Annotated in this window: 191 protein-coding genes and 1 riboswitch (2 of these 192 cut by a window edge); of the genes, 89 read left to right on the plus strand and 102 right to left on the minus strand. The window is 62.8% G+C overall.

The window, feature by feature from the left end; all coding sequences use genetic code 11:
• A protein-coding gene (locus PLANPX_RS24925; RefSeq protein WP_232536238.1) for a DNA topoisomerase VI subunit B crosses the window boundary here: on the minus strand, window positions 1-1989 show its 5' portion. It extends 189 nt beyond the left edge of the window; only the first 1989 of its 2178 coding nucleotides appear in the window; its start codon is at window positions 1987-1989; its stop codon lies off the left edge, out of view.
• 567 nt (window positions 1990-2556) lie between these two features.
• On the opposite strand from PLANPX_RS24925, the gene PLANPX_RS24930 reads away from it, so the two are divergent.
• From PLANPX_RS24930 to miaB, 6 genes are all read left to right on the plus strand, one after another.
• Complete coding sequence (locus PLANPX_RS24930) at window positions 2557-2949, plus strand: hypothetical protein (RefSeq protein WP_152101343.1); 393 nt, start codon at window positions 2557-2559, stop codon at window positions 2947-2949.
• 154 nt (window positions 2950-3103) lie between these two features.
• A complete protein-coding gene (locus PLANPX_RS24935; protein ID WP_152101344.1) occupies window positions 3104-3478 on the plus strand; it encodes a hypothetical protein in 375 nt (124 codons plus the stop codon).
• Window positions 3479-3784: 306 nt separating this feature from the next.
• Window positions 3785-4372: a peptide deformylase gene (gene def, locus PLANPX_RS24940; protein WP_152101345.1), complete on the plus strand. Its 588-nt coding sequence runs from the start codon at window positions 3785-3787 to the stop codon at window positions 4370-4372.
• Window positions 4373-4505: 133 nt separating this feature from the next.
• Window positions 4506-5492: a methionyl-tRNA formyltransferase gene (fmt, locus tag PLANPX_RS24945; RefSeq protein WP_152101346.1), complete on the plus strand. Its 987-nt coding sequence runs from the start codon at window positions 4506-4508 to the stop codon at window positions 5490-5492.
• A gap of 309 nt (window positions 5493-5801) precedes the next feature.
• Window positions 5802-5984, plus strand: coding sequence for a hypothetical protein (locus tag PLANPX_RS24950; RefSeq protein WP_172992319.1), 183 nt, complete (start codon window positions 5802-5804; stop codon window positions 5982-5984).
• Between the two features lie 118 nt (window positions 5985-6102).
• A complete protein-coding gene (gene miaB / locus PLANPX_RS24955; RefSeq protein ID WP_152101347.1) occupies window positions 6103-7521 on the plus strand; it encodes a tRNA (N6-isopentenyl adenosine(37)-C2)-methylthiotransferase MiaB in 1419 nt (472 codons plus the stop codon).
• A gap of 238 nt (window positions 7522-7759) precedes the next feature.
• Here miaB and PLANPX_RS24960 read toward each other — a convergent pair whose 3' ends face one another.
• Window positions 7760-8113, minus strand: coding sequence for a hypothetical protein (locus PLANPX_RS24960; RefSeq protein WP_152101348.1), 354 nt, complete (start codon window positions 8111-8113; stop codon window positions 7760-7762).
• A gap of 178 nt (window positions 8114-8291) precedes the next feature.
• On the opposite strand from PLANPX_RS24960, the gene PLANPX_RS24965 reads away from it, so the two are divergent.
• The 4 genes from PLANPX_RS24965 to PLANPX_RS24975 are packed head-to-tail and all read left to right on the plus strand — an operon-like array spanning window position 8292 to window position 10614.
• Window positions 8292-9041 (plus strand): hypothetical protein, encoded by a 750-nt coding sequence (locus PLANPX_RS24965; RefSeq protein ID WP_152101349.1) that lies wholly within the window; start codon window positions 8292-8294, stop codon window positions 9039-9041.
• Window positions 9042-9058: 17 nt separating this feature from the next.
• Window positions 9059-9232 (plus strand): hypothetical protein, encoded by a 174-nt coding sequence (locus PLANPX_RS27580; protein WP_172992320.1) that lies wholly within the window; start codon window positions 9059-9061, stop codon window positions 9230-9232.
• A complete protein-coding gene (locus PLANPX_RS24970; protein ID WP_152101350.1) occupies window positions 9232-9765 on the plus strand; it encodes a hypothetical protein in 534 nt (177 codons plus the stop codon). Before PLANPX_RS27580 ends, PLANPX_RS24970 begins: the two co-directional genes overlap by 1 nt.
• A 54-nt stretch (window positions 9766-9819) precedes the next feature.
• On the plus strand, window positions 9820-10614 hold the full coding sequence (locus PLANPX_RS24975) for a hypothetical protein (protein WP_152101351.1): 795 nt from the start codon (window positions 9820-9822) through the stop codon (window positions 10612-10614).
• A gap of 95 nt (window positions 10615-10709) precedes the next feature.
• On the opposite strand, the gene ftsH is transcribed toward PLANPX_RS24975, so the two are convergent.
• The gene (ftsH, locus tag PLANPX_RS24980; protein ID WP_152101352.1) at window positions 10710-12824 is read right to left on the minus strand and encodes an ATP-dependent zinc metalloprotease FtsH; all 2115 of its coding nucleotides are present in this window, start codon (window positions 12822-12824) and stop codon (window positions 10710-10712) included.
• A gap of 718 nt (window positions 12825-13542) precedes the next feature.
• On the opposite strand from ftsH, the gene dxr reads away from it, so the two are divergent.
• Window positions 13543-14706 (plus strand): 1-deoxy-D-xylulose-5-phosphate reductoisomerase, encoded by a 1164-nt coding sequence (dxr, locus tag PLANPX_RS24985; protein ID WP_152101353.1) that lies wholly within the window; start codon window positions 13543-13545, stop codon window positions 14704-14706.
• The gene (locus PLANPX_RS24990; RefSeq protein WP_232536440.1) at window positions 14697-16889 is read left to right on the plus strand and encodes a site-2 protease family protein; all 2193 of its coding nucleotides are present in this window, start codon (window positions 14697-14699) and stop codon (window positions 16887-16889) included. The genes dxr and PLANPX_RS24990 overlap by 10 nt, the downstream gene beginning before the upstream one ends.
• A 179-nt stretch (window positions 16890-17068) precedes the next feature.
• On the opposite strand, the gene PLANPX_RS24995 is transcribed toward PLANPX_RS24990, so the two are convergent.
• The 4 genes from PLANPX_RS24995 to PLANPX_RS25010 all read right to left on the minus strand — a co-directional run bounded on the left by PLANPX_RS24995 (window position 17069) and on the right by PLANPX_RS25010 (window position 21540).
• The gene (locus PLANPX_RS24995) at window positions 17069-17836 is read right to left on the minus strand and encodes a hypothetical protein (protein WP_152101355.1); all 768 of its coding nucleotides are present in this window, start codon (window positions 17834-17836) and stop codon (window positions 17069-17071) included.
• A gap of 141 nt (window positions 17837-17977) precedes the next feature.
• Complete coding sequence (locus tag PLANPX_RS27845) at window positions 17978-18484, minus strand: Imm7 family immunity protein (RefSeq protein ID WP_198421812.1); 507 nt, start codon at window positions 18482-18484, stop codon at window positions 17978-17980.
• Window positions 18485-18616: 132 nt separating this feature from the next.
• A complete protein-coding gene (locus PLANPX_RS25005) occupies window positions 18617-19312 on the minus strand; it encodes a hypothetical protein (RefSeq protein WP_152101356.1) in 696 nt (231 codons plus the stop codon).
• A 668-nt stretch (window positions 19313-19980) separates the two neighbouring features.
• A complete protein-coding gene (locus tag PLANPX_RS25010; protein WP_152101357.1) occupies window positions 19981-21540 on the minus strand; it encodes an alpha-N-arabinofuranosidase in 1560 nt (519 codons plus the stop codon).
• Between the two features lie 443 nt (window positions 21541-21983).
• On the opposite strand from PLANPX_RS25010, the gene PLANPX_RS25015 reads away from it, so the two are divergent.
• The 3 genes from PLANPX_RS25015 to PLANPX_RS25025 all read left to right on the plus strand — a co-directional run bounded on the left by PLANPX_RS25015 (window position 21984) and on the right by PLANPX_RS25025 (window position 23678).
• The gene (locus PLANPX_RS25015; RefSeq protein WP_152101358.1) at window positions 21984-22379 is read left to right on the plus strand and encodes a 4Fe-4S dicluster domain-containing protein; all 396 of its coding nucleotides are present in this window, start codon (window positions 21984-21986) and stop codon (window positions 22377-22379) included.
• A 273-nt stretch (window positions 22380-22652) separates the two neighbouring features.
• Window positions 22653-23111: an SRPBCC family protein gene (locus PLANPX_RS25020; RefSeq protein WP_152101359.1), complete on the plus strand. Its 459-nt coding sequence runs from the start codon at window positions 22653-22655 to the stop codon at window positions 23109-23111.
• Between the two features lie 180 nt (window positions 23112-23291).
• Window positions 23292-23678 (plus strand): DoxX family protein, encoded by a 387-nt coding sequence (locus tag PLANPX_RS25025; RefSeq protein ID WP_152101360.1) that lies wholly within the window; start codon window positions 23292-23294, stop codon window positions 23676-23678.
• Between the two features lie 134 nt (window positions 23679-23812).
• Here PLANPX_RS25025 and PLANPX_RS25030 read toward each other — a convergent pair whose 3' ends face one another.
• The gene (locus PLANPX_RS25030) at window positions 23813-24658 is read right to left on the minus strand and encodes a sugar phosphate isomerase/epimerase family protein (RefSeq protein ID WP_152101361.1); all 846 of its coding nucleotides are present in this window, start codon (window positions 24656-24658) and stop codon (window positions 23813-23815) included.
• A gap of 254 nt (window positions 24659-24912) precedes the next feature.
• Here PLANPX_RS25030 and PLANPX_RS25035 point away from each other — a divergent pair, with 254 nt between their 5' ends.
• Window positions 24913-25824: a DNA-methyltransferase gene (locus tag PLANPX_RS25035; RefSeq protein ID WP_152101362.1), complete on the plus strand. Its 912-nt coding sequence runs from the start codon at window positions 24913-24915 to the stop codon at window positions 25822-25824.
• 93 nt (window positions 25825-25917) lie between these two features.
• On the opposite strand, the gene rlmN (PLANPX_RS25040) is transcribed toward PLANPX_RS25035, so the two are convergent.
• Window positions 25918-27009 (minus strand): 23S rRNA (adenine(2503)-C(2))-methyltransferase RlmN, encoded by a 1092-nt coding sequence (gene rlmN, locus PLANPX_RS25040; RefSeq protein ID WP_152101363.1) that lies wholly within the window; start codon window positions 27007-27009, stop codon window positions 25918-25920.
• A 109-nt stretch (window positions 27010-27118) separates the two neighbouring features.
• A complete protein-coding gene (gene epmB / locus PLANPX_RS25045) occupies window positions 27119-28150 on the minus strand; it encodes an EF-P beta-lysylation protein EpmB (RefSeq protein ID WP_232536239.1) in 1032 nt (343 codons plus the stop codon).
• Window positions 28151-28344: 194 nt separating this feature from the next.
• Between epmB and efp the strand changes: the two genes are divergently transcribed.
• The 4 genes from efp (at window position 28345) to epmA (ending at window position 32929) form a co-directional block, all read left to right on the plus strand.
• The gene (gene efp, locus PLANPX_RS25050; RefSeq protein ID WP_152101365.1) at window positions 28345-28923 is read left to right on the plus strand and encodes an elongation factor P; all 579 of its coding nucleotides are present in this window, start codon (window positions 28345-28347) and stop codon (window positions 28921-28923) included.
• Between the two features lie 143 nt (window positions 28924-29066).
• The gene (locus PLANPX_RS25055) at window positions 29067-29702 is read left to right on the plus strand and encodes a LemA family protein (protein WP_152101366.1); all 636 of its coding nucleotides are present in this window, start codon (window positions 29067-29069) and stop codon (window positions 29700-29702) included.
• 177 nt (window positions 29703-29879) lie between these two features.
• The gene (locus PLANPX_RS25060; RefSeq protein ID WP_152101367.1) at window positions 29880-31967 is read left to right on the plus strand and encodes a M48 family metallopeptidase; all 2088 of its coding nucleotides are present in this window, start codon (window positions 29880-29882) and stop codon (window positions 31965-31967) included.
• The gene (epmA, locus tag PLANPX_RS25065; RefSeq protein ID WP_152101368.1) at window positions 31964-32929 is read left to right on the plus strand and encodes an EF-P lysine aminoacylase EpmA; all 966 of its coding nucleotides are present in this window, start codon (window positions 31964-31966) and stop codon (window positions 32927-32929) included. Before PLANPX_RS25060 ends, epmA begins: the two co-directional genes overlap by 4 nt.
• A gap of 228 nt (window positions 32930-33157) precedes the next feature.
• Here the strand turns inward: epmA and PLANPX_RS25070 are convergent, their stop codons facing one another.
• The 4 genes from PLANPX_RS25070 to PLANPX_RS25085 all read right to left on the minus strand — a co-directional run bounded on the left by PLANPX_RS25070 (window position 33158) and on the right by PLANPX_RS25085 (window position 35435).
• Window positions 33158-33763 carry a DNA-3-methyladenine glycosylase I gene (locus PLANPX_RS25070; RefSeq protein WP_152101369.1) on the minus strand — a complete coding sequence of 202 codons (606 nt, stop codon included), beginning with the start codon at window positions 33761-33763 and terminating at the stop codon, window positions 33158-33160.
• Complete coding sequence (locus PLANPX_RS25075; RefSeq protein WP_152101370.1) at window positions 33763-34257, minus strand: dihydrofolate reductase; 495 nt, start codon at window positions 34255-34257, stop codon at window positions 33763-33765. Before PLANPX_RS25075 ends, PLANPX_RS25070 begins: the two co-directional genes overlap by 1 nt.
• Window positions 34254-35048, minus strand: coding sequence for a thymidylate synthase (locus PLANPX_RS25080; protein WP_152101371.1), 795 nt, complete (start codon window positions 35046-35048; stop codon window positions 34254-34256). Before PLANPX_RS25080 ends, PLANPX_RS25075 begins: the two co-directional genes overlap by 4 nt.
• Before the next feature lie 126 nt (window positions 35049-35174).
• Complete coding sequence (locus PLANPX_RS25085; protein WP_152101372.1) at window positions 35175-35435, minus strand: hypothetical protein; 261 nt, start codon at window positions 35433-35435, stop codon at window positions 35175-35177.
• A gap of 253 nt (window positions 35436-35688) precedes the next feature.
• Here PLANPX_RS25085 and PLANPX_RS25090 point away from each other — a divergent pair, with 253 nt between their 5' ends.
• Both PLANPX_RS25090 and PLANPX_RS25095 read left to right on the plus strand, forming a co-directional pair.
• Window positions 35689-36078: a 2Fe-2S iron-sulfur cluster-binding protein gene (locus tag PLANPX_RS25090; RefSeq protein WP_152101373.1), complete on the plus strand. Its 390-nt coding sequence runs from the start codon at window positions 35689-35691 to the stop codon at window positions 36076-36078.
• A gap of 88 nt (window positions 36079-36166) precedes the next feature.
• Complete coding sequence (locus tag PLANPX_RS25095; protein WP_152101374.1) at window positions 36167-36490, plus strand: P-II family nitrogen regulator; 324 nt, start codon at window positions 36167-36169, stop codon at window positions 36488-36490.
• A gap of 13 nt (window positions 36491-36503) precedes the next feature.
• Here PLANPX_RS25095 and PLANPX_RS25100 read toward each other — a convergent pair whose 3' ends face one another.
• Complete coding sequence (locus PLANPX_RS25100) at window positions 36504-39668, minus strand: bifunctional [glutamate--ammonia ligase]-adenylyl-L-tyrosine phosphorylase/[glutamate--ammonia-ligase] adenylyltransferase (RefSeq protein ID WP_172992321.1); 3165 nt, start codon at window positions 39666-39668, stop codon at window positions 36504-36506.
• Window positions 39669-39948: 280 nt separating this feature from the next.
• Window positions 39949-42315 (minus strand): DUF4159 domain-containing protein, encoded by a 2367-nt coding sequence (locus PLANPX_RS25105; protein WP_152101376.1) that lies wholly within the window; start codon window positions 42313-42315, stop codon window positions 39949-39951.
• A gap of 344 nt (window positions 42316-42659) precedes the next feature.
• On the opposite strand from PLANPX_RS25105, the gene PLANPX_RS25110 reads away from it, so the two are divergent.
• The 4 genes from PLANPX_RS25110 to PLANPX_RS25125 all read left to right on the plus strand — a co-directional run bounded on the left by PLANPX_RS25110 (window position 42660) and on the right by PLANPX_RS25125 (window position 49234).
• Window positions 42660-43649, plus strand: a complete 990-nt coding sequence (locus PLANPX_RS25110; RefSeq protein WP_232536441.1) for an AAA family ATPase — start codon at window positions 42660-42662, stop codon at window positions 43647-43649.
• A gap of 6 nt (window positions 43650-43655) precedes the next feature.
• Window positions 43656-44552 (plus strand): DUF58 domain-containing protein, encoded by an 897-nt coding sequence (locus tag PLANPX_RS25115; protein WP_232536240.1) that lies wholly within the window; start codon window positions 43656-43658, stop codon window positions 44550-44552.
• Window positions 44553-44655: 103 nt separating this feature from the next.
• Window positions 44656-46797: a vWA domain-containing protein gene (locus tag PLANPX_RS25120; protein WP_152101377.1), complete on the plus strand. Its 2142-nt coding sequence runs from the start codon at window positions 44656-44658 to the stop codon at window positions 46795-46797.
• A 151-nt stretch (window positions 46798-46948) separates the two neighbouring features.
• Window positions 46949-49234, plus strand: a complete 2286-nt coding sequence (locus tag PLANPX_RS25125) for a glutamine amidotransferase (RefSeq protein ID WP_152101378.1) — start codon at window positions 46949-46951, stop codon at window positions 49232-49234.
• Between the two features lie 95 nt (window positions 49235-49329).
• On the opposite strand, the gene PLANPX_RS25130 is transcribed toward PLANPX_RS25125, so the two are convergent.
• Window positions 49330-50313: a quinone oxidoreductase family protein gene (locus tag PLANPX_RS25130; protein ID WP_152101379.1), complete on the minus strand. Its 984-nt coding sequence runs from the start codon at window positions 50311-50313 to the stop codon at window positions 49330-49332.
• A gap of 138 nt (window positions 50314-50451) precedes the next feature.
• Between PLANPX_RS25130 and PLANPX_RS25135 the strand changes: the two genes are divergently transcribed.
• The 5 genes from PLANPX_RS25135 to PLANPX_RS25155 all read left to right on the plus strand — a co-directional run bounded on the left by PLANPX_RS25135 (window position 50452) and on the right by PLANPX_RS25155 (window position 58968).
• Window positions 50452-52026, plus strand: coding sequence for a YcjF family protein (locus PLANPX_RS25135; RefSeq protein ID WP_172992322.1), 1575 nt, complete (start codon window positions 50452-50454; stop codon window positions 52024-52026).
• A 37-nt stretch (window positions 52027-52063) separates the two neighbouring features.
• The gene (locus PLANPX_RS25140; protein WP_152101381.1) at window positions 52064-53443 is read left to right on the plus strand and encodes a GTP-binding protein; all 1380 of its coding nucleotides are present in this window, start codon (window positions 52064-52066) and stop codon (window positions 53441-53443) included.
• Between the two features lie 261 nt (window positions 53444-53704).
• Window positions 53705-54487, plus strand: a complete 783-nt coding sequence (locus tag PLANPX_RS25145; RefSeq protein WP_152101382.1) for a class I SAM-dependent methyltransferase — start codon at window positions 53705-53707, stop codon at window positions 54485-54487.
• Between the two features lie 264 nt (window positions 54488-54751).
• Window positions 54752-56074, plus strand: a complete 1323-nt coding sequence (locus tag PLANPX_RS25150) for a hypothetical protein (protein WP_152101383.1) — start codon at window positions 54752-54754, stop codon at window positions 56072-56074.
• A gap of 1334 nt (window positions 56075-57408) precedes the next feature.
• Window positions 57409-58968, plus strand: coding sequence for a sigma-70 family RNA polymerase sigma factor (locus PLANPX_RS25155; protein ID WP_152101384.1), 1560 nt, complete (start codon window positions 57409-57411; stop codon window positions 58966-58968).
• Between the two features lie 379 nt (window positions 58969-59347).
• Here PLANPX_RS25155 and PLANPX_RS27585 read toward each other — a convergent pair whose 3' ends face one another.
• Window positions 59348-59518, minus strand: a complete 171-nt coding sequence (locus PLANPX_RS27585; RefSeq protein WP_172992323.1) for a hypothetical protein — start codon at window positions 59516-59518, stop codon at window positions 59348-59350.
• Between the two features lie 184 nt (window positions 59519-59702).
• Here PLANPX_RS27585 and PLANPX_RS25160 point away from each other — a divergent pair, with 184 nt between their 5' ends.
• The 8 genes from PLANPX_RS25160 to PLANPX_RS25195 all read left to right on the plus strand — a co-directional run bounded on the left by PLANPX_RS25160 (window position 59703) and on the right by PLANPX_RS25195 (window position 68207).
• Window positions 59703-60455: a BNR-4 repeat-containing protein gene (locus PLANPX_RS25160; RefSeq protein ID WP_172992324.1), complete on the plus strand. Its 753-nt coding sequence runs from the start codon at window positions 59703-59705 to the stop codon at window positions 60453-60455.
• A 275-nt stretch (window positions 60456-60730) separates the two neighbouring features.
• Window positions 60731-62191: an OprO/OprP family phosphate-selective porin gene (locus PLANPX_RS25165; RefSeq protein ID WP_152101386.1), complete on the plus strand. Its 1461-nt coding sequence runs from the start codon at window positions 60731-60733 to the stop codon at window positions 62189-62191.
• Between the two features lie 162 nt (window positions 62192-62353).
• Window positions 62354-62758 (plus strand): YidH family protein, encoded by a 405-nt coding sequence (locus PLANPX_RS25170; RefSeq protein WP_152101387.1) that lies wholly within the window; start codon window positions 62354-62356, stop codon window positions 62756-62758.
• Between the two features lie 87 nt (window positions 62759-62845).
• Window positions 62846-63115: riboswitch (cobalamin riboswitch) on the plus strand.
• A 122-nt stretch (window positions 63116-63237) separates the two neighbouring features.
• The gene (locus tag PLANPX_RS25175; RefSeq protein WP_232536242.1) at window positions 63238-64152 is read left to right on the plus strand and encodes a DUF1559 domain-containing protein; all 915 of its coding nucleotides are present in this window, start codon (window positions 63238-63240) and stop codon (window positions 64150-64152) included.
• The gene (locus tag PLANPX_RS25180; protein WP_152101388.1) at window positions 64142-65134 is read left to right on the plus strand and encodes a dockerin type I domain-containing protein; all 993 of its coding nucleotides are present in this window, start codon (window positions 64142-64144) and stop codon (window positions 65132-65134) included. Before PLANPX_RS25175 ends, PLANPX_RS25180 begins: the two co-directional genes overlap by 11 nt.
• Window positions 65131-65373 carry a DUF5522 domain-containing protein gene (locus PLANPX_RS28540; protein WP_420844086.1) on the plus strand — a complete coding sequence of 81 codons (243 nt, stop codon included), beginning with the start codon at window positions 65131-65133 and terminating at the stop codon, window positions 65371-65373. Before PLANPX_RS25180 ends, PLANPX_RS28540 begins: the two co-directional genes overlap by 4 nt.
• Before the next feature lie 36 nt (window positions 65374-65409).
• Window positions 65410-66255, plus strand: a complete 846-nt coding sequence (locus PLANPX_RS25190; RefSeq protein ID WP_152101390.1) for a PEP-CTERM sorting domain-containing protein — start codon at window positions 65410-65412, stop codon at window positions 66253-66255.
• 1085 nt (window positions 66256-67340) lie between these two features.
• Window positions 67341-68207: a class I SAM-dependent methyltransferase gene (locus tag PLANPX_RS25195; protein ID WP_232536243.1), complete on the plus strand. Its 867-nt coding sequence runs from the start codon at window positions 67341-67343 to the stop codon at window positions 68205-68207.
• Here PLANPX_RS25195 and PLANPX_RS25200 read toward each other — a convergent pair.
• A complete protein-coding gene (locus PLANPX_RS25200; protein WP_152101391.1) occupies window positions 68190-68975 on the minus strand; it encodes a hypothetical protein in 786 nt (261 codons plus the stop codon). The genes PLANPX_RS25195 and PLANPX_RS25200 overlap by 18 nt on opposite strands.
• A gap of 330 nt (window positions 68976-69305) precedes the next feature.
• Window positions 69306-70124: a hypothetical protein gene (locus tag PLANPX_RS25205; protein WP_152101392.1), complete on the minus strand. Its 819-nt coding sequence runs from the start codon at window positions 70122-70124 to the stop codon at window positions 69306-69308.
• A gap of 326 nt (window positions 70125-70450) precedes the next feature.
• On the opposite strand from PLANPX_RS25205, the gene PLANPX_RS25210 reads away from it, so the two are divergent.
• Entirely contained in the window at window positions 70451-71314 is an 864-nt protein-coding gene (locus PLANPX_RS25210) for a shikimate dehydrogenase family protein (RefSeq protein WP_152101393.1), read from the plus strand.
• A 93-nt stretch (window positions 71315-71407) separates the two neighbouring features.
• Window positions 71408-72103: a dethiobiotin synthase gene (bioD, locus tag PLANPX_RS25215; protein WP_152101394.1), complete on the plus strand. Its 696-nt coding sequence runs from the start codon at window positions 71408-71410 to the stop codon at window positions 72101-72103.
• Window positions 72104-72350: 247 nt separating this feature from the next.
• Here the strand turns inward: bioD and PLANPX_RS25220 are convergent, their stop codons facing one another.
• From PLANPX_RS25220 to PLANPX_RS25235, 4 genes are all read right to left on the minus strand, one after another.
• The gene (locus tag PLANPX_RS25220) at window positions 72351-74534 is read right to left on the minus strand and encodes an alpha-amylase/4-alpha-glucanotransferase domain-containing protein (protein ID WP_152101395.1); all 2184 of its coding nucleotides are present in this window, start codon (window positions 74532-74534) and stop codon (window positions 72351-72353) included.
• Between the two features lie 403 nt (window positions 74535-74937).
• A complete protein-coding gene (locus tag PLANPX_RS25225; RefSeq protein ID WP_152101396.1) occupies window positions 74938-75927 on the minus strand; it encodes a galactose-1-phosphate uridylyltransferase in 990 nt (329 codons plus the stop codon).
• A 179-nt stretch (window positions 75928-76106) separates the two neighbouring features.
• Window positions 76107-77594, minus strand: coding sequence for a glycogen synthase GlgA (gene glgA, locus PLANPX_RS25230; protein ID WP_152101397.1), 1488 nt, complete (start codon window positions 77592-77594; stop codon window positions 76107-76109).
• A 168-nt stretch (window positions 77595-77762) separates the two neighbouring features.
• Window positions 77763-78971, minus strand: coding sequence for an aromatic amino acid transaminase (locus tag PLANPX_RS25235; protein WP_152101398.1), 1209 nt, complete (start codon window positions 78969-78971; stop codon window positions 77763-77765).
• Window positions 78972-79703: 732 nt separating this feature from the next.
• On the opposite strand from PLANPX_RS25235, the gene PLANPX_RS25240 reads away from it, so the two are divergent.
• The 3 genes from PLANPX_RS25240 to PLANPX_RS25250 all read left to right on the plus strand — a co-directional run bounded on the left by PLANPX_RS25240 (window position 79704) and on the right by PLANPX_RS25250 (window position 83642).
• Window positions 79704-80915: an inositol-3-phosphate synthase gene (locus PLANPX_RS25240; protein WP_152101399.1), complete on the plus strand. Its 1212-nt coding sequence runs from the start codon at window positions 79704-79706 to the stop codon at window positions 80913-80915.
• A gap of 656 nt (window positions 80916-81571) precedes the next feature.
• A complete protein-coding gene (locus PLANPX_RS25245; RefSeq protein ID WP_194175111.1) occupies window positions 81572-81811 on the plus strand; it encodes a hypothetical protein in 240 nt (79 codons plus the stop codon).
• A 505-nt stretch (window positions 81812-82316) separates the two neighbouring features.
• Complete coding sequence (locus PLANPX_RS25250; RefSeq protein WP_232536244.1) at window positions 82317-83642, plus strand: DEAD/DEAH box helicase; 1326 nt, start codon at window positions 82317-82319, stop codon at window positions 83640-83642.
• A 65-nt stretch (window positions 83643-83707) separates the two neighbouring features.
• Here PLANPX_RS25250 and PLANPX_RS25255 read toward each other — a convergent pair whose 3' ends face one another.
• Window positions 83708-84022 (minus strand): hypothetical protein, encoded by a 315-nt coding sequence (locus PLANPX_RS25255; RefSeq protein ID WP_152101400.1) that lies wholly within the window; start codon window positions 84020-84022, stop codon window positions 83708-83710.
• 10 nt (window positions 84023-84032) lie between these two features.
• On the minus strand, window positions 84033-84533 hold the full coding sequence (locus PLANPX_RS27590) for a hypothetical protein (protein WP_172992325.1): 501 nt from the start codon (window positions 84531-84533) through the stop codon (window positions 84033-84035).
• Between PLANPX_RS27590 and PLANPX_RS25260 the strand changes: the two genes are divergently transcribed.
• On the plus strand, window positions 84532-85275 hold the full coding sequence (locus PLANPX_RS25260) for an MBL fold metallo-hydrolase (RefSeq protein WP_172992326.1): 744 nt from the start codon (window positions 84532-84534) through the stop codon (window positions 85273-85275). The two genes, PLANPX_RS27590 and PLANPX_RS25260, sit on opposite strands and share 2 nt — an antisense overlap.
• Window positions 85276-85488: 213 nt before the next feature.
• Window positions 85489-86091 (plus strand): nitroreductase family protein, encoded by a 603-nt coding sequence (locus tag PLANPX_RS25265; RefSeq protein WP_172992327.1) that lies wholly within the window; start codon window positions 85489-85491, stop codon window positions 86089-86091.
• On the opposite strand, the gene PLANPX_RS25270 is transcribed toward PLANPX_RS25265, so the two are convergent.
• From PLANPX_RS25270 to PLANPX_RS25285, 4 genes are all read right to left on the minus strand, one after another.
• Window positions 86088-87221, minus strand: a complete 1134-nt coding sequence (locus PLANPX_RS25270) for a hypothetical protein (RefSeq protein ID WP_152101402.1) — start codon at window positions 87219-87221, stop codon at window positions 86088-86090. The genes PLANPX_RS25265 and PLANPX_RS25270 overlap by 4 nt on opposite strands.
• 172 nt (window positions 87222-87393) lie before the next feature.
• On the minus strand, window positions 87394-88446 hold the full coding sequence (locus tag PLANPX_RS25275) for a DUF1559 domain-containing protein (protein ID WP_152101403.1): 1053 nt from the start codon (window positions 88444-88446) through the stop codon (window positions 87394-87396).
• Window positions 88447-88580: 134 nt separating this feature from the next.
• Window positions 88581-89606 (minus strand): DUF1559 domain-containing protein, encoded by a 1026-nt coding sequence (locus PLANPX_RS25280; RefSeq protein ID WP_152101404.1) that lies wholly within the window; start codon window positions 89604-89606, stop codon window positions 88581-88583.
• Between the two features lie 780 nt (window positions 89607-90386).
• Window positions 90387-91772 carry a flavin-containing monooxygenase gene (locus PLANPX_RS25285; protein WP_152101405.1) on the minus strand — a complete coding sequence of 462 codons (1386 nt, stop codon included), beginning with the start codon at window positions 91770-91772 and terminating at the stop codon, window positions 90387-90389.
• A 404-nt stretch (window positions 91773-92176) separates the two neighbouring features.
• On the opposite strand from PLANPX_RS25285, the gene PLANPX_RS25290 reads away from it, so the two are divergent.
• Complete coding sequence (locus PLANPX_RS25290; protein WP_152101406.1) at window positions 92177-92707, plus strand: helix-turn-helix domain-containing protein; 531 nt, start codon at window positions 92177-92179, stop codon at window positions 92705-92707.
• Between the two features lie 305 nt (window positions 92708-93012).
• Here PLANPX_RS25290 and PLANPX_RS25295 read toward each other — a convergent pair whose 3' ends face one another.
• The 17 genes from PLANPX_RS25295 to PLANPX_RS25370 form a co-directional block, all read right to left on the minus strand.
• Window positions 93013-93222, minus strand: coding sequence for a hypothetical protein (locus PLANPX_RS25295; RefSeq protein ID WP_152101407.1), 210 nt, complete (start codon window positions 93220-93222; stop codon window positions 93013-93015).
• A 382-nt stretch (window positions 93223-93604) separates the two neighbouring features.
• On the minus strand, window positions 93605-94765 hold the full coding sequence (locus PLANPX_RS25300; protein ID WP_152101408.1) for a hypothetical protein: 1161 nt from the start codon (window positions 94763-94765) through the stop codon (window positions 93605-93607).
• A gap of 125 nt (window positions 94766-94890) precedes the next feature.
• Window positions 94891-95364: a hypothetical protein gene (locus PLANPX_RS25305; protein ID WP_152101409.1), complete on the minus strand. Its 474-nt coding sequence runs from the start codon at window positions 95362-95364 to the stop codon at window positions 94891-94893.
• A 154-nt stretch (window positions 95365-95518) separates the two neighbouring features.
• Window positions 95519-96259, minus strand: a complete 741-nt coding sequence (locus PLANPX_RS25310) for a hypothetical protein (protein ID WP_152101410.1) — start codon at window positions 96257-96259, stop codon at window positions 95519-95521.
• 219 nt (window positions 96260-96478) lie between these two features.
• A complete protein-coding gene (locus PLANPX_RS25315) occupies window positions 96479-96661 on the minus strand; it encodes a hypothetical protein (protein ID WP_152101411.1) in 183 nt (60 codons plus the stop codon).
• Window positions 96662-96772: 111 nt separating this feature from the next.
• Window positions 96773-98170 (minus strand): phage portal protein, encoded by a 1398-nt coding sequence (locus PLANPX_RS25320; protein WP_152101412.1) that lies wholly within the window; start codon window positions 98168-98170, stop codon window positions 96773-96775.
• Window positions 98171-98404: 234 nt separating this feature from the next.
• Window positions 98405-100021, minus strand: a complete 1617-nt coding sequence (locus tag PLANPX_RS25325; protein WP_152101413.1) for a hypothetical protein — start codon at window positions 100019-100021, stop codon at window positions 98405-98407.
• On the minus strand, window positions 100018-100509 hold the full coding sequence (locus PLANPX_RS25330; RefSeq protein ID WP_152101414.1) for a hypothetical protein: 492 nt from the start codon (window positions 100507-100509) through the stop codon (window positions 100018-100020). Before PLANPX_RS25330 ends, PLANPX_RS25325 begins: the two co-directional genes overlap by 4 nt.
• An 8-nt stretch (window positions 100510-100517) precedes the next feature.
• The gene (locus tag PLANPX_RS25335) at window positions 100518-101672 is read right to left on the minus strand and encodes a GNAT family N-acetyltransferase (protein WP_152101415.1); all 1155 of its coding nucleotides are present in this window, start codon (window positions 101670-101672) and stop codon (window positions 100518-100520) included.
• 129 nt (window positions 101673-101801) lie between these two features.
• Complete coding sequence (locus PLANPX_RS25340) at window positions 101802-102359, minus strand: ParB N-terminal domain-containing protein (RefSeq protein WP_152101416.1); 558 nt, start codon at window positions 102357-102359, stop codon at window positions 101802-101804.
• 213 nt (window positions 102360-102572) lie between these two features.
• Entirely contained in the window at window positions 102573-104564 is a 1992-nt protein-coding gene (locus tag PLANPX_RS25345; RefSeq protein ID WP_152101417.1) for a glycosyl hydrolase family 28-related protein, read from the minus strand.
• A gap of 114 nt (window positions 104565-104678) precedes the next feature.
• Entirely contained in the window at window positions 104679-105020 is a 342-nt protein-coding gene (locus tag PLANPX_RS25350) for a hypothetical protein (RefSeq protein WP_152101418.1), read from the minus strand.
• A gap of 194 nt (window positions 105021-105214) precedes the next feature.
• Complete coding sequence (locus tag PLANPX_RS25355; RefSeq protein WP_152101419.1) at window positions 105215-105904, minus strand: hypothetical protein; 690 nt, start codon at window positions 105902-105904, stop codon at window positions 105215-105217.
• Window positions 105905-106036: 132 nt separating this feature from the next.
• A complete protein-coding gene (locus PLANPX_RS25360; RefSeq protein ID WP_172992328.1) occupies window positions 106037-107626 on the minus strand; it encodes a S1 family peptidase in 1590 nt (529 codons plus the stop codon).
• Window positions 107626-108204 carry a hypothetical protein gene (locus PLANPX_RS27595; RefSeq protein WP_172992329.1) on the minus strand — a complete coding sequence of 193 codons (579 nt, stop codon included), beginning with the start codon at window positions 108202-108204 and terminating at the stop codon, window positions 107626-107628. The genes PLANPX_RS25360 and PLANPX_RS27595 overlap by 1 nt, the downstream gene beginning before the upstream one ends.
• Window positions 108205-108545: 341 nt before the next feature.
• The gene (locus tag PLANPX_RS25365) at window positions 108546-109616 is read right to left on the minus strand and encodes an endonuclease/exonuclease/phosphatase family protein (protein ID WP_152101421.1); all 1071 of its coding nucleotides are present in this window, start codon (window positions 109614-109616) and stop codon (window positions 108546-108548) included.
• Between the two features lie 300 nt (window positions 109617-109916).
• Window positions 109917-110441 carry a MogA/MoaB family molybdenum cofactor biosynthesis protein gene (locus PLANPX_RS25370; RefSeq protein WP_152101422.1) on the minus strand — a complete coding sequence of 175 codons (525 nt, stop codon included), beginning with the start codon at window positions 110439-110441 and terminating at the stop codon, window positions 109917-109919.
• 142 nt (window positions 110442-110583) lie between these two features.
• Here PLANPX_RS25370 and PLANPX_RS25375 point away from each other — a divergent pair, with 142 nt between their 5' ends.
• Window positions 110584-111789: a HEAT repeat domain-containing protein gene (locus tag PLANPX_RS25375; RefSeq protein WP_152101423.1), complete on the plus strand. Its 1206-nt coding sequence runs from the start codon at window positions 110584-110586 to the stop codon at window positions 111787-111789.
• Window positions 111790-112073: 284 nt separating this feature from the next.
• On the opposite strand, the gene PLANPX_RS25380 is transcribed toward PLANPX_RS25375, so the two are convergent.
• The 5 genes from PLANPX_RS25380 to PLANPX_RS25400 form a co-directional block, all read right to left on the minus strand.
• Window positions 112074-112601 carry a hypothetical protein gene (locus tag PLANPX_RS25380; RefSeq protein WP_152101424.1) on the minus strand — a complete coding sequence of 176 codons (528 nt, stop codon included), beginning with the start codon at window positions 112599-112601 and terminating at the stop codon, window positions 112074-112076.
• A 19-nt stretch (window positions 112602-112620) separates the two neighbouring features.
• The gene (locus PLANPX_RS25385; protein ID WP_152101425.1) at window positions 112621-114003 is read right to left on the minus strand and encodes a hypothetical protein; all 1383 of its coding nucleotides are present in this window, start codon (window positions 114001-114003) and stop codon (window positions 112621-112623) included.
• A 280-nt stretch (window positions 114004-114283) separates the two neighbouring features.
• Entirely contained in the window at window positions 114284-115243 is a 960-nt protein-coding gene (locus tag PLANPX_RS25390) for a helix-turn-helix domain-containing protein (protein ID WP_152101426.1), read from the minus strand.
• A 131-nt stretch (window positions 115244-115374) separates the two neighbouring features.
• A complete protein-coding gene (locus tag PLANPX_RS25395; protein ID WP_172992330.1) occupies window positions 115375-116538 on the minus strand; it encodes a hypothetical protein in 1164 nt (387 codons plus the stop codon).
• Window positions 116539-117002: 464 nt separating this feature from the next.
• Window positions 117003-118154 (minus strand): HEAT repeat domain-containing protein, encoded by a 1152-nt coding sequence (locus PLANPX_RS25400; RefSeq protein ID WP_152101428.1) that lies wholly within the window; start codon window positions 118152-118154, stop codon window positions 117003-117005.
• 172 nt (window positions 118155-118326) lie between these two features.
• Here PLANPX_RS25400 and PLANPX_RS25405 point away from each other — a divergent pair, with 172 nt between their 5' ends.
• The 5 genes from PLANPX_RS25405 (at window position 118327) to PLANPX_RS25425 (ending at window position 123000) form a co-directional block, all read left to right on the plus strand.
• A complete protein-coding gene (locus PLANPX_RS25405; RefSeq protein ID WP_152101429.1) occupies window positions 118327-119052 on the plus strand; it encodes a lipoate--protein ligase family protein in 726 nt (241 codons plus the stop codon).
• Window positions 119053-119158: 106 nt separating this feature from the next.
• Complete coding sequence (locus tag PLANPX_RS25410; RefSeq protein WP_152101430.1) at window positions 119159-119725, plus strand: NUDIX hydrolase; 567 nt, start codon at window positions 119159-119161, stop codon at window positions 119723-119725.
• Between the two features lie 296 nt (window positions 119726-120021).
• Window positions 120022-120480, plus strand: coding sequence for a YkgJ family cysteine cluster protein (locus tag PLANPX_RS25415; RefSeq protein WP_152101431.1), 459 nt, complete (start codon window positions 120022-120024; stop codon window positions 120478-120480).
• A 226-nt stretch (window positions 120481-120706) separates the two neighbouring features.
• On the plus strand, window positions 120707-122038 hold the full coding sequence (gene hisS / locus PLANPX_RS25420; protein ID WP_152102000.1) for a histidine--tRNA ligase: 1332 nt from the start codon (window positions 120707-120709) through the stop codon (window positions 122036-122038).
• A gap of 395 nt (window positions 122039-122433) precedes the next feature.
• Window positions 122434-123000, plus strand: a complete 567-nt coding sequence (locus tag PLANPX_RS25425) for an HYExAFE family protein (RefSeq protein WP_152101432.1) — start codon at window positions 122434-122436, stop codon at window positions 122998-123000.
• Between the two features lie 388 nt (window positions 123001-123388).
• On the opposite strand, the gene PLANPX_RS25430 is transcribed toward PLANPX_RS25425, so the two are convergent.
• The gene (locus PLANPX_RS25430) at window positions 123389-124558 is read right to left on the minus strand and encodes a DegT/DnrJ/EryC1/StrS family aminotransferase (RefSeq protein ID WP_152101433.1); all 1170 of its coding nucleotides are present in this window, start codon (window positions 124556-124558) and stop codon (window positions 123389-123391) included.
• Between the two features lie 471 nt (window positions 124559-125029).
• Here PLANPX_RS25430 and PLANPX_RS25435 point away from each other — a divergent pair, with 471 nt between their 5' ends.
• The gene (locus tag PLANPX_RS25435; RefSeq protein WP_152101434.1) at window positions 125030-125578 is read left to right on the plus strand and encodes a DUF1579 domain-containing protein; all 549 of its coding nucleotides are present in this window, start codon (window positions 125030-125032) and stop codon (window positions 125576-125578) included.
• Between the two features lie 315 nt (window positions 125579-125893).
• On the opposite strand, the gene PLANPX_RS25440 is transcribed toward PLANPX_RS25435, so the two are convergent.
• Window positions 125894-126562: a hypothetical protein gene (locus tag PLANPX_RS25440; RefSeq protein ID WP_152101435.1), complete on the minus strand. Its 669-nt coding sequence runs from the start codon at window positions 126560-126562 to the stop codon at window positions 125894-125896.
• Between the two features lie 359 nt (window positions 126563-126921).
• Here PLANPX_RS25440 and PLANPX_RS25445 point away from each other — a divergent pair, with 359 nt between their 5' ends.
• The gene (locus tag PLANPX_RS25445) at window positions 126922-130569 is read left to right on the plus strand and encodes a mechanosensitive ion channel domain-containing protein (protein ID WP_152101436.1); all 3648 of its coding nucleotides are present in this window, start codon (window positions 126922-126924) and stop codon (window positions 130567-130569) included.
• A gap of 200 nt (window positions 130570-130769) precedes the next feature.
• Complete coding sequence (locus PLANPX_RS25450) at window positions 130770-131561, plus strand: NIPSNAP family protein (protein WP_152101437.1); 792 nt, start codon at window positions 130770-130772, stop codon at window positions 131559-131561.
• Window positions 131562-131673: 112 nt separating this feature from the next.
• Here PLANPX_RS25450 and PLANPX_RS25455 read toward each other — a convergent pair whose 3' ends face one another.
• The 3 genes from PLANPX_RS25455 to PLANPX_RS25465 form a co-directional block, all read right to left on the minus strand.
• Window positions 131674-132417 carry a class I SAM-dependent methyltransferase gene (locus PLANPX_RS25455; RefSeq protein WP_152101438.1) on the minus strand — a complete coding sequence of 248 codons (744 nt, stop codon included), beginning with the start codon at window positions 132415-132417 and terminating at the stop codon, window positions 131674-131676.
• A 60-nt stretch (window positions 132418-132477) separates the two neighbouring features.
• A complete protein-coding gene (locus tag PLANPX_RS25460) occupies window positions 132478-132999 on the minus strand; it encodes a hypothetical protein (RefSeq protein ID WP_152101439.1) in 522 nt (173 codons plus the stop codon).
• Between the two features lie 88 nt (window positions 133000-133087).
• Complete coding sequence (locus PLANPX_RS25465) at window positions 133088-133873, minus strand: hypothetical protein (protein WP_152101440.1); 786 nt, start codon at window positions 133871-133873, stop codon at window positions 133088-133090.
• A gap of 613 nt (window positions 133874-134486) precedes the next feature.
• Here PLANPX_RS25465 and PLANPX_RS25470 point away from each other — a divergent pair.
• The 3 genes from PLANPX_RS25470 (at window position 134487) to PLANPX_RS25480 (ending at window position 139593) form a co-directional block, all read left to right on the plus strand.
• The gene (locus PLANPX_RS25470; protein WP_420844087.1) at window positions 134487-137600 is read left to right on the plus strand and encodes a vitamin B12-dependent ribonucleotide reductase; all 3114 of its coding nucleotides are present in this window, start codon (window positions 134487-134489) and stop codon (window positions 137598-137600) included.
• 201 nt (window positions 137601-137801) lie between these two features.
• The gene (locus tag PLANPX_RS25475; RefSeq protein ID WP_152101442.1) at window positions 137802-138617 is read left to right on the plus strand and encodes a restriction endonuclease; all 816 of its coding nucleotides are present in this window, start codon (window positions 137802-137804) and stop codon (window positions 138615-138617) included.
• 502 nt (window positions 138618-139119) lie between these two features.
• On the plus strand, window positions 139120-139593 hold the full coding sequence (locus PLANPX_RS25480) for a hypothetical protein (RefSeq protein WP_152101443.1): 474 nt from the start codon (window positions 139120-139122) through the stop codon (window positions 139591-139593).
• A gap of 340 nt (window positions 139594-139933) precedes the next feature.
• Here PLANPX_RS25480 and PLANPX_RS25485 read toward each other — a convergent pair whose 3' ends face one another.
• Window positions 139934-140722, minus strand: coding sequence for an alpha/beta hydrolase family esterase (locus tag PLANPX_RS25485; protein WP_172992331.1), 789 nt, complete (start codon window positions 140720-140722; stop codon window positions 139934-139936).
• A gap of 120 nt (window positions 140723-140842) precedes the next feature.
• On the opposite strand from PLANPX_RS25485, the gene PLANPX_RS25490 reads away from it, so the two are divergent.
• Both PLANPX_RS25490 and PLANPX_RS25495 read left to right on the plus strand, forming a co-directional pair.
• Entirely contained in the window at window positions 140843-141106 is a 264-nt protein-coding gene (locus PLANPX_RS25490; RefSeq protein WP_152101445.1) for a hypothetical protein, read from the plus strand.
• A gap of 81 nt (window positions 141107-141187) precedes the next feature.
• A complete protein-coding gene (locus tag PLANPX_RS25495) occupies window positions 141188-141892 on the plus strand; it encodes a PEP-CTERM sorting domain-containing protein (protein WP_152101446.1) in 705 nt (234 codons plus the stop codon).
• A gap of 162 nt (window positions 141893-142054) precedes the next feature.
• Here the strand turns inward: PLANPX_RS25495 and PLANPX_RS25500 are convergent, their stop codons facing one another.
• The 3 genes from PLANPX_RS25500 to PLANPX_RS25510 form a co-directional block, all read right to left on the minus strand.
• Complete coding sequence (locus tag PLANPX_RS25500) at window positions 142055-143272, minus strand: PEP-CTERM sorting domain-containing protein (protein ID WP_152101447.1); 1218 nt, start codon at window positions 143270-143272, stop codon at window positions 142055-142057.
• Between the two features lie 184 nt (window positions 143273-143456).
• Window positions 143457-144512 (minus strand): hypothetical protein, encoded by a 1056-nt coding sequence (locus tag PLANPX_RS25505; protein ID WP_152101448.1) that lies wholly within the window; start codon window positions 144510-144512, stop codon window positions 143457-143459.
• Window positions 144513-144810: 298 nt separating this feature from the next.
• The gene (locus PLANPX_RS25510; protein ID WP_152101449.1) at window positions 144811-146883 is read right to left on the minus strand and encodes a hypothetical protein; all 2073 of its coding nucleotides are present in this window, start codon (window positions 146881-146883) and stop codon (window positions 144811-144813) included.
• 346 nt (window positions 146884-147229) lie between these two features.
• On the opposite strand from PLANPX_RS25510, the gene PLANPX_RS25515 reads away from it, so the two are divergent.
• Window positions 147230-148183: a choice-of-anchor A family protein gene (locus tag PLANPX_RS25515; RefSeq protein ID WP_152101450.1), complete on the plus strand. Its 954-nt coding sequence runs from the start codon at window positions 147230-147232 to the stop codon at window positions 148181-148183.
• 247 nt (window positions 148184-148430) lie between these two features.
• Here the strand turns inward: PLANPX_RS25515 and PLANPX_RS25520 are convergent, their stop codons facing one another.
• The 10 genes from PLANPX_RS25520 to hpf form a co-directional block, all read right to left on the minus strand.
• On the minus strand, window positions 148431-149405 hold the full coding sequence (locus PLANPX_RS25520; RefSeq protein WP_152101451.1) for a DMT family transporter: 975 nt from the start codon (window positions 149403-149405) through the stop codon (window positions 148431-148433).
• A 24-nt stretch (window positions 149406-149429) separates the two neighbouring features.
• Window positions 149430-150218 carry a PEP-CTERM sorting domain-containing protein gene (locus PLANPX_RS25525; protein WP_172992332.1) on the minus strand — a complete coding sequence of 263 codons (789 nt, stop codon included), beginning with the start codon at window positions 150216-150218 and terminating at the stop codon, window positions 149430-149432.
• 185 nt (window positions 150219-150403) lie between these two features.
• Window positions 150404-150718, minus strand: a complete 315-nt coding sequence (gene rplU, locus PLANPX_RS25530) for a 50S ribosomal protein L21 (RefSeq protein WP_152101453.1) — start codon at window positions 150716-150718, stop codon at window positions 150404-150406.
• A 189-nt stretch (window positions 150719-150907) separates the two neighbouring features.
• A complete protein-coding gene (locus PLANPX_RS25535; RefSeq protein ID WP_172992333.1) occupies window positions 150908-151228 on the minus strand; it encodes a hypothetical protein in 321 nt (106 codons plus the stop codon).
• Window positions 151218-152582 (minus strand): YeiH family protein, encoded by a 1365-nt coding sequence (locus PLANPX_RS25540; RefSeq protein WP_152101455.1) that lies wholly within the window; start codon window positions 152580-152582, stop codon window positions 151218-151220. The genes PLANPX_RS25535 and PLANPX_RS25540 overlap by 11 nt, the downstream gene beginning before the upstream one ends.
• Window positions 152583-152687: 105 nt before the next feature.
• Window positions 152688-154397, minus strand: coding sequence for an Rne/Rng family ribonuclease (locus PLANPX_RS25545; protein ID WP_152101456.1), 1710 nt, complete (start codon window positions 154395-154397; stop codon window positions 152688-152690).
• Window positions 154398-154857: 460 nt separating this feature from the next.
• Window positions 154858-156600, minus strand: coding sequence for a phosphoenolpyruvate--protein phosphotransferase (gene ptsP / locus PLANPX_RS25550; RefSeq protein WP_152101457.1), 1743 nt, complete (start codon window positions 156598-156600; stop codon window positions 154858-154860).
• Between the two features lie 358 nt (window positions 156601-156958).
• Window positions 156959-157282, minus strand: a complete 324-nt coding sequence (locus PLANPX_RS25555; RefSeq protein WP_152101458.1) for an HPr family phosphocarrier protein — start codon at window positions 157280-157282, stop codon at window positions 156959-156961.
• A gap of 143 nt (window positions 157283-157425) precedes the next feature.
• On the minus strand, window positions 157426-157902 hold the full coding sequence (locus PLANPX_RS25560) for a PTS sugar transporter subunit IIA (protein WP_152101459.1): 477 nt from the start codon (window positions 157900-157902) through the stop codon (window positions 157426-157428).
• A gap of 152 nt (window positions 157903-158054) precedes the next feature.
• Complete coding sequence (hpf, locus tag PLANPX_RS25565) at window positions 158055-158420, minus strand: ribosome hibernation-promoting factor, HPF/YfiA family (protein ID WP_152101460.1); 366 nt, start codon at window positions 158418-158420, stop codon at window positions 158055-158057.
• Window positions 158421-158711: 291 nt separating this feature from the next.
• Between hpf and PLANPX_RS25570 the strand changes: the two genes are divergently transcribed.
• The 8 genes from PLANPX_RS25570 to PLANPX_RS25600 all read left to right on the plus strand — a co-directional run bounded on the left by PLANPX_RS25570 (window position 158712) and on the right by PLANPX_RS25600 (window position 168466).
• Window positions 158712-159212, plus strand: coding sequence for a DinB family protein (locus tag PLANPX_RS25570; RefSeq protein WP_152101461.1), 501 nt, complete (start codon window positions 158712-158714; stop codon window positions 159210-159212).
• Window positions 159213-159326: 114 nt separating this feature from the next.
• On the plus strand, window positions 159327-160076 hold the full coding sequence (locus PLANPX_RS25575; RefSeq protein WP_198421814.1) for a GntR family transcriptional regulator: 750 nt from the start codon (window positions 159327-159329) through the stop codon (window positions 160074-160076).
• Window positions 160077-160318: 242 nt separating this feature from the next.
• A complete protein-coding gene (locus PLANPX_RS25580; RefSeq protein WP_152101462.1) occupies window positions 160319-163516 on the plus strand; it encodes an efflux RND transporter permease subunit in 3198 nt (1065 codons plus the stop codon).
• 148 nt (window positions 163517-163664) lie between these two features.
• Entirely contained in the window at window positions 163665-164924 is a 1260-nt protein-coding gene (locus tag PLANPX_RS25585) for an efflux RND transporter periplasmic adaptor subunit (protein ID WP_152101463.1), read from the plus strand.
• Between the two features lie 238 nt (window positions 164925-165162).
• A complete protein-coding gene (locus PLANPX_RS25590) occupies window positions 165163-166515 on the plus strand; it encodes an AAA family ATPase (RefSeq protein ID WP_152101464.1) in 1353 nt (450 codons plus the stop codon).
• 82 nt (window positions 166516-166597) lie between these two features.
• Window positions 166598-166891: a hypothetical protein gene (locus PLANPX_RS25595; protein WP_152101465.1), complete on the plus strand. Its 294-nt coding sequence runs from the start codon at window positions 166598-166600 to the stop codon at window positions 166889-166891.
• On the plus strand, window positions 166891-167190 hold the full coding sequence (locus PLANPX_RS27600) for a hypothetical protein (RefSeq protein ID WP_172992334.1): 300 nt from the start codon (window positions 166891-166893) through the stop codon (window positions 167188-167190). The genes PLANPX_RS25595 and PLANPX_RS27600 overlap by 1 nt, the downstream gene beginning before the upstream one ends.
• Before the next feature lie 19 nt (window positions 167191-167209).
• Window positions 167210-168466: a tetratricopeptide repeat protein gene (locus PLANPX_RS25600; protein WP_172992335.1), complete on the plus strand. Its 1257-nt coding sequence runs from the start codon at window positions 167210-167212 to the stop codon at window positions 168464-168466.
• Window positions 168467-168621: 155 nt separating this feature from the next.
• On the opposite strand, the gene PLANPX_RS25605 is transcribed toward PLANPX_RS25600, so the two are convergent.
• From PLANPX_RS25605 to PLANPX_RS25625, 5 genes are all read right to left on the minus strand, one after another.
• Window positions 168622-170409, minus strand: coding sequence for an amidohydrolase (locus tag PLANPX_RS25605; protein WP_152101467.1), 1788 nt, complete (start codon window positions 170407-170409; stop codon window positions 168622-168624).
• Window positions 170410-170560: 151 nt separating this feature from the next.
• On the minus strand, window positions 170561-171232 hold the full coding sequence (locus PLANPX_RS25610) for a hydrolase (RefSeq protein ID WP_152101468.1): 672 nt from the start codon (window positions 171230-171232) through the stop codon (window positions 170561-170563).
• Window positions 171233-171336: 104 nt separating this feature from the next.
• Window positions 171337-171774 carry a DoxX family protein gene (locus tag PLANPX_RS25615; protein ID WP_198421816.1) on the minus strand — a complete coding sequence of 146 codons (438 nt, stop codon included), beginning with the start codon at window positions 171772-171774 and terminating at the stop codon, window positions 171337-171339.
• 132 nt (window positions 171775-171906) lie between these two features.
• A complete protein-coding gene (locus PLANPX_RS25620) occupies window positions 171907-172605 on the minus strand; it encodes a pirin family protein (RefSeq protein WP_152101469.1) in 699 nt (232 codons plus the stop codon).
• Between the two features lie 195 nt (window positions 172606-172800).
• Complete coding sequence (locus PLANPX_RS25625; protein WP_152101470.1) at window positions 172801-173280, minus strand: MarR family winged helix-turn-helix transcriptional regulator; 480 nt, start codon at window positions 173278-173280, stop codon at window positions 172801-172803.
• Between the two features lie 446 nt (window positions 173281-173726).
• On the opposite strand from PLANPX_RS25625, the gene PLANPX_RS25630 reads away from it, so the two are divergent.
• The 6 genes from PLANPX_RS25630 to PLANPX_RS25655 all read left to right on the plus strand — a co-directional run bounded on the left by PLANPX_RS25630 (window position 173727) and on the right by PLANPX_RS25655 (window position 181516).
• Window positions 173727-174179: a ribosome-binding factor A gene (locus tag PLANPX_RS25630; RefSeq protein ID WP_152101471.1), complete on the plus strand. Its 453-nt coding sequence runs from the start codon at window positions 173727-173729 to the stop codon at window positions 174177-174179.
• A complete protein-coding gene (locus PLANPX_RS25635; RefSeq protein ID WP_152101472.1) occupies window positions 174176-175324 on the plus strand; it encodes an RtcB family protein in 1149 nt (382 codons plus the stop codon). Before PLANPX_RS25630 ends, PLANPX_RS25635 begins: the two co-directional genes overlap by 4 nt.
• Window positions 175325-175413: 89 nt before the next feature.
• Window positions 175414-176202, plus strand: a complete 789-nt coding sequence (locus PLANPX_RS25640; RefSeq protein WP_152101473.1) for an SDR family NAD(P)-dependent oxidoreductase — start codon at window positions 175414-175416, stop codon at window positions 176200-176202.
• A 305-nt stretch (window positions 176203-176507) separates the two neighbouring features.
• Window positions 176508-178841, plus strand: a complete 2334-nt coding sequence (locus PLANPX_RS25645; protein ID WP_172992336.1) for a carbohydrate-binding domain-containing protein — start codon at window positions 176508-176510, stop codon at window positions 178839-178841.
• A gap of 410 nt (window positions 178842-179251) precedes the next feature.
• The gene (locus PLANPX_RS25650) at window positions 179252-179902 is read left to right on the plus strand and encodes a lamin tail domain-containing protein (RefSeq protein WP_152101475.1); all 651 of its coding nucleotides are present in this window, start codon (window positions 179252-179254) and stop codon (window positions 179900-179902) included.
• Between the two features lie 234 nt (window positions 179903-180136).
• Window positions 180137-181516: a beta-1,3-glucanase family protein gene (locus tag PLANPX_RS25655; protein ID WP_152101476.1), complete on the plus strand. Its 1380-nt coding sequence runs from the start codon at window positions 180137-180139 to the stop codon at window positions 181514-181516.
• A gap of 403 nt (window positions 181517-181919) precedes the next feature.
• Here PLANPX_RS25655 and aroB read toward each other — a convergent pair whose 3' ends face one another.
• Window positions 181920-183011, minus strand: a complete 1092-nt coding sequence (aroB, locus tag PLANPX_RS25660) for a 3-dehydroquinate synthase (protein ID WP_152101477.1) — start codon at window positions 183009-183011, stop codon at window positions 181920-181922.
• A gap of 66 nt (window positions 183012-183077) precedes the next feature.
• Complete coding sequence (locus tag PLANPX_RS25665; RefSeq protein WP_152101478.1) at window positions 183078-183302, minus strand: hypothetical protein; 225 nt, start codon at window positions 183300-183302, stop codon at window positions 183078-183080.
• 251 nt (window positions 183303-183553) lie between these two features.
• Between PLANPX_RS25665 and PLANPX_RS25670 the strand changes: the two genes are divergently transcribed.
• A complete protein-coding gene (locus PLANPX_RS25670; protein WP_152101479.1) occupies window positions 183554-184132 on the plus strand; it encodes a hypothetical protein in 579 nt (192 codons plus the stop codon).
• Window positions 184133-184523: 391 nt separating this feature from the next.
• Window positions 184524-185351 carry a ParA family protein gene (locus tag PLANPX_RS25675; RefSeq protein WP_152101480.1) on the plus strand — a complete coding sequence of 276 codons (828 nt, stop codon included), beginning with the start codon at window positions 184524-184526 and terminating at the stop codon, window positions 185349-185351.
• Window positions 185352-185652: 301 nt separating this feature from the next.
• On the opposite strand, the gene PLANPX_RS27605 is transcribed toward PLANPX_RS25675, so the two are convergent.
• A complete protein-coding gene (locus PLANPX_RS27605) occupies window positions 185653-185790 on the minus strand; it encodes a hypothetical protein (RefSeq protein WP_172992337.1) in 138 nt (45 codons plus the stop codon).
• A gap of 91 nt (window positions 185791-185881) precedes the next feature.
• On the opposite strand from PLANPX_RS27605, the gene PLANPX_RS25680 reads away from it, so the two are divergent.
• The 4 genes from PLANPX_RS25680 (at window position 185882) to PLANPX_RS25695 (ending at window position 192328) form a co-directional block, all read left to right on the plus strand.
• Window positions 185882-187945, plus strand: a complete 2064-nt coding sequence (locus tag PLANPX_RS25680) for a hypothetical protein (protein WP_152101481.1) — start codon at window positions 185882-185884, stop codon at window positions 187943-187945.
• 359 nt (window positions 187946-188304) lie between these two features.
• On the plus strand, window positions 188305-189435 hold the full coding sequence (gene dprA / locus PLANPX_RS25685; RefSeq protein ID WP_152101482.1) for a DNA-processing protein DprA: 1131 nt from the start codon (window positions 188305-188307) through the stop codon (window positions 189433-189435).
• A 904-nt stretch (window positions 189436-190339) separates the two neighbouring features.
• Window positions 190340-191005, plus strand: coding sequence for an RNA polymerase sigma factor (locus PLANPX_RS25690; RefSeq protein ID WP_232536245.1), 666 nt, complete (start codon window positions 190340-190342; stop codon window positions 191003-191005).
• Window positions 191006-191161: 156 nt separating this feature from the next.
• Entirely contained in the window at window positions 191162-192328 is a 1167-nt protein-coding gene (locus PLANPX_RS25695) for a DUF1559 domain-containing protein (protein ID WP_152101483.1), read from the plus strand.
• A 127-nt stretch (window positions 192329-192455) separates the two neighbouring features.
• Here the strand turns inward: PLANPX_RS25695 and PLANPX_RS25700 are convergent, their stop codons facing one another.
• From PLANPX_RS25700 to PLANPX_RS25715, 4 genes are all read right to left on the minus strand, one after another.
• The gene (locus tag PLANPX_RS25700) at window positions 192456-194315 is read right to left on the minus strand and encodes an ABC transporter ATP-binding protein (RefSeq protein ID WP_152101484.1); all 1860 of its coding nucleotides are present in this window, start codon (window positions 194313-194315) and stop codon (window positions 192456-192458) included.
• A gap of 117 nt (window positions 194316-194432) precedes the next feature.
• Window positions 194433-195542: an ABC transporter permease gene (locus PLANPX_RS25705; RefSeq protein ID WP_152101485.1), complete on the minus strand. Its 1110-nt coding sequence runs from the start codon at window positions 195540-195542 to the stop codon at window positions 194433-194435.
• Between the two features lie 11 nt (window positions 195543-195553).
• Window positions 195554-196537, minus strand: coding sequence for an ABC transporter permease (locus PLANPX_RS25710; protein WP_152101486.1), 984 nt, complete (start codon window positions 196535-196537; stop codon window positions 195554-195556).
• Between the two features lie 99 nt (window positions 196538-196636).
• Window positions 196637-198739, minus strand: coding sequence for an ABC transporter substrate-binding protein (locus PLANPX_RS25715; RefSeq protein WP_232536246.1), 2103 nt, complete (start codon window positions 198737-198739; stop codon window positions 196637-196639).
• Between the two features lie 373 nt (window positions 198740-199112).
• Between PLANPX_RS25715 and PLANPX_RS25720 the strand changes: the two genes are divergently transcribed.
• On the plus strand, window positions 199113-202880 hold the full coding sequence (locus PLANPX_RS25720) for a DUF7133 domain-containing protein (protein WP_172992338.1): 3768 nt from the start codon (window positions 199113-199115) through the stop codon (window positions 202878-202880).
• Window positions 202881-202942: 62 nt separating this feature from the next.
• Here the strand turns inward: PLANPX_RS25720 and PLANPX_RS25725 are convergent, their stop codons facing one another.
• Both PLANPX_RS25725 and PLANPX_RS25730 read right to left on the minus strand, forming a co-directional pair.
• Window positions 202943-203491 (minus strand): flagellar basal body-associated FliL family protein, encoded by a 549-nt coding sequence (locus PLANPX_RS25725; RefSeq protein ID WP_152101488.1) that lies wholly within the window; start codon window positions 203489-203491, stop codon window positions 202943-202945.
• Window positions 203478-204020 (minus strand): hypothetical protein, encoded by a 543-nt coding sequence (locus PLANPX_RS25730; RefSeq protein ID WP_152101489.1) that lies wholly within the window; start codon window positions 204018-204020, stop codon window positions 203478-203480. Before PLANPX_RS25730 ends, PLANPX_RS25725 begins: the two co-directional genes overlap by 14 nt.
• Window positions 204021-204215: 195 nt before the next feature.
• Here PLANPX_RS25730 and PLANPX_RS25735 point away from each other — a divergent pair, with 195 nt between their 5' ends.
• Window positions 204216-204683: a hypothetical protein gene (locus PLANPX_RS25735; RefSeq protein ID WP_152101490.1), complete on the plus strand. Its 468-nt coding sequence runs from the start codon at window positions 204216-204218 to the stop codon at window positions 204681-204683.
• Between the two features lie 179 nt (window positions 204684-204862).
• Here the strand turns inward: PLANPX_RS25735 and PLANPX_RS25740 are convergent, their stop codons facing one another.
• Together PLANPX_RS25740 and PLANPX_RS28190 are read right to left on the minus strand one after the other, a co-directional pair.
• On the minus strand, window positions 204863-206062 hold the full coding sequence (locus PLANPX_RS25740) for a leucine-rich repeat domain-containing protein (protein ID WP_172992339.1): 1200 nt from the start codon (window positions 206060-206062) through the stop codon (window positions 204863-204865).
• An 88-nt stretch (window positions 206063-206150) separates the two neighbouring features.
• Window positions 206151-206465: a hypothetical protein gene (locus tag PLANPX_RS28190; protein WP_232536247.1), complete on the minus strand. Its 315-nt coding sequence runs from the start codon at window positions 206463-206465 to the stop codon at window positions 206151-206153.
• 282 nt (window positions 206466-206747) lie between these two features.
• On the opposite strand from PLANPX_RS28190, the gene PLANPX_RS25745 reads away from it, so the two are divergent.
• Together PLANPX_RS25745 and PLANPX_RS25750 are read left to right on the plus strand one after the other, a co-directional pair.
• Window positions 206748-208112 carry a Gfo/Idh/MocA family protein gene (locus PLANPX_RS25745; protein WP_152101492.1) on the plus strand — a complete coding sequence of 455 codons (1365 nt, stop codon included), beginning with the start codon at window positions 206748-206750 and terminating at the stop codon, window positions 208110-208112.
• A gap of 232 nt (window positions 208113-208344) precedes the next feature.
• Complete coding sequence (locus tag PLANPX_RS25750) at window positions 208345-209496, plus strand: hypothetical protein (protein ID WP_152101493.1); 1152 nt, start codon at window positions 208345-208347, stop codon at window positions 209494-209496.
• A 1-nt stretch (window position 209497) separates the two neighbouring features.
• Here the strand turns inward: PLANPX_RS25750 and PLANPX_RS25755 are convergent, their stop codons facing one another.
• The 4 genes from PLANPX_RS25755 to PLANPX_RS25770 all read right to left on the minus strand — a co-directional run bounded on the left by PLANPX_RS25755 (window position 209498) and on the right by PLANPX_RS25770 (window position 215069).
• Window positions 209498-211156, minus strand: a complete 1659-nt coding sequence (locus PLANPX_RS25755) for an anti-sigma factor family protein (RefSeq protein ID WP_152101494.1) — start codon at window positions 211154-211156, stop codon at window positions 209498-209500.
• Window positions 211157-211284: 128 nt separating this feature from the next.
• Complete coding sequence (locus tag PLANPX_RS25760; RefSeq protein ID WP_152101495.1) at window positions 211285-211920, minus strand: RNA polymerase sigma factor; 636 nt, start codon at window positions 211918-211920, stop codon at window positions 211285-211287.
• Window positions 211921-212050: 130 nt separating this feature from the next.
• Window positions 212051-214000 carry an FAD/NAD(P)-binding protein gene (locus PLANPX_RS25765; protein WP_152101496.1) on the minus strand — a complete coding sequence of 650 codons (1950 nt, stop codon included), beginning with the start codon at window positions 213998-214000 and terminating at the stop codon, window positions 212051-212053.
• A 316-nt stretch (window positions 214001-214316) separates the two neighbouring features.
• On the minus strand, window positions 214317-215069 hold the full coding sequence (locus PLANPX_RS25770; RefSeq protein WP_232536248.1) for a sugar phosphate isomerase/epimerase family protein: 753 nt from the start codon (window positions 215067-215069) through the stop codon (window positions 214317-214319).
• Window positions 215070-215312: 243 nt separating this feature from the next.
• Between PLANPX_RS25770 and sppA the strand changes: the two genes are divergently transcribed.
• Both sppA and rlmN (PLANPX_RS25780) read left to right on the plus strand, forming a co-directional pair.
• On the plus strand, window positions 215313-216392 hold the full coding sequence (gene sppA, locus PLANPX_RS25775; RefSeq protein WP_152101497.1) for a signal peptide peptidase SppA: 1080 nt from the start codon (window positions 215313-215315) through the stop codon (window positions 216390-216392).
• A gap of 223 nt (window positions 216393-216615) precedes the next feature.
• Window positions 216616-217683 (plus strand): 23S rRNA (adenine(2503)-C(2))-methyltransferase RlmN, encoded by a 1068-nt coding sequence (gene rlmN / locus PLANPX_RS25780; RefSeq protein WP_152101498.1) that lies wholly within the window; start codon window positions 216616-216618, stop codon window positions 217681-217683.
• Here the strand turns inward: rlmN (PLANPX_RS25780) and PLANPX_RS25785 are convergent.
• The 8 genes from PLANPX_RS25785 to folK all read right to left on the minus strand — a co-directional run bounded on the left by PLANPX_RS25785 (window position 217662) and on the right by folK (window position 225212).
• A complete protein-coding gene (locus PLANPX_RS25785; protein WP_152101499.1) occupies window positions 217662-217979 on the minus strand; it encodes a hypothetical protein in 318 nt (105 codons plus the stop codon). The two genes, rlmN (PLANPX_RS25780) and PLANPX_RS25785, sit on opposite strands and share 22 nt — an antisense overlap.
• Window positions 217976-218203, minus strand: a complete 228-nt coding sequence (locus PLANPX_RS25790; protein WP_152101500.1) for a DUF433 domain-containing protein — start codon at window positions 218201-218203, stop codon at window positions 217976-217978. Before PLANPX_RS25790 ends, PLANPX_RS25785 begins: the two co-directional genes overlap by 4 nt.
• Before the next feature lie 362 nt (window positions 218204-218565).
• Window positions 218566-219645: a PDZ domain-containing protein gene (locus tag PLANPX_RS25795; RefSeq protein WP_172992340.1), complete on the minus strand. Its 1080-nt coding sequence runs from the start codon at window positions 219643-219645 to the stop codon at window positions 218566-218568.
• 380 nt (window positions 219646-220025) lie between these two features.
• Entirely contained in the window at window positions 220026-220757 is a 732-nt protein-coding gene (locus tag PLANPX_RS25800; protein WP_152101502.1) for a hypothetical protein, read from the minus strand.
• A 183-nt stretch (window positions 220758-220940) separates the two neighbouring features.
• Window positions 220941-221519 carry an RNA polymerase sigma factor gene (locus PLANPX_RS25805; RefSeq protein ID WP_152101503.1) on the minus strand — a complete coding sequence of 193 codons (579 nt, stop codon included), beginning with the start codon at window positions 221517-221519 and terminating at the stop codon, window positions 220941-220943.
• Between the two features lie 306 nt (window positions 221520-221825).
• Complete coding sequence (locus PLANPX_RS25810; RefSeq protein WP_152101504.1) at window positions 221826-223121, minus strand: prolipoprotein diacylglyceryl transferase family protein; 1296 nt, start codon at window positions 223119-223121, stop codon at window positions 221826-221828.
• A gap of 153 nt (window positions 223122-223274) precedes the next feature.
• The gene (gene panC, locus PLANPX_RS25815) at window positions 223275-224129 is read right to left on the minus strand and encodes a pantoate--beta-alanine ligase (protein ID WP_232536249.1); all 855 of its coding nucleotides are present in this window, start codon (window positions 224127-224129) and stop codon (window positions 223275-223277) included.
• Window positions 224130-224147: 18 nt separating this feature from the next.
• On the minus strand, window positions 224148-225212 hold the full coding sequence (gene folK, locus PLANPX_RS25820) for a 2-amino-4-hydroxy-6-hydroxymethyldihydropteridine diphosphokinase (protein WP_152101506.1): 1065 nt from the start codon (window positions 225210-225212) through the stop codon (window positions 224148-224150).
• Between the two features lie 1052 nt (window positions 225213-226264).
• On the opposite strand from folK, the gene hemE reads away from it, so the two are divergent.
• Window positions 226265-228232, plus strand: a complete 1968-nt coding sequence (gene hemE, locus PLANPX_RS25825; protein ID WP_152101507.1) for a uroporphyrinogen decarboxylase — start codon at window positions 226265-226267, stop codon at window positions 228230-228232.
• A 5-nt stretch (window positions 228233-228237) separates the two neighbouring features.
• On the opposite strand, the gene PLANPX_RS25830 is transcribed toward hemE, so the two are convergent.
• The 3 genes from PLANPX_RS25830 to PLANPX_RS25840 form a co-directional block, all read right to left on the minus strand.
• Window positions 228238-229413, minus strand: a complete 1176-nt coding sequence (locus tag PLANPX_RS25830; protein ID WP_152101508.1) for an acyltransferase family protein — start codon at window positions 229411-229413, stop codon at window positions 228238-228240.
• Window positions 229414-229680: 267 nt separating this feature from the next.
• On the minus strand, window positions 229681-230457 hold the full coding sequence (locus tag PLANPX_RS25835; protein ID WP_152101509.1) for a hypothetical protein: 777 nt from the start codon (window positions 230455-230457) through the stop codon (window positions 229681-229683).
• Between the two features lie 67 nt (window positions 230458-230524).
• Window positions 230525-230686, minus strand: partial view of a TIGR00730 family Rossman fold protein gene (locus PLANPX_RS25840; protein WP_152101510.1) — the 3' end only. 876 nt of this gene lie beyond the right edge of the window; only the last 162 of its 1038 coding nucleotides appear in the window; its start codon lies off the right edge, out of view — the gene reads right to left on this strand; the stop codon is at window positions 230525-230527.

Raw genomic sequence — 230686 nt, forward strand, 5'->3', positions numbered from 1 at the left:
GTATAAGTTGTCGCGATCAACGCCGTTCAGCTCGTGCACCGCCGTGGCGACTTCCTTCAAATACCGCATGAAGATGTCACGCCGATCGCCCTGCTGCTTCACCCGCATCCGCTTGCGGACGTACATGCCAAGCTTTCGACCCACTGCCTGCAAGCCGAGGCGAATCTCCTTTTGAATCTCCGGGTAGCTCGCGATTGCTTCCTTCGATTCGCTGGTAAACGGCACCCACACGCTGGCGATGTGGACCATGATGTAAACCGGCCCCTTCGGCATGCCGCCGCGGGATTGGCTCAGGCCGTAGCTCCGCCAGTTGGTGCTGGTGATCGTCTGCGTGATCGCACACGCCGCTTGTTGGAACTGCAACGGCACGCGATTGGCGTAACGCATCACTTCCATCGTTTGGCCTTCGGCGACGTTGACGTTCTGCATCGCCTGCAGCAGCCGCTCTTGCTCCTTCGGCTTCAACTGCTTGGCCGTCTGCCGAGTACCGAGCGCCGCCGCTTTCATGATGCGGTCCGCCGCGTCGCTGCCGAGCCCGTTGAAGGTATTGATCAAAAACTGCCGAATCGTGCGGGCGTCAGTCTCCTCCAACAAGTCGGACAGCAATTCTTTGTCGACGTTCTGCGTCGCCGCCGCGCCGCCGTAAGCGAGCGCGACTTCAATCTGAAATGGATTGCCGCGGTAGACAGACGGCGGTCGCGTCGCCGCGCAATAGAACTCGCCCGGCACGACTTGGTAGAGCCCCTTGAGCAGCAGCTCTTCGCCAATCGGGCAAATGCAATCCGTCGCCGGCGGGGCGATCTTCGTGCTCTGAATCGCTTGGTAGAGGGCCTCCGCTTCCGGCCGCCCCAGCTTGCGCGTCATCGCCCGCGGCGAGACCTTGGCCGTCGTGCAAATCTTCTTCGCCACGGCCGGCGAAACCCGCGAGAATTTCGTCGACAGGAACTGCGTGATTGACATGCCCTCCGCTTCGGCGAGCATCGCCGCCAGCCGGCCGAGCTCGATGCCGTACGGATGCGGCAGAATCTCCTTCGGCTCCGGCGGCAGCTTGTCGGCGGCCCGCTGGTAGTCGCGGGTGCTCCCCTCCGGGTCGGTATAGTGGAGCGTGATGTGGGGATTCGCAATCGCGGTCTGGTGCAGGTACTCGTCGACGCTGCCGCGACCACGGTTGTACTTTGCTTCGAGCTCGATCGTTACTCGCGTGCCGTGCGGTTGATCGACCCACTCGATGCCATGCTTCTCGATGTCCTTCGCGCCTTTGTCGCCAGGGGCGATGTCGACCCCTTCGCCGCCGCCGTTGAGAATTTTGGGCTCGTTGCGCTTCGTGTCGATCTGAATTTCGTAGTAGTGGGCCGGCTTCTTCGCCGAGATCCGCGAGATGATCTTCACCGGCTTGCCGGTCGTCTGCACGCCGTACATGCCGGCCGCGCTAATGCCGATGCCCTGCTGCCCGCGGCTCTGCCGCAGGCGATGGAACTTCGAACCATACAGCAGCTTGCCGAAGATCAGCGGGATCTGTTTTTTGACAATGCCGGGGCCGTTGTCCTGAACGCCGATCTTGTAGCGGTCGGTCGAGGTCTGTTCGATGTGAACCCAAATCTCCGGCAGGATGCCCGCCTCTTCGCAGGCGTCGAGCGAGTTGTCGACCGCTTCCTTAATCGTGGTGAGCAGCGCCTTCCGCGGATTGTCGAACCCAAGCAAGTGGCGGTTCTTCGCGAAGAACTCGCTCACCGAGATGTCGCGCTGCTTCGACGCCATCGACTGCGCCGTCGCACGCCGGCCGGTCGACTTGCCGCCAGCCGGGGCCTCATCGGCGACGTCATCGACTTCCGTGGCCGCGTCTTCAGCGGCAGCCGACTCCTCGGCCTCCGCCTCGGCAGCTTTCGGCGCGGCTTTCCGCTTGGCGGTACTCGCCGCCGCAGGAGCCTTTTTCTTCTTCGTCGCCAAGGCCGGGACGGAACGCTTCTGAATTGGTTTGCGGGTCGCCAAGGCGACTACTCCTGTTCGAGTCGGTCGACCAAGCAGGTCGACGCGCGAGGTCTCTTCGTGATGAAAGTCTTCTGTGGGAGGCGTCTCCGACGCCGATTCCGCTCACCACCCTAGGCCACTGTGGTTTCGCCGCGCTGCTTCGGGGTCGGAGACCCCTCCCACAAATCGAAAGGCTTCCTGGCCCCTATCGGCAATCGCAAGCCCACGATTCGCCGCATGTCAAAAGGTAGCGATCGCAGCGATTGTAGCGGCCAAATCCGGCGATTCCCACCCGCTGCGGCATGCTACCACCGGCATAAGCGGCGCGGGTGTTACGGCTGGCAGACAAAAACTCATCGTCACAGCCCGGACGATCCGACACACAGAACAACGAGGGGGACTTTTCGATCAACCGGCCTGCCAGGCCAGGGGTCAGCTTCCCCTCCCTACCCGCCCACCCGCGAGGGCCATCCCCTCGCACCTCGGACTGGTCGCTTCAGCGACGAGTCCCGCCCTGCCGGGAAGCCCAGGCTTCCACAGACCCGCCCCAACCGAATACTCCCCGAACTCCAAACGAAGGAGCGTTTCATGTCGATTCGCGTCATGGCACTCGCGCTCGTCGCCGCCGGCGTCGTCGCGTCGGTCGCCTCGTCAGCCCAGGCTGAAGAAGGTCTCTACAAGCGCGTCATCAGCTACCAGAACAAGCAAGACTTGTTCTACAACTTCTACGAAGGTCCAGATCCGAGCGGCACGACCACGGCGATGTACATCGCGCCCCGTCCAGTGCCGGCGTACGTTGGCCACACCTACACGACGTATCAGCCCTTCATGCCGCACGAGTACACCTACAAGCACACCCGCTCGAACTACGCCTACGCCCCCGGCGCCGGCTGGTCGCGGTCGAAGGTTCGTTACCGCACGGGCGGCCTGTGGCTCGACCACTGGGCGGCTGGCATCGACCCCGTCTTCTGCTGCCACTAAGCCGCAGCGGCACGGATGCCCAAATACTCTCCCCACCTCGGACTGGTTGCTTAAGCAACCAGTCCAGCCCTGCCCAAACGCGTCCCGCCTAAATCACTGAACGCAGCCAGCCTCCCCCGCTGGCTGCTTCATCCCCACACAAAGGAAGCGTCACGTGAACAAGTCGCTTGCCGCCTGCACGCTGGCCGTGGCCGCCGCCATCGCCGCCTGCCCGGCGATCGCCACGGCCGAGATGCCGTACCTGAAACCGCTCCGCCGCGCGAGCATGTACAACTGGCACGCCCAGTATGCGTACACCAACTACGGCGTGCCGACCTCGCTGGTCGTTCCGCCGACGGCGCAGCTCCAAACCAACTGGAGCTGGGGCGCCCCGAGCATGCGCGTCTCGCGGATCGACCACCAGTACACCCGCAACTACGCCGGCCAAGGCGCTGCAGGTCCGTGGGCGTACACGCCCCACCACCCGCAAGACACCGCCCAGTTCGGCGTCTACTACGTCCGTGCTCCGTGGTATCCCACCCAGCGGTAAGCAAACGTGGCGCTCGCCCAGCGCCACGCTGATTCAATCGGCGCCGCGATCCCCCTCGCGACGCGATTCCCCCAGCAGCCCCGACCTAGCTAGGTCGGGGCTGTTTTCGCATAGAGACGCAGCCGCGCTCGCATTTCGTCACACAAATCCCCATCCCCGGCCCCACGCGTTTCACGCCAACTCCTCGCCCCCCATTCCCACCTACGCCCTCTGCCTCCGGCGCCATATACTAAACGAAGGCGACATTTTTTTGCGTTCAGTCGCTATTTGCTTACGAATCGACCGCTACGCGAGAAGGTGACCTCCTTGAGCCTCGAAATCATCCACTACCCCCACCCGACGCTCCGCTACGTGTCGCGTCCGCTGAAGCGCGTCGACGCCGAGCTCAAGGAAATGGTCGCCGAGATGTTCGCACTGATGTACGAACACGACGGCATCGGGCTCGCCGCAAATCAGGTCGATTTGCCGTACCGTCTCTTCGTCTGCAATCCTTCGGGCGACCCCGAGCAAAAAGAGTCGGAGCATGTCTTCATTAACCCCGTGATCCTCAAAGGCTCGGGGCAACACGAACGCGAGGAAGGTTGCCTCAGCATCCCCGGCGTTTACGCACCGGTGACTCGCAAGGAAAAGATCACCGTCCAAGCCTACAACCTCGCCGGCGAAGAAATCACCGGCGAACTCGACGGCCTGTTCGCGCGCGTGGTCCAGCACGAAACCGACCACCTCGACGGCCGCCTCTTCATCGACCGCCTGACGCCGACGGAACTCGCCGACATCTCGGGCGAACTTGAAGAATTCGAAATCGACTTCGAAAGCCGCCGCAACGTCGGCGAGCTTCCCACCGACGAACAGATCGCCGCGCGGATCGATGAACTCGTCCGTCTGCGGACGTAGTTTTTTTGGCCGCGAGAAGGCACAGAAGGCGCAAGAAGAAAAGCATGGAGCCCGCGAAGCACGCGAGCAATGTTTTTCCTTTTTGCGATTCCTGCGTCTCTTCGCGGCCAACGCATTTTTAAGGACATCGGCGATGCGATTAGTGATGCTCGGCACCGGCCCGTTCGCGGTTCCCACGTTACGGCGCCTCGCCGCCTCACCGCACGAAGTGCTGCGCGTGATCACGCGTCCCCCGCGCGGCCGCCGACCTGAAGCCCCGCCGATGCAAGTCGCCGCCGAGGAACTCAACCTTCCCCTCTGGCAGCCCGACACGGTCAACTCAGAAGACAGCCGCTTGCGGCTTAGCGCCGACGCCCCCGAACTCCTAGTGGTCTGCGACTACGGCGAGATCCTCAAGCCCGAAACGCTCGCCCTCACCCCGCACGGCGGCATCAACCTCCACGGCTCGCTGCTGCCGAAGTACCGCGGCGCCGCCCCCGTGCAGTGGGCCGTCCTCAACGGCGACGCGGAAACGGGCAACACCGTCATCCAAATGACCGCCGGCCTCGACGCGGGCCCCTGCCTCGGCATCGATGTGCTGCCGATCGACCCCGACGAATCGGCCGGCGCGCTCGAAGCCCGCCTCGCGGCCCGCGGCGGCGATTTGGTCCTCACCGTGATCGACGCCCTCGCTGCCGGCACGGCGACGCCGATCAAACAAGACCGCCAACAAGCCAGCAAAGCTCCCCGCCTCGAAAAAGAGCACGGCGCCATCGACTGGTCCCGCGACGCCCAGGCGATCAAAAACCAAGTCCGCGCCCTAGATCCCTGGCCGCGAGCCTACACCAGCTGGCAGCGCATCAGCGAGCCGGGGGGTTCATCCCCCCGGTCTTCATCCCCCGGCTCCTCCCCCCAAGAACCCCTCCGCCTCATCCTCCACCGCACGAGCGTCATCGCCCCCTCCCCCAATCCCGCCGCGGCCCCCGGCACGGTCCTCGAAGCCGGCCCCCGCCTGCTCGTCGCCACCGGCGCCGGCGCCCTCGAAATCCTCGCCCTCCAGCCCGCCGGCAAACGCGTCATGGAAGCCGCCGAATTCCTCCGCGGCTACCAACTCCCCATTGGCGCCCTCCTGGGTACATAGCCACAGGTTCCCACCCGCGTCCCGCCCACCACCCCACCCCGCCCATTTAGCCGCGTGCATGAGCCCGCGCCGCCCCCAGCGATAGAAATCGCTCTTGTGGGAGGCGTCTCCGACGCCGATACCGTTTTCCACTGCAAGCAGCCGTGGTAGTTCAACGCTGCTTCGGGGTCGGAGACCCCTCCCACAATTTTGGGCAGAGTCCGCCCCAGCCGAGCCCCCACGCAAGTCCCCTCGTCCCGCCAGCCGATTTCACGCTATGATGCAAGTTCGCAGGAAGCGTCCGCGCCTCGGCCAAAGGAGGGCCGTGCGATGGTTGATCGGTTCGATATGCTGATGTTCGCCATCGCCGGCTACGTGGCGATCGTCACCCTCGTCCGGCTGATGATCTCCCGCCGCGACGAGGTCGTCGGCTACCTCCGCACCCAACTCGAACGCCAAGCCGCCGAAGCCGCCGCTCAGGCCGCCGAGGAAGAAGACCGCGACGCCGCGTAAGCCGCCAATCGCGGCAATGACCAAATGACGAAGCCCGAATGACGAATGAGCCAAGCGTCTCTCGTCTTCCTATTCGTCATTCGGATTTCGTCATTCGTCATTCACCCCTCCCGTTTGCATGACCAAAAAGCTCTACATCGAAACCGTCGGCTGCCAAATGAACGTGCTCGACAGCGAGCTCGTCGTCGCCAGCCTGCGCAAGCGGGGTTACGAACTCACCCACGACACCGGCGACGCCGACACGATCCTCTTCAACACCTGCAGCGTCCGCGAACACGCCGAAGAGAAGATCTACAGCGCCCTCGGCCGCCTCAAGAACGCCAAGCAGCAGAACCCGAACAAAATCATCGGCGTCATCGGCTGCATGGCGCAGAACCATCAGCGGACAGTCTTCGAACGCGCCCCGTACGTCGACCTCGTCGTCGGCCCCGGCCAACTGCATCAGGTTCCCGACCTGATCGACAAGATCGCCGCCGGCGGCGGACAGCAGCTGGAAGTCAGCCTCGGCCGCAAAGATGGCAGCCGCACCGAAATCGAACGGAGCCACGAAAGCTTCGACCCGCTCCGCGACCCGACGATGCGGCCCACGCCGTTCCAGGCGTACGTCCGCATTCAAATCGGCTGCGACAAGTTCTGCACCTACTGCATCGTCCCCAGCGTCCGCGGCCCCGAGCAAAGCCGCCACCCTGCCGACATCATCGCCGAGGCCCGCCAGCTCGCCGGCGAAGGCTGCAAGGAAATCACGCTCCTCGGCCAAACGGTCAACAGCTACCGCTACCGCGAAGGCGACCGCACCACGCGGATGAGCGACCTGCTCTATTCACTACACGAAATCGACGGCCTCGAACGGATCAAGTTCGTCACGAACTACCCGAAGGACATGACCGACGACCTGCTCGCCGCGGTCCGCGACCTGCCGAAGGCCTGCAAGTATCTTCACGTCCCGGCGCAAAGCGGCTCGAACCGCATGCTCCAGCGGATGAAGCGTGGCTACACGATCGAAGACTACCGCGAGATGCACCAGCGGATTCGCGAATGGCTCCCTGAGGCGGCAGTCACCAGCGACTTCATCGTCGGCTTCTCCGGCGAGACCGACGAAGATTTTGAGCTGTCGTGCGACCTGGTCCGCGAGTGCCGCTTCAAGAACAGCTTCATCTTCAAGTACAGCGTCCGCCCGGGCACGAAAGGCGCCGACCTGTACGCTGACGACATTCCGGAAGAGACGAAGCGCGTCCGCAACAACGAACTGCTCGCGATTCAGAACGAAATCTGCGAAGCGGACAACCAGCGGTTCCTCGGCCAGCAGGTTTCGATCTTGGTCGAAGGCCGCAGCAAGGCCGCCGAACGCCGCGAGGAAACGGGCGAAGCGACCCAACTCGTGGGCCGCACGATGTGCGACCGGATCGTCGTGTTCGACGGCAACCTCCGCCAAGTCGGCCAAACGCTGCCGATCTCGATCTACGACGCCAACGCCCACACCCTCTTCGGCGCCGTGGTCACGCAACACGTCGGGCCCGAGCTCTTCTCGCTCGCGTAGCCCTCGCTCCGCGTGCTCGTTCCCACGCTCCGCGCGCCTCATGAATCTTGAGGTCCCCTCCCCTTGAGGGGGAGGGTTAGGGAGGGGTGACGGCGCCGGGTACCAGGGTTCCACCCCCTCCCCAGCCCTCCCCTCAAGGGGGAGGGAGCCAGAACATTTATGGAAGATGGCCCGGCTCGTGCACGATTAGCTCCTCTGCTCAAGGCTAGAAGAAACGCCGCACGAGTTGCAGCAACGCTCAACCGCGGGCCAAAAGATCACCCGTCCGGCAAGCCAAGTGGTACAGCAGCGTAATCGCCGCCGCCGCGTCGAGCCCAGCCAGCACCGCCCAGGCGAGCGATGCATCCATCGCCAGGTCGACTTCCGACATCACGGCCAGAATCCCCAACGGCGTGTAAATCAGAGCGGCCAGAATCAGCAGTTCCCGCCGCTGCGAGACGTTCAACACGGTCCCCCAGGCCACCAGCGCAATCGCCCCGGCCATCGGCACTGCCGACCAAAACTGAGCCGAGACGACGACCGCCACTCCTGCCATGAGGAGCTTGACGCCAATGCCGGATTCGGCCGCAGAATGAAGAGGGGCGTGAGCCATAACCTCATTCTGATTGCCCTTGCAATCGCGTCTAGAAAATTGCGGAAAAGTTCGGGTGACCGCTAAGGTCGGCCAAATCTCCGGTTGCTTGTGCGTCCGGCTCATCGCTTGGCGCCGCCGCCCCAAGCCGGAAGCATTAGCGCCTGGCGCCACTCCATGCGTTACAATCGGACCCGCAATGTCCATTGAACCGCAGCCAACGCCGCCCAGCCACGCCTACCGCTTTCCCCTGCGGACGCTGCTCGTCCTCACAACGACGCTCGCAATCATCGCGGCAATCGCCGGAACGTACTATCGCAGCGTCGAGAGCGAAGCCGCTCGCAACAAGCTCATCGGTTCGTGGTCACTGTTCTCAGTATTTGTGGCCGGGTCATTATTCGCACGAGGCTGGGAAGCGTGGCGAGCATCAGCGGGCCGAGAGGTGCGATACATCGTCCACGCGCGGGGCCGCCGCCGGCAAGGAAGATGGTCAACGATCTCCACCGCAGCCTGCTGCCTAGCCGTCGGCTTGTGGATCGCCGTGGGTTCGTACGGCGTCGTCTTGGAAACACAGCAAGGGTTTGGGCAACGGTCGCCGCTGATAGAATTCGCCCTGATTCCGCTCCACAACTTCGGCATCATCGGCGCCGCAACCTCCGCTCTGATCTTCTCCCTCATCCGCCGACCGATGTTTCTTTGCGAGGAAGGCGTTCCGCTAAGAAGCGACTACCTAATCCCCTGGAACCACATCGTCCATGCCGAGTGGCAAACCGACCGCCCGGCAACGCTCAAACTCCATCAAGTCACCGACGACGTGTATCTCGACGTGCCTATTGCATTGCGTGCTGAAATTGAGCAATTCGTTCGCGGAAAAATTCGGTTTATTGATAACTTGAGCGACTCCCCTCGAATCGCTCGGCCCCAGCGTCACGAAAAGACGCCCGCTTAGCGCCCCTCGATGCCAGAATGAGCATTGAACATCCTCAAACGCCGCTCGATCCCGTCGTCCGCTTCCGCATCCGTACGGTGCTGACGGTCACGACAATCGCCGCCGTTGCCGCCGCGACGCCGCTCCTTTTTGGCGCCTGCAACCTGCAGCCGTTCGCCCTGCCCTCCTGGCTTACTGGGGCGGCTTCTTGATGCTCGCGCTCCTCGGCGGATGGCACAACTGGCGGCTCGCCTGGCGCCATCTGCCAGAAGCGGGGCCAATCGCGCACATCGTCTGGCTTCGACGGCGTACGCAGCTGAGCGCCATTCACCACCCCGCCGCCCTCGTGTTGATCGCGGTGTGCCTGCTCATCTCCATCGGCGGCCAATCGTACGCCATCGCCGATCGCGGCGCCAATGGCCGGAGCCACTCGCTCGTCTTCACGGTGATCCAAGGCATGAGCCAAGGGTTTTTGTTCGGCGGCATACTGCTGATTTTCCTCCGCCGTCCCGCGTACCTCTGCGAAACTGGCCTCTCCGGCGGAATCTACGCCCCTTGGAAATACATCCGCCACGCCGAATGGCTGCCTAGCGACGAAGGCGTGATGAAACTCCGCCGCTTCGACGGCGACATCTATATCGACGTCCCCGCCCGCGAACGCGACGCCGTCGAAGCGTTCGTCCGCGCCAAAACCAAATTCATCGACGCCGCGCCAACAGTCCCCGAACCGCAACCCACCCCTTAGCCCCCGGTTCTTCAAACCGGGGGTCGCATCGCCCGCCAAACACATCAACCGCCGATGCCAACGTCGCCACAAGAACTTTCGGAACACGCGACCGCGTTTTTGTCCGACGCCGGCATCGCCCCCGGTTTGAAGAACCGGGGGCTAAATAACGTATCGCTGGGGCCCAAGTTCTCGCTGCGAACGTTGCTCCTCGTCACGGCCCTCGGCGCCGCCGTCGCGGCGGCGGCTGGGATAGCGTACCGCGCGGCGCCGGCCGGGTCGCGCGCGACGCTGCTGACCTGCTGGCTAACGATCGCTGCGGTGCACGTTTCCTATCTGGCGTTCCAATGGCGAGCGCACACGCGACGACTGACGCTGGCGGGCCCCATCCGCTTTACGTTGCAGCGTCCCGACCTTCGCAATGATTCGAACGCGGCGATCATCCTCGCCGCGTTTGTATTTGTCTGCTTCGCGTCGCTCCTGGTCTTGTCGCTATCCATGGCAGTTTTGTTCACACTGCATTCGATCGACATGCGGAGCGGCCCTGGAGTCGTCCCCACGACCTGTTTCGGCGTGATCGTCGGCTTCATGATGGTCGCCGCGATCCATTTTTTGTACCGACCATTCGCGCACGCGCGGCCAATCCTCTTGGGCGATCAAGGCGTCATCGTGCGACGCCGCGTTCTGCGCTGGCAGACGTTCAAGCGAGCATCGTGGCATCACCTGCTGCCAAATTGGCTGATGCTCTACGGCAGCGGGCGGAAGTACGCAGCCGCTGTTCCCGACGCGCTGAAGACCGAAGTCGAAGCCCTCGTCGCCGCGCGAACGCGTTTTGAGGTCGACCAAACAAAATTAGCCCCTGGTCGCTGAGCGGGGCCGACTTGGCGGCGTCAAAAACAAAGCCCCCGGTTTGAAGAACCGGGGGCTAAGCGTTGGCAATTTTGCTGGCACGTCGAACGCGGCGTTTACATCCCGCCCGCGTCCTTCTCCGGCGAAGCCGCGGCCGACGGCTCGTCCGCCTTGATCCGCGACGGACGCTTCGGCTCGACGGCCGTCCCCGGCACAATCCGCGCCCCAGAGGTCGTCTCGTCGATGATCTGCCGCAGCACCTCCGAATCGATCGTCTCTTGCTCCATCAGCGCCTTGGTCACCGCTTCGAGCGTGTGACGACGTTCGCCGAGGATGTGACGCACGCGTTCCAAGCCTTCGTCGAGAATCCGCTTCACTTCCTCGTCGATCTCACGCGCCGTTTGCTCGCTGTGCGTGCTGGAACGGCCGAAGTCGCCGCTGCCGGCCAAGAACGGGCTGCGGTTGCTCTCGCGGAAGTTGACGCGGCCGAGGCGGCTCATGCCGAAGTCCATCACCATGCTGCGGCCGATTTCGGTCGCACGCTCCAGATCGTTCTGGGCGCCGCTGCTAATGTCTTCGAAAACCATTTCTTCAGCGACCGTACCGGCGAGCAACACCTGAATGCGGCTTTCCAGTTCGCTCTTGGTCATCAGGAACCGATCTTGCTCGGGCCGCTGCATCGTGTAACCGAGAGCAGCGAGACCGCGCGGGATGATCGAGACCTTGTGCACCGGGTCGGTATTCGGCAGCGAGTAAGCAACGAGCGCGTGACCGCTTTCGTGGTACGCCACCCGCAGCTTTTCCTCGGGCTGCATGATGCGGCTTTTCTTTTCGAGACCGGCGCTCGAGCGCTCCACCGCTTCGTTGAGTTCCTTCATGCCGACCGCCTTCTTGCCGTTGCGAGCGGCGAGCAAGGCGGCCTCATTGACGATGTTCGCGAGGTCGGCGCCGACGAAGCCGCTCGTGATCGCAGCGACCTGCTTCACGTTGACGTCTTCATCGACTTTGATCTTCTGCAAGTGAACTTCAAGAATCTCCTCGCGGCCCGACACGTCGGGACGATCGACCAACACGTGGCGGTCGAACCGGCCTGGACGCAGCAGCGCGGGGTCGAGCGTTTCCGGACGATTCGTCGCGGCCATGATGATAATGCCGCTGTTCGTGCCGAAGCCGTCCATCTCCACGAGCAACGCGTTGAGCGTTTGCTCGCGTTCGTCGTGGCCGCCGATCTGGCCGCTGCCACGGGTCTTGCCGAGGGCGTCGAGTTCGTCGATGAACACAATACAGGGGGCACGCTGCTCCGCTTGCTGGAACATGTCGCGGACGCGGGCGGCGCCGACGCCAACGAACATTTCCACGAAGTCCGAACCGCTGAGGCTGAAGAACGGCACGCCCGCTTCGCCGGCGACGGCCTTGGCGAGCAACGTCTTACCCGTACCAGGAGGGCCCACCAGCAGCACGCCCTTCGGAATGCGGCCGCCGAGGCGATGGTAACGTTCCGGGTTCTTGAGGAAGTCGACCACTTCGCGCAGTTCGTCGACGGCTTCTTCGATGCCGGCGACGTCGTCGAAGGTCACTTCAATGTCTTCTTGAGCGATCAACTTCCCGCGGCTGCGACCGAACGCCATCGGCGAACCGGCCCCGCCCATGCGTCGCAACATCACGATCATCAACATCACGAACATGCCAGTCAGCACCAGCACGGGGATGTAGGCGATCAGTTGGCTTGGTTGCTCGTCGTTGCGGTAGTCGGGAATCTTATTATCCCGCAGCAGGTTGAGAACTTTGGGAGCCAAGTAAGGCTGCGACGCGACGCGGAAGCCAGTCGGCGTGTACTCGCTCCAACCGGTGCTGGGGTCGAGAATGCTCTCCTTACCCCCTTCCGCGCCCTTGCGCTGCTGCGCCATCACCGTGCCGGTCACTTCGGTCGAGCCGACGTAAATGTTCGTCGGCTCTTTCAATCGCCACTGAATCGACGGCTTCACCGACTTGTCTTCGTAGGTGATGTAGCGATCGGCGTCTTTCGGCGCATCGGGATTGCTAGCGACGATCAAGTGGTCGAAATCGCTCCAGCCGATCGTCAGCTTGTTTTGCGTCTGCCAGACGGTGACGAGCAGGAGCAGCAGCACGCCGAGGCCGAGCAGATACCACAACATGTTGTTGTTCTGCGGCGGGGCCTTCTTGTCGGCAGGCTTCTTGGGAGTCTTGGAAGCGTCCTTCGGTTGATCCATGGATCGATGCCTTGGCAGGAATAGCACGGCCGTTTGAGTCAGCCGCGAGGTGGGTCGAGTTTTTCAAAGCCGCCATGCGGAGGCGGCTAAATGGTACGGCAGCCGCCTCGATCGGGGCAATCACCGCCCCGGCGAAGCTCAGCCGCCGCTCTTAACTATTGGTAGGATAGCACTTGCGGCGCGGAAAGGGAGCCTCCCCGGGCCGCCGGCGACTCCCAACGCGGGTTGTCGCGATTCTCGGCCACCCCTAAAATGCTGCGTCCCGATCGACGCCTTGCGGGGCGGCAGACGAGATCGCCCGCCTGCCACCCCAGCCGGCACTGCTGTCTCGCCGACGCTCCTCCTACGTCGATCCCCGCGGCATGGTGCGGCTGCTTTCCCGTTTCCAGGTGCGATTCGAACGATTGTTCCTATCAAACCGAAAACGTCAGCGGCTCGCCGCGCCTGCATGTAATCACAAGTGATCCATCCATCGGTAAGCGAGGACATGCGACGATCTTCCCTCTGGTTCCCTCCCCTTGAGGGGGAGGGTTAGGGAGGGGTGATTGAAGCGTGTACCAGAGTTCCACCCCCTCCCCAGCCCTCCCCTCAAGGGGGAGGGAGCCGGAAGAGACGAGTCTAGGCCGCAGCTTCGGTTCACACCGTTTCTACATAACCGAAATTGAGAGCGCGTCGGCCCGACGCACTGCAATCCGCCACCACCTTGCCCTGCACCCTTATGCCCTCCTCCCCGAAACGCGTCGCGGTCTTCGGCTCCACCGGCAGCATCGGCACCAGCGCCCTCGACGTGATCACGGCGAGCCAGGGACGGCTGCAGGCGGTGGCGATTTCAGCCCACTCGAAGCTCGACGAACTCGTCGAACAAGCGAAAAAACACCGCCCCTGCTGGGTCATCGCCTGCGACGCCCGCGCCGCGAAGCAGTACGACTGGTCCGACCTCCCCAAAGAGTGCGAACTCCTCACCGGCCCCGACGCACTCGTCCGCATTGCCGGCGAGCCGGACGTCGACGTGCTGCTCGCAGCGATCGTCGGCGCCGCCGGCCTCGCGAGCACCTGGGCCGCCGTCGAAGCCAAGAAAACCGTCGCCCTGGCGAATAAAGAGACGCTGGTGATGGCCGGCGAACTGATCGGCGAACTTGCCCGTAAGTCTGGTAGCCCGTTGCTGCCCGTCGACAGCGAGCACAGCGCCTTGTTCCAAGCCCTCCAGGCCGGCCAGCCGAGCGAAGTCTCGCGGCTGATCCTCACCGCCAGCGGCGGGCCGTTCAAACACCTTTCCCCCGTCGAACTCCAACAAGTCACCGTCGCCGAAGCGCTGGCCCATCCCACCTGGCAAATGGGCCCGAAAATCACCATCGACTCGGCGACGATGATGAACAAAGCCCTCGAAATCATCGAAGCCCGTTGGCTCTTCAACATCGAAGGCGAACGGATTTCGGTGGTCATCCACCCGCAGTCGATCGTCCACTCGATGGTCGAATTCATCGACGGCTCGGTGGTTTCGCAAATGAGTCCTCCCGACATGCGGCTGCCAATTCAATACGCCCTCGAATACCCGCACCGCGCCCCCGGCGTCGCGCGGCGGTTCGATTGGCGGCAGCCGTTCAAACTCGAATTCGAACCGCCCGATCGCGAGCGCTTCCCTGCGCTCGCCCTCGGCGAGGAATGCGCCAAATCGGGCGGCACCACCGGCGCCGTGCTGAATGCCGCGAATGAAGCGGCTGTAGGGGCCTTCCTCGACGGTGAGCTACACTTCACGGAAATCGTGCCAGCATGCCGCAGCGTGCTCTCGGCGCATCACTTTGAACCAAACCCGACGCTCGATGCGCTGTTGAAGCTGGATCGCTGGGCGCGGCAGGAGATATCTCGGTGGGTATGTGCTTGATCGCGGCGATGGACTTCGCCGCCCTGGGTAACTTGCTGCTCGTCATCCTCATGGTCGCCGCCGGCCTCGGCGCCGTCATTTTCGTCCATGAGCTCGGACACTTCGCCGTCGCCAAAATGTGCGGCGTCAAATGCCCCAAGTTTTACATCGGCTTCGACGTCCCCCTCGGCAGCATGATTAACAACATGCTCGGCCGCGAAGGCGAGTTCAAAATCTTCGGCATCGGCATCCCGCGCACCATCGGCCCGCCCATCACCATCGGCGAAACCGAGTACGGCATCGGCATCCTCCCCCTCGGCGGCTACGTCCGCATGCTCGGCCAGGACGACGATCCCTCGAACATCAACGAACAACTCCGCGAATCCCAAGTCGCCGGCAACTCGCCCGACTCGAAAACGATCATCGGCCCCGACGGTAAGAGCTACGTCGTCGACCGCCGCAGCTATCTCGCCAAAAGCGTCCCGCAGCGGATGGCGATCATCTCCGCCGGCGTCATCATGAACATCATTTTCGCGTTCATCTTCGCGACGGTCGCGTTCAAGATCGGCGTCCCCTACGAACCGTCGTTTGTCTCGCGCACCGCCCCTGGTTCGCCCGCCTGGCGCGCCGCGATCGTCCCCGGCGACGAAGTCGTGCAAATCGACGACATCGTGAAGCCCTCGTTCGCTGAAGAACTCATGGGCAGCGTCACGCTCGGCGACCTGGAACATGGCTTGCCGTTCGTCATCGAACGCGACGGCAAGCAAGTCAAGTTGCAACTCGTCCCCGAGCAAGGCGAAAAGCTCGCCCGCGTCGGTCTGGCGAGCGGCCGCTCGCTGCAACTCGGCCCGCCGGCCATCCTCAGGGCGCACACCGCCGCCGCCCAAGCCTCCCCCGCGTTCGAACTCGGCGACGAAATTCTCGCCGTCGACGGCGCCCCCGTCGCCAACTACGCCGAATACCTCTCCGCGCTCCTCAAGAAATCCGACAAGCCGGTCACGCTCACCGTCCTCCGCGGCGGCAAGCGTCCCGCCGACAAGCCCGAAGCCGCTCCCGAAGGCGGCGAAAAGATTGAGATCATCGTCCAGCCGGAACTCGAACGCACCACCGGCCTGGTGATGCAAATGAGCAAAATCACCGCGGTGCAAGACAACTCGCCCGCGGCGAAGGCTGGCCTCAAAGCCGGCGATTTCATCGAACGCATTGTCGCCGCCGACGACGACGCGGCCGACGACGCTCCGTCGCTCACTCGCGATCCCTTCACGTTGCCGGCAGCCCTCGCCGAACTCGGCGACGCCGGCAAAGAAATCAAACTCACTGTCCGTCGCGGCGCCAACGAAGAAGGCCGCCAAGGAACCGAAGAGCTGACGATCCCGCTGCGCAGCGTCGACTGGGTCGAAGAACCGATCGCCAACAACGATCCCATCTCGGCCCCGGCCCTCGGCGTCGCCTACCGCGCCCTGACCGTCGTCAGCGAAGCAAAGCCCGGCAGCCCCGCTGCGGAAGCCGGCCTGCAAGAAGCCGACGAACTGCAATCGGTCGAGTTCATCCCGCCTGCAGACATGAAGGACAAACCCAAAAAACTCACATTCGACTTGAGCCAAGGCGATAAGAAGGACGGCTACGGCCTGCCGTCGATTCTTTCCGAACTCCAACTCTTCCCGCCTGGCACGCAGCTCAAGTTCACCTACAAACGCGGCAGCGAATCGCTCGACGCGACGCTCACCCCCGTGGCGAGCGAGGACGTCTACTCGGTCGAACGCGGCATCCTCCTGCAGCCAATCCAACGTATCCGCGTCGCCGAAACCTGGAGCGAAGCCGCCCACCGCGGCCGCACCGAAACTGTCCGCTCGCTGACGATGGTCTACCGCTTCCTCAGCAAGCTCGGCAGCGGCCAAGTGCCGGTAACGATGCTCGGCGGCCCGCTCACCATCGCCCAAGCCGCCGGCTACTCGGCGTTCCAAGGCTGGGGCAAACTGCTGATCTTCCTGACGATGCTCAGCGCGAACCTCGCGGTGATCAACTTCCTGCCGATCCCGATGCTCGACGGCGGCCACATGGTGTTCCTCGCCTGGGAAGGCCTCCGCGGCCGCCCCGCGAACGAACGCGTCGTGATGACAATGCAAACCGTCGGCTTCGTTTTCCTGATCTCGCTGATGCTATTCGTCTTCACGCTCGACATCACGCGACTGTTCTCCGCATAACGCGAAGCGCCCCTAGCCCCGGGCTCTGCCCGGGGGTCGGTTCCCATTCCGATACCGGCTAACCCTGGTGGTGGGTGGCCCTGGTTGGCGTACCCGCCTACCAGGGCGGCGCAGCCGCAAGAGGCGCAATTTCATCGGAGTTCAACCTCGACCCCAGGGTGATCGCGCAGCAATCCGCTTCACGCCAGCTGTCGAAACCACTCAACATTGACGAGCACCGAGTTGCGGATCGCACTGCGAGCCGCATCGCTCGCCTCTACATAGGCCCGCAGCGCATGGCTCAACTCCACGAGCCGGCCCGGAGCCGTCTCGGGATGCGGCGAATGCGTTCGCCCCGCTGCTGCGCGAAAGCTGAAGTGGTACGAGACTCCGTCCAGCACAACGCTTGACGGCAATGCGTGCCGCACCCGCCGCATCATCTTTTCCCAAGCGACCTTCATCCCGTCGGCCAGCGCGTCGTCAATCTTCACGCGAACGTTGTCAACGTCCACCTCCTCAGTTCGCTCAGGCGGCCATATTGGCGATTTCGCCGTGCGCAGCGACAACATGAAGCCCACGCGCTTCACGTCCAACAGCAACAGCGCCCACTCAGGCTCGAAGGAAGGGAGACAAACGACGCTCAACTGCGGCCGATCATGATGACTCTCCGTTACCAGCAACGTCCGAGCGATCTTGCCGTAATAATTCTCTTTGTACGACGTGCCCACGATCTCAAACGGCGAATCCTCCGGCTGCAAACATTCGCCACCAACGAATCGGCTCGCTTCGCGCACTAGTTCCGACCGGACGGCGGACTGCAAAGGTTCAGGCACGTAGGCCAACATTTCCCCCGCATCTTCTACGGTCGCCAATGTCGCAATCTGATTCGCTGCCTCTTCGAGGCCAAAAATGCCTTGCGCATGGTAAGCCAGTAACTTCTCAAGCTGCGTGCGAGATCTCTCGTTCATCGTTGTCGTCACTCAAGAGGAGGCGGCGTGCTGATAATCGCAAAACATGAGCATTAGAGCGAGAGTTTAGCCTTTCGCTCATACCATCTCCTCTACGCCAGAGCGTGTCGATGCTCTGCGCCGACGCGCCAGCCGCGTTGATCACGCAAAGTCGCTGGGGTTGATCAGCGGTACAATTGGCGAAAGAAACGGGTCGTCAAATTCCATTAATTGCCCTGACGCCAACCTCCACACTCGGAACTCGTTTGTTCGATCGACGCCGCCTCGTCCATACCGCTTAGAAACTCCATCGTCCTCATCGTCGTGCAAGTAAAGGAGTCCGTAGGACCCAGTTCCGTTCACAGCAAGCCACTCCATAATCCTCAGAGACGTTGGCGATTTGCCTCGGTGATTACGAGACGAAGCGAAGGTCAGCACGCCTCGAACATTGTTCAGCGCCCGCTGAAAGCTCCACGAAAGCATGCCGTCGTCACACTCGGCCATGAAGGCCTCAAATCTATCGAAGAGTTCCAAGTCAGCTCGATCGCAAGCGTCGTCGATAACATTGAAAGCCTGTGACCACTCTTCCGCTCCCATCGAATCAAAATTCAACGTCGCAAAAGGCTCGCGAGACGATCGCACGACAGCCCACCCAACGGCGAACAGCATCACAATGCTCCAATCTAACTAGAGAACATCAACGGTTCTCTATACTCCAGCGCAGCGCTGATATCGAAAAGCAACTTATCCTGGGCGCCTCCGTCGACTCGACAATCGCGTCCCCAAAGAGGTTGCGGATCACTAAGCCGCGTCCTCAATCGGATCGACCCACCGCTCGATCTCTTCACGTTTCCGCAGATCAACGATGAGGCCGCTGTTCCAATCGACCATCAGCAACGGAAACGCACCGCCCAACTCGACTAGTTTCTCGATCAACTTGGAGTAGCTTCCCCGCCCCTGCCCGAAGAACCGCATAGCCACGACGGTGACCGTTCCAACGTGTTCTTGGCCGTAAAAGAAGGCCTCTTCCGACGCTTCGAACAAGAACGATCCGTCGACCTTCGCAATCGTAGTGACATCTGAGCTTTCTCTTATAAGCGGCAGGTCATGGCGGCGCCACGATTTGAATAGCTTGCTCAGTTCCTCAAAGGGCAACTGAATGCTTGGCAAACCCTCCAGATGGTCGCGGCGAAGATAAATGTCGGCCCAACCTTCCCCCTCCCATCGTTCGACTTTGAACTTCTCGATGGCCGCGATTTCATCCTGAAGATCATCGCGAAGAGACGTCGGCAGGAACTCAATTTGCCGCCAATCGTCCTCCTCAACATGGAATTCCGGCAGATCCTCGGTCGCATCTAGGTCTCGCGGTTCGCATGTTGCGGGCCGCGCATCGCAAAGAGTGGGCGTCGCGAACCTCACGAAGTGCGTGGGCGCCTGTCCCAAATTCTTGAGGGGTATCCGCTCATCGCTCGCTCGCTTCATCTCGCGTTTCAGCATGATGAATATCGGGGTCAAAATCGCCGCCAGAACAACTCCGGCGAACAGCAGTGCGGTCAGAAATTCGAAGAATACTCTCACGCATCAGGCCCAAGGTTTGCCGATCAGTCAATCGCTAATATTCGGCCGCGCAATCATTGCGTCTACGCTAACAAATCCAAAAACTTTTGTGTCGAAACTAGGCCACCCGTTCTGCTAGGCTCGATCTCAATCAGAACTGCGCGCTGTCCACAATCAGCGATGAAGCATCAACCGCTAGCCGGAGGGCCACGCCCTCTGGGCTGCAGCGCGCACGATTCGCCATCCCAAACGAGCCGCCACCGGACCGCGTGGCGATCCGGCTACTACGCCGCCTAGAACAGAACGCCTTGCAGCAGCATGTTCACCGCAGCAACCAGAAAACACACTGTCGCGACATCTGTCGCCGCCAAGCCGGCGCTAAACGCCACCGCAGCAACAACTTAGATTTATGTCGCCAAAAACGCGATACGCGACAAAAAGCGACTGACGACAGAAATCTGGGTAGCCCTGGTTGGCGTACTCGCCTACCAGGGCGGCGCAGCCGCGAGAGGCCCAACACTGAACGGCCTCCTGCGGCTACGCCGCCTCGGTAGCCGCTCCGGCGGCAACCGAGGCCACCCATCTTCCATTGCCAACAATGCCAGCGATCACTCGGCCAACTCAAGCACCACGACCGACTTCGCCGGCAACTCCACCGTCAAACTTCCGTTCCCGACCTTCGCACCAGCAAACTCACGAGGCGTCACCGCATTGAGATCAGTAAACGTGTTATGAGCATCCAGTTTGTCACCCGTGAGCACCCGCCCCGTCGCCCCCTTCGCGGCGACGCCGGCGAGTTCGCACGTCACGGTCACGGCCGCCGTCGGATGAACATTCACCAGCGACACATGCACCTTGCCGGCCTTATCGCGCGACGCCGAGGCGCTCACCGCCGGAATCGCCTGATCGCCGTGGCGATACTCGGGCGACTTCAACTCCAGCGGCAGCCGCGTCGCGTCTTGATGCACCTTGTACATCTCGAACACATGGTAGGTCGGCGTCAGCAGCATCTTGTCCCCCTCGGTGAGGATCATCGCCTGCAGCACGTTCACCACTTGCGCGATGTTCGCCATGCGAACCCGTTCGCAGTGATCGTGAAAGATGTTGAGGCTCAGCCCCGCCACCATCGCGTCCCGCAGCGTGTTCTGTTGGAAGAGCGCGTAGCCTGGCGTCCCCGGCTCGGCTTCGTACCACGTTCCCCACTCATCGACGAACAAGCCGATCCGCTTCTGCGGGTCGAACTTGTCCATAATCGCCTCGGTGTCGTCGAGCGTCTTCTCCATCGCGAGCGAATCGCGGACGATCGCGAACCACGCCGCTTCGTCGAACCCGGTCGCCGGCCGCTTGCTGTTCCACGGCGCCGCGAGGGTGTACTGGTGGAGCGACAGCGCCTGCATCCGCCCGCCGATCCGCTCCATCACGGTGCGGGTCCAATTGCCGTCGTTGCCGTTCGGCCCGCACGCGACGCGCGTGAGCCGATTGCCGGAAAGATCGCGACAGAATTCCGCATAGCGGCGATAAAGATCGGCGTAGTACTCCGGCCGCATGGCGCCGCCGCAGCCCCAGTTCTCGTTGCCGACGCCGAAGAACTCGATCCGCCACGGTTTTTCATGACCGTTCTTGCGGCGGAGGTTCGCCAACTCGCTATCGCCGTCGAAGGTGAGGTACTCGATCCAATCCCGCATCTCCTCGGGCGTGCCGCTGCCGACGTTGCCGGCGAGGTACGGCTCGGCGCCGAGCAACTCGCACAGCGCCAAAAACTCGTGCGTGCCAAACGCGTTCGTCTCGACCTCTTGCCCCCAGTGAATGTTGATCGTCTGCGGCCGCTGATCGACGGGGCCAATGCCGTCGCGCCAGTGGTAGTCGTCGGCAAAGCAGCCGCCGGGCCAGCGGAGGTTGGGGATCTTCAGATTTTTGAGCGCCGCGATGACGTCGTTGCGAACGCCGCCCGTGTTCGGAACCTTCGAATCAGTCCCCACCCACAGCCCATCGTAAATGCAGCGGCCGAGGTGCTCGGCAAAGTGCCCGTACAAGTGCCGGCTGATCGTCCCGCCGTTCTGATCGCCATGAATCACCCCCGTGGCGGTAAGCGGCTCGGCGGCCCTCACGGCAAATGGAGCGACCAGCGCGAGTCCAACGACAAACAACGAACGAGCGAGAAGCGTCATCACTTGGTCCTGACGATGAAAAGGAGCCGCTACCACCCGCCGGCGGGAGAGCTCCCGTCGACAATTGCGAGCCAGAACCTGCGAGTTTCAACCGCCGGCGCCAGCGGGTCAAGCAGCTTTCACCGGCGATTTCCGGCCACGCCGAAAGACTTGAACCGCCAAGGACGCCAAGATCGCCAAGGTAAAACGAGGGGAATGGAACCGCAGATAAACGCCGATGAACGCCGATGAACGCAGATCAGAGCCAGCCGACCTCCGCATTTGTCAGCGTTTATCGGCTTTCATCAGCGGTTCCGCCTGTCCCCGCTCTTCCCCTTGGCGATCTTGGCGTCCTTGGCGGTTAGTCTTCGGATTTCCCCCCACCGGAATTGGCGTTCCGCCGGAAACCACCTATCATTGTGAAGGCTTTCACAAGGTCACTCCTCTTGTCCGGGCGGTTCGACATGGCAAAGCAAGGTCCGCGGAAAAAGGTTCCGAAGGAGTTGGCGGTCATCAACGCCGACAACTGCACCGGCTGCGAGTCGTGTCTCGAGGTCTGCCCCGTCGACTGCATTGTGCTGATGAAGGTCGATCGCGGCATCGTGAAGGGGACGCAGCAGTGGTGCGAGATCGACCTCGAACGCTGCGTCGGCTGCGAAGTCTGCGTCCACATCCCCGGCAAAAAGTCGAACCCCTACGACCTGAAAGTCTGCCCCTGGGACGCCATCGAAATGGTGCCGACCGAACTGGTCGCCACCGTGGTCGCCGAAATCGGCGGCCCGCCGGAGTACATCCAAGAAAATTGGGACCGGCTCGTGGGGACTGCGCAGCAATTGGCCGAACTCCGCGCCGGGGCCTAACGGCTGCTCTGGGCGGTTATTTCCGCATCAATTGTGGGAGGGGTCTCCGACCCCGATGCCGCGTTGCGCCACCGCTATCGGTCCGAAGTAGAGACCGCCATCGGCGTCGGAGACGCCTCCCACAACCGCACGGCGCCCGTACCACTGACCACTGACAACTGACAAAAAATTTCTCCCCCCTGTCGATTCCGGCTCCAGGCAATCGACTACTAGACAAAGGCCCGATTCGCGGGCGAAAAATTCAACGCACAACCGTCCACGGGAGATAGCAGCATGTCCAGCGCCACAGGAACCGTCCGCTTGCACCGCGTCCTCCGCGCCCCTGCCAACCGCGTCTACAAGGCCTTCGTCGATGGCGACGCGATGGCCCGCTGGCTGCCGCCGCATGGGTTCATCGGCCAGGTTCACGAGATCGACGCCCGGGTCGGCGGCGGTTACCGCATGTCGTTCACCAACTTCGGCACCGGCTCGGCCCACAGTTTCAGCGCGAAGTACGTCGAGCTCGTCCCCAACGAACGAATCGTCCACACCGACCGCTTCGACGCCCCCGGCCTGCCGGGCGAGATGAACGTCACGATCACCTTCAAGCCGGTCCTGTGCGGAACCGAACTAAACATCGTCCAAGAAGGAATCCCCGCGGCGATCCCCACCGAAATGTGTTACCTCGGCTGGCAAGAATCGCTCGGCCAACTGGCGAACCTCGTCGAGCCCAGCATCCCCGACGGCGAGTAAGCGGCCGAATCGATATCGGCGATGCGGAAGGTCTCAATAGTTTGTGGGAGGGGTCTCCGACCCCGATTACGCGTTGAGTAACAAACATACAACGAAGCGGTAACCGCCCTCGGCGTCGGAGACGCCTCCCACAATTTCTTTCCTCAACAATCAAACCAATTACCGAATAGCGAGTCTGCAATGAACGTGAAAAAAATCATCGGCTGGGTCCTGAGCGTCCTCATCGCGGCGATGATGATCTTCCTCAGCGCCCCTGGCAAGTTCATGGACTTCGAGGGCAAAGAAGAGATGTTCGCCAAGATGGGCTGGGGCGTCGAGATAATGAAGACGATCGGCGTCATCGAGATCGCCGTGGCGATTCTCTACCTCATCCCCCGCACCGCATTCGTCGGCGCCGTACTGGTGACCGCATACCTCGGCGGCGCCATCTCCACCCATGTCCGCGTCAGTGACCAGTTCATCTTCCCGGTGATCATGGGCGTACTGGTCTGGATCGCCCTCGGCCTCCGCGACGGCCGCGTCTTTACTGCCGCCTTCACCGCCCCGCCGAAGCCGATCTCCGACTAGCAACTCCGAAATATCTTCTGGCCCCCTCCCCCTTGAGGGGAGGGCTGGGGAGGGGGTGGGCGTCTGGTACACGCAGCAATCACCCCTCCCTAACCCTCCCCCTCAAGGGGAGGGAACCAGAGGAAACAAAACAATCAACCGTCATTCGCAATCGCCGCTTCAATCTTCCGCAAGTACTCAATGCTCTGCTCGGCGATTTCGCGCGGGCTCGGCTCGTACTTAAACACCTCCAGCGAAAGCCAACCCGAGTAACCAATTTCATCGAGCGCCGTGAGGATCGGCCCATACTCGACATGCCCCATCCCGGGGCCGAGCAGATTCGGATCGTTCACATGAAAGTGAGCCAGCCACTCGCGGCTCTCGCGAATGATGACGTCGATCGGCTCCGCCTGGCTCGACATCGCCTTCACGTCGAGGTGCAACCGGCAATGGGGCGAGTCGACAAGCTTCGCGAGCTGAATGCCGCTCTTCGCGGTCAACATAAAGTTCCCCTCGGCGGGGCCGAGCGGTTCGAGCGCGATCGTCACGTTGTGGGCGGCGCACGCGGGCATCACTTCCCGCAGAATCTCAGCCGCGTATGATTCCGCGTCGTTGTACCCGACGCCCGGCAACAGGTTGCGCTGTTGCGGCGAGCCGAGTACCATCAGCGTGCCGCCGAGTTCGCCGCAGAGTTCGACGAGCGCTTTGAGATAGTCCGCCGTCGCCCGCCGGGTTGCGCCGTCGGGGCTGGTGAGGTAAAACCCGCTGGTCTTCGCGAGCAGCCAGTGAAGGCCGACGACTTCTAGCCCCGCCGCCTCGGCCTGCTGCCGGATCTCGCGCCGCCGCGCCGCGGGAACCTGCCGCGCGTCGAACGCCTCGGTCGGCGGCAACAATGTGAAGGGAGCAATTTCGACGCCCGTGTAACCAAGCGCCCGCATCGTTGAAGCGACCTGATCAAACGGCTCCTGGCCGAACATCTCGTTGCAGAAGGCGAATTTCATTGGATGGTTTTGCCTACACCCGTGAGATTTTTAAGCGTGGCAAAGGGGACTGCCAGTGGTCAGTAGTCCGTTGCCAGTTGCGATTAGAAGGCGGCCCTGAACCAGCGGCAGCCGCAACTGACCACTGACGACGGACAACTGACAAATCCCCGTCACTCCCCCAGTGTCGCAAACGCCGCAGGCCTTTGGTACCTTGTTCCACAGCATTGCTCTACGATTTTCCACCGCATGACGCCTAGTTCGCAGGTCGCACGATGCCGCTGAAGCCAGGAAAAATTCATCAGGGCGACTGCCTGAAATTGATGGGTCAGATCGAAACCAGCTCGGTCGATCTCGCGTTCGCCGACCCGCCGTTCAACATCGGCTACAAGTACGACAAGTACCATGACAGCCAGGAAGACGCCAAATACCTCGACTGGTGCGGCGAGTGGATCGGCGAGATCTCGCGAATCCTCAAGCCGAGCGGCACGTTTTGGCTCGCGATTGGCGACGAGTACGCCGCGGAGCTGAAGGTCGGCGCGACGCGGCAGATCGCCAGCCCGTTCATCATGCGGGGCTGGGTCATCTGGTACTACACCTTCGGCGTCAACTGCACGCGGAAGTTCAACCGCTCGCACGCCCACCTGTTCCAGTTCATCAAGGACGAGAAGCAGTTCACGTTCAACGCCGAAGACCCCGCGGTGCGCGTCCCCTCGGCGCGGGCCCTCGTCTACGGCGATAGCCGCGCGAACCCCAAGGGCCGGCTCCCCGACGACACGTGGGTCCTCCGCCCGCAAGATGCGCCGGAAAGCTTCCAGTCGATGGACGACCTGTGGTACTACTCCCGCGTCGCCGGGACGTTCAAGGAACGCCAGGGCTTCCACGGCTGCCAAATGCCCGAGCAACTCCTCGGCCGCATCATCCGCGTGAGCAGCAACCCAGGCGACGTGGTGTTCGACCCCTTCACCGGCAGCGGCACGACGCTCGCCGTGGCGAAGAAGCTGGGCCGGGAGTTCCTCGGCACCGAACTCTCCGCCGATTACGCCAAGTACGCCACCCAGCGGCTGAAGGGGATCAAATCGGGCGACCCGCTCGACGGCCCCACTGATCCAGCGTCGAGCTCGCCGAACACGGCGAGCGGCGTGACGCTCGAGGCACGCAATCGGCGTAAAGCTGCGGCGAAGTAGGCATGCGAAAGGCAACGTCATTCTGAGCGGAGCGAAGAATCTGGATGCTCGCAAGATACGCTAAATCCTTCGCTCCGCTCAGGATGACCACTGCTACGCTTCGCTCAAATTTGCCGTCTTGATCGCAATCGCATGCTTGCGATTCTCCTTGCGAACCAGCTGCCCGCACGCTGCGGCGACGTCGGCGCCGAGGCTGTAGCGGATGGTGGTTTTGAGGCCGGCCGATTTGAGGTGGGCGCCGAAGGCTTCGCGCGTGGGACGATCGGCGCCCTGCAGGTGCGGAGCGTCGTCGATCGGATTGAATGGGATGAGGTTCACGTGGACGCGCAGTCCGTCGAGCCAGGCGGCCAGTTCCGCCGCCGACTCCAACGAATCATTCACGCCGCCGAGCATTAAGTACTCGACCATCACTTCGGTCGACTTCGGTTGGATGCGATTCAGTTCGACCAGGGCGCGCCGCAACTCCGCCAGTGGGAAACGCTTGGCGAGCGGAATGATTTGCTGCCGCGTCTCTTGGTTAGCGCTGTGCAGGCTGAGGGCGAGGTTAAGGTTGGGGAACCGCCGAGCGCAGCGGATCATTGCATTAGGCAGGCCGACGGTGGAGACGAGAATCCGGCTCGGCGGCTGGTGGAATAGCTCCGGCGCCTGCAGGGCTTCGAGCGTTGCGTACAGGTTCTCTTCGTTGTGGAACGGCTCGCCCATGCCCATGAAGACGAGGTTGCGGAGCTGCCGGCCCTCGGTGGCGAGGATCTGCCGCGACTGGGTGATCTGATCGAGAATCTCCGCGGGCTGCAGGTTCTGAGCGATGCCCATCTTGCCGGTCGCGCAGAAGTCGCAGGCCGCGGCGCAGCCGACCTGGCTCGATACGCAGAGCGTCGTCCGGCCGGTGGCGATGCGGAGGATCACCGACTCGATAAGCATCCCCGCACGAGTGCGGAAGAGGAGCTTCGACGCCCCGTCCTGCTGCGAGTCGTTGCGGCAATGCAGTTCCAGCGGGTGGAGACCGACGCGGCGAAGGAACTCCTCGCGCACGTCGGCAGGTAACTCCGTCGCCGCATCGGCGTCGGCTCGGCCATGCTTCAGCAGGGCATTTCGGTAACGGCGCAGCGCGTGGGGATCAAACCGCAACTCATGGCGGAGCCGGTCGATCGCTGGCGTGTCGTAGATGCTTAGTTCGCTTGACATTTCAATTCGGGGAGGATTTCACGCAAAGGCGCGAAGGCGCAAAGGAATACGCTTGATAGTTAGTCTTCTTCTTTGCGCCTTCGCGCCTTTGCGTGAGACCTGCATTTTTCTAAGCGAGAGCTACCTTGTGAGCAGCCCCCGGTTGGTCCTGCACGTACCGCGGCACCGCATAGCCTGGCAGACGGCGGCGGAGTTCTTTCATGATCTCGCGGCCCCGTTCCACGCTCACTTCAAAGTGGGCTGATCCGCGGACGCGGTCGAGTTGGTTCAAATAGTACGGCGTCACGCCGAGGTCGATCAGCCGCAGGTTGAGGTCGGCTTGGGCGTCGACCGTGTCGTTCACGCCGCGGAGCAGCACCGCCTGGTTGAGCAGTAGCACGCCCGCCTCGCGGAGGCGGCGGAGCGCGGCGGCCACCTCGGCGTCGAGCTCCTGGGCGTGGTTCGAGTGAATCACCATCACCGGCGTCAGCCTAGTGCCGGTGAGCCAAGCGAGCAGCTCGTCGTTTACCCGCGAGGGGATCATCACCGGCAGGCGGGTGTGGATCCGCAGCCGGCGGAGGTGCGGGATCGCAGCGAACTGCTCCGCAAGCCGCGCCAACCGAGAATCGACCACCGTGAGCGGGTCGCCGCCGCTGAGAATGATCTCCTCGATCGTCGGATCGTTGCGGAGCGTCTCGACCGCCCCTGCCCACACCCGTTCGTTGGGGGGCGACTCGTCATACGGAAAATGGCGGCGGAAGCAGTAGCGGCAATGGATCGCACAGGCGCCGGTCACCACCATCAGGGCCCGGCCGGCGTACTTCTGCAGTAGCCCCGGGCGAAGGGCGAATGCGGCGTCCTCGACCGGGTCGTCGGTGAACCCGACCACTGACTCGGTCTCGGCCGCGGCGGGCCAAACTTGGCGGAACAGCGGGTCGGCCAGGTTCCCCCGTTCGATCCGGCGGAGGTAGCTGGGGGGCACGAACAGCGGGAAATCAGCCCCTGCGGCAGCCGCTTCAGCCGCCAATTCCGCCGGCAAACCGAGGGCCTCGAACAACCGCCGGGGGTCTCGAATCGAGTCGCGCAGCTCCCGCTGCCACGGGGCCGAGGTGGCCGTAGAACGGGCGCGGACAGCCGATTCTGGAGAGGTTAGAATGCTCAATTCGGTTTGCGGCAAGGGCTTCGCGTAAGGGGAGTCGCTGCGCGGCCAAACGACCATTATGCGTGACGGCTAGCCGGACCGCCACGCGGTCCGGGTCCGGAGGGCGTGGCCCTCCGGCTAGGGAGCGAACGCGCTCCGCACCTAGCTCCAACTAATAGAGACACTTTTTCAGTCGGACGACAGGAAGCAAATCAGTGGGAACTTACTCGACCAGCGATTTCCGGAAGGGCCTGAAGGTTCAGATCGACGGTATCCCGTACCTCATGATCGAAATGAACTTCCGCAAGCCGGGCAAGGGCAACGCCCTGTACGAATGCAAGTTGCGGAACCTGCTTCGCGGCACGGTGATGGACAAGACCTACCGCGCGGGCCAGACGCTCGAATCGGCCGACGTGTCGGAATTCAACGCCCAATATCTCTACCGTCAGGGCGAAGAGTTCGTGTTCATGAAGAACGACGACTACGAGCAGTACGAGATGTCGGCCGAGTCGGTCGGCGACGCCTGGAAGTTCCTGAAGGACAACATGGACTGCCAGTTGGTGGTTTACAACAACATGGCGATCGCGGTGACGCCGCCGAATCACGTCGTCCTGAAAGTTGAATATTGCGAGCCGGGCGCCAAGGGGAACACGGCGACGAACGTCACGAAGCCGTGCAAGCTGGAGACGGGCGCCGAGATTTTGGCCCCTGCATTCATCAATATCGGCGATTTCCTGCGAATTGACACCCGGACGGGTGAATATATTGAACGTGCCAAGGATCCAGACGCGTAAGCGAATGAGGTAGTGTTGAATTACTAACCGCGGATTGCACGGATGTCGCGGATGGGGTGTTCTTGGGCTTATGCCATCGCCCATCAGCGAAATGAGCGTGATCCGCGGTTTTCATATCCCGCGCCTAGAAAAGGACCGTCGCCATGTCTGTTGAGTCGCTGACGCTGGCCGCTATCGGCGGCGGTTGGATCGCATTGATCGTCGTCGCCGTCATCGTCATCGTGACGCTGATGTACGGCGTCGGGATCTACAACCATCTGGTGACGCTGCGGAATCGGTTGGAGAACTCGTTCGCGCAGATCGAAGTCCAACTAAAGCGTCGTTACGACCTGATTCCGAATTTGGTCGAAACCGTGAAGGGGTACATGAAGCACGAGCGCGAGACCCTCGAAGCGGTGATCTCGGCTCGTAACGCTGCTGTTGGCGGCCTGCAGGCGGCTTCGGCCAACCCCGGCGACCCCGCGGCGATGAAGCAACTCGCCGCTGCGGAATCGAACCTGGGTGGCACGCTCGGCCGGTTGTTCGCGTTGTCGGAGGCGTATCCCGACCTGAAGGCGAACCAGAACATGGCGCAACTCACCGAAGAGCTAACCTCGACCGAGAACAAGGTCGCGTTCGCTCGCCAGGCGTACAACGATTCGGTGATGCAGTTCAACACCTACCGCCAGTCGTTCCCGCCGGTCTTCTTCGCCGGAATGTTTGGCTTTGGCCAGGACGCCGAGCTGCTGGAATTTGCCGATAGCAAGCAGATTGCGGAAGCGCCGAAGGTGAGCTTCTAACATCGATTGGCGTGGTACGCCACGCGGTTCAGGGAAATGACGAAGCACGAATGACGAATGACGAAACTAGCGAGCAACACGCCTCACTACAGTTCGTCAGCCGGCATTCGTCATTCGGATTTCGTCATTCGTCATTCTGCTAGTCGGCTCTGAGCCGTCGCCGCGAGACATCACTGCATGGCCACCGATTTCTTCGAACGGCAAGATCAGGCTCGCCGCAGCACGAAGTGGCTGGTGATTTTGTTCGTGCTGGGAGTGATCGGCATCGTCGGGGCGACGATGGGCGTCGTGTGGGTGGCAGTGGAAGCGACCCAACACCGGGAGGCGCTCGAGGAGGGCGATCTCAACGGTCTGGTCGACAATCCGCTGTATGAATCGCCAGAAGAGCTCGCTCTTCCCGTCGGCGCCGGCGGCGGAGCCCTCTTGCTAATCCTCGGCGGCAGTTTGTTCAAAGTGGCGCAGCTTTCGGGTGGCGGTCACGTTGTGGCCGAAAGCTTGCAAGGCCGCCGCATTCATAGCGACACCACCGACGCCGTCGAACGTCGGCTGCTCAACGTCGTCGAAGAAATGGCGCTGGCTTCAGGCGTGCCGGTGCCACCGGTGTTTCTGCTGGACAGAGAGCCAGCCATTAACGCCTTCGCTGCCGGTTACTCGCCGAGCGATGCGGTGGTCGCCGTCACCCGCGGGACTGCCGAGAATCTGTCGCGCGACGAACTGCAGGGAGTCGTGGCGCACGAGTTCAGCCACATCCTCAACGGCGACATGCGGCTGAACATCCGCCTGATCGGCGTGCTGCACGGTATCCTGCTGCTCGGATTGATCGGCCGCATCATGTTCCGCATGGCGGCGAACTCGGGGGGCTCGCGCAGCAGCCGGGACAACAAGGGGAATGCCGCGATTTACTTCTTGCTGATTGGCCTCGCTGTGATGGCGCTCGGCTTCCTCGGCACGCTGATGGGCAACATTATCAAGGCCGCCCTCTCACGGCAGCGCGAATACTTGGCCGATGCCTCGGCGGTGCAGTTCACGCGCAATCCGACCGGGCTGGCCGGCGCGCTGAAGCGAATCGGCAGCGCCGTCACTGGTTCCAAATTGCAAGCGGCGAACGCGAGCGAGGCGAGCCACCTGTTCTTCGCCCAAGGCGTGTGGGAAGGACTCACCTCGCTCACCGCGACCCACCCGCCGCTGCCGGCGCGAATCAAACAGCTCGAACCGCAGTGGGATGGCTCGTTCGAGATGCCGCCAGTGACGCCGGCGACATTCAACAACCCAGCGCCGCGCACGGGGGCGATTCCAGTGCCGGGCCTCGCGGCCGGCGGCATTGCGGGGGCTGCGGCGGCACTCGCCACGGCGGCTGCAGTTTCTGAAGGTCCGGTGATCGTCCCAGGCGGATCGCCGGCCGAGGTAGTGCCGCTCGCCGTCGTCGCGAAGGCAGCCGATCAGGTGGGCGATCCGCAGGAAGCCCATCGCAAGTATGCCGCGGCGCTCGTTGGCTCGCTGCCGCCGCTCGTGCGCGATTCTGTTCACGAAACCTACGGCGCGCGGGCCGTTGTGTTCGGTTTGCTCGCGGATAAAGATCGCGAGATTCGGTCGAAGCAACTCAAGCGGCTTCGCGAGCTTGCGACGCCCGACATCGTCGACCTGACGAACAAACTCTTGCCGTACATCGACTTGCTCGACGTGCGGGCGCGGTTGCCGCTGGTCGACATGGCATTGCCGTCGCTGCGAGCGATGTCGCCGACGCAATACAAAGAGTTCCTCGCCTGCTTCAAGGAACTCGTCGCGGCGGACAATCGCCTAGGGTTGTTCGAGTGGACGCTCTACCGCGTGCTGCTGCGTCACTTAACGCCGCAGTTTGAAAAGACTGCCGCGCCGCGGATCGCTTACTACGGTCTGCAAAAGATGGGGCCGCAGTGCTCGGTATTGCTGTCGACGCTGGCGTATGCCGACAATCGCGTCGACGAGGCGCCCAAAGCGCTCGCCCGCGGCGCCGAGAAGCTGCAAGGCATCGCCGTGAAGTTGCTAACGCCCGAAGAGTGCGGCCTCGACCAGCTGAGCAAGGCGCTCGACGACCTCTCGCGCGTCGCCGACAAAAAGCGGCGGCCGTTGGTCGCCGCCTGCGCCGCGGTAATCTGTGCCGACCGCGAAGTGACAGTCGCTGAAGCCGAGCTTCTCCGCGGCGTCTGCGACATGCTCGACTGCCCGATGCCGCCGCTGCTGCCGGGCGGGCCGGCGACGTTTGCTCACGACAGCGTGGCGTCATGAGCGGCGGCAACGAGTTAGCGTTGCGACATGAGCGGCTACGCCAGCGAGCGGCGATGCTCGCGCGGCTGCGCGGGTTCTTTGCGGAACGCGGGTTTCTGGAAGTTGAGACGCCGGTCGTTGATGCGGAGATTATTCCGGAGCTGCATATTGAGCCGTTTGGCGTGGGCGATGCATCGCACAAACAGGCGTTCGGCTTTCTGCAAGCATCCCCCGAGCTCCACATGAAGCGGCTCCTCTGCGAGGGGCTGCCGGCGATCTTTCAGGTGACGCGATCGTTCCGCTACGGCGAGCGCGGAGCGATTCATAATCCTGAGTTCACGATGGTTGAGTGGTACCGCACCGGCGATGGCATGGCGGCGGGGATGCAATTGCTTGACGAGTTGTGCCAGGCGGTTGCGGGTTCGTCGGTAGCGACTCGTACGACGTACGCCGAGGCGTTCCGCACGCACGCGGGCGTTGATGCTCACCATGCGAACTGCGCCGAACTGGCCGCGGCCGCGAAGCGTTTGCACGTCGCCGTCCCCGAGGGAATTCACGCCGACGACCGCGACGAATGGCTCAACCTGCTGCTGGCCGACGTGGTCGAGCCGCGGCTTGGCGCCGATTGGCCCGAAATTCTCTACGACTATCCAGCCACCCAATCGGCGCTCGCGGTGACGGCGACGCGTGCGGACGGAACGCTCGTCGGCGAGCGGTTCGAACTTTACTGGCACGGCATCGAACTGGCGAACGGCTACCACGAATTGACCGACGCCGCGGCGCTGCGCACCCGGTTGGAAGAAGTGAACCGCCAACGCTCTGCCGACAACCGCCCTGCCCTGCCGCTGCCGGAGCGGCTGCTGGCGGCGATGGCCGATCCGGGGCTACCGGCGTGCAGTGGGTGTGCGCTGGGGTTTGATCGACTTGCGATGCTGGCCGGTGGGGCGACTACCATCGACGATGTGATGGCTTTCACTTGGTAGGTCTAAGAATTGAACCGCCAAGGACGCCAAGAGCGCCAAGGGGAAATACTTTTTGCCACGAAACACACGAAGCACACCAAAGTTTGGAAGCGTTAAATCGCACGCTCTGTTTGTTTAGTGTGCTTCGTGTGTTTCGTGGTAAATCTCCCCGTATTCCTTGGCGGTCGCCTCTTCTTATCACCGCTCCGGCGCCCGTGTACTCGCGGCAGCAAACTCGTTGACCCGCGGCTACCATTTTTTCTTGGCCAGCTTTGCGCAGGGATGATAACGGAAGCAGGTGGCGAGGTGGTCGTTCACTAGGCCCGTGGCTTGCATGTGGGCATAGATGATCGTGCTGCCGACGAACTTGAAGCCTCGCTTCTTCAAATCTTTGCTTGCCGCGTCCGACTCGGGCGACGTCGCTGGGACTTGCTTGTGGGCTTCCCAACGATTCTGAATCGGTCGGCCGTCGACGAACTGCCACAGGTAGCGGGCGAAGCCGTCGAACTCTTCCTGCACCTGCAGAAACAGCTGAGCGTTCGTGACCGCGGCCTTCACCTTCAGGCGGTTCCGCACGATGCCGGGATCAGTGAGGATCTTTTCGATTCGCTTCTCGGTGAAACGGGCGACCTGCACTGGATCGAAGTCGGCGAACGCCCGGCGGTAGCCCTCGCGTTTGTTGAGGATCGTCGACCAGCTCAACCCCGCCTGGGCGCTTTCGAGCGTGAGGAACTCGAACTGCTTTCGGTCGTCATAGACGGGAACGCCCCATTCCTCGTCGTGATACTGGTGGTAGAGTTCGTTGCCGCCCATGGCCCAGGTGCAACGGACGACTTCCTTCTTGGCAGCAGGCATCAGGGGACTCGTTCGTAGAGTTCGAAGCTATACGGATGCTCATTCTTCGCGTCGGCTTCGTGGCGAACCGATTCCACGAGCCGCCACGCGCCGCGATCGAACGCCGGGAAGCGTACGTCGCCGTCGACGTTGGCATGAACGCGCGTCCAGTATAGCCGCTCCGCCCGCGGCAGGAAGTGGGCGAAGATTTCCGCCCCGCCGATGATGAACACCTCCGTCTCGCCGGAACTCGCCGCGAGTTCGACGGCGGCCTCCATGCTGCCGACGACTTCTACGCCGTCGGCTTGGTAATCTGCTTGCCGCGTGACGACGATCATCCGCCGTCCCGGCAGCGGCCGGCCGATCGATTCGTACGTCTTCCGCCCCATGACGACGGCGTGGCCCATCGTCAGTTTTTTGAACCGCTGCAGGTCGGCCGAGAGCCGCCACGGCAGATCGTTCTGCCGGCCGATGACGTCGTTCTCCGCCGCGGCGACGATCAGCGAGACGATCATACCGCCACCGGGGCCTTGATGTGCGGGTGCGGATCGTAGTTCAGCAGTTCAAAGTCGTCGAACTTGAACGCGAATAAATCCTTCACCGCCGGGTTGAGCCGCATCGTCGGCAGTGGGCGCGGCTCGCGCGATAGCTGCAGCCGCGCCTGCTCCAGATGATTGTCGTAGAGGTGGGCGTCGCCGAGCGTGTGGACGAAATCGCCCGGCTGCAGGCCGGTCGCCTGGGCGACCATCATCGTCAGCAGCGCGTAGGAGGCGATGTTGAACGGCACGCCGAGGAAGATGTCGGCGCTCCGCTGGTAGAGCTGGCACGAGAGCCGCCCCTCGGCGACGTAGAACTGGAACAGCAAGTGGCACGGCGGCAGCGCCATCTGCGCCACGTCGGCGACGTTCCAGGCACTGACGATCAGGCGCCGCGAGTCAGGGTTCTTTTTGATCTGCTCGACGACGGCTTGCATCTGGTCGATCGAACCGCCGTCGGGGGTCGCCCAACTGCGCCACTGCTTGCCGTAAACGGGGCCAAGCTCGCCGTCGGCGTCGGCCCACTCGTTCCAGATGCTCACGCCGTTTTGCGTGAGATACTCGATGTTCGTCTCGCCGCGGAGGAACCACAAGAGCTCGTGGATGATCGACCGCAGGTGGACCTTCTTCGTCGTGACGAGCGGAAAGCCCTCGGCCAGATTGAATCGCATCTGATAGCCGAAGACGCTGCGCGTGCCGGTGCCGGTGCGGTCGCTCTTGTGAACGCCGTGCTGCAGGACGTGGTCGAGAAGGTCGAGGTATTGCCGCATGTGCTAATGACGAATGACGAAGCACGAATGACGAATGAGAACTAGCGAGGGCTCGACTCTGAACAGAGTTGAAGTCCTCCCATTCGTCATTCGGATTTCGTCATTCGTCATTCACTATTCACTTTCCTATTTGCCTGTGAGTTCCGTCACCTTCTTCGCCAACAGCGTCACGTCGTCCTTCTTCAGCAGATGGTCGATCTCGGTCTTCGGCACGCCGGCGCGTTCTAGGGCGGTAGCGATTTGCTTCCACTTGGTCGCGCGGCCCTTGCCTTCGGCGAGGTACAGGTCGGTCACCAGTTCGCCGAGTCGCTGCAGCGAGATCGACTCGCGGTTGTCGTAGAAGTTCTGAATCGCCTTTTGCTGGAACTTTGAATATTGGCGGTCCATCGAGCGGGTGCTCCTGGCGCGGCCTGACGGCTCGCGGCTAAATGGGGTGTTCGGTGTTGTCGATTCAACGGCAGGGCTCGCCGCTAGCGGCTTAGCGGGCCGTGGAGGCGGGCGTTTTTGCTCCATCGGCGCGCCGCGGGGCTCTACTTTCGTGGCCGCGGGGGGCGCGTTACAGTATGGTATCGCTCGGCGGGGCCTCGCGGCTACCGCCCCTCTCTTCCCTCCTGATGCAGCTTACAGGAATCAGCAGGCCATGCCGATTATCAAGTTCATTAAGGAAAAAAAGGAAATTGAAGTTCCTCGCGGGGCCAACCTGCGGAAGTCCGCCATCGAGGCTGGCATCAACCTTTACCAGGGAATCAACGGCTTCGGCGCCACGATCAATCAGTACGTCAACTGCCACGGCCTCGGCCAATGCGGCATGTGCCGGGTGCTGATTACCAAGGGGATGGAAAATACCAGCCCGATGGGGAGCATGGAAAAGTTCAAGTTCCGGGTACCGGTGCCCGACCCGATGGCCGCCCTCGCCTATGTCGGCAACGAGCAAACGATGCGGCTCGCCTGCTACACTGAAGTGAACGGCGACGTCGAGGTGCAAACCGGCCCCGAGATCGACCTCTTCGGCGAGAACTTTTTCAGCTAGCCAGCGGCCGGCGGCGGTCGGTTAGAATGAAAGGCGTTCGTCGCAGTTGCCCGGGCTGATTGCTGACCGCTGAAAGCTGACCGCTCCCATGAAACAAGTCGTCGCCATCGTCAAACCCTTCCTCGCCGAGCGGATTCTCGAAGGCCTCCGCCGCGCGCCGCTCGAGGCGGTCCATGTCCGCGAGGTGAAGGGCGTCGGCCGGCAGAAGAGCTATCTCGACGAGTATGCCGACAGCGAATATGCCGAGGCGTTTCTGCCGAAGGTCGAGATCACCGCCTGGGTCGACGACATGCGTGCGGAGGAAGTGATCCGCAAAATGGTCGAAGCGGCCCGCACCGGTCGGATGGGCGACGGCAAGATCTTTGTGCTGTCGGCGCAGTCGTACGAAGCGGTGCTGGGCGGAAAGTTTTAGCGCGTAGCGCGAGCTATTCCGCAGCCGCAGCTTCGTTGAAAATGCGATCGAACCGTTCGCGCGTGTCGCGCCAGGTTTGGTCGACTTCTTGCACCAGCCGATCGACGTCGGCGTAGCCGAGTAGGAACGCCAGCTTCTCCAGTTCCCGCGGTTCGTCGGGGAACTCGTGCCGGCCGGCCGAATCCATCAGCCGGATGCGGGCCTCGACGCTCCGCTGGAAACGATAGCTCGCCGCGAGCGAACGGGCGTCGTCCTTGCCGAGCACGCCGGCAGCTTGCAATGCTTCGAGCGCGGCAATCGTTCCCGGCACGCGAATCTGCGGTAAATCAAGGCCGTGCTTCAATTGCAGCATCTGCACGATGAACTCGGCGTCCATCGTACCGCCAGCGGCACGTTTGAGATTCTGCGACGAAGCCGACTCGCGGAGCCGTTGTCGCATCTCTTTGATCTCTTGGGCGTCTTGCGAACGCCACGGCCGGCAGTAGATCGAATCGGTCACCGCGCTCATCGCCCGCTGCGCCGCTTCCGGCGAGCCCACGATCACTCGCGACTTGCAAAGGGCGAGTCGCTCCCAGAGCTGCCCCTCTCCCTCACGGAAGTAACGGACGAACGACGACAGCGGCATCGCCAGGGCGCCGCTTCGCCCCGTCGGCCGCAGTCGCGGGTCGACTTCGTACAGCCGGCCATGCGGGCCGAACTGCGTCGCCGCTTTGATAATCCGCTGGCCGAGTTCGCTGAAGAAGTGACTGTTGCTCGTCGAGGCGCCGCGGCGGCCGGGGATCGTCGATCCTTCGCCGTCGTACAAAAACACGAGGTCGAGATCACTGTGGTAGTTCGGTTCGCGACCGCCGAGTTTGCCGAGCGCGAGGACGACCAGCTCGCTGGGCTGGCCGACTTGCTCCGGCCGCGGCGACCACGCCGGGAACTCGCCCTCAGCGTTTTCGATCCCGCTTAGCTGACCGATCGTCGGTTGACCGAGCTTGTCGATCAGCTTCACCGTCTCGGCGACGGCGATTTCTTGCAAGCAAGCCTCGGCGACGTCGCTGAGCGCGGCGTGCGTGTCTTGCACATCGTCTTTGCCGACGATGTCGCGGACGCCGACGCGCAGATGCTGAGCGTGCTTGAAGCTGAGCAGAATCGGCTCGAGATCTTCCGCCCCGCGGGTCAACTCGGCGAGCGATGCCTTGAGCCGCGCCAGGTCGGGAAGCCTCTCCACGATGAGGCTGTCCATCAGCTCGTCGATCATGCCCGGGTTGCTGGTGAGGATGCTCGCCAGGTAGGGGCACGCCGCACAGAGCGTGACGTACAGATTGAGCGACGGGCGATTGCTGCTGAACAGTTCCCACAACGCTGCCTTACCGCCGAGCGAATCGCTCACGCGGCTGAGCGTGATGAGCGTCGCATCGGGATCGGGCGTTGTTGCAATCGCCGCCAACAGTCGCGGCGCGATCGAGGCGAGAAACAACCGGCAGCGCCGCGTCGAGAGAAACGGAATGCTCTCGCTGGCAAGCGACATCAGGTTGTCGTACTCCGCGTGGACGTCGCGGAAATGATATCGCTCCAGCACGCGCTCGATCGTCTCCGGCGAAGGATCGGGATCGTTGACCAGATCGATCTCCGGCTCGGTCTCCGCGCGTTCAGGGAAGGCGTCGTGCAGCAGGTGATCGAGGATGCGGCGATTGACCGCGGTGCGATCGGCGTAGTCCTTCTTGAACGCCTCAAGCGCCGTCACGCCCCCCGCAGCGCGGTAGCCGAGGCGACGAGCGAGCTTGTGAATTTCAACGTCGGTGACCGGCAGCTCATGCGTTTGCAGGTCGAACATGATCTGCAGACGATGCTCCACCTTGCGGAGGAAGCTGTAGTTGTCCTCCAGGATCGTCTGTTCCTGGTGAGTGAGACAACCAGCCTGCTCGAGCCGTTCGATCGCGGCGAGGGTGTTGCCGGTGCGCAGCGCCGGAATGGCGCCGCCGTTGAGCAGTTGCAAGAACTGGATGACGAATTCGATGTCGCGAATGCCGCCGCGGCCGGTCTTCACATGCCGTTCGGCGACGCCTGCCTCCTCAGCGTGCTTCTCGATCTTTCGCTTCAGGCCCTTGATGCCGGTGATATCGGCGAGGCTGAGATAACGGCGGTAGATCCACGGCCGCAGGTGGTGGAGGTAGGTCTTCCCCAGTTCGATGTCGCCGGCGATCGCGCGGGCCTTCACGTAGGCCTGCCGTTCCCACGTGCGGCCACGGGTATCGTAGTAGGCGAGCGCCTGGTCGATGCGGGTACAAAGCTGCCCCTGGCTGCCGTCGGGTCGCAATCGCATGTCGACGCGGTAAGCGAAACCGAGATCAGTCGATTCGGTAAGGAGTTTGATCACCTCGCGGGCGAGCCGTTGAGCGAACTCGCCGCCGTCGGTGTCGGGCGTGCCGCTCACTCCCTCGGCGTCTTGGTAGAGCATCACCAAGTCGATGTCGCTCGAATAGTTCAGTTCGCGACCGCCAAGCTTGCCGAGCGCCAGCACCACAAAGTGCGGCGGGCGAAGGTTGCGGCCGTTGCGCTTGAATTGTTTTTCCGTCACTTGGCGAGTAGCGAAGTCGACGGCCGCCTCGACGATCGCGTCGGCGACGTAAGAAATCTGCCGCGTCACTTTGGCGACGGAATGCCCTTTCACAATGTCGCCGTAAGCAATGCGAAGCGTTTCACGCCGCTTGAACCGCCGCAGCGCCGCCATCACTTCGTCTTCGCTGCTGAGCGCGCGGACGTCGGCGACCAGTTCCTCGACCAGCATGTCGCGGGCGACGGCCCGGCCGCCCGTCATCCGCAAGAGATCGTAACTCTCCGGATCGGTGCAGAGCATGTCCGAAAGGTTCTGGCTCGCATTGAACAACAGCAGCAGCGGAGCGAGCGCCTGCCGATCGCGTTCAAAAAGCGCCGCCGCGGCTAGCGGGCTGCGCGAGGCGAGCAGGTAGCGCTCAAGGTTATTGAGCGCCATGTCGGGGTCGGCGAGCTTTGGCGCCACCGCAGCGAACTGCTCGCACAGCGTTCCCAGCAAATCGAGAGGCACCCCAGCCATGGCCAGCCGGGTGAGATTGTCGTGCCCCGTGCGGATATCGGCGAAGCCGAGCGGACGCAGCCAACCTTCGGCTTCAGCCGGGGCGTCGAGCATGGTCCGTAGGCGGTCGATCTGCATCGGAGATGTTTGCCCTGGCATAGCGATGAGGAGTGAGCGCTCCCCCCTACCCTGGGCCGCCTACAAACTCAGTGCGAAGGTGGGTCGAAAGTGGGCCGTTGCCTCGGCCGCTCGCCGCTGCGGGGCGAGCCCATTCATTCTCTCAGCAGCGGGCCGCGGAAGCAACTGGAACGCGATTTCAGCGGGAAAATGCCGACCCGCGAATTACGCGAATGAACGCGAATCAAGAACTGGCTGATTTAATTCCATTCGCGAAGATTCGCGTGATTCGCGGGCTCTCCTACGGAACCTTCATCCCCGCTTCAGGACTCAGCGAGTAAAGCAGCACGTTGAGAGCGATCTTGGCGGCGTCTTCGCGAGTGTAGCCGCGGCATTGCAGCGCTTCGTGCTGTTCGAGCGCGCAGCTGATGTCGTAGGGTGAGAAAATGACCGCTAGCCGGCCGTCGAGTTCGATCCCCTCAAGTTCCGGCTGCACCTTTTGCACGCGCGAGCGAATCGGCTGCCCCGCCTGAGCGGCGGCGGGTTCGCGGCGGCTCACTTGCTGAATGTTGAAACCGCCGGCCGCATCGGTGAAGAGCGGATTGTCGACGGGGATGCGCGTCAGCTTGGCGCCTTCGAGCACGATCTCGATCTCACGATGGAACGCGGCCGTGAACTCTTTGCTCGCACAAATCGAGTCGGCGAACAGCAGGCCGCCATTCTCTAGGTAAGTGCGGAGCGACTTCCGCTCTTCCGGCGTGAAGCGGAAGTCGTGCCGCCCGTGCATGAACGCCATGTGGAACCGCGGGAGCGCCGGATCGCTGGCCGAGATTTCAAACGGCTGCTGGCTGATCTGCAGCTTTAGTTCGCCCTGCGACGCCGAGCGGAGCAGATTCGCTAAGGCTCCGGGAGCGTCGTTGCAGCCGCCGCCATGCATTAACTTCGCGATGCGGATGACGCCGCGATCCGCATTGGCGTCGAGATCAGCCAAGTCGCTTGCCAGAAACGATTCTTCCTTCCCTTTCGGCTCGCGGTTGGTGGCGTACGCCATCACGTTGAGGCCAATAGTGTTGGCGTCTTCAATGCGCAGCATGGTCTGCTGCGGGATGTTATCAAGCCGGCCGCGACCGAAGACTTCCCAGTAGCATGAAAGGTCGACCTCGGAGAAGACGACGCACGTGCGGCAGCCATATTCGATCGTCCAAATTCGGCCGATATACGGCGAGTCGGGCCGCACCAATCGGTCGATCCGCCAGATCGGATGCTCGGGGCCTGCTTGCCGCAGCTTGTATTCGCCTTCGGGAAAGATCTTGTCGAGGAACTTCTTCATTCCATCTTTGAACCCGCTGCCATCGATGCAGCAAGCTTCGGCAAAGATGAAGCCGCCGCGATCGATGTAATCGCGGAACTTCGTCTCGAGGCCGCCGAGTTCCGGTGGCTGGCTGCCGCTGACGAATAGCACCGGCGCCTGGAGCAAGTCTTCGACGGTCGCCGCCTGTGGATCGAGGATTTGCCAAGTGAGGTTGAGATCCCACTCGCGTTCGACGTACGCGGTGAGATTCGCGACGTCGCTGGGGTGCCGATTCCAATCTTCGCCCGGCCCATGTTTTACTTTCGCCATCAGCACCGGCCGCCGGCCCTTCGAAAGGAAGAGCAGCGCGAGCGAAGTGGCAACATGCGGATTGTCTTCAGAGTGTCCTTCGCCAAGCCACTGGTGATTGAATTGATCTTGGCGGCTGATGAGGTACTCGGCGCCGGCGCGGTACCAATCGTGATCGCCGATGAACCGCCGAGCGGAAAGTCTACCCACCCGCTCCAAGCCGTACAAATAGTAGAACTGCCACTGACTGGCAGCGCCCGGCTGCCCCGGGTTGCGGCGAACGGAAAAGTTGCGGCCCAGCCAGACGAGCGCCCGCTCCAGCACGTCGTTCTGGTCAGGCGGCAGGCAACACTGGATGCCGTTGGCGTCGGCTTCGGCCGCCGCCGCGGCGACTTTGCCGGAGCAAATGATCCACGCGCCGACGCCGGCGCAGGTCATGCTGCCTGAGCCGGGCATATTTTCGGGCTGGTAGCCCCACGAGCCGTCGGGGTTCTGGCACTCTTTCCAATAGGTGGCGGCCAACTTCCAAACAACGGGATCGACCTTGGCGCCGACGCGCTCGGCCTCGTGGAGCGCGAGTACGGCAAACTGCGAGTTGCTATTATCGCCGCCGACCCCCGGGCCGAGGGGGTACGACCAGCTACCAGTTCTGGGACCTTGGGTAATCTGAACCCGCGACAGCCAGAGTGCGTTCTTCTGAATAAGGGCCAGGTCCTTGGTTGGTTCTCCCTCGCACAGGGCCATCGTCTGTAAAGCGACGGTGTACGTCTTTTCCGGCTGCAACGTGCGAAGATAGGCGAGCGACTTTTGAATCTTCGGGTGGCTCGGCTCGACGCCGGCCGTCAACAGCGCCAGCGTGCAGAGCGCCGTGACGCCGCCCGGATATTCGGTCATATCATCCCAAGTCCCCTGCCCCGATTGTTCATTCAGCAGGTAGTCGACGCCTTGGGTAATTGACTGGCGGACTTGCTCAGCGGTGAGCGAGGGCTGTTGTGCCGATACACGGAGCATGGGCGCCAGCGCGACGACGGCGGCCAATGCCGAGATGAATAGCGATCGACAGCGCATCAGAGACTCCTTCCATGCGGCCCGGCGACGCTGCTTTCGCGGCAAGATCGCCTAGCTCACATCGTAGGTTGCGTCGACTGCGTAAACAATGAGCGGATGCGTAAGATGGAAACTGGAGCGTTGAATTGTCCCTCTTCTGGGGGAGCTATAGACTGGGAATGAGCGAATGACGAAATCCGAATGACGAATGAAGGACGCAAGCGAATCTCGCATTTCATTCGTCATTCGGATTTCGTCATTTTGTCATCGAGCGCGTTCCGCAGACCTCAATCGATAGATACTCACTTACCGCTTAAAGGGCTCGACCGTTGTCGACGACGCAACCATCACGCAACCTGGGGGACATCCTCCAAGAGTTTCGCCAGCATCGCGGCATCATGCAGCAAGAGTTGCAGAAGGTGATCGTCGGCCAGGACGAGGTCATCGAGCAAATCTTCGCGGCGATCTTCACCCGCGGCCACTGCTTGCTCGAAGGCGTGCCGGGGCTGGCGAAGACGCTCATGGTGAGCACGCTCGCGCGGATCCTCGACCTGGGCTTCAAGCGCATCCAGTTCACGCCTGATCTGATGCCGTCGGACATCACCGGTACCAACGTGCTCGAAGAAGACGAGCATGGTCGCCGGAGCTTCCGATTCGTCGAGGGCCCGGTCTTCTCGAACATTCTGCTGGCGGACGAAATCAACCGGACGCCGCCGAAGACACAAGCCGCGCTGCTGCAAGCGATGCAGGAACGCGAAGTGACGGTCGGCCAAACGACCTACACGCTTCCCGAACCATTCTTCGTCATCGCGACGCAGAACCCGATCGAGCAAGAAGGAACCTACCCGCTGCCGGAAGCGCAGCTCGACCGGTTCATGTTCAACATCAAGGTCGGGTATCCCACCGCGAGCGAAGAGGAGCAGATCCTCACGTCGACCACGCGGCAAGAGAAACCCGAGGTGCGGAAGATCCTCTCGTCGCGTGCGATTCTCAACCTGCAAAAGCTCGTCGGCTCGGTCGCTGTGAGCGAGTACATCATCAAGTACGTCGCCGCGCTCGTGCGGGCGACGCGGCCGAAGGATGAAAAGGCGCCAAAATTCGTCCGCGAATGGGTCGACTGGGGCGCCGGCCCGCGTGCCGGGCAGTTCCTCATCTACGGCGGCAAGGCGCTGGCGGCGATGGACGGTCGGTTTGCGGTGGCAGTGGAAGACATTCAGAAAGTGGCCGTGCCAGTGCTGCGGCATCGCGTGAGCACGAATTTTCAAGCGCAAGCTGAAGGGGTCACGAACGAGGATGTGATCGCGAAGCTGCTCAAGGAAATCCCGACGCCGGAAATTCCGAAGTACGGGAGTTAGCGCGAAGTGGCCGCCGTCGAAAAATATCTGAAGCCGGAAGTGATCCGCCAGATCTCGCGGCTCGACTTGCGCGCGCAGTTTATCGTGAAAGGCTTCATGCAGGGCCTGCATGCTAGTCCGTTTCATGGCTTCTCGGTCGAGTTCAGCGAGCATCGCAAATACACGCAGGGCGATAACCCGCAGGATATCGATTGGCTCGTCTACGCCAAGACTGACAAGTATTACGTCAAAAAGTTTGAAGCCGAGACAAACATCACCGGCTACCTGGCGATGGATCTCAGCGGGTCGATGGCGTACCGCTACCAGAAAGAGTTGTCGAAGTTCGAGTACGCCACCTGCATCGCTGCGGCGCTCTGTTACTTGATGGTCCACCAGCAAGACCCTGTCGGGCTGGTGACCTTCGGCGAGAAGATCATCGACGTGCTGCCGCCGAAGTCGAAGCGTCAGCAGATCGGCAACGTGCTGTCGCACCTTGCACGCCTCAAGCCGCGGGCGAAGACTGACATCGCCACCAGCCTCATCCAACTCGCGGCGATGCTGCGGCATAGCAGCCTGGTGATGATCTTCAGCGACCTGCTCGTCGATCCCGAACCGGTCCTCGCAGCGATGCGGCGCCTGAAACATGGCGGGCACGAAGTGATCGTGTTCCATGTGCTCGACCAAGCCGAGGTCGATTTCCCGTTTGATGGACTCGTGGAACTCCGCGATCCCGAAACGCATGAGCGGATTCAAGTCGACGCCGACGGATTTCGGAAAGATTATTTGAAGGCGATCGGCGAATTCCGCGAAACGTACAAACGCGAATGCGCGAAAAGCCGCATCGACTACCTACCGCTCCACACCGGCATGCCGTTCGACAAGGCGCTGATGGAGTATTTGTTGAGCCGACGGAATATGGGGTAACAGGCAAAATGACGAATGACGAAGCCAGAATGACGAATGGGGGACGCATGCGATCACCGCGAATCATTCGTCATTCGTCATTCGTCATTTAGGCATTGCAACCATGGGTTTCCTCACGCCACTGCTGTTAGGAGGCATCGCGCTCGTCGCGATTCCCGTGGCGCTCCATCTCGTCATGCGGCAGAAGCCGCGTGAGATGACCTTTCCGGCGTTGCGGTTCGTCAAGCAGCGGCGCGATTCGAATCGGCGACGCATGAAGCTGCGGCATTGGCTGCTGCTGGCGCTTCGCTGCCTGCTGATCGCCGGGATCGCCGCCGCCCTCGCGCGACCGACGCTGCAGGGCTCTGGCTTGCGAGGCAAGGACAACGCCCCGCTCGCGGTGAACCTTGTCGTCGACAATTCGCTGCGGATGGAATACATCCATCAAAACGAGTCGCGGCTCGACAAGGCGACGCAGTTCGCGCTCGAACTCGTTGAAAAACTTCCCGAAGATGCAATCGTCGCTGTCACCGATCTCGGCCGCGCCGCGCACGGGTACGCCCCCGATCTTACCGCCGCCTCATCGCGACTACAAAACCTGCGGCCGACCGCGGAAGCGAAGCCGCTCGTCGACGCCGTGCTCGAGTCGATTCAACTCGCCGCCGAGCAAGAAGATCGTCGCCAAGAAGTCTTCGTCTTCACCGACTTGTCGCAAGGCGCCTGGAACGACGACGGGGTGAAGGAAATCAACGAGGCGCTCGCCAAGGCGCCCGACGTGCGAATCTACGTCGTCGACTGCGGCGTCGCCGAACCGAAAAACGCCTCGCTTGGGGAACCTCAGCTGCGGCACAGCGTGCTGCGGCCGGGCGAAGCGCTCCACATCGAAACCGACGTGACGAGCAACCTGAAAGGCTCGCCGCCGCTCGTGGAGTTCATGCTCACCGACGCCGACGGCAAGCCACAGAAGAAGGCCGAGCGGTTCGTCGAGTTCGACGACCAAGGCCGCGGCCGGATGGTGTTCGAGATCCCAGAGTTGCCGCTGGGGACGCACCAGGGATCGCTTGTGCTCACGGCGAGCGATCCGCTGATGTTCGACAACGAACGTTATTTCACCGTCGAGGTGCGCCCGCCCGCGAAAACGCTGATCGTCGCCGAACAAAAAGACGACGCGATGTTCGTGGAGTACGCCCTTGGCGCCTCGCTGGGGGGCGCGAGTCGTTTTGACGTGACGGTGACGACGTTCGCCGACTTGGCGAAGACGCCGCTCGAAGGATTTAATTCCGTGGTGCTGCTCGATCCGGGCGCCCAGTCGACCGAGGTATGGAGCCAACTGTGGGACTTCGCATCAAACGGGGGCGGCGTGGGAATCTTCCTGGGGCACAACGCGATTGACCACCTTGATTCGTTCAACGGCGATGCGGCCCAGCGGCTGCTGCCCGGGAAGCTGAAGCGTGTCGCGCACGCCGATACTTACTTGCGGCCGCAACGACTCGACCATCCAGCGCTCGCGGGGCTGAAAAACGAGGCCGAGGGCATTCAGTGGCAATTCAGCCGAGTCTTTAGCTATTGGACTTTTGATAAGCCTAGCAATCCCAGCTCAGACGCATACGTCATCGCCAACTTTGCGAACGACAAACCAGCCTTCATCGAACGCCCGGCCGGCCGTGGCCGCGTGCTCGTTTCGACGACGCCCTTCTCCGACTCGCTCGACCCCGTCGGCCGCGCTGCGTGGAACGTGTTGCCGGCGGAAGCGTGGCCCTTCATTGGCATCGTCGACCAACTTGTTGGCTATCTCTCGCAAGAAGGCGATGAGCGACTCGACTACCTGGCGGGCGAAGCGGCTCGCCTTCACCTGACGCAGCAGCAGCAAGTCGGCAGCTACGTGCTGCGGCTCCCCGATGGCGAGGCCGGCTCGCGCGTCGCCGCGACCGGCGGAGATGAACTAGCCATCAGCGTGACCGACGAACTCGGCAACTATCGCCTCACTGCCGGCGGAAAGTCGCAACGTCTCGACCGCGGCTTCAGCGTGAACGCGAACGCCAAGCTGAGCGACCTCGCTCGCTTCGATCCCGAGAAACTGACGGCCGCATTGCCGAAAGATCGCTTCCGCCTCGCCGAGAACTTGGAGATGGTGGAAGAATACGTCGACGTCGGCCGCTCCGGCCGCGAACTATTCCCTTGGGCGATCTGCCTGGTGGCGGTCATTTGGGGAACGGAGCACTTGCTGGCAAATCGATTTTATGGCGAAGGGAAGGACAAAGATTGAACCGCTAGACGCATTTTGTCAGTTGTCAGTGGTCCGTTGTCAGTTGCTTGCGATGGCGGCTCGCTCCAGGCGACAGCAGCAACTGACCACGGACAACGGACCACTGACTCCCCCTAACCAACGCCTTTAGCAGTTCAGCATTCATTCAAAAATGACCGGTTGGAGTTTCGATCCCGTTGGCAGCTGGTGGCTTGTGATGGCCGCGGCGTTGGCGCTTGCGCCGCTCTTGGCGATCGGGCCGTCGCAGCGGAAGCAATCGCTGCAGCGGCGGATGACGCTCACCGGCCTGCGGCTGTTGACGCTCATCCTGCTGCTGCTCGCCATGCTGCGGCCGGCGCTCGAAACTCGCACCACCCGCAAGCTCCCTGGCACGCTCGTCGTTCTTCCCGACTTGTCGCGGAGCATGTCGGTCGCCGACGCGACCGGCGGCAAGACGCGCTACGAGGCGATGCGCACGGCGCTTGCCGACTCCGCCAGCGAGTTCGCGGAGCTCGCCGAGTCGTGGGCCGTGCACGCCTACGGCTTCGGCCGCGATAGCGAGCCGCTGAAATTCGCCGCGGGCAAGTTCGACCTCCCCGCGGAACCAACCGGCCAGCAAACGGCGATTGGCGCCGCGATCGAAGACATCCTCGCCCGCGAAGCCCAGCAGCGGATCGTCGCGGTGGTGCTGCTGAGCGACGGCGCCCAACGGGCGTTCGCCCCGCGCGACATGCCGCCGCAAACCGCCGCCCGGCAGCTAGCCGGCGACGGCATCCCGCTCTACACGCTCGCCTTCGGCCAACCGTCGCTCGGCGAATCGAACGACCTGCGACTCAGCGATATGCTAGCGAGCGATGCGGTCTTCGCCGAAACGCCGACCACCGTCGAAGGCGTCGTCACCGCCGCCGGCTACAAGAATCAAACCGTGAAGGTGCAACTTCTGTGGGAGAACGCCGACCGCAAGCAGGAGCCGGTCGACGCCCAAACGATTCGCATCGAGCCGGGCAAAACGCGTTACCCTGTGCGGCTTAGCTACACGCCCAAGGCGCCGGGCGAGTACAAGGTAACGCTGCAGGTCGAATCGCCCGAAGGGGAATTGATCACCACGAACAACCAGCAGAGCACATTCATCACGGTCCTCAAAGGCGGCGTGCGGATTCTCTACCTCGCCGGCGCCGGGCGCGTCGGCGGCATGCCAGGCATCGAGCCCCGCTTCGTGCGCTCCGCCCTGGCCGCCAACCCCGACATGCATGTCGACTACGAGGCGATCAAGTACCAGCCGAATGAACTCGACATCCGCGATCAGCTCCGCGAAGAGAAGTACGACGTCATCTTGCTCGGCGACGTCGACGCCAGCGGCCTCAGCGCCCGCAGTTGGAGCGAAATGGCCAAGCAAGTGGAGCAAGGGATGGGCCTCGCCATGCTCGGAGGATTCCACAGCTTCGGCCCCGGCGGCTTCGCGAGCACGCCGCTGCAAGATGTGCTGCCGATTGAGATGAGCCGTACCGAACGACAGAGTTTCGGCGAACCGCCGCGAAAAGACGTCCATGTCCCCGGACCGATCAAGATGCTGCCGGTCCCGCTAAGCGGCGAGATCCATCCGATCCTCCGCATGCGCGACGGCGACCTCCAGCAGAACGAAGCGATTTGGCGCGAGCTGCCGGGGCTCGACGGCGCCAACAAGCTCGACCGCATCAATAAGAAGACCATCGCCAGCGTCATCGCCGAGGGGAACGACGGCAGCCGCTCGCCGCTACTGATCGTCTCACCCTACGGCGACGGTCGCTCGGCCGCGCTGGCCGTCGACTCGACCTGGCACTGGCAGATGGAAGGCTTCGGCGAAGTCCACCGCCGCTTCTGGCGGCAACTGGTGCTGTGGCTCGCCAAGAAAGACGACACCGGCGGCGAGCGGGTGTGGGTACGACTCGACCAACGGCGGTTCCAACAAGGAAGCCGCGTCGAGTTCAAAGTCGGCGCCGAGGATGCCCAAGGGGGCGTGCTCGACGGCGCCGACTTCAACGTCCAAGTCGAGAAGCCGGACGGCACGAGCGAAACGGTGCGGACGACCTCGCGCAACGGCGGCGCCATCGGTAACTTCACCGCCACCGAAAAGCCGGGCGACTACCGCATCGTCGTTGCCGCTCGCGACCAGGGCGAAACCGTCGGCAACGCGGCCGCGAGGTTCACGATCTCGGACCAGGACGTCGAACTCGACCAGCCCGCCGCGGAGCCGCTGCTGCTGGCCTCGCTCGCCCGCATCACCGCCGACGCCGGCGGCGCCGGACTCGCCCCCGAAGAACTGCCCGACCTGCTCGAAAAGCTGAAAGAGCGAGCCGACGAGTTCGAGGAAGAGATTGTCGAAACGCTCACCTTGTGGGACAGCTGGCCGGTGTTGGTCTCGTTCGTCGGGCTGCTGTCGGCGGAGTGGTTTTTGCGGAAGCGGTGGGGGTTGGTGTAACGATTTTAGCTCCCGGCTCTGCCGGGCGGTGGCACTGCTCAGGACGAAGCGTACTGGAATGGCGACCGCCCCCCTGGCGGAGCCAGGGGCTGAAATCACATCTTCACCACCAGCTTGCCGCGAATCGCTCCGCTGTCGCTCGCTTCTTGCAGGCGATGCAACTCCGCCGCGTCATCGAGCAATGCCACACGATCGATCTTCGCGTGCAGTTTGCCCGCTTCGAGCCACTCGCTGATCTGCTCCGCGGCCTGCCGTTGCACTTCGGCCGACGCCAGGAACATCGCGAAGCCGTGAAGGCTCAGGCACTTCGTGTAAAACGCGCCGACGGGGAACTCGACGCGTGACGCACGCCCGGCGATGAGGATGACTCGGCCGCGGAGCTTCATCGCGGCGAAGATCGCGTCGAAGTTCGGCATCCGCGACGTTTCCCACCAGACGTCGACGCCACCGGTGAGCTCGGCGACGCGCTTTGGCACGTCGTCGTGACGGTAGTCGAGCACATGGTTGGCGCCGAGCGTGCGGCAGTATTCCATCTTCTCGGCGCCGCTGGTCGTGGCGATCACTGTGGCGCCAATCGCGCGGGCCATTTGGATGACCGTCGAACCGACGCCGCCGCTGCCGCCGTTCACGAGCACCGTCTCGCCCGGTTGCAGCTGGGCGTGCTCCACCAAGCCGAGGTGCGACGTGATGCCGACGAGCGCGAGCGCCGCGGCTTGTTCGTCGCTCACATGCTCGGGCGTGGCGTAGAGCCGCTGCTCGTCGACTGCCGCCAATTCTGAAAACGTTCCCTGCCGGCCAAGCTTCCCCTCGTTGGCCCCCCACACGCGGTCGCCCACTCTGAACCGCTTCGCGTCGGGCCCGACTGCCGTGACGACGCCCGCCAAATCGCTGCCGATGACAAATGGAAACGGCATGTTCGGCATCGGCGCCAGGCCGCTGCGAATGTAGGTGTCGATCGGGTTGACGCTCGCCGCGCCAACGTGGACGAGCACTTGGCTGCCGGTGGGCGTCGGAGCGGGGAGTTCGCCGACGACGATGTTCTCGGCGGGGCCGGTCTGGTTGATGTAGGCGGCTTTCATGGCGGAGCGATCCAAGGGAGAAGTTTCGTCAGCGAATGACAGAATAGCGGCCCTACCGACCAGCAGGCAACGCGGCCTACAGCAGGCACAATCCGCCCGCCTGCTACAATGCGGCCGTTGACCTATACTTGTGAACCCATGAACTGGCGACCGCGCAATCTCGGCTTCCTGCTGCTGCTCTACGCAGTCGCGCTCGGCTATGCGCTCGTCGCCTGGGTTCCCGATCTCGTCGAAGGGTACGAAAAGATCGCCGAGCGGCATCCGTGGCTCGGTTACGCCTACCTCGCCGCGGTCGCTGCGGGAGTGCTCGTCCTCGGCGGCACGTCGGCCTACTTCTTCTATCGCGTCTGGAAGAACTCGCGCGCCAAACGACAGCGACGTTCGCAGCGGCTCGCGAATCCCAGCGAACTCTCCGCCGGCCAACGACGTTCGGAGTTCGCCGACAACCTCGCCCACAGCCACGAGCTCGTCGACGACGAGATCGCCTCCGAAGAACTGCGAGAAGAACTAAAGCGCCAGCTACTCGCCCTGCAAGAAAAGCAATCGAAAGAGCGGCTCGAGATCGTTGCCTTCGGGACGATCAGCAGCGGCAAGTCGACGCTGATGAACGCGCTCGCCGGGCGCGACATTTTTTCGTCGAACGTCATCGGCGGCACGACGATGGCCCGCTGCGAAGTCCCCTGGCCGGGGGCCGATCGCGTGATCCTCGTCGACACGCCCGGCCTTGCCGAGGTCCGCGGCGAAAGTCGCGCCGCGATCGCCGCCGCTTCGGCCCAGCATGCCGACCTCGTGCTGCTAGTGGTCGACGGGCCGCTCAAGTCGTACGAAGTGGAACTCGTTGAGACGCTCCGCGAGATGGAAAAGCGAGTGCTCGTCTGCCTCAACAAAATCGACTGGTACGACAAACGGCAAGAGCAGGAGCTAGTGGGCCAAATCGCCGAGCAGTTGCCGTCGATCGACGCCGCCGACGTGGTGGCGGTGCAAGCCGGCGTCGGCGAGCGTCCCCGCGTCCGAGTGTTAGCCGATGGCCGCGAGGAGCGCGACTTCGTCGAAACGCCCCCCGACGTGCGGCCCCTCGCGCGGCGAATGCTGGAAGTGGTGAAGCGCGACGGCTCCGACTTGCTGCTTGCCAACCTGCTGCTGCAATCGCGCGGGCTCGTCGACGATGCGAAGGAGCAAGTCCGTAAGCATCTCGACGAACGGGCCGACCAGATCATCAACCGCTACATGTGGGCCGCCGGCGGCGCCGCGGGGATCAACCCGCTGCCGCTGCTAGACATCGCCGGCTCGACGGCGATTACGCTGAAGATGGTGCTCGATCTGGCGCGGGTCTACAAGCAACCGCTCGACGCCGACATGGCGGTAAAGATCCTCGCGCAGCTCTCCAAGAACTTGCTCGCGATGGTCGGCGCCACCGCCGCGGCGCCGGTCGCGGGAACGATGATCGCCTCGCTGCTGAAAACGGTCCCCGGCGTTGGCACCGTCGCCGGTGGGCTGCTGCAGGGCCTAGTGCAGGCGCTCGTCACCCGCTGGGTCGGCAACGTGTTTGTGAAGTACCTGCAGAACGAAATGCAACCGCCGCCCGGCGGCCTGGCCGAAGTCGCCCGCAGCGAATGGAAACTGCTGACGCGCCCCGAGTCGCTGCGGCGGCTGATCTCGCTCGGCCGCGAACAACTCAACCTTGCCGCCTCGACAGAAGACAAAGAAGATTGAACCGCCAAGGAATACGAAACAAGTTGAATCCTAAAACATGAGCAACGTCCCGCAATCGCCGACCGCCGCCCAGCCTGATGCTGACTACCAGGCGTCGATGCGCGCGCTACAGTCGGCGATCGCTCACTTCCAGGGGTGCAACGAGGCCGAACTCCGCGAGCTTGCCGACGACATGAGCCAGCTCGGCCGTATGGCCGAGAAGCTGCAGTCGGGCCGCGTCGACATTGCCGTCTTCGGCGAGATCAGCACCGGCAAAAGCGCCCTCATCAACGCCCTCTGCGGCGAGCAGCGGGCGGCGGTGAACGTTCGCGGCGGCTGGACGAAGGACGTATGGCATGTGCCGTGGGAATCGGCCGGCTACTGCGTCCCGGGTTTCGCCGATTCGCAGGTGGTGCTCGTCGACACGCCGGGTCTCAACGAAGTCGACGGCGCCAAGCGCGGCGAGATGGCCCGCGAGGCGGCGGCCCGCGTCGATCTGGTGCTGTTCGTCGTCGACTCGGATCTCAACGACACCGAGTACCGTGCCCTCGTCGATCTCGCCGCGACTGACAAGCCACTCATTTTGGTACTCAATAAAACCGATCTCTACCGGCCTGATCAGTTGAACGACCTGCTCACGGTACTGAACGGTCCGCGCTACGCGGGGATCATTCGGCCCGAGAATATCGTCCTCGCGCAAGCCGATCCGCGCGAGGTCGAATACGTCATTGAAGCCGCCGACGGATCGACGCGCAGTGAGTACCGCAAGCAGCCGCCGCAAGTGGAAGAAGTGAAGGCGCGGATCATTGAACTTCTCGCTGCCGATGGCAAGGCGCTCATCGCGCTCAACGCCGCGATCTTCGCCGCCGACAAAAGCGACCGGATGGCGGCCCTCCGCGTGCGCTTCCGCGAGGAAGAGGCGGCCCGCACAATTTGGAGCTTCGCCGTCACGAAGTCGCTCGCCGTGGCGCTCAACCCCGTCGGAGTGGTCGACGTCCTCGGCGGCGTCGCCGTCGACGCGGCGATGGTGGTGACGCTCGGCCGCATCTACGGCATCTCGATCACCACCGCCAACGCCCAATCGCTCGCGATGTCGATCGGCAAATCGGCGGGCCTCGTCACACTCCTCGAAGCATCGGTCAGCTGGGCCTCGTCGGCGTTCAAGTCGCTCACCGTCGGCTTCGGCACGGTGCTCACCGCCGTCCCACAAGGCGCCGCGGCGGGCTTCGGCTCGTTCATCGTCGGCCAGGCGGCGCGGTTCTACTTCCAACATGGCGCCAGCTGGGGCGAGCAGTCGCCAAAGGCCGTCGTCGCGCAGATTTTGGAAAACACCGACAAGCGGTCGGTGCTGGAACAACTGAAAACAGAGATCCTCAAAAAGCTCGCCACCAATCGCCATGCGGATGAACCGGGGCAATCCTGGTTTGGGAAGAAGTAGGAAAAGAAGATGAACCGCCAAGGACGCCAAGGTTTGCCAAGGAAATGCGGAGAAGAACTAACCACGACGACACAACGAACACGACGAATGCAATTAACTCTCAATGCATTTCTTCCTTTGCGCCTCTGCGCCTTTGCGTGAGATCTTTTTCAAGAAATAGCAGATCTCACGCAGAGGCGCAAAAAGCAATTAAGAAGAAAACTGTATTTACTTGGCGTCCTTGGCGGTTGCCTTTCCCCGATCTCACAACTTGGCTAACACATGCTCGAAACAATCAACGGCAACCTCTATGACTTCCCCAAGTACTACGACCTCGTCTACGGCTCCGACTGGAAAGCGGAGGTCGACTTCCTCGAAGCCTGCTTTGCCAAGCATGTCCGCGGCAAAGTGAAGCGGCTGTTCGAACCTGCTTGCGGCACCGGGCGGTTGATGTTCCGCATGGCGCAGGCCGGGTACGACGTCGCGGGGCTCGACCTCAATGAGAAAGCGGTCAAGTTCTGCAACCAGCGACTGGAGAAGCACGCCCTGAAGCCGACCGCGTTCGTCGGCGACATGTGCGACTTCACGCTGAAACGCCCTGCCGACGCCGCGTTCAACACGATCAACAGCTTCCGCCATCTCGGCAGCGAAGCGCAGGCGCTCGCCCACCTGCAGTGCGTCGCCCGGTCGCTCCGCAAAGACGGCATTTACGCCCTCGGCCTCCATCTCACGCCCACCAAGGGCGAACCGCTTGAAACCGAAAGTTGGGCGGCCCGTCGCGGCCACCTTTCGGTCCTCTCGCGGCTGTGGGTCATCGAACGCAACCGCCGCCGCCGACAGGAACGGGTCGGCATGAGCTTCGACGTCTACACGCCGACGCGGCAGTTCCGCATCAACGACGAATCGAGCTTCCGCATGTACTCGGCCGCCCAGATGGCGACGCTGCTGGACGAGGTCGGCGAGTTCGAACTCCTCGAAACCTACGATTTCGGCTACGAGATTGACGAACCGATCGAAATTGACGGTTCTACCGAGGATGTCGTTTACATCCTCAGACGGCGGTAATGTCGGCCCAGGCTGAATTCCTTTACCGCCAAGCGGCTACGGAACGAAGAAAGGCGAAGAGCAGAGTCCTAAACCGACTTCTGCACCGATTCACTTTGCGCCTTAGCGCCTTTGCGTGAGACAATTCTTTCTTCAGAAGATCTCACGCAAAGGCGCTAAGGCGCAAAGAGGAACGGGGAACAGTGGATTGCCTTGGCGTCCTTGGCGTCCTTGGCGGTTAAAATTCTTTCGTAGAGCTCCGTTACCAAACCAACTTGCAAAGCCGTGAGTTCGTCTGCTTCGCCAACGTTGACGCCGATTGTGCCGGATTCGGTCCATCGGGAGTCGGCTGCGCACTTCGCGGCTTGGGCGCTGGCTGAACTGCAAATCCCCGCGGAATTGGCCGGCGACGAACTGATCGTCCAACTCCCGCCCAGCGAGCGGAGCGCGTTCGACGGCAAAGCGACGCTCCGCCTCGCGGATCACGACCACGCCACTCCTGAGCACGAACCACTCGCCTGGGACAGCCGTTTTGGTCGCTGGCTGCGGGAACGCTTGGCGTCGCACGGCCCCGTCGTACATGCCCGCCCCGCCCGGCAGCCGATGGCCGTCAATGATGTGACCGCCAAGCTCTTCGGCGCCTATGCAATCGAAGGGGGCCAAATCCGCCTCGCGGGCTGCCAACTCACCGATCATCCGTTCTTGCGGTTGTCATATGTTGCGGAAGGCGACGACGCCGAAGTCCGTCACCTCTTCGTCGCTCCCGATGGTTCCGCGGTGAGCGACGAACTGACGCCGCAGCTCAGCCTCGATGAACTCGAGCCGATCGTGAAGCATCCGCCGCGGATCGACGACGCTGCCATCCGCTCGCTCATCGCCGCCGGCCGTCGGATCGCCGCGAAGCAATCGACGGACCGCGATCCTGCCGTCGCGATCGCCGAGCCACTGGCCGCCGCCGTGCTGTGGGTCCGGCACGCCGAGGGGCGGCTCCAATTCACCATCGGCGCCGTCACCGTCGACCACCCCTTCAGCGGCTGGGCCTCGCTGCTGCGGCCGCAGCCGTACGTCGGCAAGGAATCGGGCGTCGCCTCGTTCTCGCTTGGCGTGACCGACGAAGGGGAAATCGAACCTGTCGAAGAGATCGCCGTCTGCCAGAAGTCGGGCCGCCGCGTCCTCCGCCGCGAGTTGGTCGACTGCAGCGTCACCGGGCTGCGAGTTCTGCCGGAGTTCACGGAACCCTGCCCCGTCTCGGGCCGCCCTGCCCTCCGTGGCGAATTCGTCAACTGCAAGCGTTGCCGGCAGCGGGTGAGCAAGGCCGTGCTCCGCGAGGGGGTCTGCTCGGCGTGCCAATCGCTCGCCAAAGTTTCGAAGGATGACCCGCGCCTGGTCTGGATCTTTGGCGAACACCCCGGCCTCGACCGCTGGAAAAGCTGGCGCCTCGCCGAGACCAGTACGGCATACATCGCCCAGGCGTCGTCGCTGCTGAAACAGTTGCTGGTGGTGATCGACAAGGAATCACTCACCATTAAACGAATCGCCCAGCGGAGCCGGCTGAGCAACACTTGGCTTGATCTCGACGAAGCCTCCCGCGAAGACATGTTGCGTTAGAGACGCCCCTCCCGGCTCAAAATCGTCTGTGGGAGGCGTCTCCGACGCCGATAACGGTCACCACCACAGACGGCACTGGCAACTGATCGCGGCATCGGGGTCGGAGACCCCTCCCACAATTTTTGGAACCACCCCGTCGCGCAACCGTAAGCTAGTCTTAGGGATCGGCCCACGGGCCGCCTGTCGGACGCCCCGACGCGACCCTCTCCCCCACTTTCGGGTCGTCTTTTTCAATTCTTTTCTGCTAGTGCGTTCGACCGAAGCCTACCCAGGTGTCCATGAAGGTTCGCGCGGAAGGAGGGAGCTGGAGTTAGCAGGTCGGGAGACGAACTTCGTCCGCAAGAGCGCAATGGGTAGGCGATTTCCCGCAACCCGGCGCGAATCGCAGACTTGGTGCGTCCGTTAGGGCTCCCGTTTGCGCATAGTGAATAGGGATGCAATGCAGCGGCCGGCTCGGGCCGGTAATTCCGATTTTTTGCTAGACTCCGATTCTGCGGTAGGTAAAATTATAAGGCTGGAATCGGCCAGGTTCCCTCCCCACCTCACACGCAGATCAAGCCAGACGCACGATAGCCAATCCGCGGTTTAGCCCCGGAATGCTCCGTTTCGGTAATTCTGACGTGCCCCCCACGCGTCACCCGACGAAGCAAGTCCGCCGGCGACCACGCCATTAACGGCACGCATTTGATCGCGTTTACCTTGGGTCCGGGGCAGCGAATCTCAGTTCACGGTCGTCGAGCGTCGGCAGGATTTATCCTGACCTCGCGATGGCGACTGGCGGTGCGTCCTTAATAGTTAGCGGATTGCTGCTGAATTGAGCCGTTGCGGATGCCAATGATGGCGCGGCGATATGTTCGTCGCCGTAGCGTTTGATTCAGCGGACGAATGACTTGGTCGTTCGATTCTCGCGCTAGTTGCGTCGACTCTCATGAGTCTTCGCGCCTCGCTCGAGTGGCAGAGACTGACAGTTGCAGCGAACATTTGCGTCGGCAAAAGCTTAATGCATCCCGGCGATGTTGCTGCAGTTGTAATCTCTTACCAAATGTCGAACAGCCAACAACTTACGATCGATCGGTGTTAAAATTAGTTGTCTCTGTCGCAAACTCTTGGGGGAACATTCGGCGCGTTAGCGCGACTTTTGCCGCGTCGCTTGGCGGCAACAAGTGAACCGCGTGTCTTGCGAGCAGCGTCTTGATGATGAGATGAAGTCTTGGAGCATCGCCCGCGCCGGCAGCTCAGGCCATCCTGTCTTCGACCCGCTCGCGGCGGTTTTCAGCGAATATTCTGCGCCAGATGAGACGCCCTAAGAATCACGATTGCTGAGGAGTGTGAAGTTGTACGACACGTTAATGGATCATGACCTGGAAGATGACGTTGTAGCCGTAGACGGCGACGTCGAACTCGATGCCAAGGGCCTCGACGACGACATCGACGAAGACGACGACATGTCTCTCGATTTGGCTGATGACGTGAAGGACGAAGCGGCCGCAGTCGAATTCGACGACGAGATGCCGGAAGGCGAATCGTGGTCCGACGACCCCGTGCGGATGTACCTGACCCAGATGGGCGAGATTCCGCTGCTCACCCGGCAGCAGGAAATCAACCTGGCCCGCCGGATCGAGACGACCCGCACCGCCTTCCGTCGCCGGCTCCTCGCCTGCGATTACGTCATCCGCGCCGCTCACAAGGTGCTCAAGCGCGTCCACCGCGGCGAACTCCCCTTCGACCGCACCGTGCAGGTGTCGGTGACCGATCGGCTCGAAAAAGAGCAGATCCTCGGCCGCCTTCCGCACAACCTGGAAACGCTTGACACGCTGCTGGAGCGCAACGCTGAAGATTACCGGATTGCCACCAGCAAGTCGGAAAAGCCGGCCCGCCGTCAACAAGCCTGGCAGAACCTCGCCAAGCGTCGCCGCCGCGCGGTGATGCTGGTGGAAGAGCTCGGCTTGCGGACCCAGCGGATCGAGCCGCACATTTCGACGCTGGAGCAGTTCAGCGCTCGGGTCGACGAACTTCGCACGATGCTTGAGCAGATGCGTAAGGATCGTCGCCCCGCGTCCGAGCGGAAGCCGTTGATCATCGAGTACCGCAACATCCTGCGGATCACGCAAGAGACTCCCACGAGCCTCCGCAACCGCGTGAACTACCTCAAGGAAGTCTACTCGAAGTACCAACGCGCCAAGCGCGGGCTGTCGGAAGGCAACCTGCGGCTCGTGGTGTCGATCGCCAAGAAGTACCGCAATCGCGGCCTGTCGTTCCTCGACCTGATTCAGGAAGGCAACGCCGGCCTGATGCGGGCGGTCGATAAGTTCGAATATCGCCGCGGTTTCAAGTTCTGCACGTACGCGACGTGGTGGATTCGCCAAGCGATCACCCGCGCCGTAGCCGACCAAAGCCGCACGATTCGCATCCCGGTGCACATGGTGGAAACCATGAGCCGCGTGCGGAACGTGTCGCGGGCGTTGCTGCAGCGTTTGGGTCGCGAACCAACGATCGAAGAGACGGCCAAGGCGGCCGGCTGCTCGGTCGACGAAGCCCGTCGCGTGCTCGCCATGAGCCGGTACCCGATTAGCCTCGACCGTCCGGTCGGCAACAGCGAAGACAGCCACTTCGGCGACTTGCTGCCTGACTCGGGCGCCGAGAGCCCGGCGATTGGCGCCGCGCAAGAGATGCTCCGCTCGCGGATCACGAAGGTCCTCAAGACCCTCAGCTACCGCGAACGCGAAATCATCAAGCTCCGTTACGGTCTGGGCGACGGTTACAGCTACACGCTGGAAGAAGTGGGCCACATTTTCAAAGTGACCCGCGAACGTATCCGTCAGATCGAAGCCAAAGCCGTTCGCAAGCTGCAGCAACCAAGTCGCAGCCAAGAACTCAGCGGCTTCCTCGATTAGTAAAGCCGTGACCGCTGGTCGCGCAACGTCGTCACGACAACCACGAAGCCTCGGAGCGCCCGCAAGCGTTCCGAGGCTTTTTCGTTTCCCGCCCCCCACCGATTGGCCCGCCTCGATGTTGCATCCTCCCTCCAAGCACCGTCCCGCCTTCCAGTCCGCTCTAGCCGCAGCGATCCTGCTCATCGCATCGACCGCCCAAGCGGAGATCATCGATGCCCAGCCAGTCGATGGTTACCGCGGCATCTGGTACGCGAACCAGGCGACGAACGACGAGTACGGTTACAAGTACAGCGGCGGACTAGGAACCTACCCGCAGCAACACGCACCAATTGCCATTTACTCCCCCGAGGCGAATCGCACTTACTTCTGCTACGGCGGCTCAACCGGCAAGCCGAAGGAACTCGCCTGCATGATCTCGTACTTCGATCATGCGACCAACCAAGCGGCCCAACCGCGGATGGCGCTGCTGAAGCACATCGACGACGCTCACGAAAACCCCACGCTGCAAATCGACGCCGACGGTCACGTGTGGCTCTTCTGCAGCGCTCATGGCCCGCGAGAGGATGCGTACATCTTGCGGAGCGTCTCACCCCATTCGATCGAACGATTCGAAGTCATCGCCAAGACGAATTTCTCGTACAGCCAACCATGGTACATCCCCGGCGAGGGCTTCCTCTTCCTCCACACGCGGTACGAAAACGGCAAGCGGATGCTCTTCTGGAAGACGAGCCGCGATGGCCGCGAGTGGTCCGAACAACAGCCGCTGGCTCGCGCCGCGTCGGGCCACTACCAGATCAGCCAGCCGCTGCCGCGCGGAGCGGCGACCGCGTTCAAACGTTCATCCCAACAAAGGAGGCCTAAACGCCCGCACCAATCTCTACTACCTCGCGACGGAAGACATGGGCGCCACCTGGCGGACCGCCGCCGGTCACGAGGTCGAACTGCCGATCACTTCGATCGACAACGACGCGCTCATCTACGACTACCAAGCGGAAGGCAAACTGGTCTACCTGAAGGATCTCAACTTCGACGCCGCGGGCCGACCGGTAATCGTCTACCTCACCACCGACGGCTACGCCCCCGGCCCCGCCAACGGCGAGCGGCAGTGGTGGACCGCCCACTGGACCGGCGAGGAGTGGCGCCGCCGGCCGATCACCGTGAGCGACCACAACTACGACTTCGGTTCGCTCTACGTCGAAGGCGACGAGTGGCGACTGCTGGCGCCGACCGATCCCGGGCCGCAGCCGTTTAACACCGGCGGCGAGATGGTGCTGTGGACCAGCCGCGACGAAGGGGCGACGTGGCAGCGCACCCGGCAAGTCACGCAAGGGAGCCAGGTCAACCAGACCTACGCGCGGCGTCCGGTAAACGCCCACCCCGATTTCTACGCCATTTGGGCCGACGGCAATCCGCTGGAACGATCGACGTCGGCGCTCTACTACACGAATCGCGCGGGGGATGTTGTTCGTCCGTTGGTTGCGCCGTAAACCGTAACCAACGGACGCGGCTTTGCGTAACGGCCGCAGGGCGAAATGCGTCATGCACCCTGGCGATTTGCGATCTGAAGCGTGGACTTCAATCGCACAATCGATGCTAGCACGCGAACGCACAAAACCGCCCCGATGCAATCGATCGCCCTGAAGCGCATGATGCACAAAGCTTCTCACATTGCCTAAGCTCCGTCTTCTAACGCCGTCGATCTTCTTGGTGTTAACACCCCCTATACCCGCCCCGTCGCCCGTTGCTCGAAGGGAATCGAGGAATGAAGCGTCCCGCCTGGGGTCTCTGGCCCCACTGCGCTTCGACGTTGGTCGCGCTTGCACTGCAAGCGCCCGTCGGCGCCCAATCGTTCGAACAAGCGCTCGTTTCGCTGCCGCCTGTCGACAGCGAAACAGAGCTGTCGTTCGTCCCCACGACGCCGCTCGCCGAGACCGTGGACGGTGCGGCCTCCGCCGCACCGGCTGAGCCCGCGGCGGCGAACTCGTCGATTGCCGATGGCCTGCGGCTCGACAACGGCGTCGTGCCAATTGCGAGCTTCATCCAACTCGGCGAGTGCCCGACCTGCCCGCCAGGGTTGGCGCCGCCCGCCGAGAAGCCGAAGTACCCGCTGATCATCGTGTCGGGCGCCGCGCAGATCGACGGCATTTGGTTCGATCAGCCGGCCGACAACCAAGCCGTCGTCGGCGACGCCCGCGACGTCGCCGGCTTCCGCCGCGCTCGTCTCGGCGCCAACGGCTTCCTCGCCGAGAACGTGAAGTACCGCATGGAGTACGATTTCGCGTTCCCCGGCCGCCCGAACTTCACCGACGTGTGGGTCGACGTCGCCGACCTGCCCGGCGTCGGCCACTTCAAAGTCGGCCAATGGAAACAGCCGTTCAGCATGGAACCAGCGACGAGCTTTCGCGAACTGCTGTTCATGGAACGGTCGCTCGCCTTCGCGCTGGTGCCGTTCCGCCAAGTCGGCGTTGGCTTCTTCAACACCGCCTTCGAAGAACAAGCGACTTGGGCCTGGTCGGGCTACCGCTTCCCCACCGACCAGTACGGTAACGTCGCCGGCGACAACGGCTACGGCATGTCGACTCGCGAAACGATGCTGCTCTACAACGACGAGTGCAACAACGTCGTGCACGTCGGCGGCAGCTACACCTACAACGAACCGGCCGGCAACACGCTGCGGCTGCGGTCGACGCCTGAAGTCGGCTTCACGCAACTCGACGCCAACAACGTGACTGACTTCCCGATTCCGTTCTATGTGAACACCGGCTTCCTGCCGACACAAAGCTACCAGGTCGTCGGCGGCGAACTAGCGGCGGGCTTCGGCTCGCTCGTGTTCCAATCGGAATACATGTACGCAATGCTCAACGAACCGACGGGCCCGCAATTGCAGTTCCCCGCCGGTTACGCCCAGGTCGGTTACGTCCTCACCGGCGAACGTCGCAACTACGATCACAAAACAGCGGCCTTCACTCGCGTTGTCCCCGACGTCAACTTCGGCAACGGCAGCTGGGGCGCGTGGGAAATCGCTGGCCGTTACTCGACGCTCGACCTCAACGACAAGTTCGTCCAAGGCGGTCACTTACAGGATCTCACGTTCGGCTTGAACTGGTACCTCAATCGATTCACGCGGTTCGAGTTCAACTACATCCACAACTTCCTCGACCGTCCGGTGGGGAACGACACCGAGTCTGACATCTTCGGTACGCGGGCTCAGTTTGACTTCTAAGGGAAGAAGGCGAACCCAAGAGCACGACGGAGGACACGAAGCAGTCGAAGCAATAAGTAGGTAGAATGCTGCCGTTAGACGCGGGTGGATGCTCACGCTGCATTCATCTGCGTCTTTCGGCGTTGATCGGCGGTTCCAATTCTCTTGAAGGTTCACGTAACCATGGCTGAAGCTGACGATCCGCGGATTTACTTTGCCGCCGAGCGGACGCTGCTCGCGTGGGTTCGCACCGGGCTGACGCTCGTCGGCATGGGGTTCGTCGTCGCGCGGTTCGGGTTGTTTCTGCGGATCGTCCGCAACGCTCCCGACGCGCCGACGCATGCCGGGTCGACATGGATCGGCGTCGGACTCGTGGTGCTTGGCTCGGTCGCCATCGGCGTCGCGGCCTGGCAGCACGCGAAGTTCTGGCACGGCCTCGCCAAGTCGCAGCGGACGCAACCGGGCGTGATGCGATGGTCGGTGATCTTCGCACTCCTCATTTCGCTCATTGGCCTCGCCCTCGGCGGGTATTTGGTCGTCAGCGCAAACAGCGCCGAAACGGGCCGGGCCGCGGCCGTCGCCCGCTGACCGGATCGCCTAAACCACTCCCTTCGCAGCACTTGCGCCCCCTGCTTTACGCCCCCCGAAGGGGCGCGTTAAACTCGATCCCTTGAGTTTGGTTCACCATGCGTTGGTGGTCGGCTGGGCACGTGTCGCTCGGCCGACGCAACAGGGAACTCCGGTGCGATTCCGGGACGGCCCCGCCGCTGTGACCAGGCGCGATTCGACGAACGCATCTTCAGCCATTGCCGCTGGACTGGTCGCTTAAGCAACCAGTCCGAACCCTGAGAGGGCTCAAAGCCTCGACAGGGTTTACATGCGGCGAGAAGGCGAGTTTCGTCGAGCCTGGGAGTCAGAAGACCTACCACTGCATGCAGCAATGCGATTCGCTCCTGCGAGGGACGGGCGGATGGCGAGATAGTTTCATCGTTGCCGCCGATTGTCTGGGCGATCTTCGTTGGCGCCCACGCAGGGTCGGCGATTGATCGAGCCACGGCTCGCCCACGATGAGACGGACGCAAGTGCTCATGCCCTGCCCGCCAGCCACCCGCCGCGAGTCGCACGCGCCGTCGCGCGGCTTCACGCTGGTGGAACTGCTGGTGGTGATCGCGATCATCGGGGTGCTCGTCTCGCTGCTGCTGCCGGCGGTGCAAGCGGCCCGTGAAGCGTCGCGGCGAAGTCGCTGTGCGAACAATCTCAAACAGCAGGGCCTCGCGGCGATCAACTACGAGGGGCAGCGTCGCACGTTGCCCCCCGGCTGCATTGGCTGCCTGCCGCCGCAAGAGGGGGTGCAACTCTTCCTGTCGTGGAACGCCCAACTGCTGCCGTGGCTGGAGCAGACGGCACTGCACGCCCGGCTTGACTTCACGAAGCCGTCGGACGAGGCGCCGAACCTTCCCGCCGCCTCGCAACAGGTCGACGTCTTCCTCTGCCCGAGCACGCTGCAACCGGAAACGGCGAGCGATTCGAACCTGTGGCGCGGCGCGGCGTTCACCGACTACGGCGGCATCTACGGCGTCGAAGGCGCCGGTCGCGATGCGCCATTCAGTATCGATCCGAGTGAGTGGTTCAGCGGCCAAGTGTTGGAGCCGGGTTCGCTCGGCGTGTTCGTCTACGACGAGCCAGTTGCCTACCGCGACATCGTCGACGGCTTGTCGCAAACGGTCGCCATCGCCGAGTCGCTCCTCCGCCGCCGCGTCGAATGCGAGTGGATCAACGGCCAAAACGTCTTTGCTCAAGAGCAGTCGACGCCAATCAATTCGACCGAAGGACTGGAGAACGAAATCGGCTCGCCCCATCCCGGCGGCGCGCAAGCCGTCTTCTGCGACGGGCACGTCGCCTTCTTGAGCGAGCAGCTCGACCAACGCGTGTTGAACGCCATGCTGACCCGCGCGGGCGAGGAGGCGGCTCATGCTCCGTAGTGGTCGGCAACAGTTCATCGTAGCGCTCGCATGGTGGTCGCTCTGTTCAGCGATGTTGATCGGCGTCGGCACGCAGCCGGCGGCCGCGGGACCGGTCGCGTCGTTCGACGACGTCGAGTTCTGGGTCGGCACAGGAAGCAACCGCGCCGTCGTGGCGATCGAGTGGCTCACCGGGACGACCGAGCGGACGACGCTCGCGTGGGGGTTTCGTTGGGATGGAGCAGCGACGGGGCAGACGCTGCTCAATGCCGTGGTGACGGCCGACCCTCGGTTGTTCGCCAAGTCGGGCGGCTTTGGCGGCGGGCTTGGTTCGTCGCTCTATGGCCTCGGCTATGACGACGGCGACGGCGCGTTCGCGCTCGACGACGGCACGACGTTCAATGAAGCGGGGATCGCGCAAGTGAGCGGCCCGGCCGATCGTGCGCAGGCGGTCGACCCCGCAGACTACTACAACGAAGGTTGGTTCCGCGGTTTTTGGAACTATGGCTACTCGCACACCAATCCGTTCGCCGGCGGGTCGTGGACCGCTTCGCAAGTCGGCATGAGCAGTCGCGTGCTGCAAGATGGCGACTGGGAGAGCTGGGCCTATCACCCCGCGGTGAACCAGGCCGGCTTTCAGCAGTTTGCCGACAATCCGTTCGCCGCTCCCGCGCCGGCGATCGTCGGCAGCGCCGACTTCAATGGCGACGGCGGCGTCGATGGCGCCGACTTCCTCGCGTGGCAACGGGGCTACGGCATCACGACTGGGGCTGAGCTGAACCAAGGCGACGCCAACGGCGACGGCGGGGTCGATGCCGCCGATTTGCAGTGGTGGCGCGACGCCTTCAGCCAAGCGACCACGCCGCCGGCAGCCATCAGCGCCGCAGCGGTCCCCGAGCCGACGAGCCTGGGACTCGCGCTGATGGCGTTCGCAGCTGCGGCGGTTCGGCGGCGGATCAATCGAATTCATGGAACCCTCGCATGGAAGCACCCGACACGATGACCGCGCCGCCCGCGGCAGCAGCGAGTTCCTCGCCGCTCGTGGCCGGGCGCGATTTTTATTTTGAGCGGGGCCGATTCGTCCTCACCGAGGCGTATCTGCTCCGCCGCGGAACGTGCTGCGGCAACGGTTGCCGGCACTGCCCGTATCGCAAAGCATCCAAGCCACCGGCTCCGCCGGTGGACGTAGCAAGAACAGAACTGACTAGCACTTCGTCCACCGGCAGAGCCGGGGGCTTTTAAGACCACACCACTGAACTTTCACCAAGGAGAGATCTCATGAAGTTGAACTTGAAGTTGACCGCCGCCGCGCTCAGCCTGCTCGCGGCTTGCCCGGCGGCGCCCGCTTTCGCCGCGGATCCGTGGGCCGACAAAATGGTCGAGTACATCCAAGGAACCGGCGTCGGCAACGACTTCGTCACCGGTAATCCGATCAACAACCCGCAGACGGCCCTCGGCGAGCCGACCCGCTTCGCCAGCGATCCGGCGAACTTCGGCGGCCCGACGACTCCCTTCTCTTCCGCTTACCGCGACCACGAAATCGTCTCGATCGGCATCGGCGGTTCGCTGACGTTGCAGTTCGACGAGCCGGTGCAAAACCATCCGCTCAACCCGTACGGCATCGACCTGCTGATCTTCGGCAACTCGTTCTATGAGCTCGTCTTCGGCCCGAACACCGCGACCGGCAGCGCCTCGATCGGCGGCGGCCAGATCGAAGTGAGCGCCAACGGCGTCGACTTCGTCCCAGTCTCCGGCGTCGCCGACGGGTTGTTCCCGACGGTTGGTTATCTCGACGTCACCGAAGCGTTCCCCTCGCAACATGGCCAAGTCCTCAGCGATTTCACGAAGCCAGTGAATCCTGCCGCGCTCACGAACGTCGCCGGGATGACGACCGCTCAAATCATTGCGGCGTACGACGGTTCGGGCGGCGGCGTCGGCGTCGACATCGCCTCGACCGGTCTGGCGAGCATTTCTTACGTGCGGATCACGAACCCGCTCACCGCGACGAACACCGTGGAGATCGACGCGATGGCCGACGTCCGCGCGGTGCCGGAGCCGGCGACGATTGCGCTTGGCGCCCTTGCGGCGTGCGCGTTGTGGAGCGTCCGTCGTCGCCAGCGCTAACCGGCAATAACTGGCTGCTATCTCCGCAAGTCGAATTGGAACGCCAACGGCGTTCAATCATCCAGCCCAGGGTTGGTCGCGCAAGCGACCTACCCTGGGTCATCATCGCCGTCAACATCTCGCAACCCTGTAAGGGTTGAATCGGCCGAGGCTAACTCGATTGATTCAACCCTTACAGGGTTGTGGACTTTTTGGACGCTTACCCAGGGTAGATCGCCGAGGCGATCAACCCTGGGCTGGATGATGGAACGCTTTCAGCGTTCGCGTCATGCATAGCGCAGATCCTTTGCGCTGCGTTGTCGTATTGTGCGTCGCGGTCTCAAGCTCAAGGTCGCGTCATTCCGTGTCGCCTCGTTTTGATGTCGTGTCGTGTCGCTTGTGACGTGGAATGCGATTTTTGGCGACATTAAGCGACGGCGGTAACTCGTTGCGGCCGGATGATTTACGCCAATGACTGTCGTCTTTGTGTCGCATTTGCCCCTCGCATGGGGGGCGGTTAGGTTTTTTGACAGGATCGCAGGATTGCGCGGATCGACTGGATCGAAGTCGGTGGATCCGGAGGCGAATTTGCGCGCAATTGCACCAGTGGCCAAACGATCAGTATCTCAAATTGAGTGGCCGAAAGCAATCAAAAAGCAGGCCCGCGAATGGCGCGAATGTTCGCGAATAACTTGTGGTCAATTTTTCCTCATTCGCGCGTATTCGCGTGATTCGCGGATCCTTCGTCAAACGCTGGCAATGCAGGCGAAACATCGTTGAACCAATTTCTTGGCAAAACCGTATGGGGCGGTACTGTGGGTTGAAGAGACGCACCGGTGACTCGCATCACTGGGTGACAAACTGCCCGCGGGATGGTTCAATCGATGGGGCACCTGGAGTTATCTTTCCGAATCATCTCGCGGGCTTTTTCTGTTGGAACGTGTTGCAGTAAGTTCCACCCATCGGGTGCCACTGGCGTGCCGCCAGTGCGAACTGCCAACCAAGCCTCCCTACCGACAGACGTGCAAGCCCGCCTGAAAAGCAAAGTCTGAAGCCTAGTCTGTCTGAATCTGGCTTCGCACGTAGCCCTCAAGGCAGCTGACGTCGTGTCGACCCCCAACGATCAGGAGCGCGAGTCTCCGCTGCAGCACTGGCGACACGCCAGTGGCACCCAGCAAGCTGGTGTTTCTCACAACGCGCGGGCGTGGAACGCACTCGCGCGTGACGGCGTCCCGCTCGCTCAACCAGCGCGTGACGACGAACTTGCCAACCCGCTCGCGACGGTTGATCCCGCCGGCTGGCTCGGCCCCGACATTCGCGGCTGGCGCGTCCTCTGCCTCGCGGCCGGCGGCGGTCGGCATAGTTCGCTCTATGCGGCAGCCGGGGCGCAGATCACGGTCGTCGACATCAGCGACGAAATGCTCGCGCTCGATCGCGTCGTCGCCCGCGAGCGGGGTTTCGATGCCCGGCTGGTGCAGACGTCGATGGACGAGTTGTCGATGTTTGCGGCGGGCGAGTTCGATCTCGTCATCCACCCGGTGAGCACCTGCTACATCGCCGACGTGGCGCCGGTGTTCGCAGCGGTCGCGCGAGTGACGCGGCCGGGCGGGCTGTACGTGAGCCAGCACAAGTCGCCGACGAGCTTGCAAACGACGCTACGGCCCGAACGCTCTGGCGGCAACTACGCTCTCGCCGAGCGTTACTATCGCGAAGGGCCGCTCCCCGCTGCCGAACCAAGTCGGCTGCGCGAGCGGGGGACGCTTGAGTATCTCCACCGCTGGGAGCAACTGTTGGGCGGCATCTGCCGTGCGGGGTTTGCGATTGAGGACCTGCTCGAACCGATGCATGCCGAGCGCGACGCCGAGCAGGGGAGCTTTGCCCATCGGGCGCAGTTTGTGGCGCCTTATGTGCGGATCAAGGCGCGACGCGGGACTAGCTCTACAGAGGCCAAGCCTTCAATCGTGCTCGCTTAGGGCGAGTGATTGTTGCACGCGACGGCTAGCCTCTAGTCGTCGGCTGAAGCTGCGATCGTCATAGCCTCTCAAGATGAACGCAATCACCAAGTACAACCCGCCGCCGACCGCTCCCCACAGGAAATTGTTCGGCGGCTTGATGGAGCCGATCTTCAAGCAACAACCGACCGCCACGAGGGCTAAAGCGACGGAAGCTACTTTGAAGGAGAGTGGAATAGCGTCGCGGTGGCAGACCGCCCCAGCGACGCCAGCCGCCACTCCCGCCGCGAGCAAAAGCCTAAACGTCGGCGGCGAGTGCTCGAGCAAACCAAAATCGCCAGCATTCAACAACCAACTCGCTGCCGCAACGACGGTCATCCAGCCGAGCAGTTCCTTCAACGGGAAACGCATTTGCTCAGTCGAACCAACTTTTTTCCAATCAAGAACAATCTTCGTTAGCAACGCTGGGACGAAAACGGGCGAAACGACGAGCAGCATTGGGCCAAGTCCTTCGCGAAAGCGCTCCATCGATTGTTCTCCATCCAAACGACAGACAATCGCTGAACCAACGAGCATCCCAAGCAACAGCCCCATGGCGCGAATCAGTCGCGGCGCACGGCCAACAGCGGCCCAGATCGCGACTAGCCAGAGTTGGCCGAAGAGAAAACCCGCCATTACTGTGGCTTGAAACCCGACTGGCGGAAGCTCTGGCTTAGCGACCGCGAGGCTGGCGATTGCCGCCAGAATCAAATAAGTCCACATCGCAGGGCGAGCAACGACCGACAGCATGACGAGCATGTCCCGACGACAGGTTTAGGGAGTTTCGCCGTCGGATTGTATCAGAATTCGTCGCGCGTTTGAGCACGCGGCGGCGAGGGTTCGCCCGGACCGCGTGGCGGTCCGGCTGAGAGCGGACGCTACAAGAAAAATTCAACCTTGAGGTCCCCTCCCCTTGAGGGGGAGGGTTAGGGAGGGGTGATTAAAGCGGGTACCAGGGCTCTTCCCCCCTCCCCAGCCCTCCCCTCCAGGGGGAGGGAGCCAGAACGTTCGTTGACATAGAGACGCAATCGAACTGCCGACGAGCCCCAATGCTGCAAGTTGCTGTCGCAGGATTTCGCTTCACGCTTCGTTCTTGAAGACGCGGAGTTGTGGAGCGAGAGTTGCCACAGCGTCTGGTGGCGTTGGAGATGATGCAAGCTCGGCGACGGGAGCTTGGGCACGAACGCGGTCGATTCTGCTCACGATCGTCCACGCGACGACGAACGCGAGTGCGCCGGTGGCGACGGCGGCGGCTTCGGGCGGGACGCCGGCGGCAGCCATCACGCCGATGGAGACAATGAAGCCGATTGCGGAGAGGAGGCGGGCGAGCCAGCTCTCGCGGTGGGGGCCGATGCTGGCGGCGATGAAGATCGCGGCGGCGCCGGCGAGGCCGCTGCCGCTGACGAGGTCGCGGGGAGTTTCGTTCAAGAGCGAGAAATCGGCGAGGCGGACGCAGGTGGTGCTTAGCGCCAATAGCGTCATCCAACCGAGCAGCGCGGCGATCGAGTATTGCGGCTTGCGCGGCGGCTGCGGTGCGGGAGTGGAAACGCTCCAGAGGAACGTGGCCCAGGCGGCGGTGGCGAATGCGGTGAAGGCGCCGGCTGCGGTCATGAGCGCGAGGACGTGGGGCCAGACGACGTCTTGGTGCATCGACGAACGCCAGCGCGGGATGCCGTAGTCGGGCGCGACGAGCAAGATCAGCATCGCCACGAACCACGACGCCCGTGCGAGCGGGTGACTGCGGCCGAGTACGAGCCAGCCGCTGACGACGAAGAGTTGCCCGAGGCCGAGTGCGGAGGCGAAGGGGCCTTCGTAGTTGATCGACAACGCCACCGCATCGAGGCAGAGGGCCGCGATCCAGAAGAGCCAGGTCAGGGGGCGGTGGTAGAAGTTGGGCACGGAGGCAGTAAGGCGATGTTGAGGGTATCACTGGCGTGCCGCCAGTGTTGATGTGGGAACTTGCTCGGCACTTCGCACTGGCGACACGCCAGTGGCACCCAAATAAATTCAGCTCCGCGGATCGCGGCGCTCGTCCTTTATTCTAGTCAGCCGAGCCGAAATCCCCTGCGAGCGGCGTTGCAGGCCGGTCGACTCAGCGGTTGAAAATACCGCTCTGGCGGGGGAGAATGGGGCGATCGTAGCAGTCGCACGGCCGCCGGGTTCGCTGGCAGTGCCGGGGTCGACCGCGACTCTCCGTCCCTTCGCCTTCTCTCGATCGCTGCCGCATGTCGACTCATCCTCAGCAAGACGTCTGTTGCTTGATGGGCGACCCCGTGGCCGGCAACCCGACGCAGTACATGCTCGAGAAGGCGTTCGCGGTGGCGAATCTCGACTGGCGGTTCCTCACCTTCGAGGTGTCGGCCGTCGATTTCGAGATGGCCCTCAAGGGCGCCCGCATTTTTGAGTTCCGCGGCATCATGCTCGCCCCGCCCCATCGCGGCGAGGTGCATCGCTACCTTGAATCGGTGAGCGACTCGGCACGGCTCAGCGGGCAGGTGAACTGCCTGCAGCAACTCAACGACGGCCTGCGCGGCGTGAACACCGAGGGGATCGCGATGCGGCGGCTCGCTGAGCCGTATGTGGCGACCAAGGGGCTGCACGCGATGATCCTCGGCGCCGGACGGACGGCGAAGTCGATCGCGGCGGAGCTCGCGCTCGCCGGGGCCACGTCGCTCGAACTCGTGTGCGTCGAACCGACGCAAGCCGTGCCGCTAGTCGAATCGTTGAAGAGCGATCCGCACACCGCAGCGGTCGACTGCCGCGTGACGCCGTGGCCGAAGAATGGCGAGATCGCCGTCGGCAACGACGTGCGGCTGCTGCTCAACGCGACGCCGGTCGGCCGGTACGACGGCAAGGCGGCGTTGCCGCTGAACATCGACGCGCTGCCAGCGGAGCTGCTGGTGTGCGACATGACGTTCAATCCGCCGACGACGCGGCTGATGCGCGATGCTCGGAAGCGAGCGCTGCCGACAGTCGACGGACTGACGCTGCTGGTGGAGCAAGCATCAGTGGCGTTCGAACTGTGGACCGGCGAGAAGCCCGACCGCGAAGCGATGCGCGAAGCGGTGGAAGAGTTTCTTGTTCTTTAGCCGCAAAAAAGCACAAGGGACGCGAAAAGAAATCTCTGGTCCGCCTTCTTAATTTTTTGCGTCGTTTGCGACTCTTCGCGGTAAAAGTATTTCATGGCAACACGCGGTCTGTTCATCGCCGGCACGAACACTGAAGTCGGCAAGACGCACGTGGCGGCGATGATTGCGCGAGCGCTCGCGACGAGCGGGCGGCGCGTCGGTGTTTACAAACCCGTGGCAAGCGGTTGCCAAGCGACGGCCGACGGGTTGATCGCCGAGGATGCGGCGGCGATGTGGGAAGCGGCGGGGCGGCCGCTCACGCTGGAGCAGGTTTGCCCACAGCGATTTCTGGCGCCACTGGCTCCGCCGCGGGCCGCGCAGGCGGAAGGGCGTCGCATCGACGCGGCGCTGTTGCGGTCGGGACTCGAACCTTGGCTCGCAGCGAGCGAGATCGTGATCGTCGAAGGCGCCGGCGGGCTGATGTCGCCGCTGAGCGATGTGGATTACAACATCGACCTCGCCGCGGAACTGGGCCTGCCGCTGGTGATCGTCGCGGCGAATGAACTCGGCGTGATCAACGCAACGCTGCAAACGCTCATCACCGCCCAAGCAAGGGCGCCGCACTTGCCGATCGCGGGCGTCGTGCTGAACCAGGCGATGCAGCGGCCCGATGATGCGAGCTTGGCGTCAAATGCGGAAGAACTCGCCGCCCGCTGCGATGCACCGCTGCTAACCACGGTCTCACACCGTAGTGGGACGTTTGACCAGCCGGTTGATTGGTTCGCACTCGCCGCGATGAAATTTAATTGAACCACGACGGCACGACGAACACGACGAGAAGCGAACGAGTCGTCTCTATTCTTGTATTTCCTTTGCGCCTCTGCGCCTTTGCGTGAGATCTTCTTGGGAAAGAATTGTCTCACGCAAAGGCGCTGAGGCGCAAAGAATTTCGACAATAAAAAAAACGCGAACCACGCCCGTTAAGCGTGATTCGCGGTTAACTTGTTTCTTAGTGACTTCCTTCGTGCCTTAGCGACTTCGTGGTGAATCCCCGCGACTAAACAGCCGCCGCCTCAGCCCACTGCGGCATCCGCGATTCGGCCAGTTGCGTGTCGACGGTCATCCGCATCGTCATGCTCCAGCGGCCTTCGGCATCCGGAATGACTGTCCAGTGGGGCAACACGGCACACGATTGGTGTACTAGCTCGAAGCCCCCTTCCGACTGGCTCACCGTCTCGACCGGGTAGGTCCAGATCGCGGCGGGCTGGTCGAACTTCAGGTGGACGCTGATGCCGAGCCATTCGTCGGTCAGGCTCAGCTGCGTCATGCCTTGCAGGTCGAGCTGATGGCCGAGCTGTCCCAGGCGATGTCCATGAGCGCCCGAGAAGTAACGGTCGTCGGCGCCCGAGGGCAGACCGGCGAAGTTGAACTCCGGAGCAAAGTGCAGGCCGATGTCGGACGGCACGTTTTCGAGCAGGTAGGCAATCTCGAGCGTCGAGTCGCCGGCGTTGAGCGTGATGCCCTTCGTGAGCTTCACTTGCCGGCCTTGCACGAAGCCGGTTCGCGAGAGCTGCACTTGGACGCGGCCATCGTTGCGGCGGAGCTTCGCTTCGTACGGAGCGAGGACGAAATCGCCCTGCTCTTCCGCACGCCCTTGCGAGACCGCAGCGAGATCGGCGTCGGCCGCGAAGAAGTGGTCGACCAGCGAATTTCGCTGCCAGCGGTCGTAACCGAGGCGTTCGTTCAAACCTTCTTGCTTGAAGACGACGCGGTCGTGAATGCTGGAGACGTTCTCGCCATCGACCGACGGGCCGCGAAGCACCGCACGGTGATATGCTTCCTGGCGGCGAGCGAGCGTCGCGAGCAGATTGTGGCAAATCGACTTCACGTCGAGTTCGTACAGCTGGCCGCCCTCGGCCGGCGACACGAGGCCGAGCAACCGGTTGCTGGCGATCTTCACCTCGGGGCGACCGTCGAGGTTGTAGTCAGCCGAGCTGATTTCAACCCACGGCTGCTGGTCGGCTTGCCAACCGCGGTTTTCGTATTGGTCGAGCAAGTTGTTCGCGGCGATCAGCTTCTGGTAGACGGCGTTCCGCAAGTGCGGCAGGTACACGCCGCCGAACGCGCCGTGCCAGTAGCTGCAGTTGCACTGGCCGCGGTAGAGCTCGAGGCGAGCTTGATCGATCAGGTCGCCCGCGGCGCCGTCATCGACCATCTCCTGCAGCCGGCGGCTCACCATCTGCATGCGGGCGTACATTTCGTTCGTTTCGGGGTACTTCACTTTGAAGTTCCGCCAGTAGCCGCCACGGACGAACGGCTTGATCAGGTCCCATTGGCCGTGGTGTTCGAGTTCGTGCTTCGAGTCTTCGAACTGGTTGATGCGCGAGGCCGGCAGCGCCCACTCGACCATTTCGCGGTAGCTGCCTTCGGGAATGTAGACCTTGCCCAGCGGGGCGACGTTGTCGAACGCTTCGCTCGGCGTGGTGAGCTTGATCCAGTCGGAGTTGTGCTGCAGCGCGTCGAAGAACTGCGTCAGCCAGCCGCGATCGTAAACATGTTCGCGGGTGCCGGGCCACGTGCCGAACTTCTCGCCGTCGTCGCCGAAGAAGACGACCGCGCCAGGACGCCGCTCGGCGACGCCGCGGAGGTACTCGATCGTGTCTTGCGGCGGTTGGAACGGAATCGTGTACCGAAGCTTCTCGCTGCCTGGCGCGACGCGCAATATGTGGCCATCCTCTTCGGTGACGTAGTAGCCGTCGAGCTGCTCTTCGCCGAGGCCGGCGTTCTTGAAGTGGAAGTCGTCGAGAATCGTGTACTCGATGCCGGCGCGAACGATGTCGCCGGTGAGCGATTGCTCCCACACGCGTTCCGGCATCCACATGCCGCGGACCTTGGCGCCCATGCGGCGTTGCAGCCAGTCGGTGTAGCTGGTGATCTGGCCGACGCGATCGCGCGAGGGGATCATCGTCATGATCGGTTCGAAGAACGGCCCGCCGACGATTTCGATGCGGCCGGCGGCGACCAGGTTCGCCAAGCGGTCAACGTACTCGGGATGGCGGGCGTCGAGCCACTCCATCAGCGAGCCGCTCGTGTGGAGACCAATCTTCAGCCCCTCGTAACGCTCAAAGACGTTGAGGAACGGCAGATAGCTGTCTTGGTAGGACTGCTCGAAGACTCCGTCGAAGTTGCCGATTGGTTGGTGGTTGTGCAGGACGAGCACAAGGCGCAAAGGCTGATTCATGGCGGCGTAGAGTGGGGCTGGCGCGGCGGGGCTTCCCTGTTGAATCGCGCGGGGGTGGCGAGTCGTACTATATTTGCGGGTTTTGCGCGGCGAGGCTAGCGTTCTTGCTGCGGATTGTGCAAATCACGTTGACCTGACGCGGGCATTCGTCGGGTTAACTGGCACAGCCGCGAGCGGCAACCAAGTCAACCCAGCTTACTGAATCGGCGCGTTTTGACACGACAGTTGATTTGATTCGGAAGATTCGTGATGCGAATCGCGAGCCAAGCGACTGGCTGGGGAGGTGGTTAGGGCTGTAAGGCGGAAGAGAATGCTCGGCGAGGCCAATGAGCGAATGACGAAGCCCGAATGACGAATGAAGGACGCAAGCGATCCCCATTCGTCATTCGGGCTTCGTCATTCGTCATTCGTCATTCCGCCGCAGGCGCCTTGCCGCGTTTTCTGGCGAGAGGGGACAGATGTGGACGCCGCCGCCCCATTCGAGGCCAGCCTCGTGGGCCAGGCGGGGGACGATCTCCCAGTGCCAGTGGTACGACGCGGCGTGTTCATCGTCGAACGGCGCCGTGTGGAGGAGCAGGTTGTAGGGGCAGCCGGGGGCGACCGCTTGCAGCCGCTCGAGAGCATCGAGCAGCATGGCGGCGAGCGGCTCGATCGCGTCGTCGGCGAGTTGGTCGAAGCGAGCGGCATGCGTCTTGGACAGCAGCCACATCTCGTACGGCTGCCGCGGGGCGTGGGGCGTGACGACCGCATAGGCGTCGTGGTTCGCGACGACGCGCTGCCCGGCGGCGAGCTCGCGCTGCAGCAAGTCGCAGAAAATGCACGTTCCCTGCGAGCCGTAAAACCGCTCCGCCGCTGCCAGTTCCCGCTCAACGACCGGCAACACGAACGGCACGGCCGTCACTTGGCTGTGGATATGCTCGAGCGACGCGCCGGCATCGCAGCCAGAGTTTTTGAACACGAGCCCGTGGCGGATGCCCGGCTGCGCGGCCCAGTGGCGGAGGCGATCGCGGTAGACGCGGACGATGGCCGCTAAGCGCTCCGGCCCGAGGCGGGTGACGTCGAGCAGGTGCTCTGGCGACTCGATGATCACCTCATGGGCGCCAAACGCCCCCTCGATCGGCCGATCGATCCGCACCGCCGGGTACTTGTTCGGCACGACGCGGCACTGCCACTGCCCGCTGGCGTCGCTCACCGTCAACTCAGCAACCGGCGTGTGAATTTCATTCCCGGCACAGAACGGACAATTGCCCCTAACTGCAGGCGCTGTGGGAGGCGTCTCCGACGCCGATGAACCACCGCTAACCGCCGCCCCATAATCACTCGGCCGCCCCGCGCGATCCTCGGCAATGTAAACTCGCCGGCCGATGATGGGATCGATGCGAAGTTCAGGCATGGCGAGCTAGCGCAAATGACGAATGACGAAATCCGAATGACGAATGTAAAGGCGATGACCTTGTCATCCTGAGCCAAGCGAAGGATCTAGCGACACACGTGGACTTCCAGATTCCTCGCTTCGCTCGGAATGACGCCACGTGCGGTAGCACGCATTCGTCATTCGGATTTCGTCATTCGTCATTCAATACCCAGCGGGCCGCGGGCGACGGTGCGTTCGTAGAGCTCGGCGTATTGCTGCGCGCTGTTGCCCCACGACCAGTCTTGCCGCATGCCCGCTTCGATCAGGCGGTTCCAGGCGGCCTTGTCGCCGAACGTGGCCAGGGCCCGCTCCAATGCTTCCGCGAGGGCGAGCGAGGTGTAATCCTCAAACTTAAAACCGGTCGCCGTGCCGTCGGCGAGGGTTTGTTCGCTGGCGTCGACCACCGTGTCGACCAGGCCGCCGGTTGCTCGCACCACCGGCACGGTGCCGTACTGCAGGCTGTAGAGTTGGTTCAGGCCGCACGGTTCGTACTGGCTCGGCATCACGAAGATGTCGGCGCCCGCTTCGATGCGGTGGGCCAACTCGTCGCTGAACTCCAGCCGCACGGCGATACGATCGGGGAACTCGCGAGCCAGCTGCGTGAGCAGGTCGTGGTACTTCGGCTCGCCCGTGCCGAGGATAATCCACTGGGCGTCGACGCGCTCGGCCCAATGCCGCATCACGCGGGTGATCAGGTCAAAGCCCTTTTGATCGGCAAGGCGGCCGATCGCAGCGAGCAGCGGCACGTCGTTCCGCACCGGCAGGCCCGCCCGTTCTTGGATGTCGGCCTTGCAGCGGGCCTTACCGGCGGCGAAGTCGTGGACGCTGAACCGGTTCGGGCCGAGGTAGCGATCGATCGCCGGGTTCCACTGGTCGTAGTCGACGCCGTTGATGATGCCGCTGAGGTCGGCGATGCGATGCTGCAGCGTTCCCTCGAGCCCGCAACCGAGCGGCGCCGACAAGATCTCGCGCGAGTAGGTCGGGCTGACCGTGGTGACCGCGTCGGCGAAGACGATGCCCGTCTTCAGGAAGCTGAGGTTGCCGTAGAACTCCATCTGCCGCCAGTTGAAGTAACGCCAGTCGAGCCCGGTAAGGGCCATGTCCCAGTGCCAGAAGTTGCCCTGGTAGGCGAGGTTGTGGATCGTCAGCAGGCTCGTGAGCCCGCGCCATGGCGCCCGGTCGGCGTAGAGGGTCTTCAGGTAAGCGGGAATGAGGCCCGCGCACCAATCGTGGCAGTGGATCGCATCGACCCGCAGTTCGAGCCGCTGGATCGCTTCGAGCGTCGCCCGGCAGTAGAAGGTAAACCGCTCGCAGTTGTCCTTGTAGTCTTCGCCATCTTCGCGATAAAGCTGCGGGCGGTCGTAGTAATCGTCCTGAGCGATCAGGAAGACCGGCACATCGGAGCCTGGCAGCCGCGTGCGGAGGTAGTGGCCGCGGACCATCTTCTGCCCGATCGGGATCTCGACCGAGACGCCGGTCGGCTCGATCGGGATGTCGGCGTTGCGCGCTTGGCGGAACGCCGGCAGGATGATGATCGGCTTGTGCCCCAGGCGCGCGAGCTCACGCGGCAAGGCGCCGCAGACATCGCCGAGCCCGCCAGTTTTCGAGAACGGAGCCGCCTCAGAGGTGGCGAACAGAATATTCACAGAGGCGCTCCGCTTGAGATTTAACCTGGGGACGCCACACGACTTCGCAGCAAATGACGAATGACGAAATCCGAATGACGAATGAAGGACGCAAGCGATCCCCATTCGTCATTCGTCATTCGGATTTCGTCATTCGTCCGGTCCTTGGCGGTTGCCTTTTCTTCTGAACTACTTCGCCGCCGGTTGCTCCACGACTTCGCCGATGCACTGGGCGACGCGGTCGATGTTAGCCGGGGTCAGACCTGCGACGTTGATGCGGCCTGATCCGACAATATAGATCGCGTACTCGGAGCGGAGCGTTTCGACCTGCTCTTTCGTGAGGCCCGAGAACGAGAACATGCCGCGTTGGCGGGTCATGAAGGAATAATCGCCCGGGACGTCTTGGGCGGCGAGGGCCGCCACCAGGGCATGCCGCATGTCGTTGATCCGGTTCCGCATCGTGGTGACTTCGCCTTCCCACTGCTTGCGGAGGTCGGCGTCGCGGAGGATCGCCGCGACCACTTCGCCGCCGTGGGCCGGCGGGTTCGAGTAGTTCGAGCGGATCACCTTGTCGATCTGCGTCTGGACGCTGCTCGCCGCGGCCGCCGTGGGGGCGACGACGAAGAGGGCGCCGACGCGTTCGCGGTAGAGGCCGAAGTTCTTCGAGTAGGAGCTGCAGACCATCAGCTCGGCGCCCGGGCGGCAAAATTCTTTCAAACCGACGGCGTCTTCCTCCAGCCCGTCGCCAAAGCCTTGGTACGCGAAGTCGAGCAGCGGCATGACGCCGCGGGCGAACACCGCGTCGGCAATTTGCTTCCACTGGGCCGCGGTCGGATCGATGCCGGTCGGGTTGTGGCAACAGCCGTGGAGCAGAATGACGTCGCCCGGCGCCATCTTCTCGATCGGGGCCAACATGCCGGCGAGGTTGAGCGAGTTGTTCGGCGGGTCGAAGTAGGGGTAGGTCTTCGTCGCGATGCCGGCGGCGTTGAAGATTTGCGGATGGTTCGGCCAGGTCGGCTCGCTCATCCACACGGTGGCGCCCTTGAGGTTGCCCGCAATGAAGTCGGCCGAGACGCGAAGCGCCCCGGTGCCGCCGGGGGTCTGAGCCCACGCGACGCGCTTGCTCGCGAGCGGCTCGCTGCCGGCGCCGAAGGCGAGCTCGGCCGTCGCCTTGCAGTACTCGGCGAGGCCCGAGATTGGCAGGTACGACTTGGTGGTCGGGTTGGCGGCCAGGCGGCGTTCCGCCTCCTTCACGCATTCCAAGAGGGGCGTCTTGCCGTTCTCGTCTTGGTAGACGCCGACGCTGAGGTTGATCTTCTCGCTCCGCGGGTCGGCCTTGAACGCCTCGCCCAATCCCAAAATCGCGTCCTTAGGAGCCGCCTCAATTCGCTCTAGCATTGAAATTCCGAATGGTGTGGTGTCGGGGTGACCGACGGGTGCCGCCAAGTGTTGGTGGGGATGTCAGTTGTTAGTGGTCCGTTGTCAGTTGCGAAGACCGGTGGGGTCACTTCGCTGTACGTCGCCTAGCGTCGCACTCCCTCTTGCTATCGACGCATTCCAACGCTGCAGGCGTTGCATCTTCCAGCCCAGGGTTGATCGCGCTAGCGATCTACCCTGGGACCATCGTCGCCCATCGATCCGCAACCCTGAAGGGGTTGAATCAGCGCTGCATACGAACTGATTCAACCCCTGCAGGGTTGTGGTTACCATCACGCCGCTTTCCCAGGGTAGCCGGCTGCGCCGCCAACCCTGGGCTGGAGGATGTAACGCCGTTGGCGTATCAAACCAGCGCGTCATGCAGCAAGTCGCTGCCGACGACGCCCTCGGTCCAGACCTAGGAACTACTAACCTGATTCCAGGTTCGGAGCGCCAAAACGCAAGCGAATCGCCGCAACTGATCACTGACGACGGACAACTGACCAATCGCCGCCCGTTGACCCTCCCGCGCGGCGCATGCGACAATGATAAGTCCCGCGGCAGCCTGTTCCAAGGCGTCAGACGAGCCCCGGCGGCACTCCGTGCGGCTCTATTCCTAGCCCCCGGCTCCGCCGGGGGGTCGCACCGTCGCAACGCTCCGCCCACCGGCACTTCACCCCCTGGCAGAGCCAGGGGCTAGATACGGAATCATCGATGGCAACGACTCAGCGTCTCGGTCTCTGGCTCATTGGCGCCCGCGGGGGCGTCGCCGTCACCGCCATTGCCGGGATCATCGCGCAGCGGCTCGGCCTCGCCGACGGCACCGCTCTGGTGAGCGAGTTGCCGCAATTCGCTCACCTGCCGCTCGCGAAGTGGGACGACATCGTCATCGGCGGCCACGAGATCCGCTCGGCCCCGCTGGCCGACGAGCTCGAACGACTCCACCGCGAGAGCCGCGTCCTCTCGCCGCAGCTGGTCGCCGCCTGCCGGCCGGAGCTCGAGAAGATCGACGCCGAGATCCGCCCCGGCACGCTCTGGAACGTGGGGGCGAAGATCACCGAGCTCGCCGACTTCCCGCCGCCGGCGAACCCCGCTGAGCAACTGCCGCGCGACATCCTCAAGCGGCTGCAGGCTGATCTCACCGACTTCCAGACGCGCCATAAACTCGACACGGTGGTGATTCTCAACGTCTCGTCGACCGAGCCGCTGCCGAATCAGGCCCTCTGGCCCGCCACGTGGGCCGAGGCCGAGGCGTCGCTCGCGCGGCCCGACTGCCCGCTGCCGGCGAGCTCGCTCTACGCGATCGCAGCGCTCGATCTTGGACTGCCGTTCGTGAACTTCACCCCCTCTTTGGGGGCACTGCCCGCGGGCATCGACGAACTCGCGCGGCTTCGCAACACATGCCACGCCGGTCGCGACGGCAAGACTGGCGAAACATTGATGAAGAGCGTGCTGGCGCCGATGTTCGCCGCGCGAAATCTCAACGTCATGAGCTGGGTCGGCCATAATATTTTTGGCAACCTCGATGGCAAGGTTCTCGATGACCCCGCCAACAAGCAGGCGAAGATTCAGAGCAAGGATCGGCTCATCACCGACATCCTCGGATACACTCCGCAGACGCTGATTTCGATCGAGCACATCGAGAGTCTCGGCGACTGGAAGACGGCGTGGGATCACATCCACTTCCAAGGGTTTCTCGGCACGCCGATGACGCTGCAGTTCACTTGGCAGGGATGCGATTCGATCCTCGCGGCGCCACTGGCGATCGACCTCGTGCGGTTCACGGCGCTGGCGAAAAAACGCGGTGAAACAGGGGCTTTGCCGTGGCTGGCGAGCTTTTTCAAGAGCCCGCAAGGGAACCCGCCGCCGGCGTTCGCGGACCAATACCGCGCGCTCGAAGCGTGGGCTCAAGACGCCAAGAATTGAACCACGACGGCACGACGAACACGACGGAAAAGTGGAACCGCCGATGGACGCCGATAGGCGCAAATGAATCACGATCTGCGTTCATCCGCGTGCATCGGCGGTTTCGCATTGTTGTCTTCAATTCGTCGTGTTCGTTGTGTCGTCGTGGTTCGATCTGTTGATGGTCGCCAAAATAATCTCGCGCGAAATCGAGATTTTTCTACAACTCGCCTTGACTCGTTCCCGCGATAATTGCTTCAATGCGCGCAGTGTTAGCGGTCGCATGCCAGCGACAAGGCCATTTCGAGATTTCGACAACCACGACGAGACGACTTCGACCGCCGCCGCACAGTAGGAATTCACGCGGCGTAACATCACTCTTTCACCCATCGCTTTAACAGCTTCAACACACGGACTGATCGCGACTGACGAATCATCAATACATTGTTCGCCTCCTATTGATCGTCGCGACGCACCGTCTTTCGTTTCTGGGTTCGCAAGGATTGTTTCCCCACAGGACGTTTTAAATTTCTAGGACATCTCGGAGCGTTTCCGCAAAGCCCGCGAGGGCCGAGTTGAACCGTTTCGCCTGATACCGGGTCTTGCCTCCTCATCTCAGCGCCCTAGGAGGGGACCTTTTAAACTCTGGGCGCTACCAGGGAAGGAGCCGTAAGGCTATGGCTACGAAGAAAGCTGCCCCGAAGAAGGCTGCAAAGAAGAGCCCCAAGAAGAAGGCTGCCAAGAAGGCCGCGACCGCCAAGAAGTCGCCGAAGAAGAAGGCCGCTGCGAAGAAGGCCCCCAAGGCCGCTAAGCCAGCGAAGAAGGCTGCCGCCAAGAAGTCGCCGAAGAAGAAGGCTGCTTCGAAGAAGGCCGCTCCGGCTGCCAAGCCAGCCACCAAGAAGCCGGCCGGCATGTAAGCCGCTTGCTTTGAAGTGCGATAGATCGCAGGCCGACCGCGCCCCCGGGCGCGGCCGGCCTTTTTTTGTGCGCTAATCAGGGAACCACGACGGCACGGCGGACACGGCGAAATGCAGGAGAATTGAACCGCCCAGGACGCCAAGGCTCGCCAAGGAAAGACATTATCTGCCCAATACTCTTTGCGCCTCTGCGCCTTTGCGTGAGACCTGCCTTTCCTAGAAAGATCTCACGCAAAGGCGCAGAGGCGCAAAGGAAAAGACAAGACGTAGGGGAATTAACTCTTTCCCCGTCGTGTCCGCCGTGCCGTCGTGGTTCAATTTCCTTCCCCGTATTTCCTTGGCGCACCTTGGCGTCCTTGGCGGTTGCCTTTCTTCCCCCGCCGGAAAAGGGCCCAAGTTGACCCTCCCCCCTGCCCCATGTTAGGCTAACCCGATCAATTTCCGCGAAAACGCCGCGATCCTGGCCGCCTTCTCTCGGCAGCCCCTCTACGGAACCGTTCCCCCCTTGGCTGAAACTCTCGACCCCGCCGACGAAGCGACCGCTCCCGCTCCGACCGCCCGCTTCACCGAACTCGGCCTCTCCGACACGATGCTCGCTGCGCTTGAGCACGTCGGCTACGAAGTCCCCAGCCCCGTCCAGGCCGGCATCATCCCGCGAATTCTCGCCGGGGCTGACGTGCTCGGCCAGGCTCGCACCGGCACCGGCAAGACCGCCTCGTTCGGCATCCCGATCCTCGAGAAGCTCGATCAACCCGGCCGCAACCACCAGCCCCGCGCCTTGGTGATGGTTCCCACCCGCGAACTCGCCGTGCAGGTTCGCGACGAGATCGAACGCCTGTCGCATGGTCGCAAGGTCCGCGCCACCGCCATCTACGGCGGCAAGCCGCTCAAGACGCAGATCGCCCGCCTCCAGAAAGGCGCCGACATCGTCATCGGCACCCCGGGCCGCATCCTTGACCATCTCGGCCGCGGCACGCTGCTGCTCGATCAGCTCGAATTCGTCGTCCTCGACGAAGCCGACCGCATGCTCGACATCGGCTTCCGCCCCGACATCGAAAAAATCCTCCGCCGCTGCCCGGCCAAACGGCAGACGTTGCTGCTGAGCGCCACGGTCGCCCCGGCGATCGAACGCCTCGCCCAGCGTTATATGATCGAGCCGGAGATCATGGACTTCTCCCCCAAGGGGAAGTCGGTCGACACGATCGAGCAGCGCTACTTCACCGTCGACGATTCGCGGAAGTTCGACCTGCTCATCCGCCTACTGAAGCGCGAGCAACCGCCGCAGACGATCATCTTCTGCCGCACGAAGCGCGGCTGCGACAAGGTCCACCGCAAGCTGTCGCAGAAGATCCACGGCGTCGAGTGCATGCACGGCGACATGGCCCAGAACGTCCGCGACCGCGTGATGAAGTCATTCCGCGCCGAGGAATGTTCGATCCTGGTGGCGACCGACGTCGTCGGCCGCGGCATCGACGTCAGCAGCGTCTCGCACATCATCAACTTCGACATGCCGCAGTCGTCGGACGATTACGTTCATCGCGTCGGCCGCACCGGCCGCATGGGCCGCGAAGGAATCGCGTTCACGTTCGTTACGCCTGAGCAAGGGATCGAACTGACGCGGATCGAGATGCTGATCAACAAGCTGCTGAACCGCGACGAAATCGAAGGCTTCGTCACGGTCGCCCAGGCGGCCCCGCCGCAAGATGGCCACGCTAACGGCGCTGCCGGCTCCACGCCGGGCGCGCCCGCCGAACCGGAAGGTCCGCCGAAGCCAGCCTCCCCGCCGCCGCCAGGCAAGCGGGCGCCGCGCCGTCATCGTCGCGGGCTGTAATCGCGCCGAGGAATTGAATGCAACGGCCCTTAGAACTTGCACGGCGGGTCGTAGCGCTGCGCGGACTACCGTCGCCTCGTCCAGCGATCGATGCCGCGGTAGATGAGGTCGACAAGCGCCCGCGTCAAGAAGACGCCGACCGCCGTGGCGATCGACCCCACGGCCAGCGCTAAGAGAATCTGCTCCCAGACCTTTGCGCTCAACAAAAACGTCGGCGCCAGGAGCGTCATCGCGAGGAGCAACGTGCGGAGGCTGAAGCGAAGTCGCAGCGGCGACGCTTCGCGAACCGCTATCGAGACAGCGCGATGAGCGCCGCACTTACCGCAGGCGTCGAACTGAATTTCGATCGGCGTATCGCACTTCACGCATTGCCAGGTCATCGTTGCAGCCTCAATCGTTGCTCACCGCCGTCCGCCGCAGCTCCCAGTCTACCAACAACCGCTTGGCTCCGTGCAACTCTCTTGCCGAAATCGCTAGCAGCCGCAACCGCCAGCGGCCGAATTGCACCACGACGGCACAACGGGCACGACGAAGGACAAGAATTGAACCGCCAAGGACGCCAAGGTGCGCCAAGAAAATGCGGCATCCCCAATTCTCTTTGCGCCTTCGCGCCTTTGCGTGACACAGTCTTTCTCTTAGAAATCTCACGCAAAGGCGCAGAGGCGCAAAGAAAAGACGAGTCAGAGCCAACTCCCCCGCCGTGCCGTCGTGGTTCAACCCTCTCCCTGCATTTCCTTGGCGAACCTTGGCGTCCTTGGCGGTTGCTTTTCCTTCTTCGCAACTGCCTTTCACCTCGGGGCAGCGACAAATCCCCCCGTAGTGGTGGTTTCCCTTCCCCGCTTCTACAATGGCCCCATTGCCTTGCTCCCCCTCTGCCGATTCGTTCGACATGAAACTGCTGCTCCTCGGCACCACCGGTTATCACGCGAACGACCGTCGCCAGACGGCTTGCCTGATGCTGCCTGAGAGCGGGCTTGTTCTCGACGCCGGCACCGGCTTCTACCGCGTTGCCAAGCACGTGCAAACCGAGACGCTCGACGTGTTTCTGTCGCACGTTCATCTCGACCACTGCCAGGGGCTGACCTACCTGTGGGATGTGCGGGCTGAGGCGCCGCAGCTCGGCCGCGTCACCGCCTATGCCGAGCCAGATAAGCTGACGGCCATCCGACAACATTTGCTGGCCGAGCTGATGTTCCCGGCGATGCCGCCGCTGGAGCTTCAAACGCTCCCGGCGGAGTTCACGCTGCGCGACGGCGGCCGGCTGACCCACTTCCCGCTGCGGCATCCCGGCGGCTCGGTCGGCTTCCGCATCGATTGGCCCGACCGCTCGCTGGCGTACGTGACCGACACGACGGCGCACGTCGACGCCGAGTACGTCGAAAAAATCCACGGCGTCGATCTGCTCATCCACGAGAGCTACTTCATCGACGACTGCCCGGAGCAAGCCGAACTCACGGGGCACAGCTGCCTGGGCGACGTCGTCGCCGTCGCCGCGAAAGCGAAGGTGGGTCGGCTGGTACTGGTGCACGTCAACCCGCTGATCGACGACGATGCGAGCATCGATCTCACGGCAGCGCGGCGCGTCTTCCCCAAGACGGAGCTCGGCGTCGACGGCATGGCAATCGACTTCTAGAATCGTGGAAGAATTTGAACCACGACGACACAACGAACACGACGGAAGCAAGCGAATTTCCCTCTGCCTTGCCTTCCCTTTGCGCCTCTGCGCATTTGCGTGAGATCTTCTGAGCAAGGAATTGTCTCACGCGAAGGCGCAAAGAATTCATCACGCTTCCGTCGTGTCCTTCGTGCCGTCGTGGTTCAATCCCACCGCCGCCGAGAGCTCGCCATGAACCCGCTGAAACAGCCCCAAACCGACCACCCGATCCACCCCAATCTCGCCGCGCGGTGGAGCCCTTGCGCAATGGCGGATCGCGAGGTCTCCGACGCCGACTTGCTGTCGCTGCTCGAGGCGGCCCGCTGGGCGGCCTCGTCGCGCAACGAGCAGCCCTGGTCGTACATCGTCGCGAAGCGCTCGAACGCTGAAGAGTTCGGAAAGGTCCTCAGCTGCCTGGTCGATGCGAATCAAGCTTGGGCTCGTCACGCCGGCGTCTTAGCCATCGGCTGCTACGCAACGACTCACGCTCGCAATGGAGAGCCAAACCTCGCCGCCCCGCACGATCTTGGCGCCGCCAGCGCCAGCCTCACCTTCGAGGCGACCTCGCGCGGGCTATTGGTCCACCAGATGATCGGCATCCATCCCGACCGCGCCCGCGAATTGTTCGCCATCCCTGCCGGCGTCGAACCGCTGACGGCGATCGCCATCGGCTACGAAGGCGACCCGAACTCGCTGCCGGAGCACCAACGCCAACGCGACCTCGCGCCACGGACGAGAAAACCGCTCAGCGAGTTCGTCTTCAGCGGCCGCTGGGGCGATAGCGCTCCGCTCTAGGCTGCCAACCGTCGCCGAGAGGCGACGATCGACAGCACGGCTGCACCCATTAGCAGCGCGGCCGTCGGCTCGGGAACGGCAGCGACTGCAGGCGTTGCGGCGCCGCCAAACTTCGTCTTCCAGACTTCCAGATCAAGCGGGCCGACGACGCCGTCGCCGTCGGCATCGCCTTGCGCGAGCGTGGCGCCCGATGCAATTCCCGAACCGCGTTGCCAGATGAGGAAGTCGGCCCCGTCGACGGTGCTATCGCCATTGAAGTCGGCGTTCGCGACGCTGCCAGCCGTCGAAATGTCGTACGTCACGTCGTAATCCATCGCGATGCCTTTGATGCAGCCGGCCCCCTGTGTCACCATGAGCGTGTACGGACCGGTCTGCCGAGCGAAGACGCTGCTGCTGGCGCCTGAACCGCCAAAGTTATTGTCCATCACCAGATTGCTCGCGACCGTTCCCGTCGCCGTGCCGAAGCCGATCGTGTTGGCCGGATCGTTGATGGGCGTCAACACCATGCCGTGATTCGCTTCTTGGAAAACGTTCGAACGGAACACCGTTGTGCCGAAGTTGGCAACGCCGCCCGGCGTGAACGTGAACCCCGTTTCGGTAGGCGTGCCGGTGAAGCTGACGTTCGAGACGGTCACCGCGCTGAATTCGAGCCCAGCGCTTAGGTTGATATCGTTGATGCCGGTCGGGCCAAAGGTCTGCGTCACGCCGATGCCGCGGCTAGAAGCGCCAACCGACGCGTTGGCGCCAGGCATGGTGAGGTAGCTTCCAGGAGCCGGCAACGCCTTGATGGTGAGCTCGGCGTCGAACGCTAGCGTGACGCCGGCGGGGATGCGATTGCCATCGATCCAATTCCCGACGGAAGTCGAGTCGCCGACAATGGAAAAACTCTTCTTGGTCGTGACGGAAGTCGCGACCGCCCCTTGCGTGGGCGCGGTGGGCGCCCAGCCGTCCTCGCCGGTGAAGGACGAGGTCCCATCGACGCTCAACGTGAAAAACGCCGAGGTGTTGGTGCTGTGATTGAGAGTGGTGCGTTTAGTAGCGAGAACGGGGGCGGCTTGAACCTTCGCAGCAGCGCAGGAAAGGACGAGTAGCGCGGCGCAGCAACGAACGCGGGAGATGGCGAACTTCATCGGAAAACCTGCCTTGGGATCGGAGAAGTGCGTACAGCGAAAAGCGATGCGAAACAACACGACATAGCAACGCCCCCCTTATGACCGCGATCGACTAGCGATTTCGCGGCAATGAGCTGGGAGGCGTGCTGAATGATCAGAAATGGGAACCGGCTCGTTCGAGACGGCGCAGTTATAGGCCGTTGCCTTCTGGAAGAATCACAAACAGCGGCGGGTCGTCGCCCGCGACGGTACTTTGCGTCCGCCAGACGGTTAAGTCGACGCCATCACTCACAAACTCGGCTGAGCCGTCGCACTTCGAAGCGTTAACGCCGCCTGGATGCGCACTTCGCGCCGCGAGATTCATTTGCGGGATGCCAGCAGTGCCCGTCTTGCGTTCACACGGAGCAATCGCATCATTCAGATCGGTGCAAGCCGTGACGTCGGCAAAGCTTGAGTTCGGCGCCATTAGCGTCATCACCTGGTAAGCGCCTGGATTGTAAATCCAAATGCGTCCGCGTCGATCTTGATCAACATCTGAGGGAACTTGCTTCATCTCCATTTGCAGGTAGGTATTGCTAAGCCCATCGGAGATGTTTTTATAACTGAACTGCTGCCCTGAATTGTCGTCTAGAGTAGCCCCGGCGGCTTTGCTAAACCGCCAGTTTTCGTTTTTGTTTCCAGCGGCAGGAACTCCCGGATTGGCCCAGAATGGCCCGCGCCTTACCGGATCGCTGTACAGCTGGCTGTAATTCCCATATCCGTAATTGAAGCCGTATCTTCCTTTGCGGTCCCCCCCTGCGTCTTCCGCTGAATCGCTGCCGGAAACGGTCACCAAGTAGGAGTCGTCGCTAGGACACGCGAGCATCGGCTCCTCGCGCGACATTAACTGCTTGTTCTGCACATTATTCGCGGACTTGGTCGGATCATACGCATTCTTCAGTGCGGACCCTTCCATAAACGGCAGCATCTGCAGATACAGCATCTGCCGGTGCTTCGGATCGTTAGGCTGTTTGTTGACATCGACCGGCAGATAGTTGTACGCCCCATGGAAGTTCTGCGCTGCCAATCCCAGCTGCTTGAAGTTGTTGAGGCACTGGTTCCGCCGCGCCGCTTCGCGGGCCGCCTGAACGGCCGGCAAGAGCAAGGCAACTAAGACGCCGATGATCGCGATCACGACCAGCAGCTCCACCAACGTGAAACCGAGGAACGCTTTCCGGCGATTACTCGTTGCCCGAACCGCCATGGCTCTGCTTCTTGATAGGCCGCTTACTGCGAGAACCGGCTAAGCTCCCTCGCAGATCGTTGCGAACGAGAGCAGTTCATTCACGTCAATTCGCAAGATTCGCGGTTGGTGGCTTTTGCGGTTGCTGACGGCGACTACAGGCCGTTGCCTTCCGGATCGACCTCATAGAGCGGCGGATCATCGCCCGCCATCGTGCTCTGCGAACGCCAAGCGGTCAGATCAATTCCATCGCTGACAAACTCCGCCGAGCCGTCGCACTTAGAAGCATTGACGCCGCCGCTATGCTGGCTGCGAGCTCCGACGACAAACACAGGAAAGTTGCCTGACTTATCAGCGCAAGGAGCAATGCTGTCGTTGTTCGTCGTGCAAGCCGTTGCATCAGCCGCCGATGAGTTCGGCGCCATCCGAGTTGAAAGCTGGATCGAACCTGCGCCGTAGATCCATGCGCGGGCGCGTCGGTCGTTATTCTCTTTCTCTTCAGATGGAACTTGCTTCATCTCGAACTGCAAGTAGGTATTGCTGAGGCCGTCGGAAACCTGCTTGTAATTAACTCGCTGACCGCTGTGGTCGCCATAGCGGGGCCAAAACTCTGATTTCGCGGCATCGGCGTTGAGTCCGCCCGCTGCGATGCCCGGGTTCGCCCAGAAAGGGCCGCGGCGAGCCACGTTGGCAGCCAACTGCCCGTAGTTGCCGTAGCCATAGTTAATGCCGTAGCTGGTTTTACGGTCGCCGCCTTTGTCATTTCCGCCAGCGACATGAATCTGCGACTCGTCGCTCGGGCAGCGCAGCATCGGCTCTTCGCGCGAAAGGAGCGCGAGATTGGCTTCATTGGTTGCAGCGACGGAAAAGTTGTACGCCGACCGAATCGTCGAACCTTCCATAAAGGGAAGGAGTTGCAGATACAAGACGCCGCGGGCGTACTTCTGTCCGTTCACGTCGACTGGTAAATACTTGAACGTGTCGTGGTGATTCTGCATCGCCAACCCCAACTGCTTGAAGTTGTTGAGGCACTGGTTCCGCCGAGCCGCCTCGCGGGCCGCTTGGACTGCGGGCAGCAAGAGGGCCACCAAGACGCCGATGATCGCGATGACCACCAGTAGTTCCACCAACGTAAAACCGAGGGACGCTCCCCCGCGACCGCTTCTCGTTCGCACAGCCATCGTTCTGTTCCTTGATGAGTCGCTTGGGGCCAGACCGGCCAAGTTCTCAGTTGTTCCGAATCGGGAGCGAGAAAAGCCCAACGCTCAAGAGAGCCTGAATTCTAGGGTCTTGGCATTCTTGAGTTCGCAAAAGCCCGCGGCCGTCGTCGCTGCCGTGGCGTCGACCGTGGTGATTTCCCGGCGATTGCCAGCCACTTCCGCTGTAGATCTTTGAAGAGACCGGAACTGGACAAACCTTCGCCGGACCGCCATTGGTTCTTATCCAACGCTAACCGAAGGTTTCGGCAATTTTCGCTAGATCGTCCGAAGTTTGCGGGGGGCCGCAGGCCGATTCGAACAAACGGGGAAGGATCTTAACGACGGTGCAAAAGACCGCTAAAAACCCCGCATGCGGGCGTGCCTCACCTTCGTAGGCAGGAAGATCCCAGCCAGCGATTCTAGCCCCGGGCTCCGCCCGGGGGTCGGCCCCTACCTCGGTAGACGGCGCCCGCGTGATGCTCAGCCCCCGGAGGGGGGGGCATGATGTAGCCAGGGGCGTCAGCCCCTGGTTCGAAGCATCTCGATGATCCAGAGCCCCGCGAGGGGCGGCACTGTTCGCCATCACGATTGGGAGCTGTATCGCCCCTCACGGGAGCAACACCGTTGCCAAGCCATGCGGCTAGTAACTGCATCATCCTCCTAGCAGTGCGGTAGGCGGAGCGGACGTCTCGGAGTACCTCGACGTGACAGGCAGGCGACGCGGCAAGAAGAGCGGAAGCAGCCGCAATATTCGCTCGCCGCTTACCGAGACAACCGCTTGGCCAGCCGCTGCAGCCGTCGCCGGTAGCTATAGTGCTCGACCTCCAGCGTGTGGCGCGGCGAAGGGAGATACTGAACGCCGCTCCACAGGTCAGGCCGCTCGGTCGCCTTCAATCGCCGGAACTCCTCGGCTCGCTCGCTCCCGCGATCAATCGCCTGCACGTACCGGGCGACCAGCTGCGACTGGTAATCGACCAGTCCGAACTGCCCGCTGTCGGGCTGGATGAGGCCAATGCAAAACAGGTCGTCGCGTTCGGGATGGAAGACGTTCACGAACAGCCGCGGGGCGTCGCCTTGCCAGTTGAGTTGCTCGCGGGCGATGAACGGCATGTTCACGCGGTAGCCAGTGGCGTAGACCACCAGATCGATCTCCGCCGCGCTGCCGTCGACGAACTCGACGCGGTGGCCGGCGAAGCGGGCGATGTCGGGCCGCAGCGCCAGCCGGCCATGCCCGACATGGTGATGGATCTGCGAGTTGAGAATCGGGTGGCTTTCGAAGAGCCGATGATCGGGCTTCGGCACGCCGGTACGCCACGCGGGGCCAAGCGCCACGTGGCTGACGACGGCGCCGGCAAGGCGGCGAGCCCACAGCGGCACGCGGAGCCATAGCAACAGTTCGTTCGCTTGGTCGACCGGCCGGCCGCGAATGAACTTCGGCAGAATGTGGTAGGCTCGCCGCGTGCTGAGGATCGCCTCGTCGGCATGGAGCGCTGCTTCGTTTGCGATGTCGCAACCGCTGTTGCCGCCGCCGACCACCAGCACCCGTTTGCCGCGCAGCACGTCGGCCGATTTGAAGGACGCCGAGTGGATCGCCTCGCCCGCAAACTCGCCCGGGTACTCGGGCCAGCGTGGATCCCAATTGTGTCCGTTGGCGATGACGACGCCGCGGTAGTGCCGCGACTCGCCGTTGGAAAGCCGAACGATCCAGCCGCTTTTTCCGTTACTCCCTTGAACCTCGTCACCCCGAGGTACGCCGAGGGGTCCGCCCCGAGTACCGTCTTGCTGCAAGCCTTGCTCTGCTCCCGCAGGCTCAACGCTCTCCACGCCAACGCCAAACTCAATCCGCTCATACACGCCAAACTGGCGCGCATAATCGCGCAGATACGCGAGCGTCTGCCGATGACTCGGATAGTCGGGCCATTTCTCCGGCATTGGGAAGTCGCTGTACTCAGTGAGCGGCTTCGACGAGACGAGATGCGTCGACGCATAGACTCGGCTGCAAGGCGCCCCGAAGTACCAATTGCCGCCGACATCGTCTTCGCGCTCCAGGCAATCGAACGGAATGCCGGCGGCGAGAAAATTCTTCGCTGCCGCAATCCCGGACGAGCCGGCGCCGATGATGCAAAATTTGTCTGGACGATCGATCATCAAATGAGCTTATCTACAAAGCGTTGAACCACGACGACACGACGGGCACGACGGGCACGACGGGCACGACGGGCACGACGGAAGAAACCAGTGTTCCTCTGCCCCGTCTTCCTTTGCGCCTCTGCGCCTTTGCGTGAGACATATCTTTTCTAAAAAGATCTCTCGCAAAGGCGCAGAGGCGCAAAGAAATACAAATCAGAGAAGAATTAACGCATAACACCTCGTACCCGCCGTGCCGTCGTGGTTCCATTCTCCCGTACTTCCTTGGCGCACCTTGGCGTCCTTGGCGGTTAAATCCCCAAAATTTCCGCCCCCGGAAATTGAGTTGACTACGCAGCCCAGGAAGTGTACACAAGTACACAACCGCCGAAACTCGCCATCCCTAGTTTCCCAGCCGACGGTCGATGACTCAAGCACCCGCGATCGACGCCGCTCCGACGCCCCGCCGCACGCTGCATGGCGAGAATGTCCGCCGCTGCATGGTGACGCAGGGGCTGACGCTGCTGCAGGTCGTCGAAGCGACCGGGCTCGACGAGCGGACGATCCGCAGCCTCCTCCGCGGTACGACGCAGCCCCATAGCCGGACGCTCCACAAGCTGGCGGCGGGGCTCGGCATCGATGCCGATGAGTTGTTCGTCGACCACCGCGAAGAGGCAGCCCGCTTCGATCGCCACGCCAACCCGGCGGCGGTGCAAATCGTGCGGCGCCACCCGGAACTATTCGCCGCCTGGTCGCCAGCCGACTTCGAAGAATTCTTCAGCCGCGTCGCCGTCGGCGGCGAGTTGACCGAAGAAGGCGCCCTCGCCTACGCCGCCGCCGCCAACCACCGCCGGCAACTGATGACGCAAGTCGCGGTCATTCTTGAGAGCTCTGAGTCGCAACACCTGAGCGAAATCATCGCGTTGCTCTATCAGCGCGTGACGACGATTGAGTGAAAGTCAAAAATACTTAACCGCCAAGGACGCCAAGGTGCGCCAAGGAAATGTGAGGAGGGAGTTGAGCCACAACGGCACAACGCACACGACGGAAGCAAGCAAATTCATTCTTCTCTTTTTTGTATTTCCTTTGCGTCTCTGCGCCTTTGCGAGAGATCTTTAAAAGGAAAGACGTAGCTCACGCCAAGGCGCGAAGACGCAAAGAATCCAAAAGTATCGCCAGCCTTCATCGTGCTCGTCGTGGTTCCATCCTTGCATTTCCTTGGCGCACCTTGGCGTCCTTGGCGGTTCAATTCTTGGAACGCTCAAGTCTCGCCGACGGACCGCACTTCATACGGCATGTACTCGGCCAGTTTGCGGTCGCACCAATCCACCGTCCGTTCCAGCGCGGCGAGCAGCGGCGCCCAGGGAATCTCTTCGTCGTTCACCGTGATCGTCGGCCCGCTCGTGGCGAGCAAGCTTGCCATCTGGGCCAGCGCCTGCTCGCGCATCGCCGTGATTTGCTCTGCATTCATCGCGATTCTCCCACAGAAAAATTACTTCGTGTGCCACTGGCGTGTCGCCAGTGAGAGGCGCCGAACGGACACGACGGCCGTTTGTCCCGCAAGCAGCCTGAAAATCAGGGCCGCCTGATCTCTGCAGTTCATGGAATGCGAGTACCCGCTTCGCACTGGCGACACGCCAGTGGCACCCAAGATTCGCAACTCACAAAAAAAGGCCGGCAGCCCCGACGTTGCCCCAAACGTCGAGGCTGCCAAGCCAGCCGCCGGTCCCGAGCACCTGCCCTCGCCATTCGGCCAACCACCAAAATCGAACGGCAAGCGACCAGCTCCAGGGACCGGCGGCGCCCCTCACTCTTCACCGATCACTGATCACCAGTAACCGATCTCCATTCCCCTACCCCGTGCACTTCACCACATACCGCGGATTCAACACCGCCGCGGCGCCGCGCTCGCTCGCCTTGAACCGCAGCACGACGTCGTTGTTGAACTCCGCCTCGCTGCCAATCGGCGCCTGCGTTACCGTGATCGGCCAGTTCTCCATGTAGGCAAACGCCTTCTTGAAGTCGCCGATGAACCACCACTTCTTCGCGTCGGCCGCCGTGACGCCGGAGGCGACGATTCGCCGATAGGCCAGCCGGCTCTCATGCACGCGGTAGTTCCCCAGCGGGTTGGCCGCCGTCGTCGCCGTCGCGGCGCCGCTGCCGGTGTAGGTCACCTCGGCCGCATTGAAGACTCGGTGAGCTGCATGCCGATACGCCGGCATCACCATCGCCGTCGTGCCGCGAACCAGCACCGGCTCGCCCGTGCCGGGATCGATCATGTCGGCGAACAACTGCTCTGCCGCGTCGACGTCGGTCCAGTCGACCAATTCGTTCGACGTGATGACGTTCTTCCACGGCGTGCTCGTCTGGTACGTGTTGTACGACGTACCGTTCGTCTTGTAGTTGTTCGTCACGCCGACGATTAGATCGAGCAGCCGCTTCTCTTTGTTGAGGCCCAAGATCTCGCCGACCTCGGCCGCCCGCGCAAGCACCAGGTGCGTCCGGTCAAAGAAGATCGTCTCCTTCGTCACCGGCACGATGAAGCCCCGCTTGAGCGTCGACGGCGTGTCGATGTAATCCTCGCCGAACCCCAGATGCGGGTACGGCATCCCCGGCGCCACGACGTCGACGTCGTCGGCAATCCGCTTCATCCCCGGGATCCGTTCGCCATCAAGTCGCGTCGGCACAGTTTGGACGAGCCGTGAGGCGACGAACGCTTCTTGTGTGTAGGCATCCAGAATCTTCGCGTAAATCACCTGCCCTGCGACAGTTTGGAACGCCGTCACGTCAAGGCCGTCGGCAGCCTCAACAACGCTGACGCCGCCGCCATTGCGCGGATCAAGCATGCCGACCCATTGCCGTCCGTCCGGGACCAGCGCCTCGGCCAAATCGCGAATGCTGAAGTCTTCGGGCGCCAGGTCGCGGTTCGCCAGCGCCTCAGTCAAATGCCGCGTCGTTCGCTCAGCGCCGTCGAGTTCGAACCGCCGCTTGAGTTCTCTGTAGTTGAGAGACATGTGTGGAGTTCCCCCTGTGTTTGAAGTTGTTAGGGTTCAGGGTTCGGGGCTCAGAAAGGGACAGGAGGAGGCAGGCAACCCTGCATCTCTTCTGCTGACCCCTGAACCCCGACAACTGACCCCTCCTAAGCCATCACCTGCGGTCCGCCGCGGAGCACCGTGCTGACGACCTCGATCAGCACCCGCGACGCGGCCGGGTTGACGCGCTTGGCGCAACGGCCGATCGCCAGGTTCGCAGTCGCAACTTTGGCGACGACTTGCGACAACAACTCGGTGCCGGTGCCGTCTTCGTCGGAGCCGAACAGGTCGCCGACCTCGGCCGTCGCTGAGATGCAATCGAACTCGAAGACGCCGCTGGTCGCGACTCGAATCGGATTGGAGACGCCGCTCGGCGACGCCTGCATCGCGACGCCGACGAATATGTCATGGAACGCTTCTTGATTGCCGGCCTCGGTTCCCGCGTCGGCGAGTTCCGACGCAGGCAATGCGGCGCCGCTCGATTGATAGATCAGGTCGCCGATCTCGATCACTGTCAGTGCAGCGACCGGCAACACCACCGGATTCGTATCGCCGTACCGCCATCGCATTACGTTTGCCATTGCTCTTACCCCGTTAAAAACGAAAAATATCTTGTCTACAGTGCAGTCGAACCTCCCCTGTCTCCTTTGCGCCTTCGCGCCTTTGCGTGAGATCTGCTTCGAGAAGAAATGTCTCACGCAAAGGCGCGAAGGCGCAAAGAATTCAGTGAAACAACTAAGCCCGCACGCGAATCGCGCGGGCAAACTCTTCCGCCGTTTCGACGCGTACGCCGCGTTGGGCAAGCGCCCAGGGCTCACTTGATCGCGGTCGAGCCGCTTCGGTCGTTTCGCGGAGCGCTAGCTCTTGTCGCAGCGACGCTTCACGCGCGAGCGCCGCTTGTAGTTCAGTTTCCAAGCGATTGCCGCGAGCGATCGCTTGCTCAAGCACCGTCTGCTGCAAGCCGTCGTTCGTCGCGCCACTTGGCCGCTCTTCTTGCTCGAACAGGCCTCGCGTGGAAGCCGGATCGGCGACCAAATCGACGCTTTGCACGTGGGTGATCGCCTCGACGAGCGAATGCGACCCGTCGCGCGTCAGCCGCGCAAGGACGTTGTGCGAGAAGCCGACGTTGCGCGGATTGTGCTGCGCATCCCACGCAAGTTGCTCGGCCACCGCGTGCTTCGGATTGAAGTGGAGATTGCCGAACAACCCCTCGTCGGGACGGAACTCAACCTGCCGAATGACGCCAAGCCGATCGCGGTAGTCGCGCGGCGCAAGCGGCCCGCCTTGCGGGTGATTGACGTTCACCTTGGCGCCTTCGTACAGACCGACCGCCGCAGAAAGCGCCTCGGGCCGATACCGACGGCCGTTGAGCGATTCGAGCCCGATCAGCTTGACGCCCCGCAGGACGCCCGCCGCCCGATCGACCCGCAGCGTCACGCCGCGGGAATCGACGAACTCTTGTAGAACTTCTGTCATGTGATGCTCCTTTCCCATGGATGGAACGAAAAAAGCCTCGACGCCGACGCACGATTTTTAGATCGCACATCATCGTCGAGGCTTGTCGTGATGCTCAGCCGCTCGCGGCTGGGCTCATTTCAATACCAGAACTATGCAAATGACCAAATGACGAAACCCGAATGACGAATGGCCAAACGCTTGCGTCCTCCCATTCGTCATTTATTCATTCGTCATTCCCTACCTCACCATCCGATCGACCGCCACTCGCAAATGTTGAATGTGGCCATCTTGCACGCTGAGCGTGATGCTGGCCGTGCCGTGGAACCCTTGCGTCTCGGCAGCGGCCAGCAACTTGGCGAACTCGGCCTGGGCCTGAGACCGCTTGTTCGTCTTCTCGGATAATTTTCTCGCTTGAATCATGCGTTCGATCCTAGCAAATTGAGTGGCCTAGTTTCGACACAAAAATTGGAAGAATTATTTGGTTGCGAGTATCGAGTTGCGAGCTTTGAGAAAGTGCGAAGCGGCCGAAACTTACGGCTTGCTCTTCACTCTCGCCGCTCGCAACTCGTCGCTCGCTCCTTCCCAGTTCTTTTGCTCCTGGTCGTAATCGAGCCCCAGCCGCTGGCTCCACGTTTGCGGCGAGAGAATTCCCTTTTCAAACGCGATCTTCTCGACCTGCACTTCGCGCAGTTGGTCGCGCACATGCAGCGACGGCAGCGTGATTTGCACCTCGACGCGTTGTCGCACGTCGCGCGGCAGCCGCCCAGCTGCGGCGGCGTTCTCGATGACGCGCCACATCACCAGCAAGTCGTCGTTGCGAAGCGAAGCTTGCAGCCGCTCGAACATCTTCACCGCCGGCCCCTCGGCCACCAGCGTCGACGAGTAGTTCGCGTTCGACGCATCGGAAGTGAACATGAACTCCGGCATCACCAGCCGAGCGGCAATCGCACGCAATTCGGCCTGCAGCACCGTCACGAAGTTGCTCGCGTTCACTCCCGCCGCCGGGAAGTCGTACTCCAGCCCCGCCGGGGCATCGAGGATCGTCCCCGGCTCGTAGGTCGCCAGTCGGCGTGTGCGCCCCGTCGCGGGGCTAAAGCCTGAAGTACTGGAGCCGTCAGTGACAAACTGCTCGACGCCGTTACGCAGCGCGCTGCGATGCTTGCGAATCAGCGCGATCGCCGACTGAATCTCCGCGACCGCGCTCATGTTCCGCAACAGTTTTTCCACTCGCCGCAAGTTCTTCCGCACCGGAAAATAGAGCGACAGCCCCCGCTTCACGTTGGCGTCGACATTTGCCTTACGATGCTGAATCTCGCCCGCCGCGATTGGTTCGCCGTCGACGTAGTAGCCGCGAACCGACTCGACGTCGTCACTTTCCGTGTGCACGCCGAACGACGCAGAGGGTTCTTGCGATAGCTCCTTCGGCGTCGAGACTTGCTCTGGCTCGATGAACCGCACCCGCGTCATGCCGTCGAGGCCGACGAAAAACCGCAAAAAGGCTTCGCCGTCGCGATCCATCCGCCGCACGATCTCCTGCTGCCGCGCGTGCCAGGCATTGACGGACAGGAACTCGTTGAGCACCCCCTGCACTTCCGTCAGCAGCGCGGCCCCGGCTGCGGAGTCATCACGCAGCACCGCTCGGTAGACATGCCCGGAGCCCACGATGTAGCTGATGCGGTTCTCAACGCCGTTGATGGCGAACTCGTTCGTCGCGACGAGTCGTCGGCAATCGAGCCGCACCTCCGCCAACTGCGCCTCGTTAAGATACGGCAACCCCGCCCGCACAAAGCCGCCGCCGGCTTCGTTGAGATTGTTCCACCACATGCCGTCATCGTCGACATACGCCTCGCGCGGATCGACGAGCGCGTCCCACAGCGAGTCGACCGCTTCGCTGACGCGCTGTTCGTACTGATCTAGATACTGTGTCATCGCGTACGCCTCCTCAACTTTGTCTCTGTTTCAATTCAAAAACTTGAACCGCCAAGGAAAGGCGATTTATTCTCCGTTCTCTTTGCGCCTTCGCGCCTTTGCGTGAGACCTGTCTTCTCCAAGAAGATCTCTCGCAAAGGCGCAGAGGCGCAAAGAAAACACAAAACCTGAAGGCAACTAGGTCGCTTTCGTCGTGCTCGTTGTGTCGTCGTGGTTCAATTCCCCTTCGCTTGTTTAGTGGCTTAGCAAGTTGCTCCCGAGGCCGTCGTTGCAGCTGCCGGCCGTTGCTGCTCGCGCGAGGCGGATAGCCATTTCGAGGGCGTCGGGGCCGTCGTCGTGAGTTCCAAGCGGGAAGTCTCGCAGTTGATCGACCAGCAGCGTCGTCGAGGGGCTGGTGCCGCGAAATCGCAGTTGTCGCCGGGCGAGCCAGGGGCCGATGGTGCGGATGCGGACGCGTTTGTTCGTGGTGTTGTGAATCTGCGAGGGTCGCCTGAAGCGCAGGGCGTACCCTACGAACGCTCGCTCGAATTCGTCGATCAGTAGTTCTTGATATTGGTTCGCTTCGACCCCGAATGCGTCGAGTGGAAACTGATTCGCCAGCAGCACGCCCGCTTCGACCATCTCCGGCGTCGGCCGGCGGGCGAGGTCGGCCTCGACGAACATCACGCCGTGCGCGTCAATGCCGAGCACGACGAAGGCCGAGTAATCGCCATGCTGCGCGTCACTACCCTTGCTGGGATCGAGCGTCATCACGAGTATCTGCAAGTTGTGCGGCCAGTCCTCGAACCAAATGTGCGCCCCGAAATAAGCCGCCGGCCATTCGCACTTCGACGGATCGATTGGCGAGTTTTGTTTCTCGCGCTCGAATGCGGCGGATCCCTCGTCGACGCCCATTTGCATGAGCGAGTACAAATCTTCATGCTCGGGCCAAAGCAGTTCGACCCCGGCGAGCATCGCGTCACGACGCTCCTCGAAGAACGCGCGGGCGTTCGCCGTCGCCCACGGGTCGCGCGGATTCGCGTAGCGTTCCTCCCACGCGGCCCAGAGATCCATCCGCTCCGGCCAACGCTCGATCGCGCGGAACAGCCGCGATCGCCAACCTGGCGAACGATCAAGCTCCATCGCGAGCGCGTCGCGATGGAGCGCTGTCGCAAAGTTCACGATGTTTGTCGAGCGGTCGCCCGCCTTCAGCAAGGCGCCGTGAAACCAATCGCGGCTCGCCTGCCGCTGCGACGCCGACGACATATGGGCGTCGTTTTGCAGGTCGTCGCAGATGATAAGCGTCGGTCGATGTTGCCGGAGCCGGCGACCGCGGAGATGCTGCCCGGTGCTGTAGGCTTCGATCACGACGCCGTTGGCGAGTTCGAGGCTCTCGGCACGCCAAACTCGCCCGCGGCCGATCGCGTGCGGATAATAGGCGGCGAGCAGGGCGTTGCTTTCGAGTTCCTTCCGCACGTTGGCGAGATGAGTTCGCGCCTGACCGATGGTGTCGGAGACGATCCAAATATATGGCTCGCGTCCCTCGAGGGCGCACCGCAGCACGTAGGCAAGCGTGCCGAGCGTGCTCTTTGCACTGCCGCGCGGGCCGAGGACGTTGAGTTTGTTGCCGCGCGATGCGTCGCAGCGGTCGAGTTCGTCGCTCAGCCAACGATGCATCCGTGATGGCGGCAAGCGAAAGTGCGCGGGCAGTAGGCAACAGCCCCAATCGAGCAGCGGCAGCGATTGCCACTCCGCGGCAGTCGAGCGAATGACGCGCTGTACCAGGTCGTGCGACAAGGCGCGTAGGACGGCGCCCGTAAACGGCGACGATGGCGCCGAAGAAGTCTCTGCGATATGAGGTTCATGTTTCATAACGTTAAATCCTCCTCAGCAGTCGGCGCCGGCAAGGCGATGCGATCGCTGGAAGCTGCGGGCGGCGGCTCGCTCTTGCCGACGCATTCCGCCGCGATGTTGAGGAGTTGGGTCAATACCGCTTGCCGTCGCGCCGCGTCGGGAATCTCCGCGACGATGAGTTCGGCGATTCGCTGCAGCGCCTCGAACACCGCTGCCGGCAGACTCACGGCATCTTCCGGCCGTGCGCCGGTCCGCGCGTGTTGCTCAAGCCACCAAACGCTCGTTCGCCAGTTCTTCTCGTCGTTGGCGGCCTTGTGGATGTTGCCCATGTGCCGGACGACCGCCTCGGCCTCCGATTGCAGCAGTTCCCGCGCGAGGGGCTCGTTCCGCTGCAGCTCTGCCTCGAGTTGCTCGGGAGTGCGGCCGACAAACTTCGCCGCCGTCGCGGGCGGGCAGCCGAGCCGGACGACGCCGCTGATTTTCGACTGTTCAGTTGGATCCAACATGTCGCCCCTCAGTTCTCGGCGCCCACAAACTCAAATGACACCACCGCTCGCCCCGTCGAACTGCGATAACTTGGAAATCGCTTCGAACCGCTAGGGCTGGCGCCGCTCTTCTTCACGTTCACCGTCCGCCACAGTGATGAGCGTTCGCAGTGGCGAATCAGCGCCGGGTGACTGCTGGTGACGTTGATGCGCAACCCCTCGACCCGATGGAGTTCCGCCACCGCCGCGACGACGCGCATGCCGATGCCCATCCCCTGATAATCAGGCAGCGTGACGATCCGCGTGAACCGCCGGTGATTACGCTTCGTGATCACCGGCAGCGTCGCACAGAACGTCACCGGCTCGCCTTGCCAAGTCGCCAAGTAGCAGCGAGCGCCAGGCGTCAGCGAACCGCTCAGATAGTGATGACGCGCAAACAGCCGCCACGGCGCCACGCCGCAGCGATGGATTTCGAGCTCGATCGCAGGACGCCGAAGACGCCTCCGCTGCAACTCACCCGTCGCCATGTCGAGCACCCAATCGGCTTCGAGCCACTCGGCAACGTCGTAATGGCACGTCACCGCGACGAACCGGCAGCCGATGCTGCCGCGGCGGATCCCTTTGGCGATCGCCATCGAACAAGCTCGCGCGACGTTTCGATCGACGACGCTGGTGAATTCGTCGAAGGCAATAACGGGAGTCACTAGTTCCGAGCTGCGAGCGACGAGTTGTTCGGAGCCAACTTCTATCTCGCTACTCGAAACTCGCGACTCGCAACTTCTCCCCAGCGCCCTCGCCAAATCGCAACGAAACCTCTCCCCGCAACTCAACACGCGATATGGCTTCACCCATGACGGCGGCGAGCTGAAGCCGACCGCGGTTAGCAATTCGACGACCTGCCGCACCGGCAATTCGCCGAAGCAATCGATCACCGCGCGATCGTCGGGCCACTCGGCGCCGCGGTAAAGCCGTTCGCCGTAATACTGCGACGCCACGGTGCTCTTGCCGCTGCCTGAGGGGCCGACGATCAGTCCGACCTGCCATGGCTCGTCATCGCCGGGCAGTTCAACGGCGAATCGTTGCTCGAGCTTCTCCGCCAGCGGCACATCGAACATCCCCGCAACCTGCTGGACCCGGAACGAGTCGTGAACGGGACATTCGACGTTGATTTCAAGTGAAGGCATCGGAAGGGTTCAGCTCTTGGGGTTCAGGGTTCAGTAAATGCAAATTCAAGCGAGCCGGGGCGTCCCCGCCCCCCGGTGAATTGCTTACTCTTCAGCAACTGGCAACTGACTACGGACCACTGACATCCTTCACAACGTCAACACCCGACACCGCCGACCTTCGCCGCGGAGCCGTTCGAACATCTCGCGTTGATCTTCCTCATCGCGACATTCGACAACGACTTGCCACGACTCCGGAATTCGCACTTCTTCGCAATCGCGCTCGACCGCCGCTTCGACTTCGGCCGCCGTTTGGGCGAGGCCGTCTAGTAGTTGCGCCACATGCGGGCTGTTGAACCTCGCATCGATCAGGAGCGCCGTTAGCTGCTCATGATCAGTTCCTGCCAGCGCGGCAATTGGATCGTGCGTCAGCAAAATCTTGTCGGCCTCCTCGGCGTTCACATCGAGCACCAGCACCGGCACGACTGCATCGGGCGTCGTCTCCGCACGGAGGTGGCCGTCAATCAACTGCAGCGAACCGTCGTCGAGTTCACGCGCCAACAACGCCCCGGCGTAGCCGATCTCGGCGAGCAACCCGCGGAGCGCATCACGCTGCGAGTCGGGATGCGTCCGCCAGTTGCGAGGGTTCGGGCGCAGTTCGTTAGCCCTCACACGGCGCAACTCACGAATCCGATCGCGTATTTGCATGCTCAGTCCCTCGTAGCGCTCGCGACAGCGAAATCCTCGACTCGCCCACAAACTGCCGGCTTGCTCTCTAGGTAAATCACCGTAGACCAACCGGCAGGCGCTTCATGAACCCACCATGAAGCGCCCGCCTTGTTGGCTCTCTTCGCTGACGAAATCGACCAAGTCGCTGCTCGCCTCACCAGCAAGATCTATCGGCGAGGCCTCGCAATCGACTTAGTTCTGATCGATCTCCACCCATGCGACGTAGATGCCGTTGCCGCCAACCTGCACGACGCTTCCAGTCACTTGGGCGTCGGTCAGCACTGCGTTCGACGGTCCGTGAGAGCTACCGGTAATTGTCTGCCACCCCGTCGACAACGTATGCGTATTCAATGGAGAGGCGCCTCCCCATACGCCAAGCGTCGGCGTTCCGCTGGGAACATAAGCCCGAATCTTGTAGGTGACCGGCTTACCCGACTTGCGGATGTTGCGAAGTTCCCAGCCCACGCTCGAGTTGTCGAGCCGATAGCACCAAACGTCCTGACCAAGCTCCGAATCGGTCACGCGATGGAACGTCAAATCCCGAGCACAATCATTGGCCGTGCCGATGCCGCGGCCAGGAACAAACAATTGCTTCTTCGTCAACGGATCGAGGAATGGCTCGCGCACGCCTGCGTCGTATTTTGGACCAATGCCGCCGAGATTCACCAATGGGTGATCGGCAGGGTCGTTCGAACCGAGCCAATCGACGCCTGCGTGTAAGTGGAACGCGTTCCCCGCACACGCGGCAACGACCACCGGCAAATTCGTCGGATCGTCCGGATCCGGGTTCGACGTCTCGGTGTTGGCGCCAAAGCGAATCGGGCGGCGATCGGGAACAATGAACGCGATCGGCAAATCGTTATTATCTTGATTGAGCCCCAATGACGGCTCCATCACCGCAGCGCGATCGCCGTCGACGATCAGCCCCGTTCCGAAAAAGCGAGTGACGCCCGCGCCATCACCGCTGATTTCGCGTGCAACATATGACGTATCCTCCGATCGCCCAAATGTGACGCTAGTGGCCGAAACGCTTGTGACGTACAAATAACGGTCCGGCTCGTTCGCTTCGTCTGGATTGACGCGAATGACCGTACGCGGCTCGAAGTAGTCGGTGCAGTTGTAGCCCCAGCCTCCCGGAAACGTAAAGTCGACCGTCGAGGAGCCATCGTCGATTTCCCATTCGACGCTGCTAGGGAGCGCATACGGCCCCACTGGAACAGTACTGAACGCCCCCGAACTATTGTAGCCGAACTCCGCGCGAACTTTGCCAGCCTGACCGGTGATGACGGCGCCCGCGAGCACCGGCGTCTCGATGAACATGTCGTCGATCTGCGAGCCGACGGCTGCGTTGGTCGGAACGCTGTATTCATCGAGCAGCTTACCGATCAGAAAGCCGCGGACGTTGTCGAACACCGGACGATCGCCGTGCGAATTGATAATCCCGTACCGCGCGCCGCGGAACGCACAGTCGCGAACCGTGACGTCGTAGCACTTGTGGAGACGCAGCGAGAACGACTGGTTCGTCGTGTTAAGGACGTAATTCACGCCAGCGCCAGCGTCGGCGTCGTACATCCATGCATGCCCGCCTCCGACGTCGGTCTTCACAAAGTGCCGCAAGTGGGTGAAGTAGCAGCGTTCAAACGACAGAGCACGCGCGGTCTGTTCGCCGGCGTCCAAATCCGTCGTATCGCCGAAGGAAAACACGCTGCCGACGTCGACCACCTGAAACGTGATGTCGCTGAACGCCAACGGCCCGTAGCGGTAGGTGCGAATTTGATTCCACCAGATGTCGTCCTCGCCATCCATGTCGATGACGAAGCGAGTTCGGCTGCGCTCGGCGTTGGCGTTGCCTTCCTCTTGATGCTGCGCCGATTGACCAGTCCGCGCGCCGATGAACGTCACGTTGTCGAAGATCGTCAGATCGCCGTGCGTGCCGACGGGCAGTTCGTCATCGAAATACCAGTCGCCCGCGGGAAAGTAAATCACCATGCGCGTGTCGGTGTTCGCCGATCGCTCTTCCAGCGCGGTGATCAGCGCCGCCGTGTTGTCGGCCAGCGGGTCGTTGGCCGTGCCGATCGTGGAGAAGTCGAGCACGTCTTCCGCGATCTGAGCCGATGCCAGCGATCCGCAAGCTTGCCAGGCCAATAGTGCTGGCAGTAACAGTCGAGTAATTGCCGTTCTCATTTGAATTGTTCCTTAAAATTGTCGAATGGCTCGGCCAACGCCGTGGCGTTGGCTTCGCGTCAAATCCATTCCGAGGACCGCCTGCAGTCCCCCCTTGCTTGTCGAAAATGCTTCTTACGTCCCGTTCATGGCGTCTCCTTTCATGCTGGCGGTGACACGATCCGGCGCACGATGCAGGCCGATCGCGTCGACCACGTCGTTGAGTACATATCCCAGCGCCATCCCAAGCAGCGCGACCATTGCGATCCACGTTCGTCGCAGTACGGCCACCCACCCCACTAGGCCGAGTTCGTCGCCGCGACCTCGCAACGTGTCATTGATCTGCGTTAACATCTCTTCATGCTCCTGCAGTTCACGCTGGACCGCCCCTGGACCGTCGGCGTGGTAGCCGAGTTCGCTTCGCAAGAAAGCGGAGAGGTGGACGACTTGCGTTTCGAGTTCGTGCTGACAGTCCATCGCGATTGCTCTTTCTGGATTTCTAGCCCCCGGCTTCGAGGAAAGTGAACCGTGAGGTCCCTTCCCCTTGATGGGGAGGGTCAGGGAGGGGTGGTTGAAGCGTGTACCAGCTTCACCCCCTCCCCAGCCCTCCCCTCAAGGGGGAGGGAGCCACAACATTCGAAGAAACTCAGAGGCCGGGGCTAGAAGATGCGCTACCGCACCGTCGCGGCTGCTGCCTTGCTCGACTCCGTCTTGAGATTCGGCGAATCGCCCGGCCCTTGCGGCTCTTCGGTCGGACGCACGCCCGAGGCCATGTCGACGCGGTTCGCATCACCGGCGAACGCTTTCAGGTACTCCAGAACCTGCACGTAGCTGCCGTACATTCGCATCGAGTCCTTCACGTAAATGAACGACGTGCGGAAGCGGCTCTCGAGGCGCGTCCAATTGACGATCGCGCGATCGAGGGCGCCGAGGAGCACGAGCGCGTTCTGGCTGCGGAAGTTGAGCTGGCTCCCCAGCGGAATGTTGGCGTCCGATCCGTCGACCGACCACGGCAAGCTGATCAGTCCGCCTGGCGCCTCTTGAATCTCGTCGCCCCCGAACGGCGCCGTCGAACCGAGCAGCGTCTCGTTCGAGTTGATCGCCCGTTCGATGAGATCGCCGAGCGGCGTCTTCTCGGGGTTGTACGTCACGCGGCGCCGCATGCGATCGCACGCGAGCAGATGCTCGACGTAGTGATCCTTCGTCGTCTCGTCGAGTCCGCCGCGAACGCCGAACTCGTCGTTCGCCACGACTTCGCTGCGGAAGTCAAACAGCGGGCCGAGCGCCGCCAAGATATGGAGGTTGCGAAACTCCGGAATGATGCGTCGAAACTGTTCTTTCCCAGGGTCGCCGGCAGGCATGATGGACTCCTTCAAGTTTGAAAATCGTTATGTAAATGTTGCTACTGCGTGGATTCGAATGGGGAATGTGGAATGCTGAGTGGGGACACAAGACCTGTACGAAACCTCTTCTCCCCATTCCCCATTCCCCATTCAGCATTCCTCATTAACTTGAAACTTCGTCGGCGCGATCTCGTTGAACCGCTCGCGCAGCTCGCGCCTTAGCGCGTCGGCCCAAGCGACTTGCTGTGGATCAGCGTCGCTTTCGGCAAGCGCGTCGAGCCGGTCGAGTGCAAGGCGTCCCGCAACCGCGTCTTGTAGCGGGTCACGTCCTTCCAGCTGCGAAAGTCGTAGAAGTTCTCGAGCTTCGCGATCATCACGCTCGATCGGCGATTGCTCGTCGACGGCGAGTGAGACGATGCGTTCGCTACCGTTATGAAACGGATCCGCCGCGGCGGCGGTCGCCTCCGTGGCCGCAAGCGGCGAGGGGTGAGTAGCGAGTTTCGAGGTCGAAGATTCAGGTTGCGATGGTGCTTCTTCTTCTCGTAACTCGCTACTCGCCGCTCGCAGCTTGCGACGTTTCAACCCACGACCGATGAGCCAACCGCCGACCGTCGAGGCAGCGATGACGCCCCAGCCGGCCGGGCCGCTGACGCCGAGCAACGCGGTCGCGATCGTTACCGCGGAGCGAGCGATGTTGCTCCAATTGGGCGACTCCGCGTCGCCGGTCTGCGGTTGAGCATTCCCGTTCGGCGTTGATGCAGCGGGTTGCAGCTCAAGCGCACCGAGCCGCGCGTTGATCGCCGCCAACGCATCGCCGCATTGGCACGAACCACTCGGCTGCTGCGGCGTGACTGGCTTGAACAGCGGAGTGCGTTGCTCGCTGCCGACAAGCGGTCCGACAAGCGGGCAGGTTCCATCAGGGCACCAGGCGACGGCGCCATTCGTTCCATTTGCAGGCGATGTCGTTGACGGAAGGGCGCCCGCTGCTCGCCGCCCCAACGCACGATCGAGAAATCGACCTAGCGGCCGGCCCGTGCTGGCGTAGGTGACGCCGCTGCTTTCGCCCCACACCACCGCGACGAGCCGGCCGCGGTCGTCGAACACGCCGCCGCCCGAATCTCCTGATCGCACGGCGCCTTGAATCCGCACGTTGGTTTGTCCCGCACCTTCCGAATAACCGATCGCCGGGCCTGTGATGCAGCGGTAGGCGCCGGTCGGGCCGAAGCCGCACGCGGTCAGTTGGCTAGCCGTCGACAATTCTCGATTCACTTCGACCGCTGGAGCGGCTGGTCGCGCGATCTCGAGCGCCGCGAGATCGGCTTGGTGATCGATCGCGACAACGAGCGCCCCATGGGTGCGACCATCGGGAAACTCGACGACGACTTGGCCCGTTCCCTCGCTGAACAAGTGGGCGCAAGTGAGGACCAAGCCGCGACTGCCGTCGGGGAGCGCGTCGATCAGCGTGCCGCTGCCGGCGTTGGCGACGCCGCCGGGGAGTTGGTTGTGGATGCGACAGGAGGCAGCGGTGGAGTTCGATGGAGCGATGAATTGGCAGAGGTTGATGGTTTGAACGTGAATGCGGACGGATGCTTCGGGAATCCCTCCCCTAGCCCCTCCCTTCGAGGGAGGGGGACAGGAAGAGAGCGCCAGCGTCAAGCCAATGAGCGACCAGGCTGCGACGGCGGCGAGCGTGGTCGCTTGCTCGCTGTGCAACCACCGCAATTGAAGAATGTTTCTCATCAGACGCCCCCCAACGTGAATCGGTAGCGATAGAACGGGCTGCGCGCGAGGTCGGCCGGCTCGGTCATGCGGTCGGCCAGATGCGGCACCGGATCGACGCCGCCGCCGATGCGGTCGGCCATCGCGCACGCTTGCGAACAAAACGGCGGTTGATTCGCTACGCGGCGATCGTCGCTGTCCGAACTCACCCAGAACCGCCAGACCGGCAGATGCCGTAGGGCCGCGAGCCATACGCCGCGGTAGCCGTAGTCGCAGCCGGCAAGCCGGCGCATGTACCGCACGGCGCCGTAGCGGTTAAACTCGCGCCAGCGATTGCTCGGGTTCGCTTCGAACACGTCGATGGCGCCGGGAAAGCGTTCGATCTGGCTTTCCAGCGTCACCGCGCGGCCTCCCTTCAGCTCGCGGACCTCGCAGCAGAAGAGATCGTTCCCCCACCACACGGCCCGCGCAGCGTGCGTGTAGTCGCTGCGACCGGCGACCGAGATCAATCGCGAGACCAGACCGCTGCCGCGAAAGAGCAGCAGATCGCCGTCTTTGATCTCCCGCTGCACGTCGCTGAGATTGACGTGACACCGCATAGCCTCCCCCTTCCGCCAGTGACGCGAGCGCACAAAAAAAGCCCGCCGCCGACCCTCGGAAGGATCAGCGGCGGGCTTTTGCGGATGGCCGATGTGGCCCCCGCTCGATACCGTTTGCTTGTGCGTGTGACTCTAGCGGAGTGGGTGGCCCAGTTTCAACAAGAAAATTTTTAGATTGTCGGTAGTCCGTTGGCAGTCGTCAGTTGCGTTCGCGAGCGGCACGATTCTAGCCCCTGGCTCTGCCAGGGCGTCGGTAGACACATCGCGCAACGTTGCCCACTTGAATGGCGACTCACCCCCGGGCGGAGCCCGGGGCTAGGGATGCGAGCAGCCCCGCTCGACTACCGCACCGTCGCGCCGCCGCGGTTGGCCATGCGGCCGTTGTAGTCGAGTTCATACGCATTGAACTCGGCCCATACCGGGAAGTGATCAGACACGGTCTCTGCTTCGTCTTGCGAAAGATTCAACGGTTGGCCGGCGAAGTTGTAGACGCCCGACCGGCCGGCGTACTCCGACGTCGAGGCCGTGTGGATCACCAGGTTGTCGTAGAGGGCATTCTGTCGCACGTTGGTAAAAACATTGCCGCCCAATAAACACATCAGACCGGGGATCATCCCGAGCCGCGTTTGCGACATTTTGCGATCGCTCGCGTTGAAGTCGCCCAGCATGATGACGTCGTCTTCGCCATTGCTACTGCGGCGGACAACGCGATAGACCTCGGCCAGCACGTCGAGCTCTTGGCTCAGAGCTGGATCTTTGGGCACGGTGTGGACGTTCACCAGAATGAACGTGAACGCCACGTTTGGATCGACGTTCGTCCGGAAGCTCGCCACATGCGGCTCACGACTCAGCAGGTTGTTCGGGTCGCCGACGGTGTAGACGCTTGAGCGGTCGATGACGATCGTCTTCGTGTTAAAGACGTAGGCGTACTGTTCTTTCTGATCGCTGTTGCCGAGCCGCTCGCTGACGACATAGTCGTACTGGGCCCCTGCTTGATTGACGTAGCTGACGAAGTCCTGCATGTGCCGCGTGTTCTGCGTGCTGATCTCTTGGATCGCGACGACGTCGAACTTGCGGACGACGTCGGCGAGCAGGGCGACGACGCGCCGTTCGCTCATCTTCTTATCGCCGAAGTCACGAATATTGAACGATGCGATCTTGATCGTTAGCCCATCCTGCCCCTGCGGCGCGGCGCCGCCGATTGTGACCGGCATGTTGGCGATCGTCGCCTGCGGCGTCTGCGCGGTTTGCGGCGTCGTGTTCCACGCGTTCGCCGCTGGAGTGCTGGCCGTCGGTTGAGCAGACTGCGCGTTCGGATCAGCCCCCAGTTGATCGAGGGCGCCGCCGCCGATGGCCATCCAAATACCGCCGCCCATGGCGATGAGCGTGGCGAATGATAATAGTTTTTGCACGGCCCGCTCCTTGGGCGCGAATGAGTTCGATCAATCCGTTTTGAACGCCTACGCTGCTCGTTGATGGCGCAGCGTCGCCCGACGACGGCCGAACGTCGAGCGCGCGAGGCGACGGGGCCGTTGGGGCGAGAGGCGGCGGGAGAGTACCCGACGCGGGCGATTGGGGCGAGAGAAGTTGGGTAAGCAAGTGGGCAGATTCTGCCAGCTTGCGTCCCTAGCCCCGGGCTCTGCCCGGGGGTCGGCGTGAAGCAGGGGCAACCTTCCAGCGCGTGGTGCGTCACCCCCGGGCGGAGCCCGGGGCTAGGGGTGCGATGCTAGCTTTGCAAGATGGCCTAGCTCCGGCACGATGAGCCGCTCCATCGCTAGCCGCACCGCCGCGGTCGAGCCTGGCATCAAGAAGACCGCCACGTTGCCGATCATCCCGCCGCACGCGCGGCTGAGCATCGCCGCGGGGCCGATCTCCTGGTAGCTGAGCATGCGGAAGAGTTCGCCGAAGCCAGGCAGCTCTTTCGTGAGTAGCCCAGCCACTGCTTCGGGGGTTTGATCGCGCGGGGCAATGCCGGTGCCGCCGGTAAGCAAGATCGCCGCCACTTGGCCGCAGTCGACGAACTCGCGGACCGCCGCGGCAACTGCCGTGGGCTCGTCGGGGACGATTCGCCGCCCAGCGACTGCATGCCCCGCCGCCGTCAACAGTTCGGCAATGAGATCACCGCTCCGGTCGTCGGCCGCGGTGCGGGTATCGCTTACCGTGATGACGCCGCAGGCGATCGGAGCGGCCCCGGCGGCGCGGTGTTCCTCGGCGGAAGGGCTGTCGTAGCGGCTCATGACGGGTTGCACCGATTTCGCGGGTCGCAGGGCTGGGGGCCGCGGCATTTGCGTGACTTCCGCGCCGCGGCCTCAGTATAATGGAAGTTGCTCCGCCCGGGACCGCCCCGCAGGTTCATCCACGGAGCACAGGAACAAGAGAATGCGTCGCCAATTCATTGCCCTCGGGCTTGTCGCCTGCTCGCTGCCCGCGCCCGCACTGCGCGCCGATCGCTTTGAACTCAAAGACGGCGGCGAAATCTCCGGCGAGGCGCTCGAGCGGAACGAAGCAGGCAACTATCTCATTCGCACCAGCGACGGCGCCGAAATTTCGCTCACGCGACAATCGATTCAGCGGATTGTGCAGCAAGACGCCGACTCTGCTGAGTACCAGAAGCGGAGCCGCGCAATCCAAGACACGCCCGCAGCGCACCGCGAGTTGGCCGAATGGTGCCGCACGAAGAAGATGCTCGCCGACGCCGATCATCACCTCGCCCGCGCGGCGGAACTCGACCCGAACGACGAAGCGTCGCGGCGCAGCCTTGGTTTCCAGCGCGTCGGCAATCGCTGGCTCACAGCCGACCAGTTGATGACCGAGCGGGGGATGGTCTTCTTCGACGGCAAATATCGCACGAAGCAAGACGTCGCCGTGCGAGAACGCAACAAGGGTCAAGACTCGGTCAACGTCGACTGGTTCTTGACGCTGCGTAAATGGCGGGGCTTCATGGACAATCGCCGTGAAGATCGCGTTCGCGAAGGCGAAGCGCAGATCATGGCGATCAGCGACCCGCAAGCGGCGCCGGCGATCATCCGCGTGATGAAAGACGAGCCAGAAGATGCTGTGTTCGAGATGCTGCTGCGGGTGTTGTCACAACTCGACCATCCTGCCGCGCTGCAACAGCTCGTCGCGTATACGCTCGATCCCGATACTGAACCGGAAATTCGCGCGCAATGCCGCGATTACCTCTCACGCTGGCCGCGACCGGTGCCGATCGTACCGTACGTCGATGCGCTCAAGAGCAAGGACAACAAGGTGGTCAACTTGGCCGGCGTCGCGCTTGGCCACCTCAACGACCCAGCGGCGCTTAGCCCGCTGATAGATGCACTTGTGACGACGCATAAAGTGGTCGAGGGGAGCGCCGAGGCGCCGGGCGGAGCGCAAAAGTTCAGCGTCGGCCCCGGCGGCGGGCTGAGCATGGGAGGCGACGCGCCGAAGGTTTACAACGTCGACTTCAACAACGAGCGCGTCCTGCAGGCGCTGCTCAAGCTCTCGGGCAACCAAAAGTTCGAATACGACAAACCCGCCTGGCGAGCCTGGTACGTCGACATGCAAATGCGGCAGCACGTGAACGCTCGCCGCGATCAGTAAGCTGCGCGCAGGTTCTGAATGGAACCGCCGATGAACGCAGATGAACGCGGATAATTCTATTCGCGAAGATTCGCGTGATTCGCGGTTCTATCTTGCACAGAATACGGCACCGCTAATGGACGCTGATCGAACGCTAACAAGAATTAATTGCTTTTCTATTAGCGTCTCATCAGCGTTCATTAGCGGTTTAAAAACGCATTGACCGCGAATCTCGCGAATGGTGATGGAGAGTAGGCAGCGGGCGGTAGCGACTTCTACCCGCGTTTATCTGCGTCCATCAGCGGTTACTTCTTCTGCGAACCGCTCCACAGCAGCACGACTTTGTCCTCGTCGTTGATTCTCGCGAGCCACTCGCCGTCGCGCGTCGCGTAGAAGCGGTCGTTTGCCGACGGCTTATGATTCCGCCAGCGGTGGGGCATGTTCTCCCAGAACTGTTTCGTTGCGACGGCCGACGCTTCGCTCGCCGCAGCCTCGTCGAGCGGCGATAGCGTCGTCGTCACATACTCCACTGCAGTCGGCGTCGCCTTCATCCGCAAGAACCAGCCGTCGGCGAGCGGCGTCAATTCGATCGTTTCCAGGTCTTCGTCGGTCAGCGGCGAGCCATCGAACGACGCGGTCAGCAGGGCCGGCCACTCGGTTCGTTCCGTCACGAGCGGCTGATCGCCCTGCCCTGCGACCCGCCAGCCGTAGATCCCGAAAATCAACGGGAAGAGGCCGATCGCAATCGCCGCGGCGAGAATCAGGCCCAAGTTCGCCTTCGGCGCTTGCTCCGCAGAGCGCTCGGGCAGTTCAAGTTGAGTGTCGTCGTTCATCGCCATGCGTCTCGTCTGCTTACCGGCTCGGCGCCAGGCGGGCGCGGCGCCGTTGCTCCCACCAGCTTTCGCTCACCATCGTCGCCGCGATGCGGTCGTCGAGGTTCGGCCGATAGATTGTGAGCAACAAGAGCGGCAGATACCAGGCGACGTACATTCCGCCGCCGTGGGCGTGCCAGAACTGGACGCCGACCATCAGTGCGGCGGTGCAAGAAATCAGCACGCCGAGATTCTTCCGCCCCGGCCACGCGGCGAAGCTGATCGACAACGCAATGAACGCGATGAGAATCGGAATCCGGTACGCCGGATCCCAGAACCGCCAGATTCCTTGCAAGTGAGCGAGCCGCGGCCAACGGATGCCGAACATTTGCATCAGCTGCGCCAGGAACAGGTCGGGGCTGCCGGCCGTGAACGCCATCGTGATGATCAGCACGCCGATCGCGATGAAGAACCCGCCGAGGAAGCGTTTGATGCCCCGCTCCCAGTAGAAGCTGCACCAAAGCGACAGCAGGAAGAATGGATAATAGTTCGTCCCCGAGGCGAGCCCGATGAGCAGCCCCGCCACCATCGGCCGGCGATACATCACGATCGACCAGACCAGCAGCGCCGCCGGCACCGCGTGCACCGGCGTGCCGCACCAGCGAGCCGTGTAGGGAAGCATCAAGTAAATCGTCGCACAGGCAATCCCCGCGACGAGATTATCGAAATGCCATAGCCCGATCAGCACGAGGCCGACGACGATCAGCACGTGCGAGGAGATCGCCACGACGCGGGTCGTGATCTCGCCAATCCGCAGCTGCCGCTGCTCCTTCTCCGCCGTCGTCTCGGGAGGCGCATCCTCGGACTGCACGATGACAGTTTGCGTCGAGACCCGCGGCAGCAGGTAAATCAGCCAGTAGCCAGGGCCCTCGGTGTCGAAGGTGTCGGCGGAGCTGTCGTCTCCCTCGGCTTGCTGCGTTTTGGCTTTCAGCTCGGCCGCGGGCAGCGCGTGCGTCATGTCGTTCGGCGCCACGCGCCCGGTGACGACGTTCGCCATCAGAAAGAACAGAATCGAACTCGCCAGGAACGTTAAGCCGGAGGCGTTGATGTTCGGATCGAGCAACGGCCGCCGCGTCATCGCGGGGTCGATCAACAGCCGAATGAGAAACAGAATCCCCACGGCAAACAGCCACTGAAACCCCAACTGCTGGATCTCGAGGGCATTCTCGCTAATTCCGTCGGCATCGTAGCTGTACTGCACCAGCAGTAGCCCCGGCGCCAGCGCGATCAGCAAGAACAGGTCGACGTTGCGGATGCTGAAGACGCGGTTGAACTTGAAAAAGAGCGCGAGCATCAAGAACGACGAGAAGTAGGCCCAGCTGGTGGGACTGACCCGCTCGTAGTGAAACAGGATGTCGCTCATGCGATCTACAAGCGCTGAGAAGACGGCGGGAAGTGGACTCGTCGCGGCCCGTGGGCCGCCGGTCTAGAATACGCGCATTGACGCAAAGTGCAACCCGGTTATGGAGTTGCGACTACAGTCGCAGGTCCGCCGTGTCGTCATTATGAGCAGGTAGTTTCTAGCCCCGGGCTCCGCCCGGGGGTCGGCTACCATAATGAAAGCCGTCGCCCCAACGCGACGCTACGTCACCCCCGGGCAGAGCCCGGGGCTAGGGTGCGCAACATCGACTAGCGGTTGAGCATTAATCGCCACGCCCAGCGGCGGCCAAGCGATCGCGTGCCGCAGCGGCCCAAGGACTTTCGGGCGCCAGATCGAGAAACGTCCGCCAATGCTCCAGAGCTTCGGCCGGCCGATCGAGCCGATCGAGCACATGCGCAAGGTGATAGTGCACGTCGGCAAAGTCGGCGCTGTACTGCAGCGCCCCTTCGAGCGTCGCCGCGGCGAGTTCGAGTTCGCCCGTCTCCGCGAGGACGCACCCCAAGCTCGCCCGTGCTTCGACGTACTCTTCGTCAATCTCGAGCGCGGAATAGTAGCGCTCACGGGCCGCGCTCAAGTCGTTCGCACGATAGAGCACGTCGGCCAGCGCGAAATGAAACTCCGGCTGAGGGCCGGCCGCCATCAGTAGCGTGCGGTACGACTCGGCGGCCCGGTCGAGCCGGCCTTCGTCTTCCCAGTCGATTGCTTCTTGTTGCAGTTGGCCAATCAGTGCTTGTAACGCATCGCCGTTGCCACTTTGCTTCGCTCGCTGGCCGACAGCTATAGAGATTGTCACCGGTGCTTCGTCGTTGTCCGCGAGCGAGCTCTCGTCGAAGTCGAGCAACAGTTGCCCGCCCGGCTCGGCCAGGTCGTCGCCTAGCCGCAGAAAGAGCCGCCGACCTTCAACGACGACCCGCGGATCAGCCAACGGTCGCGGGCTGTCGGGCAGCAGCCGGGCAATCTCGGCCAACCGACGGTCGACCATTCGCAACGAGCAGCCAGCCGCGAGCAACTGGGCGAGCCGCCGCGCCACGCCGACTTCTTCGAAATCAAAATGACTGAGCCGCCGCACGACCTTCACGGGCTGCAGCGTCCCCTGCCGCTCCCATCGTCGAATCGCGGCAACCGGCACGCCCACAAGTTCGGCCAACATCGCCGGCGTGTAGAGCCGCTGAATCGCGATCGCGTCCGCTTCGGCAGGTTCGTCATGAGCATCGTCGGCCATAGGGGCCAAGTCTCGGCGAGTGGCGAGGCGATGTCAACGCAACCGCCGCAACCGCTGCGCGCAAAAAAGCAGCCCCGACCTAGCTAGGTCGGGGCTGCGATTGGTTCTCAATTCAATTGCCAACCGCCGGCTCAACCGCCGCAGCAAGGTTGCTCGACGATCGGTACTTTCATCACAATGGTCCGCGGCACGCGGATCGTTTGCGTCACCGGCACTTGCTTGCAGACAACGCGCGGCTGCTGAATGGTCTCCTGCTGGGCGACCATCTTGCAAACCCGCACATCGAACTTCTCAACCCGCTCTTCCTGGACCCACTTGCAAGTGGTAACCGGAATCTGGCGGACATGCTCTTCGGGAACCATCTTGCAGACCTTCACTTCGACCTGCTGCGGCACCCGCTCGACGACTTGCTTGTAGGTGGTCACCGGCACTTGGCGAATTTGCTCCTCGTTCACCGTGCGGCAGACCTGCACCGGCACCTTACGGACGCAGGTCTCGGCAACCTGGCGCTGCACTTGCACCGGCACTTGTTCAACAACTTCTTGCGCGACCATCGTCGTCACCGGCACTTGCTGGGCGACGAGGTTCGGCTTCCAAACTTGTTGCACGACGGCTTGCGCGGGGGGCGTCGTGTTCGCCCACACCAACCCGGGACGCTGCACGACGGCGATGCCGGTCGTTGGATCGACGGTCGGCGACGCGGCCATCCACGTCAGTCCGCGGCGGGTCGGCGCCGGCTGGAACATCGTCACTTGGTTGACCATGCAACCTTGGTCGACTACTTGGGTCGCCATCGTCGTGACGGGACGCATCACGGTCGAGCGACGCTGCGTTTGCACCGTTTCGACCACCGGACGCATCACGGTGAATTGCTCTTCGCGTTCAGCCGTTTCCCAGACCTGCTTCTGGACGACGAACCGCTCTTCGCGGGTGCTCGTCTCGGCAACGGTACGCACCACGTCGTAGCTGGCGTCGCGCATCTGGGTTTCGTAGACCGGCTTCATCACGGTGAAACGTTCTTCGCGAGTCGACGTTTCCGTCACCGGCTTCGACACCATGAAACGGCGTTCGCGCTGCTGGGTTTCCCAAACGGGCACCTGCCGGGTGACTTGCACCTGGTCGTAGACCGTCTCCTGCTCCATGCGGTAGGAGGTGACTTGTTGCTCGTCGTACACGGTCTGGCATTCCAGCCGGTAGGTCTGTCCACAGCAATCAGCCATGGCGACCTGCGGCGTCGACGCCAACGGAACAACGGCGGCCAGCGCCACGGTGAGCGCATCACGAACGGTTTTCATCGTAGTAACCCCAACGAAAGTGCCCGAGAAGATCTGCGGGACGCGCAATACCCTGTTCGCGTTGTCCGACGAGACTTCCCCTCTACGAGCCCTCAGCCAAGTCATTTGTGGGAGGCGTCTCCGACGCCGATTCCGTTCACCACCGCCAACCAATGCGGCAGCTCGACGTCGTATCGGGGTCGGAGACCCCTCCCACAGTTTCTTTGGCAAAGCCCTCTACGAGAGTCTTGGAGACAAACGCGCGCAAGGCAAATCACAACACTTGAAAATTTTTGCTAGCAACGGATTAAGCGTCACATGCGACGCCTCTTAGGGCGAGGCTAGCGAGCAAACGCTGCTTCCATCGGAACGCGCGGTCACGACCCCTTCAATGGGAAAGTCGTGCGCGCGGCGGCAAAAGAGACCGCCCCATGCGCAACAACCGGCACAATCGACAAGCTTTGCCGGAATTGGCGGCACGACCGTTACTTGCCGGCCGCCCGCGCTTTGACCCGAGTGAGAGTACGCTCTGCTTCGTCGATGAGTTCGTCGGGTACGGGGCCTTCTTTCTGAAGTTTTTCCAAAGACTTCAGAAAACCCTCCATCGCTTCCTCAAGCGGCGCAAACGCCTCTGCTGGCAACGCTGGCGTCTCCCGCAGGCGATTGGTCGATTTGAGGGCGCTGCTGAGGATCATATTCCGCTTGAACGCCCGCTGCTTGGCCAGCGATTCTTCCGTCACATCCGGGGTGAGGGCCTTCTCGCCCGCGACGCTCGCAGCGAGCGAATCGACGTCGAACATCTCGGCCACTGCCGCCGGCGCCGCCGGGTGACCGAGCCGCGCGAGCGCCGCCGCCGCGTTGAACCGGGCGTCGGTGTACGGATCGTCGGCGAGCACCACGAGCTTTTCAACGAGCCGCGGATCGGCCTCCGATGATTGCGCTGCCGAGGCTTCCGCGACGACGCCGATGGCGAACGTCGTCTCCGAACGGACCAATTCATCCTGATCGTCGGCAAGCGTCAGCAACGCCTCAATAAGCTGCTCGTCAACTAGCGGCTGCGGCGGCTTGAGCGCGGCCATCGAACCGGCCAGCACGGCGATCGCGTTGATCGCCCGCCGCCGCACGTCGCGCTGCGGGTCGTGGAGCGCCGCGTTCAACAGCGCCGGCAAGCCATCGGCGACTTGAAACTCGCCGAGCGCCGTCGCCAGAAAGATCCGCATCGTCACTTCGGCGTCTTCGGGCCGGCCGGCTTCGACCATTTCGTTGACGTATGCGGCGATCTGGCCTGACAGCTCGTGACTGACTTTCAGCTCCGGATAACGCTGCGGCAGCCGCAGCATGTCAGCCAGCTCTTTTGCCTGCTGGAACCGAGCCTGGTTGTTCGAGCGGAGCGCTGCGACGATCTTCGCGGGATCTTGCTCGCCGCGACGGGCGAGCGTCTCGATGACGAACCAAATCCCCACCACCGCGGCGACGATCACCGCCGGGATGACGAACAGCTGAATGATGAACCCCGCCGACGGCGGCTCGACCGGCGGCAGCAGTTCGTCCGACGAGGTCCGCATCCGGGCGTAGCGGTTGTCGGCATCGGAGGCGCCCTGCGAAAACTCGTTCTGCGGCGGTATGCTGGAGGACATCGCGAACCTATCCGCCTGTCGTCGTCGACGGCTTAGCTCAAGTTGACTTCAGAAGAGTTTTCAACACAGAGAGCACAGAGGACACAGAGAAGAAATGTCGGTGCAAACCCGGCCGATTTCCTCTGTGCTCTCTGTGTCCTCTGTGTTGAAAAATGCATTTAAACTTCGCCCAATGTACCACCTCCCTCTGACGCTCGAAACGCCCGCCGCCAACCTCGCCCTCGACGAGGCGCTCCTCGACGCCGCCGTCGACGGCCAGTTGCCGGGCGAGGTGCTGCGGCTGTGGGAATCGCCCGGTTACTTCGCCGTCCTCGGCCGGTCGTCGCCGCTGAGCGAGGTCCATGCCGAGACCTGCCGTCGCGACGACGTTGCTGTGCTGCGTCGCGCCAGCGGCGGCGCCACGATCCTCACCGGGCCGGGCTGCCTGATGTATGCGGTGGTGCTCGACGCCGAGCGGCGGCCAGAACTTCGCAGCGTCGACCGAGCTCATGAGTTGGTGCTCGACACCATCGCCGCCGCCCTCGCCCCGTTCGCCCCCGGCATCGCCCGCCACGGCACGAGCGATCTCACGATCCCCGCCGAACGCGCCGGCGACCCGCCCGTAAAATTCTCCGGCAACAGCCTGCGACTCAAGCGAGGCCATCTCCTCTACCACGGCACGCTGCTCTACGACTTCCCGCTCGACCAAGTTGAAACCTGGCTCGCCGCTCCCGCCCGCCGTCCCGAGTACCGCGGCGAGCGCGACCACCGCCAGTTCGTCACGAACATTTCCGCGACGCGCGCCGCACTAGAAACCGCCCTCACCAACGCCTGGTGCGCCACCGAACCGCTCCCCGCCTGGCCCCGCGACCGCACTGCTGAATTGGCGGCCACTCGCTACGCCACCGTCGAGTGGTAAACAACTCCCAGCATTTCCTTTGCGCCTCTGCGCCTTTGCGTGACACATTTAAAAACAAAGATCTCACGCAAAGGCGCGAAGGCGCAAAGAAAGAAGAGAAAAAACCATGCACCGTCAGCCGCTACTACAACTGCTCGATCGCTACGACAGCCGCCATCCGAGCGAGGCGGCGATGACTGATCGCATTCGCCAGCTCGTCGTCGCCCATGCCGACTGCTTCGACCGCACTTGCCGGCCTGGACATATCACCGCCTCGGCATGGATCACCACCCCTAAGCGCGATCGGTTCCTGCTGGTCCACCACCGCAAGCTGAACCGCTGGCTGCAGCCGGGGGGCCATGCCGACGGACAGACCGACGCCGCGGACGTGGCGATGCGCGAGGCGACCGAAGAGACCGGCCTGCCCAACCTCCGTCACGCCGCCACGGGCGCCGACGCGACGCCGCTCGACGTCGACGTTCACATCATCCCCGCCCGCCACGACGCCGCCGGCAACCAGATCGAAGACGCCCACGAACATCACGACGTCCGCTTCCTGATCATCGCCGAGGGGGACCTCGCCCCGCAGGTGAGCGAAGAATCACACGCCGTCCGCTGGTTCACTGCGGAAGAGCTGCAAGCCACGATCGAAGAAGAATCGGTCCTAAGGCTCTGGCGCAAATCGGCCCTCTAGCGAGCCGGGGCGTCCCGCCCCCGGCGCTTTTGCAATTTCGTCAGTCGTCCGTGGTCAGTCGTCAGTTGCTGCTGTCGCCGCTGCACTCTCCCTCCGCCGCCCCCCGGGGGCGAGGACGCCCCGGCTCGCGCCCGCACCTACGCAACTCCCTCCCCGCATCCCCAGCAACTGACCACGGACCACTGACAACTGACAACTGGCGCTTCTCCCGCAACAACTGCCCACTGCCCACTCCACTGCAATCTGCTAAATTACCCCCACCCCAGAACCCAAGCCGACCCGCACGAGACCACTGCATGTCGAACCTTCCGACCGCCACGCCCTTTGGCGCCGTTCGCATCAATCGCGAGAACCTTCCCGAGGGTCAGCACCTCTGTGAATATTGCACGGCCAAGTGCTGCCGCTACTTCGCCTTGCCGATGGACACCCCCGAGTCGTTCGAGGAGTTCGAGTTCCTCCGCTGGTTCCTGCTCCACGACCGGGCGAGCGTGTTCAAAGAAGACGACGATTGGTACATGCTCGTCCACACGACCTGCAAACACCTCGGCCACGACAACCGCTGCGGCATTTACGAAACCCGTCCGCAAATCTGCCGCGACTACACGACCGACAACTGCGAATACGACGACGACTGGACCTACGATTTTTACTTGGAGACGCCGGAACAGGTGTGGGAGTACACCGAAGCAGTCATCCAAGAACCAGGCAAGTCGATCCGCAGCCGCAAGCCGAACCCGCTGGCGGTATTGAGCTAGGTTGATTCGCAGGTTCTGCAGAGTTAACCACGAAACACACGAAATGAACGAAAAGGGAGGGCAGGAACCGCGCCGTTTATTGTCGCTAATAATCTCCGTCGTGTTTCTTAGCGAATCATTTGCGTTCATCAGCGGTTCTAGTTGTTCCTTTCGTCCTTTTCGTGTGTTTCGTGGTTAATCTCCCCGCATTCGCATTTAGAGAGTGATCGAGCAAAGACCGATGGCCCTGATCCAACCGCGCACATTAAAAGGTTTCCGCGATTACCTCCCTGAGGCGATGATGCCGCGGGAGCGGATCATCGAGACTGCGCGGCGGGTCTATCGCAGCTACGGTTTTCGCCCGATCGACACCCCCGCCCTCGAGTACCTCGAGATCCTCACCGGCAAGGGGAGCGACGAGACCGACAAGCAGCTCTACAAGTTCCAGGATCACGGCGGCCGCGACGTCGGCCTGCGGTTCGATCTCACCGTGCCGCTCGCCCGGTTCGTCGCCCAGCACCAGCAAGAACTCGGCTTGCCATTCAAGCGCTACCACATCGCCTCGGTGTGGCGCGGCGAGAATACGCAGACCGGTCGCTACCGCGAGTTCATGCAGTGCGATTTCGACACGATCGGCGTCACCGAGATCACGGCCGACATCGAGATGACGCTCGTCATCAACGACCTCTTCACGGCGCTCGGCGTCGATAACTTTTCGGTGCGCGTGAATCACCGCGCGGTGCTCAACGGGATGCTCGAAAAGCTCGGCCTCGGCGACCGCTCCGCCGCGGTGCTGCGAGCGCTCGATAAGCTCGCCAAGATCGGCGACAAGGGCGTGCGTGAAGAGCTCGCCCGCACCGCCGAGACGACCGACGCCCAGTGCGACGCCCTCATCGCGATGGCGTCGCTCAGCGGCGACAACGAGACGATCCTCAACCAACTGACGCCGCTCGTGGCCGGTAACGCTACAGGCGAGCGCGGCGTCGCCGAGCTCCGCGAACTCGTCGCCGCCACCGCCGCGGCCGGCGTTCCCGCGGGCCGGATCCAGCTCGACCCGTCGATCGCTCGCGGCCTCGACTATTACACCGGCATCGTCGTCGAAACGATCTTGGGCGACCTCCCGGAGATCGGCAGCGTTGCCAGCGGCGGTCGCTACGACAACCTCGCCGGCCTTTACACCAACCAAAAGCTCCCCGGCGTCGGCGCCTCGCTCGGCCTCGACCGCCTGCTAGCCGCGCTCGAAAAGCTTGGCCGACTCGACGCCGTAAAAACCCCGGCGCCGGTTCTCATTTGCATGTTCGATGCCGCCCGGCGCAACGACTACCTCAAGCTCGCCGCGCAACTGCGCACCGCCGGCGTCGGCGTCGAGGTCTACCCCGAAGCCAAAAAACTGGGCAAGCAACTCCAGTACGCCGACAAGCAAGGCTTTAGGGCGGCGATCATCATCGGCGAAAGCGAATTCGCCGCCGGCGAGTGCCAAGTGAAAGACCTCAAAGCCGCCGCCGGCGTGACGGTCTCCTACAACGGCGACGACGCAGCATCCCTCCTCGCCGCGCTGCAGCCCCTCCTGTCCGACTAGCCTTTTCTTTCGACTCTTCTTTCTTTTTCTTTGCGCCTTCGCGCCTTTGCGTGAAAATTTCTTTATTAAGATCTCACGCAAAGGCGCAGAGGCGCAAAGGAATACGGGGAGCAAGAAACCTGCAGCAATCGGTTGCTGCAGGAAGCAGGCGAAGGTCATTCATGTACCTTCCTTGCATTTCATCCGTGACGATCCGCCAAATCCGCGCCAATCCGCGTCCCATTAGTCGTCTTTCCGATAGAATCTCTTCTGCCATCACCTCTGCGCCTCCGCGACTCTGCGAGAGTTTTCTTTAAGAAAGATCTCACACAAAAGCGCAGAGACGCAAAGAAAAGAAAGACGAGACAACTCTTCTTCTTTGCGCCTTCGCGCCTTTGCGTGAGACCTCTTTTGCTATGGCCAAGCGAGACAACCACTACGAAGCCGCCTTCGAGTCGTATCTCCAATCGCGGCAGGTCGCCTACGTCGCGGTCGACGAGGCCCGCCGCAGTCGCATCGCCGCCGGCTCGTTAAAGAACGTCGACTTTCTCGTCTCCCCCGCTGATGGCCTGACGCTCCTCGTCGACGTGAAGGGGCGCCGCTTTCCTAGCGGCGTGAGCCATCCGCAATACTGGCGCAACTGGTCGACGTGGGACGACCTCCGCTCGCTCGCCCGCTGGCAGGAACAACTCGGCCCCGGCAGCCTCGCGCTCTTCGGCTTCATCTTCCACATCGTCGGCGACCGTTCACCCATCCCAGCCGACGATCTCTTCTGGTTCCGCGGCGAACGCTACGCGATGCTCGCCGTCCGGGCCGCCGACTACATCCGCTTCGCGAAACCCCTCTCGCCCAAGTGGGAAACCGTCTCGATGCCCGCCCCCCTCTTCCGCCAAGCGGCAGTGCCATTTGATGAGCTGGTGGCGAGTCTCGAGTTACGAGTGGCGAGCAATGCGGAGAAGCAAACAGGGGAACTTTCGCCATAGCGGCCGGAAACCGCCGGTAATCCGCCGCTGTCCCCAATTGCCGCCGCCCACCGCTCTGATTACCCTAAAGGATCGAGCCAAACCTTCATCACACTCGCAACTCGCAACTCGCAACTCGCAACTCGCAACTCGCAACTCGCAACTCGCAACGGTATCGCTATGGCCTGGGCCCTCGTCCTCCTCACCGTCATCCTCGGCTGCCTCGGCACCCTCCGCCCCAGCGGCCGCGCTGAAGACTTTAAGCGGACAAAAGCCGACTGACCTGCAGCGTCAGCCGCGAGAAGGCACAAACAACACAAAAAAAGAGGGGCTCAACCACCGGCTGAGCCCCTCTTCTATTTTCAGCTTTCTTTTTTTGCGTCTCTTGCGCCTCTTCGCGGCCAAGCAATTACGCGGCCCGCTTCACGCTGCCGCCAGCAACGCCGCAGAACTCGGCGATCGCCCCAATAACGCGATCTTGTTCCTCGCGGGTCATCTCCGGGTAAATCGGCAAACTGAGAACCTCTTCCGCCGCCCGCTCGCTCTCCGGCAACGAGCCCGGCTGGCAACCGAGCGCCGCAAAGCACTTCTGCAAGTGGAGCGGAATCGGATAATAAATCGCCGAGCCAATCTTCCGCTCGTTGAGGAACTGCTGCAGCGCGTCGCGACGGCCGCCGGGGACGCGGATCGTAAATTGGTTCCACACCATCGCACAGCCGTCGGCCACCTGCGGCAAGCCGAGTTGGCGATCGACGCCGAGCCGCGCGAACTGCGCCGCATAACGACGAGCGTTCTGCTCGCGGCCCGCCGCCCAGTCGTCGAGGTGGGCGAGTTTCACGTTCAGCACGGCCGCTTGAATCGCATCGAGCCGGCTGCAAACGCCGACGAGACTGTGGTGGTAGCGAGGATTCTGGCCATGATCGCGGAGCACTCGCAACTTGGCGGCGAGCGTCGCGTCGTTGGTCGTGATGAGGCCGCCGTCGCCCCAGCCGCCAAGGTTCTTCGTCGGGTAGAACGACAGGCAACCCATCGTGCCCATCGAACCCGCCTTCTTTCCTTGGTACTCGGCGCCAATCGCTTGGGCCGCGTCTTCAATGACGGGGATGCCCGGAGCGGCCGCAGCCAAGCCTTCCATGTCAGCACATTGGCCGAACAGGTGAACGGGAATGATCGCCTTCGTCCGCTTCGTCACCTTCCGAGCGACGTCGGCAGGATCAATATTAAATGTGCCGGGAATGAGATCGGCGAAGACCGGCTTCGCGCCCAACCGCCAGACGGCGCCGGCGGTGGCGAAGAACGTAAAACTGGGAACGATCACTTCGTCGCCAGCGCCAATGTCGAGCGCCATCAGCGACAACAGCAACGCATCGCTCCCCGAGGCACAGCCGATCGCATGTTCGACTTGGCAATACTTAGCGGTCGCCTCTTCAAAATTCTTGCAAGCCGGGCCGTGAACGAAGGCGCCAGTGCGGGCGATTTCGGAGATCGCGCGTTCCATCTCGGCCAACAACGGGCCGTTCTGGCGGTTGACGTCGAGCATCGGAACGGGCGGGGCGACAGTCGGATCGGCGGCGTTCATCGGCGTGCTGCTTCCTGCAGTAGGATGTCAGTGGATTGAGCTAGCATCGGCCCGCTACTTCCTGAGCGAGCGCGGCCGAGAGAATAGAACTGCCGCGCGGGAGCGTCAATCCCGCCGATCACGCGTGCTAGCACCGGGGAAGGTTGCCGATACTTAAAGCAGTTTGCGCCTCCGCGCCTTTGCGTGAGGCATGTTTTCTGAATATCTCTCGCAAAGGCGCAGAGGCGCAAAGGAAATACAAAACAGAGAAAAGATAAACTCTCTTGCGTCGTGTTCGTTGTGCCGTTGTGGTTCAATTCTTTCAGCACGTTTCCTTCTCGCGTCTTCTACGTCCTTTCGCGGCAAAAAATCCCTCGGCATTTCTCCCGGTTTATGCAACTCGTCGCTCAACCTAATTGTCTGCCCGCCATCGGCGCGGGATAATCTCGCCTCGCTTGTCCCGAACAGTCCGTCACCCAGGAGAGTTTCGCCATGCGTTCACTCACTCGTTGTCTCCTCGCCGCGCTGCTGCTAGCAGCCGTCGCTCCTGCCGTTCGCGCTCAAATGCCGGCCCTACCCGAGCACAAGCACCTCGCTTCGGAAGTCGGCGTCTGGGACGCCGAAGTGAAACTCTGGCCCACCCCCGAATCGGAGCCGATGACGAGCAAGGGCTCCGAGACGAACGAAATGTTCGGCAGCTTTTGGCTCCTCAGCAAATTCGAAAGCGACTTCGGCGGCATGAAGTACACCGGACACATGCAACTCGGCTACGATCCCCAGAAGAAAAAGTACGTCGGCACCTGGATCGACACGATGAGCCCCTTCCTGCAAACGATGGAAGGGACCTATGACGAGAAGACGAAGACCTCGACGATGCTCGCCAGTGGCGTCGACATGGGAACCGGCAAACCGTCGTCTAGCAAAATGACGACCCGCTTCGAGAGCGACGACGTCAAAATCTTCGAAATGATGATGCCGGTCGAAGGAAAGAAAGACGAGTGGTGGAAGTCGATGGAGATCAAGTACACGCGACGTAAGTAGGCCGGCAGGCGGCAGTCAAAAACAAAAACGCCGAGGTCCCGCAGCGGGCCTCGGCGTTTTTATGTTTGCATGACAAGAATATTTAACCGTCAAGGAAAGGCGAGATCCCCCCGATTTCTTTTGAGTCTTCGCGCCTTTGCGTGAGAACTTTCTTCCTTCAATAAGATCTCACGCAAAGGCGCAGCGGCGCAAAGGGAAGGCAAGGCGGAGGGAATTAACTTGCTTCTCGTCGTGTCCGTCGTGTCGTTGTGGTTCAACTCCTCTCCCCGCATTTCCTTGGCGCTCTTGGCGTCCTTGGCGGTTCAAAAAAGAAGACTACCGTAAAGGAAACAACGGCACGTCGCCGATGTTCTCCGCGATCACCTTCCGAATCGCCTCTTCCTGGTTTGCGAGCGTCGTCTCGACCGACGCCAGCACCCGCCGGTCAGCAATCCCGTGGGCGAACCATGGCGCGTTGGTGAGAATCTCCTGCGTCAGCGCCAGGTTAACGACCGTGTTGCCGCTCTGCGGATCGCGATTGAAGCTTGTCGTCATGTCGTACTTCTTCAGCCGCGCCGTCGGCTCCTTGAGGTGGACCTCGGAAACAAGCGAGTCGGGCGTGATGACGACGTGCTGTTCGAGCGCGATCTCATGCTCGCCGATGTAGCTGTCTTTCGTGAGAACCTTGAGCGTGCCGTGCAGTTCGATCCGCCAGTTCGGATCTTCGATGAGATCCCGCAGCGTTCCGCCCGGATCGCCGCCGACCGTCTGCCACTTCTGGCTGACGAACTCGCTGCCGCCCCCCATCGTGACGATTTGCTTCGCCGAGTCGGTGCGAACGAGCACCTTCCGCACGCCGGTGAAGTTGTCGTTGATCGTGAACGTCCGCGCCGCCCCCTGCGTCGTAGCGTACTCGCCGCGGAACAAGAGGCCGCCAACGACGGCCAGCGCCGTCAGCGCGAGAACTGCCCCGATCGCCAGCTTCGTATTTCGATTGATCGCCATGCCCTCGCCTCGTCGCACCTGTTCGTCGTCGCTGGAAGAATCGGACCACCCGTAACTATAGGTCACGCCCGATACTGTAGGAGAAGGGCCAAAACGCGGGCGCGGGCGATTAGCCCGCCCTCACGCCCCTAGCCGGACCGCCACGCCCAACGATTCGCCATCTCCCACGCACTCCCCCGGACCGCGTGGCGGTCCGGCTACTGCCCACTGACTCCCGACTCCCGACTCCTCCCATTGCTAGCACCACCGAGGTTTGTACTTCGCCGTCGAGCGACTATAACAACGTCCCGCCGCGCGCCGAGGAGGGCGCGCACGACTCCCGCCGGGCGCCGCGCCCGCCCTGCCAAGGATGGCATGCCATGATTCGCACGCTTCGCATTTTTATCGCCGCTAGTCTGCTCCTCGCTTTCTCGACTGGCATCGCGCTTGCTCAACCAGCCGCGCGCACTCCCGCGCCCCCCACAACGCTCCCGGCGGTCGCCGCTCCTGCCGCCGTCACGCCCGCGCCCGCCACGGTCGCCCCAACCGCTTCTGCTCCAGAACCCCCGGCGTCGCCCGCCGCTGCGCCTGCCCCCACAGAAACTGTCACGCAGCCCGAGGCCGCTCCCGCCAGTGCCCCGACGCCCTCCTCCGCCGACGGCAACGACGAAGGAGACCGCCCCAAAGACGAACTCCTCGTCCTCGACCCCAAGGCCAAGGAAGATCTTGAGCAACGCCTCAAATCGCTCGACTCGGCTGGACTGAGCGATGAAGACAAAACCAAAGCGGTCGCGTTCTACCAGCAAGCGATCGAATCGTACGACGTCGCCGTCCAGCAGATCACCGCCGCACAAGGTTTTGAAAAACAACTCAAGGAACTGCCGGCCGAGACGGCCACCTACTCAGAGCGCCTCGCCAAGCCGCTCCCGCCCGCCCAAGACGTCAGCGGCGAATCGCTTGCGGCTGTTGAAGAACGGGCCGCCAACAACGAAGTCTCGCTCGCCCATTGTCGCAAGGAACTCGCGGCGATGATCGCCGAACCGAAACGCCGCGCGCAGCGGATTTCGGAAATGCCCAAGCAAATCGCCGACGCACAGCTCCGCCTCAAGGAACTGACTGCCGACCTCGACGCCATCGGCAGCGAAGAAGTGAGCGACGTCGTGACGATCGCTCGCCGCGCTTCGCTCTTACATGCCCAAACGGCAGTGCGTGCGGCCCTCCAACTGCTCGGCCGTGAACAACGTCTCTACGCCGATGGCGCGCAACTCATCAAGCTCCGCCGTGACTACTACGCCCGTTACGTTCCCAACAAGGAAAAGCGCCTCGCCCAACTGCAAAGCCAGATCAGCGAGCGCCGGCAAAACGAGGCCGCCAGTCAGGTCGCCGCCGCCGCGAAAGCGGTCGAGGACGCCGCCAGCCAACCAACCGTCAGTCTCGCGCAAGAGAAGCTTGTCAGCCTCGCGCAAGACAACAAAGTGCTTGCCGAACGCCGCACGGAAGTCGTCGCCGAACTCAACGCCATCGCCAAAGAACTTAGCGTCAGCACCGCGGCGCTGCGCGATCTCTCCGACAAGTACGCGAAAGCAGTCGAGCAAGACCAAGTGGACGAACTGGCCGCGGTCAACGGCCAACTCCTCCGCGAGCAGCAGGCGAAGCTCCCCAATCTCCGCGCCCTGCGGCGCCATCGCGTCCAGCGCGAAGCCCGCATCGCCGACATTCTGCTCGAACAATTCGAACTGATCGATCAGCAGTCGCAGCTTTCCAACCTCAACGATCTGGCCGACAAGCTCGCCGCCGAAGCCGGCGACCTGAGCGATGCCACTCGCACCTCGATCCGCCAACTCCTCGAAGCGAAGCGCGAGCTGCTCGAACAGCTCGTCGACAACTTCAACGACTATTCCGGTAAGCTGGCGAAGCTGCAAACGAACGAAACGCAACTCATTGCCGAAACTGACCGCTACGCCGGCTTCATCGCCGAGCGCGTCCTCTGGATCCGCAGTTGCCAGCCGCTGTCGCGATCCGACTGGCTCCCTGCCCTCGACGCCGGTCGCTGGAGCCTCGACCCTGCTAATTGGCGCGACGCCGGCCGCACCATCGTCCAATCCGCCCAGGCCAAACCGGGCCAAGTCTCCCTGTTCGTCATCGGTTTCACGCTGCTGCTCATCGCCCAACGGCCCGCCCGCAACCGCTTGCGCGAGCTCGGCGAAGAAGCCGCCAAGCGCGGCTGCATCCGCCTCCGCCCCACCGTTGACGCACTGTGGCTCACCGTCGTGCTCGCCCTCCCCGGCCCCACGCTCCTCGCCTGCCTCGGCTGGACGATGGATAGCCTCAGCTCCACCGAATTCGTCCGCTCGCTCAGCGCATCGCTTCGCTTCACCGCCGTCTGTTGGTTGCTCATCGAACTAACCCGCCACCTCTGCCGTCGCGGCGGGCTGGCCGACGCCCACTTTGATTGGTCGGAAGCTTGCCTCCACCATCTTCGCCGTCGCATGAACTGGCTGGCGGTCTTCAGTCTGCCGCTCGTGCTGTGGCTCGTCGGCCTCGACACGCAGCAACAGGACCCGACGACGATCACTTCGCACTGGAGCTCGTCGCTCGGCCGGGTGCTGTTCATCACGGTGATGCTGTCGCTGTCGAAGTTCCTCCACCGCATTTTGCTCGCGAAGAAGTCGCCGTTCCGCCAAGTGAACTTCATCGGCGGCGGCTGGCTGAAGCCGCTCAAAATCGTCTGGCGTCCCGCCGTCACGTTCCTGCCGGCGACGCTCGCCGTTATGGCAGCGGTCGGCTACTACTACACTGCAATGCAGTCGGCCGTCCGCATTCTCGAAACAGTCGCGATGCTGCTCGCCGTTGGCACCCTCGGCGGCCTCACTCGCCGTTGGCTCCTCGTGAACCGCCGCCAACTCGCGCGTGAACAAGCCAAGCAACGCCGCGCTCAACTCCTCGCCGCGGTCGAAACCGACTCAGCCGATCCTCCCGCTCCAGAAGCCGCCGACGACACGGTCGACCTTGCCGCCCTCAGCGAGCAAACGCAGACGCTCGTCCGAACCTTCCTCGGCTTCACCACCGCGGTCGGGCTCTTCTTTATTTGGGCCGCGGTCCTCCCCGCCCTCGCTTACCCCGCGGGCCACAAGCTCCCCGGCGCCGAGATGCTCACTTGGGGCCACCTCGCGTCGTTCCTCATCGTGCTAGCCGTCACGTTCGTCTCGGTGCGCGACATTCCCGCATTGCTCGAGCTTGCGATCCTGCAACATCTGCCGCTCGACGGCGGCACCCGCTACGCCTTCACCAGCATCTCGCGCTACGTCCTCGCCGCCCTCGGCCTGATCGTCGCGTTCAACTGCCTCGACGGCGACTGGGGAAAAATCCAGTGGCTCGTCGCTGCGATGAGCGTCGGGCTTGGCTTCGGACTGCAAGAAATCTTCGCCAACTTTGTCTCCGGCATTATCCTGCTGTTCGAACGCCCCATTCGCGTCGGCGACATCGTCACCCTCGGCGACAAAACGGGCGTCGTCAATCGCATCCGCATGCGGGCGACCACGATCATCGACTGGGACCGCAAAGAGTACATTGTCCCCAACAAGGATCTCGTGACCGAGCGACTACTCAACTGGACCCTTAGCGACCAGATGAACCGCATCGAAGTGGTGCTCTTCCTCTCGCACGGCGCCGACACCGACCGCGCGTGCGAGTTGCTGCTCGAGTCGGCCCGCGAGCAAACGCACCTCCTCACGGAACCGTCGCCAAGCGCCGTGTTCGAAGGAATCACCGAAGCAGGCCTCAAGGTTGCGCTTCGCTGCTTCCTGCCGACGCTCGAACATCGCGGCGCCACGATCCACCAGCTCTACTCGACGATCGACCGCAAGCTCCGCAACGGCGGCATCGAGGTCGCTTCCCCGCCGCGCGAAATGAAGGTCCGCTTCCTCCGCGACCAGCATGGACACCCGATCCCGGCGCCGCATGCACAGTTCACGAGCAAGAGCGACGCTGCAAGCTCGACAAAGAGCGGCAAACACAGCGCCGCGTAGCAGCTTTCAACTAGCCCCGACCTAGCTAGGTCGGGGCTATTTTCGCAGCGCATTTCGCAGCGTAACGTGATCTCTACGCGCGTCACTCGCCCTCGCCTGCAGACGGCCGCCAATTCCACTACAATGCGCCGACGGTCGAAGCTCCGCCGCTCGACCTGTCGCCACTTCTCCGCCCACGCATCCGCCGAGGTCCAGCGATCATGCAACGCCGCAACTTCCTCCAAGCCTCCCTCACCGCCTCGTCCGTCGCCGCGGTCGGCTTAGCGGCCTCGCCGCAAACCATCGCCGCCGCTCCCGCCGCGGCCGAACGCGAACTCTACGAATGGCGCACCTACCGCCTCAAAGACAAAGCCCAACAACCCGCACTGCACGACTACCTGAAATCGGCCGCGATCCCCGCTTGGAAGAAGCTCGGCCTCGGTCCCGTCGGAGCCTTCACTGAAATCGGCCCCGACGACGGCCCGTCGGTTCACGTGTTGCTCGTCTACCCGAACCCTGCCGCGTTCGCCGCCGCTCGCGAGGCGCTCGAAGCCGACGCCGCGTTCACCACAGCGACCAACGCTTACCGCACCGCGAAGCGCGAATCGCCCGCTTACGAAGGCATCGACAGTTCGCTGATGCTCGCATTCGCGTCGACGCCCACGATCACGCCGCCGGCCCAGAAGCCGCGCGTCCTCGAGCTCCGCACCTACAAGAACCACAACGACGACCGCGCTCGCGCGAAGGTCGCGATGTTCAACGACGGCGAGTGCGACATCTTCCCGAAGTGTGGTTTTGAAAACGTCTTCTTCGGCGAAACGCTCGTCGGCGACGACCAGCCGAACCTGAAGTACATGCTCGCCGCGCCAGACATGGCAGCTAACGAAAAGGGCTGGAAGGCGTTCCTCGAGTCTCCCGACTTCATCCGCATGCGCGACGACGCCAAATACGCCGACACGCAGCCGGCGATCACGAAACTGTTCCTAGAACCGACCGACTACTCCGAAATCTAGCCCCGGGCTCCGCCCGGGGGTCGGTGTCCATCGCGCAAGACGCCGCGCCGCCGAAAAACGCCAATAGCCCCGACCTAGCTAGGTCGGGGCTATTTTTGTTCCGTTGTGTGCATCACGCCTTGCGCGCCACAAACAGCGCCCACAGTTCGTGCTGCCAAGGGACTTCGACGGGGGTAAACCCCGCCGCTCGCAGGTACTCAACCTGCGTCTCGATCGTTTCGTGACAATCGTCGCCACTTTTCGCAGGGGCCCCGAACTCGTCGAGATTCCGCCGCCGCCACTTCGCGATCACTTGATCGAACGACGCCGGAATCCGCCCCGCGGCGAGCGACGACTCCATGTGCCGCCCCCACGCTTCGAGCAGCGTGCGAAACTCTGCATCGCTCGCCGACCGATGTTCGTCGCCGTTGAGAAAGACGCCGCCGCTCGGCAGCGCCGCGAAAATCTTCGCAAACAGCGTCTGCTTCTCCGCCGGTTCGAGATGGTGAATCGCCGAGGTGCTCACCACCGCGTCGACCGGTCCGATCGCCGCCGGCCAATCATCTTGCAACCGCTGCAGCGCGAACGACGCCCGCGCGCCAAACCGTTCGAGCCGCTGCTGCGCAACGCCCAAGAACGGCTCCGACTGATCCATCACAACCGCCGTCGCATTCGGGAATTGCTCAAGCACCCGCTCAACCAACCGCCCCGAACCGCCGCCGACGTCGACGAGCCGAAACGCAACGTTCGCCGCATAAGGCAACGCCGCCAGCAGTTGGTCCTGCACCGTCACATACTGCGGATGAATAACCGGCGCCGCCGCGTCGTAATCGACGACGGCCTGCGTTTGATTCCAGCGATAGTCGGCGTTGCTCATGCGGGGAAGGAACCTCGATCGCGACGCCAGGTTCGCAGCGGTTAGCCGCAACGCTTCGGCCTAGTGAACTTCCATCCACACGATCTCAACCTTTGGCAACGCTTTCGCTAGCATTGCCCGATCTTCCTGATCGTACAGTTCGACGGCATCCCCCAAAGGCGCCCCGCGAACCGAAGCGTCAATCTCCACCATCCGCAACGCTGGATGACGCCGCCACGCCTCGATCACCTCGTCATGCTCTCCCCGCGCCGCCGCCGCGGCATGCGGCATGATCTGCCGCGCCAGTACGAACGCCGACTCCACGGCCGTCAGGTCGCTCAGGTGAACCGCGGCCGCGTCAAACGTCTCGGCCTCGTCGAACCATAGATGCTGGACGCGCCGCCCGCCGCCGCGCCACGTCGCCACAGGACCAGACCACCGATCGACCACGCCGCGCATCTCGGGAGCCGCGAGCGCCGCCTCGTCAGCCCGCTGCGGGGCCACTTGAACGTCGTACCACATGCGCACGCCGCCCGCCGCTAAGGCGATCATCGCCGAAGCAATTAGCAGCGTGGTGATTCGAAACCGACGGGGAAATTGCATGGCGCCATCGTACCATGCGACGCCTCCGGAGGGCATCTTTGGCCCCTTAAAGACTCGCCAACGGGCAACGCCCAGCGAGCCCTTCGGCTCAGTCAGCGTCGCCTGCGAGCGACGGCTCAATCGTTGCCGGAATCTCCGCCTGCAGCGCGTCGAACTCCGCCGCATTCGCCCCGTCGCCCGGCTCCCACCCCCGCTCGCGCGCCTCCGTGGCGAGTCCTAACTGACTCGTCGCGGCGCCAGGATGCGTGATCCGAGCCAACGAGATGTTCCACATCCAAAAACCATCCGCCTTCTCAGTCACCGCCGTCCAATAGCTCGCCGATCCAGTGAGCCGCCATTCCGGCGTCAGCCAGAAATGAACGCCCGCCTCCGGGTAGATGGCCAAAACGCCGTCTTTGCCAAGTTCGTCGGCCTCGTCAATTTGCCCATCCGCGTCGTCGTCGATGAAATTCGGACTATCTTGAAACATTTTGGGCGTAAATCCACCGTACGTTCCGACGCCGACGAAAGGCGCCAACCGCGACGGCGATTGCACACGCGCCCCAATCGTCGCGCCGCCGGTAGCCGAAGCTTCGCCTTCGTACAGCAGGCCTGCGAGCCCGCCGTGCCACTCCAGATACGAGGTAGGATAGTGAAACCAACCCGCTTCACCACCCATCGCAAACGGATCGCCCGCCCCCGACAGCCCGGCGTAGGGGCCGCCCTTCCCCTTCACATGCCGCGCGTCGACCGCCTGCTTCGTCATCTTCGCCACGTTGTCGGTGTGGTGCGGGTACTTCGCCGCGTAGTCGGAATCGTCGCGTGCCCAGCGCGAACCACTGCAACCGGCGGCCAGCGCTAACCCCAGCAACACGATGCCCCAGCGTGGCAACATGGAATGATGAAGCCCGTCGCAGGGGTTGGGGGGGACTAGAAAGAAAAGAGGCGGCGTAGCGTATCGTGTCGCTTCCCGCGACGCGATAGGGACTCTCCCCCAGATGGGTTGGCAGACTTGGCGGTTTGCGCATCCCAGGTAAGGCACCCTCGGTTTCGCTCCTAAGAATTGCGCATCCCCGCCTTGAAATCAGCCGGCCCCCTCCGCTTTGTCGCGGGTTTTCCGCAACCCTCAAGCGTATAATGGTTTAGGCATCTTCACATTCCCTTCATCCGACTGACGCCCCCGCTTCACACATGCCACAACCCATTGTGTGATAGCACCTTACGAAAACCACTAACTGTTGTTTGACGCCTTCTGGCGGCGGTGTAAGATCGTCCCCTCACCTCCGCTGGATATGGTGTCCAACTGGGCATCCAACACCATATATAGTGGAATTTATTGATCCACCCCGGGCTTTTCCGGGGTTTGTCATAGCGACTCCCCAAAATGTAGTACGGAAGTACTACGATCGACCGGCGACGATGCCGATTGATTGCTGGGGTGTGTACTTTTGTACACAATGGTAGGATGCCCTTCTGACTGATCCGAAACAGGAGGTTTGATTATGGCGATGGCCGACGCTTCGCTCGCTGCACGCACCCAATCCCGTCCCGCTGGCTCCACGCGCAGTGCCGCCAAGCGATTCCATGGACGGCTCAAGATCGACGCCCAGTTCTGCCCCGTCGAGGTGGCTGACGTCTACGACACCGTTCAATGGGACGTTCGCAGCGCCGCCATCAAGGGCGAGAACGGCGAAGTGTTGTTCGAGCAAACCAACTGCGAAGTGCCGCAGTTCTGGTCGCAGCTCGCCACCAACGTCATCTGCAGCAAATACTTCTACGGCGAAGTCGGCACTGAACAGCGCGAATACAGCGTCCGCCAGCTGATCCACCGCGTCGTCCGCACGATCACCGACTGGGGTCTCGAAGACGGCTACTTCGCCACCGCCGAAGATGGCGAGCGATTCTGCCGCGACCTGTCGTGGCTCTGCCTCCACCAACACGGCGCCTTCAACTCGCCCGTGTGGTTCAACGTCGGCCTCTACCACCAATACGGCGTCACCGGCGCCAAGTGCAACTGGCGCTGGGATCCGCAAACCCGCGAAGTCGTTCAGCCTGAGAACCCCTACGAGTTCCCCCAAGGCTCGGCCTGCTTCATCCAGCACGTCGACGACAACATGGAAGACATCATGGAGCTCGCCCGCAGCGAGGCCATGTTGTTCAAGTTCGGTAGCGGCACCGGCACCGACCTCTCGACGCTCCGTTCGCATCGCGAAAAGCTCGCTGGCGGCGGCAAGCCCTCGGGCCCCCTTTCCTTCATGCGGGTTTACGACCAAGTCGCTGCCGTGGTGAAGTCGGGCGGCAAGACCCGTCGCGCCGCCAAGATGCAGTCGATCAAGGTCTGGCATCCAGACGTGATGGAATTCATCGAATGCAAGTGGAAGGAAGAGCAAAAGGCTCGCGTCCTCATTGAAAAGGGCGGCTACGAGTCGAACTTCAACGGCGAAGCCTACAGCTCGATCATGTTCCAGAATGCGAACCTCTCGGTTCGCCTGACGGACGACTTCATGCACGCCGTCGAGAAGAACGCCGAGTGGACCACCCGCTGGGTCACCGACCCCAAGAAGGCCGGCCCCTCCTACCAAGCTCGCGACGTCCTCAACCGCATGGCCGACTGTGCGTGGCACTGCGGCGATCCGGGCGTCCAGTACGACACGACGATCAACAACTGGCACACCTGCCCGAACAGCGGTCGCATCAACGCCAGCAATCCGTGCAGCGAGTACATGTTCCTCGACGACACGGCCTGCAACCTGGCGAGCATCAACCTGATGAAGTTCCGTCAGGAAGACGGCACGTTCGACGCCGATCGCTTCCGCGCGGCTTGCCGGCTCTACTTCATCGCCCAGGAAATCTTGGTCGATCACGCCAGCTACCCGACGCAAGACATCGCTCGCAACAGCCATGCCTTCCGTCCGCTGGGTCTCGGCTACGCGAACCTCGGCAGCCTGCTGATGGCGGGCGGCATGGCCTATGACAGCGAAGCCGGTCGCGGCGTTTGCGGCGCCATGACGGCCCTGCTCCACGGCGCCGCCAACCTGACGAGCGCTGAACTTGCCGAAGCCGTCGGCACGTTCGAAGGTTTCGAGCTCAATCGCGAACCGATGCTCCGCGTCATGGAAATGCACCGCGCCGCGACCGAGCAAATCAAGCCCGAGTGCCCCGAGTACCTCCGCGATGCGTCGCGGCAAGTGTGGGACGAGGTCGTCGCCGCTGGCGCCGCTCACGGTTTCCGCAACGCTCAGGCCACCGTGCTCGCCCCCACCGGCACCATCAGCTTCATGATGGACTGCGACACCACCGGCATCGAACCTGATATCGCCCTGGTGAAGTACAAGCAGCTCGCCGGCGGCGGCATGCTGAAGATCGTCAACCAAACCGTCCCGGCCACTCTCGCCACCCTCGGCTACGAGCAACCCGAGATCGAGTCGATCATCGACTACATCAACAAGGAAGATACGATCGAAGGCGCCGCCGATCTGAAGCCCGAGCATCTCTCGATCTTCGACTGTGCGTTCACGCCGCGCAACGGTACGCGCAGCATCGCCTGGCAAGCTCACGTCACAATGATGGCCGCCGCTCAGCCCTTCCTGTCGGGCGCCATCAGCAAGACCGTCAACATGCCCCGCGACACGACGACCGAGGACATCGCTCAGGCCTACTTCGACGGCTGGCGTCTCGGCCTGAAGGCCCTCGCGATCTATCGCGACGGCTCGAAGGAAAGCCAACCGCTGAACACCGGCACCGAAGCCGATAAGGCGAAGGCCAAGGAAGTCGCCGCCATCGCGAAGCCCCGCCGCGAACGGTTGCCCGACACCCGTCAGTCGGTCACCCACAAGTTCAACGTGGCTGGTCACGAAGGCTACATCACCGTCGGCCTCTATCCGGACGGCCGCCCGGGCGAGCTCTTCATCACGATGGCCAAGGAAGGTTCGACCATCGGCGGTTTGATGGACGCCTTCGGCACCGCGGTCTCGATGAGCCTGCAGTACGGCGTGCCGATGGAAGATTATGTTCGCAAGTTCAGCCATATGCGGTTTGAACCTCAAGGACATACGAAGAACCCCGACATCCGCATCGCGAAGAGCCTGATCGACTACATCTTCCGCTGGATGGGAATCACGTTCCTCCCCGGCTACAAGGAAGCGAGCTTGGGCCTGCCGCTCGAAGGCCCCAGCCCGGCCGCAAACCCTGCCGGCGACGACGAGGTTTCGGACACACAGCACAAGCCCGTCGCCAAGAAGGCCGACGGGCTGACCAGCAGCTCGGAAGCAAAGCCCGCCGCGGCCAAGTCGGAATCATCGAAGCCGGCAAGCTCCACTGAGCGAGCCGGGTCGTCCCCGACCCCGGCCGCCAAGACCAATGGCCACACGAACGGTCACGGCAAGAACGGCAGCAACGGCAACAGTTCTAACGGCAACGGCAACTCCTTCTACAGCGCCAAGCTCCTCGAACGAGCCGGCGTGCTGACGAAGAGCGACGCCGCCAGCCCCAACATCCGCAGCGAACAGTTCGCGCAGTTCCAAATCGACGCCCCGGCGTGCGACGGCTGCGGCGCGATCACCGTCCGCAACGGCAACTGCTACCTCTGCCACAACTGCGGCAACAGCATGGGCTGCAGCTAAGCGAGAAGAAAAAGGCGAGCCGCGGGGTTCACCCCCGCGGCCTTGTCTTCCCCTCGCGAAAGAACCCTGTCACCCCGAGGTACTCCGAGGGGTCCGGCCAGAGTTCCGCAGCGAGCAAAAACCGGGTGACACCGCAACGGGCGTCGAACGAGCTACGAGCTTGTTCGACGCCCGTTCTATGTAATCCCAGGATAGCGAGCCATGAAAGAAGACTTATTCGCTCTTATAGGTGGACGCTTGGAGAAAGTCTGCACCCGCGACGTACCAGCCTACGAACGCGACCCGAGCAAGACATGGATTGGCAGCTCACCTTGGCATTTAGACCTCAAATCTTTCACACTAACCCACGAACGAGAACATATCAGCACTGCCTTCAGCGTCGACCCGTCTGTGCTATTCCATACACAGATAGTCGAACTTGGCCCCCGAACTCTAGAAGGACGTCGAGTACAAACACCAACTGCTACTTGGTTCGAGATAAGCAACCATCTATACCACAACCCTCATTTCCGATTCGAGTTCTGCACGAGCCCCGAGAAACTTGAGCACTTCATCGCCGCTTCTCACTGGCTTGACGGATGCGAGACAGTTGTCGTAACGCCCCGCAGCAATGACAAAGGCCGCGATGTAATTGCAGAAAACAAGTGGACGCGAATCCTCCATGAAGCGAAGGCGTACAACCCCAATCGACGCGTAAAAGCAGAGCAGGTACGAGCACTGTGGGGTGTTTTCAGTCGCGACAAGGATGCCACGTGCGCTGCAATCACGACAACAGCGGACTTCGCACCTGGTGTGCACGACGAGTTTCACGATTTGCTCTCTAATGAGTTGCACCTATTTAATGGCGAAGACTTTGCGAAGCACATTAACCGTATAACAACCACAATCTCGGCCGCTTCCCTCAGTCGTCGATTGTTCTCGGAAGCTGGCGGTCAAATTTCATGCGTTCAAGGACGCGTCCTTCCGAAGCGAAAGCAATTGACCTTTGAACAATTCAAACAATTGCGAGATGGTTAAGCCAGCGTAGGTTAACCCCAAGCGGCTACCACGGATGGCGCCAACACTCTCGCGAAACCGCTCTTCCATTCCTAACCGCCCGCCCGCCAGCGTGTCCGTGCTGCTTCAAGCAATAAGAGGCGACGCGACTTAGAACCACTGTCATCTCGTCGGGAATGGGACCCCAGCACGCTGCCCGTGCCTCTCTCGTCGGCCGCCCCCCTCTTCCGTTCGCAGTGCTAGCTCTTGCGGGATTTCTCAGAATCTCCTCCAACAGCTTTCCTCCCAAGAACTTCCCCTCGCTCCTTCTCCTGCCCTGGCCGCCGTGGGGGGCGCAAAGCTTTTGATTACTCTGACCTCCACCGGGTGGTCAGCCTCCTCGAATGCACCATAGCCTTACCAGTCGCGCGAGCCGACAAGGAACAGCGGCTGGCTTCTTGGTGTATTCCCCCCAAAAGACTGGCGAGTCTTCCATCGTTAGCGAAAAGCAATGCAACTAGGATCAGATCACTTATGAAAATTAATGACATTTCACATCCGTTTTAAATACTTTCAACCACCCACCTTGAAAAAGCACAAGCAAAGTGCACATTACTTGCCGGACAGTCGCCACATCCTCCCACTTACCTTGGAGATTCTTATGCCTTCTCAAAGTCCCGCGCTTCTGGCAGCGATGAAACTCGCCGTGAAAGCAAACCCAAAAAACAAAAATGGAGTATGGGCCGTTTTGTATAAGGACAATAACTACGGTGGTAAGCCTTTGCTGATAGACGATGCCGGGCAAACCACGATGCCTAACGGTTGGGATGATGAAGCGACTTCCGCAATTGCAGGCCCGAACGCGGTATTTCGACTATTCCATAAGGCAGGTTACCAATCCGCTCACATCACGCTATTACCTGGGGAGGAGATTTCGAATCTTAAGCTTGTGGGAATCCACGACGGCGGCTCATCGTATAAGCTTTGGGATGCCAATGCTCTGACGCCCCCCTACTAGCAATTTTGACTTATGAATTAAACCGATACCCTGGTAAAATTAGCTTTTGACTCCGAAAACTATCAACCAGGGCATCGGTTCTCTTCTCAAAAAACCAAGACGTGTCCAATAGACATCGGCTCCCCTTGCAGCTAACGCGGGTGGCACCGACGCCCTGGCGAAACGCCTCCTCCATTCCAAACTGCTCCAGCCGCCAGTGTGTGGGTGTTGCATCAGCAACACGAGGCAAGCCGCGTGTAAGCTCCATCACCTCCTGTCGCTGGCGCGACCCCGACACGCGGCCGGCATTGTTGCACGGAATGGCTCGTCGTTCGCGGCCGAGTGTCGCGGCCACCCACAATCACTCGCTACCCTTCTCCAATCGCTTTCCTTCCAAAAACTCCCACACGCGTTCGTTCTCGCGGCGCGGCCAACCATGGCCGAAACCCTCAATCATCCGGAACTCTACCGGATGCCCCGCCCGCTCGAACGCTTCGTAACCTTTTCGAACCATTGCCGGCGGGACTTGGCGATCGCGGTCGCCGACGAGGAACAGCATTGGGCACTTGTTGGCCGTCTGCAGCGGGCTGTCGCCGAGCGGATCTGGCAGCCAGCCGCAGCCGACGACGGTGGCGGCGATCTGGTCGCTGCACATCGCGGTGAGCGCGTTCGCCGCCGCGCCGCCCTGCGAGACGCCGAGTAGGTAGATCCGCTGCGGGTCAACGTCGTACTCGCGGACGACGAAGTCGCACATGGCGTTGAAGAACTTCGCGTCGGGTTCGTAGATGCCTGGATTCTCCGGCGGGATGAACGGCGGCCAGTTGAGCATTCGCCCCTGCAAGTAGACGAGCAGGAAGCCCTTTTCGATCGCTAGGCGGTCGAGTTCCGTGTACGCGGCCATTTCGTCGACGGTGTCGAGGGCGCCGTGGAGGGCGAAGATGACTGGGATGTTGTGATTGGGTTTGGCGGGGGTTGGGTGTGAGGGAAAGACCGAGGGGATGAACCCCTCGGCTCGCTTGTCGACACTTGGCGCTACGAGTCGGTACTCGCGTGGCTCGCCGTCGATGATTATCGAGCCGTGCACCACCGTAGCTTGCGGCTGCCAGGACCATGTGGCGAAAGCGCCGACGAGCAGGGAGAGAATCCCCACGCCGACGGCCCTCTTCCAGCGCCTCTGCCCTGTCGGTAATGCACGATCAGCTTCCATCGACGCCGAACTCACCACGATTAGGAAAGCCGAAAAACCGCTCCGCCGGCCGATCAGAGGTAAATGGACGGCGGCCACCAGCCGATCGTCCCGAAAATTGCGGCCTTCACGCAGAAAACCCTACAAAAACAGGCCTGCAACGCCCTTGAAAAATATGACAAATACTTCCTTCCAAGTGATTGCCGCCCCTGCATCGGGCAGTTAATCTACAGCCTGGCAATTGTATTACCATTCAATCGCCTCCCTTTTCTCGACGATCTATTCTTGGCACGCCTCCGCCCCCCCGCATACCTGGCGGAACAGCACGCACTCACTCAAAGCAATTAAGCAAACCCGCGGAACAGGCTGAGAACGAGAGCAGCCTCTCTCGCGCGACACCACCTTTTCTTCATCACGAGGTCAGACATCATGAAGCGAATCTTGCTGTGCGTCGCGGTCGTTGCCGCGTTATTCGCCAGCACCGCCCAAGCGGCAACCGTCTACGACATCTCCGCCGGTTTTGATACGGCGAACAATCCCAGCACGCTCGGCCCGTGGAGCTACGGCTCTTCGACCGGCTTGTCGTTCGTCCCGCTGCCGCTCACCGGCGGCAGCAATCCGATCTATCATTGGCGGTCGGCTTCGGAAGAGGTGTACATCGAAAAGAACACCTCCGCCTCGTCGACGGTCGACTCCTTCGGCCGTTATTGGCCTGCCGGTCAAGTTACCATCCATCCCGGCAGCGCCGAATACGGCGTCTTGCGATTCACGGCGCCTGTCGCCGGCACGTACAACTTCAACGTTGGGTACACGGGCAACAGCCCCGCGAACACGACGACCGACGTGCACGTCGTCCTCAACGGGAACCTCGCTCCGCCGCTGTACAGCGGACTGGTCAACAGCGCTCAAGACGTCCCGAACGGCATCAACGGCGCCGGGCCGACCTTCACGGACACGGTGACGCTGGCGGCCGGCGGCACGCTCGATTTCGTCGTCGGCAACGGCGGCAACGGTCATCCCAACGACCTCACGGGCATCTCTGGTTCGGTCACGCTCGTTCCCGAGCCGGCGACTTTGCTGTTGGCGACGCTGGGCGTCGCTGCTTGCGGTGCGGTTCGCCGCCGCCGCGACTAGGACGACACGGAGCGATCAATCGCGTCCACGCCAATGGGGTCGGGAGTCTTATGCCACGAGCGGCAAAGGCTCTCGACTCTTTCTTTGCGTGCCATGAACGCTCTCAGCAAGCACCGTCCAATCAAGTATGCCAACCAGGGCTACCCGAACTCGCGGTAGCGACTATCGCCGTTGCCGACGGCGTGCCGCCAGGCAACAGGCGAATCCGCTGCAAACTAACGCAAGCGTCGTCGGCTCGGGGACCGGATTGAGCAGGAACCCGCGAACTTCCAACGGCACGCCGCCTGGCCCGTCGGGGTCGTACGAACCGATGCCAACGATCTGGCCGCGGTCATTGATGCCGCGAACTCCATATAGCTGCCAGCCAGCGCCGGTGGAGTCGAGCAAGTCGCCCAAGTTCTGCATGCCGCCGCTGCTGGTCCAGAGAAACGACAAGCCGTTAATAAGATTGGCCGATGAGCTACTGGTTGCGGAATCATCATCAGCGACGCCGACAACCATTCCAGCGTTATTGACATCGACCGCGCGACTTTGCAATCTACCGGGCAACAGCCCCAAATCGGACATGACGCCCGTTGAGCCGTTGGGAACTTGCGGATTCCAGAACATCGCGTGCCGGCGATTGCCGACGACCGTGTCGCCGGCAACCTGCCCGACGTCGTTGATCTCCGCAGCAGAACTCGCGAGCCCCATCGGAGTCGCACTGAGCGGATACCGCACGCCGGCGAGGCCATTGGGGACGGTGGGAATGAAAACAAACGCCCCCTTGGCATCGACGCCAGCGATGTCGCCCCGCTCGTTGATGCTGTTGAGGACGACGTTCGTCCCGCCGCCGCCGCCGAAGAGCGTCATCGAACCGGTCGCCCCGTTGGGCGTCGATGGCTTCCAAATATAGGATTGCCGACCCCCGCCGACGAAATCCCAGCCGTTCACGAGGATCGTCCCGTCTTCGCCGATATCCGGGCCGATGGGCCCTTCGAGATTCCCGCTAGGCCCAGGCGGGTACATTGCCTGCGAGATGGCGCCAGACGCGCCGTTTGGCAGATCGGGGGTCCAGAAGGGTTGGCTCAACGCCCCGGAGAGTATGCCGGGGCTTTTGCTGAGAATCTGCCCATAGTTATTCAACCGCACGCCATCCCAAAGCCCCGTCCCGAAAGCGATTGACGTCGGAGCGGTCGCCCCTGGCTGCAGTAGCCCCGCGACAGGCGAGCCAAATCGAGGAGGCATGACGCCGGCGACCTGCCCTTGCTCGTTGATGTCGTCAGGCTGGAAGCCAGCCAGGTCAACTAACCGATAGCTTGGCGCCGCGTACGCGTCGAACACGCTGCACAGCAATGCCGCAATGACTCCCAGCCAGACACGCACGCAGCAGATTCTCATGAGACGCCTCGACAAGAGTTAATGACCAGAAAACCACGACGACTCGTAAAACTTTGATTAATGTAACTTCTCGGGAGCCATATGTCGATTATTCGCGACTGCAGCCGCGGGAATGCAATACGCTACGCTGCCCGCCGGTTCAAAGAACCGGGCATTCATCCCCCCCGGTTTGAAGAACCGGGGGCTAAGCGGGGGGGTGGGGTTTTGGCGTGGACATTTTGTCGCCAAACGCATTTTTGGCGACAAAATGCTCTTGGTCCTCTGGCTGCGGTTCTTGCGGCGGCGATGTCGATGGCGCCGCGCGGCGGGGCTCGATGCAGGGGGATGCAAGCTTGCCCTCCAGGCAGTGCTCTTTGCCTGGAGCGCATGCGGTTCGCTCGCCGCAAGCCGGCGGGAAATCGGCATCCACTTCTGCGAGGGCGAGTTCGTAGAGGTCTTCACGCGACGGCGATGGATCGCTGGGCGCGGCTGGCGGGACCATGCATCTTGGCGCCGCAGCTTGCGCCGCGGGGGCGTCTTCGATGACGGTTGCGTCGTCGTCGGGGTTGTCTTCTACCGAGGGGATGAACCCCTCGGCTCGCTGGACGCCCTCTTTGGCTCGCTGGATGAAGCCCTCGGCTCGCTCGGCGTCCGCCTCGTCCTGCTTGATGAACGTTTCGGCTAGCTTGCGGTCTTCATCGTTGAGGAAGGCGGGAACGCCCGGGGCTTGAGTGAGCAGTTTCCAGCGGAGATGATTGCCGAGCGGCGTTTGCGGGAGCTTCGGCGACCGCGGATGGCCCCAGGGGCCGAGGTTCGGGAAGCAGCAGTCGAGGGCCCGTTGGCAGGCGGCGTCGATGAACGGGAATAGACGCTCCTGCTCGGCGGGCGGCAACAGCTGCAGCACTGCTTCCATCACCGCGTTGACGGCATGGTTCACTTGACCGGCGTGCGCCATGTTGGTCGGGCGGCGAGCGTATTGCTCGGGCCGGGTTCGCTCGAGCAACCATGCGGCAGCCCGCCAGTGGGTGCGGGCGGCGGCTTGCATCAGCTTGAGCGGATCGGGCGGCGCGCTGAGCGCCAGGAGCAACTCGTGGTCGAAATCTTCGTCGTACTTGCGTTCGCGCTGCACGGTGCGCAGCGAGACGCCGATCGCTTCGGCGGCCTCGACGAGCGTGGAACTTTCGCGAACGAGTTGGCAGAGCTTGACCCGAAGTTCGGGCGTCAGGACGCGGTTGCGGCCGCGGATGTATTGGCGTTTCATTGTTGTCCCCCGTTGTGTTGAACTTGCGTTGAGCGCAGTGCTCGGCCGCGGCAGGCGCCGGCGGCACGAAGTGAACGTGCGTTCACACTACTATATTGGTCGAGGGAATCCAATAACCGATTTCCGGCCACCTTGAGGAGAATGCGCGCGGAGTGGCGCGAGCCCCCGGTTTGAAGAACCGGGGGCTAAAAAGGGCCGGGGTGGCCGGGAATTGGGGGTTGGCGCTTGCCTCTTGTGGCTGCGCCGCCCAGGTAGGCGAGTACGCCAACCTGGGCTACCCGGTGGGCCACCCAGACGATCAGCGCTTGCGACGGCGACGGTGCATCGCGAGGGTTGCGGCTGCGGTGATGGCGAGGAACATCGTGGCGGGTTCGGGGACGGTGATCGCTTCCAAGCGGAGCGATACCTGGTAAGGCGAGTAGTCGACGGCCCAGTGGTAGGCGAGGCCATCACGGTGCGAGACGGGGGCGTTGTCGAACGTTCCCGCGACGCCGCCAAGCGCGGTGATGATTGGGAAGGCGTCGCCGATTTGCGGGGCGAAGGGGACGCCGCTGGCGTCGAAGAGCAATACCTCCAGCAAGCCGTCGAGCGTCGCGGCGCCATCGGTGACGAGCAGGTGGTCGTAAGATTCGCCCAGCGCGTCACCGCCGACGCGGACTTGCAGCGTGCCGTCGTCGTCGTTCACGAACCGATTGACGGCGACCAACGCGGCCAGGTCGGGCTCGATGCCGCGGAACTTCAAGCGACCGTGGTTCTCCAGCCCGGCGGCATCGAAGACGACCGTGTGATGAATGCACATCTCGCCGCCGAGGCCGTTGATAATCGTGCCCGCGCCGTTGATCTCCGCTCCACTGAGGAAGTGAGACTCGCCGCGCAGTCGCAGTTGCGAAGCGGCTGAGGCGAAGTTCAGCTGTGCATCGGGCCAGAAGAACACGTTGGCGCCGATTTCGACCTTCGTGGCGTCGACGTTCATCTGGCCGTTCATCACGAAGTGAGCGCCGTCGATCCGATTGACGAACAGCACGGGGTTGCCGGAGAGATTGAGCACGCCATTCATCGACCAACCAAACTGCGTACCGCCGCCGAGGTTCATCGTGAGCTTTCCCAAGAATCCGCCGCTGATGGTCATCTCGCCTTCGAAAAAATCGAACGGTTCGGTTTTCGTCGTGACCGCGTTGATGACGAAGGGCGCCGCGATATTCCAGTTCGTGTGATTATCCTCGCCGCTGAAATCGAACAGGCCGGCATTGACCACCGTCGGCGACGTGACGGAAGCGTCGCCGTTTTGCTGGGCGCGGCCGTTGACCGTGATGGTTCCGGCCCACTCGGTAGCGCCGTTGAAGTTGACCTGCCCGCCGTGCTCTCCGATGCCGTTGGTGTTGAAGGTTCCCCCCTCGACGCTGGTGTCGCCGAGGAAGATGAGGCGATCGTCCTCGCCAACGACGACGTTCGCCGTGGGGGCGAGCGTGGCGTCGGCGGCGACTTCGAGCGTCGCCGTCCAGCCGCCGACGTCGATTCCGCCAGCGAGCGTGACGCGGTCGCCGCTAATGACCGCTCGCTCGGCCGGGCCTTGATTGCCGAGCTGGCCGAACACGTCGATGAAGCTCGACGCATCAGCGGTCCAAGTGCCGACGCTCATGTTGAGCCGAGCGTACGGGCCAAGCGTGATCAATCCACTGAACGCGTCGGTGATGGCTCCACCGCTGAAGCTGAGCCGAGCGACATCGCTCCCGCTGACCAAGATTTCGCCGTTGCCGGTTTGTCCGTCGAGATCGAACGCGCCGTCGTTCGTTTGGATGCAATTGATCACGCCCGCGCCCGCCGCGACTAGGCCGTTGTTCGTGAGCGTCGTCCCCGTTCCCGAGAGTTGAACGCCGCCGTTGTCGTTGAAGAGGCCGCGAATCTGGCCGTTCACGATCAAGTCTTCGCTGACGCCGATGATGCCATTTTGCAGCCAGACGTTAGACTCGGCGCCGATGATGAGATCATGAGTGAAATAGTCGGTTCCGAACCCGGCGTCTTCAACGTTGAGTCGCGTGTTGTCGCCGCTGAGCGTCGTGTCGCCGGCGACGATCATCACGTGCCCTTCGTTTTGCAGGGCCATGCCGTTGGAAATTTGCAGCCCGGCGATCGTTGCGTCCTGATTGAGGAAAACGGTGTGGTTGACGACGCCGGGGAGGTTGCCGAGGCGGACGACGTCGGCCGCGCCCGGCGCGCCGGCCGGCGTCCAGCGGGCTGCATTCGACCATGAATCGCTGTCGGCGGCGTTCCACGACTTGTCGACGGCGCGGGCTGCGGGTGCACTCCCTAGTGCGAGCAGGAGGCCGATCGTACCGGCGAGCCAAATGCGGTTGCTGCGTGTTGCGTTCATCGCTGTTCCCCTCGAAGTTGGCGAGGCACTATCGCCGCCCCTGTTGCGGCGTGCATCGCCTATAGAAGGGAAACGCTAAAGGCGTGGCTTGGCGACAGGGTTCTCGGCGAGAGAAATGGCGCTTGCCGGTTGCGGCCGCGCGTGCCCCCGGTTTGAAGAACCGGGGGCTAAAAGGGGGCGGAAGCGGTCTATTGCTCGACTTCGAGCGGCCAAGCATAATCGAGTAAGCAGCCCCCCAGGTTGGGGGCTCTCTGCCGGGGGCAGGCCGCACTCTTTTCCCGGCGCCGGGGTTCCGCGCGACCCCATCGTTCGTTGACCCCACTGTTTCTGCATCCGGAGTTCGCTAATGCGCCTGCTCTCACTCTGCGCGCCGGCTTTGGCCGTCGCTGCTGCGCTCGGTCTGTCGACCGGCGCTCGCGCCGCCAATCTTGGCGCCGCTAACGCCTTCAATGGCTTCGTGTTCGGCAATCTCACTTCTCACGGCCAAGACACCGAAGGTCGCCTCGCGGTTGGCGGAAACTTCACGGCCAGCAGCTATGGCGTCGGTTCCGGCGGCGTCGGGCCCGCGGTGCCGATCACCAATCCTCGCACCGACGTGCTGGTCGTAGGCGGGAACATGAACGCCCAGGGCGGGTGGCAAGTGTTCAACGGCAACGCCGTGTGGGGGACGAGCCTCACCGCCGCGCCGACCACGACCAACGGCATCACCTATCAGGGCAATCCGGTCAACTTTGCCGCGGCTCAGGCCGACCTCACCGCGAAGAGCGCGGCCTGGGGCGCCCTGGCCACGAACGCTTCGGTCGTCTTCGACGGCTACTCGACGCTGACGCTCACCGCGACGAACGCCGGGCTGAACGTCTTCAACGTCTCGGAAAGCGTGTGGGAAGCGACAAGCAACAAGCAGATCGTCAACAGCTTTCCGAACGCGACGCTGCTGATCAACATCGCGGGGAGCGACGTCACGCAGTTCGGCGGCATGTCTTACAACGGCAGCAGCTCGCCGAGCAACAACCACGCGGGCGTGTTGTTCAACTATCCCACCGCAACGACCGTGCAGACGAACAACATTGCGATGCTGGGCAGCTTGTTGGCGCCGAACGCGGCGCTGACGATCAACGGCGGCGGCATTAACGGCGTCGGCGTGGCGGCGAGCGCGCTGCAGCAGAGCGGCGGGGAGTTCCACAACTTCACGTTTGGCGGCGATATTCCGTATACGCCGATCGTGCCAGAGCCGGGGACGTGCGTGTTGGCCGGCGTCGGGCTGGCGGCGATTGCGGCGAAGCGACGGGCGGCTAAGTAGTTTTGCTGCACGCTTGAAGTGAATGACGGCCCTGGCGGGCGCGACTCGCCGGGGCCGTTTTTTGCACGCGAAGAGGGCAAGCATTTAAGGAAGGCACATCCTGAGGTCCCCTCCCCTTGAAGGGGAGGGTTAGGGAGGGGTGACGGCAGCGGGTACCAGGGTTCGTTACCCCCTCCCCAGCCCTCCCCTCAAGGGGGAGGGAGCCACAGCATAGCGCAAGCGAGTGGAGACCAACAACCCGATCAACCTACGCATGATCTCGGGACTCCAACTCAACATTTAGCGGCAAGGCGGCGTCTCCCGGCAGCTCATCTGCGAGGATTGCTCGCTCCTCAGGCGTATTGGCCTCATCGACTTTGGTCGACTGCAACGGCCCCGAAAGGGCCAGCAGGTTCCCCGCGACGATGCACGCGCCGCCGGCCGCCATCGCAAACGTCATCTCTTCGCCGATGAAGTAGTTCACCACCAGCGCCGCCGGGAGTTGCAGGTAGCCGAGGACGCTGGTGAGTTGCAGCGGCAACTCGGTCGACACTTGCACCCATAGATAGTGGCCGAGCAGCGTGACGACGACACCGAGGTGAAACACGAGCCACGCATCGCGGGCGGTCATCGACCACTCGGCCGCCGGGGCCATCACCAGGAAGACCGGCAGGGCGAAGACGAACATGCCCCAGGTGCGGAGTTCGTTGTCGAGGTGGGCGTGGCGTTGATGGAGCATCGGCAATGCGGCGTAAAAGGTTCCGCTGAGGATGCCGACGAGCAGGCCGAGCAGTTGCCCGTCGGCGCCGTCCTCCATCGGTACGCAAAGCCAGCTTCCCGCCATCGCGAGCGCGACGCCGACCATCGCCAGCGCGCGCGGCCGACCGAAGCCGAACAGCCAACCGAGCAGCGGCAACTGGACGCCGCATGTGGAGAAGCCGATGGCGCCGATCGAGGCGCTCGCCATCTTGATACTTTGGAAGTAGGTGAGCCAGTGGAGGCCGAAGAAGAGGCCGACCGCTGCGAGCAGGCGCCAATGGCGGGCGACCTCGCTACGGAGTTCGCTGAAGGAGGCGCGGCGGCCGACGGCGAGGATAATCGACATGCCGATCGCCGAGAGACCGAGCCGCCAGACGCCGAGGGCGATCGAGTCGACGCCGATCGCTCGAATGGCGGCCGGGGCGCTGCCGAACAGGACCGTGGCGACGGTCACTTTCAGCAGCGACGATCGGTAACTAGCCAATGGTGGGCATCCGCGCGGAAGAAACTACGCCCGCCGGCGACGCCGAACGGCGAGTCCCGCCGCGGCGCCGAGCGTCAACATAGCGGCGGCAGGCTCTGGCACAGCATGCGCCGCGGGGGCGGCGCCCGTCAATCCGGAGTTGCGCTGCCAGATCATCATGTCCACGCCGTCGGTGACGCCGTCGCCGTTCGCATCGCCGGCAGCGGTCTGGCCGAAGGCGGCTCGCCAGATCGCCAGATCGGCGCTATCGACGAGCGTATCGCCATTGAAGTCGCCCATTAGGCTGGCGCTGACTGGCGTCACTCGGAAACTGAGACCGTACCGCACGGCGACGCTGCGCGTTTGGAAGAGCATCGTGTAGACGCCGCTCTCCAGCGGGGGCGTGAATCCTGTCGCCCCCACGCCGAGGGCGATGTCGTCGAGGATGTTCTCGCCCACATGGCCAAGCTGGGGGTTCGTTGGAAAGTTAACCCACCCGAGCATCGCCGGCGGAATGATTTCGCTTCCCGCACCGGCGGTCCATACGGCCCCTTGCTGAATTCCCGCGAAGACCGCGTTCATGTCCTCATGGAAGGTGACCGTGATGGCGCCCAACACGTAGTTGGCCGGGACCGTGATCTGCAGGAAATCGAAGTCCGTGGCGCTGGTTTCGGCGAGCAGATCGTTGAGACCGGGGGCGAGCGCGAACGGCGTCGGCTGCAGCGGATCAGTGGAGAGATCGCTGGCGGTGAACTCGCTGTACGACGCGGCGCGGGCCGCGCTCGCAGCGACACAAATAGCCAACAGGCCCGAAAGAAAAACGTTCGTCTGCATCACGCCGATGCTCCCGCTCGCTCGGCGCATGCACCGACGGGGGAAACTCTACGCAGCAGCGTCACACGAACGGAAACGGAATGTGCACTTCCGTCTCTTCTCGCTCAGAGAGCGCTGCGGCTCGCCAGCCAAGCGCTTCCAAGCGACGAGCAACGCCGACCGTGGCGTTGCCTACGTTATCGATTTCAGCCCGTGATCGAGCTGATGCGGATCTTCGTGCAAACCGAGCGGAAGCCGGTCTTCTTGCGAAAGTTCTTGCGACGGCGAAGTTTCTGGACGACGAGCTTCGGGCCCTTTTCCGGACCGATGACTTCGGCGACGACGCTGGCGCCGCTGACGAGCGGGGCGCCGAGCTTCAGCGAGCCGGAGCCGTCGCTGACGGCGAGGACGCGATCAAAGGTCAGCTTTGCGCCGGCGGCCAAATCGCGGTAATCGACCAGCAGTTCCTGGCCCTGCTCAACCTTCAACTGCTTACCGCTGTCTGCAATGATCGCGTACATGTGACTCGTCCGAAAAAAGCGTGAATCCAAGGGTGGGCCGATTTAGCCCAATCGAGCCCTGTAAATTACCTGATTTGCCGCGGGGCGTCGAGGGGTGGTTCGCCACAACGCCGGCCTTCCCGCTGGGGGGGGCTGGCAAACGGCCCGATTTGCCGTCGAACGCCCGTTTTCAACTGAAAACGGCCCGGTTCACTCGCCGCCGGGCCGCTCCGGCAGGCCGAACGCGGCCGGGTCGGACTGGCGGATGGCCTCGACTCGTTGGGAGATCATCGGCATCGCCGGGAGTTCGCTGTAGAACTTTGCGCTGGGGTCGACGCCGTGGGCCTCGTGGCGGGCGATCATCTGGCGGATGGCGGGGATGCGGGCGGCGGCTGGGAGGATGAGGAGCCAAGTGGCGGCGAGGGCTACGGCGTAGGCGGCCAAGCGGGTGGCGCGGGGAGCGGGGGCGCCGGGGGCGGGACGCCCCGGCTCGCTGGTGGGGATCGATGGGTGAGGAGGATTACTGGGCAAGGGCGGCGGCGGTGTCGGGGTAGAACTTGGTGAACATGAGCCACGCCATTGCCAGGGTGATCGCCAGGTTCAGCGTCTGTCCGCAGAGGTAGAGGATCAGCGGTTTGCCGCCGGCGAGGTACTGCTTCAGTTCGCGGAAGTTCGTTTCGAGCCCGATGCTGACGAACGCCAGGCAGAAGCACCAACCGCGGAGCGTCTTCGACGTGGCGGTCGCGGCGCCGACGAGGACCTTCCCCTCATCCCCGCTCGTCGAGATGAGCGAAAAGAGAATCGACGCCGCGATGAAGCCGAGGACGAACTTCGGGAACCGCCGCCAAATTTCCGCGAGGCTCGGTCGCGCGCCGTCGGGCGACTTCTCCACGCACGTCACCCAGTACATCGCCACGCCGAACGCGACGGCGCCGATCAGGATGTTCTGAATCATCTTCACCGTGGTGGCGACGAGCAGCCCCGTCTCGCCGAGGGCGTCGCCGGCCGCGGCGACGGCGCCGGTCGAGTCGATCGTCCCGCCGATCCACGCGCCGCCAAGAACCGGGCCGAGTTCGAGCCAATCGATCACCGGCGGCATCACCACCATCATGATCACCGTGAACGCGAGCGAGATGCCGATCGCCAGCGAGAGCTCTTCCTTCTTCGCCTTACACGCCGCGGCCGTGGCGATCGCGGCCGAAACGCCGCAGACCGACATGTCGGCGCTGATCACCATGTTGAGCGACTTCGATTCGATCTTCAGGACCTTCTGCCCGAAGATGTAGGTGAGAATCAGCGTCGTCGGCGTGGCGACCCAGGCGATGAACACTCCAGGCGGGCCGAGTTCGAGCAGTAGGTGAAATAGCACCTCGGCGCCGAACATCACGAGGCCGGTTTTGATGTAGAACTCGGCCCGTACCGCCGGCTGCAGCCAGCGCGGCGTGCCAACGGTGTTGCTGATGAGCAGCCCTGCCGTGAGCGCCCACAGGGCGTACTCCAGGTTGAGGTGTTTGACGACCTTCTGCCCGGCGAGGAAGTAAGCAAAGATCGCCAGCGCGAAAACGGCAACGAAGGCGAGCGGAAAACCGCGGACGCGTTCGCGCATCCCCGCGAGACCGGCCGAGAAGAGCGCGAGCAGCGCGACGAAGACGCACGCCACGCCCGGCACGACGCTCGCGCCCTGCTTGTCGACGAGCGCGTCGAGCGGATTGCTCACCCACGAGCCGAGGTCGGTCGACCGCACAGCGAGTGGGTTAACCACCTTCTCGCCGCCCATCGATCCAACAAAAGTCGCAGCGAGCGCCAAGAGCAGCACCGACCACCCGAGCCAAATCGACCAAACGTCCTCGCTGAGCCACGGCGATCGCGGGCGATTCTCTTCCATCACGCTCAAGCCACCAAACGAACATAGCCGCCAAAAGGCACAGAAATCGCGAAGAGAAAAACTCTTCGCGTCTCTTGCGCCTTCTGGCGGCTACATATTCTGAAACTACATCCCCTCGATGCGAACCTCACGCCCGCTGGCGTCTTCGCAGTCGAACTTGAGGAACTCCGGCGAGAGATCTTCGCGGCTGATCACCAACACTTGCACGGTGTGCTCGTCTTCCATCCGCGTCAGTTCGCGACGCTTCCGGTTGTTGATATAGCTCGCCACTTCCTCTTCGACCGTCACCGCGATCCGCGCGACGCTGGCGTGTTGGGCGCACATGATCAGTTTGCGGATCACTTCGATCGCCATGCTCTCGGCGCTCTTCACGAGGCCCGAACCGGCGCACGCGGGGCATTCCTTGTAGACGCTCCGCTTGAGGCTCGGCCGAATGCGCTGCCGCGTCATTTCGATGAGGCCGAACGGGCTGATGCGCAAGATCTTCGTGCGGGCGCGATCGCGACGGACCGCGTCGCGGAGGGTTCGCTCAACGATGCGGCGATGGCGATCTTTGCGCATGTCGATGAAGTCGTTCACCACGACGCCGCCGAGATCGCGGAGCCGCAACTGGCGGGCGATTTCGCGAGCGGCGATTTGGTTCAACTGGAAGGCCGACTCTTCCGCGCCGCCGTCGGTGCGGAAGCTGCCGCTGTTGACGTCGATCGCCACCAAGGCTTCGGTCTGGTCGATCACCAGCGACCCCCCGCCTCGCAGCGGGACTTTGCGTTGGTTGATCCGCGCGATCTCGTCGTCGAGCTTGTACTTATGGAACAGCGGTTCCTTACCTTCGTAGAGCTTGAGCCGGCTGACATAGCGCGGCATCACGAACTGCAGGAACTCCTTCGCCCGTTCGTACGCTTCGGCCTGATCGATGTAGATGCCGTCGACGTCGCCCGTGAAGATGTCACGGATCGTCCGGATGATCATGTCGCTTTCTTGGTAGATGTCGCACGGCGCCGGGGCTTTCTTGATCCGGCGGACGATCACCTTCCAGAGTCGCACGAGGTACGCGAGGTCGCGCGACAGTTCCTTCTTCGTCCGGTCGGTGCCGGCGGTGCGAACAATGAAGCCGAGGCCTTTCGGCGGGTTCAGTTCGCGGAGGATATCGCGAAGGCGACGGCGGGCGTCGTCGTCTTCGATCTTGCGCGACACGCCGATGCGGCCGAGCGCCGGCATGAGCACCAGGTACCGACCCGGGATGCTGATGTACGTGGAGAGCGTCGGCCCCTTGGTGCCGATGCCTTCTTTGATCACCTGGACGAGGACTTCGTCGCCGCGGCGGAAGATCTCTTGGATCGGCGGCTTGATGCGCGGCCGCACGCCGGGACGCATGCGTTTCTGCGCGGTGCGACCACCGCCGCCGCCATTCGGCCCACGACGGGTGGCGCGGCCGTTGTCGCCGACTTCTTCCAAGTCGTCGTCTTCGTTGTCGTCATCGTCATCATGGCCGAACTCGTCGTCGTGCTGGTCGCGCTCGTCGCGACGCGGCGGTCCGCCGGGCGAGATCTCGACGTCGGGATCGTACCCGCCTTGGCGGAAGTATTGCGGCTCGACGTCGCTGATGTGCAAGAAGCCGTTGCGGCCGACGCCAAAGTCGACGAACGCCGCCTGGATGCTGGGCTCCAGGTTGACGATCTTCCCCTTGTAAATGTTGCCGACGTAGTTGTCTTGGCTACTCCGCTCGATGTACAGCTCTTCTAAAACCCCGTCTTCGCAGATGGCAATCCGGCACTCTTCCGGCTGCGCGACGTTAATCAGCATCTCCTGCTTCATGGAAACTCTTTCTTAAGTTGGATGGCGCCGCGCGACGCCCGACCGGGCTCGCGCAGCACGCTGACCAGATGGCCTCGGCATCGAGACGAGGAGCGGCCGACGCGGCGAAGCAGCCAGCGACGCGCCGCGCTAAGCGCCGGCTCCGTCGATCGTGGCCATTCATCGCAATCGCGTTCAACAAGGTCGCTCTCGTCCGCCCAAGGCGAAAATTTACGTAAGTCTCTAACTGACGATCCGAAGCCAAAAGGCTGCGGGATGGTTGCTTCTAAAAACTGAACTTGGGCAACCGCTTTTCGTGGCGTGACGCCGGCGGCTTGCCAGCGAGAGGCCCCAAGCGTGTACCCAGTTCTGAACTGGCGGGATGCCACTGGCGCCCAGAAATACTCTCTCGTCTCCGTTACTCTGTTATTTGCTTTATGTTTTTCTTTGAGTCGTCGCGTCTTCGTGGTTCGTCTTTGTCTTAAACCGGGAACTCCGGGAACACTCTCGATAGCTCTTCTTTCAAGTAGGTCTTCACGTCGCGGGCCGTTTCCAGCGCGCGAACTTGTTCTGCAACGCGTTCGCACTGCTCGATCGAGACGCTGCGACAAACGCGCTTCACTTCGGGGATCGCCGAAGGAGTGACGCTAAGCGTCCGCAAGCCAATGCCGAGCAGCAGCATCGTGTATAAGGGATTGCCGCACATCTGGCCGCACATGCTGATCGGGCGATCGAATCGCTTGGCGGTTTGCACGGCCATGTCGATCAGCCGAATCACCGCCGGATCGGCCGCCGTGTACAGGCTCGCCACATCCTTGTTGCTGCGATCAACGGCGAGGCAGTACTGAATCAGGTCGTTCGTGCCGATGCTGAAGAAGTCGGACTCTTCGGCGAAGCGATCCATCATGATCACCGCCGAGGGAACCTCGACCATCATCCCGACGGGGATGTTGCGATCGAACGGGATGCCCGCCTCTTCGAGATCTTCCATCGCGTCGGCGAGCACCATCTTCGCTTGCCGCAGTTCGAGCATCGTGCTCACTAGCGGGAACATCAGCTTGATTTGCCCGTGAGCGCTAGCTCGCAAGATGGCCCGCAATTGGACGCGGAACATGTCGCGGTTCTTCAGCGCGAGCCGGATGCTGCGCAGCCCGAGGAACGGGTTGCGTTCATCTTCGGGATCGGGGAGCGTCCGCATCTTGTCGGCGCCGAGGTCGAGCGTCCGCATCACCACGGGCTTGCCGTGCATTTCCCGAGCAACTTCGCTGTAGGCGGCAAAGTGCGCTTCTTCTGGCGGGTCGTCGTCGCGGCCGAGATACAGGAACTCGGTGCGGTAGAGACCGATGCCGTCGGCCCCGCGCTCATCGCATTGCTGCACTTCCGAGGGGAACTCGATGTTGCCGAGCATCGTGATGCGGCAACCGCAGGTCGTCTCGGCCGGCAGATCGCGGAGCGTTTCGAGTTTGACGGCGAGCGACCGTTGCTCTTCGACTTCGTGGCGGTAGCGGGCGAGGGTTTCTTCGTCCGGGTGGAGGAAGATGAGGCCCTGGTCGCCGTCGATGATCACCGTCTCGCCGCCCGAGACGTCGGTGAGGAAGTTGCCGACACCGACGACAGCGGGGATGCCGAGGCCTTCGGCGACGATTGCCGTGTGGCTGCCGGGTCCGCCGACCTCGGTGACGAGGCCCATCACGAACTGCGGATTGAGATTGGCCGTCTCGCTGGGCGTGAGGTTGTGGGCCAGCACGAGCACCGGCGAGGTGACGTGGGCCAGCTCTTGCCGGGCGGTGCCGAGCAGGTGCCGCAGCAGCCGCTTCTGGATGTCGAAAATATCGTTGGCCCGTTCGGCCATGTACTCGCCGTCGAGCGACTGGAAAACCTTGGCGTATTTGCCGAGTGCGCGGCTGACCGAGTACTCCGGCGAGTAGTGCCGGGTGCGGATCATCTCTTCGAGCTCTTGCCGCAGACGCCGATCGTTCAGCATCTGCAGATGGGCCGAGAAGATGGCGGCGACTTCATCGCCGAGCTCTTTGGCAACGCGGCCGCGATTGCGGTCGACCTCGGCCGTGGCGGCTTCGATGGCGCGATTGAGGCGCGCAAGCTCCTCGCTGACGGCGTCGCGTCCGACGAACCGCCGCGGAATGCGGAATCCTTCGTTGTCGAGGATCAGGGCTTCGCCGATTGCCACGCCGGGCGAAACTGCGATCCCTTGGAGGCGTTCCATAGCGCCCTCGCTTTGGGGGCGCGCCGGCGTTCGTGCTGCTGCGACAAGCATCCGCTCGCTAGGGCCCGCCTTGCCCCGGCGTCGTCAAAATCTTCGTGCAACGCGCCCCGCGCGTCGGCCAGCGCCGCTGCAGAGCGGCGAGGCTCGGTCGATTTCTTCGGTGTTTGCTTATCGCTCAGGCAGCCTTCAGCCTGCGCGCCTTGTCAATTCGGTCCGCCAGCATCCCCAACGGATGGCGACGGTGTTTCGGTGGATATTCATCACCCCGAGGTTCGACGAGCGCCGCTGGGGCGAACGCTCGGCGAACCTCGACATGATGAACCGCATCGGGCCGGACTCTTGCAGCCGGCCCGCCACCTCAACCGCCGTCCGAACTCGTCGGAGGCTGACTTTCTGTTTGTTCTAGCACGAAGCCGTTGGCGATAAACCGCGCAAGCGCGTCGACCGCCTGTTCGGCGTCGTCACCGCGAGCTTCTAGCCGCAGTTCGACGCCGGGTTCGGCGCCGAGGGTGAGCATGTGCATGATGCTCTTCCCGTCGGCGCGGAGGTTCTCGCGAACCACCTCAATCTCACAAGGAAACTTCATCGCCAGCCGCACGAACTGCTCGGCAGGTCGGATGTGCAGGCCCAACGGATCCTTGTCGCTAATGACGACGACGCGTTGTGCCGCGGACGATGACATGAACTAAGTAGCGGTCAGCTTTCAGCGATCAGCTTGCAGCCCAACCTTCTCCGTACAAAGTGGCGAGTTTCGAGTTGCGAGCTGCGAGTAATAGGGGCGAGCCGAATTCACTCGCAACTCGAAACTCGCTACCCGCAACTCCTCTACGACCCAAACTGATTGTTGTCGGCTTCTTCCAAGAGCTGCCAGACGTCGCCGGGCTCTTTGCTTTGCTTCAGGAAGCGGCAGAACGTGTCGTCGCGCAGCTGGCGCGAGATGTTCTCGAGCGCCCGCAAGTGATCGCCAGGGCGATCAGGCGGCGAGATCAGCAGGAAGAGCAAGTGGACCTTCTCGCCGTCGAGGCTATCGAAGTCGACCCCCTCGTCGCTGACGGCGACGGCGCCGATCAATTCGTGAACGCTGGGGTGCTTCGTGTGGGGCACGGCCACGCCGCGGCCGATGCCGGTGCTGCCGAGCTCTTCGCGCTTCAAAATCGCTTCCACGATGCCGTCGTACTGGTCTTGGGCGATCTTGCCCGCTTCCAGCAGCGACGAGGCCATGGCGCGAATCACGTCTTCCTTCGTATCCGCTTCCACGTTCGTGCGGATGGCGTTGCGATTGACGAAATCAACGAACTTCATAACTCAAAGTATCCTTCGCTCAATGAATCGTTCTATTGAATGCAGTCGCGCTGGGCGGCTAGCGTTCGTGTTTTGGGAGCTTTGGTGAGTAAGTGTTTAAGTGATTACGTGATAGGTATTACTTACTCACTTAAACACCTACTTACTTCTTCCTACTCGTCGGCGTCGTCCGCGACTTCGTCTCCTGCGACCGGCGCTTCCTGCCGCCGGGCGTCGGGATTGCGATGGCGTTCTTGGACACGCTCTTTGTACCGCCGCAACTGCTCTTCAACCTTGCCGATCGCCGATTCGAGGGCGCCCAGCAGGTTTTCGCCTTGTTCGTGAGCCACGAAGTCGTGCTTGTGCTCGGCCGAAACCTGGAGGTCGACCTTCGGCTTCGCTTCGTCCTTAAGGTCGACCACGATCTCGATCGACATCAGGCGGTCGAAAATCCGGGCAAGCTTCTCGGCCTTAGCCCGCAGCTTTTCCTGCGTGGCCTCGGAGAGGTGCCCATGTCGAGTCGAAACGCTAATCTGCACGGTTCGCGGTCCCCCCGGGATCGGGTCGCTGCCGCGGCGCGAGGCTGCGACGGCGTACTACTTATCTACTGGCAACTACTACTGTATCTCACGGTTGTCGGGAGACGACGCTCCCAGCTGCCCGTTCCGAGGGCGGAAAACGGGCAGCACCCCATTCTAGCGGGTCTTTCCCAAGCCCACAAACGCACCTAAACCCGCAGAATCAAGCAACTTGGGCGAACCCGACCGGCAGAATTGCCCTCTCCACCGGTGTCGCCCCCCACTCGCCACTTAACATTCCCTGCAGCTTCTATGTCTAAGCTTGCCACCGCTTTGCGCCAGATTGAGGACGCCCGCCAATACACCCTGGGGCTGCTAGCCGATCTACCGGCGGACGCCTGGTTCTTCATGCCGACGCCGGCGGTCACTCATATTGCTTGGCAGGTTGGGCACATTTCGATCGCCCAGTACCGACTGGGGGTCGCGTTTCACCGGGAACCGAAACCCGAGGACGCCGCTTGGGTTCCTGCGGGGTACCGCGAGCTGTTCGGCCGCGACAGCACGCCGCAGGCTGACGCGAGCCTCTACCCGACGCCCGATGAGTTGCTGGCGAACTTGCACCTCATTAATAGGCACGTGACCGCGGAGATCGGAGAGCTAAGCGAGGCTGATCTCGATCGGCCGGTGATTCTGCCACACCGCTTCGTGAAGACGACGCTGGACGCACTGCTGTGGTGCTCGCGACACGAATCGGTACATGCGGGACAAATCGCCCTGCTACGGCGACTCCATGGAATGCGGCCGCAGTGGTAAACCACCACGCCGGCGCCACTAGGGGCAAGTTTCGTTGCCCGCAGAAAGTCATTATCGATAATTCATCAGCTGCCACCCGGCAGCGGTGTTCCCGATCGAAATGGATCCTGCCCGGTGGCCTCTCAACGTACTCACTCGCCGAGTTCGCGCCGCTCGCACCAGCCTGATGGCTGTCGGACGTGCGTGAGCGATCAGATTCGCGACGCCCTCGAGGAGCGGATCATCTCGGGCGCGTTGGCGCCGGGCGACCGGCTGATCGAACTGAGTCTGGCGAAAGAGTTCGCCACGAGCCAGGCGCCCGTCCGCGAAGCGATCAAGGAACTCGAATCGCGGCGGCTGGTGGAATCGATCCCCTACCGTGGCGCCCACGTCCGCGAGATCTCGGGCCGCGAGATGGAAGAGGCGTATGACGTTCGCGGCGCGCTGGAGCAACTGGCCGGGGAACTCGCCGCGCCGGCATTCCGCGGCAATGTGGCGGAGCTCCATGCGATCGTTGCCGACCTGACGGCTGCCGCGACTGCCGGCGACGCCGAGGGGTATTCGAAACACAACTTTGCGTTCCACCGCGCCGTCGTGAGCGGCGCCGGGAACGAGACGCTGCTGAACGCATGGGAAGCGCTCGGGTTCGAGATGCGGGTGCGGATCAACATCGCCCGGCATCAGAACCCTGAGCTCGTCGCCCGCGCGGCGGAGCATGTGCCGATTATCGATGCGCTCGAGCGGGGCGACGGCGCCCGGGCGGGGCGATTGCTGCGCGAGCATGCGCTGTCGTGCAAGGAGCGCTGGCGGAAGCGTTCGCTGCCGAGCGAGTTGCCGTCTGCCGATCAGAACGTCGCCGACGTTCCGGCGAGTTGTTTGTCGTGATTTCCAGGAACACCCCGCACACGCACGCATAGATCAAATACATCTGGCTCCCTCCCCCTTGAGGGGAGGGCTGGGGAGGGGGTGGAACGCTGGTACCCGCATCTTTCACCCCTCCCTAACCCTCCCCCTCAAGGGGAGGGGACCACAAGAATCAATTAGTTAGTTCAGCCCGCCGCCGTTTGCCGCCACCATGCGGCTCCCGCCCTTTTGGGTCGACCGGCCCACCGCCAGTCGACGCACCTATGTGGATCGTCCGCCTCGCGCTTCGGCGCCCCTACACGTTCGTCGTGATGTCGATGCTGATCGCCATCATGGGGGTCGTTACGATCCGCCGGATGCCGACTGACATCTTTCCGGAGATCGACATTCCGGTCGTGGCGGTCATTTGGACCTACTCCGGCATCTCGCCCGAAGAGATGGAAACCCGCGTCGTCGGCAACTTTGAGCGGGTGCTCGTGTCGACGGTGAACGACATCGAGCACATCGAAAGCCAATCGCTCGGCGGCATCGCGGTCATCAAGATCTTCCTACAAGAGGGAGCGAGCATCGACAGCTCGATCTCGCAGGTGGTCGCGACGTCGCAGCAGGTGTTGCGGTCGATGCCGCCCGGCATGTTCCCGCCGCTCGTGATGCGCTATAACGCGGCGAACGTGCCGATCGTGCAGATCTCGCTCGATAGCGAGGTCCTCTCGGAGAAGGAGCTGTTTGACTACGCGACCACCGGCATTCGGCCGGGGCTCGCGACGGTGAACGGCGCGCAGATCCCCTACCCTTACGGCGGGATGGCGCGGCAGATCATGGTCGATATCGATCCCGAAAAGCTCCACGCCTGGCATCTTTCGGCGGCCGACGTTTCAGAGGCGATCAACCTGCAGAACCTCATCGCCCCCTCCGGCACGGCGAAGGTGGGTCAGCAGGAATACAGCATTCGCCTCAACAGCAGCCCGGAGATTGCGGCGGCCGTCGGCGACTTGCCGGTAAAGTCAGTCGGCAATCGCACGATCTACGTCCGCGACGTCGCCAATGTCCGCGACGGCTTCGCCCCGCAAACAAACGTCGTGCGCGTGAACGGCCGTCGCGGCGTGCTGCAGCCGATTTTGAAGTCGGGCGCCTCGACGCTCGAAATCGTCGACGGCGTGAAGAATCGGCTGCCGGTCGTGTTGCAGTCGCTTCCCGAAACGTTGCGAGCGACGCTGCTGACCGATCAATCGATCTTCGTCCGTCATGCGATTCACGGCGTGCTTGTGGAAGCGGCCATCGCGGCGGGGCTGACGGGCCTCATGATTCTGCTCTTCCTCGGTTCGTGGCGGAGCACGCTGGTGATCGTCATTTCGATTCCGCTGTCGATTCTCGTGGCGATCATTTCGCTCAACTTCCTCGGCCATTCGCTCAACGTGATGACGCTCGGCGGCATGGCGCTCGCCGTCGGCATCCTCGTCGACGATGCGACGGTCGAGATCGAGAACATCCATCGCAATCTACACCTCGGCAAAGGCCTCGTGCCGGCGATTCTCGACGGCGCCCAGCAGATCGCGATGCCAGCCTTCGTGGCGACGCTCTGCATTTGCATCGTCTTCGTGCCGGTGGTGTTCATCACGGGGGCCGCGCGGTCGCTGTTCACGCCGATGGCCTTGGCGGTGGTGATCGCGATGATGACCAGTTACTTCCTCAGCCGGACGCTGGTGCCGACGCTCGTGCACTACTTCTTAGCGAGCGAAGTGGAGCTGTATCACTCGCACCCGAATGAGTCAGACGACGCGGTTCCGCAAAAGCAAAACATCATTTGGCGGTGCCATGAGGCGTTCAATCGGCAGTTCAACCGACTGCGCGACGCGTACGGCCTGGTGCTCGCCTGGGCGCTGGCTCATCCGCGGACGGTGGTGGCGACTTTTGCAATCTTCGTCTCGCTCTCGGCTTGCCTCGCGCCGCTCATTGGCCGCGACTTCTTCCCGCAAGTCGACTCGGGACAGATTCGGCTGCATGTTCGCGCCCCCGCCGGCACGCGCATCGAAGAGACCGAGCGTTATTTCACCGAGGCGAATCGCGTCATCCGCGACGTGATTCCTGCGGACGAAATCGAACAAATCGTCGACATCATCGGCATCCCGAACAGCGGCATCAACCTCGCGCTGAGCGACGGGGCGATGATGTCGTCCGCCGACGGCGAGACGCTGATCACGCTCGCCGAGCACCACGGCCCGACCGAAGACCACGTGAAGCGGATCCGCGACGCGCTGGCCGAGCGGCTCCCCGATCTCACGGTCTACTTCCAGCCGCCCGACATGGTGACGCAGGTGCTGAACTTCGGTCTCGCGGCGCCGATCGATGTGCAAATCTCCGGCCCGCGCGGCAACTACGAAAAGAACTACGCGATCGCCCGCGAGCTGACGAAGCGGCTCGCCGCGATTCCGGGCGTCGTCGATTCGCACATCCAGCAAGTGCCGCTGACGCCGCAGATTTCAGTCGCCGCCGATCGCAGCATGATGAGCCAGCTCGGCTTGTCACAGCGCGACATTTCGAACGATTTGCTCGTCGCGCTCAGCAGCAGTATCCAGGCGTCGCCCAACTACTGGCTCGACACGAAAACGGGCGTGCAATATCCGCTCGTGGTGCAGGCGCCGCAGCGGACGATGGATTCGCTTGAAGCGATCAAGAACATCCCCGTCACGCAGGGGGGCAAGGTGACGCAGAACCAGTTGCTCGGCAACTTGGTGGACGTGAATCGCACCTTCGGCGCCACGAACGTCACGCACTTCAACATCGCCCAAAGCTTCGACGTGCTGGCGAGCGTTCACGGATCCGACCTCGGCAGCGCGTCGACGGCGATTCAACAGGTGGTCGACGAACTCCGCCCCACCCTGCCCCGCGGCACGTCAATCACGCTCCGCGGGCAGATCGAAAGCATGGAGACGTCATTTAGCGGCTTGAGTTATGGCCTCATCTTCGCGGTCGTGCTCGTGTACCTGCTGATGGTGGTCAACTTTCAGTCGTGGCTCGATCCGCTGATCATCCTGATGGCGCTCCCCGGCGCTCTTAGCGGCATTTTATGGATCTTGTTCGTCACGCAAACGACGATCAGCGTGCCGGCGCTCATGGGATCGATCATGTGCATCGGCGTCGCGACGGCGAACTCGATTTTGTTGATCACGTTTGCGAACGATCAGCGCAAGCTCGGCAAGTCATCGGTCGAAGCGGCGTGGGCCGCCGGCGTCACGCGGTTGCGGCCGGTGATGATGACGGCGCTGGCGATGATCCTCGGCATGCTGCCGATGTCGCTCGGCATGGGCGAAGGTGGCGAGCAAAACGCGCCGCTCGGCCGCGCGGTGATCGGCGGGCTGGCGATGGCGACGTTTGCCACGCTGCTGTTCGTGCCGATTGTGTATAGCTTGCTGCGGCGGCAAAGTCCGGAGCGGGTCCTTGAACCAGAACTTGCAGATTGATTGTTGATAGATCGAAAGCGACCAAATGTGTGCCACTGGCATCTTGCCAGTGAGAAGTGACGAGCGAGTACCCACTTCAGCACTGGCAAGATGCCAGTGGCACCCGCAGAACTCAAACTAGCTATTACGCATTCTCAGCGGTGACGCGATGAATCCTTCAGAAAAAACTACGCAGCAGAATTCGCAGCACGCGGCTTCGGAGCACGACGAAGTAGGCGCGATGCCGCCGGCGCCGCAACCGGCGCGGTGGAAGCTCGCGCTCATCACTTCGCTTGCCGCGATCCTCGCGATCGGCGTGTTTTACTTGGGCTGGACGCCGAAGGCAAACCAACAGCGGGCCCTCGCGCGGGAGGTCGACATTTCGAAGTCGGCGTTGCCGCGGGTGCGCGTGACGCTTCCCCGCGAGGCTGAGGAACTGACCGACGTACTGCTGCCGGCCGACATCCAGGCAATGCAGGAAACGGTTCTCTATCCTCGCACAAACGGCTACGTGCTGCGGCGGCATGTCGACATCGGCGACCAGGTGGAAGCGGGCCAACTGCTCGCGGAGATTGCGACGCCCGAGGTCGATGCGGAGGTTTCGCAGGCCGCCGCCGAATTGTTGGGCGCCGAGGCGACGCTCGAAAGCGAGAAGGCGAATGCGCACCTTAGCGAGATCAACGCTCAGCGCTACCGGCGGTTGATCAAAACGGTCGCCACGTCGCAGCAAATGCTCGACGACGCCGAGGCGGCGCTTTTGGTCGCCAACGCAAAAGTAAAACTTGCCGAGGCGGCGATCCAGGTGTCGAAGGCAAACTTGCAGCGAGTCACTGAATTGCAATCGTTCGCGAAGGTGACCGCGCCCTTTGCTGGAGTCGTCACCGCCCGTTCGATCGAGGTGGGCCAGCTCGTCACCGCCGGCAATGCCCAGACCCAGGCGCTCTTCCGACTGGCGAGCACCAATCCGGTACGCGTCTTCGTCAACGTGCCGCAAGTGTATGCCGCGCATGTGGCGAAGGACCTCAAGGCTCAAGTCGTGCTGCGCGAGCAACCGACGCAAGACATCGTCGGCAAGGTGACCCGCACCGCTCGCGCGATCGACCCGAACACGCGAACGCTGCTCACGGAGATCCAAGTGCCGAACGACGACGGCGCGCTGCTCATCGGTTCGTACGCGCAAGTGAAGTTGCAACTGCAGCGCGACTACACGCCGCTGCTCATCCCCTCGTCGGCAATTATCTTCAACTCGCTCGGCACGCAAGTCGCCGCGGTGACGGCAGACAATCGGATCGCGCTCCACGACGTGCAAATCGAACGCGACATGGGTTCGGAGGTCGGCATCACGTCGGGACTCGACCCCGCCGAGTCGGTCGTCATCAATCCGGGCGACCGGATGTCACAAGGCCTGCATGTCGAGATCGACAAGTAGCCGCGGCTCAACGAGCCGCCGGAGCGAGTTCAAATGCGGAATGCTGAATGGGGAATGGGGTGAGGACTCGCCTAGCCGAGTTCCTTCCCCATTCCGCATTCCCCATTCTACATTTCCTTGCATCACCGCTCCGCGGGTCGTTGCCCCGCGGCTGGGGCGGTCTATTCACCCGGCGCCGAACCCTAGGTAAGCTGATGCTGCCCTCCCTATTTCCCCGACATCAGCTCCCTGGCCTCCCATGCCTCCTTCCGACGATGCCATCAACGCGCTTCGCGAAGCGCTGCGTCACTCGCCCGACAACGTGCCGTTGCACAAGCACTTGGCCGAGTCGCTGCTCAAGCTTGGCCGCTTCGATGAGGCGGAGGCCGCGTATCGTGCGGCGCTTGGCGTCGTGCCGCATCAGGTTGATCTGAAGCTCGGGCTGGCCAACGCCTACTATCAGCAGTCGAAGAATTCGCCGGCGCTGGTGGTCGTGGAAGACCTCATCAAGCAAAGCGATCCGCCGGCCGGGGCCTACCTGCTGCATGCGAAGCTGCTCGTGCGAGCCGGCGAGCCGCAACGGGCCGCCCATCAATATCGCGAAGCGATTGGGATCGATCCCGATGTTGCCGACGCGGAACTCGCTCGGGAGCTTGGCGTCGATCGTGCGTCGCAGTCGTTCGACACTGCCGATGAAGAGGGCCGTTATCGCGAGCCCGCCGGCGAACTGCCGCCCGGTTCGCCGGAGTTCGACATCGAACGGCCAAAGGTCACGTTCGACGAAGTCGGCGGCATGGATGCGGTCAAAGAAGAAATCCGCATGAAGATCATCTTGCCGCTCGAGCAGCCGGAGCTGTTCAAGGCGTACGGCAAGACGGTCGGCGGCGGCATCCTCATGTATGGCCCGCCAGGGTGCGGCAAGACCTTCCTCGCCCGCGCGACGGCCGGCCAAGTGAAAGCGTGGTTCGTCGCCATCGGCATTAGCGACGTCCTCGACATGTGGATTGGCAACAGCGAGAAAAATCTGCACGAGCTGTTTCAACAAGCCCGCCGCAATCGCCCGTGCGTGCTGTTCTTCGACGAGGTCGACGCCCTCGGCGCCAGCCGGGCCGATATGCGGCACAGCGGCGGCCGGCATCTCATCAACCAGTTTTTGTCAGAACTCGACGGCGTCGAACATTCCAACGAAGGACTGCTGATCCTCGCGGCGACGAACGCCCCTTGGCATCTCGACAACGCCTTCCGCCGCCCGGGCCGCTTCGATCGCATCTTGTTCGTCCCGCCGCCCGATCGCGAAGCGCGGGCCTCGATCTTGCAGCTGATGCTCGCCGGCAAGCCGGCCGACGGCGTCGACTTCGACGCGGTGGCGAAGAAGACCGATCACTTTTCTGGCGCCGATCTCAAAGCGGTGGTCGACGTAGCGGTCGAGGCGAAGCTGCGCGATGCGATGAAGAGCGGGAAGCTGGAGCCGCTGCGAACGAAGGATTTGGTTGCCGCGGCGGGAAATGTGAAACCGTCGACGCGGGAGTGGTTTGCGACGGCGCGGAACTATGCGCTCTATTCGAACCAAGGGGGCGTGTATGACGATATTCTGAAGCACTTGAAGATGTGATCTTATCCCTCTCCCTCGAAGGGAGGGGCTAGGGGAGGGATTCTCGACACAGTCAATACCCCCTTCGACATGAACAACCTCAATGACCGATTTCCGCGAAGTCGATCCGAGCGAGCTGCGAGTCCCCTCCTCTCGCCGCCAGGGCGCCGACCCCGCGAAACTACAGCGGCAAATCACTTTGTTCGGTTCCTCAACGCAGGGGATGCCGGCGCCGTGGGTGTACGAAGCGGCGGACGGCGTGCTGGTGCTGTATAATGGAGTGACGCGCGCCACGCGGATCGCCAAGCTAGCGGCCGGAGTCAAGATTCGCTTGGAAGTGATTGGCAAGCTGCAGCGTCCTCGGGCTGCAGACCCCAAGATTGGAGATCTCTTGTGATGAGCCCTGATACCCAACGACAACTGCTTGCGACGCTTGCCGAGACGCTGGCTCTCGCGCCCGATGTTCGCTTCGGTCAACTCATCGCACATCTTGGATTTCTTGGAGAGGATTCCCTCGATCGCGGCCTCAGCGATCTAGAAGATGACGAGTTGCTGGCCGTGCTCTACAGACACCGCGCCGAGCTGTTGGCCCGCCAAGAGGGCGACGCGACCGCCGGTCCGCCGGCGCCGAGCGCAGTTGTCTCGATTTCGGGAAGCGAGATTTCTCCCTCGCCTTCGCCTGGCGTTTCTAGCTAAATGCCGGCAAGGTTTCTGGATGAATCACTCCCTCACCCGCGCCGCCCACCTGTTCCAGATCTCGCGGTACGCCGACGCCGAGACGGAGCTGCGTCGCGCGCTCGCCGAGCAGCCGCACGATCCGCAGGCGCATGCGCTGCTCGGGCTTTGCCTTGCGAAGCAGGAGCGGTTGCCCGAGGCTGAGGCGGAGGTGAATCAAGCGATTACGCTGGCGCCTGATTGGGATCATGCCCACTACTGCCGGTCGGCCGTGCTGCAGGAGCGGCGGCGTTACGCCGAGGCGGCGGAGGCGGCGCGCGAGGCGGTGCGGCTCGATCCGGCGAGCCCCGACAACTACGCACGGCTAGCGATCACGCTCTACTGCCAAAGCCAATGGCAGGCGGCGCTCGATGCGGCACTAGAGGGGTTAAAGTACAACGGCGAGCATGCCGACTGCATGAACCTCCGCACGATGGCGCTCACCAAGCTGGGGCGGCAGCGCGAGGCGATTGCGGCGGTCGACGAATCGCTCGCGCGCGATCCCGACGACTCGTACGCCCATGCGAATAAGGCGTGGGCGCTGTTGCACGAAGGAAAGCCGCGGCCGGCGCTCGAGCAGTTTCGCGAGGCGTTGCGGCTTGATCCGACGAACGAGTACGCCCGGCAAGGAATGGTCGAGGCGCTCAAGGCTCGCAATCCGATTTATCGCTGGATGCTCGCCTACTTCCTGTGGATGGCGCGGCTCGACGATCGGATGCGGTGGGGCGTCATCCTGGGCGGGTACTTTGGCTCGCGCATGTTGCGAGTGGTATCAGAGCGCTCGCCGGATCTGGCGCCGTGGATTTTACCGATTCAAATTTTGTATCTGGTGTTCGTGCTGCTCACCTGGTTCGCAATGCCGCTGTTCAACTTGCTGCTGCGGTTGAATAAGTTTGGACGGCATGCGTTGTCGCGCGATCAGCGCGTCGCTTCGAACTGGTTCGGCGGCTGTGTCGCGCTGAGCCTCGCCAGCTTCGTTGGCTGGTTGGTCTACGGTCACGACGCGCTGCTGCTGGGCGCCTTGCTGCCGATGGGCGTGGCGATGCCGATCGTGACGCTGTTCGCGTGCGATCCTGGTTGGCCGCGACAGGCGATGACGCTACTCGCCGCGGCGATGTGCGTGGCGGGCGCCGTCGGCCTCTACGGCGTGGCGATCGAGCAAGAGTGGGGCTTCAATGCGTTGACCGTCTTCGCGTTTGGCTTCATCGCCAGCCCATGGGTGGCGAACGCGCTGGCGTCGGTAACGGTGCGCCGCTAGTAGCCGCGGCTCAACGAGCCGCCGGAGCGACCTCGAATGTGGAATGCTGAATGGGGAATGTGGTGAGGACTCGGCCGATCAAGTTCTTTCCGCATTCCACACTCCCCATTCGACATTTCTTCCCGCCACCGCTCCGGCGGGTCGTTGACCCGCGGCTACGCGCTGCAGCCGCAGCCGGTTTCCCACACGCGGCCGTCGGCGGCCATGATCGGCGTGTGAGCATGTTGCGGCGGCGCGGGGGCTGAGTTGTCGTAGCCGCGCGTTTCCGGTCGGGCGACGGGCGACCAATCGGGACTCACCGGCGGCAGGTCTGGGCAGAGCGGCGCGAACTCCGCGGAGCCGTAGACCACCTTGCCGCCGAGCAGCGTCAACACGCTTTCGAGTCCGCGAATCTCGTCGGGCTCGACGCGAAAGTAATCGTCGCTCAGCACGGCGAGATCGGCGTACGAACCAACGGCGAGCGTCCCCTTCACATCGGCCTCGCGACTAAACCACGCGCTGCCGGCGGTGTAGAGTCGCAGCGCCTCTTCGCGAGTGAGACGATCAGCTTCGTCGTGCAGCACCGTGCCGCCGACGGTCTTTGAGGTAACGAGCCACCACAGACAGGTCCATGGGTGATAACTCGCCACGCGCGTCCCATCGGTGCCGGCGCCGACGGGCAGGCCCATCGCCAACATCTTCCGCAACGGCGGGCGACGCTTCGCCGCCTCGATGCCGTAGCGGCGGATGAAATACTCGCCCTGGTAGGCCATGCGATGCTGAATCGCGATGCCGCCGCCGAGCGCAGCGATCCGTTCGAGATTTCGCTCCGACACCGTCTCCGCGTGATCGATGAACCAACCGAGCTGGTCGATCGGCGAGTCGCGGTGGACGCGTTCGAATACGTCGAGGAAACGGCCAATCGTTTCGTCGTAAGTCGCGTGGATCCGCCACGGCCACTTCGCTGCAGCGAGCTTGCCGACCACCGCTTCGAGTTCGCTCTCCATCACCGGCTTCAAATCAGGCCGCGGCTGCAGGAAGTTCTCGAAGTCCGCGGCGCTCCACACCAAATTCTCGCCGGCGCCGTTCACGCGGAGCGTCTCACTCCCCTCGCCCGGCCGCGTCATACCGAGCCAGCGCGTGTAGTCGGCGAGTTCTTCGCCCCCCTTTTGGGCGAACAGGCTATACGCCACCCGCAGCGTCATGTGGCCCGCTTCGTCGAGTTGGCGAATCACCGCGTAGTCGTCGGGATAATTCTGCCACCCGCCGCCGGCGTCGGCGACGCTCGTGACGCCGAACCGATTCAGTTCCCGCATGTACTGCCGCGTGGAGTTGAGCTGATCCTCGGGCGATAGCTTCGGCGCCATTGCGATCGTCGAGTAGAGAATCAGCGCATTCGGCTCGGCGATGAGCAGCCCCGTCGGGTTGCCGCTCGCGTCGCGGGCGATCATCCCGCCGGGCGGGTTCGGCGTGTTGCGATCGAAGCCGAGCGCCCGAATCGCCGCGCGGTTGAGCATCGCCGAGTCGTAGAGATGCAGCACGAACACCGGCGTGTCGGGCGCGGCTTTGTTGATCTCCTCGAGCGTCGGCATCCGCCCTTCGGCGAATTGAAATTCGTTCCACCCGCCGATGACGCGCACCCACTGCGGCGGCGGAGTCCGTTCCGCTTGAGCCTTCAGTTGGGCGAGCGCCTGCGACAAACTCGGCACGCCGTCCCAGCGGAGTTCGAGGTTGAAGTAGAGCCCCGCGCGGATCACATGGAGGTGCGAATCGTTGAGGCCCGGAATCACGCGGCGATGATTGAGAGCGATCCGCTGCGTCGCCTCGCCGGCGAGCGCCAAGATCTCGTCATCGGTCCCCGTGGCGACGATCCGCCCGCCGCTGATCGCCGCCGCCGTCACTTCCGGCCGCGTGGGATCGAGCGTGGTGATCTTGCCGCGATAGAGCACAACTTCCGGCGTCATCGTTTGTCCCCCCCTTTGATAACACTTACCGTGTTGTGGGAGGCGTCTCCGACGCCGATTTCGCGCTGCCAAATGTAATCAGCCCGCGGCGCGTCTTCGGGGTCAGAGCCCCCTCCCACAATTTCTTCAGCAATCTAACGCCGCTGACGAACTACTTCGTCACCTTCCGCGCCGCCGGCGCCTTGTGCACCATCGTATAAGCGTATTCAATCCCCACGCCATACGCCCCGCCAAATTCGCGGAACAGGCTCATCAGGGCGTTGTAGTGATCACGGTTCGCCCAATCGCGTTGGAACTCAAGCACCGTGGCGATCGTCGTCATCCGCACGGCGCCCGCTTGCACCATCCGCGACAGGGCAGCATCGTGGGCCGCCTGCGACGTGGCGCCGCACGCATCTTCGACGACGTAAATGTTGTACCCCTCGGCCAGCATATTGAGCGTCGGCCAAGCGATGCAAACTTCGGTCCACAGCCCCGAAAGAATGATGTTCTTCTTGCCCGTCTTCTTAATCGCATCGCGAAACGCCTGCGTGTCCCACGAGTTCATGCCGGTCCGCTCGATCGACGTCTGGTCGGGGAAGACGTCGAGCAACTGCGGCCACATCTCGCCGCTGAACGATTCCGTTTCGACCGTGGTCAGGATCGTCGGCACGTTAAACTCTTTCGCCCCGCGAGCGAGCAGCAGCACGTTGTTAATGAGTTGCTGGCGATCGATGTTACTCGCCACGCCGAACAGCATTTGCGGCTGGTGGTCGATGAAGACAAGCACGCTGTTGTCGGCGGTGATGAGCCCGGCGTCGGTGTTGGGAAGGATGTTGGCCATGGTGATCTCCGTGAAGTGGTGAGTAGGTGTTTAAGTGAGTATGTAAGATCCATTAGCCCCCGGTTCTTCAAACCGGGGGCCCGGCGCCGCCACAAGCGCCGCGATCAAAGGGTCGCCGCATCGCCCACAACGGCGCGACGATTATCAAAGCTCCAAGCCCCCGCCCCGTTCGCGATGATGAACAGCATCGCCCCCATCATCGAGGCGTTCTTCATGAACTGAATTGTCTGCTGCTGCCGCTCGGCCGCGTCGTCGAAGGTCCAGAAGTCGTGGAAGAAGTAGGTCGCCGCCACCAAGAACACGAGCAGGAGCGCCGCTCCGATGCGGGCTTGATAGCCGATCGCGATCAGCACGGAGCCGATAATCAAGAACGCAATCGCCCCCGGCAATAACACCGCCGGCGCCGGCACTCCCTCGCTCGCCATGTAGCCAGTGATTTGCGAGAAGTTGGGGATCTTGTTCCCCACCGCACTCATAAAAAAGATGCCAACGAGCAGCACCCGCCCGGCCATGCTTGTTACACCGATCAGTGAATTATTCACGACAGTCTCTCCTGTTAATTTTGAAATACGTCAGTTGTCCGTGGTCAGTTGTCAGTTGTCAGTTGTCAGTTGCTGAAAGGCGTTACTTCAAACAGCAACTGACTACGGACCACCGACAACGGACGCGAAGCCTCAACCCAAATCAAACACCATCACCTCCGCCGCTTTGTCAGCGCGGATCGCGACGGCAGCTTCTTCGCTAACTGCGGCCGCGTCGCCGGCGGTGAGCGGTTCGCCGTTCACCGTCGCGCCGCCGCGCAGGACTTGCACCCATGCGTGCCGACCCGAACCGAGCGGCAACGACGTTTCCTTTCCCGCTTCCAAGTCGCCGAGGTAGATCGCCGCGTCTTGGTGGATCGTCAGCGACTCGTCGCGTCCGTCGGGCGAAGCGACCAGCCGCAGCCGATTCAACTTCTCTTCCCGCGGTACGTCGAGCTCCTCGTAGCTTGGCTTCACGTTTTTCACATTCGGCATGATCCAGATCTGATAGAGGTGGACCTGCCGCTCTTGCGAAGCGTTGTATTCGCTGTGCGTCACGCCGGTTCCGGCGCTCATCCGCTGGAAGCGGCCGGGCGTCAACGTCGAGCCGTTGCCCATGCTGTCGCGATGGGCCAACTCGCCGTCGAGCACGTAGGTGATGATCTCCATGTTGTCGTGCGGATGGGTGCCAAAGCCCCGGCCCGGCGCGATGAAGTCTTCGTTCATCACCCGCAGCGAGCGGAAACCCATTTGCTGCGGATCGTAATACTGCCCGAACGAAAACGTGTGCTTGGTCTTCAACCAGCCATGATCGCCCCCGCCCCGTTCGTTGCTCTTGCGTACGCGAATCATTTTTCAGCCTTCCTTTCTTTGGACCTGTTCTGAATTGACAACGAATCTTCATGACGCTGTCAGTGGTCCGTTGTCCGTGGTCAGTTGCTAGGAAGAAGTCACTCCCCTCTCGCAACTGACAACGGACTACTGACAACTGACCGCCCCATCGCCATAAAATCTTACATGTAAGATATTGTGGCGAAAAAACGCAACTCACTCACACCCACGAATTTTTCCCGCCAGCTTTTCCATCAGCCCGGCCAACTGCTTCACCTCGCCCTTGGTAAGCGAAGCCATCAGCCGCTCGTGCAGTTCCACCACCGGCTTATCAAGCTTCTTCAGCACCGCTTCCCCCTTCTTCGTGATCGCCACGTGGATCACCCGGCGATCCTCTGCGATCCGTCGCCGCTCCACGAGCAACGCCTTTTCGAGCCGATCGACCAGCCCCGTCATCGCCGGCACCGGCTGGATCATTCGCGAGGAAATCTCCTGCACCGGCAACGGCTCCCCCGCCCCGCGGAGGATCCGCAGGACGTTGTATTGCGACGAGGTCAGCTCGAACTCGCGAAAGAGCGCCCCGAACCGATTCATCGACCAGTCGCTGACGCGCCACAGCCCAATCATCGCCTCTTGCTCCCCCGACGCGAACGGCTCCCGCTTCTTCAAATCAGCTTGCAGCGAGCCGCCCGACATGGGAAATATCTCCGTGTGAAGTAGTTATCGGCGATTTAATCGCCATGACATTATCTTACGTGTGAAATATTTGAGCGTCAAGGGGACTGTTGAGAAACCGGGGTGTGCGGTGCTGGCGCCGGCCAATCGCGGGCTTTTTCCTGCTATGCGGGCAGCTCCGGCGGCTCGTTGAGCCGCGGCTACTGGAAATAACCCGAACCTTTGGAATGGGACGGCTGTCCTGAAAGCGATCCGACCGGCAACTTTCCTCGGCAAAAGGAGCTCATCATGCGTACGCTCATTACCACAACTGCCCTCCTGAGCCTGTCGCTCCGCTAAGCCTCTCGCGTCCTTCTCGACGTCCGCTGGCCTCGCGGGGCCAGGCTCTCGCTCATCGCTGATTCGCATCGATCAGTCGGCTGCGCTCTCGTTGCGCCGCCATTCTTCCTCCCAGCGAGAGAGTTTCCATGTCGCTCGACAAGCGCACGCGCGAGCAAATGCTTGCGCACTGCGACGCCATCCATGAAGACGACGGCGTCGATCCCCGTGAATCTTTCAAACTCCGTTCTCACCGCGACAAGCCAGACCGCAAGGCGCAACAGCTCTGCCGCCAAGTTGCCGAGACGATCGACCAGATCCTCGCCGGCGAACTTGGCGACGCGGCGCTCAACGCGCTGCGCGTGACTTCGGTCGTGCCGGCGCCTGACGCGTCGCGCATGCTAGTCACGCTCGTTGCCACCGGGCGCGACATGCCGTTCGATCGCGCCGCAGTAGAACAGAAGCTCGTCGCAGTGACGGGCTTGCTCCGTTCAGCCGTGGCTGCGGCGATCACACGCCGCAAAGCGCCGAACCTCAGCTTCGTGATCATCGGGCCTCACGATGATGACTTGACGGCGCTCGCCAATGGAGGCGTCCAATGAACGAACCTACGCTGCCTCCGATCAACGCCTGGCTCGGCGAGCCAGTCGACCGCCAGGTTGCCCTCTCGATCGATCGCCTCCGCTCCAGCGACGACGTCGCGGCCGTCGCGATCATGCCCGACGTGCATCTCGCCAAGGAGGTGTGCGTGGGGGCCGTCGTCGCCACGCGCGAGCTGATTTACCCCGCCGCCGTCGGCAGCGATATCGGCTGCGGTATGGCAGCCGTTGCTTTCAACGCCGAGGCATCGCTCATCGACAACGAGCACGCCGCCGCTCGTCTGCTGTCGCAGCTCTACGAACACGTCCCCGCGAACAAACACGCCAAGGGGCGAGCCTTGCCAACGAACGTCGACGAGTTGCACCTTAGCGATGATCGCCTCAAGAGGATCGCCGCACGCGATGGTCGCTATCAACTTGGCACGCTCGGCCGCGGCAATCACTTCTTGGAACTCCAGGCCGACGAGCAGGGACAACTGTGGGCGATGCTCCACAGCGGCTCCCGCGCCGTCGGCCAAGCGATCGCCCTGTGGCATCAGGATCGTGCCACGCCATCGGACTGCGGTCTCGGCTACCTCGACTCCAATATGGCCGCCGGCGAAGCGTATCTCGCCGACGCCGGGTGGGCCCGTCGTTACGCCGCGGCCAATCGGCTCGCGATGCTCGAGGCTCTCGGCGACATCATGCGCCGCCTCTTCTCCGTGGAAGCCGATTGGTCGACGCTGATCCATAGTGATCACAACCACGTGCAGCGCGAACGCCACGCATCACCGAGCGGCGGCGTCCGCGAGTACTGGGTTCATCGCAAGGGCGCTCAGTCCGCCGTCGCTGACGAGCCAGGCGTCATTCCCGGCTCGATGGGTTCGCCGAGCTACCACACCGCCGGCCGCGGCTGCACGCTCGCCCTCGCCTCCTGCTCCCACGGCGCCGGCCGCCGCCTCAGCCGCACCGAGGCGAGCCGCAAGTTCAACGGCGCCGACCTTCGCCGCCAAGTCGGCCGACTGTGGTTTGACCACCGCCGCGCGAAATCTCTTCGCGAAGAAGCGCCCGCGGCATACAAAGACATCCGCCAAGTGATGCAGGCGCAGCGAGAACTGACGAAGATCACGCGAACGTTGCAGCCGCTGCTCACCTACAAGGGAGTTTAGGAACGGCAGGACTATCTCGCCTGCAGTATTGGATCATGGAATAATGCGGGCGCAGCTTCACTCCCAAGCCACTTCGCCTGAGCAGAACCATGAACCTCAACCTCGCTTCCCAAACAGCTCTCGTCACCGCGTCCACCGGCGGTATCGGCCAGGCGATTGCCGCCGCGCTCGCTGCCGAGGGGGCTCGCGTCATTGTGAATGGCCGTAGCGAGGCGAGCGTGGCGCAGGCGATCGAGGCGATTCGTCGGGAGCATCCGGCGGCGAACCTCGTGCCGCTTGCCGCCGACAATGGCACCGCCGCGGGCTGCGACGCGACGATCGCCGCCGTGGCGGAGGTCGACATTCTCGTGAACAACCTCGGCGTTTACGAAGCGGTCGGCTTCTTCGACGAGACCGACGAAGCGTGGCAGCGGCTCTTCGAGGTGAATATCATGAGCGGCGTGCGGCTTAGCCGACATTACCTGCGGCAGATGCTCGCGCGGGGCCGCGGGCGGATCATCTTTATCTCCAGCGAGTCGGGGCTCACGCCGGCGCCCGAGATGGCCCACTACAGCGCGACGAAGACGATGCAGCTGTCGATCTCGCGGAGCCTCGCCGAGCTGACCAAGGGAACCGCCGTCACGGTGAATACGGTCCTGCCCGGTTCGACGCTTACCGACAGCGTGAAGAAGTTCATCGCCGACGTCTTCCCCGACGCCACGCCCGAGGAGGCGGAGCAGCGGTTCATTGCCGAGAATCGGCCCAACTCGCTGATCGGCCGGTTCATTCGGCCGGAGGAAATCGGCGCTGCGGTGGCGTTCGTCGCCAGTCCGCTAGCGAGTGCGATCAACGGGGCGGCGATTCGGGTCGACGGTGGGCTGGTGCGGCACATTGCTTGAGCGTTCCTCCTTCTTTCTTCTCTTCTGCGAATAAAGATCTCACGCAAAGGCGCAGAGGTGCAAAGAGCGGAGCCATCCCTGCATTTCCTTTGCGTCTTCGCGCCTTTGCGTGAAACTCCTCTGCCTGCGAGTTGTTCGAAAATCCGAATTTCTTCTTCGATCTGCGATTTTGTGCGTGCGGTCGTGGGCGTCCAATCGGTCCTTAGATTCCAGCGATGACAGCGGAGGCGGCAGTCGAGCCTGGTGACTTGGCTCCCCCTTCGCAGCCGTGCATCGCCGGGATACAGCTGGGATTGGGGGACGCCGTGAGAAGCGATTTGAGCTGGACTAACCGCCTCCGCAAACTCTTTGGTCAGCCGGCCCGCCGGCGGGCGGCGCCGGTGCGGGGGCGTGGGCTGCGGTTCGAGTGCCTGGAAGGCCGCCGCGTGCTGACGCTGTCGGCGGGCGACTTCAATACAGACGGCATCGTCGACGGCAGCGACTTTCTGGCTTGGCAGCGAGGTTACGCCACGACTTACACGGCGACCGATCTCACCGCTTGGAAGGCTGACTTTGGAGCGGTTGCGGCGGTCACTACCATCACGCTGCAAGGAACGACGGCGACCGTCGACGGCGCCGGGGCGACGGTGAGCGGTTCGACGGTGACGATCACCGCCGCAGGCAACTACAAAATCGTCGGCTCGCTGACCGACGGACAGTTGGTCGTCAACGCGGGCGATGAGGACGACGTGACGCTCATCCTCGCGGGCTCGAGCATCACGAACGCCGACGGGCCGGGCATCTACGTCGCCAACGCCGACGACGTGACGATGACGCTCGCCGCCGGGACGCAAAACTCGGTGACCGACGGCGCCACCTACGCGAGCACCGGGACCGACGATCCCGACGCGGCGATCTTCAGCCGCGCCGACCTCGCGATCGACGGGACCGGATCACTGACCGTCACGGCCAAGTACCATGACGGGATCGCCAGCCTGGACGACCTCGTCATCTCAAGCGGCACGATCGCCGTCACGGCGGTGAAGCACGCGATCAAGGGACGCGATTCGCTCGCTGTGAGCGGCGGCACGATCACGGTGAACGCCGGCAGCGACGGGCTCAAGTCGAGCAACGACGAAGACGTCGCCAAGGGCTTCGTGACAATCTCGGGCGGGAATATCACGATCACCGCAGCGGGCGATGGCATCGAAGCGGAGACTTCCATCACCGTTTCCGGCGGCAGCATCACGGCGATGGCGACCGGCAAGGGGCTGAAAGCTGGAACCGACGTCACGATCACCGCCGGCACGATTGGCGTCACCAACAACGGCGCGGCTGGCCGCGGCATCGACGCCGACGGCAACGTGACGTTCAGCGGCGGCACGACCACGATCAATCTCTCCGGCGCGACGGTGCTGACCGCCAGCGGCAGCGGCTTTGATCCGTCGTACCCCAGCGGCGTGAAGGCCGACGGCAGCATCAACGTCAGCGGCACGGCCAGCATCTCGGTGACTGGGACGGCCGCCGCCACCGGCGCTCGCGGCCTGTCGGCTGACAACGCGATCAACGTCACCGGTGGCACCGTCACCGTGACGCTCGCCGGTAACGGAGCGACCTACAAGAACGCTTCGGGCGTGACCGATTCCTACGCCGCGGCGGCATTCTCGGCCGACGTGGCGATTGTCATCACAGGCGGAACCGTGACCACGACCAGCTCCGGCACGGGCGGCAAGGGGCTGAAGTCCGACGGCACGATCACCATCGGCAGCGCCACCGGCAGCCCGACGCTGAACATCACCACCACCGGCGCCCGCTTCCTGCAATCGGGTTCGGACTACAACCATCCGAAAACGATCGTCGCCGCCGGAGCGATCACGATCGCCAACGGCACGACGACGCTCAACTCGACCGACGACGGCATCCATTCCGATACGTCGATCACCATCAGCGGCGGCACGAACGTCGTCAACGCGATCTCAGCCACGCAAGGCGTCGGCGAAGGGGTCGAGGCCCCGATCATCAACTTCACCGGCGGCGTGACGAGCATCGTCGCCTCGAACGACGGCATCAACGCCACCTACGGCACTGTCAGCGGCGGCACGGAATCGAACGACGGCAGCCAACTCAACATCTCGGGCGGCATCGTCATCGTGACCGGCGCCGACGCGATCGACTCGAACGGCAACATCACCATCACCGGCGGCATCACGATCATCGACGGCCCCGCGACCGGCGTCGAAGAAGGGATCGACTACAACGGCACGTTCCTGATCAACGGCGGCACGCTCATCAGCGGCGGCTCGAACTCGAGCATGACGAAAGCCGCCAGCACCAGCTCAACGCAAGTGAACTTCTTCCTCAAGTCGAGCACGGCGCTCGCTTCCACTTCGCTGCTCCATATCCAGGACAGCGCGGGCAATGTCATCCTCACCTACAAACCGAAGTACAACGCCTCGTACTTCCATGTCTCGACCGCCGCGCTGACGAAGAACACCTCGTACTCCGTCTACTTTGGCGGCACGTACACTGGCGGCAGCTATGTCGGCGGGCTGACGACTTGGGGGCTGCTCACCGGCGGGGCATGGTCGTCGACCGGTGCAACGCTGAAGAAGACGTTCACCACGTCGGCGAGCAGCACGGTCAATACGCAAACGCTTTGAGAGCCTATTGAGCTCGGCAGCTTCTCAAAAGCCGTTGAGTCTTACGTTCATTTCGCTGCCAGCATCTGGTACGCAGAGCTACATTCAATCGACCACGGGAACCTTAATTCTGGCTGTTGTCGGCCTGAAAACGCCCCGATCGGCGGTGGCGAGCATGCCTTAAGCCGCAGTTAGGAGCGATTGGGCTGCCGCGTCGGGAGCGACGCAGGCATGTCACACGATGGCAATTGCATGGGAGGCGTTTTATACTCCAGGGACCTCGTCACGATGGTGACGGCGACCTAATCCACCGCGCGACCGTTCGCCGACGGCAGGTTCACGACCGCCGCGATTCGCTCACACCGAGTCGACTCCTCCGCGAACGCCGGCGCCACTCAGAGTTTCAACAGAGAAGAAAGTAGCAGGCATCCATGAAGCATCCTCTGGCTCTCGCGTGCGCGACGGCGTGCGTTTTGGTCTTTGGCGCCGTTCGCGCCTCGGCGGCCATTTCGATCACGGAGTGGGCCTACCAAGGGGGCGGCGGCGAGTTCGTCGAGTTCACCAACACGGGCGCGACCGCAGTCGACATGACGGGTTGGAGCTTCGACGACAGCACGCAAGTGGCCGGCTCGCTGAGCTTGAGCGGCTTTGGCGTCGTCGCGCCGGGCGAGTCGGTGATCGTCACCGATCTCACGGCGGCGGCGTTTCGCACGGAGTGGAATCTCGCGCCGACGGTGAAGGTTGTCGGCGAGAACACGCAGAACCTGGGACGCGCCGACGAGATCAATCTCTACGACAGCTCGAACGTTCGCATCGACTGGCTGACCTACGACGACCAAACGCTCGGCAGCCCGCGGACGAACAACGCGAGCGCGAACCCGCTGACGCTGGCCGCGGTGGGCGCCCACAACTCGACGCTGTGGAAGCTCTCGGTGGCGGGCGACTCGTATGGCTCGGTCACTTCCGTGAACGGCGGCATCGGGAACCCGGGCAAGTTCACTCTCGTCCCGGAACCGGCGAGCGCTGCCGTGCTGGCTAGCGCTTTGTTGGGCTTCGGCGTGATGCGTCGCCGCGTTCGGTAGACTTAAGAAGATCTCACGCAAAGGCGCGAAGGCGCAAAGGGAAGACGTTTTCTTCTTTGCGCCTTCGCGCCTTTGCGTGAGACTTCCTCTTTCTTCGGTGCAGCCGGCCGGGCGGTTGGACGCGAGCCGGCTCGGCAATCATACTAGCGGACCTGCCCATCAATTGGCGGCCCGCACGCTGCCAGGCGCGAGGCGCTGTTGCGCATCGCTGAAGTTGCACGCCTGGAGAAATGTATGCCTTGCCGTCTGCCGTCGCTGTTCGTCTGCGCTGTCCTCTCGTTGGTTGCGCTCGCGGCCGTTGACGCCGCTCAGCTGAATGTACGGTTCAAGAACACCTCGGGCCTGCCGGACGATCAGGTCTACATCGGCTTCGTCGGCGGCGAACCGCTGACGGCAACGAACAAGGCGACGAACGCGCCGCTCGCCAAGAGCGAATTTGGCAGCGAGCATTGGTACACGCTCAACACGCTGCCGCAGGGGGTCGACCTCACGTCGTTCAGCGGGCGAATCTACGTCGGCTATGGCACGCCGTGGAATTTTACCCATGCGGGTTACGAGCCGTCGCCGGTCGCCTCGGTCGATCCGAACTACCTCAAACGATACGACAAGGTCGAGATTACCTATCACGGCAATTCCTCTGATGTGGCGAACACGACCTCGTTCGATTACTTCAGCATTCCGGTCGGACTGAACGCGTACAAGGGGGGCGTCGGCGGGACGCTAGTGAAGTCGCTGCATGCCACGTCGACGAGCGCGACGCTCGCGGCGATGGAAACGATCGCCAATCCGCACGCCGCCGCGGTGGTGCGCGACGGGGCGAATAACTTCGTCCGCGTCATCGGCCCGAGCGTCTATCCGCCGCCGCCGGGGCTGCCCGCCTCGCCGTACGACAATTTTGACGGCTACCTCGACTATCTCCACACCTACGGCCAGAGCCACGGCGGCTCGATCGCGCGGATCAAAGGCCACTTCAACGGCACCGGCGGCGGCCCGGCGCCCCATCAGGCGCAGGATTACGACTTCACCGCGACGATCGACGCCCAGCAGAACATCACGCTCACCGGCAACGGCTCGGCGGTCGGCAATCACACGCTCACGTTCAATCACCAAGATCTCGATAACCCCGCCGCGATTTATGGGGCCAATCCGAACTTCAAACTCGACGGCGCCCCCATGACGCCGCAGAACGATTTGTTCGGCTGGGTGATTGCCGACTTGTTCGCGGGACTGAACATCGGCGCCGTCGGCAGCACCGTCGAGATGAACGGCCAGCCGGTCGGCCAAATGGAAAGTCAGCAATGGTTCGGACTGAGTCAGCGGTTTGCCGCGCTGCAGCCGAGCCAGCCGTTTTACAATCAGTGGGCCGCGAAGATGAGCACGATCTCCGACGCTTATAACTTTGCGTACACCGATCGGTTCTCGCATGTGTTCGCGCCGTTGAACCCGGCGGACGTTGATACGCTGGAGGTTGTGTTCCAGCGCGAGACGGGCGTCGGGACGGGGAATCCGAATGATCCGGGATTGCCGGAACCGGCGACGAGTTTATTGGCGGCGATCGGAGCGGCGCTGATGGCTGTTCGACAACGGTCGCGGCGCGGCGGCGGAATCTTCTAGATGTCGTGTCGTGCCATGTCACGTCGCGAGAGCGATTTTTGGCGACACTAAGGCGTCTTCTTAACTTGTTGCGACTGATGCGTTTGCGGCGAGTGCCGTCGTGTTCGTGTCGCATTTGGGGCGACAGTTCGCTTCGTGGCATGAGGCGGCGACGGCCTCTTGCGGCTGCGCCGCCCTGGTAGGCGAGTACGCCAACCAAGGCTACCCACGGGCGGCGCTGCCGAGCGATTAGCGGTTCGTTGTCAAAGAGCGGTTTGACTTGAACCTAACGGATCACGGGGCTGTGGGCCATTGTCGATTTTCGGCCACTTGCTTGGAGCTTGGAAACTCGCTCGCGCACCACTAGCCCCGACCTAGCTAGGTCGGGGCTAATCGTTTCCGCGAGTGCTGCGCAGCGGCGGCGTTAGACCTCCAGCGAGGCGAGGATGTCGATCTCCGGCACGTCGCTTACGAGTTCAACGTGGCCGATGCGGCTGGGGAGGATGAACCGCAGTTTGCCGGCGGCGGTTTTTTTGTCGCGGTACATCAGCCGCAGCAGGTCTTGGCCGTCGGCTTCGAGGGGGTCGACGAGGAGATTGAGCGCCGAAAGCAAGGATTCTTGGCGGGCGTAGGTCGCCTCATCGACACGGCCGAGGCGGACGGCGAGTTGCATCGCACAACGCATGCCGGCGGCGACGGCTTCGCCGTGGAGCAGCTCCTCGTATTCGCCGATCGCTTCGAAGGCGTGGCCGAAGGTGTGGCCGTAGTTGAGCGAGGCTCGCAGGCCGGTGAGTTCGCGTTCATCTTGTTCGACGACGTCGGCCTTCAGGCGGCACGAGCGCTGAACGATGTGCGTGAGGATCGCGGCGTCGCGGACATTGATCGCTTCGATGTTCGCTTCGAGGTAGGCGAAGAAGTCGGCGTCGAGGATGACGCCGTACTTCACGACCTCGGCGAGGCCGGCGCGGTACTCGCGATCGGGTAACGACTGCATCGCGTCGACGTCGCAGAGGACGCCGCGCGGTTGCCAGAAAGCGCCGACCATGTTCTTGGCGCCCGGCAGGTTGATGCCGACCTTGCCGCCGACGGAACTGTCGACTTGGGCAAGCAGCGTCGTGGGGACTTGGAAGAATTCGAGGCCGCGGGCGAACGACGCGGCCGCGAAGCCGGCCAGGTCGCCGACGACGCCGCCGCCGATGGCGACGACGATCGACTTGCGATCGGCGCCTTCGTCGAGCATCACGTTCCAGAGTTCTTCGACCACTTCGACCGACTTGCTCGTCTCGCCCGGATCGACGGCGAAGAGATCGACTTCCCAACCGTCGCCGACGAGCAAATCGCTGGCGGCGTCGGCGTAGAGGCCTTCGACGTTGCCGTCGGTGATGACGACGGCGTGATCGGAGTCGGTGCGAGCGCGGAGGAACTCGGGAAGCGCAGCGAGCGTACCGCTGCCGATTTCGATGTCGTAGCTCCGTTCGGCCAACGCGACGCGAACCGTTTCAATCTTCCCGGGCACAGCGAGTCCTCAAATGTTGTCGATCAACGGCGGCGGGAGCGTTCGCTCCGCGGGCGCCGCATTAGCTCAAGATGAAATCCGCTCGATGTCCCACGGCGTCACGACGATCCGCCGGCAGAAGCCGGTGTGGCTGCGGACGTATTCGAGGTGGGCCGCATCGGCGGCGGTGGCGTGGAGTCGTTCGGCGAAGGCGGCGCGATCGACGGCGGGCCAGCCGAGGTATTCCTCAGGCCAGACGGTTTCCGTTTCGAGCACAAGGGCTTCGCGGTAGGGATCAAACGTATCGGGCATGGTAACGCAACGCCGTGGAAGACGAGGGTAAAGACCGCACGAAGGAAGCCAGTATACTAGGGGCCGCGGTGCAAAAGTAGGCTGCCGGGCGGGGCGTCGGGCACGCTGCGAAAGGCAGAAAAGGCAACCGCCAAGGACGCCAAGGTTCGCCAAGACAACACGGAGAGGGACGGAACCGCCGATGAACGCGGATTAACGCAGATGGGATTTATTGGCGTTACTCGGCGTTCACTGGCGGTTCCCTATTAAACATGCAGATCTCCGGCCGGCTGATCATTGTGGTGATGTTCGCACTCGCGATTGCGATGTCGGGGGGGGCGTGGCTTTACCAGTACAGCTACTCGCGGCACTCGGCGGAGTTTTGGGGGCCGGCGGGGTCACTCATTGTGAAGTCGCCGGAGTTGCAGTTGCTGGAACTGGCGCCCGCGGATTCGCCTGCCGAGGGCGAGGACGCGGGGGCAGAGGTTGATCTCAGCAATCAGGTGGCGGGGCGGAACGTGGTCGATCACCACGACCTGCGGAAGAAGCCGGGGCTGATTCATCTGCGGCATGTGTTCACGCAGGATAGCAACTTCGTGTGGGACGAGCGTAGCGTGGAGCCCGTTGATGGCGGGAAGCGGGAGTGGGCGTACGCCGTGCGGTTCGTCGATGGGGAGGCGGAGCAGATCGTGCTGTTCACGCGCGACTTTGAGCTGATGGGGAAGCTGTCGGCGGATGGGGCGACGGTGGAGGTGCTGCCTTGTGCGCGCATGGCGGGGGCGGTGACGACGTATTTGCGCGATGTGGGGGCGCTGGAGCGAAATTCCAACCGTGAGGTCCCCTCCCCTTGAGGGGGAGGGCTAGGGAGGGGTGACAGCAGCGGGTACCAGGGTTCCTCCCCCTCCCCAGCCCTCCCCTCCAGGGGGAGGGAGCCAGAACATTTCTCTTCAATCTGTCTCCGACAAAGATTGCTGTTGAATAAGCTTCTTCGCGCGACGTTGGGGCCACGGTCGGCGGCGTGGAGGGCGCCCCCCGGGCGGAGCTCGGTGCTAAATGGGGCGGGAATCGCACCGCTAGCATCTTTGGCGAATGGTCTGGAGGCGGGTGGGGGCGGGTTCTATACTCCGCGGCCCACTATCGGCGTTGCTTGCGGTCGCGCGTGGCCCCCGGTTTGAAGAACCGGGGGCGAAGACGTGCACTGCTGGGCGCCGGGAACTGAATTGCCTCGACGGGAACTTTGCCATGCGATCGATCGCCATCATCAATCAGAAGGGGGGCGTCGGCAAAACGACGACCGCCGTCAATCTGAGCGCCGCTCTCGCCGCCAGCGGGGTCCGCGTCGGGCTGATCGATCTCGATCCGCAGGCTCATGCGTCGCTTCACTTCGGCCTGGGCCCGCAGCAAGATCTGCCGAACACGTACGACTTGCTCACCGGCGAGAAGACGCTGGGCGACTGTTGGCAGTCGGTGGAAGAAAACCTGTGGGTCGCGCCGTCGCACATCGATTTGGCCGCCGCCGAGGTGGAACTCGCCGGCGTCGTCGGTCGCGAGCTGATTTTGCGCGACGCCCTCACGGAGAACGCCGCGGCGCAGAACTTCGACCTCGTGCTGATGGATTGCCCGCCATCGCTGGGCATTCTCACGATCAACGCCCTGTCGGCGGTCGACGACGTCTTCCTGCCGCTGCAGCCCCACTTCCTCGCGTTGCATGGTCTCAGCAAGCTGCTGCAAACGATCGACTTGGTGCATCGCCGGCTGAACGACCGCCTGCGACTCGCCGGGGTGGTGCTCTGCCTGTACGACTCGTCGACGAGGTTAGCGGCGGAAGTGAGCGCCGACGTTTCGGCTTACTTCTCCGAAGGCGCCGAGCGACAGCAACCGTGGCTATCGGGGCGGTTGTTCGCCTCGCGGATTCGGCGGAACATTCGCCTGGCCGAGGCGCCGAGCTTTGAGCAATCGATCTTCAAGTACGCCCCGACTTCAGCGGGGGCGGAAGATTACCGCGCGCTGGCGGACGAGGTGCTAGCACTCTACGGGCTGCAGCAGACGCCGGTCGTTCAGGCGGCGTAGTTCTCTGGTCCCTCTTCCTCGAAGGGAGAGGTTAGGCGAGGGATTTCTGCCCCGCGTTGGGTAGCGCGAACATCCTCGCAACGATCGCTGATCTAGCCACCGTGCCCCTCAGGCATGCCCTTCTAGCGGTCCTTTCAGGGCGTGCATCTACCGTTGGGTAGCGCGGCGAATTGGGCGGCGGTCGCTAATCCCTGCCCCTCCCTTCGAGGGAGGGGAGTTTGCTGCGGCTGCCGCGCGGGAAACTGCGCAAACTCTTCCTTGCGCGCAACCTCTTCCTGGCAAACCTGCGCGATTATTCCAGTCATTCGACCGATAGCAGCAGAAACATCTGTGCCGGACGCGACATGTCGCGAACTCTGCCGGCGGTAGCGGTCGATTGGATCATGCGGGGGAGGATGTAGCCGTCGTTGTCGAAGGAATCGACGGCTGCATCGCTCAAGACACCTCGCTCCGCGGATTCCGCGACGCCACGACCGACCCAGGCGGCGTCCTCCGTGCGGGCGAACTCTATGCACAGGAGATTGCGTCCGATGCGATTGTTCAACGACCTAAGAAGGGGGCTGCTCGCGGCGTCATCGCTCGCGACGCTGCAGGTCGCCGTTCCGGCGTACTCACAGCAGTACCCCGCGTATCCGCAAACCGCTCAACCCTACGCCCAAGCGGCGCAGAACCCGTACACGCTGCCGCAAGCTGCGGTGCAACAGTACGCGGCTCCGACCGCTGCGGCCCAGCCAGTGGCGACGCCGCCAGTCGCGGCCACGGCACCCTACCAACAGTTTTCGGCTGCTCAGCAACAAGCCACTGCTCAAGCGGCGCAGCAGTACAACGCGGCCGCACAGCAAGTCGGCCAGCAGGTGAACACGGTCGCCCAACAAGCGAACCAACAATACACCGCCGCGACTCAGTACGTCGCTTCGCGTCCGGCGCCGGTTTACGGCACGTATCCAGCGACGCAGCCGGTTGCTCAGGTCGCGACTCAACCAGTCGGGCAGAGCTATCCGACGCAAACCTATCCAGTCGCTCAGCAACCGGTTCAAGCTGCGGCCCAGCCGTCGGCCTTCCAACAGGTTTACCCGCAAGCCGGGGCGCCTGTCGCTCAGCAACCAGTCATGCAGCAACAGCCGGTCTACGTCGCTCGGGCGATGCAGAACCCGACGCCTGCGCCGGCTCCTGGCCAGCCGATGACGCTCAACCCGCCGACTGAGGCGGTCCCTCCCGGCGCGATCATGCCGACCCCGGCGCCCGCTCCGCAAGCTGTGCCGTCGCCCGACTACGGCTACCCGTCGGCCGGATATGAGAGCTATCCCTCGGGTTACGGCGCTGCTCCGCAAGGGGCCGGCTGTGCCACGGGCAACTGTGCTCCCTACGGCGCCGCCGAGTACTCGACCTACGGCTGCGAACAGCCGGGCATGACCGATCGTCTGCTTTGCCGCAACTCGTGCAACTACTGGTTCGGCGGCGTCTACGGCCTGCTGATGCAGCGTGACAGCTCGGATAAGTACAACCTCGGCATGGTCGACGACTCGATGCCGGCGAACGGCTACCCGACGATGCCGAACATTCCGGTCGACACGACTGACGTCGATCCCGGCTTCCAAGGAGGCGTTGAATTCCGTCTTGGTCGCACCTTCGGCGGCGTCGCTGGCGACCCGTGCGGTTGCACGCCGTGCTGCCCAGGCTGGGGCGTGGAAGGCGTCTACTGGGAAATGTTCGGCGCGACGCAATCGTTCGACTACATGCCGAGCATGCCGTCGGACTACTACTCGATGATGCCGATGCCGGGTCTCGAGTACAACGGCGGCGGCGGTTACATGCCGATGAACAACTTCTGGAACTACGGCCCGCCAGTCGGCAGCGGCACCTACTCGATCGATGACGTCCGCGTTCGCAGCAACTTCCAAGCTCGCAACATCGAACTCAACCTGCTCCGTCTCAACCTGTGCGGCTGTGCCCCGATGTGCGGCCCGTGCGGCGGCTGCGACGGCGGCTCGTGCGGCGTGGGCGGCGGCATCGGCGGCGGAGCGGGCGGTTGCAGCACGGGTTACTGTGCTCCGAACCGCTACAACCTCACCGGCGTCTGCGGCGTGCGGTACCTGGAACTCGACGACTACTTCATGTACGGCGTCAACTACAGCGGCGGCACGACGGGCTACCTCGACTACAACTCGCGGACCGAGAACAAGCTGCTGGGCTTCCAGCTCGGTTCGAACGCCATGTACCGCATCGGGTGCAAGTGGGGCTTCCACATGAATACCTTGGTCGGTCTGTACGGCAACGACATCAGCACCCACCAGTACATCAACTCGACGACCGGCAACATTCGGTACATCTCGAGCGGCGACGCGTTCAACGCGATGGCCGACAAGACCGACGTCTCGATGCTGGGCGAGCTCCGCGTCGGAGCGAGCTACCAGATGACGTGCCACTGCCGTCTGTACGGCGGCTGGCGTGCGATGGGCATCACCGGCCTCGCCCTGGCCACGAACCAAGCTCCGAACCAATGGCTGACCTCGGGCCAAGGTTCGACCTACGTGAACTCGGGCGGCTCGATGATCCTGCACGGCCTGCAAACGGGCATCGAGTGGAATTACTAAGTGCGACGGCTTGGACGCCGCTGCGGACTGGTCGCTTAAGCGACCAGTCCAATGGGGCGACCAGGCCGAGTGTTTGAGACCCCCAACCCCCTCCCTTCCCCCAGGGAGGGGTCTAGCGGGCGACTACCCGCCTCCCCCGCGACAGTCGCCCGCCACAACTGGAAGCCCCGGCCTTTCCCCCAAGGTCGGGGCTTCTTTGTTTGGTGGGAGGAAGTTGCGAGTTACGAGTTGCGGGTTGCGAGCAGATCGGCTGAACGCAGGCTCCAGCTCGGCCGGAAACCCGGGATTTGCAATTAGACGACTGGCCAATTAAATTCGACCGACGGCGTCCAGTTACCCCGCGGCGAATGGTTGGCTCCATGGCGACGACTGCAGATCCGCTGAATCTTGACGAAGCGGCCCGCGCGGAGATCTTGCTCGCGCTGACGCCCGACGTGGGGCCGATTCTGCGGGCCCGTCTGCTTGAACGCTTCGGCGTCGCGGCGGAGGTCTTCGCCGCGTCCGAAGCGGCGCTGCAGGGGGTGCAAGGCATCGGGCCGAAGATCTCGCGGCGGATTCTGGGCGCTCGGCATGAAGTGCAGCTCGATGCTCAGCTCGCGATCGCCCGCGAGCATGGGCTGCGGATCTTGTTGCCGCAGTGGCCGGGGTACCCGCGGTCGCTGCAGGAGATTCCTGACCCGCCCGGCGTGTTGTTCGTCCGCGGCGAGATCGAGCCGGCCGACCAGATGGCGGTCGCGATCGTCGGCACGCGACGGGCGACGCACTATGGCAAGAAGCAGGCCGAGCGGCTTGCGGCGGGGCTGGCTCGCGCGGGGATCACCGTGGTGAGCGGCATGGCCCGCGGCATCGACGGCGCCGTGCATCGCGCTGCGATGGCAGCGGGCGGCCGAACGATCGCGGTGCTCGCGAGCGGCGTGCTTAATCCGTTTCCGCCGGAGCATGTGAAGCTGGCCGAGGAGATCGAACAACAAGGCGCCGTGCTGAGCGAAGCGGCCCCGACGATGCCACCGCTGGCGGGGATGTTCCCCCAGCGGAACCGCATCATCAGCGGGCTGACGATGGGGACGATCGTCGTCGAAGCCGCCCTGCGGAGCGGCGCCCTCATCACCGCGCGGCATGCGATGGAGCAAGGCCGCGAGGTCTTCGCCGTGCCGGGACCGGTTGATAGTCCTGGTTCCGCCGGCCCGCATCATTTGCTGCGCGATGGGGCGAAACTGGTCACCTGCGTCGACGACGTGCTGGAAGAACTCGGCCCGCTGGCGGAGTCGGCGCCCGATCAGCGGGGCGGCACGATTCGCGTTGCTGCGGAGGTGCTGCTCAACGACATCGAGCATGCGGTGCTGCAAGCGATCGAGCCGACGGGGTCGATGCTCGACGACGTGGCGGCGAGTTGCGAGATGCCAATCCACCGCGTGCTAGCGACGGTGAGCGTGCTGGAATCGCGACGGCTGGTGCGGAAGGTGGCGGGGAATCGGGTAGCTCGGATTTGAGAATCTAGCGGCACGATGAAACCCGCTACAATGTGGCGTATGTATTGGAACCCAACGCCCGCGATTGCTCTGGTGTTCCTGTTCTTAATTGGCTCTGCCATCTCAAGTGCGATGCTCAGCCTGCTAGGAGCCTTCATTGGCTCAAGGCGTCGTGATTGGCCTCCCAGCGACGCGGCAAGGTGCAGCGGCAGCGTCGCCGGATGCATGCTGAGTGCTTTTCTAATCGTCAGGGTGCTATGCGGTGACGACGCCGTATTACTGGCTGCAGCGCCTATTGCTGGCGTTACGGTGGCGTGGGCTGTAGCTCGTCTCGTCGCCGCAATAAAAAAAGCCCCGTAATACTCAAGCACGAGGAACGCGGCGGGGAATCGGGTGGCCAGGATTTAGGCTGCTGGGTAGGAATTTTGACCGGCTCGAGGGGTCGCTCCGGCGGGTCGTTGCCCCGCGGCTGACGGAGTGTCCTCCGATTGATCTCTGGCGGCTCTTAAAATGAGACGAACGCCTGGAGGCGACCTGCCGGTTTTGCACGGCTTTGCAGTTTTTGGCAGTCAGGAAATCCCTCGGGAACCCGCGAACCACCCCCGGGGGCGGTGACGTAAGACCATACAGAGGGCCATCTTTGCCCCGCTTTTTGGGCGGACCGTCGCGCCCGCTTCTATACCCCTGGCATGCCACTTGCATCCCTCCTGATCCGTACTCGCGGAGGGTCGACATGGCCTTCAGCGGGTGCCAGCCGAACGAATCAATCGTATGGCTTGGCCTGCTTCGGCGGGCAATTTCCGCGACCCATGGAAATGCAACTGTTAGAATGCTCGGGTCGGCGGAATTTTGATCAGGACGGCTAGGAGGAGGGATTTTCTCCTAGTAACACCGTCGAACTCTCTGAATATGAGGAGTTCGTAGGATGAAAAAGAACACCAAGGAAGAATTGAACCGCACCAACACGTCGTCGGCGCAGGGTCTGATGGATCCGGTCGCCGTCAGCGACGAACAATTGTTGCAATCGTACCGCGAAGCTAGCGATCCGACCGTCTTCTCGGAGTTGGTCTCTCGCTATCAGCGTGAATTGTATAATTACCTCCGTCGGTTCCTGGGTGACGCCACCCTGGCCGAGGATGTGTTCCAAGCGACGTTCTTCCAGGTCCACCAGAAGCGCGATTCGTTCGAGGAAGGCCGGAAGTTCCGTCCTTGGCTCTATACGATCGCCACCAACCAAGCGATCGACGCTCAGCGGCGAAATCGTCGTCACCGTCGATTAAGCTTGAACCAACCGCACCAAGCCGGCAGTGAGTCCGTAGGAACATTGATTGACTTGGTGGCGAGCGAAGGGGGCGACCCCGCGCTGGCCGTTGAGAGCGGCGAAGAGGGCGCCTGGGTGCGGGGCGAGGTCGAGGCCTTGCCTGAACCTCTCCGCAACGCGGTGAACTTGGTTTACTTCGGGGGAATGAAATACCGTGACGCAGCCAAGGTCATGTCGGTACCGGTTGGAACGGTCAAAAGCCGTTTGCATGCCGCTATCCAACGACTCGGCCAAGCGTGGCGCGACGTGCAGCCGGCTAGCCGTTCGTAAGGGGACGTCATGCAAGGCCAGCGTCCAATCTGCCGCTGCCGTGGAGATGAGTAACAACAACAGGCCTGCCGCACCTAGCGGCGGGCCTGTTTTATTTGAGTCGCAACTTTTCTTTGAGTCGCAAGCGCATATCGCACGCGGACGGGACTTGCCGCGATGACTGAAGACCTGATCGCCTACTTGATGGACGACTTGTCGCCGGAGCGCCGCGCGGAAGTCGAGGCCAAACTTGAAACCGACGTCGTCTGGCGTTGGGAACTCCAGCGTCTGCGCGAATGCATGACGGCGGCCGACGGCGATGCAAGCTCGTGCGACGATGCCGCGCCGGCGCCTGCTGCGTCCGCAGCCACTGCTTTAGCAACCATCGACGACTCGAGCATCCACGATTCGAAAGTCGACGTCGAGCCGCCGCTCGACCTCGTGAAGAAGACTTGCTGCTTCGTCGAAGATTCGGCGAGCGGGAAGTTCAAGGTCGAAAAGAAACGCTGCTCTAAGAAGCAAGCGGCGTTTACCGCCGAGACGGTTGGAGCGTGCAAACGTTCGTGGAGCCTCGCGGACGTGACCGTGGCGAGCGGCGTGGGGCTGATTCTGGCGGCGCTCATTCTGCCGGCGGTGCAGAACGGCCGGGCCGCGGCGCGCAACGATCAGTGCGCCAACAACATGGGCAGTCTTGGAATGGCGATCGAGAACTATGCCGGTCGCCACGCTGGCTTGATGCCGGCGGTCAATCGCAACGAACCGTCGATCGCGTTTTTTACACGACTGGTCGATGACGGGGACCTAACGCCGCAGCAAGCGTTCCAGCTGAGCGCTTGCCCCGATTCGGTACAGGCCCAAGAACGATTCGCGGACGGTGCGCTAAGTCGTTTGCCGTCGACGATGGAGTTGAGCAGCGTCACCGGCCTGCAGCTGTTGAAGTTGATCGCCTTGGCGAACGTAAGCTACGCTGCCCCTGTGGGCTACTTCAACGCTGAGGGCGAGATTCAGCCGCTGAAGTTCAACCCGGGCGCCGAGGCGCCGCTGATGACCGATGCCCCGACGATCGGGCCGACGGCCCTGCGTTCGAACAGCCATGGCGGCTGCCGGCAGAACGTGCTGAGCAGCGCCGGGTGCGTGCGGCCCTATACGCTGTGCGTCCTGTCGCAAGAAGACGAGCGGATGCGCGACATCCATCTGAACGACGCTGGCTTGCCGGCGGCGGGGAACTCGCCAGACGATATCTTCCTGGCGCCGCCGAACTTCGGCCCGGACGGTCCGGTTGGCGTCGGCAACGCGACGAAAATTCAATTCGAGATTATCTTTTGCCCCGTGATGTCGCGGTAGCGCGAGCCTCTTCTAGCCCCGGGCTCTGCCCGGGGGTGGGCATCAGGCAGGGACGACGTACCACGGCATGGTGCGCGACCCCCGGGCGGAGCCCGGGGCTAGGAATGCGACGCCCCTCAGCTGAGCCCTAGGCTTTCTTCGCTGCCCAGGTCCGTTCGCGTTCGGCGACCACTTGGCGAATGTGATCGAGGTCGTCGTTCGGCGTCGCGCTGATCAGCTTCCGCGTGTACGCCTCGCGCGGATCGCGGTAGATCGCTTCCGACGGGCCGAACTCGACGATCTTGCCGGCGTTCATCACTGCCATCATGTCGGCCATGAATTTTACGACGCTCAGGTCGTGGCTGATGAAGATGTAGGTCAACCCGCGGGTTTCTTGCAGCCGCTTCAGCAGGTTGAGGACCTGGGCTTGCACGGATACGTCTAGTGCCGAGACTGACTCGTCACAGATGAGGAACTCGGGCTCCACAGCGATCGCGCGGGCGATGCAAATGCGCTGTCGCTGGCCGCCGGAGAACTCGTGCGGGTAGCGGCGGAGGTGGGCCGTTTGCAGGCCGACTTCTTCGAGCAATGCCGCGGCGCGGTCGCGGCGTTCTTTGCGGTTCGCGCCGATCTTTTGAATCACCATCGGCTCAGTGATCGCGGCTTCGACGGTCATCCGCGGGTTGAGCGAGCCGTAGGGATCTTGAAAGATGATCTGCATGCGGCGGCGCATCTGCCGTAGGTCGGAGGAGCCGAGCGAGGCGACGTCGACGCCGTCCAGCCAAACTTGGCCGCCGGTTGGTTCGACGAGTCGCAAGATCGCCCGGCCAGCGGTCGTCTTGCCGCAGCCCGATTCGCCGACGAGGCCGAGCGTTTGGCCGCGGTAGACGTTGAAGCTGATACCGTCGACGGCGCGGACATGGTCGACCGTGCGCGCGAGGATGCCGCGGCGGACGGGGAAGTGAACCTGCAGGTTGTTCACGGCCAGCAGCGGCTTGGTGCCTTCGGGGATGTACTGCGTATCGGCGGCTGGCGTCGCGCCGACGGCGTGACCCATCGCGGCGAGTTCGCTCGGCGGATGCAACAATCGGCCGCGGCCGTGCGTCTTAAGTTCGTTCAGCCGCTTGGCGTCGAGTTGCTTCTCGGTGATCTCCAGCCGTCCGTCGACAACGCGGCTCGACATGAAGTCGTCGACCGTCGGCAGCAGCTTGTAGGGCGTATCGAGACGCGGCCGGCAGGCGAGCAGCCCCTTCGTGTAAGGATGCTTCGGGTGGGCGAAGATATCGAGCACGCGGCCATACTCGACCTCCTCGCCGCGGTACATCACTAGCACGTCGTCGGCAATTTCGGCGATGACGCCTAGGTCGTGCGTGATGAACAAAATCGCCATGCCGCGCTCGTCGCGGAGCTTGCGAAGGATATCGAGAATCTGCGCCTGGATCGTCACGTCGAGCGCGGTGGTCGGTTCGTCGGCGATCAGCAGCTTCGGATTGCACGAGAGGGCCATCGCGATCATCACGCGCTGCTTCTGGCCGCCCGACATTTGGTGCGGGTACGAGTCGACGCGCTGTTCGGGGTTCGGGATGCCGACTTCCTTGAACAGCTCGATCGTCCGCTGCCGAGCTTCGGCCTTCGTCACCTTTTGATGGAGCAGAATCGCCTCCATCACCTGATCGCCGACGGTGAAGACCGGGTTGAGCGAGGTCATCGGCTCCTGAAAGATCATGCTGATCTCGCGGCCGCGGATGGACCGCATTTCCGGCTCGGGCAGGCGGACGAGATCGCGACCGAGGAGCGCGATGCGGCCCGATTCGATTTGCGCCGACGACGCGAGCAGCCGCATGATCGAAAGCGAGGTCACGCTCTTGCCCGAGCCGCTCTCGCCGACGATGCCGAGCGTACGGCCGGGCTCAATGCGGAACGACACCCCGTCGACGGCGCGGACGACGCCTTCTTCGGTGTGGAAGTAGGTCTTGAGGTCGGCGACGTCGATGACTGCGGTGGACATATCTGTCACTCTACGGATTTACCACGACGGCACAACGGACACGACGAAAGACAAAGGGACGAGTGGGTTGATCTTAATCGCATTTCCGTCGTGTTCGTCGTGTCGTCGTGGTTCTAATTAGTGGGCGTCCTGCCGCAGGCGGGGGTCGGTGGCTTCTTGGAGGCCTTCGCCGATCAGGTTGTACGCCAGGACGGTGAGGAAGATGGCGACGCCGGGGAAGACGATGAGCCACCAGGTTTGTTCGATCGAGTTGCGGCCCGCGGCAAGGAGCGTGCCCCAACTTGGATTTGGGGGCGAGGCGCCGAAGCCGAGGAAGCTGAGGCCGCTTTCGATGAGAATCGCATCGGCAATGCCGAAAGTGATCGGCACGAGTACCGGGGCCAGAGCGTTCCGCAAGATGTGCGTGAACATGATTCGTCCCGAGCCGGCGCCCATCGCGCGAGCGGCGGAGACGAATTCCAACTGCTTCAGCTTCATGAACTCGGCGCGGGTGAGCCGAGCGATGCCCGTCCAGCCGGTACAGCCGACGATCACCATCAGGTGAAAGTTGGTGACGCGATCGAGCAAGGCGACGAGCGCCAAGATGAGCACGAGCGAGGGAATGCACATCACCACCTCGATGAGTCGGCTGACGAGCACGTCGACCCAACCGCCGAAGTAGCCGGCTAACGCTCCCAACGTAATGCCGATCGCGGCGGCGATGCTCATCGACACGAAGCCGACGCTCACGGCGGTTTGCGCGCCGTGAACCATCGACGCGAACACGTCGAATCCCTGCACGTTCGTACCGAACCAGTTGTATCTACTTGGCGGGCCGTTGCTCGGGTTCTCTGGCGTGTCGGGCCACACGAGGTCGCCGCGAACGCGGCGGTAGGGATCTTGGTAGACGAGCGGCCAGATGGCCCAGCTCTCGGGATCCTTGGCCTTGAGGTTCTGTAAGTAGCTGCCGCGGAAGCGATCTTTGTTGAAGACGGGATTCTCCCACGAGCGGTTGTAGTACCACATTGCGGGGAAATAGAGCTCGCCTTTGTAACGAACCACGATCGGCCGGGTGCCGGCGATCAGCGGAGCCGCGGCGGCAATCGCCGTCAGCGTGACGACGAACGCGAGGGCGACGACGGCTAGCTTGCGTTTGCGAAACCGCCGCCAAGACTCGCGCCAGAATCCGGCGGATGGCTCGACGGAGGCTGCGAGTTCAACTTCGACGGCGGGAGGCGTGGTCAGCATCTTCTAACTTGCTAGTTGTAGGTCACGCGCGGATCGACCACGGCGTAGAGGATGTCGGCCAATAGTTGCCCGGCGAGAGTCAGGACGCTGAACATCAACGTGAGCCCCATGATGACGTTGTAATCGCGTTGGCCGATCGACTCGAAGTACAGTCGGCCCATACCGGGCCACGAGAAGATCTGCTCAAGAATGACAGCGCCGCTGAACAGCGCCGGCAGCGAGAGGCCAACCAACGTGACGAAGGGGATCAGCGTGTTGCGGAAGGCGTGCTTCCAGATGATGGTTCGCGGAGCGACCCCCTTGGCTCGCGCGGTGCGGATGTAGTCTTGCCGCAGCACCTCCTGCATATTGGCGCGGATGAAACGCGAGTAGAACGCCAGGCTGCCGTAAGTGAAGCAAATGATTGGAAGCGTCGCATGCTTCAGCAAGTCGAGAGCCTTGCCGCCGGCGCTCAACGTGGCGTAGTCGTCGGACGTCATGCCGTAGAGCGGCAGCCAGCCGAGTTTCACGTAGAACAGCAACTGCAAGTACAGCGCCGCTACGAACGCCGGCAGCGAATACAGCATATACAGCGCGGTGCTTGCCGTTCGCTCAGACGCTGAGTCGGCATGGGCGCTCGACCACAAACCGATCGGCACCGAAAGCAGATACGCGAGCACCAGCGAGGTCGACGAGAGCAGCAATGTCGCTGGCATGCGTTCCAAGATGAGCGAGCTGACCGGCTTGTTGTTCCGCGAGTACGAGAGGCCGAAGTCGCCCTCCAGCACGTTCCCCATCCACAGAAAGTAGGCCTGGTACCACGGCTTATCGAGACCGTAGAGCCGATTAAGCTTCTCCACGGCCTCTGGGCTCATCATCTTGCTCGGGTTCATCTGCGCCATGTCGCTAGTGAACGGCGTCCCCGGGATGTGCCGCACCAGGGCGTACACCAAAAAGGTGATCAACACCAACGTGATCACGCCAATGCCGAGGCGGCGGATGATGTAACTGATCATGGAGTTACCGCGAAGCTGAAACGTCCTGTTTCGTCGAGTTCGAGCATAGCCTTCCAACACTGTCGGCGACGGCCGTCACGAGGAACGAAGCCGTGACGATTAGGGAGTCGCGGCCGGGACGAACAGGCTGTTGAATCCGGGGCTGTACTTGAACGGCCCCAGGGCCCCGAAGTTGTAGCCTCGCAAGCTCTTGTTGAACCCAAAGAACGCGTTGCGGTAGAAGAGCCACGTGACGGGCTGATCTTCCCAAAGTTGCAGGTGGATGTTGCCGTAGATCACCGCGCGTTTGGCGGGATCAAGCTCTCGCAGGCCTTCGACGAACAGTTGGTCGACCTTCGGGTTCGAGTATTGCCCGTAGTTGCGTTGAGCGCCGGTGCCGTAGATGTTCGACTGCATCGAGGGATCGGTTCCCGCGCCCCAGCCGCCGAGGCAAGCGTCGAACTCGTGCTTGATCAACTTGTCTTGCATGACGACGAATTCGGTCGGCTTCACGTTGGCGATGACGCCGATCTGTTCGAGGCACTCTTTCATTAGCGTCGCGGTTTGAATGCCGGTTTCCGTTTGCGACGTCATCAGCTGGAACTCGAACGGCACGAGTTGGCCGTCGATTTCTTTGTCTCGGACGCCGTCGCCGTCGCTGTCGGTCCAACCAGCTTCTTCGAGCAGATCTTCCGCCTTATCGAGATTCTGCTTCATCAGTTCCGGCGGGTTCTTCGGGAACATCCATGAAGTCGGGTGGAAGGTCCCCTGCCCTTGCTGATACAGCCCGTGCGTGATCGTCTTGATCAGCTCGTCGTAGTCGAAGGCGTAAGACATCGCCCAGCGGACGCGTGAGTCGCCGAAGAAAGGGCTTGGCGATTTGCCGTCGGGCGTCCGTTCATTCCACTCGATGTGGAATTCGGTCCACTCGGGAGCCGTTACCTTGGTGTTCTTGGCGTAGAAATCGTCGCCGCTGGTTTGATCAGCCCATTGCTCAGCACGAAATTCCATCTGCTGGATGTCGCCCGACTTCAGGGCGAGCAGCGCGGTGTTCATGTCCTCGATCGTCTTCACGCGCACTTCGGCAAAGTTTGGCTTGTCGCGGACTTGCTTGCCGTCGTGCATGTAGTAGCTTTCGCGCCGGCGGACGACGAATTCTTCGCCCCGCTTGCGGCTCACGTATTCGTACGGTCCGGCGGTAACGGGTTTGGCCTCTTGCTCGGTGTGATAAGCGCTGCGCTTCAGCGACGGATCCTCGACCACGGACTTTTCGTAGATGTGCTGCGGCAGAATCGGGAAGTTGATGTTGGTGACGTTCGTCGCCAATGGTTCCTTATGGAAGATGACGACCGTGTGATCGTCGTAGGCTTTGACCGCCTTGATCTGATCGGTGCCGCTGCCGCGAATAGCGGGAATCACCAGCAGCGCGTGGTCGGACATGATCAGCTTGAACGTGAACTCGACGTCGTAGGCGGTGAACGGTTTGCCGTCCGACCAGGTCATGTCGTCGCGGAGGACAAAGCGGTCGACCATTCCGTCTTCGCTCGTCTGCCACGAGACAACGACATCTTTCGGCGCGAAGTTCTTCAGCTGGCGATCAAAACTCATGATTGCGATGCCGGTGAGATCGCCGAACTCGCCATCGGTCACGCTGCTTTGAAACAGTGGGTTGGTGCTGTTGAGATCGCCGCCGGCATGCCGCACAATCTTGGCGCCGTCATTGACGCCCTTCCCCCCTTCGGGCTGCAGCACGCCCATGGCGGCGAGAATCTTTGCGTTGTTCTCGGGCGAATCGTTGCGGAGCTTCAACGCTTCCTCGGCGGTGAGAGCCGGCGCTGGTTCATCTTTCTTCTCTTCGCGGAGGAGCGCCATGCCATCGGCCACTTGGCCCTCCTTCCACTGGAGTTTGTCGAGTTCCTCCAGCGAGGGCGGTTCGAACTTCGGCAACGCATTGCCTATTACAAAGGGCGCCGCAGGATCGAGATTCGTCTCGGCGGCCGCGTCTGCTTCGTTCGATTCCTTAGCTGATGATTCCTTGGCTGCGTTCGCCTCGGTAGCAGGCGTCTCAGACTTCTCAGCCGCCGCCTTCTCGGCTGTCGGCTTCTCGGCTGCTGGCTTCTTGGCGGTTGGCTCCGCGGGCTTCGACGAACATCCTGCGGTCCCCCACAGCATCAATGCAGAAAGAAGAAACGATAGCGGCCGGAGGGAGCTCGATGCTGGCATGTGGTTGAATCCTACCCTCGGGCAAGGCCACGAGGCTGAGGAGAGTGGGCAAGTTAGCGTGCAGGCAAGTTGGGCAAAATCGCCCCTTTCGGGTGGATCGTAGCCCAATTCTTCGGCGCGGGTCAATGAGAGTCGAGGGGACCGCGCGTAAGCCGCACTACGGTCCCCTGCCCCGCTGCGAATGGCTGCCAAGCCGCAACGGACATTTCACCCCGCCGGCTCGCAGCTAAATGGGCGTGGCAGATTGGCGGACGGATTCGTAATCCTGCGACGCCGACATTTCCATTGCCGGCAACGGGGGTTCGTTGCTATTCTTCCCGCCCCTCGCGCCGTCGATCGCTGGCGGCGCTGCCGGTTGAAAAGGATTTCTCCGATGCTGTATACGCTCCGCTCACTGCTAGCACTCTGCACTCTGCTGTTCGCCTGGGCCGCCGTCGCGCCGAGCGTGCACGCCGCCGATGGCGAAGCGGAGTGGATTTGGTCTCCCTCGCAGAAGCGGAACGAGATTCCCGTCGGCAGCTGCTTCTTCCGCAAGTCGTTCGACGTGAACAACGCCGAAGCGGCCGAGATCCATCTCACGGCCGACAATGAGTTCGAGTTGTTCGTCAACGGCCAGCAGGTCGCCAAGGGGACCGACTGGCGGCAACTGCAGGTTCACGAGATCACCGAGCTGTTGCAGCCAGGCCGCAACACGATTGCGATTCGCGTCGACAACAAGGACGCCGGCGCCGCGGGTCTCGCGGCTCGCGTCATCGTCAAGCAGGTCGGCGACACGTTCGAAGGCTTCTCGACCGACAAGTCGTGGAAGACGAGCGTCCGCGAGTTTGAAAATTGGACGGCGCCGCAATTCAACGACAAAGATTGGGTCGCCGCCGTCAGCTACGGCGAAATGGGCGACGCCCTCCCTTGGGGCAACGAAATCGTCATCGAAGGCGTCGGCGCCCGATTCGCCGTCGACAAAGAGTTCGAAGTCGAGCGGATCATGCGCGACGACGAGGTCGGCTCGTTGATCGCGATGACGTTCGATTCGCGCGGCAACATCTTCGCCTCCCAAGAGGGCGGGCACCTGATGTTGCTGACCGACAACGACGGCAACGGCATTCACGATAAGGCGACCACCTACTGCGACAAGATTCAAAACGCGCAGGGCCTGCTCGCCATCGGCCTGCGTCTGTTCGTCGTCGGCGACGGCCCCGAAGGAATGGGCCTCTACCGGCTGCGCGACGCTGATCGCAACGACGAAGCCGACGAGGTCGTGAAACTCCTCAGCTTCAAAGGCTCGAAGGGCGAGCATGGCGCCCACGGCCTGCGGCTTGGCCCCGATGGATTGATCTACGTGATCGTCGGTAACTTCACGCGGGCCGACGGCACGCCGACTTCGCGTAGCCCGTACCGGTTGTGGTACGAAGGCGATCTTATCCTGCCGAAGTACGAAGATCCGGGAGGTCACGCGGTCGGCATTCCGTCGCCGGGCGGGACGATCTTCCGCACCGATGCGAACGGCAGCTTCGTCGAGTACATCGCCGGCGGCCTGCGAAATGCGTACGACATGGCGTTCGACCTCGACGGCGAACTCTTCACCTACGACGCCGACATGGAATGGGATCGCGGGGCGCCCTGGTACCGGCCAACGCGCGTGAACCACGTTCCCGCGGGCGCCGAGATGGGCTGGCGGAGCGGTTGGTCGAAGTGGCCTGAGTATTACCTCGACAGCCTCCCGGCGGCTGCTAACATCGGCCCCGGCTCGCCGACCGGCATCGAGTTCTACGATCACTACGCCTACCCGGCGAAGTACCAAGGAGCGATGTTCGCGTGCGACTGGGCGACCGGCAAGATTCATGCGATCACCTTCAAACGCGACGGCGCCAGCTACATCGGCGAAGATGAAATCTTCCTCGAAGGCCGCCCGCTGAACGCCACCGACTGCGCGGTCGGTCCCGATGGGTCGCTCTACTTCTGCACTGGCGGTCGCGGCACCGACGGCGGCGTGTACCGCGTCCGCTGCAACGTGCCGGTGGGACCGGAAGTGACCGACATGGGCGAAGGAATCGAACGTGCGCTGCGGCAACCGCAAATCGACGCCGACTGGGCGCGGGCCAAGGCGGCCGGCGTGCGGCAGGCGCTCGGCGACAAGTGGGAAAGCGAACTCATTGCCGTCGCGACCGACCCCGATCGGATTGTTCGCGAGCGGGCTCGTGCGATCGACCTGCTCGTCTACTTCGGCCCGCGGCCGAACGATCAACTGCTCAAAAATTTGGCGACCGACGTCGAACCGGCGATCCGCGCCAAGGCGGCCCGCCTGATGTACATCAGCGACGACGCCGGCGTCCGCACGGCATTGACGAAGCTGCTGCAAGACAGCGATCCGCTGGTGAGGCGTTGTGCGTGCGAATCGCTAATGCGTCGCGGCGCGATGCCGGCTGCCGCCGACATTCTGCCGCTGCTGGGCGACGACGACCGCTTCACGGCATTCGCCGCGCGGCGGGTGATCGAGCAACTGCCGGTCGAGTCGTGGAGTGCGGCCGTGATGAAGGAAACGAAGCCGCAAGCGTTCTGCGTCGGCGCCACGGCGCTGGTGAACGTCGAACGGAAGCCGGCGGTTTCGCTGGCCGTGATCGACAAGTCGCTGCAGTTGCTGGCCGCCGAACCGATCACGGAACTCGATCGCGTGAATTTGCTTCGCGTGATCGAAGTCGCAATGTTCCACGGAAAGCTCGACGCCGCGAAGGCGACGCAAATTGCCGCCCCGATCCTGGCGATGTATCCGACAAACGAACCGGCCGCAAATCGCGAGCTCGTTCGCTTGCTGACGTTCCTGCAGGTGGAAGGCGCCGCCGACAAGTTTGCGGCGGAGCTGGCCAAGGCCGACATCCCGGTGGAAGAGAAGCTGCACGTCGCCGCCTATGCCGCGCGCCTGCAGAAGGGCTGGAACACAGCCGCGAAGCTCGAACTGCTGAAGTTCTACGAGCAGGCCCGCACGGTGAAGGGCGGCTACAGCGTCGACAAGTATGTGGAGCACTTCACCCGCGACTACCTGAAGAACCTCACGATGGCCGAGCGGCAGCACCTCATTGCCGGCGGCGATAAGTGGCCTGCCTCGGCGTTGTCGACGCTCGCCAGCTTGCCGGAAAATCCGGGCGCCGAAGTCTTGGCGACCGTCCGCGATCTCGACAGCCGCATCGCCCCCAAGTGTGCAGAGAGCGATCTCTACCGCCGACTGCGCGTTGGCGTGATCGCGGTGCTCGGCGCCAACAACGACGCCGATTCGCAAGAATACTTGCGGACGATTTACCGCGACGAGCCGGAGTACCGCGGCCCCGTGGCGATGAGCCTCAGCCAACATCCGGGCGGCGAGAATTGGAAGGTGCTCGTCGAGTCGCTGAAGTCGGTTGACGGTCCCATGGCGCAAGAGGTGCTTGGCGCGCTTACTCGCGTGAATCAACGCCCAGCCGACGCGGCGCCATTCCGCGATGCAATTTTGCTCGGCCTTAAGCTCGGCAACAACGGCGGCGCCGACGCCGCGAAGCTCCTCTCGCACTGGAGCGGCCAAGCTGGCACGGACATGGCCGGCTGGCAGCGATGGTACGCAACGAAGTTTCCGAACGCCCCGGCCGCCGAGCTACCGAGCGACGCCGGCCGCGACAAGTGGAGCTACGAAGAACTGCTGACGTTCCTCAACTCGGAGCAAGGCAAGCAAGGCGATGCGGAGCGCGGCTCGCGCGTCTTCGCCCAAGCCCAGTGCGCGTCTTGCCATCGCGTCGGCACGTCCGGCGAAACGATGGGCCCCGATCTCACGGCGGTCGCGCGGCGGTTCCAACGCAAAGAAATCCTGGAATCGATCGTTTACCCGTCGCATGTGATCAGCGATCAATACGCCGCCCGCATCGTCACCGCGGGAGGCAAAAGCTACTCTGGATTGGTGTCGCAGCAGGCCAACGGCAGCGTCACCGTGCTGCAATCGAACGGCCAGAAGGCGGAGCTGAACGGCAATGAAGTCGACGACATCCAACCGAGCGACGTCTCGGCGATGCCGACGGGACTGCTCAACCCGCTGACGCTGGAACAGGTGGCGGACTTGTTCGCCTACCTCGGCGCCGCCAGCTCGAACGACGTCGCCAGCCGCGGCTCGTCCACCAAGTAGCCGCGGGGCAACGACCCGCCGGAGCGGTGCTGAACAGGCTAGCCATTGCCAACGATGAGCGGTCAGCCGCTCGACATCGCAAAGTCGGTGACATACACGTCGCTGATCCCCTGCGGCGTCGGCACGCGCTTCAACCGCAGGTAGAGCAAGCGGTGAACCCGCTCCAGCTTCGGATCGGCAAGATCGTCGGTCGTCGCCGAACGGATCGCCGTAATCGCCTGATCGCGCAGACGGCGCTTCCAGTGTTCGAACTCACGGACCGTGTCGTCGGTCGTTCCCGGCGGGAGCACGACGTGCACGGCAAACTTCAGGCTCGCGATCTCGTTGTGCGTTGGTCGGAAGTTGCGGAGGTCGAACGAGCCGAGGTCGATCGCCCGCGGCAACTTCGGATCGTGCGGCGGCAGCGGCGCGGGTTCGGCGCCATGACCGCCGGCGGCTTCGCCATGGCCTCCGCCGCCTGACGCGAACGCCGGGCATTGCAGAAACGCGAGCAGCGCAAAGAAAAACAACGCCCGCAGCGCCATGCGCGTGCGGTCGCTTAGCCCGCCGCCCTGGAAGGTAGCGGCTAGCGACGGGAGTTCGCGAGACCAAGTGATGTTAGTGGTGGCCACTGGCAGCTTCCTCGGCATGCGGAGTTTCTTCAGTGTTCGCCAGCGCGTCGGCGTCGAATTCGTTCAGCACGAATTGACGCACGAGTTGTGCGCCAATCAAAGGTCGGGCAACGTCGGCCATGCGAGCCTTCACGGCGGAAAGCTTCGGATCGGCAAGTTCGTCGACCGAGCTGGTTCTCACGATCGAGATGACCGCGTCGCTCAACGCGCCGCGATGGGCCTCGACGGCGGCGGCGACGGCAGGTTGGCTCTCGGGGCTCGTTTCAGCCGCGAGTTCGAATTGCAGCCGGATCCAAAACGCTTCGTCCGGCGCGATCTCCGGCGAGGCGTCCGTCGGATCTTGCGTCGCGGCAATCGGAATGTCGTACTTGCCGAGCGACACGTACGACGCCGTCTCCAGCGGCACGTCGAACTCGATCTCTTCGAGATAGTCGACGAGCTTCGGCCCCTCGGGCTTGCTACAGCCGAGCGCGGCCGCCGACAACGCGACGGCGATCAGCGAGATGGAACGAGCGGCGACGAACGGCATAGCAAGGCGATCGGAGAACGGCGGAGCGGCCGGCGTCGAGCCGGAACAATCGTTACAACGAAAGCCTACGTCACGAAGCCGCCTCGCGCCGGCGCACTACACTTGTCCTGCAGCGTCTGGACGCCGTTTCCGGCCGCTGTCCGCCGCCCCGCTACAGCCGTAGCGATCGCACCGATTGCGCCGAGGAGAGTTCGCGTGGATCCATCGCAGCAGCCCAATTCCCGCAGCGCCGAACGCTGCCGCCGTCTGGTCGCGCTCGCGCTCGCATCGGTCCCGCTGGGGGGGTGCTACGACACGGCGATCTTGATGAAAGCGAGGCAGGAATCACGCGAACTGATCCAGACCGAAGAGGTTGATTTAGGAACCTACCGGATCACGCTGCCCCACAAGCTGGGCGTCGCGACGGACAACGTCGTCGATTTCCATGTCTTCGGGCAGGTGACGCGCGGCGATCGGCAAGCGATCGACGACGCCTTGCGGATGCGCGGCGCCGAACTGCGGTCGAAGATGCTTGTCGAAGTGCGCGCGATGACTCCGCCGATGTTTGAAGAGGCGAAGTTGACCGCCCTGCGGAACGCGATTGCCGAGGTGATCAACTCGGCGCTCGGCCGGCGCGTCGTGAAGCAGGTGAGGTTTTATCGGTTTTCGTTTAACACGATCTAGCCCCTCGACTTGAAGCGCAGCGCCCGCGTGCGCGTTCGTCCCCTCCCCTCGAAGGGGAGGGTTAGGGAGGGGTGCCTGAAGCGGGTACCAAGGTTCTACCCCCTCCCCCCGCCCTCCCCTCAAGGGGGAGGGAGCCTGAAGTTCAGAAAGACGATGCGAGGTAGTTCGCTAGAGGCTCGTTACCGCACAATCTTCACGTTCGGCAGCGCCGCCTTCAGTTCCGCGACGCCCGCATCGGTCACCGGCGTTTGCGAAACTTGCAGCGTCTTCAGCTTCTTCAGGCCGGTCAGCTTCTTCAGCCCGGCGTCGCTCACCGACGTGTTGTCGAGATTGAGGAACTCGAGAGCTTCCATCTTCGCGATGTGATCCATCGCGTCGTCGTTGACGCGGGTCGCCCACAGGTCGAGGTAGTTCAGCTTCGGCAGCTCGGCGAGGTGCGCGAGGCCGGGGCCTTCGACGCCCGTTTCGCTCAGATCGAGCTTGAACAGTTCCGGCATGCCGGCGAGGTACTGCAGCGTGTCGTCGCCGATCCACGTGCCGCGGAGAACGAGCTGCCGCATCTTCTTGAGGTTCTTGAGATGCTCGGTGCCGTAATCGGTAATCGTCGTCCGCATCAGGCTGACGTCGTCGAGGTCGGTCAAATCGGCGAGGTGGACCATGCCGTCGTCGCTCAGCTTGGCGTCTTCGAGGTAGAGCCCCTTGAGCTTCTTCAGCTTGCCGAGTTCCGCAACGCCGGCGTCGGTAATCGACGGGCTGCGGAACTTCACCGCGGCGAGCGTCGACATGGCGCCAATGTCTTTGCAGCCAACGTCCGAGAGCGTGCAGCCGCGGACGTCGAGCAAGCGGAGCTTCTTCAGCGGAGCGAGCGCCGCGACGCCATCGTCAGTGACTTTCGTGTAGGGGAGCATCAGGTGGGTCAGCTCGGGCATCTCGGCGATCGACGCCATCCCTTCGTTGGTGAGCTGCGCCGAACGATGGACGTTCAGCGAACGAAGCGCCTTAAGCGGCTTGAGCTTCGGCAAGCCCGCGTTGGTAACCGAGGTATTGCGGAGCGTGAGCGTCTTGAGCGTCGACAGCCCGGCGAGCGAGTCGAGCGTCGCATCGTCGATTTGCGAACCCCACAGCGTGAGGGTTTCGAGCTTCGGCAGCTTGCCGATCTCGGCGACGTCGGCCGGGGTGGCGGGGCGATTTTCGAGATCGATCATCACGATCTCGCCGGCGGGGTTCTTCTGAACCTTGCCGAGCAGCTCCGCAACCCGCTCTTCAACCGAAGCGGCCGACGCGACGGCGGCGACGCAGCCGATCACCGCCACCAAGGCGAGCGCGCACGCGTGACGAAACAGACCGGATAGCGAACGACGCGATGCAAAGCGAGACACGGCGAGATTCTCCCACGCAGTTGAATATTCAGATCGGCCGCCACGATGCATCTGGGGGAATGCGTCGACTAGCCCTCAAGTGAAACAGTTAGTCTAGCCTGCCTGATTGCGAGGCGACAACTCGCTGCGGGATGCGTTCGTTCGCAACGACAGCGACGACAAACAACCGCAACGTCCATTGAGCCGCGGCGCCTCCGCCGCGAACGCGGGACGAATCTCGCAGCGACATAGGCGTGGCGGGATGGAACCTGCACAGCGCGAGACATGCAAACGCACGAGCGAGATGCGATTCCCACAACTGCGCAAATCCTAGCGCGGCGTCGTTATTTTGCGTCGACGTTTCCATCGCATGCGTCGCGCACCCCCGCGAACCTCGGCAAGAATCGCTGTTACTCGCGGCCATGGGCAATCTCCGTACGTCTTTCGGCAAATTCAGAACCGCTTACCGTACGCCCCGTCCTGCCCCGCGCGTTGCCAGCCTGCTTTCCCTCAGTTAAATTCAAGATTCGCACCGGCGCCGGTCAACTCTCTGACCGTGGCGCGCACCCCACGGCGCGAACCGTGACCTTCGTTTTGTAACGGCGGCTCTGGCGATCGTTACGACCGCGCGCATTCCACGCCGGTTGGTCGACTCGCATCGAGCGTGCTCCCACCAGCGCACTATCTCTCCCAGGGGCATTCAAAAATGCAACCACAGAAACGGCAAGCTTCGCGTCGCGACTTCATGCGTTATTCGGCTGCGGCCGGTGCAGCCGGCGCCGGCTATTGGGTCGCCGGCGGCGTTCCGCTGAAGGCCAGCGCCGCGGCCAACGAGCAACTGCAGATCGCCTGCTGCGGCGTCAACGGCAAGGGACGTTCGGACGTCGAGAACGCCTCGAAGTTCGGCAAGATCCACGCCGTCTGCGACGTCGATCGCAAGTTCCTTGATCTGTCCGCTCGCTTCAACAAGACCGACAACAAGTTCACCGACTATCGCGAGATGCTCGACAAGCTCGGCGATCAGATCGACGTCGTCACGGTGAGCACGCCCGATCACACGCACGCGGTGATCTTGGCCAAGGCCCTCAAGATGGGCAAGCATTGCTACGGCCAAAAGCCGCTCACGAAGTCGATTTGGGAAGCTCGCGAGATCCAGAAGCTCGCCAAGGAAGCGGGCGTCGTCACCCAAATGGGCAACCAGTACACCGCCTACGAGCCGATGCGGAAGGCTGCTTACCAGCTTCGCAACGGCCAGGTCGGCAAGGTGAAGGAAGTTCACGTTTGGACGAACCGTCCGGTGTGGCCGCAAGGCGAAGCCCGCGGTCCGGAGAAGCCCGTGCCGGCGGAACTCGATTGGGAAGCCTGGATCGGCCCGGCGCCGATGCGTCCTTACGCCGACGGCTACCACACCTTCAAGTGGCGCGGCTGGTGGGACTTCGGCACCGGCGCCCTCGGCGATATGGCGTGCCACACCTGCAACCTGCCGTTCATGGGCCTCAACATGCGCGACCCGACGGCCGTCGTCGCCGAGACCTCGGGCCACGATCACGACAGCTACCCGGCCAAGTCGAAGATCAAGTTCGACTTCCCTGAGCTCGACGGTCGCGCGCCGTTCACCTTCTACTGGTACGACGGCACCAACCTGCCGCCGGAAGAACTCTACTCCGACTTCCTCAAGGGAGAAGACGGCAAGGCGAAGTCACTGTCGACCAGCGGTTGCCTCGTCGTCGGCGACAAGGGCACGATGTACGCCGCCGGCGATTACGCCGAAGGGGGCATCCAGATTAGCGACGGCCTGGAGTGGCTCGAAGTCGACTACCCGAAGCCGCCCGGAGCGCCGGAACTCGGCCACGTCCAAGAGTTCTACGAAGCGATCCACGATCCGAAGAACAAGAAGGCGATCTCGAACTTCGTCGACTACGCCGGCCCGCTGACCGAGACGATTCTGCTCGGCAACCTGGCCGTCTGGAAGGGCGAGCCGGTGAAGTGGGACGCCGCGACGATCACGCCGGACGATCCGAGCCTGATGGCGATCGTCAAGCCGACCTACCGCGAAGGCTATTCGCTGTAGTCGCCCTGACGGTGAATTGAACGCAACGCGAACCGGCCCGAAGCCCAGCTTCGGGCCGGTTTTTTTGTTGGCAATCGCCTCTCGTTCCCACGCTCCGCGTGGGAACGCCCTCCCCGACGCTCTGCGTCGCGACCCTCTCGCCGAGCAATCCGGTTAGAATGATTGAAGACTGCCGCAGAGCGGCGGAAATAACATTCCCACGCGGAGCGTGGGAACGAGGAGGAACTCAACGATGACCGCGATCATGAAATACGACGACCTGGCCAATCTCGCGGGCGATCCGGGCGAGATGTTTCGCGAGGTCGCGCAATCGCTAGTCGCCGTGGGCGAGTTCCACCGGCTGTTCGATCTGCGGCTGCTGCAAGAACGCCATCGCCATGGCTTGCCGCTTGATCGCCGTACGCCGATCGACGACGTCGAAGAGCCGCTCCGCTCGCAGGTCGAGGCGGGCTATCTCGCCGCGTGCCGCGAAGTGGGCGAACTGCTCCTCGAAGCAGGCCGGCTGCGCGAAGCGTGGATGTATCTCCGCCCGGCAGGCGACAAGTTTTCCATCCGCCAACGACTCGCTGGCGTCGTACTTGATGACGAACGGGCGGACGAACTGATCGAGCTCGCGCTGTTCGAAGGGATCGACCCTGAACGAGGCTACGCTTGGCTGCTCGGTCGCAACGGCACGTGCAATTCGATCACGACGCTCGACGGCATGAGCCAGCAGCTCGACGCCGCCGACATTCGCGCGTGCGCCGGCGTGCTGCTGCGGCATGTGTACCGCGAGCTGCACGGCAACCTCCGCGGGCACTACAACAAGCTGAAAGGCTCGGCGCCGCCGAACACGCTCACGATCGAGCAGTTGATCAATCAAAATCCTGAGTTGCTCTCCGGCGGCAACTACCATCTCGATATCTCGCACCTGCAAAGCACCGTCCGCTACGCGCGCGTGCTCACCGATCCCGCGCTCGTGACGAAGGCGTTCGAAATCGCCGACTACGGCTCACGGCTGCCGGCCGACCTGCAGTACCCCGGCGAGTCGCCGTTTGAAGAACTGTTCGCCGCCCATCGGCGTTGGTTCGGCGCACTGCTCGGCCGCGAAGTCGATCCGGCGGTCGAGTTCTTCGGCGAGAAGGCGCGGGCCGAAGGGGATGATCCGCGAAGTACGGCGGCGGTGGAAACGTTTTTGATTTTGCTGCTGCGGCTGGGGCGTGCGGACGATGCGCTTGCGGCATTCGAAGAACTAGCGCCGGCGGGTCGTGAGCTTTCGCCGCACGCGCCTACTTTGCTGGAACTCGCGCGAGCGAGCGGCGATTGGGAACGCTACGCGGCAATCTGCCGCGAGCGCGACGACCTGCTGGGGTTCGCCGCAGGCCTGCTAGCGCGGCAGGGGTAAGTTACCGTTCTTCGTCGTCGCCATCGTCAGGACGCGGCGGCTCCGGTTCGTCGCCCGGCGGCGGGCCGAATTCTGGCCGGCCGCGGTGCTCGCCTTCAAACTCCGGTCCAGGCCCTGGGAATTGGCCACGCCCGCCGCGATCGCCGGGGCCCATCCGTTCGTGCGGCGGTGGCCCGCCGGGACCGCCTTCGGGGCGACCAGGGCCGCCCTCCCAGTGGCCTCCACGACCGCCCGGTCCGCCTGGACCGCCGTTGGGGCCCATGGGAGCTCCGTGCCCAAACCCGCCGCGTCCATCGCGCCCTTCGGGACCGCCAGGGCCCCCGGGCCCGCGTCGGCCGTCTTGCTTCGGCCCATCCCACGCCCACGGCTTGCCGAAGCCACGCCCAGGCTGCGAACGATACAACCGCCGCAGCGCCTGCTCCATCTCGCCGGGAGGCAAGCTCAGCAGCTTCGCCCGCGTCTCGGCGTCGAGATTCTTTTCGTCGGCGAAGAAGCTTTCGAGCGCCTCTTGCGAGACCTCGCCTTGCAGCGACTCGCTCTGCCGCAACCAGGTCCCAATTCGTTCAACTCTCTGCGGCGGTTCAAGCGACTTGAACGCTTGGTGCGTCCGCTCTGGCAACGCTTTCAGCGCCGCCTCCTGAAATTCCTCCGACTCGGCCATCGCGAAGGCGACGCGGCGGAGCATTGCGTAGGGGTTAAACGGTACTCGCCCTCGACCGCGACCATTGTTCGACTCGAACGCTTCGAGTTCCAGCTTGTCGAGCGGCTCGCGAATCTTTCGCACGAATCGATGGAGCTCTTCGTCGGTGAGCGTCAGCAGCGCGTCGTCGCGCATCTCGTCGAGCCAGCGATCGATCGTGTGAACGCGGTCGCTGGGCTGCATGGTGCGGAGTTCGTACTGCCGCGCGGGCGGCAAGCCGCCGACCCAATCGGCGTAGACGAGCATCGCCTGCTGCAGTTGAGCGGCGTCGTCGGCTGTGGCAATCTCGTTATGCAGCTTGCGAATCCGCTGTTGTTCTTCGACCGGAAGCTGGTGGAAGCGATTGAACTTGGCGCGCAACTGCGCCCGTTCTTCGTCGTCGAGCTTGGCGAGCCAATCGTCGCGGCCATCGGTGAGCGATACGGTTTGAAAACGTTCCGTCCGCTCCGAGGCTTTGCCGGCGGCACAGCCGAATTCGTGGAAGTCGCCGCCGAATTCATTCCGCAGCGAGCGGAGGAACTCGGGCGAATCAAACTGCGTGTAGACGTCGACGTTGTCGACGAGCGGCAAATCGGCGAGCAGCGCGCGGTCCGTGCTTTGCCACGCCAAACGAAATACGAGGAATGCGAGCGCCGCGGCGGCCACGGCCGCGAGAATCGACGACAGCCGACGCCGACGCTGCACCACCGGCAGCGCCATCGTCCGCTCCAGCACCTCGGTCGCGGCGGCCTTCACCGCCAATTCCATCGTCGTCCGCGAGAAGCGGTCGTCGACGTATTCCTGCGGCAACGCGTCGAGCGCCGTCCAAGCCTGCTCAATTCCCTGCAGCTGCCGGCGATACGATTCATCCGACGCCAACCGCTGCTCAACGCGCGCACTCTCTTCGGGAGAAAGTTCGCCATCAAGATAGGCGACGATCTCTTCGAGACGCTGCAGGTTGTCGTTTGAAGGCGAAGGCATTAGTTACGAGATGGTATGGTTGACGTCCGCGGTCAGTGGTCAGTGGTCAGTGGTCAGTTGCTGCTGTCGCAGAGTTCAGAATCCCACGTATTTCGCAACTGACAACTGACCACGGACAACTGACACATCTATTCAACCTTCGTTCCTTGTTGCAAATACGGTTCCAGCACATCGCGCAAGTTCGCCCGAGCGCGGGTTAGCAACGACTTCACCGCCGAGGGGGTCATCTCCATCACTTCGGCGATTTCTTCGTAGCTGAGGTGTTCGAATTTGTTGAGCAGCACCGCTTCGCGTTGCCGTTCGTTGAGCGAGGCGACGGCGACGTTCACGGCGTCGCGTAGTTCCAGCTTGTCGAGTTGGCGGGTCGGCATCTGCCCGCTCTGGGCGACCGCGGCGGCGTCGAGGGCGTTGGCCCCGGTGTCGCTCGCGCTGCTGCCGGCGAGGTGAACTTCCTTCCGCCGCGACAGCGTCCGCTGAGCGTTCGCGGCGACGTTGTGGACGATCGTGAATAGCCAGGTCGAAAATTTGGAACCGGGGATGTATCGTTTGCGGGCGCGGTAGATCCGCAGGAAGACGTCTTGCGCCAAATCCTCCGCCATGTCGCGGCGACCCGTGATGTGGGCCAGCAGCGAGACGACGCGATTTTGGTAGCGGAGCATCAACTCCTCGAACGCCTCGGCGTCGTCTTCGCGCACGCGCAGCATCAGGCGCACGTCGGGGTCGTGCGCGGTGTACCGCTCGGCGGTGGAGTCGCTGATGGCCAAGGGGCTGAAGACCGCGGGGATAAACCCCGCGGCTCGCTGTTGGTCGGGGTGGACGCTTTTTCGGGGTGTTTGCCGGCTATTTGATGATACCCGAAAGCTGCCCGAAAGTTTCGCCGGGAACCGGCAGCGATTAGACCTGCCAGCTGCCGGCGCGGCGTTCTTTTACCAGGGCGACCGTCCGTTCGGCGACGGCGGCCGCTTGGCCCCGCAGCTCGGGCACGGCCGTGCTTTCCCAATATTGCGGCTTACGCAGCGTGCCGACGACGAACAGGTCGGCCGTCTCGCGGCCATTCTCGCCGATCGCGTTGCCATGCGGCGTCGTCTGCAGGCCGAGGCCGAGCTCATCGGGCTGGAGCCAGCCGTCGACCAGCAGCGAGCCGATGGCCGGGTTCGCCGCGGCGCTGTTCGAGGGCGCCGGTCCGGTGCAGTTGATCACCCAGGCAGCGTCGAGTTCCTTCAGGCAGTTGCTGCCGCGCTCGGCGATCGCCAGCCGCACCGTGGCGCCATCCGACTGAGCCGAGACGATTCGTCCCGCCACGACGTCGACCCAATCGCAGTCGCGCAGCTCGCCGAACTGGGCGCCAATCGAGAGGGCCATCCGATGGCGGTGGACTTCCCAGTAGGGCCGCAGCCGGACCAGGAATCGCTGCCGCTGCTGGGCCGACATCGCTCCCCAAATCGCGGCGGTGTGCGGACGGACGCCATCGACGACGGTGCGCCAGTCCCCCTTCTTCGCGACGACTTCTCGCGCGAGGCGATGGAGCCGGCGGCTTAGTTCAACAGCGCGAATGCCGCCCGGCTTGGCCGACAGCTCCGTTACCAATGCCTTGAGATCAACCGGCGGCTGCGGCGCGGCCGCGTGCGACTGCGGCAGCAACCCGCGCCGCGACAAAATCGTGATCGGCGCCTGCCGCTTCGGATGGGCGAGCGACAACACCGCGTCGACCGCGGTAAGCCCGGCGCCGATGACGACGACCGGTTCGTCTGGCTCGACGACGTTGAGCGCGAACGGCCGCCACGGATCGGCAATCAACCGCGTCCGCGGTCCGCTCCAACGGACGCCGATCGGATCGGACGGCGGGCGATGCCCGATGGCGAGCACCACGGCGTCGGCGCAAATCGTCGTGCCGTGAGCGAGATGCACGAGCCAACCGCCGCTTGGTCGACGAGCAACGCGGCGAACTTCGTCGAAGCGAACGGACAGCTCCGCGGCGGCGCCGAGTTCTTGCGCCGTATTGAGCAGCGTCTCGCGAACGTACTCGCCGTACCAGCGGCGCGGCAGGAATTCGTCGCCGCGAATTTTCGCGTCGCGCGTGCGGGCCCAGTTCACAAAGTCGTCCGGCCGATCGGGCCAGGCGCTCATCTTGCCAGCCGGCACGTTGAGCAAGTGGTGCGTCTCGCGCGTGCCGTAGGCGACCCCTTCGCCAACGGCGCCGCGACGCTCGACGACGACGACTCGCAGCTTCTGCCCGGCGGCAGCCGCGCTGCGCAGCACCTGGGCAGCGGTCATCGAACCGCTAAACCCGCCGCCGACCACGACCACCGTCGGCGTGTCGTCTCGCTGCGGGGCTTGCGGGGCCGTGGGCGTTTGCGGCCGTTGGATGAAGCGGCGGAAATCTCGCAACGGCGGGGCGTAGGCGTGCACCGTAACGAGCGTCTCGCGACTCGTCGCCGGGTTGAGCACCGTGTGGACGCCGGCGTCTTGCCCGGCAGTGATTTCCCCGGCGGGTACGATCGTTTCGTAATCGACGTCGACGTACCCATCGGCCGCCACTTGGAACGAACCTTCGGTCGCCGCGCCTTGCAGCACCTGCATCACGCAAATCGAACCGGCATGATCGTGCGGCACGCTCGTTTGGCCCGGCAGCCACGTCATCACAAGCAGTTCGTACTGCTCGCGGAGCGCGACGAGCGCGCGGTTGTACATTCGCGAGTTGGGGCGGACGAACTCCGCCACGTCTTCCATCGTCAGCCCTGTCGTCGCCATCGCCTCGGCGAGATCGACCAAGGTCGGCGCCGGGCCGAGGGCATCGAGTTTACGCACCAGTTCGGCAAGCTTGCCGCTAGGAAGATGAGTCATCGGGCTGGGTAGCCTGCGGGTTGATCGCGTCCACGAAAAAAGCCGACGGACCCTCTACGGAGTCCGCCGGCTTCTGGTTTTTCCAGTCAGCGAGCGGGGGGTTTTAGCACGGCAAAATTGTACGTCGCTGGCGCCCGCCGGGCGCAGCAACTGCCGAGAAAACCGAATGCGCCGGCTAGACCGTTCGTGCGACCATCGACCGAATTGCACCGCTCGCGTTGTGGGAGGCGTCTCCGACGCCGATAGCGCTCCCCACCACACAGCGGTCGCCCGCTGGCAAATCGCCTCGGGATCGGAGATCCCTCCCACAGACGAATTACAGCAAGCTGTCGAGCAGCAAGCGAATCTTCCGCATTTCGGGCCGATGCTCGTGCCCTTCCAGCGGCGGCATGTCGATCGTCAGCGCCCGGCTGTAGCCGATCTTCTCGAGCTGCCCCAGCAGCTTGCCGTAATCGACCTCGCCCTGCCCCACGCGCACATGCAGCGCACTCTTCGTCGAGTCGCGGAGATGGACGTTGTAAACGTAAGGAATTACCTTCGAGAAATCGCGTCCCTGCCGCGGGCCAGCGATGTAGTGGCTCGGGTCGAGCGACAGGCCGAGGCCCTTCACGTTGTTGCAGAGCACCGCGGCGGTGTCGGGGTCTTCGGTCATGCAGCCGATTTCGGTCCGCATGGCGACGAGGCAACCTTCGAGCGACGCGATCTTCACCAGCTCGCGAAGGCGCTCGATCTCTTCGTTGAACGGCGTGCCAAGTTCGGCCGCGGGGACCACCAGCGGCACGACCTTCAGCGCCTTGGCCAGCTTGCAACAGGCGCTGAACTGGCCGTAGTACTCGTCCTTCACGCCGGTCGGTTCGACGGTGAGGGCGGCGATCGTCAGCCGATGGGTGTCGCGAAAGGCATCGACCGCCTTCTCCGGACTTTTGGCGACTTCGGCCGGGGTGATCCAAGAGCGGGAGTCGTTGCGGATGGGCAATTCGACGGCGGTGAACTCGAGGTCGACCAGCGTCGGCAACACCTCATCCTTGGGCAAATCGGGAAAGCAATCCGATGACGCGGCAACAAACACGCTGGCACTCCTCGCGGTAACTTCACAGCCTGGCGGCTAATTCGGGCAAGATATGCCGTACTGTAGCGGTTTCGGCCAAGTCGAGGCAACACCGGCAGCTGGCGCCGTTGGAGCGGCGCCGATCGCTCGCACAGTGCGTGTGGGCCCGGCGATCTCGCACTATGTCGCCTCGCCGCCATCGCAGTAGAATGGTGGATTCCCCACCGCCGACCCGCCGCCTCCCTGCGGACAGGAGTTCTTCGCATGTCGACCGTTACCCCCGCCCCCGGCTCGCCCCCGTCGCAAGTCATCATCCAACAACAGGCCCCCTCCGCCTTCGGCCGGTACGGCAAGTTGCTGCTGATCGTGCTCGGCATCTGCGTGATGATCATCATCGGCCAGAATGCTAGCTACCAACGCTACTTCAGCCCCGCCGACGCGCCGCAGGAGAAGTACCACTCGCTCAGCAAGGAAGCGACCGACAAGATCGCCATCATCCGCGTCGAGGGAACGATTCTCGATCCTGACGGGTTTGTAAAGAAACAGATCGACCGCGTTCGCGAAGACAACGACGTGAAGGGGATTGTCCTGCGGGTCGATTCGCCCGGCGGTACCGTCACGGCGAGCGACTACCTCTACCACGAGCTGAAGGAGCTGGTGAAGGATCGCGAGATCCCGATGGTCGTCAGTATGGGGAGCATTTGCGCCAGCGGCGGCTACTACCTGGCGATGGCCGGTAGCGATCAGAAAACGCAGGACGACATTATTTACGCGGAGCCATCGACTTGGACCGGTTCGATCGGCGTGGTGATCCCGCACTACGACGTGTCGGAGCTGCTCAGCACCTGGAAGGTAAAGGACGACTCGGTCGCCAGCCACAAATACAAGTTAATGGGGAGCCCGACTCGCGAGCTGTCGCCTGAAGAGCGGGCGGAAGAACGGAAGCTGCTGCAGGGGCTGGTCGATCAGAGCTTCGCTCGCTTCAAGGCGATCGTCGAATCAGGCCGGCCGAAGCTGAAGGGGAACGAAGCCGATCTCAAGAAGGCGACGACCGGACAGATCTTCACCGCGGAACAAGCGCAAGAACTGGGGCTGATCGATCAGATTGGCTTCATGGAAGCCGCCATCGAACGGGCCGCCAAGCTGGCGGGCAAAGACACGGCGAGCGTTCGCTGCGTTGAGTACGAGTCGCCGCCGTCGGCCCTGGGGGCTCTACTCGGCGCCGACAGCCAGTTGCTGCCGCAACGCAGCAGCCTCGACCTAGCCGGCGTCCTCGACCTCACCGCCCCCCGGGCCTACTACCTCTGCACCTGGCTGCCGGCGATTTTGTCGAACTCTCGGTAGGTTCGGGGAGAGAAAGATAACCGCCAAGGAAATGCGGGGATAACCACGACGACACTACGATCACGACGGTAAATACAAGGCGGTTGGAGGCAACTCCAAGCTGATTCCTCACCAACCGTTTTTTTTCGTCGTGTCCGTCGTGCCGTCGTGGTTAGTATTTAATCAGCCGTATTTCCTTGGCGCAGTTGGCGTCCTTGGCGGTTCAATCCCTGAACGATAGATCATGTCCGATCAAGCAAAACCACACCTGCTCAATAGCGTCGACGCTTCGCTGGCTGAATGGGCCGCCGAGGCGAAGGTGCCGCGCTATCGCGTCGCGCAGGTGCGGAAGTGGCTCTTCGAGAAGCGGGCCGGCGATTGGGAGGCGATGACCGACCTGCCGAAGGCGGTGCGTGCCGACCTCGCCGAGCGGTTTCAGCTGTGGACCACCGAAGTCACCAAGCACACCCAGGCCGACGACGGCACCGAGAAGCTGCTGCTGAGCCTCGCCGACGGCGGCCAGATCGAGTGCGTGCTGCTCCGCGATACGACCCGCCGCACGATTTGCATCAGCACGCAGGTCGGCTGCGGCATGGGCTGCGTCTTCTGCGCTAGCGGGCTCGACGGCGTCGACCGTAATCTCACCGCCGGCGAGATCGTCGAGCAAATCCTCCTGCTCCAGCGATTGCTGTCGCCGGATGAACGGCTGAGCCATATCGTCGTCATGGGCATGGGCGAGCCGCTCGCCAATCTCGATCGTTTGCTGGTCGCGCTCGCCGAGGCCCACCGCGAGGATGGCCTAGGAATCAGCGCTCGGCGCATCACGATCTCCACCGTCGGCCTACCGCCGGCGATCGATCGGCTCGCGCGTCACGAGCAAAACTACCGGCTCGCCATTTCGCTCCACGCCCCGAACGACGAGCTTCGCAATCAACTCGTCCCGGTGAACAAAAACATCGGCCTCGACCCGATCATGCAGGCGGCCGACCGCTACTTCGACGTCTCGGGCCGGCGGATCACCTACGAGTACGTGCTGCTCGCGGACCTCAACGACGCCCCCGAGCATGCTCGCCAACTCGCCCGCATTTTGCAGGGCCGCGAGGCGCTCCTGAACGTCATCCCTTACAACCCGGTCGCCGGCCTGCCGTACGGCACGCCAACCGCTGAGCGGCGGCAAACATTCCGCGCGATTCTGGAAGAGGGAGGCGTGCGCGTAAAATTCCGTCACCGCAAAGGCGACCGCATCGACGCCGCGTGCGGGCAGCTGCGGCGCTCGCAGCAGCCGCTGCATCAAATCTCGACTTCGACGTAGCCGCCGGCGCTGATTGCTTGGCAGGCCTCGCGTACAGCATCCAAGCGAGTTTGAATGAGTCGCCAGTTGGCTGACTTGATCACCACGATCGCAATCTTCCGCGCGGGAAGATTCTGCTGATACTTCAAGCTTTGGTCGGTCGTGATCAGCAGGTCGAAACCTTCCTGCTCAGCGGCATTCAGAAGATCGCCGTTTTGGAGCGTCGACCAGCCGCGCTCAAAGGCCGTTTCGATTTGATGCTCCGGCAGCGCATGCCGAAGCGGAACAGGCGTTCCCTGGTCGAAGAGAATCCTCATGTAGCGAGGGCCTGCTTCGCGGCGACCGTCTCGTGGTCGAGCAGCGAGACAACTTGCTGACGCGACACTCCCGGAAACCATTCGAGAAACTCGTCGATCGTCGCCCCGCCCTGCAAGTTCTCAAAGAGGGCCGCGACCGGGATGCGCGTACCGCGGAATACCCAGGCGCCGCTGACTCGCCCGGCGACCTGCTCTACCGCATCGCAATCTTCCCAGCTCTTCATCGCAGCAAGCTCGATACGTTTATTGCCCGATCAGACGGCGTCGAGAATGCGCCGCTCCCTACAAGTCTAGCATTGCGGCCGCTTAGCTCCCAAACATTCCGCCAACGGCCAGAACTGCCGAATAAAAACGCCAACGGCCGCGGCTCGAAGTCGAGCCGCGGCCGTGGTCGCTTGGCCGTCGGAACTGGGAGGGGACGTTTTCGTCCGCGCGGAAGCTGTGTGAATCCCGCACGCACGCCGACGGCCAAGCTAGTTGGATGTTTCAAAAAGCTTCGACCAGGACCATCGCTGAGCCTGGTCGAAGCACGCGGAGGTACTGACCCGCGGGACTACGAAATTAATCCCATCGGTTCCCTCAAAAATCAAGCGCTCGGATCTTCCTCGGCCTGCGGTTGAGCAGGCGGGGCCGAGCGTTGTTCTTCCTGGAGTTCGCGAATCCGCTGCTCCATCCGCTCCATCCGTTCGAGCATCCGTTGGTTCATGCGATTGAGCCCTTCGCCGTTACCGCCGGCGTCGAACTGCCGCAAGTCGCCCGGCATGCCCGGCAGATCCTGTGGATTAAACCCCGGGATGCCGCCGAAGGCGTTGCCGCCGCCGCTGAGAACTTGGTCGACAAACGGCCGAATATCTTCCGGCAGCTTAGCGAGCGCCTCTTCATCGCCCGCTTCGACAGTCCACGATTCGTCGCCGCGTTGGACATTCACGGTCGCCTCGCCGTCGCCGTTGCGGGTGACGTTCACCGAGACGCCGTTAGGCACCTGGGCGCCAGGCTGGCCGCCGAAGATCATGCCGGGGTTGATCATTCGCATGCCGCCCTGGCCCCCTTGCTGACGGAGTTGCTCCATCAGGGCCTGCGGGTCGAAGTTCCCCCCCTGCATCATCCCCATCGGGTTGCGTTGCTGCCGCTGTTGGACGGCGAGCCGTTCCAGCACTTCGGCCGGAATCTCTTCAGGCGTCACTTCGATCGTCTCTTCTTTGGCGAGACGGATGATCTTCAGTTCGACTGGCTTGTCATGCTTCTCGGCAATGACGCTTTGCAGGTAGGCGAGATCAGCGAGCGGTTCGCCGTTCACCGACACCAAGATGTCGTCTTGCCGCAGGCCAGCCTTCTCGGCGGGGCTGTCGGGCATGACCGATTCAATCGCCACGCCCACATCAGCCGCCAGTTGCAGCTGCGTCCGCAGAATGCGGTTGTCGATCGGCCGACCTTGCAGGCCGATCCAATACTTTGGCGCCGCGACTTCGGCTTCTTGTTCGACGCCCTCTTCGACGACGGCGGGACGGTCACCGCGATTGGGCGAGAGCTCGACGATGCGGCCTTCGCTAACTTCAACTTCTTCTTCGGCATGAACGGCCGACGGTGTGAGGGCAACAACGATTGCAACCGCGGGGAAGGCAATCGCGAGCGATCCCCACAAGCTTTTCCATTTTTGAATTTTCATGATAACGCTCCTCAATAAAACACAACGCTTGTGCGATGCAACGAACGTCCGCGCTTCAGCCCCAGGCTCCGCCCGGGGGTCGGTGTCCAGCACCAATCGTCCCCGCACGGGCGATGCTACCCCCGGGCGAAGCCGGGAGCTGAAGTCGCGAACTTGCTTCCAACGAAGCGGGCGAAAGGACGTTGCAACGCAGAGGGCAGGATGACCCATTTCGACGCTCGACTCGTTGTGTTAACCCCAAGTCTTGCATTGAGGCGAGCGTCTAGCGGTTCTCTCCGAGTTGCACGTCCCTTCGCCGGCCCCGCCGGCTGTTGTTAGTGGTGGTAGTGATGTAAGAAACTGAGCTGCGATTCCCGATCACTGATCACCGATCACTCTTCTCAATACACCGGCCGATTCACCGGCCGCACGATGGCGTCGTCTACCGGTACGACCATCGGGACAACCTTGTTCTCTTGTTCGAAGTAAATCGGTGCGTAGCGGCGATGGGCCTCGAGATCGAGCCCTTGCTCGTCGAGCCGACGATCCAACTCCGGCGACGACCAGTGCGGCACGTTGCCGAACGCCCGCCCCAACTGCCGGCCTTCCACCAGCGGCACTTCAATTCGCTGCGGCACACCGTGGCGATCGTTCACCACGAGCGTCACCGCATCGCCGGGCGCGGTGCGCTCGATCCGCGGCTCGCTTGTTTTGCTATTTGGTATCGCGGCAGGCGACGACGCGATTTGCTGATTGGCCGTGTGATTCGCCGACCGCATCACGCCCGTTTGCCGTCCCACGCCGAACGCGACGACCACTGACGCCGCCACGGCCAGCCAAGTCGCCAGCGACGATCGCGATGACTCTTTGCGAGCCGCTTCGCTCACTCCCGCTGCCTCGACTGTAGAGGCAGCGAGCGTCTTAGGCTCAGCGACGATGGGGGTCTCCCGCACGAGACTCCCCATCGCGCCTCGCCATGCTTGTGCTTCGACGAAGGCCAACGCACAACGTCGCCAGCCGTCAGGCTGGGCTTCGAGCGTCGCGAGCAATTGCCGCCGCTCATCGTTCGACAGCTCGCCGTCGACCAACCGATCGATCAGCATCGCGTCGCGTTGTTCGTCGGAAAGGTTCATGGTTTTACGTCGGGGTGCCACTGGCGTGCCGCCAGTGCGAAGTGCTTTGCAAGTTAAACAATTGATCGATCGCGACTCGGGCTCGGCCAGCCTGAAGGAGTTATTCAAACCCTCGTTAGGCTGGTTGCATGGTCCTCCAGGCAAGGAAGGCACTGGCGACACGCCAGTGGCACCCGAACATGACTACCTTGCTGTTTCGGCTACTTCCGGCGCCAGGCTCGCTAGCGCCGATCGCATCCGACCGCGGGCTCGATGGAGTCGCGCCTCAACGGCGCTCACCGACATGCCCAACTTTTCAGCCAGATCGCGATAACTCCAGTCTTCCGTATATTTGAGGAGGAGCAGCTCCGCGTCGCGCGGCGACAAACGAGCGATCGCTTGCCGCACCAGTTGTTGCGTCTCCTCCGCAAGTAACCAGGCGAGCGGGTCGTGGTCGACGGCTTCGTCTCGCGCTACGCCGCTGCCGGCGTAGCGCTCGACGAGTCGCCGTCGCCGACCCGCACGTCGGCGATACTGTAAGGTTTGCACGACCGCGATGCGGTAGAGCCACGGGCCCATTCGCTCGCGATCGTTCAATTGCTCCGCTCCGCGACATGCCGCTGCAGCGACTTCTTGCAGGACCTCGTCGAGCGCATCCCGCTCGACGCCCCGCGCCGCCAGTACCGTCCGCAACCAGCGGCCATGTTCCGAGAGGATCGACGACAGGTCGATTCGCTCGGCCGAGTCGGTCTCGGCAGCACGCTGGCCAGTGGACGAGTTCATGTCACAGGCTTCACGGGGATAGTTACCGCTCAGCCTTTTGCCTTGCACGAAAAGTGGCAAAAATCCTGAAGGATTTTTTTAGCCCCTGGCTCTGCCAGGGGGTCGGCCTCCACAACGCGAGTTCCTGTGGGAGGCGTCTCCGACGCCGATGACGTTCACCGCCACAAACGCTCGTGACTGCGCGAAGCCGCATCGGGGTCGGAGACCCCTCCAACAATCTCTTGCACGAAGCTGCCCACCTGAGCCGAGACGACTACAGAGCGCAAGCCGTTCATATCCCAACGGAGCGAGTGCCCCGAGGGTTCATCAAGAACTGACGGCCGTGTCGGGAAAAGCCAGATTTCCGGCCGGTTTACGCAGCAACCAGACCCACATCGCCCCGGCCGCCACAAGCAGCAGAATGCTCACATTCTGCGAAATACTCATCCCGGTGCCGAACACCGCCGACTCGTCGACGCGGATCGATTCCTCGCAAAAACGGGCGATTGGATAGAGCGTAATCATCAGCGCCGTCACCGCGCCGTCGCGACGCCGGAAGGGGTAAAACGACCACAGCACCCACGCCAACAGCGCGGCAGTAATCGTGCTGTAGAGCTGCGCCGGATGCACGGGTCGACTGCGCGGCGGCGGCTCAATGGCCGGTATCTCGTGCGTGGCGTTGTCGCTGGTCGTCAGCACCATTGGCTTGCCTTGCAGGAAGGCTTCGTAGACGAGCATCTCGGCGCCCGCGACTCCGGCCAGCAGTTTCTCGTCGATCTTGATGACGCGATCGCCCGCCTTCAAACCGGCCGTCGCGGCGAGCGAGCCTTCGTTCACGCGATCGATGATCGCCGGCGCCATTTCGTCGGAGCTTGAGCGCAGGTGAAATCCATAGAAAGCTCCCGACGTCGCTTGGTCGCCATACGGCGGGCTGATCATCTCGGGACCGCTCTCGCGCGGGAAGGTGATCGCCCACGCCACATCCGACTCGCCGCCGTAGCAGCAACCGTTCATCAGGCACCCAATGCGGCCGAACGCGAGCCCCACGAGCATCCCCGCGCAGATCATGTCGGAGATCGCGAGCGCCGGCAATCCGCGGCGCCGCATGTAAAGCGTGAAGCCGATCATCGCGCCGATGAAGGCGCCGTACACGACGAGCCCGCCTTCGGTGAAGCTGAGCGCCGTCTTGATCGTCGACAGCACATCAGCTTGGCGGATGCGATCTTCCCAATATTCGACGACGTAAAACAATCTCGCGCCGATGACGCCGGAGATGAACATCCATACGGCAAGACCAAGAATCTCTTCACCAGCGACGCCCGCCTGTTGCGCACGATGAACCGACATCCAAATGCCGGCGATGCTGCCGAGCAGCACCATCATCCCGTAACCGCGAATCGGCACGCCGTCGGGAAAGTACTTCGGCACAAAAAACACCAGCGCCACGCCGACGATGACGATCGTCGGCAAGTGCGCCTTGAGCGCCGCCGGCCACCCCATTGCCCGCGCGGTCGACTTCAGCCCCAGCACGCTGAACACGGCCCACAACAGCAGCAACACCCCCGCGCCGAAGATCGGCACGTTGTCCCATTTCAGCGGAATCCGAAAAAGTTCAGAGCACATGGGGGAATATTACTTGGGTGAATATCTGGTCGGTTGTCGATCGTTAGCGGCGGGCTTGTCAGTTGTCCGTTGTCAGTCGTCAGTTGTGAAGGCCAGCTGGTAGATGCCGCTATCTAGTCGCAACTGACAACGGACCACTGACAACTGACGCGATTAGCCAATCCGCAAATTATCGATCAGCCGCGTCGTGCCGACCTTCGCTGCGACGGCAATCGTAATCGGGCCGCTGATCGTCGCAACTTCGTCGACCGTCTCGTCGCGGACGATCGCGACGTACTCGACGTTCACGTCGCCGGCCGCCGCCAGGTGTGCTAGCATCCGCTCACGAACCATAAGTGCGTCGCGCTCGCCGCCGGAAATTAATTCTTCTGCCAACCGCAGCGATTGGCTCAGCGAGAGCGCTCGCCGCCGCTCATCGGGGCTGAGGTAAACGTTCCGCGAACTGAGCGCGAGCCCGTCGGCGTCGCGAATGATCGCGCAAACTCGCACATCGACCGGCAGGTTGAGGTCGGCGGCCATCCGCTTCACGACGAGCGTCTGCTGATAATCTTTCCGCCCGAAGTACGCCCGATCGGCCGGCACGCATTCGAACAGCTTCAGCACCACCGTCGCGACGCCAGAAAAATGCCCCGGACGTGCGGCGCCTTCCCACGGCACGGCGACGGCGCCGACGTCGATCGACGTGCCATAGCCCGCCGGATACATCTCAGCCGCCTCGGGCACGAACACGAACTCGCAGCCCCGCTCCCGCAGCAAATCGAGATCACGCTCCAGCGGCCGCGGGTACTTCGTAAAGTCTTCGTTCGGACCGAACTGCGTTGGGTTGACGAAAATACTCGCCGCGACGCGATCGCATTCCGCGGCAGCCGCGTCGATCAAACTGAGGTGCCCCTCGTGCAGGGCGCCCATCGTCGGCACGAAGCCGACCGTCTCGCCGCCGCGCTGCACGTCGCGAATCGCGGTGCGCATCGCTTCAACGCCGTTGATCACCTGAAGGGAACGAGGCACGGCGGCGGGCATCGCGAGCTAATCCGAAGGGGGTGCGACCGCCGCCAGCTCCGGCCACACTGCTTGGATCGCCGCCGCCGCTTCGGTCATCGGGTCGGCCGCCCCGAGTTGAGAGATCCACGCGACGGGGCCGCCGGTTGGAAGGTTAGGCATTCTACGCGAACCAGCCCCGGCGTGGAACGCGGGTCTGGCGGGCTGCGTCGGCGATTCACCAGCGGCCGTGGACGCGCTAGAAAAATTCAAAATTAATTTCGGCCGGCGTCGCCGCGACTCGTCGGCGCCCGCGCGGTAGGCAGCCCACGTCACGATTTGCGGCAACGCGAGCGCACCAGGGCTCGCCGCAAATGCATTGCGGAAGTGAGCACGCAGTCGCTCGGCCCACGCTTCAGCCTGTTGCTCGCTGTCCGCGATCACTGCGGCGACATCGGTGCCATGTTGAAGTTGCCTCAGCAGCGCAGCGACCGTCCAGCCGCTTGGCGGATGGATCATTCCCGGCGCGACGGCGGCAGCCGGCTCAAGGACGAAGCGCCGAAACGCCATCCGCGGATGCGGGACAATGAGATTGTCCGCATGACAGGGCGGGCGGCGAATCTCACTTACCTGCGAACCGTCGAGAGAGCGAGCGACTAATGACTCTGAGGTCCCCTCCCCTTGAGGGGGAGGGCTAGGGAGGGGTGATTGCAGCGGGTACCAGCGTTCCACCCCCTCCCCAACCCTCCCCTCAAGGGGGAGGGAGCCAGAGAGAAGTGAATGTTGTTGAGAGCTTACGAACTGATCGTAGAGGAGTAGATCGAGATCGATCACCCTGGCTCCCCAACGTTCGGTGCGAACGCGGCCGAGCGCATCCTCAATTCGCTGCAGCGCTGCTAGCAGTGCTGTCGGCGCGAGAGACGTTTCCAATAAGGCCGCGCCATTGAGAAACGCCCCCTGCCCTGTCGGCCCGCCTATCGGGGGGGTCTCGAACCACCCGCTGCGGCGGATCAGTTGCGACTCCGGCAATCGCGCGAACTCGTCGAGCGCGCCGCCAAGCTGCCGCGCGCGGTCGCCGAGATTCGCACCGAGGGCAACAAGTGCGTGAGCCATCGCCAAGCAAGCCGACTACGACTCTCCGCAGGCGCAATAAGAGACCATGAAACAAAAACGGGGCTTGTGGCATGGTACCACAAGCCCCGTTTAGGCGCCTCACGGCGAAAAAAGCTGGGGAGGACATCCGGGCACGCGAAATGACTTCGCCGACGGTCGATCCAGTCAGTCGTCGCCCCCCAACGCATCGAATGGCGTCTCTCACTGCGAGTATTCCCCCCACGCAGGAGCGCCAAATTTGTTCTTCACGCTGAGTGCAGGCGTCGCCTCAGCGGTCTGGTTCGCATTGCGACGCCAGATCGAGATGATCTGACGGGCAAGTTGCGTGCCTAGTTGGGAGGCGGCGTTCGCAATGCGCGCAACGCCTCGCAAAATGAGACACAACTAACCGCGACGCACAGGCTAGGTCGCGCCGCCACAGGAGACGAAGCCTGCCAAGCAATTCCAAGCACGACGCATGATGGGCCACAATCACACGCGTCGGAAGCAAGTCGCTCGGCCAAACTTCCTGTTCGAACCTGCGGTCATTTTGCGGAGTTGTCGTCGTGTGTCAAGCAACTTTTTGCAGAATGAATTCAGCGCGTCGCGCAGTGCATTTGTGCGACACCACAAAATGTGTTGCGCGCGGTAGTTGACAAATTGTGAAGCGTCGAATGCGTGACGCTCGCGCGATCTCAGGCCTTACAATTCTGGTTGCGCTAGTGCTGATGCGCAGGTCAGAAAATGCGAACTAAATTGCAAACCGCGAATCACGCGAATCGTCGCGAATAATTTCGGTTGACAATGACACGCACGAACAAACTGTTTCCGTCACTCACAATGGAGTGCGCAACCCAGAGCCAACAGAATTTTTTATTCGTGCCAATTCGCGTGATTCGCGGTTAATCTTCTTTGCATTTCATCCGTCCGTTTCGCAGAAAAACCGCCACATTCCCGCGGAAAATCCGCAGGTCGGCGGCCGCGCTCCAGTGTGATAAACTGGGCGATTACCCAGCACTCGCCGCCGTCGCTCACCACGGCGGGCCATCACATACGCACAGGTCGATCGTTTCATGGGAACTTCGCCGCCGTCGTACGACGGACTCCGCATCGCCTCGTTCGAAAGTCGCAAAGCCGACGACACGACGCGGATGATCGAACGCTTCGGCGGCGTCGCGCATGTGAGTCCCTCAATGCGCGAAATCCCCGTCGAAGCCGATCGCTCGGTCGTTGATTTTGGTCACCGTCTCATCACCGGCCAGATCGAAGCCGTGATTCTCCTCACCGGCGTCGGCACGCGCGAGATGGTCGCGCGCGTCGAACGTCACATCGATCGCCAACGCTTTCTCGATACGCTCGCCGACGTAAAAACGATCGTCCGCGGACCGAAGCCGCTCGCCGTGATGCGCGAGTTGCAGATCACGCCGACGATCGTCGCGCCAGAGCCGAACACTTGGCGCGAAGTCCTCGCCGAACTCGACGCGAAGCTCCCGGTCGCGAATCTCACTGTCGCGGTCCAAGAGTACGGCGTGCCGAACGTCAGCCTCGTCGCCGGCCTCGAAGCCCGCGGCGCCATCGTCGAATCGTTCAAAGTCTACCGCTGGGATCTGCCCGAAGACGCCGCTCCGTTGCGCGAGAACATTAAGCGACTCGCTGCCGGCGAACTCGATCTAGCGATGTTTACTTCCGCCCAGCAAGTGCTCCACGTGTTGCGCGTGGCCAAGGAACTCGACCTCGAACAACAAGTTCGCGACGCCTTCCGCCAAACGGCGATCGCCTCCGTCGGTCCGACCACCAGCGAAATGCTCCGCGCGAACGGCCTGCCGGTCGACTTCGAACCGTCGCATCCTAAGCTCGGCCACCTCGTCGCCGAGTCGGCCTCGCAAGCGAAGTCGATTTTGGAACGCAAGCAAACAATCGCCGCGGGCTGGAACCACTACACGGCGGTCACCACGCAGGCCGCCGCCCCGCGAGGCGCTCAGCGCGACCTCACGCAGCACGACAACCACCCGTCGCAGGCCGGCCCCTTCATGCGAGCCTGCCGCCGCGAGCCGGTTCCCTACACGCCGATCTGGCTCATGCGGCAAGCGGGCCGCTACATGGCCGAGTACCGCGAAGTCCGCGCGAAGCAGTCGTTTCTCGAACTGTGCAAGAACCCCAAGCTCTGCAGCGAAGTGATGTGCACCGCCGTCAATCGCCTCGGCGTCGACGCGGCGATCATCTTCTCCGACCTGCTGCCGATCCTCGAACCGATGGGCCTCGACCTCGAGTTCGCCCCCGGCGACGGCCCGCAAATCCACAACCCGGTCCGTGAATCGGAAGACGTGTCGCGAGTGATCGAACTCGAAAGCACCGAGTCGCTCCACTTCGTCTTCGAAACGGTGACGCAGACTCGCAAAGACCTGCCGGAGCACATTCCGCTCATCGGCTTCTCCGGCGCCCCGTTCACGCTCGCCAGCTACGCGATCGAAGGGGGCGGCAGCCGCAACTTCCTCCACACGAAGACGCTGATGTACCGCGAACCGGCCGCATGGCGAGAACTGATGGAGCGGCTGTCGCGGTCGATTACGCGTTACCTCAACGCCCAAATCGCCGCCGGCGCTCAGGCGGTGCAATTGTTCGATAGCTGGGTCGGCTGCCTGTCGCCCGCCGACTACCGGACGTTCGTGCTGCCGCACGTCCGCAGCATCGCCGACGGCCTTTCGCCCGGCGCCCCGCTGATCCACTTCGGCACCGGCAACCCGTCGCTGCTGCCGCTGATGGCCGAAGCAGGCGGCGACGTCATCGGCGTCGACTGGCGGATCGACTTGGCTGATGCGTGGCGCACCGTGGGCTATGACCGAGCCGTGCAAGGGAACCTCGACCCGACGATCTTGCTGGCCGACCGCGCGTCGATCGAATCGCAAGCCCGCGCGGTGCTTGCCTCCGCGGCGAATCGCCCTGGCCACATCTTTAATCTCGGCCACGGCGTACTGCAGCAGACGCCGGTCGACAATGTGAAGGCGCTCGTTGAGTTTGTGCAGTCAGAGAGCCGGCGCTAAGCGACTCAAGCCGCCCTCTGCAGCGGTTCCGCTTCCGGCGGCGTTAGCCTGACGACCGCGTTGCCGGTAGTCCGCGAAGGATGCCAGCGATCCCGCAATTTCAGCACGGGCGCCTCGACGATCTTCGCCATCCCCAGGCCGATAATGAACGCGGCCGCCATGTAAATGGCCTGTCGCAGCGGCCACGAGACGCTGCCATGCATCTTCGGCACGGCCCACTGCATGACGGTCATGTGCCACAGGTAGATCGAATACGAATACGTGCCGAGCATCGCAAGCCACGCGATCACTCGGTTCTTGGGAATCTCGCACATCAGCACGCCGATCATCAGTGCCGCCGAGCCGACGTAACACTGCGCGTACCCGAACGTCACCAGGTAGGCGATGCTCATGGGAATGAAACTGCGAGAGAACAGCAACGCGACGCCCGCGGCGATGAGCACGAACCGAAGCGGATGGGCGATGCGGCGAAACGACTCGGCATGGAAATGGTAGGCATATGCCACCAGCGTCCCGAAGAACAGCGAATCGAGCCGCAGGTGAGTGTGAAATGTATGAGCGTAAACGTTGTATTCTGGGCGCATTTTCCAGTTCATCAGCCGGATCGCGGTTCCTGCGATCAGTACCGCTCCCACGAACCACGGCACCGCTCGAAAGGGATTCGCCGCACCTCGATTTCTCCACATCATCGCCGCCAGCAGCAACGGCATCACCAAGTAAAAATGCTCTTCAACCGCTAACGTCCACGTATGATTCCAGAGCCCTTGCAAGTAACTCTGCAAGAAGAAGACCTCGGCGAGTACCCACTCCTGAGGCGGCGTCCAATTGAGTGCGTACCGCGCATGCAGCAGGGTCACGCCGATCAACACGAAGAACGGCGGATAGATCCGCCAGGCCCGCCGGGCATAGAACCGCGCGATCGACACCTCGTTCCGCTTGCGATATTCAGAGAACAGCAATCCGGAGACGAGAAACCCGCTCAGCACGAAAAACAGGTCGACGCCCCGCGCACCGTTGTCCATCCACTCGCGGATCAGCGGCCGCAGGGGCGAATCCCAACCCTCGGGCAACGCCTCCATATGGCAACCGAGCACCAACAACACGGCGAGCAGACGTAGGAGGTCCAGACCGGCCAGACGCCCTTTTTCGCTAGTATTAGTGGAAGTTGCCGAGGCTGTCATCCGTGACGCTCCGCGGGCCAAGACGGGCCAAACGGCCGCTATTCAACTCTCTATCCCGCCTGACTACCACATACGGCGACATTACGTCCAGAGCACGTTATCCAAATACCGCACCCCAAGAAACCGGCCAACTAGCGGTACAAACGCCGAAAATAGCACGCGACTGCAGCCACGGAACGCTGAAGAGGTCGTCCCAAACGACTAAACGCCCCCTAGCCGGAGGCCCACGGCCTCCGGGGGCGACACCAGCGGCTTGGACCGCCGCATTCAAATGATGTAGCAATCCCCCGGCAGCCCCAACGGAACGATGGCGGATTCGCGATCAAGGTAGTGTCGAATTGTTCTAAACGAATCGCGATCGGATGCTGTGGATTCTTCGGCAACCATGTACACGCGGGGAAGGCCTTCAATCTGATACATCGTGTATTCCGAGCCTTCGCGACGCTCTACAGGCTTTGGAAACATCAGCCCATTCACGCTCTTCTTGTAATAAGTCTCGAACGTTTCTTTCCGATTGGGATCCGGTTCGACATCGTAAATCCAAGAATCTCTTAGTACTTCGCGAAGCCTTTTATCTCGGTCTGCCGCCGACACGCTGCCAGCTCGTTCCAGCACTCTTCCAACGAATTCTCTGGTCAAGCGATACGCCGGCTCCTCACTAATTAGTTGGTCGAAGGCGACGGCGAAATCAGGATCGTAACAGCCGCTCGTTCGCAGTCGGTGAAAAATATCGGAATACCGATTCGTCTTCGCTCCTAGTTCCTGATAATGCCTCGGCAGTTCTCGATAAACATCGAACTGCTTCAGATCCATCTCGCGAACACGACTCGCCAGCGTCACTTCGATTTCCCGAATCTGTTCTGCACTGAAGCACCTTCCATCCCCCGGCGGTCCGTCGTAATGGCCATCGGAAACGCGAAAATAACCGTGAGCAAACTCGTCGGAGGCGTCGCGATTTAGCGCCGGATGCAGGCAGGCGTACCAACGCTCACAACCGGGCTGCCGGTCGAAGAAGTACCGTTGGTCGAACGAGAAGACGTTCATGAATTGATTGAATGCCCTAGCCTCGCCCCGAAACAACCAGCCAACGGGCCACCGTTCGACTTGTGGCCTACGATAGCGTAGGCACATGCCGCTTCGCTTCCTCAATCGCCGGCGGCTTCGCTTCGTTGATTAAATCAATCAGCACCCGCAGCCGCCCATAGTTCCGTCGATTGAAGTGAAACGCCAACCGCGGCAACGTCGAGAGGCTAAAGTCGTCGGCTTCTTCCTT

It is taken from the genome of Lacipirellula parvula, assembly GCF_009177095.1.
Lineage (GTDB): Bacteria > Planctomycetota > Planctomycetia > Pirellulales > Lacipirellulaceae > Lacipirellula > Lacipirellula parvula.

Excerpts from the sequence above, each read along its gene's own strand:
- PLANPX_RS24930 (WP_152101343.1), top strand. The coding sequence starts at position 2,557 with ATGTCGATTCGCGTCATGGCACTCGCGCTCGTCGCCGCCGGCGTCGTC.
- fmt (WP_152101346.1), top strand. The coding sequence starts at position 4,506 with ATGCGATTAGTGATGCTCGGCACCGGCCCGTTCGCGGTTCCCACGTTA.
- PLANPX_RS24950 (WP_172992319.1), top strand. The coding sequence starts at position 5,802 with ATGGTTGATCGGTTCGATATGCTGATGTTCGCCATCGCCGGCTACGTG.
- miaB (WP_152101347.1), top strand. The coding sequence starts at position 6,103 with ATGACCAAAAAGCTCTACATCGAAACCGTCGGCTGCCAAATGAACGTG.
- PLANPX_RS24960 (WP_152101348.1), bottom strand. The coding sequence starts at position 8,113 with ATGGCTCACGCCCCTCTTCATTCTGCGGCCGAATCCGGCATTGGCGTC.
- PLANPX_RS24965 (WP_152101349.1), top strand. The coding sequence starts at position 8,292 with ATGTCCATTGAACCGCAGCCAACGCCGCCCAGCCACGCCTACCGCTTT.
- PLANPX_RS27580 (WP_172992320.1), top strand. The coding sequence starts at position 9,059 with ATGAGCATTGAACATCCTCAAACGCCGCTCGATCCCGTCGTCCGCTTC.
- PLANPX_RS24970 (WP_152101350.1), top strand. The coding sequence starts at position 9,232 with ATGCTCGCGCTCCTCGGCGGATGGCACAACTGGCGGCTCGCCTGGCGC.
- PLANPX_RS24975 (WP_152101351.1), top strand. The coding sequence starts at position 9,820 with ATGCCAACGTCGCCACAAGAACTTTCGGAACACGCGACCGCGTTTTTG.
- ftsH (WP_152101352.1), bottom strand. The coding sequence starts at position 12,824 with ATGGATCAACCGAAGGACGCTTCCAAGACTCCCAAGAAGCCTGCCGAC.
- dxr (WP_152101353.1), top strand. The coding sequence starts at position 13,543 with ATGCCCTCCTCCCCGAAACGCGTCGCGGTCTTCGGCTCCACCGGCAGC.
- PLANPX_RS24990 (WP_232536440.1), top strand. The coding sequence starts at position 14,697 with ATGTGCTTGATCGCGGCGATGGACTTCGCCGCCCTGGGTAACTTGCTG.
- PLANPX_RS24995 (WP_152101355.1), bottom strand. The coding sequence starts at position 17,836 with ATGAACGAGAGATCTCGCACGCAGCTTGAGAAGTTACTGGCTTACCAT.
- PLANPX_RS27845 (WP_198421812.1), bottom strand. The coding sequence starts at position 18,484 with ATGCTGTTCGCCGTTGGGTGGGCTGTCGTGCGATCGTCTCGCGAGCCT.
- PLANPX_RS25005 (WP_152101356.1), bottom strand. The coding sequence starts at position 19,312 with ATGCTGAAACGCGAGATGAAGCGAGCGAGCGATGAGCGGATACCCCTC.
- PLANPX_RS25010 (WP_152101357.1), bottom strand. The coding sequence starts at position 21,540 with ATGACGCTTCTCGCTCGTTCGTTGTTTGTCGTTGGACTCGCGCTGGTC.
- PLANPX_RS25015 (WP_152101358.1), top strand. The coding sequence starts at position 21,984 with ATGGCAAAGCAAGGTCCGCGGAAAAAGGTTCCGAAGGAGTTGGCGGTC.
- PLANPX_RS25020 (WP_152101359.1), top strand. The coding sequence starts at position 22,653 with ATGTCCAGCGCCACAGGAACCGTCCGCTTGCACCGCGTCCTCCGCGCC.
- PLANPX_RS25025 (WP_152101360.1), top strand. The coding sequence starts at position 23,292 with ATGAACGTGAAAAAAATCATCGGCTGGGTCCTGAGCGTCCTCATCGCG.
- PLANPX_RS25030 (WP_152101361.1), bottom strand. The coding sequence starts at position 24,658 with ATGAAATTCGCCTTCTGCAACGAGATGTTCGGCCAGGAGCCGTTTGAT.
- PLANPX_RS25035 (WP_152101362.1), top strand. The coding sequence starts at position 24,913 with ATGCCGCTGAAGCCAGGAAAAATTCATCAGGGCGACTGCCTGAAATTG.
- rlmN (WP_152101363.1), bottom strand. The coding sequence starts at position 27,009 with ATGTCAAGCGAACTAAGCATCTACGACACGCCAGCGATCGACCGGCTC.
- PLANPX_RS25055 (WP_152101366.1), top strand. The coding sequence starts at position 29,067 with ATGTCTGTTGAGTCGCTGACGCTGGCCGCTATCGGCGGCGGTTGGATC.
- PLANPX_RS25060 (WP_152101367.1), top strand. The coding sequence starts at position 29,880 with ATGGCCACCGATTTCTTCGAACGGCAAGATCAGGCTCGCCGCAGCACG.
- epmA (WP_152101368.1), top strand. The coding sequence starts at position 31,964 with ATGAGCGGCGGCAACGAGTTAGCGTTGCGACATGAGCGGCTACGCCAG.
- PLANPX_RS25070 (WP_152101369.1), bottom strand. The coding sequence starts at position 33,763 with ATGCCTGCTGCCAAGAAGGAAGTCGTCCGTTGCACCTGGGCCATGGGC.
- PLANPX_RS25075 (WP_152101370.1), bottom strand. The coding sequence starts at position 34,257 with ATGATCGTCTCGCTGATCGTCGCCGCGGCGGAGAACGACGTCATCGGC.
- PLANPX_RS25080 (WP_152101371.1), bottom strand. The coding sequence starts at position 35,048 with ATGCGGCAATACCTCGACCTTCTCGACCACGTCCTGCAGCACGGCGTT.
- PLANPX_RS25085 (WP_152101372.1), bottom strand. The coding sequence starts at position 35,435 with ATGGACCGCCAATATTCAAAGTTCCAGCAAAAGGCGATTCAGAACTTC.
- PLANPX_RS25090 (WP_152101373.1), top strand. The coding sequence starts at position 35,689 with ATGCCGATTATCAAGTTCATTAAGGAAAAAAAGGAAATTGAAGTTCCT.
- PLANPX_RS25095 (WP_152101374.1), top strand. The coding sequence starts at position 36,167 with ATGAAACAAGTCGTCGCCATCGTCAAACCCTTCCTCGCCGAGCGGATT.
- PLANPX_RS25100 (WP_172992321.1), bottom strand. The coding sequence starts at position 39,668 with ATGCAGATCGACCGCCTACGGACCATGCTCGACGCCCCGGCTGAAGCC.
- PLANPX_RS25105 (WP_152101376.1), bottom strand. The coding sequence starts at position 42,315 with ATGCGCTGTCGATCGCTATTCATCTCGGCATTGGCCGCCGTCGTCGCG.
- PLANPX_RS25120 (WP_152101377.1), top strand. The coding sequence starts at position 44,656 with ATGGGTTTCCTCACGCCACTGCTGTTAGGAGGCATCGCGCTCGTCGCG.
- PLANPX_RS25125 (WP_152101378.1), top strand. The coding sequence starts at position 46,949 with ATGACCGGTTGGAGTTTCGATCCCGTTGGCAGCTGGTGGCTTGTGATG.
- PLANPX_RS25130 (WP_152101379.1), bottom strand. The coding sequence starts at position 50,313 with ATGAAAGCCGCCTACATCAACCAGACCGGCCCCGCCGAGAACATCGTC.
- PLANPX_RS25135 (WP_172992322.1), top strand. The coding sequence starts at position 50,452 with ATGAACTGGCGACCGCGCAATCTCGGCTTCCTGCTGCTGCTCTACGCA.
- PLANPX_RS25140 (WP_152101381.1), top strand. The coding sequence starts at position 52,064 with ATGAGCAACGTCCCGCAATCGCCGACCGCCGCCCAGCCTGATGCTGAC.
- PLANPX_RS25145 (WP_152101382.1), top strand. The coding sequence starts at position 53,705 with ATGCTCGAAACAATCAACGGCAACCTCTATGACTTCCCCAAGTACTAC.
- PLANPX_RS27585 (WP_172992323.1), bottom strand. The coding sequence starts at position 59,518 with ATGAGCGCTGCAGAAGAGCCACACGTGACCGTCGGCGTCGATTTGCAG.
- PLANPX_RS25160 (WP_172992324.1), top strand. The coding sequence starts at position 59,703 with ATGGCCGCGAGTGGTCCGAACAACAGCCGCTGGCTCGCGCCGCGTCGG.
- PLANPX_RS25165 (WP_152101386.1), top strand. The coding sequence starts at position 60,731 with ATGAAGCGTCCCGCCTGGGGTCTCTGGCCCCACTGCGCTTCGACGTTG.
- PLANPX_RS25170 (WP_152101387.1), top strand. The coding sequence starts at position 62,354 with ATGGCTGAAGCTGACGATCCGCGGATTTACTTTGCCGCCGAGCGGACG.
- PLANPX_RS25175 (WP_232536242.1), top strand. The coding sequence starts at position 63,238 with ATGAGACGGACGCAAGTGCTCATGCCCTGCCCGCCAGCCACCCGCCGC.
- PLANPX_RS25180 (WP_152101388.1), top strand. The coding sequence starts at position 64,142 with ATGCTCCGTAGTGGTCGGCAACAGTTCATCGTAGCGCTCGCATGGTGG.
- PLANPX_RS28540 (WP_420844086.1), top strand. The coding sequence starts at position 65,131 with ATGACCGCGCCGCCCGCGGCAGCAGCGAGTTCCTCGCCGCTCGTGGCC.
- PLANPX_RS25190 (WP_152101390.1), top strand. The coding sequence starts at position 65,410 with ATGAAGTTGAACTTGAAGTTGACCGCCGCCGCGCTCAGCCTGCTCGCG.
- PLANPX_RS25200 (WP_152101391.1), bottom strand. The coding sequence starts at position 68,975 with ATGCTGTCGGTCGTTGCTCGCCCTGCGATGTGGACTTATTTGATTCTG.
- PLANPX_RS25210 (WP_152101393.1), top strand. The coding sequence starts at position 70,451 with ATGTCGACTCATCCTCAGCAAGACGTCTGTTGCTTGATGGGCGACCCC.
- bioD (WP_152101394.1), top strand. The coding sequence starts at position 71,408 with ATGGCAACACGCGGTCTGTTCATCGCCGGCACGAACACTGAAGTCGGC.
- PLANPX_RS25220 (WP_152101395.1), bottom strand. The coding sequence starts at position 74,534 with ATGAATCAGCCTTTGCGCCTTGTGCTCGTCCTGCACAACCACCAACCA.
- PLANPX_RS25225 (WP_152101396.1), bottom strand. The coding sequence starts at position 75,927 with ATGCCTGAACTTCGCATCGATCCCATCATCGGCCGGCGAGTTTACATT.
- PLANPX_RS25235 (WP_152101398.1), bottom strand. The coding sequence starts at position 78,971 with ATGCTAGAGCGAATTGAGGCGGCTCCTAAGGACGCGATTTTGGGATTG.
- PLANPX_RS25240 (WP_152101399.1), top strand. The coding sequence starts at position 79,704 with ATGGCAACGACTCAGCGTCTCGGTCTCTGGCTCATTGGCGCCCGCGGG.
- PLANPX_RS25245 (WP_194175111.1), top strand. The coding sequence starts at position 81,572 with ATGGCTACGAAGAAAGCTGCCCCGAAGAAGGCTGCAAAGAAGAGCCCC.
- PLANPX_RS25255 (WP_152101400.1), bottom strand. The coding sequence starts at position 84,022 with ATGACCTGGCAATGCGTGAAGTGCGATACGCCGATCGAAATTCAGTTC.
- PLANPX_RS25260 (WP_172992326.1), top strand. The coding sequence starts at position 84,532 with ATGAAACTGCTGCTCCTCGGCACCACCGGTTATCACGCGAACGACCGT.
- PLANPX_RS27590 (WP_172992325.1), bottom strand. The coding sequence starts at position 84,533 with ATGTCGAACGAATCGGCAGAGGGGGAGCAAGGCAATGGGGCCATTGTA.
- PLANPX_RS25265 (WP_172992327.1), top strand. The coding sequence starts at position 85,489 with ATGAACCCGCTGAAACAGCCCCAAACCGACCACCCGATCCACCCCAAT.
- PLANPX_RS25270 (WP_152101402.1), bottom strand. The coding sequence starts at position 87,221 with ATGAAGTTCGCCATCTCCCGCGTTCGTTGCTGCGCCGCGCTACTCGTC.
- PLANPX_RS25275 (WP_152101403.1), bottom strand. The coding sequence starts at position 88,446 with ATGGCGGTTCGGGCAACGAGTAATCGCCGGAAAGCGTTCCTCGGTTTC.
- PLANPX_RS25280 (WP_152101404.1), bottom strand. The coding sequence starts at position 89,606 with ATGGCTGTGCGAACGAGAAGCGGTCGCGGGGGAGCGTCCCTCGGTTTT.
- PLANPX_RS25285 (WP_152101405.1), bottom strand. The coding sequence starts at position 91,772 with ATGATCGATCGTCCAGACAAATTTTGCATCATCGGCGCCGGCTCGTCC.
- PLANPX_RS25290 (WP_152101406.1), top strand. The coding sequence starts at position 92,177 with ATGACTCAAGCACCCGCGATCGACGCCGCTCCGACGCCCCGCCGCACG.
- PLANPX_RS25295 (WP_152101407.1), bottom strand. The coding sequence starts at position 93,222 with ATGAATGCAGAGCAAATCACGGCGATGCGCGAGCAGGCGCTGGCCCAG.
- PLANPX_RS25300 (WP_152101408.1), bottom strand. The coding sequence starts at position 94,765 with ATGTCTCTCAACTACAGAGAACTCAAGCGGCGGTTCGAACTCGACGGC.
- PLANPX_RS25305 (WP_152101409.1), bottom strand. The coding sequence starts at position 95,364 with ATGGCAAACGTAATGCGATGGCGGTACGGCGATACGAATCCGGTGGTG.
- PLANPX_RS25310 (WP_152101410.1), bottom strand. The coding sequence starts at position 96,259 with ATGACAGAAGTTCTACAAGAGTTCGTCGATTCCCGCGGCGTGACGCTG.
- PLANPX_RS25315 (WP_152101411.1), bottom strand. The coding sequence starts at position 96,661 with ATGATTCAAGCGAGAAAATTATCCGAGAAGACGAACAAGCGGTCTCAG.
- PLANPX_RS25320 (WP_152101412.1), bottom strand. The coding sequence starts at position 98,170 with ATGACACAGTATCTAGATCAGTACGAACAGCGCGTCAGCGAAGCGGTC.
- PLANPX_RS25325 (WP_152101413.1), bottom strand. The coding sequence starts at position 100,021 with ATGAAACATGAACCTCATATCGCAGAGACTTCTTCGGCGCCATCGTCG.
- PLANPX_RS25330 (WP_152101414.1), bottom strand. The coding sequence starts at position 100,509 with ATGTTGGATCCAACTGAACAGTCGAAAATCAGCGGCGTCGTCCGGCTC.
- PLANPX_RS25335 (WP_152101415.1), bottom strand. The coding sequence starts at position 101,672 with ATGCCTTCACTTGAAATCAACGTCGAATGTCCCGTTCACGACTCGTTC.
- PLANPX_RS25340 (WP_152101416.1), bottom strand. The coding sequence starts at position 102,359 with ATGCAAATACGCGATCGGATTCGTGAGTTGCGCCGTGTGAGGGCTAAC.
- PLANPX_RS25345 (WP_152101417.1), bottom strand. The coding sequence starts at position 104,564 with ATGAGAACGGCAATTACTCGACTGTTACTGCCAGCACTATTGGCCTGG.
- PLANPX_RS25350 (WP_152101418.1), bottom strand. The coding sequence starts at position 105,020 with ATGGACTGTCAGCACGAACTCGAAACGCAAGTCGTCCACCTCTCCGCT.
- PLANPX_RS25355 (WP_152101419.1), bottom strand. The coding sequence starts at position 105,904 with ATGCCTGCCGGCGACCCTGGGAAAGAACAGTTTCGACGCATCATTCCG.
- PLANPX_RS25360 (WP_172992328.1), bottom strand. The coding sequence starts at position 107,626 with ATGAGAAACATTCTTCAATTGCGGTGGTTGCACAGCGAGCAAGCGACC.
- PLANPX_RS27595 (WP_172992329.1), bottom strand. The coding sequence starts at position 108,204 with ATGCGGTGTCACGTCAATCTCAGCGACGTGCAGCGGGAGATCAAAGAC.
- PLANPX_RS25370 (WP_152101422.1), bottom strand. The coding sequence starts at position 110,441 with ATGAGCCGCTACGACAGCCCTTCCGCCGAGGAACACCGCGCCGCCGGG.
- PLANPX_RS25375 (WP_152101423.1), top strand. The coding sequence starts at position 110,584 with ATGCGTCGCCAATTCATTGCCCTCGGGCTTGTCGCCTGCTCGCTGCCC.
- PLANPX_RS25380 (WP_152101424.1), bottom strand. The coding sequence starts at position 112,601 with ATGAACGACGACACTCAACTTGAACTGCCCGAGCGCTCTGCGGAGCAA.
- PLANPX_RS25385 (WP_152101425.1), bottom strand. The coding sequence starts at position 114,003 with ATGAGCGACATCCTGTTTCACTACGAGCGGGTCAGTCCCACCAGCTGG.
- PLANPX_RS25390 (WP_152101426.1), bottom strand. The coding sequence starts at position 115,243 with ATGGCCGACGATGCTCATGACGAACCTGCCGAAGCGGACGCGATCGCG.
- PLANPX_RS25395 (WP_172992330.1), bottom strand. The coding sequence starts at position 116,538 with ATGAAAACCGTTCGTGATGCGCTCACCGTGGCGCTGGCCGCCGTTGTT.
- PLANPX_RS25400 (WP_152101428.1), bottom strand. The coding sequence starts at position 118,154 with ATGTCCTCCAGCATACCGCCGCAGAACGAGTTTTCGCAGGGCGCCTCC.
- PLANPX_RS25405 (WP_152101429.1), top strand. The coding sequence starts at position 118,327 with ATGTACCACCTCCCTCTGACGCTCGAAACGCCCGCCGCCAACCTCGCC.
- PLANPX_RS25410 (WP_152101430.1), top strand. The coding sequence starts at position 119,159 with ATGCACCGTCAGCCGCTACTACAACTGCTCGATCGCTACGACAGCCGC.
- PLANPX_RS25415 (WP_152101431.1), top strand. The coding sequence starts at position 120,022 with ATGTCGAACCTTCCGACCGCCACGCCCTTTGGCGCCGTTCGCATCAAT.
- PLANPX_RS25425 (WP_152101432.1), top strand. The coding sequence starts at position 122,434 with ATGGCCAAGCGAGACAACCACTACGAAGCCGCCTTCGAGTCGTATCTC.
- PLANPX_RS25430 (WP_152101433.1), bottom strand. The coding sequence starts at position 124,558 with ATGAACGCCGCCGATCCGACTGTCGCCCCGCCCGTTCCGATGCTCGAC.
- PLANPX_RS25435 (WP_152101434.1), top strand. The coding sequence starts at position 125,030 with ATGCGTTCACTCACTCGTTGTCTCCTCGCCGCGCTGCTGCTAGCAGCC.
- PLANPX_RS25440 (WP_152101435.1), bottom strand. The coding sequence starts at position 126,562 with ATGGCGATCAATCGAAATACGAAGCTGGCGATCGGGGCAGTTCTCGCG.
- PLANPX_RS25445 (WP_152101436.1), top strand. The coding sequence starts at position 126,922 with ATGATTCGCACGCTTCGCATTTTTATCGCCGCTAGTCTGCTCCTCGCT.
- PLANPX_RS25450 (WP_152101437.1), top strand. The coding sequence starts at position 130,770 with ATGCAACGCCGCAACTTCCTCCAAGCCTCCCTCACCGCCTCGTCCGTC.
- PLANPX_RS25455 (WP_152101438.1), bottom strand. The coding sequence starts at position 132,417 with ATGAGCAACGCCGACTATCGCTGGAATCAAACGCAGGCCGTCGTCGAT.
- PLANPX_RS25460 (WP_152101439.1), bottom strand. The coding sequence starts at position 132,999 with ATGCAATTTCCCCGTCGGTTTCGAATCACCACGCTGCTAATTGCTTCG.
- PLANPX_RS25465 (WP_152101440.1), bottom strand. The coding sequence starts at position 133,873 with ATGTTGCCACGCTGGGGCATCGTGTTGCTGGGGTTAGCGCTGGCCGCC.
- PLANPX_RS25470 (WP_420844087.1), top strand. The coding sequence starts at position 134,487 with ATGGCCGACGCTTCGCTCGCTGCACGCACCCAATCCCGTCCCGCTGGC.
- PLANPX_RS25475 (WP_152101442.1), top strand. The coding sequence starts at position 137,802 with ATGAAAGAAGACTTATTCGCTCTTATAGGTGGACGCTTGGAGAAAGTC.
- PLANPX_RS25480 (WP_152101443.1), top strand. The coding sequence starts at position 139,120 with ATGACATTTCACATCCGTTTTAAATACTTTCAACCACCCACCTTGAAA.
- PLANPX_RS25490 (WP_152101445.1), top strand. The coding sequence starts at position 140,843 with ATGGACGGCGGCCACCAGCCGATCGTCCCGAAAATTGCGGCCTTCACG.
- PLANPX_RS25495 (WP_152101446.1), top strand. The coding sequence starts at position 141,188 with ATGAAGCGAATCTTGCTGTGCGTCGCGGTCGTTGCCGCGTTATTCGCC.
- PLANPX_RS25500 (WP_152101447.1), bottom strand. The coding sequence starts at position 143,272 with ATGAGAATCTGCTGCGTGCGTGTCTGGCTGGGAGTCATTGCGGCATTG.
- PLANPX_RS25505 (WP_152101448.1), bottom strand. The coding sequence starts at position 144,512 with ATGAAACGCCAATACATCCGCGGCCGCAACCGCGTCCTGACGCCCGAA.
- PLANPX_RS25510 (WP_152101449.1), bottom strand. The coding sequence starts at position 146,883 with ATGAACGCAACACGCAGCAACCGCATTTGGCTCGCCGGTACGATCGGC.
- PLANPX_RS25515 (WP_152101450.1), top strand. The coding sequence starts at position 147,230 with ATGCGCCTGCTCTCACTCTGCGCGCCGGCTTTGGCCGTCGCTGCTGCG.
- PLANPX_RS25525 (WP_172992332.1), bottom strand. The coding sequence starts at position 150,218 with ATGCAGACGAACGTTTTTCTTTCGGGCCTGTTGGCTATTTGTGTCGCT.
- rplU (WP_152101453.1), bottom strand. The coding sequence starts at position 150,718 with ATGTACGCGATCATTGCAGACAGCGGTAAGCAGTTGAAGGTTGAGCAG.
- PLANPX_RS25540 (WP_152101455.1), bottom strand. The coding sequence starts at position 152,582 with ATGGAAGAGAATCGCCCGCGATCGCCGTGGCTCAGCGAGGACGTTTGG.
- PLANPX_RS25545 (WP_152101456.1), bottom strand. The coding sequence starts at position 154,397 with ATGAAGCAGGAGATGCTGATTAACGTCGCGCAGCCGGAAGAGTGCCGG.
- ptsP (WP_152101457.1), bottom strand. The coding sequence starts at position 156,600 with ATGGAACGCCTCCAAGGGATCGCAGTTTCGCCCGGCGTGGCAATCGGC.
- PLANPX_RS25555 (WP_152101458.1), bottom strand. The coding sequence starts at position 157,282 with ATGTCATCGTCCGCGGCACAACGCGTCGTCGTCATTAGCGACAAGGAT.
- PLANPX_RS25560 (WP_152101459.1), bottom strand. The coding sequence starts at position 157,902 with ATGAAGTTCGTTGATTTCGTCAATCGCAACGCCATCCGCACGAACGTG.
- PLANPX_RS25570 (WP_152101461.1), top strand. The coding sequence starts at position 158,712 with ATGTCTAAGCTTGCCACCGCTTTGCGCCAGATTGAGGACGCCCGCCAA.
- PLANPX_RS25580 (WP_152101462.1), top strand. The coding sequence starts at position 160,319 with ATGTGGATCGTCCGCCTCGCGCTTCGGCGCCCCTACACGTTCGTCGTG.
- PLANPX_RS25585 (WP_152101463.1), top strand. The coding sequence starts at position 163,665 with ATGAATCCTTCAGAAAAAACTACGCAGCAGAATTCGCAGCACGCGGCT.
- PLANPX_RS25590 (WP_152101464.1), top strand. The coding sequence starts at position 165,163 with ATGCCTCCTTCCGACGATGCCATCAACGCGCTTCGCGAAGCGCTGCGT.
- PLANPX_RS25595 (WP_152101465.1), top strand. The coding sequence starts at position 166,598 with ATGACCGATTTCCGCGAAGTCGATCCGAGCGAGCTGCGAGTCCCCTCC.
- PLANPX_RS27600 (WP_172992334.1), top strand. The coding sequence starts at position 166,891 with ATGAGCCCTGATACCCAACGACAACTGCTTGCGACGCTTGCCGAGACG.
- PLANPX_RS25600 (WP_172992335.1), top strand. The coding sequence starts at position 167,210 with ATGAATCACTCCCTCACCCGCGCCGCCCACCTGTTCCAGATCTCGCGG.
- PLANPX_RS25605 (WP_152101467.1), bottom strand. The coding sequence starts at position 170,409 with ATGACGCCGGAAGTTGTGCTCTATCGCGGCAAGATCACCACGCTCGAT.
- PLANPX_RS25610 (WP_152101468.1), bottom strand. The coding sequence starts at position 171,232 with ATGGCCAACATCCTTCCCAACACCGACGCCGGGCTCATCACCGCCGAC.
- PLANPX_RS25620 (WP_152101469.1), bottom strand. The coding sequence starts at position 172,605 with ATGATTCGCGTACGCAAGAGCAACGAACGGGGCGGGGGCGATCATGGC.
- PLANPX_RS25625 (WP_152101470.1), bottom strand. The coding sequence starts at position 173,280 with ATGTCGGGCGGCTCGCTGCAAGCTGATTTGAAGAAGCGGGAGCCGTTC.
- PLANPX_RS25630 (WP_152101471.1), top strand. The coding sequence starts at position 173,727 with ATGTCGCTCGACAAGCGCACGCGCGAGCAAATGCTTGCGCACTGCGAC.
- PLANPX_RS25635 (WP_152101472.1), top strand. The coding sequence starts at position 174,176 with ATGAACGAACCTACGCTGCCTCCGATCAACGCCTGGCTCGGCGAGCCA.
- PLANPX_RS25640 (WP_152101473.1), top strand. The coding sequence starts at position 175,414 with ATGAACCTCAACCTCGCTTCCCAAACAGCTCTCGTCACCGCGTCCACC.
- PLANPX_RS25650 (WP_152101475.1), top strand. The coding sequence starts at position 179,252 with ATGAAGCATCCTCTGGCTCTCGCGTGCGCGACGGCGTGCGTTTTGGTC.
- PLANPX_RS25655 (WP_152101476.1), top strand. The coding sequence starts at position 180,137 with ATGCCTTGCCGTCTGCCGTCGCTGTTCGTCTGCGCTGTCCTCTCGTTG.
- PLANPX_RS25665 (WP_152101478.1), bottom strand. The coding sequence starts at position 183,302 with ATGCCCGATACGTTTGATCCCTACCGCGAAGCCCTTGTGCTCGAAACG.
- PLANPX_RS25670 (WP_152101479.1), top strand. The coding sequence starts at position 183,554 with ATGCAGATCTCCGGCCGGCTGATCATTGTGGTGATGTTCGCACTCGCG.
- PLANPX_RS25675 (WP_152101480.1), top strand. The coding sequence starts at position 184,524 with ATGCGATCGATCGCCATCATCAATCAGAAGGGGGGCGTCGGCAAAACG.
- PLANPX_RS25680 (WP_152101481.1), top strand. The coding sequence starts at position 185,882 with ATGCGATTGTTCAACGACCTAAGAAGGGGGCTGCTCGCGGCGTCATCG.
- dprA (WP_152101482.1), top strand. The coding sequence starts at position 188,305 with ATGGCGACGACTGCAGATCCGCTGAATCTTGACGAAGCGGCCCGCGCG.
- PLANPX_RS25690 (WP_232536245.1), top strand. The coding sequence starts at position 190,340 with ATGAAAAAGAACACCAAGGAAGAATTGAACCGCACCAACACGTCGTCG.
- PLANPX_RS25695 (WP_152101483.1), top strand. The coding sequence starts at position 191,162 with ATGACTGAAGACCTGATCGCCTACTTGATGGACGACTTGTCGCCGGAG.
- PLANPX_RS25700 (WP_152101484.1), bottom strand. The coding sequence starts at position 194,315 with ATGTCCACCGCAGTCATCGACGTCGCCGACCTCAAGACCTACTTCCAC.
- PLANPX_RS25705 (WP_152101485.1), bottom strand. The coding sequence starts at position 195,542 with ATGCTGACCACGCCTCCCGCCGTCGAAGTTGAACTCGCAGCCTCCGTC.
- PLANPX_RS25710 (WP_152101486.1), bottom strand. The coding sequence starts at position 196,537 with ATGATCAGTTACATCATCCGCCGCCTCGGCATTGGCGTGATCACGTTG.
- PLANPX_RS25715 (WP_232536246.1), bottom strand. The coding sequence starts at position 198,739 with ATGCCAGCATCGAGCTCCCTCCGGCCGCTATCGTTTCTTCTTTCTGCA.
- PLANPX_RS25720 (WP_172992338.1), top strand. The coding sequence starts at position 199,113 with ATGCTGTATACGCTCCGCTCACTGCTAGCACTCTGCACTCTGCTGTTC.
- PLANPX_RS25730 (WP_152101489.1), bottom strand. The coding sequence starts at position 204,020 with ATGCCGTTCGTCGCCGCTCGTTCCATCTCGCTGATCGCCGTCGCGTTG.
- PLANPX_RS28190 (WP_232536247.1), bottom strand. The coding sequence starts at position 206,465 with ATGGCCGCGAGTAACAGCGATTCTTGCCGAGGTTCGCGGGGGTGCGCG.
- PLANPX_RS25745 (WP_152101492.1), top strand. The coding sequence starts at position 206,748 with ATGCAACCACAGAAACGGCAAGCTTCGCGTCGCGACTTCATGCGTTAT.
- PLANPX_RS25750 (WP_152101493.1), top strand. The coding sequence starts at position 208,345 with ATGACCGCGATCATGAAATACGACGACCTGGCCAATCTCGCGGGCGAT.
- PLANPX_RS25755 (WP_152101494.1), bottom strand. The coding sequence starts at position 211,156 with ATGCCTTCGCCTTCAAACGACAACCTGCAGCGTCTCGAAGAGATCGTC.
- PLANPX_RS25765 (WP_152101496.1), bottom strand. The coding sequence starts at position 214,000 with ATGACTCATCTTCCTAGCGGCAAGCTTGCCGAACTGGTGCGTAAACTC.
- sppA (WP_152101497.1), top strand. The coding sequence starts at position 215,313 with ATGTCGACCGTTACCCCCGCCCCCGGCTCGCCCCCGTCGCAAGTCATC.
- rlmN (WP_152101498.1), top strand. The coding sequence starts at position 216,616 with ATGTCCGATCAAGCAAAACCACACCTGCTCAATAGCGTCGACGCTTCG.
- PLANPX_RS25785 (WP_152101499.1), bottom strand. The coding sequence starts at position 217,979 with ATGAGGATTCTCTTCGACCAGGGAACGCCTGTTCCGCTTCGGCATGCG.
- PLANPX_RS25790 (WP_152101500.1), bottom strand. The coding sequence starts at position 218,203 with ATGAAGAGCTGGGAAGATTGCGATGCGGTAGAGCAGGTCGCCGGGCGA.
- PLANPX_RS25795 (WP_172992340.1), bottom strand. The coding sequence starts at position 219,645 with ATGAAAATTCAAAAATGGAAAAGCTTGTGGGGATCGCTCGCGATTGCC.
- PLANPX_RS25800 (WP_152101502.1), bottom strand. The coding sequence starts at position 220,757 with ATGAACCTTTCCGACGAACAACGCGACGCGATGCTGATCGATCGGTTG.
- PLANPX_RS25805 (WP_152101503.1), bottom strand. The coding sequence starts at position 221,519 with ATGAACTCGTCCACTGGCCAGCGTGCTGCCGAGACCGACTCGGCCGAG.
- PLANPX_RS25810 (WP_152101504.1), bottom strand. The coding sequence starts at position 223,121 with ATGTGCTCTGAACTTTTTCGGATTCCGCTGAAATGGGACAACGTGCCG.
- folK (WP_152101506.1), bottom strand. The coding sequence starts at position 225,212 with ATGGCTCACGCACTTGTTGCCCTCGGTGCGAATCTCGGCGACCGCGCG.
- hemE (WP_152101507.1), top strand. The coding sequence starts at position 226,265 with ATGGGAACTTCGCCGCCGTCGTACGACGGACTCCGCATCGCCTCGTTC.
- PLANPX_RS25830 (WP_152101508.1), bottom strand. The coding sequence starts at position 229,413 with ATGACAGCCTCGGCAACTTCCACTAATACTAGCGAAAAAGGGCGTCTG.
- PLANPX_RS25835 (WP_152101509.1), bottom strand. The coding sequence starts at position 230,457 with ATGAACGTCTTCTCGTTCGACCAACGGTACTTCTTCGACCGGCAGCCC.